At 69.0% G+C, this 225,239-nt stretch carries 207 protein-coding genes, 3 tRNA genes and 1 pseudogene (1 of these 211 running past the window's edge); 104 read left to right on the forward strand and 107 right to left on the reverse strand.

The features are described from left to right. The 6 genes from MFF01_RS00005 to MFF01_RS00030 all read right to left on the reverse strand — a co-directional run. Window positions 1-421 (reverse strand): endonuclease domain-containing protein (locus MFF01_RS00005; protein ID WP_238221071.1); only part of this gene is annotated, 421 nt, incomplete at its 3' end. Window positions 422-425: 4 nt separating this feature from the next. Then, the gene (murC, locus tag MFF01_RS00010; RefSeq protein WP_238221072.1) at window positions 426-1,841 is read right to left on the reverse strand and encodes a UDP-N-acetylmuramate--L-alanine ligase; all 1,416 of its coding nucleotides are present in this window, start codon (window positions 1,839-1,841) and stop codon (window positions 426-428) included. A gap of 57 nt (window positions 1,842-1,898) precedes the next feature. After that, window positions 1,899-3,008 carry a UDP-N-acetylglucosamine--N-acetylmuramyl-(pentapeptide) pyrophosphoryl-undecaprenol N-acetylglucosamine transferase gene (locus MFF01_RS00015; protein WP_238221073.1) on the reverse strand — a complete coding sequence of 370 codons (1,110 nt, stop codon included), beginning with the start codon at window positions 3,006-3,008 and terminating at the stop codon, window positions 1,899-1,901. After that, window positions 3,005-4,171 (reverse strand): FtsW/RodA/SpoVE family cell cycle protein, encoded by a 1,167-nt coding sequence (locus MFF01_RS00020; RefSeq protein WP_238221074.1) that lies wholly within the window; start codon window positions 4,169-4,171, stop codon window positions 3,005-3,007. Before MFF01_RS00020 ends, MFF01_RS00015 begins: the two co-directional genes overlap by 4 nt. Window positions 4,172-4,284: 113 nt before the next feature. Continuing rightward, window positions 4,285-4,875, reverse strand: coding sequence for an FUSC family protein (locus MFF01_RS00025; protein ID WP_238221075.1), 591 nt, complete (start codon window positions 4,873-4,875; stop codon window positions 4,285-4,287). Between the two features lie 5 nt (window positions 4,876-4,880). Continuing rightward, window positions 4,881-5,996 (reverse strand): apurinic/apyrimidinic endonuclease family protein, encoded by a 1,116-nt coding sequence (locus MFF01_RS00030; RefSeq protein ID WP_238221076.1) that lies wholly within the window; start codon window positions 5,994-5,996, stop codon window positions 4,881-4,883. Between the two features lie 192 nt (window positions 5,997-6,188). Between MFF01_RS00030 and MFF01_RS00035 the strand changes: the two genes are divergently transcribed. The 6 genes from MFF01_RS00035 (at window position 6,189) to MFF01_RS00060 (ending at window position 12,651) form a co-directional block, all read left to right on the forward strand. After that, window positions 6,189-6,509, forward strand: a complete 321-nt coding sequence (locus MFF01_RS00035; protein WP_238221077.1) for a hypothetical protein — start codon at window positions 6,189-6,191, stop codon at window positions 6,507-6,509. A 134-nt stretch (window positions 6,510-6,643) separates the two neighbouring features. Next, a complete protein-coding gene (locus tag MFF01_RS00040; protein WP_238221078.1) occupies window positions 6,644-8,029 on the forward strand; it encodes a PepSY-associated TM helix domain-containing protein in 1,386 nt (461 codons plus the stop codon). 31 nt (window positions 8,030-8,060) lie between these two features. Further along, window positions 8,061-8,420, forward strand: coding sequence for a DUF2946 family protein (locus tag MFF01_RS00045; RefSeq protein ID WP_238221079.1), 360 nt, complete (start codon window positions 8,061-8,063; stop codon window positions 8,418-8,420). 36 nt (window positions 8,421-8,456) lie between these two features. Continuing rightward, entirely contained in the window at window positions 8,457-10,811 is a 2,355-nt protein-coding gene (locus MFF01_RS00050) for a TonB-dependent receptor family protein (RefSeq protein ID WP_238221080.1), read from the forward strand. Between the two features lie 526 nt (window positions 10,812-11,337). After that, on the forward strand, window positions 11,338-11,928 hold the full coding sequence (locus tag MFF01_RS00055; RefSeq protein WP_238221081.1) for a TadE/TadG family type IV pilus assembly protein: 591 nt from the start codon (window positions 11,338-11,340) through the stop codon (window positions 11,926-11,928). A gap of 48 nt (window positions 11,929-11,976) precedes the next feature. After that, window positions 11,977-12,651: a TadE/TadG family type IV pilus assembly protein gene (locus tag MFF01_RS00060; RefSeq protein ID WP_238221082.1), complete on the forward strand. Its 675-nt coding sequence runs from the start codon at window positions 11,977-11,979 to the stop codon at window positions 12,649-12,651. Between the two features lie 189 nt (window positions 12,652-12,840). Here MFF01_RS00060 and MFF01_RS00065 read toward each other — a convergent pair whose 3' ends face one another. Then, a complete protein-coding gene (locus MFF01_RS00065) occupies window positions 12,841-14,586 on the reverse strand; it encodes a pilus assembly protein (RefSeq protein ID WP_283207145.1) in 1,746 nt (581 codons plus the stop codon). Window positions 14,587-14,859: 273 nt separating this feature from the next. On the opposite strand from MFF01_RS00065, the gene MFF01_RS00070 reads away from it, so the two are divergent. The 3 genes from MFF01_RS00070 to MFF01_RS00080 all read left to right on the forward strand — a co-directional run bounded on the left by MFF01_RS00070 (window position 14,860) and on the right by MFF01_RS00080 (window position 17,207). Next, complete coding sequence (locus tag MFF01_RS00070; protein ID WP_238221084.1) at window positions 14,860-15,264, forward strand: thioredoxin family protein; 405 nt, start codon at window positions 14,860-14,862, stop codon at window positions 15,262-15,264. A 6-nt stretch (window positions 15,265-15,270) separates the two neighbouring features. After that, window positions 15,271-15,990: a cytochrome c biogenesis CcdA family protein gene (locus MFF01_RS00075; protein WP_238221085.1), complete on the forward strand. Its 720-nt coding sequence runs from the start codon at window positions 15,271-15,273 to the stop codon at window positions 15,988-15,990. Between the two features lie 83 nt (window positions 15,991-16,073). Beyond that, complete coding sequence (locus MFF01_RS00080) at window positions 16,074-17,207, forward strand: alpha/beta hydrolase (protein WP_238221086.1); 1,134 nt, start codon at window positions 16,074-16,076, stop codon at window positions 17,205-17,207. A 39-nt stretch (window positions 17,208-17,246) separates the two neighbouring features. On the opposite strand, the gene MFF01_RS00085 is transcribed toward MFF01_RS00080, so the two are convergent. Both MFF01_RS00085 and MFF01_RS00090 read right to left on the reverse strand, forming a co-directional pair. Further along, complete coding sequence (locus MFF01_RS00085) at window positions 17,247-18,425, reverse strand: PQQ-dependent sugar dehydrogenase (RefSeq protein WP_238221087.1); 1,179 nt, start codon at window positions 18,423-18,425, stop codon at window positions 17,247-17,249. Window positions 18,426-18,580: 155 nt separating this feature from the next. Beyond that, window positions 18,581-19,924, reverse strand: coding sequence for a dicarboxylate/amino acid:cation symporter (locus MFF01_RS00090; protein ID WP_238221088.1), 1,344 nt, complete (start codon window positions 19,922-19,924; stop codon window positions 18,581-18,583). Window positions 19,925-20,235: 311 nt separating this feature from the next. Between MFF01_RS00090 and MFF01_RS00095 the strand changes: the two genes are divergently transcribed. Together MFF01_RS00095 and MFF01_RS00100 are read left to right on the forward strand one after the other, a co-directional pair. After that, window positions 20,236-22,143 carry a sensor histidine kinase gene (locus MFF01_RS00095; RefSeq protein ID WP_373319572.1) on the forward strand — a complete coding sequence of 636 codons (1,908 nt, stop codon included), beginning with the start codon at window positions 20,236-20,238 and terminating at the stop codon, window positions 22,141-22,143. Continuing rightward, window positions 22,140-23,498: a sigma-54-dependent transcriptional regulator gene (locus MFF01_RS00100; RefSeq protein ID WP_238221089.1), complete on the forward strand. Its 1,359-nt coding sequence runs from the start codon at window positions 22,140-22,142 to the stop codon at window positions 23,496-23,498. Before MFF01_RS00095 ends, MFF01_RS00100 begins: the two co-directional genes overlap by 4 nt. 109 nt (window positions 23,499-23,607) lie before the next feature. Here MFF01_RS00100 and MFF01_RS00105 read toward each other — a convergent pair whose 3' ends face one another. Then, window positions 23,608-24,207 (reverse strand): YciE/YciF ferroxidase family protein, encoded by a 600-nt coding sequence (locus MFF01_RS00105; protein ID WP_238221090.1) that lies wholly within the window; start codon window positions 24,205-24,207, stop codon window positions 23,608-23,610. Window positions 24,208-24,614: 407 nt separating this feature from the next. On the opposite strand from MFF01_RS00105, the gene MFF01_RS00110 reads away from it, so the two are divergent. Both MFF01_RS00110 and MFF01_RS00115 read left to right on the forward strand, forming a co-directional pair. After that, entirely contained in the window at window positions 24,615-27,992 is a 3,378-nt protein-coding gene (locus tag MFF01_RS00110) for a GAF domain-containing protein (RefSeq protein WP_238221091.1), read from the forward strand. 209 nt (window positions 27,993-28,201) lie between these two features. Beyond that, the gene (locus tag MFF01_RS00115) at window positions 28,202-30,883 is read left to right on the forward strand and encodes an MGH1-like glycoside hydrolase domain-containing protein (RefSeq protein ID WP_238221092.1); all 2,682 of its coding nucleotides are present in this window, start codon (window positions 28,202-28,204) and stop codon (window positions 30,881-30,883) included. A gap of 633 nt (window positions 30,884-31,516) precedes the next feature. Here MFF01_RS00115 and MFF01_RS00120 read toward each other — a convergent pair. The 3 genes from MFF01_RS00120 to MFF01_RS00130 are packed head-to-tail and all read right to left on the reverse strand — an operon-like array spanning window position 31,517 to window position 33,982. After that, window positions 31,517-32,209 (reverse strand): Rossmann-fold NAD(P)-binding domain-containing protein, encoded by a 693-nt coding sequence (locus MFF01_RS00120; protein WP_238221093.1) that lies wholly within the window; start codon window positions 32,207-32,209, stop codon window positions 31,517-31,519. A gap of 10 nt (window positions 32,210-32,219) precedes the next feature. Beyond that, a complete protein-coding gene (locus MFF01_RS00125) occupies window positions 32,220-33,221 on the reverse strand; it encodes an AraC family transcriptional regulator (protein ID WP_238221094.1) in 1,002 nt (333 codons plus the stop codon). A gap of 11 nt (window positions 33,222-33,232) precedes the next feature. After that, window positions 33,233-33,982 (reverse strand): SDR family NAD(P)-dependent oxidoreductase, encoded by a 750-nt coding sequence (locus MFF01_RS00130; protein ID WP_238221095.1) that lies wholly within the window; start codon window positions 33,980-33,982, stop codon window positions 33,233-33,235. 1,272 nt (window positions 33,983-35,254) lie between these two features. Between MFF01_RS00130 and MFF01_RS22130 the strand changes: the two genes are divergently transcribed. Then, window positions 35,255-35,461, forward strand: a complete 207-nt coding sequence (locus MFF01_RS22130) for a DUF6980 family protein (protein WP_373319573.1) — start codon at window positions 35,255-35,257, stop codon at window positions 35,459-35,461. Between the two features lie 273 nt (window positions 35,462-35,734). Here MFF01_RS22130 and MFF01_RS00135 read toward each other — a convergent pair whose 3' ends face one another. Then, window positions 35,735-38,161 carry a PAS domain S-box protein gene (locus tag MFF01_RS00135; protein WP_283207146.1) on the reverse strand — a complete coding sequence of 809 codons (2,427 nt, stop codon included), beginning with the start codon at window positions 38,159-38,161 and terminating at the stop codon, window positions 35,735-35,737. Between the two features lie 175 nt (window positions 38,162-38,336). Further along, window positions 38,337-40,484: a TonB-dependent siderophore receptor gene (locus MFF01_RS00145; RefSeq protein WP_238221096.1), complete on the reverse strand. Its 2,148-nt coding sequence runs from the start codon at window positions 40,482-40,484 to the stop codon at window positions 38,337-38,339. Between the two features lie 353 nt (window positions 40,485-40,837). Here MFF01_RS00145 and MFF01_RS00150 point away from each other — a divergent pair, with 353 nt between their 5' ends. Together MFF01_RS00150 and MFF01_RS00155 are read left to right on the forward strand one after the other, a co-directional pair. Further along, complete coding sequence (locus MFF01_RS00150) at window positions 40,838-41,071, forward strand: hypothetical protein (RefSeq protein ID WP_238221097.1); 234 nt, start codon at window positions 40,838-40,840, stop codon at window positions 41,069-41,071. Further along, on the forward strand, window positions 41,068-41,856 hold the full coding sequence (locus MFF01_RS00155; protein ID WP_238221098.1) for a hypothetical protein: 789 nt from the start codon (window positions 41,068-41,070) through the stop codon (window positions 41,854-41,856). The genes MFF01_RS00150 and MFF01_RS00155 overlap by 4 nt, the downstream gene beginning before the upstream one ends. Here MFF01_RS00155 and MFF01_RS00160 read toward each other — a convergent pair. Next, window positions 41,834-42,763, reverse strand: a complete 930-nt coding sequence (locus MFF01_RS00160) for an AEC family transporter (protein WP_238221099.1) — start codon at window positions 42,761-42,763, stop codon at window positions 41,834-41,836. The genes MFF01_RS00155 and MFF01_RS00160 overlap by 23 nt on opposite strands. Before the next feature lie 287 nt (window positions 42,764-43,050). Here MFF01_RS00160 and MFF01_RS00165 point away from each other — a divergent pair, with 287 nt between their 5' ends. Both MFF01_RS00165 and MFF01_RS00170 read left to right on the forward strand, forming a co-directional pair. Then, the gene (locus MFF01_RS00165; protein WP_238221100.1) at window positions 43,051-44,331 is read left to right on the forward strand and encodes an outer membrane beta-barrel protein; all 1,281 of its coding nucleotides are present in this window, start codon (window positions 43,051-43,053) and stop codon (window positions 44,329-44,331) included. A gap of 346 nt (window positions 44,332-44,677) precedes the next feature. Continuing rightward, a tRNA-Phe gene (locus MFF01_RS00170) sits at window positions 44,678-44,753 on the forward strand. 28 nt (window positions 44,754-44,781) lie between these two features. On the opposite strand, the gene MFF01_RS00175 is transcribed toward MFF01_RS00170, so the two are convergent. Together MFF01_RS00175 and MFF01_RS00180 are read right to left on the reverse strand one after the other, a co-directional pair. Beyond that, a complete protein-coding gene (locus MFF01_RS00175) occupies window positions 44,782-45,009 on the reverse strand; it encodes a 3'-5' exonuclease family protein (protein WP_238221101.1) in 228 nt (75 codons plus the stop codon). A 117-nt stretch (window positions 45,010-45,126) separates the two neighbouring features. After that, window positions 45,127-45,684 carry a metallophosphoesterase gene (locus tag MFF01_RS00180; RefSeq protein WP_238221102.1) on the reverse strand — a complete coding sequence of 186 codons (558 nt, stop codon included), beginning with the start codon at window positions 45,682-45,684 and terminating at the stop codon, window positions 45,127-45,129. Window positions 45,685-45,808: 124 nt separating this feature from the next. Here MFF01_RS00180 and MFF01_RS00185 point away from each other — a divergent pair, with 124 nt between their 5' ends. Further along, entirely contained in the window at window positions 45,809-46,363 is a 555-nt protein-coding gene (locus MFF01_RS00185) for a DUF2059 domain-containing protein (protein ID WP_238221103.1), read from the forward strand. A 208-nt stretch (window positions 46,364-46,571) separates the two neighbouring features. On the opposite strand, the gene MFF01_RS00190 is transcribed toward MFF01_RS00185, so the two are convergent. Together MFF01_RS00190 and MFF01_RS00195 are read right to left on the reverse strand one after the other, a co-directional pair. Then, window positions 46,572-46,997, reverse strand: coding sequence for a globin family protein (locus MFF01_RS00190; RefSeq protein ID WP_238221104.1), 426 nt, complete (start codon window positions 46,995-46,997; stop codon window positions 46,572-46,574). A gap of 366 nt (window positions 46,998-47,363) precedes the next feature. Beyond that, complete coding sequence (locus MFF01_RS00195; protein WP_238221105.1) at window positions 47,364-47,606, reverse strand: hypothetical protein; 243 nt, start codon at window positions 47,604-47,606, stop codon at window positions 47,364-47,366. A gap of 210 nt (window positions 47,607-47,816) precedes the next feature. On the opposite strand from MFF01_RS00195, the gene MFF01_RS00200 reads away from it, so the two are divergent. Both MFF01_RS00200 and dps read left to right on the forward strand, forming a co-directional pair. Continuing rightward, complete coding sequence (locus MFF01_RS00200; RefSeq protein ID WP_238221106.1) at window positions 47,817-48,077, forward strand: hypothetical protein; 261 nt, start codon at window positions 47,817-47,819, stop codon at window positions 48,075-48,077. Window positions 48,078-48,265: 188 nt separating this feature from the next. Beyond that, on the forward strand, window positions 48,266-48,817 hold the full coding sequence (gene dps, locus MFF01_RS00205; protein ID WP_238221107.1) for a DNA starvation/stationary phase protection protein Dps: 552 nt from the start codon (window positions 48,266-48,268) through the stop codon (window positions 48,815-48,817). Between the two features lie 84 nt (window positions 48,818-48,901). Here the strand turns inward: dps and MFF01_RS00210 are convergent, their stop codons facing one another. The 4 genes from MFF01_RS00210 to MFF01_RS00225 all read right to left on the reverse strand — a co-directional run bounded on the left by MFF01_RS00210 (window position 48,902) and on the right by MFF01_RS00225 (window position 57,690). Continuing rightward, entirely contained in the window at window positions 48,902-50,593 is a 1,692-nt protein-coding gene (locus MFF01_RS00210) for an efflux transporter outer membrane subunit (protein ID WP_238221108.1), read from the reverse strand. Further along, window positions 50,593-53,757 (reverse strand): efflux RND transporter permease subunit, encoded by a 3,165-nt coding sequence (locus MFF01_RS00215; protein WP_238221109.1) that lies wholly within the window; start codon window positions 53,755-53,757, stop codon window positions 50,593-50,595. Before MFF01_RS00215 ends, MFF01_RS00210 begins: the two co-directional genes overlap by 1 nt. Window positions 53,758-53,980: 223 nt before the next feature. Beyond that, window positions 53,981-55,279 (reverse strand): efflux RND transporter periplasmic adaptor subunit, encoded by a 1,299-nt coding sequence (locus MFF01_RS00220; protein WP_238221110.1) that lies wholly within the window; start codon window positions 55,277-55,279, stop codon window positions 53,981-53,983. A 284-nt stretch (window positions 55,280-55,563) separates the two neighbouring features. Continuing rightward, window positions 55,564-57,690, reverse strand: a complete 2,127-nt coding sequence (locus tag MFF01_RS00225; RefSeq protein ID WP_238221111.1) for a carbohydrate porin — start codon at window positions 57,688-57,690, stop codon at window positions 55,564-55,566. Between the two features lie 366 nt (window positions 57,691-58,056). Between MFF01_RS00225 and MFF01_RS00230 the strand changes: the two genes are divergently transcribed. After that, window positions 58,057-58,920, forward strand: a complete 864-nt coding sequence (locus tag MFF01_RS00230; protein ID WP_238221112.1) for a transporter — start codon at window positions 58,057-58,059, stop codon at window positions 58,918-58,920. 66 nt (window positions 58,921-58,986) lie between these two features. Here the strand turns inward: MFF01_RS00230 and MFF01_RS00235 are convergent, their stop codons facing one another. From MFF01_RS00235 to map, 8 genes are all read right to left on the reverse strand, one after another. Continuing rightward, window positions 58,987-59,361, reverse strand: a complete 375-nt coding sequence (locus tag MFF01_RS00235; RefSeq protein WP_238221113.1) for a DUF4440 domain-containing protein — start codon at window positions 59,359-59,361, stop codon at window positions 58,987-58,989. 185 nt (window positions 59,362-59,546) lie between these two features. Next, window positions 59,547-59,623: transfer RNA gene (locus tag MFF01_RS00240), tRNA-Arg, on the reverse strand. Between the two features lie 75 nt (window positions 59,624-59,698). Next, window positions 59,699-59,775 (reverse strand) — tRNA-Arg (locus MFF01_RS00245). A 128-nt stretch (window positions 59,776-59,903) separates the two neighbouring features. Beyond that, on the reverse strand, window positions 59,904-60,842 hold the full coding sequence (locus MFF01_RS00250) for an MBL fold metallo-hydrolase (RefSeq protein ID WP_238221114.1): 939 nt from the start codon (window positions 60,840-60,842) through the stop codon (window positions 59,904-59,906). A 183-nt stretch (window positions 60,843-61,025) separates the two neighbouring features. Continuing rightward, window positions 61,026-62,204 carry a L,D-transpeptidase family protein gene (locus MFF01_RS00255; RefSeq protein WP_373319596.1) on the reverse strand — a complete coding sequence of 393 codons (1,179 nt, stop codon included), beginning with the start codon at window positions 62,202-62,204 and terminating at the stop codon, window positions 61,026-61,028. Between the two features lie 190 nt (window positions 62,205-62,394). Continuing rightward, window positions 62,395-64,944 (reverse strand): ABC transporter ATP-binding protein, encoded by a 2,550-nt coding sequence (locus tag MFF01_RS00260; protein ID WP_238221116.1) that lies wholly within the window; start codon window positions 64,942-64,944, stop codon window positions 62,395-62,397. A gap of 92 nt (window positions 64,945-65,036) precedes the next feature. Continuing rightward, a complete protein-coding gene (locus tag MFF01_RS00265; RefSeq protein WP_238221117.1) occupies window positions 65,037-66,596 on the reverse strand; it encodes a cryptochrome/photolyase family protein in 1,560 nt (519 codons plus the stop codon). Between the two features lie 102 nt (window positions 66,597-66,698). Next, window positions 66,699-67,448 (reverse strand): type I methionyl aminopeptidase, encoded by a 750-nt coding sequence (gene map / locus MFF01_RS00270; protein ID WP_238221118.1) that lies wholly within the window; start codon window positions 67,446-67,448, stop codon window positions 66,699-66,701. Between the two features lie 213 nt (window positions 67,449-67,661). Here map and MFF01_RS00275 point away from each other — a divergent pair, with 213 nt between their 5' ends. Next, entirely contained in the window at window positions 67,662-68,483 is an 822-nt protein-coding gene (locus MFF01_RS00275; protein ID WP_238221119.1) for a class II glutamine amidotransferase, read from the forward strand. Window positions 68,484-68,813: 330 nt separating this feature from the next. After that, complete coding sequence (locus tag MFF01_RS00280; protein ID WP_238221120.1) at window positions 68,814-69,551, forward strand: NepR family anti-sigma factor; 738 nt, start codon at window positions 68,814-68,816, stop codon at window positions 69,549-69,551. A 949-nt stretch (window positions 69,552-70,500) separates the two neighbouring features. On the opposite strand, the gene MFF01_RS00285 is transcribed toward MFF01_RS00280, so the two are convergent. Continuing rightward, a complete protein-coding gene (locus MFF01_RS00285) occupies window positions 70,501-70,797 on the reverse strand; it encodes a hypothetical protein (protein ID WP_238221121.1) in 297 nt (98 codons plus the stop codon). A gap of 289 nt (window positions 70,798-71,086) precedes the next feature. Here MFF01_RS00285 and MFF01_RS00290 point away from each other — a divergent pair, with 289 nt between their 5' ends. Both MFF01_RS00290 and MFF01_RS00295 read left to right on the forward strand, forming a co-directional pair. Next, window positions 71,087-71,512 carry a DUF1236 domain-containing protein gene (locus tag MFF01_RS00290; RefSeq protein ID WP_238221122.1) on the forward strand — a complete coding sequence of 142 codons (426 nt, stop codon included), beginning with the start codon at window positions 71,087-71,089 and terminating at the stop codon, window positions 71,510-71,512. A 117-nt stretch (window positions 71,513-71,629) separates the two neighbouring features. Beyond that, window positions 71,630-71,881, forward strand: a complete 252-nt coding sequence (locus tag MFF01_RS00295) for a hypothetical protein (protein ID WP_238221123.1) — start codon at window positions 71,630-71,632, stop codon at window positions 71,879-71,881. A gap of 1 nt (window position 71,882) precedes the next feature. On the opposite strand, the gene mscL is transcribed toward MFF01_RS00295, so the two are convergent. The 3 genes from mscL to MFF01_RS00310 form a co-directional block, all read right to left on the reverse strand. Then, the gene (gene mscL / locus MFF01_RS00300; RefSeq protein ID WP_238221124.1) at window positions 71,883-72,305 is read right to left on the reverse strand and encodes a large conductance mechanosensitive channel protein MscL; all 423 of its coding nucleotides are present in this window, start codon (window positions 72,303-72,305) and stop codon (window positions 71,883-71,885) included. A gap of 69 nt (window positions 72,306-72,374) precedes the next feature. Further along, window positions 72,375-73,256: a CDP-diacylglycerol--serine O-phosphatidyltransferase gene (gene pssA, locus MFF01_RS00305; protein ID WP_238221125.1), complete on the reverse strand. Its 882-nt coding sequence runs from the start codon at window positions 73,254-73,256 to the stop codon at window positions 72,375-72,377. Window positions 73,257-73,267: 11 nt separating this feature from the next. Continuing rightward, entirely contained in the window at window positions 73,268-73,978 is a 711-nt protein-coding gene (locus MFF01_RS00310; protein WP_238221126.1) for a phosphatidylserine decarboxylase, read from the reverse strand. Window positions 73,979-74,120: 142 nt separating this feature from the next. On the opposite strand from MFF01_RS00310, the gene MFF01_RS00315 reads away from it, so the two are divergent. Then, entirely contained in the window at window positions 74,121-74,411 is a 291-nt protein-coding gene (locus MFF01_RS00315) for a type II toxin-antitoxin system RelE/ParE family toxin (RefSeq protein WP_238221127.1), read from the forward strand. 53 nt (window positions 74,412-74,464) lie between these two features. Further along, window positions 74,465-74,770 (forward strand): HigA family addiction module antitoxin, encoded by a 306-nt coding sequence (locus MFF01_RS00320; RefSeq protein ID WP_238221586.1) that lies wholly within the window; start codon window positions 74,465-74,467, stop codon window positions 74,768-74,770. Between the two features lie 65 nt (window positions 74,771-74,835). Here MFF01_RS00320 and MFF01_RS00325 read toward each other — a convergent pair whose 3' ends face one another. The 4 genes from MFF01_RS00325 to MFF01_RS00340 all read right to left on the reverse strand — a co-directional run bounded on the left by MFF01_RS00325 (window position 74,836) and on the right by MFF01_RS00340 (window position 80,857). Next, window positions 74,836-75,807 carry a DNA adenine methylase gene (locus tag MFF01_RS00325; RefSeq protein ID WP_238221128.1) on the reverse strand — a complete coding sequence of 324 codons (972 nt, stop codon included), beginning with the start codon at window positions 75,805-75,807 and terminating at the stop codon, window positions 74,836-74,838. After that, on the reverse strand, window positions 75,765-77,120 hold the full coding sequence (locus MFF01_RS00330) for a hypothetical protein (RefSeq protein ID WP_238221129.1): 1,356 nt from the start codon (window positions 77,118-77,120) through the stop codon (window positions 75,765-75,767). Before MFF01_RS00330 ends, MFF01_RS00325 begins: the two co-directional genes overlap by 43 nt. A 145-nt stretch (window positions 77,121-77,265) precedes the next feature. Beyond that, window positions 77,266-79,176 carry an ABCB family ABC transporter ATP-binding protein/permease gene (locus tag MFF01_RS00335; protein WP_238221130.1) on the reverse strand — a complete coding sequence of 637 codons (1,911 nt, stop codon included), beginning with the start codon at window positions 79,174-79,176 and terminating at the stop codon, window positions 77,266-77,268. Between the two features lie 166 nt (window positions 79,177-79,342). Further along, entirely contained in the window at window positions 79,343-80,857 is a 1,515-nt protein-coding gene (locus MFF01_RS00340) for a LysM peptidoglycan-binding domain-containing protein (protein ID WP_238221131.1), read from the reverse strand. 221 nt (window positions 80,858-81,078) lie between these two features. Here MFF01_RS00340 and MFF01_RS00345 point away from each other — a divergent pair, with 221 nt between their 5' ends. Next, window positions 81,079-81,681, forward strand: coding sequence for an LOG family protein (locus MFF01_RS00345; protein WP_238221132.1), 603 nt, complete (start codon window positions 81,079-81,081; stop codon window positions 81,679-81,681). A gap of 42 nt (window positions 81,682-81,723) precedes the next feature. On the opposite strand, the gene cysS is transcribed toward MFF01_RS00345, so the two are convergent. Next, window positions 81,724-83,103, reverse strand: a complete 1,380-nt coding sequence (gene cysS / locus MFF01_RS00350; RefSeq protein WP_238221133.1) for a cysteine--tRNA ligase — start codon at window positions 83,101-83,103, stop codon at window positions 81,724-81,726. 322 nt (window positions 83,104-83,425) lie between these two features. Here cysS and MFF01_RS00355 point away from each other — a divergent pair, with 322 nt between their 5' ends. Further along, window positions 83,426-83,767, forward strand: a complete 342-nt coding sequence (locus MFF01_RS00355) for a hypothetical protein (protein ID WP_238221134.1) — start codon at window positions 83,426-83,428, stop codon at window positions 83,765-83,767. 75 nt (window positions 83,768-83,842) lie between these two features. Here the strand turns inward: MFF01_RS00355 and MFF01_RS00360 are convergent, their stop codons facing one another. Beyond that, window positions 83,843-84,370 carry a CreA family protein gene (locus MFF01_RS00360; RefSeq protein ID WP_373319574.1) on the reverse strand — a complete coding sequence of 176 codons (528 nt, stop codon included), beginning with the start codon at window positions 84,368-84,370 and terminating at the stop codon, window positions 83,843-83,845. 139 nt (window positions 84,371-84,509) lie between these two features. On the opposite strand from MFF01_RS00360, the gene MFF01_RS00365 reads away from it, so the two are divergent. The 3 genes from MFF01_RS00365 to MFF01_RS00375 all read left to right on the forward strand — a co-directional run bounded on the left by MFF01_RS00365 (window position 84,510) and on the right by MFF01_RS00375 (window position 89,127). After that, window positions 84,510-85,529 (forward strand): DUF2865 domain-containing protein, encoded by a 1,020-nt coding sequence (locus MFF01_RS00365; RefSeq protein WP_238221135.1) that lies wholly within the window; start codon window positions 84,510-84,512, stop codon window positions 85,527-85,529. A gap of 1,039 nt (window positions 85,530-86,568) precedes the next feature. After that, window positions 86,569-87,729, forward strand: a complete 1,161-nt coding sequence (locus MFF01_RS22095) for an OmpA family protein (RefSeq protein ID WP_306421575.1) — start codon at window positions 86,569-86,571, stop codon at window positions 87,727-87,729. Between the two features lie 183 nt (window positions 87,730-87,912). Next, on the forward strand, window positions 87,913-89,127 hold the full coding sequence (locus MFF01_RS00375; RefSeq protein ID WP_238221137.1) for an MFS transporter: 1,215 nt from the start codon (window positions 87,913-87,915) through the stop codon (window positions 89,125-89,127). Between the two features lie 33 nt (window positions 89,128-89,160). On the opposite strand, the gene lpdA is transcribed toward MFF01_RS00375, so the two are convergent. From lpdA to gloB, 8 genes are all read right to left on the reverse strand, one after another. Further along, the gene (gene lpdA, locus MFF01_RS00380; RefSeq protein WP_238221138.1) at window positions 89,161-90,561 is read right to left on the reverse strand and encodes a dihydrolipoyl dehydrogenase; all 1,401 of its coding nucleotides are present in this window, start codon (window positions 90,559-90,561) and stop codon (window positions 89,161-89,163) included. Window positions 90,562-90,672: 111 nt separating this feature from the next. Next, window positions 90,673-91,974 (reverse strand): 2-oxoglutarate dehydrogenase complex dihydrolipoyllysine-residue succinyltransferase, encoded by a 1,302-nt coding sequence (gene odhB / locus MFF01_RS00385; protein ID WP_238221139.1) that lies wholly within the window; start codon window positions 91,972-91,974, stop codon window positions 90,673-90,675. A gap of 77 nt (window positions 91,975-92,051) precedes the next feature. Further along, window positions 92,052-95,024, reverse strand: coding sequence for a 2-oxoglutarate dehydrogenase E1 component (locus MFF01_RS00390; RefSeq protein ID WP_238221140.1), 2,973 nt, complete (start codon window positions 95,022-95,024; stop codon window positions 92,052-92,054). A 182-nt stretch (window positions 95,025-95,206) separates the two neighbouring features. Further along, on the reverse strand, window positions 95,207-96,091 hold the full coding sequence (gene sucD, locus MFF01_RS00395; protein ID WP_238221141.1) for a succinate--CoA ligase subunit alpha: 885 nt from the start codon (window positions 96,089-96,091) through the stop codon (window positions 95,207-95,209). Window positions 96,092-96,099: 8 nt separating this feature from the next. Continuing rightward, entirely contained in the window at window positions 96,100-97,296 is a 1,197-nt protein-coding gene (gene sucC / locus MFF01_RS00400) for an ADP-forming succinate--CoA ligase subunit beta (protein ID WP_238221142.1), read from the reverse strand. Window positions 97,297-97,393: 97 nt separating this feature from the next. Continuing rightward, window positions 97,394-98,356, reverse strand: coding sequence for a malate dehydrogenase (gene mdh / locus MFF01_RS00405; RefSeq protein ID WP_238221143.1), 963 nt, complete (start codon window positions 98,354-98,356; stop codon window positions 97,394-97,396). 318 nt (window positions 98,357-98,674) lie between these two features. Next, window positions 98,675-99,406, reverse strand: a complete 732-nt coding sequence (locus MFF01_RS00410) for a TetR family transcriptional regulator (protein ID WP_238221144.1) — start codon at window positions 99,404-99,406, stop codon at window positions 98,675-98,677. A gap of 133 nt (window positions 99,407-99,539) precedes the next feature. Beyond that, the gene (gene gloB, locus MFF01_RS00415) at window positions 99,540-100,319 is read right to left on the reverse strand and encodes a hydroxyacylglutathione hydrolase (protein ID WP_238221145.1); all 780 of its coding nucleotides are present in this window, start codon (window positions 100,317-100,319) and stop codon (window positions 99,540-99,542) included. A gap of 203 nt (window positions 100,320-100,522) precedes the next feature. Between gloB and MFF01_RS00420 the strand changes: the two genes are divergently transcribed. The 6 genes from MFF01_RS00420 (at window position 100,523) to MFF01_RS00445 (ending at window position 105,304) form a co-directional block, all read left to right on the forward strand. Beyond that, window positions 100,523-101,257: a class I SAM-dependent methyltransferase gene (locus tag MFF01_RS00420; RefSeq protein ID WP_238221590.1), complete on the forward strand. Its 735-nt coding sequence runs from the start codon at window positions 100,523-100,525 to the stop codon at window positions 101,255-101,257. Window positions 101,258-101,260: 3 nt separating this feature from the next. Beyond that, window positions 101,261-101,944 (forward strand): MarC family protein, encoded by a 684-nt coding sequence (locus tag MFF01_RS00425; RefSeq protein ID WP_238221146.1) that lies wholly within the window; start codon window positions 101,261-101,263, stop codon window positions 101,942-101,944. Window positions 101,945-102,031: 87 nt separating this feature from the next. Next, window positions 102,032-102,829 (forward strand): 4-hydroxy-tetrahydrodipicolinate reductase, encoded by a 798-nt coding sequence (dapB, locus tag MFF01_RS00430; RefSeq protein WP_238221147.1) that lies wholly within the window; start codon window positions 102,032-102,034, stop codon window positions 102,827-102,829. Between the two features lie 105 nt (window positions 102,830-102,934). Continuing rightward, window positions 102,935-103,573 (forward strand): 2,3-bisphosphoglycerate-dependent phosphoglycerate mutase, encoded by a 639-nt coding sequence (locus MFF01_RS00435; protein WP_238221148.1) that lies wholly within the window; start codon window positions 102,935-102,937, stop codon window positions 103,571-103,573. A 1-nt stretch (window position 103,574) separates the two neighbouring features. Then, window positions 103,575-104,243, forward strand: coding sequence for an alpha-ketoglutarate-dependent dioxygenase AlkB (locus tag MFF01_RS00440; RefSeq protein WP_238221149.1), 669 nt, complete (start codon window positions 103,575-103,577; stop codon window positions 104,241-104,243). A gap of 101 nt (window positions 104,244-104,344) precedes the next feature. Continuing rightward, a complete protein-coding gene (locus MFF01_RS00445) occupies window positions 104,345-105,304 on the forward strand; it encodes a hypothetical protein (protein ID WP_238221150.1) in 960 nt (319 codons plus the stop codon). A gap of 81 nt (window positions 105,305-105,385) precedes the next feature. Here MFF01_RS00445 and grpE read toward each other — a convergent pair whose 3' ends face one another. Next, window positions 105,386-105,970 (reverse strand): nucleotide exchange factor GrpE, encoded by a 585-nt coding sequence (grpE, locus tag MFF01_RS00450; protein ID WP_238221151.1) that lies wholly within the window; start codon window positions 105,968-105,970, stop codon window positions 105,386-105,388. A gap of 124 nt (window positions 105,971-106,094) precedes the next feature. Then, complete coding sequence (locus MFF01_RS00455; protein WP_238221152.1) at window positions 106,095-108,884, reverse strand: [protein-PII] uridylyltransferase; 2,790 nt, start codon at window positions 108,882-108,884, stop codon at window positions 106,095-106,097. 207 nt (window positions 108,885-109,091) lie between these two features. Between MFF01_RS00455 and MFF01_RS00460 the strand changes: the two genes are divergently transcribed. Together MFF01_RS00460 and MFF01_RS00465 are read left to right on the forward strand one after the other, a co-directional pair. Then, complete coding sequence (locus tag MFF01_RS00460; protein WP_238221153.1) at window positions 109,092-109,601, forward strand: OsmC family protein; 510 nt, start codon at window positions 109,092-109,094, stop codon at window positions 109,599-109,601. Between the two features lie 52 nt (window positions 109,602-109,653). Next, window positions 109,654-111,198, forward strand: coding sequence for a cation:proton antiporter (locus MFF01_RS00465; protein ID WP_238221154.1), 1,545 nt, complete (start codon window positions 109,654-109,656; stop codon window positions 111,196-111,198). A gap of 1 nt (window position 111,199) precedes the next feature. Here the strand turns inward: MFF01_RS00465 and gshB are convergent, their stop codons facing one another. Both gshB and MFF01_RS00475 read right to left on the reverse strand, forming a co-directional pair. Continuing rightward, on the reverse strand, window positions 111,200-112,156 hold the full coding sequence (gene gshB, locus MFF01_RS00470; protein WP_238221155.1) for a glutathione synthase: 957 nt from the start codon (window positions 112,154-112,156) through the stop codon (window positions 111,200-111,202). Window positions 112,157-112,207: 51 nt separating this feature from the next. Then, window positions 112,208-112,489, reverse strand: coding sequence for a hypothetical protein (locus MFF01_RS00475; protein WP_238221156.1), 282 nt, complete (start codon window positions 112,487-112,489; stop codon window positions 112,208-112,210). A gap of 497 nt (window positions 112,490-112,986) precedes the next feature. On the opposite strand from MFF01_RS00475, the gene MFF01_RS00480 reads away from it, so the two are divergent. Together MFF01_RS00480 and MFF01_RS00485 are read left to right on the forward strand one after the other, a co-directional pair. Further along, a complete protein-coding gene (locus tag MFF01_RS00480) occupies window positions 112,987-113,214 on the forward strand; it encodes a hypothetical protein (protein ID WP_238221157.1) in 228 nt (75 codons plus the stop codon). Window positions 113,215-113,253: 39 nt separating this feature from the next. Continuing rightward, window positions 113,254-114,075 carry a hypothetical protein gene (locus MFF01_RS00485; RefSeq protein ID WP_238221158.1) on the forward strand — a complete coding sequence of 274 codons (822 nt, stop codon included), beginning with the start codon at window positions 113,254-113,256 and terminating at the stop codon, window positions 114,073-114,075. Between the two features lie 76 nt (window positions 114,076-114,151). On the opposite strand, the gene MFF01_RS00490 is transcribed toward MFF01_RS00485, so the two are convergent. Genes MFF01_RS00490 through MFF01_RS00500 form a run of 3 tightly spaced genes read right to left on the reverse strand, consistent with a single transcriptional unit; the run spans window position 114,152 to window position 117,691 of the window. After that, window positions 114,152-114,748 carry a DUF1254 domain-containing protein gene (locus MFF01_RS00490; protein WP_238221159.1) on the reverse strand — a complete coding sequence of 199 codons (597 nt, stop codon included), beginning with the start codon at window positions 114,746-114,748 and terminating at the stop codon, window positions 114,152-114,154. After that, window positions 114,745-115,425 (reverse strand): DUF1214 domain-containing protein, encoded by a 681-nt coding sequence (locus MFF01_RS00495; RefSeq protein WP_238221160.1) that lies wholly within the window; start codon window positions 115,423-115,425, stop codon window positions 114,745-114,747. Before MFF01_RS00495 ends, MFF01_RS00490 begins: the two co-directional genes overlap by 4 nt. 55 nt (window positions 115,426-115,480) lie before the next feature. Further along, the gene (locus MFF01_RS00500; RefSeq protein WP_238221161.1) at window positions 115,481-117,691 is read right to left on the reverse strand and encodes a transglycosylase domain-containing protein; all 2,211 of its coding nucleotides are present in this window, start codon (window positions 117,689-117,691) and stop codon (window positions 115,481-115,483) included. Window positions 117,692-118,003: 312 nt separating this feature from the next. Between MFF01_RS00500 and MFF01_RS00505 the strand changes: the two genes are divergently transcribed. After that, window positions 118,004-118,519 carry a YcgN family cysteine cluster protein gene (locus MFF01_RS00505; RefSeq protein WP_238221162.1) on the forward strand — a complete coding sequence of 172 codons (516 nt, stop codon included), beginning with the start codon at window positions 118,004-118,006 and terminating at the stop codon, window positions 118,517-118,519. Window positions 118,520-118,533: 14 nt separating this feature from the next. Here the strand turns inward: MFF01_RS00505 and MFF01_RS00510 are convergent, their stop codons facing one another. The 3 genes from MFF01_RS00510 to MFF01_RS00520 all read right to left on the reverse strand — a co-directional run bounded on the left by MFF01_RS00510 (window position 118,534) and on the right by MFF01_RS00520 (window position 120,192). Next, complete coding sequence (locus MFF01_RS00510) at window positions 118,534-119,316, reverse strand: creatininase family protein (protein WP_238221163.1); 783 nt, start codon at window positions 119,314-119,316, stop codon at window positions 118,534-118,536. Window positions 119,317-119,477: 161 nt separating this feature from the next. Beyond that, a complete protein-coding gene (locus tag MFF01_RS00515) occupies window positions 119,478-119,882 on the reverse strand; it encodes a CsbD family protein (protein ID WP_238221164.1) in 405 nt (134 codons plus the stop codon). Between the two features lie 97 nt (window positions 119,883-119,979). Next, on the reverse strand, window positions 119,980-120,192 hold the full coding sequence (locus tag MFF01_RS00520; RefSeq protein WP_056266563.1) for a CsbD family protein: 213 nt from the start codon (window positions 120,190-120,192) through the stop codon (window positions 119,980-119,982). A gap of 332 nt (window positions 120,193-120,524) precedes the next feature. Between MFF01_RS00520 and oxlT the strand changes: the two genes are divergently transcribed. The 4 genes from oxlT to MFF01_RS00540 all read left to right on the forward strand — a co-directional run bounded on the left by oxlT (window position 120,525) and on the right by MFF01_RS00540 (window position 125,247). After that, window positions 120,525-121,832 carry an oxalate/formate MFS antiporter gene (oxlT, locus tag MFF01_RS00525; RefSeq protein ID WP_238221165.1) on the forward strand — a complete coding sequence of 436 codons (1,308 nt, stop codon included), beginning with the start codon at window positions 120,525-120,527 and terminating at the stop codon, window positions 121,830-121,832. A 4-nt stretch (window positions 121,833-121,836) separates the two neighbouring features. After that, window positions 121,837-122,601, forward strand: a complete 765-nt coding sequence (locus MFF01_RS00530) for a fumarylacetoacetate hydrolase family protein (RefSeq protein ID WP_238221166.1) — start codon at window positions 121,837-121,839, stop codon at window positions 122,599-122,601. A 73-nt stretch (window positions 122,602-122,674) separates the two neighbouring features. Next, a complete protein-coding gene (locus tag MFF01_RS00535; protein ID WP_238221167.1) occupies window positions 122,675-123,685 on the forward strand; it encodes a ketopantoate reductase family protein in 1,011 nt (336 codons plus the stop codon). 29 nt (window positions 123,686-123,714) lie between these two features. Further along, window positions 123,715-125,247, forward strand: a complete 1,533-nt coding sequence (locus MFF01_RS00540; protein WP_238221168.1) for an acyl--CoA ligase — start codon at window positions 123,715-123,717, stop codon at window positions 125,245-125,247. Between the two features lie 27 nt (window positions 125,248-125,274). On the opposite strand, the gene MFF01_RS00545 is transcribed toward MFF01_RS00540, so the two are convergent. The 5 genes from MFF01_RS00545 to rsgA form a co-directional block, all read right to left on the reverse strand. Next, window positions 125,275-126,234 carry a prephenate/arogenate dehydrogenase family protein gene (locus MFF01_RS00545; RefSeq protein WP_238221169.1) on the reverse strand — a complete coding sequence of 320 codons (960 nt, stop codon included), beginning with the start codon at window positions 126,232-126,234 and terminating at the stop codon, window positions 125,275-125,277. Next, window positions 126,227-127,339, reverse strand: a complete 1,113-nt coding sequence (locus tag MFF01_RS00550) for a pyridoxal phosphate-dependent aminotransferase (protein ID WP_238221170.1) — start codon at window positions 127,337-127,339, stop codon at window positions 126,227-126,229. The genes MFF01_RS00545 and MFF01_RS00550 overlap by 8 nt, the downstream gene beginning before the upstream one ends. Before the next feature lie 84 nt (window positions 127,340-127,423). After that, window positions 127,424-127,873, reverse strand: a complete 450-nt coding sequence (locus MFF01_RS00555; protein WP_238221171.1) for a GNAT family N-acetyltransferase — start codon at window positions 127,871-127,873, stop codon at window positions 127,424-127,426. Beyond that, complete coding sequence (locus MFF01_RS00560) at window positions 127,866-128,369, reverse strand: hypothetical protein (protein ID WP_238221172.1); 504 nt, start codon at window positions 128,367-128,369, stop codon at window positions 127,866-127,868. Before MFF01_RS00560 ends, MFF01_RS00555 begins: the two co-directional genes overlap by 8 nt. A gap of 7 nt (window positions 128,370-128,376) precedes the next feature. Continuing rightward, the gene (rsgA, locus tag MFF01_RS00565) at window positions 128,377-129,384 is read right to left on the reverse strand and encodes a ribosome small subunit-dependent GTPase A (protein WP_238221173.1); all 1,008 of its coding nucleotides are present in this window, start codon (window positions 129,382-129,384) and stop codon (window positions 128,377-128,379) included. A 363-nt stretch (window positions 129,385-129,747) separates the two neighbouring features. On the opposite strand from rsgA, the gene metX reads away from it, so the two are divergent. Together metX and metW are read left to right on the forward strand one after the other, a co-directional pair. Beyond that, on the forward strand, window positions 129,748-130,956 hold the full coding sequence (gene metX / locus MFF01_RS00570) for a homoserine O-acetyltransferase MetX (RefSeq protein WP_238221174.1): 1,209 nt from the start codon (window positions 129,748-129,750) through the stop codon (window positions 130,954-130,956). 5 nt (window positions 130,957-130,961) lie between these two features. After that, the gene (metW, locus tag MFF01_RS00575; RefSeq protein WP_238221592.1) at window positions 130,962-131,654 is read left to right on the forward strand and encodes a methionine biosynthesis protein MetW; all 693 of its coding nucleotides are present in this window, start codon (window positions 130,962-130,964) and stop codon (window positions 131,652-131,654) included. A gap of 4 nt (window positions 131,655-131,658) precedes the next feature. Here the strand turns inward: metW and MFF01_RS00580 are convergent, their stop codons facing one another. Next, window positions 131,659-132,423, reverse strand: a complete 765-nt coding sequence (locus MFF01_RS00580) for a methyltransferase (RefSeq protein ID WP_238221175.1) — start codon at window positions 132,421-132,423, stop codon at window positions 131,659-131,661. A gap of 101 nt (window positions 132,424-132,524) precedes the next feature. Beyond that, window positions 132,525-133,760: an amidase gene (locus tag MFF01_RS00585; RefSeq protein ID WP_238221176.1), complete on the reverse strand. Its 1,236-nt coding sequence runs from the start codon at window positions 133,758-133,760 to the stop codon at window positions 132,525-132,527. Window positions 133,761-133,871: 111 nt separating this feature from the next. Here MFF01_RS00585 and MFF01_RS00590 point away from each other — a divergent pair, with 111 nt between their 5' ends. From MFF01_RS00590 to MFF01_RS00610, 5 genes are all read left to right on the forward strand, one after another. Next, complete coding sequence (locus tag MFF01_RS00590) at window positions 133,872-134,879, forward strand: extensin-like domain-containing protein (RefSeq protein ID WP_238221177.1); 1,008 nt, start codon at window positions 133,872-133,874, stop codon at window positions 134,877-134,879. 135 nt (window positions 134,880-135,014) lie between these two features. Then, complete coding sequence (locus tag MFF01_RS00595) at window positions 135,015-135,482, forward strand: hypothetical protein (RefSeq protein WP_238221178.1); 468 nt, start codon at window positions 135,015-135,017, stop codon at window positions 135,480-135,482. Further along, window positions 135,461-136,147: a ribonuclease T2 family protein gene (locus MFF01_RS00600; RefSeq protein ID WP_373319598.1), complete on the forward strand. Its 687-nt coding sequence runs from the start codon at window positions 135,461-135,463 to the stop codon at window positions 136,145-136,147. Before MFF01_RS00595 ends, MFF01_RS00600 begins: the two co-directional genes overlap by 22 nt. Before the next feature lie 10 nt (window positions 136,148-136,157). Continuing rightward, window positions 136,158-137,003 (forward strand): 23S rRNA (adenine(2030)-N(6))-methyltransferase RlmJ, encoded by an 846-nt coding sequence (locus MFF01_RS00605; RefSeq protein WP_238221179.1) that lies wholly within the window; start codon window positions 136,158-136,160, stop codon window positions 137,001-137,003. A gap of 22 nt (window positions 137,004-137,025) precedes the next feature. Further along, the gene (locus MFF01_RS00610) at window positions 137,026-137,715 is read left to right on the forward strand and encodes a spermidine synthase (RefSeq protein ID WP_238221180.1); all 690 of its coding nucleotides are present in this window, start codon (window positions 137,026-137,028) and stop codon (window positions 137,713-137,715) included. Window positions 137,716-137,748: 33 nt separating this feature from the next. Here the strand turns inward: MFF01_RS00610 and MFF01_RS00615 are convergent, their stop codons facing one another. Beyond that, the gene (locus tag MFF01_RS00615; RefSeq protein ID WP_238221181.1) at window positions 137,749-138,018 is read right to left on the reverse strand and encodes a hypothetical protein; all 270 of its coding nucleotides are present in this window, start codon (window positions 138,016-138,018) and stop codon (window positions 137,749-137,751) included. Between the two features lie 71 nt (window positions 138,019-138,089). Further along, a complete protein-coding gene (locus tag MFF01_RS00620; RefSeq protein ID WP_238221182.1) occupies window positions 138,090-139,523 on the reverse strand; it encodes an FAD-linked oxidase C-terminal domain-containing protein in 1,434 nt (477 codons plus the stop codon). Between the two features lie 313 nt (window positions 139,524-139,836). On the opposite strand from MFF01_RS00620, the gene MFF01_RS00625 reads away from it, so the two are divergent. Further along, on the forward strand, window positions 139,837-140,199 hold the full coding sequence (locus tag MFF01_RS00625; RefSeq protein ID WP_238221183.1) for a c-type cytochrome: 363 nt from the start codon (window positions 139,837-139,839) through the stop codon (window positions 140,197-140,199). Between the two features lie 49 nt (window positions 140,200-140,248). Here MFF01_RS00625 and MFF01_RS00630 read toward each other — a convergent pair whose 3' ends face one another. Continuing rightward, window positions 140,249-140,794, reverse strand: a complete 546-nt coding sequence (locus MFF01_RS00630; protein ID WP_238221184.1) for a MarR family winged helix-turn-helix transcriptional regulator — start codon at window positions 140,792-140,794, stop codon at window positions 140,249-140,251. A gap of 248 nt (window positions 140,795-141,042) precedes the next feature. Here MFF01_RS00630 and MFF01_RS00635 point away from each other — a divergent pair, with 248 nt between their 5' ends. After that, the gene (locus tag MFF01_RS00635; RefSeq protein ID WP_238221185.1) at window positions 141,043-141,465 is read left to right on the forward strand and encodes an organic hydroperoxide resistance protein; all 423 of its coding nucleotides are present in this window, start codon (window positions 141,043-141,045) and stop codon (window positions 141,463-141,465) included. 83 nt (window positions 141,466-141,548) lie between these two features. Here MFF01_RS00635 and hisS read toward each other — a convergent pair whose 3' ends face one another. The 4 genes from hisS to secB form a co-directional block, all read right to left on the reverse strand. Further along, on the reverse strand, window positions 141,549-143,072 hold the full coding sequence (gene hisS, locus MFF01_RS00640) for a histidine--tRNA ligase (protein WP_238221186.1): 1,524 nt from the start codon (window positions 143,070-143,072) through the stop codon (window positions 141,549-141,551). Window positions 143,073-143,150: 78 nt separating this feature from the next. Further along, window positions 143,151-143,642: a DUF3429 domain-containing protein gene (locus MFF01_RS00645; RefSeq protein WP_238221187.1), complete on the reverse strand. Its 492-nt coding sequence runs from the start codon at window positions 143,640-143,642 to the stop codon at window positions 143,151-143,153. A 143-nt stretch (window positions 143,643-143,785) separates the two neighbouring features. Further along, on the reverse strand, window positions 143,786-144,265 hold the full coding sequence (locus tag MFF01_RS00650) for a hypothetical protein (protein ID WP_238221188.1): 480 nt from the start codon (window positions 144,263-144,265) through the stop codon (window positions 143,786-143,788). A 400-nt stretch (window positions 144,266-144,665) separates the two neighbouring features. Next, window positions 144,666-145,178: a protein-export chaperone SecB gene (gene secB, locus MFF01_RS00655; protein WP_238221189.1), complete on the reverse strand. Its 513-nt coding sequence runs from the start codon at window positions 145,176-145,178 to the stop codon at window positions 144,666-144,668. Window positions 145,179-145,543: 365 nt separating this feature from the next. Here secB and MFF01_RS00660 point away from each other — a divergent pair, with 365 nt between their 5' ends. The 9 genes from MFF01_RS00660 (at window position 145,544) to MFF01_RS00700 (ending at window position 155,645) form a co-directional block, all read left to right on the forward strand. Then, entirely contained in the window at window positions 145,544-146,269 is a 726-nt protein-coding gene (locus MFF01_RS00660; protein ID WP_238221190.1) for a Tim44/TimA family putative adaptor protein, read from the forward strand. 16 nt (window positions 146,270-146,285) lie between these two features. Further along, entirely contained in the window at window positions 146,286-147,479 is a 1,194-nt protein-coding gene (gene mltA, locus MFF01_RS00665) for a murein transglycosylase A (protein WP_238221191.1), read from the forward strand. Then, entirely contained in the window at window positions 147,476-148,117 is a 642-nt protein-coding gene (locus MFF01_RS00670) for a Smr/MutS family protein (RefSeq protein ID WP_238221192.1), read from the forward strand. The genes mltA and MFF01_RS00670 overlap by 4 nt, the downstream gene beginning before the upstream one ends. A gap of 211 nt (window positions 148,118-148,328) precedes the next feature. Then, window positions 148,329-149,672 carry a transcription termination factor Rho gene (gene rho / locus MFF01_RS00675; protein ID WP_238221193.1) on the forward strand — a complete coding sequence of 448 codons (1,344 nt, stop codon included), beginning with the start codon at window positions 148,329-148,331 and terminating at the stop codon, window positions 149,670-149,672. 283 nt (window positions 149,673-149,955) lie between these two features. Then, window positions 149,956-151,275, forward strand: a complete 1,320-nt coding sequence (gene mnmE / locus MFF01_RS00680; RefSeq protein WP_238221194.1) for a tRNA uridine-5-carboxymethylaminomethyl(34) synthesis GTPase MnmE — start codon at window positions 149,956-149,958, stop codon at window positions 151,273-151,275. A gap of 74 nt (window positions 151,276-151,349) precedes the next feature. Then, window positions 151,350-153,233, forward strand: a complete 1,884-nt coding sequence (gene mnmG / locus MFF01_RS00685; RefSeq protein ID WP_238221195.1) for a tRNA uridine-5-carboxymethylaminomethyl(34) synthesis enzyme MnmG — start codon at window positions 151,350-151,352, stop codon at window positions 153,231-153,233. After that, window positions 153,223-153,861 (forward strand): 16S rRNA (guanine(527)-N(7))-methyltransferase RsmG, encoded by a 639-nt coding sequence (gene rsmG / locus MFF01_RS00690; protein ID WP_238221596.1) that lies wholly within the window; start codon window positions 153,223-153,225, stop codon window positions 153,859-153,861. Before mnmG ends, rsmG begins: the two co-directional genes overlap by 11 nt. After that, a complete protein-coding gene (locus MFF01_RS00695) occupies window positions 153,858-154,706 on the forward strand; it encodes a ParA family protein (RefSeq protein WP_238221196.1) in 849 nt (282 codons plus the stop codon). Before rsmG ends, MFF01_RS00695 begins: the two co-directional genes overlap by 4 nt. Before the next feature lie 39 nt (window positions 154,707-154,745). After that, window positions 154,746-155,645 carry a ParB/RepB/Spo0J family partition protein gene (locus tag MFF01_RS00700; protein ID WP_238221598.1) on the forward strand — a complete coding sequence of 300 codons (900 nt, stop codon included), beginning with the start codon at window positions 154,746-154,748 and terminating at the stop codon, window positions 155,643-155,645. 81 nt (window positions 155,646-155,726) lie between these two features. Here MFF01_RS00700 and holA read toward each other — a convergent pair whose 3' ends face one another. From holA to leuS, 3 genes are all read right to left on the reverse strand, one after another. Continuing rightward, entirely contained in the window at window positions 155,727-156,755 is a 1,029-nt protein-coding gene (gene holA / locus MFF01_RS00705) for a DNA polymerase III subunit delta (RefSeq protein ID WP_238221197.1), read from the reverse strand. A 13-nt stretch (window positions 156,756-156,768) separates the two neighbouring features. Then, window positions 156,769-157,329, reverse strand: a complete 561-nt coding sequence (gene lptE / locus MFF01_RS00710) for an LPS assembly lipoprotein LptE (protein ID WP_373319576.1) — start codon at window positions 157,327-157,329, stop codon at window positions 156,769-156,771. Window positions 157,330-157,517: 188 nt separating this feature from the next. Next, window positions 157,518-160,136, reverse strand: a complete 2,619-nt coding sequence (gene leuS, locus MFF01_RS00715; RefSeq protein WP_238221198.1) for a leucine--tRNA ligase — start codon at window positions 160,134-160,136, stop codon at window positions 157,518-157,520. A 184-nt stretch (window positions 160,137-160,320) separates the two neighbouring features. Here leuS and MFF01_RS00720 point away from each other — a divergent pair, with 184 nt between their 5' ends. Beyond that, window positions 160,321-161,034, forward strand: coding sequence for a YggS family pyridoxal phosphate-dependent enzyme (locus tag MFF01_RS00720; RefSeq protein ID WP_238221199.1), 714 nt, complete (start codon window positions 160,321-160,323; stop codon window positions 161,032-161,034). Between the two features lie 8 nt (window positions 161,035-161,042). Here MFF01_RS00720 and MFF01_RS00725 read toward each other — a convergent pair whose 3' ends face one another. Next, entirely contained in the window at window positions 161,043-161,471 is a 429-nt protein-coding gene (locus tag MFF01_RS00725) for a MarR family winged helix-turn-helix transcriptional regulator (protein WP_238221200.1), read from the reverse strand. Window positions 161,472-161,647: 176 nt separating this feature from the next. Further along, window positions 161,648-162,181, reverse strand: a complete 534-nt coding sequence (locus MFF01_RS00730) for a L,D-transpeptidase family protein (protein WP_238221201.1) — start codon at window positions 162,179-162,181, stop codon at window positions 161,648-161,650. Window positions 162,182-162,469: 288 nt separating this feature from the next. Here MFF01_RS00730 and MFF01_RS00735 point away from each other — a divergent pair, with 288 nt between their 5' ends. The 5 genes from MFF01_RS00735 to MFF01_RS00755 all read left to right on the forward strand — a co-directional run bounded on the left by MFF01_RS00735 (window position 162,470) and on the right by MFF01_RS00755 (window position 166,555). Next, entirely contained in the window at window positions 162,470-163,156 is a 687-nt protein-coding gene (locus MFF01_RS00735) for a response regulator transcription factor (RefSeq protein WP_238221607.1), read from the forward strand. Between the two features lie 60 nt (window positions 163,157-163,216). After that, window positions 163,217-163,738, forward strand: a complete 522-nt coding sequence (locus MFF01_RS00740; RefSeq protein WP_238221202.1) for a Crp/Fnr family transcriptional regulator — start codon at window positions 163,217-163,219, stop codon at window positions 163,736-163,738. 34 nt (window positions 163,739-163,772) lie between these two features. Further along, on the forward strand, window positions 163,773-164,615 hold the full coding sequence (gene dapD / locus MFF01_RS00745; RefSeq protein ID WP_238221203.1) for a 2,3,4,5-tetrahydropyridine-2,6-dicarboxylate N-succinyltransferase: 843 nt from the start codon (window positions 163,773-163,775) through the stop codon (window positions 164,613-164,615). A gap of 72 nt (window positions 164,616-164,687) precedes the next feature. After that, complete coding sequence (locus MFF01_RS00750) at window positions 164,688-165,563, forward strand: alpha/beta fold hydrolase (protein WP_238221204.1); 876 nt, start codon at window positions 164,688-164,690, stop codon at window positions 165,561-165,563. 149 nt (window positions 165,564-165,712) lie between these two features. Further along, complete coding sequence (locus MFF01_RS00755; protein WP_238221205.1) at window positions 165,713-166,555, forward strand: acid phosphatase; 843 nt, start codon at window positions 165,713-165,715, stop codon at window positions 166,553-166,555. Window positions 166,556-166,639: 84 nt separating this feature from the next. Here MFF01_RS00755 and MFF01_RS00760 read toward each other — a convergent pair whose 3' ends face one another. Together MFF01_RS00760 and MFF01_RS00765 are read right to left on the reverse strand one after the other, a co-directional pair. Beyond that, a complete protein-coding gene (locus MFF01_RS00760) occupies window positions 166,640-167,386 on the reverse strand; it encodes a TerC family protein (RefSeq protein ID WP_238221206.1) in 747 nt (248 codons plus the stop codon). A 23-nt stretch (window positions 167,387-167,409) separates the two neighbouring features. After that, window positions 167,410-168,339, reverse strand: coding sequence for a lipid kinase (locus MFF01_RS00765; protein ID WP_238221207.1), 930 nt, complete (start codon window positions 168,337-168,339; stop codon window positions 167,410-167,412). A gap of 370 nt (window positions 168,340-168,709) precedes the next feature. Between MFF01_RS00765 and MFF01_RS00770 the strand changes: the two genes are divergently transcribed. From MFF01_RS00770 to MFF01_RS00780, 3 genes are all read left to right on the forward strand, one after another. Beyond that, window positions 168,710-169,531, forward strand: coding sequence for a hypothetical protein (locus tag MFF01_RS00770; RefSeq protein WP_238221208.1), 822 nt, complete (start codon window positions 168,710-168,712; stop codon window positions 169,529-169,531). A 22-nt stretch (window positions 169,532-169,553) separates the two neighbouring features. After that, on the forward strand, window positions 169,554-170,765 hold the full coding sequence (locus MFF01_RS00775) for a thermonuclease family protein (protein ID WP_238221209.1): 1,212 nt from the start codon (window positions 169,554-169,556) through the stop codon (window positions 170,763-170,765). Window positions 170,766-170,948: 183 nt separating this feature from the next. Next, window positions 170,949-171,161 (forward strand): DUF1127 domain-containing protein, encoded by a 213-nt coding sequence (locus MFF01_RS00780; protein WP_238221210.1) that lies wholly within the window; start codon window positions 170,949-170,951, stop codon window positions 171,159-171,161. Window positions 171,162-171,264: 103 nt separating this feature from the next. Here the strand turns inward: MFF01_RS00780 and MFF01_RS00785 are convergent, their stop codons facing one another. Next, complete coding sequence (locus MFF01_RS00785; protein ID WP_238221211.1) at window positions 171,265-174,165, reverse strand: phosphoenolpyruvate carboxylase; 2,901 nt, start codon at window positions 174,163-174,165, stop codon at window positions 171,265-171,267. A gap of 199 nt (window positions 174,166-174,364) precedes the next feature. On the opposite strand from MFF01_RS00785, the gene MFF01_RS00790 reads away from it, so the two are divergent. From MFF01_RS00790 to MFF01_RS00805, 4 genes are all read left to right on the forward strand, one after another. Further along, entirely contained in the window at window positions 174,365-174,622 is a 258-nt protein-coding gene (locus MFF01_RS00790) for a hypothetical protein (protein WP_238221212.1), read from the forward strand. Further along, window positions 174,619-175,341 carry a hypothetical protein gene (locus MFF01_RS00795; RefSeq protein ID WP_238221213.1) on the forward strand — a complete coding sequence of 241 codons (723 nt, stop codon included), beginning with the start codon at window positions 174,619-174,621 and terminating at the stop codon, window positions 175,339-175,341. Before MFF01_RS00790 ends, MFF01_RS00795 begins: the two co-directional genes overlap by 4 nt. 28 nt (window positions 175,342-175,369) lie before the next feature. Next, a complete protein-coding gene (locus tag MFF01_RS00800) occupies window positions 175,370-175,816 on the forward strand; it encodes a cupin domain-containing protein (protein ID WP_238221214.1) in 447 nt (148 codons plus the stop codon). Between the two features lie 95 nt (window positions 175,817-175,911). Continuing rightward, window positions 175,912-176,490 (forward strand): c-type cytochrome, methanol metabolism-related, encoded by a 579-nt coding sequence (locus MFF01_RS00805; RefSeq protein WP_238221215.1) that lies wholly within the window; start codon window positions 175,912-175,914, stop codon window positions 176,488-176,490. Between the two features lie 45 nt (window positions 176,491-176,535). Here MFF01_RS00805 and phbB read toward each other — a convergent pair whose 3' ends face one another. After that, window positions 176,536-177,264 (reverse strand): acetoacetyl-CoA reductase, encoded by a 729-nt coding sequence (gene phbB / locus MFF01_RS00810; protein WP_238221216.1) that lies wholly within the window; start codon window positions 177,262-177,264, stop codon window positions 176,536-176,538. Window positions 177,265-177,405: 141 nt separating this feature from the next. Beyond that, the gene (locus tag MFF01_RS00815; RefSeq protein ID WP_238221217.1) at window positions 177,406-178,587 is read right to left on the reverse strand and encodes an acetyl-CoA C-acetyltransferase; all 1,182 of its coding nucleotides are present in this window, start codon (window positions 178,585-178,587) and stop codon (window positions 177,406-177,408) included. Window positions 178,588-178,901: 314 nt separating this feature from the next. Here MFF01_RS00815 and phaR point away from each other — a divergent pair, with 314 nt between their 5' ends. Both phaR and MFF01_RS00825 read left to right on the forward strand, forming a co-directional pair. Then, entirely contained in the window at window positions 178,902-179,513 is a 612-nt protein-coding gene (gene phaR / locus MFF01_RS00820; protein WP_238221218.1) for a polyhydroxyalkanoate synthesis repressor PhaR, read from the forward strand. A gap of 96 nt (window positions 179,514-179,609) precedes the next feature. Next, window positions 179,610-179,846, forward strand: coding sequence for a hypothetical protein (locus MFF01_RS00825; RefSeq protein ID WP_238221219.1), 237 nt, complete (start codon window positions 179,610-179,612; stop codon window positions 179,844-179,846). 131 nt (window positions 179,847-179,977) lie between these two features. On the opposite strand, the gene rpmF is transcribed toward MFF01_RS00825, so the two are convergent. Next, complete coding sequence (gene rpmF, locus MFF01_RS00830) at window positions 179,978-180,166, reverse strand: 50S ribosomal protein L32 (protein WP_018046018.1); 189 nt, start codon at window positions 180,164-180,166, stop codon at window positions 179,978-179,980. Window positions 180,167-180,573: 407 nt separating this feature from the next. Here rpmF and MFF01_RS00835 point away from each other — a divergent pair, with 407 nt between their 5' ends. The 6 genes from MFF01_RS00835 (at window position 180,574) to rpoN (ending at window position 186,035) form a co-directional block, all read left to right on the forward strand. Further along, a complete protein-coding gene (locus tag MFF01_RS00835; protein ID WP_238221220.1) occupies window positions 180,574-180,966 on the forward strand; it encodes a ComEA family DNA-binding protein in 393 nt (130 codons plus the stop codon). A 111-nt stretch (window positions 180,967-181,077) separates the two neighbouring features. Further along, window positions 181,078-181,704, forward strand: a complete 627-nt coding sequence (locus tag MFF01_RS00840) for a ribonuclease D (protein ID WP_238221221.1) — start codon at window positions 181,078-181,080, stop codon at window positions 181,702-181,704. 150 nt (window positions 181,705-181,854) lie between these two features. After that, complete coding sequence (locus tag MFF01_RS00845; RefSeq protein ID WP_238221222.1) at window positions 181,855-182,595, forward strand: lipopolysaccharide-assembly, LptC-related protein; 741 nt, start codon at window positions 181,855-181,857, stop codon at window positions 182,593-182,595. Window positions 182,596-182,597: 2 nt separating this feature from the next. Next, window positions 182,598-183,338, forward strand: coding sequence for an LptA/OstA family protein (locus MFF01_RS00850; RefSeq protein ID WP_238221608.1), 741 nt, complete (start codon window positions 182,598-182,600; stop codon window positions 183,336-183,338). Continuing rightward, window positions 183,335-184,180, forward strand: a complete 846-nt coding sequence (gene lptB, locus MFF01_RS00855) for an LPS export ABC transporter ATP-binding protein (protein WP_373319580.1) — start codon at window positions 183,335-183,337, stop codon at window positions 184,178-184,180. Before MFF01_RS00850 ends, lptB begins: the two co-directional genes overlap by 4 nt. A 283-nt stretch (window positions 184,181-184,463) precedes the next feature. Then, complete coding sequence (rpoN, locus tag MFF01_RS00860; protein WP_238221223.1) at window positions 184,464-186,035, forward strand: RNA polymerase factor sigma-54; 1,572 nt, start codon at window positions 184,464-184,466, stop codon at window positions 186,033-186,035. A 62-nt stretch (window positions 186,036-186,097) separates the two neighbouring features. On the opposite strand, the gene ggt is transcribed toward rpoN, so the two are convergent. From ggt to rlmN, 3 genes are all read right to left on the reverse strand, one after another. Then, the gene (ggt, locus tag MFF01_RS00865) at window positions 186,098-187,834 is read right to left on the reverse strand and encodes a gamma-glutamyltransferase (RefSeq protein WP_238221224.1); all 1,737 of its coding nucleotides are present in this window, start codon (window positions 187,832-187,834) and stop codon (window positions 186,098-186,100) included. Beyond that, on the reverse strand, window positions 187,835-188,323 hold the full coding sequence (locus tag MFF01_RS00870) for a hypothetical protein (protein ID WP_238221225.1): 489 nt from the start codon (window positions 188,321-188,323) through the stop codon (window positions 187,835-187,837). A 254-nt stretch (window positions 188,324-188,577) separates the two neighbouring features. Further along, window positions 188,578-189,879 (reverse strand): dual-specificity RNA methyltransferase RlmN, encoded by a 1,302-nt coding sequence (rlmN, locus tag MFF01_RS00875; RefSeq protein ID WP_238221226.1) that lies wholly within the window; start codon window positions 189,877-189,879, stop codon window positions 188,578-188,580. A gap of 132 nt (window positions 189,880-190,011) precedes the next feature. Here rlmN and MFF01_RS00880 point away from each other — a divergent pair, with 132 nt between their 5' ends. Continuing rightward, window positions 190,012-190,695, forward strand: a complete 684-nt coding sequence (locus MFF01_RS00880; RefSeq protein ID WP_238221227.1) for a spermidine synthase family protein — start codon at window positions 190,012-190,014, stop codon at window positions 190,693-190,695. Window positions 190,696-190,703: 8 nt separating this feature from the next. Here the strand turns inward: MFF01_RS00880 and MFF01_RS00885 are convergent, their stop codons facing one another. The 3 genes from MFF01_RS00885 to MFF01_RS00895 all read right to left on the reverse strand — a co-directional run bounded on the left by MFF01_RS00885 (window position 190,704) and on the right by MFF01_RS00895 (window position 191,908). Continuing rightward, entirely contained in the window at window positions 190,704-190,904 is a 201-nt protein-coding gene (locus tag MFF01_RS00885) for a hypothetical protein (protein WP_238221228.1), read from the reverse strand. 87 nt (window positions 190,905-190,991) lie between these two features. Continuing rightward, entirely contained in the window at window positions 190,992-191,288 is a 297-nt protein-coding gene (locus tag MFF01_RS00890) for a hypothetical protein (protein ID WP_238221229.1), read from the reverse strand. 38 nt (window positions 191,289-191,326) lie between these two features. Continuing rightward, window positions 191,327-191,908 carry a GNAT family N-acetyltransferase gene (locus MFF01_RS00895; protein WP_238221230.1) on the reverse strand — a complete coding sequence of 194 codons (582 nt, stop codon included), beginning with the start codon at window positions 191,906-191,908 and terminating at the stop codon, window positions 191,327-191,329. Window positions 191,909-192,138: 230 nt separating this feature from the next. Between MFF01_RS00895 and zapE the strand changes: the two genes are divergently transcribed. The 4 genes from zapE (at window position 192,139) to MFF01_RS00915 (ending at window position 197,206) form a co-directional block, all read left to right on the forward strand. Next, window positions 192,139-193,368 carry a cell division protein ZapE gene (gene zapE, locus MFF01_RS00900; protein WP_238221231.1) on the forward strand — a complete coding sequence of 410 codons (1,230 nt, stop codon included), beginning with the start codon at window positions 192,139-192,141 and terminating at the stop codon, window positions 193,366-193,368. A gap of 348 nt (window positions 193,369-193,716) precedes the next feature. Continuing rightward, window positions 193,717-194,196 carry a (2Fe-2S)-binding protein gene (locus MFF01_RS00905; RefSeq protein WP_238221232.1) on the forward strand — a complete coding sequence of 160 codons (480 nt, stop codon included), beginning with the start codon at window positions 193,717-193,719 and terminating at the stop codon, window positions 194,194-194,196. Between the two features lie 17 nt (window positions 194,197-194,213). Further along, window positions 194,214-196,535 carry a xanthine dehydrogenase family protein molybdopterin-binding subunit gene (locus MFF01_RS00910; protein WP_373319600.1) on the forward strand — a complete coding sequence of 774 codons (2,322 nt, stop codon included), beginning with the start codon at window positions 194,214-194,216 and terminating at the stop codon, window positions 196,533-196,535. Window positions 196,536-196,804: 269 nt separating this feature from the next. Then, complete coding sequence (locus MFF01_RS00915; RefSeq protein ID WP_238221234.1) at window positions 196,805-197,206, forward strand: hypothetical protein; 402 nt, start codon at window positions 196,805-196,807, stop codon at window positions 197,204-197,206. Window positions 197,207-197,232: 26 nt separating this feature from the next. On the opposite strand, the gene MFF01_RS00920 is transcribed toward MFF01_RS00915, so the two are convergent. Further along, window positions 197,233-197,439, reverse strand: a complete 207-nt coding sequence (locus tag MFF01_RS00920; RefSeq protein ID WP_373319581.1) for a hypothetical protein — start codon at window positions 197,437-197,439, stop codon at window positions 197,233-197,235. An 812-nt stretch (window positions 197,440-198,251) separates the two neighbouring features. Here MFF01_RS00920 and MFF01_RS00925 point away from each other — a divergent pair. Next, the gene (locus MFF01_RS00925; protein WP_238221235.1) at window positions 198,252-198,653 is read left to right on the forward strand and encodes a DoxX family protein; all 402 of its coding nucleotides are present in this window, start codon (window positions 198,252-198,254) and stop codon (window positions 198,651-198,653) included. 106 nt (window positions 198,654-198,759) lie between these two features. Then, the gene (locus MFF01_RS00930; protein WP_238221236.1) at window positions 198,760-199,452 is read left to right on the forward strand and encodes a hypothetical protein; all 693 of its coding nucleotides are present in this window, start codon (window positions 198,760-198,762) and stop codon (window positions 199,450-199,452) included. Here MFF01_RS00930 and MFF01_RS00935 read toward each other — a convergent pair. Both MFF01_RS00935 and MFF01_RS00940 read right to left on the reverse strand, forming a co-directional pair. Then, window positions 199,442-200,119, reverse strand: a complete 678-nt coding sequence (locus MFF01_RS00935; protein ID WP_238221237.1) for a class I SAM-dependent methyltransferase — start codon at window positions 200,117-200,119, stop codon at window positions 199,442-199,444. The two genes, MFF01_RS00930 and MFF01_RS00935, sit on opposite strands and share 11 nt — an antisense overlap. Further along, a complete protein-coding gene (locus MFF01_RS00940) occupies window positions 200,116-201,270 on the reverse strand; it encodes a glycosyltransferase family 4 protein (RefSeq protein WP_238221238.1) in 1,155 nt (384 codons plus the stop codon). The genes MFF01_RS00935 and MFF01_RS00940 overlap by 4 nt, the downstream gene beginning before the upstream one ends. A 42-nt stretch (window positions 201,271-201,312) precedes the next feature. On the opposite strand from MFF01_RS00940, the gene MFF01_RS00945 reads away from it, so the two are divergent. The 4 genes from MFF01_RS00945 (at window position 201,313) to MFF01_RS00960 (ending at window position 205,767) form a co-directional block, all read left to right on the forward strand. Further along, complete coding sequence (locus tag MFF01_RS00945; protein WP_238221239.1) at window positions 201,313-201,738, forward strand: GNAT family acetyltransferase; 426 nt, start codon at window positions 201,313-201,315, stop codon at window positions 201,736-201,738. Between the two features lie 73 nt (window positions 201,739-201,811). Further along, window positions 201,812-203,062 carry a DNA topoisomerase IB gene (locus MFF01_RS00950; RefSeq protein ID WP_238221240.1) on the forward strand — a complete coding sequence of 417 codons (1,251 nt, stop codon included), beginning with the start codon at window positions 201,812-201,814 and terminating at the stop codon, window positions 203,060-203,062. A gap of 128 nt (window positions 203,063-203,190) precedes the next feature. Then, the gene (locus MFF01_RS00955; protein WP_238221241.1) at window positions 203,191-204,201 is read left to right on the forward strand and encodes an SDR family oxidoreductase; all 1,011 of its coding nucleotides are present in this window, start codon (window positions 203,191-203,193) and stop codon (window positions 204,199-204,201) included. A 156-nt stretch (window positions 204,202-204,357) separates the two neighbouring features. Then, window positions 204,358-205,767 carry a cytochrome ubiquinol oxidase subunit I gene (locus tag MFF01_RS00960; protein WP_238221242.1) on the forward strand — a complete coding sequence of 470 codons (1,410 nt, stop codon included), beginning with the start codon at window positions 204,358-204,360 and terminating at the stop codon, window positions 205,765-205,767. Window positions 205,768-205,770: 3 nt separating this feature from the next. Here MFF01_RS00960 and MFF01_RS00965 read toward each other — a convergent pair whose 3' ends face one another. From MFF01_RS00965 to MFF01_RS01000, 8 genes are all read right to left on the reverse strand, one after another. After that, entirely contained in the window at window positions 205,771-206,442 is a 672-nt protein-coding gene (locus MFF01_RS00965) for a response regulator transcription factor (RefSeq protein WP_238221243.1), read from the reverse strand. A 386-nt stretch (window positions 206,443-206,828) separates the two neighbouring features. After that, window positions 206,829-207,725, reverse strand: coding sequence for a GGDEF domain-containing response regulator (locus tag MFF01_RS00970; RefSeq protein ID WP_238221244.1), 897 nt, complete (start codon window positions 207,723-207,725; stop codon window positions 206,829-206,831). A 1,234-nt stretch (window positions 207,726-208,959) separates the two neighbouring features. Beyond that, entirely contained in the window at window positions 208,960-209,118 is a 159-nt protein-coding gene (locus tag MFF01_RS00975; RefSeq protein ID WP_238221245.1) for a hypothetical protein, read from the reverse strand. 118 nt (window positions 209,119-209,236) lie between these two features. Next, window positions 209,237-209,560, reverse strand: a complete 324-nt coding sequence (locus tag MFF01_RS00980) for a hypothetical protein (RefSeq protein ID WP_238221246.1) — start codon at window positions 209,558-209,560, stop codon at window positions 209,237-209,239. Next, window positions 209,557-209,721, reverse strand: coding sequence for a hypothetical protein (locus MFF01_RS00985; RefSeq protein WP_238221247.1), 165 nt, complete (start codon window positions 209,719-209,721; stop codon window positions 209,557-209,559). Before MFF01_RS00985 ends, MFF01_RS00980 begins: the two co-directional genes overlap by 4 nt. 299 nt (window positions 209,722-210,020) lie before the next feature. Then, entirely contained in the window at window positions 210,021-210,389 is a 369-nt protein-coding gene (gene crcB, locus MFF01_RS00990; protein WP_283207150.1) for a fluoride efflux transporter CrcB, read from the reverse strand. 25 nt (window positions 210,390-210,414) lie between these two features. Further along, window positions 210,415-211,557 (reverse strand): complex I NDUFA9 subunit family protein, encoded by a 1,143-nt coding sequence (locus MFF01_RS00995; protein ID WP_238221248.1) that lies wholly within the window; start codon window positions 211,555-211,557, stop codon window positions 210,415-210,417. Between the two features lie 191 nt (window positions 211,558-211,748). Next, on the reverse strand, window positions 211,749-212,465 hold the full coding sequence (locus MFF01_RS01000; protein WP_238221249.1) for a sulfate transporter family protein: 717 nt from the start codon (window positions 212,463-212,465) through the stop codon (window positions 211,749-211,751). A gap of 207 nt (window positions 212,466-212,672) precedes the next feature. Between MFF01_RS01000 and MFF01_RS01005 the strand changes: the two genes are divergently transcribed. Together MFF01_RS01005 and MFF01_RS01010 are read left to right on the forward strand one after the other, a co-directional pair. Beyond that, window positions 212,673-213,641: a Kelch repeat-containing protein gene (locus MFF01_RS01005; protein WP_238221250.1), complete on the forward strand. Its 969-nt coding sequence runs from the start codon at window positions 212,673-212,675 to the stop codon at window positions 213,639-213,641. Window positions 213,642-213,711: 70 nt separating this feature from the next. Beyond that, window positions 213,712-215,037, forward strand: a complete 1,326-nt coding sequence (locus MFF01_RS01010; RefSeq protein ID WP_238221251.1) for a flavin monoamine oxidase family protein — start codon at window positions 213,712-213,714, stop codon at window positions 215,035-215,037. 73 nt (window positions 215,038-215,110) lie between these two features. Here the strand turns inward: MFF01_RS01010 and MFF01_RS22135 are convergent. Together MFF01_RS22135 and MFF01_RS01015 are read right to left on the reverse strand one after the other, a co-directional pair. Further along, window positions 215,111-215,293, reverse strand: a pseudogene (locus tag MFF01_RS22135) (DUF6894 family protein); the annotation flags it as partial. A gap of 233 nt (window positions 215,294-215,526) precedes the next feature. Beyond that, window positions 215,527-217,968, reverse strand: coding sequence for a putative bifunctional diguanylate cyclase/phosphodiesterase (locus tag MFF01_RS01015; RefSeq protein WP_238221252.1), 2,442 nt, complete (start codon window positions 217,966-217,968; stop codon window positions 215,527-215,529). A gap of 428 nt (window positions 217,969-218,396) precedes the next feature. Between MFF01_RS01015 and MFF01_RS01020 the strand changes: the two genes are divergently transcribed. The 4 genes from MFF01_RS01020 (at window position 218,397) to MFF01_RS01035 (ending at window position 222,363) form a co-directional block, all read left to right on the forward strand. Next, window positions 218,397-219,428 (forward strand): sulfate ABC transporter substrate-binding protein, encoded by a 1,032-nt coding sequence (locus MFF01_RS01020; protein WP_238221253.1) that lies wholly within the window; start codon window positions 218,397-218,399, stop codon window positions 219,426-219,428. Between the two features lie 161 nt (window positions 219,429-219,589). Continuing rightward, the gene (gene cysT / locus MFF01_RS01025; RefSeq protein WP_238221254.1) at window positions 219,590-220,444 is read left to right on the forward strand and encodes a sulfate ABC transporter permease subunit CysT; all 855 of its coding nucleotides are present in this window, start codon (window positions 219,590-219,592) and stop codon (window positions 220,442-220,444) included. Continuing rightward, the gene (gene cysW / locus MFF01_RS01030) at window positions 220,437-221,312 is read left to right on the forward strand and encodes a sulfate ABC transporter permease subunit CysW (RefSeq protein ID WP_238221255.1); all 876 of its coding nucleotides are present in this window, start codon (window positions 220,437-220,439) and stop codon (window positions 221,310-221,312) included. The genes cysT and cysW overlap by 8 nt, the downstream gene beginning before the upstream one ends. Window positions 221,313-221,316: 4 nt before the next feature. Further along, complete coding sequence (locus MFF01_RS01035) at window positions 221,317-222,363, forward strand: sulfate/molybdate ABC transporter ATP-binding protein (protein WP_238221256.1); 1,047 nt, start codon at window positions 221,317-221,319, stop codon at window positions 222,361-222,363. A gap of 255 nt (window positions 222,364-222,618) precedes the next feature. Here MFF01_RS01035 and MFF01_RS01040 read toward each other — a convergent pair whose 3' ends face one another. From MFF01_RS01040 to MFF01_RS01050, 3 genes are all read right to left on the reverse strand, one after another. Continuing rightward, the gene (locus MFF01_RS01040) at window positions 222,619-223,551 is read right to left on the reverse strand and encodes a sulfonate ABC transporter substrate-binding protein (RefSeq protein ID WP_238221257.1); all 933 of its coding nucleotides are present in this window, start codon (window positions 223,549-223,551) and stop codon (window positions 222,619-222,621) included. Between the two features lie 285 nt (window positions 223,552-223,836). Beyond that, window positions 223,837-225,000 (reverse strand): FMNH2-dependent alkanesulfonate monooxygenase, encoded by a 1,164-nt coding sequence (ssuD, locus tag MFF01_RS01045; RefSeq protein WP_238221258.1) that lies wholly within the window; start codon window positions 224,998-225,000, stop codon window positions 223,837-223,839. A gap of 30 nt (window positions 225,001-225,030) precedes the next feature. Further along, window positions 225,031-225,239: the final stretch of an ATP-binding cassette domain-containing protein gene (locus MFF01_RS01050; protein WP_238221259.1), read on the reverse strand. Its footprint extends 649 nt past the window's final position; 209 of the gene's 858 nt are visible here — the last part of the coding sequence; its start codon lies off the right edge, out of view — the gene reads right to left on this strand; the stop codon is at window positions 225,031-225,033.

Below are 225,239 nucleotides of genomic sequence, written 5' to 3' on the forward strand. Positions count from 1 at the left end.
TCGCCCCCTCACCCTCGCCCTTCGGGCTCACGTCGAACCCGGCGAGGGGTTCGACGTCCTCTCCCCGCACGCGGGGAGAGGGTGGGAGGGCCGCGAGGATCGTCGCGACGACGGCATCGGTCTGGGTCATGACGTCCGTGTTCCAGAAGCGAAGGACGCGATAGCCGCGTTGGTGCAGCCATGCGTCCCGGCGCGCGTCGTGATCGTTCTCGGCATGCTGGCTGCCATCGGCCTCTATGACCAACCGCGCCTCACGACACACGAAATCCGCGATGTACGGACCGATCTGCTCCTGACGGACGAACTTGAAGCCGGCGAGGCGTCGGTCTCTCAAGCGCGACCAAAGCCGGTGCTCGGCGTCGGTTTCTCCACGGCGCAGGGACCGACGAAAGCGTGTGCGAGCCGGCGTCGGTCCGCGCATCGCCTCACCCCTTCACTCCCTCCAGAGCCGCCAGCTCGCCCGGCAGGGCATAGGCCCATTGGGTGATGTTGCCGGCGCCGAGGCACACCACGTAGTCGCCCGGCTTGGCGCGGCCGGCGACGATGCCGGCGAGTTCTTCCGAGCGGTCGAGGGCGATGGCGTCGCGGTGGCCGCGGGATTTCAGGCCCGCCACGAGGCCGTCGCGGTCCATGCCCTCGATGGGCGCCTCGCCCGCCGCGTAGACGGGGGCGACGATGACCGTGTCGGCGTCGTTGAAGCAGGTGCAGAAATCGTCGAACAGGGAGGCGAGGCGCGTGTAGCGGTGGGGCTGCACGATGGCCACGACGTTCCCCTCCGTCGAGGCGCGGGCGGCCTTCAGCACCGCCTTGATCTCCACGGGGTGGTGTCCGTAATCGTCGAAGATGAGGGCGCCGTTCCACTCGCCGGTCTTGGTGAAGCGGCGCTTGACCCCGCCGAAACCCGCGAGCGCCTTGCGGATCGCCTCCGGCTCGACGCCGAGCTCGTGCGCGACGGCGAGGGCCGCCGTGGCGTTCAGGGCGTTGTGCTTGCCCGGCATCGGCAGGATCAGGTCCTCCATCTCGAGGCGGAAGCCCGGACGCCGGTCGCGGATCATCACCCGGAAGCGGCTCTGGCCGCCGCGCAGGTCGATATCGATGAGGCGGACATCCGCCTGCGGGTTCTCGCCGTAGGTGATGATGCGCCGGTCCTCGATGTGCCCGACGAGGTCCTGCACCACGGGGTGGTCGATGCACATCACGGCAAAGCCGTAGAACGGGATGTTGTCGATGAAGCGCCGGAAGGCGTCCTTCACGGCGTCGAACGAGCCGAAATGGTCGAGGTGCTCCGGATCGATGTTCGTCACGATGGCGACGTCGGCCGGCAATTTCAGGAAGGTGCCGTCGGATTCGTCGGCCTCCACCACCATCCACTCGCCCTCGCCCATGCGGGCGTTGGTGCCGTAGGCGTTGATGATGCCGCCGTTGATGACGGTGGGGTCCATGTTGCCGGCATCGAGCAGGGTCGCGACCAGGGAAGTCGTGGTGGTCTTGCCGTGGGTGCCCGCGATGGCGACGCAGGACTTGAAGCGCATGAGCTCGGCCAGCATCTCGGCCCGGCGCACCACGGGCAGGCGCCGCTCGCGGGCGGCGACGAGTTCGGGGTTGTCGCGCTGGATGGCGGTGGAGACCACCACGAGGGCGGCGTCCTCGACGTTCTGGGCGGCGTGGCCCACGAAGGTGCGGATGCCCTTCTCGGCGAGGCGCCGCACGTTGGCGTTGTCGGAGGCGTCCGATCCCTGGACGGTGTAGCCGAGGTTCATCATCACCTCGGCGATGCCGGACATGCCGATGCCGCCGATGCCGATGAAGTGGATGGGACCGAGCTTGTCGGGCAGCTTCATGGGATTGACCAGTCCAAGGCGGGAGCCGTCCGAGGCGGCGCCCGTGAAACAGAGGAATCAGGTGCGGGCGGCCGTGGCGACGACGAGGTCGGCGAGGCGCTCGGCGGCGTCGTGGATGCCGGCGCTTTTGGCCGCTGCCGCCGCCGCGGTCAATTTTTCAGGCGCCGTGAAGCGGTCCACGAGTTCGGCGGCCAAGCGATCGGGCGTGAACGCGCTCTGGGGAATCGCCAGGGCGGCGCCGATGGCGGCCAGCGTCGCGGCGTTGGCGGCCTGGTCCTGATCGAGGGCACCGGGCAGCGGCACGAGGATCGACGGCCGGCCGATGGCGGCGAGCTCAGACACCGTGGAGGCGCCCGACCGGCCGATGACGAGGTGGGCGGCCGCCATCCGGGCCGGCAGGTCCTTGAAGAACGGCGCCGCCTCGAGACCGCCGAGCCCCAGGCCGAGATAGAGGTTCTGCACGGCGGTGAGGTCTTCCGCCCGCACCTGCTGCACGAGGTGGAGGCGCGCACGCAGATCCGCCGGCAGGCTCGCGATGGCTTTGGGCACCACCTCGCCCATCACCCGCGCGCCCTGACTGCCGCCGAAGACGAGGAGATGCAGGGGGGCGTCCGCCGCCACGGAGGGATAGGGGGTGGAGGCCGCCTGGATCACCGCCGGGCGTAAGGGATTGCCGGTGTGGGTGCGCGGCGCCAACGCCTTCACGGGCACCCCGCGCACCTCTTTGAAGCCGGTGGCGATGGCCCGCGCCCCGCGCGCCAGGAACGCGTTGGCCCGGCCCATGACGGCGTTCTGCTCGTGCAGGATCGTCGGCACCCGCAGGATCTGCCCGGCGAGCATCGGCGGCACGGTGGGATACCCGCCAAAACCCACGATGGCGGCGGGGTCGATGCGCTTGATCTGCCGGGCCGCGACCCCGAAGCCGCGCCCGAGGGTGAGAAGCGCCAGACCGCGCTGGATCGGGGAACGCCCCGAGGGCGTCGCCGACGCGATGGTGACGATCTCGGAGGCCGGAAACCCCGTGGCGATGGAATCGACCCGCGCGTCGGTGGCGAGCACCACCCGCACGCCGCGGGCGCGCAGGATGTGGGCGAGGCTCTCGGCCGGGAACAGATGCCCGCCGGTGCCGCCGGCACACAGGAGGACGGTAGCGGTGGCGACGGTCAACGCATCACTCCGGCGACGGTCGCCGGGGCGGTGCCCGGCGGCTTCTGGCTCAAGGTGGTGGTGCGCGGGCGCTTGCGGGTCAAGGCCACGAGGAAGCCCATGCCAAGCGCCAGCGACAGCATCGACGAGCCGCCGTAGGAGACGAACGGCAGGGTCATGCCCTTGGCCGGCATGAGCTGCACGTTCACCGCCATGTTGATGCTGGCCTGCATCCCGAACAGGGTGACGAGGCCGGTGATGGCGAGGCGGGAGAAGGTGTCGTCCGTGCGCCGCGCGAGCTTGAGGCCGCGCATGACGAGGTAGGCGAACAGGGTGACGAGGCCGAGGCAGACCAGAACGCCGAATTCCTCGCCGACGACGGAGAACAGGAAGTCCGTGTGCGCGTCGGGCAGGTGGCGCTTGGCGAGGCCCTCGCCGGGACCGACGCCGAACCAGCCACCGGCATTGAACGATTCGTGCGCCCAGAAGCCCTGGAAGTTGTCGCCCGAATCCGTGTTCATGAACCGGTCGATGCGCTCGCGCACGTGATAGAGGAACTTGTAGGCGACGCCGACGCCGAGCAGGCCCGCGACCCCGAGGCCCGCGACCCAGAACCAGTGCAGGCCGGCCACGAAGAACAGCGCGCACCACACGATGGTGATGAGCATGGTCTGGCCGAAATCCGGCTGGAGCACGAGGGGCACGATGGTGACGGGCAGCAGCAGGATCGCCAGGAAGCCGCCCGGCATGTCGCGGCGCTGGGCGCCTTCCGAGAACGCCCAGGCGGCCACCACCACGAAGGCCGGCTTCACGAATTCCGAGGGCTGCAGGCCGAAGGGGCCGAACTGGATCCAGCGGTGCGCGCCCTTGATCTCGGGGCCGAACTTGCCGGCGAGGATGCACAGAGCGACGCCGAGGAGCCACGTGCCCAGGGCCACGCGCCGGATGTGGCGCAGGGACAGGAACGACACGGCGACGATGATGAGCAGGGTCGGCGCGAGGTAGAGCGCCTGCCGGTTGAGGAAGTGGAAGGTCGGCAGACCGATCTTCTCCGCCACCGGCGGACCGCCGCCCATGAGAAAGACGAGGCCGGCCACCATCAGGGCACAGAGGCCCGCCAGCAGACCGCGATCGACGGTCCACCACCAGTCGGTGAGAGGCGTGCGTTCCGCGCGGGACATCATGGACCGGGCTCTCCGTAAGGCCGGGCGCTCGAGCGAGCCGCCGCGGGCCGCCGGCCGCATCGGGGCCGGCTCGGCGCGATCCTGTGCCGGAATGGTAAACCAATCCTTGCCGATCAGGGTCCGTCGTCGGCCGATTGCATCATCCGCGTCGCGACCCAGCCCACCGCGACGGCGACGCTGACGCCCCAGCCGACCTCGAGGAGGCGCGAGCCGAACATCTGCTGCGCCGTGCCGTGATGGGGCACGAGCAGGATGATCGTGGCGGTGATGCCGGCGAGCCGCCCGGCGCTCGCCACGTTGAGGAGCCAGCAGGCGGTCAGCGACAGGATGACGGCCACCGCGTAGGCGACGAGATCCTGGCCGACGCTCCCCAGCACGGCGAGGCCGATGAGCCCGCCGGTGGCGGCGCCCAGGAACTGGTCGCGGGCCATGGTGCGGGTGGCGCGGAACTCCGTCTGCACCACGGCAATGGCCGTGATGGCGCTCCAGAACCCTTCGCGCAGGTTGAGGGCTTGCGTCGGGATGTAGGCGATGAGGGCGGCGGCGGCCGACATCAGCCCATGCGCGGCGCCGCCGACGAGGCGACGCCGCAGGGGCAGGCGCTTGCGCAGGCGGGTGAGCTGCCGGCGCAGCCAGCCGATGCGCGCCTCGTCCCGCGTGGCCTCACCGGGCAGGATGGGCGTGTCCCGGATCTCGGGGGCCATCGGGATCAGGCGGCGCGCGCCGCCGCCGCGAGGCCGGCGGTCACACCCTCCGCCACCTGGGCGGCGATCTGCCCGGAGGCGAGGTTCTTGCTCTTGGCCTCGATCTCGAAATCCGCCCAGGCGAGGTGGCGGCCGACGAGAGCGTTCACGGCGCGGTTCCACATCATGTCGGAATGGGCGGCGAGGTCGCGCCGGGAATGCCCCGCCGCCGAGAGGGCAACGAAATCCGGCGCCGCGTCGGGGTCGCTTCCCTCGAGGAGGGCTTCGCGCGAGACGCTGATATGGGCGATGGGGCGCACGCCGCGCCACGAGTCCTTCACCCGCGCGATACGCGGGTCGTCGGGCTCGATGTAGGCGCCCCCGCTCTCGACCCAGTGATGGTGCAGATCGAGCACCACCGGCACGGCGTCGGCGAGCTGCAGCACCGTATCGAGGCCGAAGCAGTTCTCGTCGTTCTCGACCGTGATGAGGTCGCGCGCGGTCTGCGAGAGCAGGGGCAGGCTCGCCCGGAATCCCTCCACGCCGGGGTCGCGGGCGCCGACATGGATATTGATGTGGGCGCCGTGCGGATGCCAGTCCGCGCCGTAGCCCATGAGGGCCATCACCTCGGCATGGTACTCGAACTCGGCGATGCCGTTGGCCTGCGCCGCCGGATTGCGCGAGGCGATGACGCAGAACTGGCCCGGATGAAAGCTCAGTCGCACGCCGCCGGCCCGGGCGAGATCGCCGATGCGGGCGAGCTCGGGCTCGATGAGGGCGCGAAAGCCCGGCTCGGCGTAGAGGTCGCTGGCGACCGGGTGGGTGTAGCCGGGCAGGACGTTGCTCGCCATGCGCAGCAGCCGCTCGATGGGCGGGCGGCCCGCGACCCAGGCGATCTGCCGCTCCAGGGCGGCGAGGTTGTGCCGCGCCAGATCCTCGAGCCGCGCCCGTCGGGCGGCGGGTTCGAGGCGGGCGAGGTTGGCCATGGTGACGTGGGTGAGGTTCATCTCCAGGGCCGCCGCGCGGGCGGCCTTCAGGGTCTTGAAGCTCTCCGGCGGGGCTTCGAGGATGAACTTGCAACAGAAGCCGAGGCGCGGGGCACCGTCGGTCGCAGGGCTCGAAAGGCTGGGGTTCTGAGTCATCCTGGCCCCAACGCCGCAGGGGCGATTTGGTCCCGCGCTCTGCGCCGCCGCCCGGCCACACTCCATCGGAAAAATGTCGCGCCCGCGCCCCGCGACGCCGAGGCGCCATTGACGGGCCGGCGGGCGTCGCCTCTATCGGATGCCATGCACGGATGCCGGCCTTGGGGAGCGCGTCACCGCGCGATCATCGCCGTGATCGCGCTCTATGCCCTGTGCCTTCAGGCGATCCTCGGCACGGCCGCCATGCCGTCGCCCATCGGGCAGGACAGCGGCCTGTGCCTGCACGAGGCCGGTGAAACCGGCTCCGACGCGCCCGCCCCCGTCCACGTCCACCTCGCCTGCTGCACGGCGGCCCAGGCTCTGCCCGGCCTCGACCTGCCGCCGGCCGTGTCGACGGACCTCGCGCGCCCCAACCGGCGCACGGCCCGCGTGGCGTGGCGCCCGCACGCGATGGCGCAGCCCCGGGCGCCGCCCCGGACACCAGCGCACGCCCGGGCACCGCCCGTCGCCTGAGGGCGCCCGCCGTCCCGCCCCTCCGGCGGCGCGGACGCCCCGATCCCCGAACGCCCGTCCCGACAGGGGACGGCGATGGATCGGCCGTGCCCCCTGAGGCGCGGCTCAGAGCGCTCGCGCCCCGCAGGACCATCATGCCCCGTTCCCTCACCGGCGATGCCCCGCCCTTCGATGCCCCCGCCTCGGCCAGCCCCGTCCGCGTCTCGCGCGAGGCGGTCTACCGCGCCGTCTGGCGCTGGCACTTCTATGCCGGGCTGATCTGCCTGCCGTTCCTCATCCTGCTCTCGACCACGGGGGCGCTTTACCTTTTCAAGGACGAGATCAACGCCGCCCTGTTCCCTCGGCGCTTCGTCGTCCCGGCCTCGGACCGCCCCTCCCTCGGGCCGGACCGCCTCGTCTACGTGGCGAGCCAGGCGGTGCCGGACGCCGCGCCCCTCACCTATCTCGACCCGGCCGGACCGACCGACCCGGCGGTGGTCACCATGGCCAAGGACGGCGAGAAGACCCTGGTCAGCCTCGACCCGCGCAGCGGCGACGTCGTCGGCCGCGTCACGCCCGATGGCGACGTGATGATGGTGATCCGGCGCCTGCACAGCCTGTCGTATTTCGGTCCGGTGGCCAACGGGATCGTCGAGGTGGTGGCGGGCTTTCTCATCGTCCTCGTCCTCACCGGCACCTACCTGTGGTGGCCGCGCGGGCAGGTCGGCGGCGTCGTCACCGTGCGGGGCGATCCGCGTCGGCGGGTGTGGTGGCGCGATCTCCACGCGGTGACGGGCTTCGTCGCCGGGGGCGGTTTGCTGTTCCTGGCGCTCACGGGCCTGCCCTGGTCCATCGTCTGGGGCCAGCAAGTGCGCGCCCTCTCGAACGCCGCCGGCCTCGGCCAGCCGAGCGCCCTGTGGGCGAGGGTACCGGTCTCGACCGTGCCCATGGGCGAGGCCCTCACCCAGGCCGGCTGGGCCCTGGAGGACGCGCCCGTGCCCCTGTCACGGCCGGCCCCCGCCGCGCCCATCGGCCTCGACCGGGCGGCGGCGATCCTGCGCGCGCGCGGCATGCCGGCGGGCTACGAACTCGCCCTGCCGGTGGGGCCGACCGGGGTCTATGCCGCCGCCGTCTACCCCCGCGACGTCGCCCGCCAACGCATGATCTCGCTGGACCAGTATACCGGCCGCCCCCTCGTCGACGTGCGGTTCTCGCAGATCGGGATCGTCGGCCGGGCGATCCAAGTCGGCATCGGCCTGCACAAGGGCGAGGTCTTCGGGCGCCTCAACCAGTTCCTGATGCTGGCCTTCTGCCTCGCCGGCATCGCCCTCAGCGTCACCGCCGGGGTGATGTGGTGGAAGCGTCGGCCCTCGGGCAGCCTCGGCATCCCGCCCTGGCCGCGCGCACCCGGAATCGTCGCCGGGGTCACCCTCCTCGTCGTCGGGCTGGGCGCCCTGTTTCCCCTCACGGGGGCGGCGATCCTCGCCATGATCCTCGCCGATTGCGGCCTGCGCGCCCTGACGGGGCGGCGCCCGGCCTGAGGCCGCTCCGCTGCCACCGGGTGCGTGCCCCGTGACTCCCCCTCCCCTCCGGCGCTCCCTCGGCGCCCTCCTCCTCGTGCTGGCCGTGTGGCTGCAGGCCCTGGCGCCGGGCGTCGCCCTCGGCCTGTCCGCACGCGATCCCCTCGCCGGGGCGATCCTCTGCGGCCACGATGGACCGCGCGCCGTTGCATCGCAGGACGAGGCGCCGGGGCCGTGCCCCGCCTGTCCGTTCTGCGCCGGCATCGCCACCGCCCCCCTGGTGCCGACGGCCCCCGTTCTCGCCCGCGCCACCCACTGGCACGCTGTGGCCTGGGCGACGCCGCCCCCGAGCCCGTCCCTGCGCCGGCCCAAGCCCCCCGGCCAGCCCCGAGCACCGCCCGTCCCGTCCTGATCGCGCCGCCCCCCCCTTCGACCGATCGGACGTGTCATGCCGCTTCCCGTTTCCAAGACCTCGCGCCACGCCAAGCCCCCGCGCCGTGCCAAGACCCTGCGCCTCGGCGCGCTCCTCGCCCTTCCCGCCTTGGGCGCACATGCGCAGGACGCGGCCACCGTCACCCTCGACGAGGTCTCCGTCGTCGGCGATGGCACCCGCTCACCCACCGGGCGCGGCGCATTCGGCGTCGCATCCCCGCCCGGCTCTGCCCCGAGCGTCATCGAAAATCCCGTGGGCCAGATCGTCACCGCCGTGGGTCGCGAAAACACCATCGCCAACCGGCCGGCGACGAGCATCGGCTCCGTGCTCCTCGACTCGCCCGGCGTCACCGTGCGCCAGGGCAACGGCGCGCGGGACGTCGTCATCTCGATCCGTGGCAACAATGCCCGCTCCACGGGCGTCACCAAGAACACCGTCGTCCTCGAGGACGGCTTCATCCTGACCCAGCCCGACGGCGCCGCGCGCTTCGACCTCGTCGATCCGCGCGCCTATTCCCGCATCGACGTGTTCCGGGGGCCGCAATCGGCCCTGTTCGGCAACTACGCCACCGGCGGAGCGCTGGCCTTCCGGACCCGCACGGGCCGCGAGATCTCAGACGGGAAGATCTTGGGCTACGAGATCGGCACCGATGCGGGCAGCTTCGGCTATCTCAGCAACTATTTCACCGTCGGCGGCGTCAGCGGCCCGGTGGAGATCAGCCTGTTCGCGAGCGACGTGCGCGCCAACGGCTATCAGGACCACTCGTCGTACAACACCCAGACGGTGAACCTGCTGGCGAGCTACACACCGACCCCCGACAATCGCTTCACCCTGAAGGTGATCAACAACGAGCTGCAGGCGAACATCCCGGCGCGGTCGTCCCTCAACCAGTACCGCATCAACCCCTACCAGCGCGGCTGCGCCTCGGCGGCGACGGCGGCACTTGGCTGCACGGTCTACAACCTGCCCAACAACGGCGCCTTCGGGGCGACCAGCCCCGTGACGGCGGGCGAGGTCGGTCTGTTCCGCAACGACCGGCGCAGCATCGTGGCCCTGCGCTGGGAGCACGACATCGACGCCCAGACGACGTGGCGCACGCAAGTCGGCTTCGACGAGCGCAACTACAACCAGCCGTTCTACACCAGCGCCGGACACGGCAGCCTGCCGTCCTACAACGTGCTCAGCGACATCACCCACCGCTCCGAGCTGTTCGGACTGCCGGCCACGACCTACGCCGCCGTGAGCTTCAGCGCCCTCGACGCCCGCGCCACCACCTTCAACCTCCGGCCCCTGGCGGGCCCGGCGCTCGGCGCCCTCATCGGCGAGCAGACCGCCCTGCAGACCAATCTCGGCGGCCGGGCGCGCACGGAACTCGCTCTGTCGCCGGACTGGACGGGGGTGATCGGGATCAGCGCCGAGAACACCACGATCAACGGCCAGAACCGCGCCTACAGCTACTCGGCCGCCGGGCGCACCACCACGCAGGCGCTCGCCGACCGCAGCTTCCTCAACGTCGCGCCCGAACTCGCCCTGGTCTACCGGCCGAGCATCGAATGGGCGTTCCGGGGCCGGGCCGCCACGGGCTACACCACCCCGGCCTTCGGCAACCTGTTCGTGACCCCGGCCGGCGTGCCGGGCAACAACACCGATCTCAAGACGCAAGAGAACCTCGGCTTCGACCTCGGAGCCGACTGGACCCCGTGGGAGAATCTGCGCCTGTCCGTCACGGGCTTCGCAGAGTTCTTCCGCAACGAACTCGTGTCCCAGAGCCCCGGCGCCGGGCTCCTGGCCTACACCTTCAACGCCCCGGCTTCCGAGCATCGCGGCGTCGAGGTCGCGGCCGATTGGGGGTTCGGCCCGGGCTGGCGCGCCACCCTCGCCTACACCTTCGACGACCAGTTCTACACCCGCTACGTCGAGCAGCTGAGCGCCGGCAGCTTCACCGCGCGGTTCGACCGGGCCGGCAAGCTGATACCGGGCGTGCCCACCCACCAGCTCCTCGCCCGCCTCGGCTACGAGCAGGTCGGTGGCCCACTCTCCGGGGTCGGCGGCTTCGTCGAGGTGGTGGCGCAGGACGGCTTCTTCATCGACAATGCCAACAGCCTCAAGGCGCCGGGCTACGCCATCGTCAACGCCAACCTCCACTACGTCACCGACCTGCCCGGCGGCTACGCCAAGCGCCTGAACCTCTACGTCGAGGGACGCAACCTGTTCGACCGCACCTATGCGTCGTCGGTTCAGAACGTCGCCAACGGTCTCAGTACCACCACCGGCCTGCCGACGACGGCCGCGGCCCTCGCGAACGTCACGAGCTTGGTCTATGCAGGCGCCCCCCGCAGCATCGTGGCGGGGATGAAGCTGTCGTTCTAGGGCATCGGGTCAAGGGCGGCTTCCGGCTTTCCGGAAGTATCGATGCGAAAACAGAGACTTCGGAGCATCAGGCAAAAAGACCGAGCCTGGGATGATGCTCGGGAAGTCCGCACCCCCGCGCCGGCGTAGCGCGGGGCCTGGACCACGGCGGCGCCCTCTCGGTTAATGGAGTGTTTCACGGGAAACACCCCATCGCCACCAATTGGCCTTGCCCTTTCGATCGGTCGATCCCAGAGACTTCTTTCGTTGGTATCCGCTCCAGAGCGGTGACTTTGGCCATTCGATCTCGGCATCTCAGAGCAATTTTGAAGGATATCAAATCATCATCGCAACGCGAAGTAGTATCCTTCGAGCTAAACATTTGATGTGATGCGAACCGAAAGCTCCATCAGACACGATCCATTCGTCTGAAATCTTTGTCCTTCCCGACTCGACACAACCCATTCGAAAGCATTTGGGTCGACGTTGCAGCAGGCGGCGGAACGCACGCCCGCATCCAGTCACGCCCAGAGGCCCATCCCGCTCCATGGCATTCATGCCCCTGTACCGCCGCAACGGGCGCTCATCGGCGGCGCTCCTCACCCGCTTTCGCCGGGATCGCGGCGGCGCCACGGTGGTGGAATTCGCCCTGGTGATTGTCCCGTTCCTGGCGCTGATGATGGGCATCATCGACATGGCGACGCTGTTCTGGGCGAGCCAGACCCTCGACGACGCCCTGGCGGACGCGGCGCGGACGGTGCAGACCGGGCAATTCCAAAGCGCCAATACCGACGTTACCAACGCGGCGACGTTGTTGGAGAATCTGCGAAAGCAGCTTTGCACCGTGAACGGCGCCGAACGCTGGACCCTGTTCGCGTGTGCGGACGTGAAGCTGGACGTCCGGGTCTACACGACCATGGCGGCAGGCGCGATCGGAGCGCCCCTCGATGCGTCCAGCCGGGACTGGTCAGCGAATTTTGGCAAGAACTACACCAATCCCCAGGGCAGCAGCATCGTGGTGATTCAGGCGGCCGTGAAGTATCCGAGCTTCAACCTCATGTTTCCCATGACCCCGACCTTCGCAGACGGGTCGCGGCTGCTTCAGTCCGTACAGGTTTTCCGCACCGAGCCATTCTGAGTGTCCGTCTGCGAACCCACGCCGCGCGTCCGGGGGCCGCATGACCGCATGTTTTCGGAGGTTGTCCTGACCGTTCGTCCGTTCGCCCGTCCCCCGGTGCCGCGCTTCCTCGGCCGTTTCCAGCGTGACCGGAGCGGCGTCGCCGCCGTGGAGTTCGCCCTCATCGCCCCGATCCTCCTCCTGATCTACGTCGGGAGCTGCGAACTCGCGCGGGCCGCGATGGCGCAGCGGCGCACCACCCTGCTGACCCGGACCGTGGCCGACCTCACCGCCCTCGGTGACACCACCTCGCCCATGACGCGGGCGACCATGACGGACATCCTCGCGGCTTCGAAGCTCGTCTACGGGCCGTTCGAGGCGACGCAGGCCACCATTCGGGTCGCCGCCATCGGGATCTATATGCAGGGTGCGAACCGCACGGTCCGGATCTGCTCCAGCGACGGGTCGCCCAGCAGCGCGAAATGGTCCGTCGGCCCGGCGCCTGCGGGCCTGACGATTCCGGCTGCCTACAACCGCGACGGCATGCGCCTCGTCGTCGCCGAGGTCACGATGCCCTACGCGCCGGTCCTCGGCGCCTCCTACGCGACTCTGATGGGCTCGGCGGTGCTCCCCCTGTCCGACACGGTGATCTGGCCGACCCGTCAGGGAAAAAACGTTACCTCGGGCGCCGACGACGAAGTCATCCTGCCCTCCGGAACTGCCTGCCCGGCGACGTTGAACTGAGACAGACCCATCGGGATTAGGCGATCGCCATCGAATTGAGCCTGCCCGACGTCGTCTGCCGCTTCATCCCTCCGGCGCTACGCAGCCGGCTTCCGGGACAAGCAAGGGGGGGCGGAAGCCGACGCCGTCGGCGACACCGCCCTCCGCAGGAGCGGAACCGGGCGGCCCTTCCCCCGCGCCCCAAGTGACTCAGCGCACGATCCGCAATTTACCGATGCTCTTGGCGATGTCGTCGAAGGCCGCCATGAGGGCCGTGGACGAGTTGGCGACGTAGGCCTGCCCCGGCGCCGTCGCGCAATCGCGCAGGAGGTCGATGCCGGCTTGGTCGATGGGATCGCTCGGCACGCTGAAGCCGATGGTGAAGACCGCGATGTTGCGGGCCTTGGCGTTGGTGCAGGCCTCGCGCGTCAGGGCGTCGAGGGCGGCGCGCGCCTGGGCGAGGCTCGTCGGCGTGCCCGTCCCGGTGACGAGGCGGCTCGGCAGGCCCGGACTGCCCGACACCCGGGTCCCGTTGCCGTTGATCATGTAGCTCAAGGGGCTGAAGATCGAATCGTGGATGTTGGAGAGCCCGAACGCGGTGTTCGGGTACCAGGAATTCTCGCCGTCGGTCATAAGGACGATCACCTTCCGGACGGTGGTGTCGTTATAGGCGCTGGTCTGGCCGAAGAGGCCGGCCGGGGAGATCGTCCGCCACGCCCACATGAAGCCTTCGAAGATGTTCGTGCTGCCGATGGCGACGAGGCTGTCGATGAGGGATTTCAGCTTGGCCGTGTCGGTGGTTAGGGTCTGGAGCGGCTTGCTGGTGCAGGCGTTGTTGGGCCCGTTGGGGAGTTGGAGGGCGTTCTTCGACGTCGCGGCGTAGGACGTCGGCTTGTAGTACTTGCACGCGCGCATCTCCGCCTCGGGGGCGGTCATCGTCTTGGCTTCGCAGCCCGGCTCGTTGGTGTTGTCGTCGAGATAACTGTTGATGTACCTCTGGGTCGAGGGCGACAGGGCCGTATAGTCGTTGTGGGTGCCGGGAACCTTCAGACTGCCGGACAAAGTCACCGTATTTGGCGTGTCGCCACCGGGCTCGTCGGGGGCGAACATCGGCACGAAGTAGCTGTTGGGATTGTCCGGCGTCGGCGCCGTATCCTGCACGTTCAGGGGATAGGGCCGTGTCTCGAGGCAGCCGGCCCAGCCCCAGCCCGAATCGAGCTTTCTGAGCTGATCGAACAGGTCGAACCGGCTCTTGAGCGCCGTCTTGACGGTGGCGTTCGCGGCGGAAAAATCGACGTTGGTCCAATGGTAGGCGGATTTCGCAGCGCCATCGATCCAGGGAGTGGCGGCGCCGTAGGTCTTGGGGTCCACCGCCACGCCCCCGGCGAAGGGCACGATGGAGATCCGGGTCTGCGGGCTGAAGGCCGGCTTGGAGTAGACGTAATCCACGAACTTCTTGGCCGCATCCCGGGCGGCGGCCATCTTCGTGCCCGAGCCGCCCGCGGAATCCATCGATCCCGTGGTGTCGAGGGCGATGGCGATCTCGAAGGTCTGGGCCATGGGCGTCGCGCATTGCGAGGAGGCCCCGACCGGAATGGTGTTGACCCGTAGCAGGCTGGCGAAGGCGGTCCGGTAGGTGGCGCCGGCCTTCACCGTGATGATGCGCGGGTTGGCGCTGATGGCCAGGGGGGCCGTCAGGGCCGCGCCCTCGGGCATGTAGGCGGCGATGAGCTTGGCGGCTTGATCCTCCAGGGCGGCGGGGGTCGTCGCAAGGCTCGTCTGGCACAGGGCGAGGGCTGTGCCATCGACGGCGTTCTGCAATCGCGCACGCAAGGCCGAGGCCCGCCCGTAATCGACCGCCGCACCAGCGAGGAACATGACCGGAACGAAGCTCAACCCAAACAGGATCGCGATATTCCCGCGCCCGTCCCCCAGAAATCGATGCCCTGAATCCATTCACTTGACCTTGATCGACCGCTGAAGACCTCCATCAGAGTTCCGTTAACGTTTTGTGAGCGCGAGTAATGGCGATGGATACGCTCGTGCAAGCGACGCAGACAGAACGCCTTTCCACGGAGCGTCGGGGACCCGTTCGCGATTCCGGTGCCACGGGCCAAGTCCCCCGAGGGGATCATCACGGTCTCGTTGCCGGCGGCCGGGACCACAGACAGACGCCGCCTCATGGTCTAGATCTGGTGCGCCCCACAGGGGGCCGCCGCCCGAGGGTCCATGACGATGCTCCGCCGCCCGCTCCTCCTCGCCGCCCTCGCCTTGGCCCTCTCACCCCTTGCCGGAAGCGCGCCGGCCCGCGCCGGGGAAGTGGTGCCGTTCGAGGCCGAGGCGTTCGCGGCGGCGCAGAAGGCGGGCCGGCCGATCCTCGTCGAGGTCAGCGCGCCGTGGTGCCCGATCTGCAAGAGCCAGAAGCCGATCCTGGCCAAGCTCGCGGCGGACCCGCGCTTCAAGGACCTCGTGATCTTCGACGTCGATTTCGACAGCCGCAAGGACGTCCTGCGCCGGTTCGACGCCCGCATGCAGAGCACGCTCATCGCCTTCAAGGGCGCGGTGGAGACGGGCCGCTCGGTCGGCGAGACCCAGCCGGAATGGATCGAGGGGCTCGTGGAGAAGACGCTCTAACCCACCATGAGCGCCTCCCTCGGCCTCGCCTTCCTCGCCGGCCTCCTGTCGGTGCTCTCGCCCTGCGTGCTGCCGCTGCTGCCCCTCGTCCTCGGAGCGGCGGCCTCGGAGCATCGCCTCGGACCGGTGGCCCTGGCCGGGGGCCTCGCCCTCGCCTTCGTCGCCATCGGGCTGTTCGTCGCCACCATCGGCTTCGGGATCGGCCTCGACACGGACGTGTTCCGCCGCGTCGCCGCCCTCCTCCTCGTCGCCATCGGTGTCGTCCTCCTCGTGCCGGCCGCCCAGACGCGCCTCGCCGTCGCCGCCGGCCCTTTGAGCGACCGGGCGCAGGCCCGGTTCGGCGGCCGCTCCACCGCCGGGCTCGGCGGTCAGTTCGGCGTCGGCCTGCTCCTCGGCGCCGTGTGGAGCCCCTGCGTCGGGCCAACCCTCGGGGCGGCCTCGCTGCTGGCCGCGCAGGGGCGCGATCTCCCCACCGTGGCGCTCACCATGCTGATGTTCGGCCTCGGGGCCGGCCTGCCCCTGGCGCTCCTCGGCGCCCTGTCGCGGGCGACTCTCCTGCACTGGCGCGACCGGATGATGCGCCTCGGGCGTGGCCTCAAGGCGGCTCTCGGCCTCATCCTGGTGGTGACGGGCCTCGCCATCCTGACGAGCCTCGACAAGGCCCTGGAGACCGCCTTGGTCGACGCTTCGCCCGCGTGGCTCACCGCCCTGACGACGCGGTTCTGAAACCCGGTCGCCACGCCCATTGCCGGGGGGAGCGTGCTCCGTCACCCTGCGGCATCCGCCCCTTCGGCGGCCGGGAGAAACCGATGCGCAAGACATCGTGCGAAACGACAGTGCAGAAGGCGACAGCGACGAAACGCGGGTTCCTCGGTGGCCTCGCCCTCCTCGGGGCGACCGCCGCCACGTCCGCTGCACGCGCCGCGACACGCGAGGGCGATGCCCCAGGGAACAAGGCTCCGGCGGCGAAGCCCCTGGTGACGGAAGTCTTCCGCGTTCCGACGGCCGATCCGGACGTCTCGCTCTACGTCCGCAACAAGCGCCCGGCCGACATGACGGCGTTTCCGGCCGACCGGATCCTGCTCTACGTCCACGGCGCGACCTACCCGGCCTCGACGTCGTTCGATCTGCCCCTCGACGGCGTGTCGATGATGGATGCCCTCGCCGGCCGCGGCTTCGACGTCTACCTCGTGGATCTGCCCGGCTACGGTTTTTCCGACCGGCCGCGCCAGATGAGCGCGCCCGCCGGGGACAACCCGCCGTTCCTGCGCACCGTCGATTCCGCCCACGCCGTGGGCCTGGCCATCGAGGCCATCCTGGCACGCCGGGGGGTGGACAGGCTCAACCTCATGGGCTGGTCGTGGGGCACCTCGACCATGGGGCTCTACACCTCCCAGAACAACGCGAAGGTGAATCGCCTCGTCCTCTACGCTCCGCAATGGCTCGCCACGGCCCCGCTGAACCTCGGCACCGCCGGCCCCCTCGGCGCCTACCGGGCGGTGTCGCGGGAGACGGCGCGGGATCGCTGGCTCAAGGGCGTCCCCGAAGACAAGAAGGCTGGCCTCATCCCGCCGGGCTGGTTCGAGCAATGGGCCGACGCCACCTTCGCGACGGACACGGTGGGGGCCGCCCAGACCCCACCAGTCCTGCGCGCGCCCAACGGCATCCTCGCTGATTCGCAGGATTACTGGCAGGCCGGCAAGCCGCTCTACGACCCCGGCCTGATCCGGGTGCCGACCCTGGTGATCCACGCGGAATGGGATGCCGACCTGCCGAGCTATCAGGCACAGGGCTATTTCGCGAAACTCACCGCCACGCCCTACAAACGCTTCATCGAACTTGGCGAGGGCACCCATACGGTGATGATGGAGAAGAACCGGCCGCAGTTCTTCCGCGCCGTCGCCGCCTTCCTCGAAGAGACGGCCCCCTCCACCCTGGACTGAGCCCGGCTCCGTTAGGCCGGGCTCCCGGGGGATCCCGGCCTACTTCGCGTGGCTGATCCGATAGATGACGCCGTTCTGGTCGTCGCCGAGGTACAGGCTGCCGTCCCGCGCGACGGCGAGGCCGAAGGGACGGGCGAAGCGCTGCCAGCCGCTCGGGCCACCCTCGGTGAGGAAGCCGGAGACGAAGGGGGTGACGGATTTCGGCGCACCGTTCTCGAAGTGCACGCGCAGGACCTCGTAACCGCTCGGGGGATTGCGGTTCCACGAGCCGTGCATGGTCACGAACCCGTCGCCCTTGTAGTCGGCGGGAAACTGGCCGCCATCGTAGAACACGAACTGCATGGCGGAGGCGTGCGCCGTCCAGGTGAGGAGCGGCCGGGCACTGTCCTTGTCCCATTGCTCGAGGGAGCTTTTGGGAACCTCGCGGTAGAGGTTCTTGATCCCGGCGCCGAAGATGTAGGGCCAGCCGTACTTCTTGCCCGGCTCGATCCGGTTGAACTCTTCCGGCGTCGCGTCGTCGCCGAGCCAGTCGACGCCGTCGTCCCAGCCGTAGAGGGCCTTGGTGCCGGGCTGCCAATCGAACCCGATGGTGTTGCGCAGGCCCGAGGCGACGATCTCGCGGCCAGTGCCGTCGGGCTTCATCCGCACCACGGTGGCGTTCTCAGGGTTGCGCTCCTCGCACTCGTTGCAGGTGGAGCCGAGGCTGGCATAGAGCCAGCCGTCCGGCCCGAACCCGATGGTGCGGTTGGGGTGCTGCCCGGCATCGGGCAGGTCCGCGACCAGCCGCTCCTCCGGGCCGAGGGAGCCATCGGGCCGCAGGGGCGCCGAGAAGATCTCCTTGACGGTCACGAAAAACAGCCGGCCGTCGTGGATCGCGAGACCGTGCACGTCCGGCTTCTTCAGCACCACCTGGCGCTTGGCGCCGTCCGTGGGGTCGAGACGGGTGACCGTGCCGGCATCGCGGTCGCTCACATAGAGGGCGCCGTCGGGCGCCACGGCGATGACGCGGGGCGCGCCGAGGCCCGTGGCGAAGGCCGCGATGCGAAAGCCCGGCGGCAGCGTCAGGCCGGCGATGCGCTCCGGCGTGGCGTCGAGGGGGGCGGCCTTGACCACATGCGCCTCGATGGTCGCGGTGCCGGGGTTGCGCAGCGCCTGCGCCGAGGCCGGCAACGGGGCGACGAGGGCGAAGCTCAAGGCGAGGCGGCGTGCCAGATGCATGCGGGCGGGGTCCGGATTGTGCGTGAGGAACTCGGGGAACGCGCCCCCGGAATCGCTGGTTCCGCCACGCGACATCCCGCCCCTGCAGGCGACCGCCCATGAAAAACCCTCCGGCGCAGGGCACCGGAGGGTCGCAGGGCGTCCTGCGGACGGGACTACTCGGCGGCGTGAAGCACCGGCATCTCGGAGGCCAGCGGCATCGGGTTGCCGCCGAGTGCCGCGGCAAGCTTGTCCTCGTCGACCTCGCCTTCCCAGCGGGCGACGACGATGCAGGCCACGGCATTGCCGATGAAGTTCGTCAGCGCACGGCACTCGGACATGAAGCGATCGACACCGAGAATGAGGGCCATGCCGACCACCGGCACCGAGGGGACCACCGCGAGGGTCGCGGCGAGCGTGATGAAGCCGGAGCCCGTGACGCCGGCGGCACCCTTCGAGGACAGCATCGCCACGAGGAGCAGCAGGGCCTGCTCGCCGTAGGTGAGCGGCGTGTCCGTGGCCTGCGCGATGAAGAGGGCCGCCATGGTCATGTAGATGTTGGTGCCGTCGAGGTTGAACGAATACCCGGTGGGGACCACGAGGCCGACCACGGGCTTCGAGCAGCCGGCGCGCTCCATCTTCTCGAGCAGCGATGGCAGGGCCGACTCGGACGACGAAGTGCCGAGCACGAGGAGCAGCTCCTCCTTGATGTAGCGGATGAGCTTGAGGATCGAGAAGCCGTTGTAGCGGGCCACCAGCCCGAGGACGCCGAGCACGAAGATCGCGGAGGTGAGGTAGAACGCGCCGACCAGGTAGGCGAGGTTGGCGAGCGAGGCGATGCCGTACTTGCCGATGGTGAAGGCCATGGCGCCGAAGGCGCCGATGGGGGCCACCTTCATGATGATGTTGACGACGCCGAAGATGGCTTCCGACAGCACCTTGATGATGTCGAGCACGGGCTTGCCGCGGTCGCCGAGGAAGGCGAGGCCGAAGCCGAACAGCACCGAGAAGAACAGTACCTGCAGGATCTCGCCGCCCGCGAACGCGCCCACGGCCGTCGACGGGATGATGTTCATGAGGAAGTCGGTGATGGTCTGCGTCTTCGCCTTCTCGGCGTAGAGGGCGATGGCCTTGGGATCCAAGGACTTCGGATCGATGTGCATGCCCGCGCCCGGCTGGACGAGGTTCGCCACGATCAGGCCGACGATGAGCGCCAGCGTCGAGAAGGTGAGGAAGTAGAGCAGCGCCTTGCCGCCGACGCGGCCGACCTTCTCGAGATTCGTCATGCCGGCGATACCGGAGACCACCGTGAGGAAGATCACCGGCGCGATGATCATCTTCACGAGCTTGATGAAGGCGTCGCCGAGGGGCTTCATGTCCGCGCCGAGCTGCGGGTAGAAGTGGCCGAGCGCGATGCCGATGGCCACGGCGACGAGAACCTGGAAGTACAGGGTCCGGTAGACGGGCTTGGGCTTGGCGGGCGGATGCGGGGCGGTGAGGGGTGACGGTACGGCAGCCATGGGGCGTTCTCCCGGTTGAGCGATGAGGACCATCGGTTGGGAGCGGCGCGTGAGGCCGTCTCCGTCCGACTTTTGGTGTTGTCCGATGGGCTCGCACCCGCCGGCCGCTCGCCCCGCACGAAATGCAGGGCTGCGTTTCGACCAGGGAATGGCAACCGGCATGCCAGACGGGGAACCGATGCAAGGTTTCGTTAACGTGTTGATCCAAGGCTGATTTTTTCGATGCCGCCTGTGCCCGCCTCGCCGGCCGATCCGAGAATCCGCACGGGGGCGGGCGCAGCCGTGCGGGAATCCGCACTTCGGCCCGTCCCGTGAGGGCGGCCCTGCCCGATCCCGCCGGGCTCACCGCGCGGCGGCGGCGCGGCCTCGCCTGGGCTCTGAGCCTCGTCACCATGCTGGTCGCGGCCTGGATCGCCGGGCGCGCGGCCGAGCGCTGGGCGCTCGCCGACCTGCACCGCACGGCCCGCACCACCCTGGAGCTCCACGTCCTGGCCCTGCACGCCGAGATGCAGAAGCAGGCCTCCCTGCCGCTCGCCCTGGCGGCGGACCCGGAGATCGCGGCCGTCGCCGGGCAATCCTTGTCGCAGGACCTCGTGGCGCGGGTGAACCGGCGCCTCGCCGAGGTGGCCTCCGCCACGGGGGCGGCGGTGATCTACGTGATCCGTCCCGACGGCATCACCGTGGCGGCGAGCAACGCCGGGGCGGAGCGCAGCTTCGTCGGTCGCGACTACGCCTTCCGCCCCTACTTCCGGCAGGCCGTGGCCACGGGCGCGGGCTCGCAGTTCGCGCTCGGCACCGTCAGCGGCCGGGCGGGGCTCTACCTCGCGCGCCGGATCGGCGGCACCGGCGGCGTCGTGGTGGTCAAGATCGAGTTCGACGGGATCGAGGCCGCGTGGCGGGCGGGCGGCGACGGCGTGTTCGTCGCCGATGCCCGCGGCATCGTCCTCGTGGCGAGCGATCCCGCCTGGCATTTCACCACCCTGCGCCGGATCGACGAGGACGAGCGGCGACGCATCCGCGAGGCCCTGGAATTCGGGGCGGCCCCGCTCACGGAATTGCCGCTCCACGCCGTGCCGGGCGCAGCCGGCCTGGTGCGGATCGGACAGGGGGCGACGCCCGCCCGCACGGCCCTCGCCCTCGACGCACCGATTCCCGGCACGGAGTGGCGCCTCCACACCCTCACCCCCACGGGCGGCGCCCTCGACCGCGAGCGGGCGCAGGCCTGGATCATCGCCGCCCTGGTCACGGGCTCGGCCTGCCTCGGCGTCGCGACCCTGGCCGACCGGCGCCGGCAGGGGCACCGGCGCCTCGCCGAAGCCTCGGCTCGCCGGGAGGAACTCGAAGGCCGCGTGGCGGAGCGGACCCTCGCCCTCACGGACGCCAACCGGATGCTGCGCCTCGAGATCGAGGAGCGCCGACGGGTCGAGGCCGAACGCCAGCGGGCGGAGGCCGAGCGCGAACGCCTGGGGCGCGAACTCGCCCAGGCCGGGCGCCTCGCGGCCCTGGGCCAGTTCGCCGCCAGCATGGCCCACGAGATCAATCAGCCGCTCGCCGCCATCCGCTCCTACGCCGACAACGCCGCGATCCTGATGCAGCGCGGCCGCACCGAGGAAGCCGCCGAGAACACCGTGGCCATCGGCCGCCTCACGGATCGCATCGGCGCCCTCACCCGCCAGCTCAAGGGGTTCGCCCGGCGCGCCTCGCCCCGGCGCGAGCCCGTCGCCCTCGACGCGATCCTGCGCAACGGCCTCGAACTGGTGGAGGCGCGCGCGCGCACCGCCGGCATTCCCCTCGTGACGGAGGCGGGCCAGGCCGGGCTTCACGTGCTGGGCGACGGGCCGCGCCTCGAACAGGTCCTCGTCAACCTGCTGCAGAACGCCCTCGACGCCGTGGCCGGGCGGCCCGATCCACGGGTGACGCTCCGGGTGACCACGAGCGGGGACCGGGTGGCGATCACCGTGCACGACACCGGCCCCGGCCTGCCGGAGGACGTCCGGGGCCAGGTGTTCGATGCCTTCTTCACCACGAAGACCGACGGCCTCGGCCTCGGCCTCGCCATCGCGCGCGGCATCGTCGAGGATTGCGGAGGAAGCCTGACGGCGGCGGACGATCCGGCGGGCGGGGCCGTGTTCCGCCTCGATCTCGCGCGGGCCCCGTCGCATGGCACATCCAGGGATAAAGCCCCGGCGGCGGCCGGGCACGAGGAGGCGGCAACGTGAGCGGGACAGCGGACGGACAACCATCCTCGGAGCGGGTCGTGTTCATCGACGACGAGGCGGAGGTCTGCCGCGCCAACCGCCAGAGCCTCGAACTCGACGGGTTCACCGTCGAGACCTTCGGGGCCGCAGGACCGGCGCTGGCCGCCATCATGGCCGATCCGCCCGGCCTCGTGGTCACCGACGTGCGCCTGCCCGACCTCGACGGCGTCGCCTTGTTCGCGCGCCTGCGCAGCCTCGATCCGGACCTGCCCGTCATCCTCATCACCGGCCACGGCGACATCCGCATGGCGGTGAGCGCCATGCGCGACGGGGCCTACGATTTCCTCGCCAAGCCCTATCCGGCGGAAAGCCTCCTGGCCTCGGCGCGGCGCGCCCTGGAGCGCCGCCGCCTCGTCCTCGAGAACCGTGTCCTGCGGGCGACCCTGGATGCGGCGGTGGAGGAGGACCCCGCCTTCCTCGGCGTTTCGCCCGAGATGGTGCGCCTGCGCGGCCTCGTGCGCGAGGTGGCGCAGGCGGATGTCGACGTCCTCGTGTTCGGCGAGACGGGCTCGGGCAAGGAGGTGGTGGCGAGCGCCCTGCACCGCTGGAGCCGGCGGGCACGGCGCAACTTCGTCGCCATGAATTGCGGGGCGTTGCCCGACAGCGTCGTCGAGAGCGAGCTGTTCGGCCACGAGGCCGGGGCCTTCACCGGCGCCCTCAAGCGCCGGGTCGGGCGCATCGAGCACGCGCAGGGCGGCACCCTGTTCCTCGACGAGATCGAGAGCATGCCGCTCAACCTCCAGGTCAAATTCCTGCGCGTGCTGCAGGAGCGCTCGGTGGAGCCGCTCGGCACCAACGAGGTTCGCGCCATCGACATGCGGGTGGTGGCGGCGACCAAGGTCGATCTCGGCCAAGCGGCGGCACAGGGCACCTTCCGCGACGACCTCTATCACCGCCTCAACGTCGTCACGATCCCGATCCCGCCGCTCCGCGACCGGCGCGAGGACGTGATGCTGCTGTTCCAGGAATTCCTGACCCGGGCCGCCGCCCGGTTCGGCCGCGAGGCGCCCCCGGTCACGCCGGCCGTACGCGACCACCTGCGCCGGCACGACTGGCCCGGCAACGTGCGCGAACTCGGCCACTTCGCCGAGCGACACGCCCTCGGCCTCGGACGGACCGAGGCGGCGGCACCCGAGGCTGCCACCGCCGGTACGCTGGCCGAGCAGGTCGACCGGTTCGAGCGCGGCCTCATCCGCGAGGAGCTGTTCATGGCCGGCGGCGACGTGCGGCTCGCCGCCGAATCCCTCGGAACCCCGCGAAAAACCCTCTACGACAAGATCGCCCGCCACGGCCTGACCCCGACGGATTACCGGTAGCCCGGCGATGCCTTCAGGTGACGCCGGGCCCGCGATGACCCGGGGGCCGCCGGACGTGCCGCCCCTTCCCTCTCCCGAGCGGGGGCTGCGCGACCGGCCGGTCCGCGGTCTACGCGGCCTTGCGGGCTCCCTTGGCCTTGGCTCCGGACCGGCCCTTGGCGGGCGTCCCCTCCTCGGACTCGGTGTCCATCTCGCCGTCGGTCTCGTCCTCGCTCTCCTCATCGGCCTCGGCGTTGAGGGTCTCGGCGATCTTCGACAGCAGGGCGTCGGTCTTTTTCTCTTCCTGCAGGGTCTCGTCGAGGAGCGCGGCGGCGTCTTCGTGGCCGAGCTGACTGGCCCAGGTCTTCAGGGTGCCGTAGCGGGCGATCTCGTAATGCTCGACGGCCTGGGCGCAGGCGGCCAGGACCGCGTCGGCGGCCGGGCTGCCCTCGAACTCCTCCAGATCCTCCTCCATCTCGGAAACGATGCCCTGCATCGCCTCGCAGGTCTTGGCGCGGGCGGGCTTGCCGATGATCTCGAACACCTGGGTCAGGCGTTCCACCTGGCCCGCGCTCTCTTCGGCATGGGTCTCGAACGCCTGGCGCAGTTCGTCGTTCTCGGCGTTCTTGGCCGCCTTCTTGAGGGCCTTCACCGACTGTTTCTCGGCGTAATAGACGTCCTTCAGGGTCTCGTAGAAGGCGTCGTCGAGGGTCTTCGTCTTGGTCGCCATGGGGTCCTCGCGTCCTTTGGAAGCGGTCGCCGTCGCCCCGCACCGAAGGGCCGGAACGGGGTGGTCGTCGGCGGCGTCGGTCAGTGGGCAGGCAACGCGACCCCGGGGCATCGGCTCCCGGCGATATTTTCCGGCCGCGCCGGAACCGGGCCGCGAATCCGGCGCGGCACCGCCGCGTCGTGATGCCGGAACGCCCCCACGCCGGCCAAGCCTGTGCTATGAGGCCCCGATATCCACTTCGGCGGCGGCCCCGGCGGGACCGCGACCGGGGCGGCTGCGAGGCTGTGCGGCGTGGGGAGGGTGAGAATGGGCGCACGGAACTTCCTCCCACGACGGGACCGCGCGTCCGACCGGGATGTCCGCCCCCGGATGGCGCGATGCGGATGCGGACCGCGCGCGGACGCGGGATGACGGACACGCCTCCCCTCGCCACCGATCCGGATCGCCTCGCGGCCCTGGCGGCCCACGGCATCCTCGACACGCCGCCCGAGGCGGGCTTCGACGGCATCGTGCGCCTCGCGCGCCTCGTCTGCGCCGCCCCCGTGGCCCTCGTCAGCCTGGTCGCGGCCGACCGGCAATGGTTCAAGGCCCGCATCGGCTTCCCCCCGATGGAGACGGATCTCGGCTCGTCCGTCTGCGTCCACGCCCTCGGGCGCCGCGACCTCCTCGTCATTCCCGACCTCAGCCTCGACCCCCGCACCCGCGACAATCCCCTCGTCACCGGCGCGTCCGCGATCCGGTTCTATGCCGGCGCGCCCCTGAACACGCCCGACGGCGAGACCCTCGGCACCCTGTGCGTCATCGACGAAATCGCCCGCCCGGAGGGACTGACGCCGGACCAGGCCGAGGGCCTCACCGCCCTGGCCGAGCAGGTGATGAGTCAGCTCGCCCTGCGCCGGGCCCTTGCCGAGCGCGACGCGGCCTTGACGGGTGAGCGGCGCGAGCAGGCCCGGGCGGTTGCCGATGCGGCGCGCCTGGAGACGATGATCGCCACCCAGCAGGTGGTGGCCTCCACCACGGCCGATCTGGACCCGGTGTTCCGTGCCGTGGTCGAGGCCGCCCTGTCGGCCATCGAGCATGCCGACTTCGCGGCCATCGCCCTGCGCGACGGCGACGACCTCGTCTGCCGCACGGGCGCCGGGCGCGCGGCGGATCGGGTCGGCCGGCGCACCCCCATCGCCGGTACGGCGTGGGGCGAGGCCCTGTCGAACGAGCGGCCCCTGGTCGGCGGCGATCCGGACGGAAAGGCCCGCGGGGATCGCACCGCGCGAATCACGATTCCGGTGCAGCGCCACGGCGTCGCCGTGGGCATCCTCGAGGTTCGCTCGCGGACGCGCGAGGCCTTCGATCCGCGCGATATCCTGATGGCACAGATGCTGGCCGGCCTCGCCGGCGCGGGCTTCGGCGACGTGGCCGAAGCCGTGACCCGGCAGGCCCTGCGCGACGCCGAGAACCGCTACAAGGCGATCTTCGACAGCGCCGTGGATTTCGCCATCGTGGCGACCGATCCCGAAGGCCGGATCACCGACTGGAACACCGGCGCCGAGGCGATCCTGGGCTGGCCGGCCGATATTGTGCGGGGCCGGTCCCTCGACATCTTCTTTACGCCGGAGGACCGGCGCGACGGCGTGCCCGAGCGCGAGGCGCGTGTCGCCCTCGCGTCCGGCTCCTCCTCCGACGTACGCTGGCACCAGCGCCGCGACGGCCACCGGTTCTGGGCCGTCGGCCGCATGATGACCCTGCGCCACGAGGACGGCAGCGTCCGGGGCTTCCTCAAGATCCTGCAGGATCGCACGGCGGAGTGGCGGCGCGAACGGTGCCTCGACCTCCTCAGCCGGGCCTCGGCTGCCCTCATGACCGCCACGGACCCGACGGCGGACCTGCTGCCGATCCTCGATCGGGGCGCCGACGCCCTCGGGTTCTGCGAGTGCCACGTCTGGACCCTGGCGCCGAACCAGCGGGACTTTCACCTGACGCAAGCCCTCGGCGTGGCGCCGGAGGCGCGGGCCGCCCTGGGCCCGGCGCTCCTCGACGCCCCCTTCCTCGGTTCCGCCGCCGGGACGGGGGAGCCCCTTGTCCTCTCGGGCCTGCAGGCGGACCGGACGGCGCGCCACCAGAGCGCCCGCGAGGCCGGCCTCGACGCCTTCGCGGCCTTTCCCGTCACCGGGCGCGCGGGGCTGGCGGGCGTGATCTCGTTCGCGCGCCGCGACGCGCCCGCCTTCGACCGGGAGGCCCTGCAGGTCTTCGCCACCCTCGCCCGCTTCATCTCCGTCACCCGCGAGCGCCTCGACGACGAGGCAGCCCTGCGCGGGAGCGATGCCCGGTCGCGGCGCGCCCAGAAGGCCGGCGGCATCGGCACGTTCGAGGCCGATGTCGGATCGGCCTTCATCACGGTCTCCCCCGAGTTCTGCCGCGTGTTCGGCCTGCCCGACGCGGGCAGCTATCCCGTGACGGTGATCGAGGCCCTGATCTTCCCCGAGGACGCCCACCTGCGCTCGGACGCCGCCCGCCGCGCCAACGGCACCGCCGTGCCCGAGATCGAGTACCGCATCCGCCGCGCCGATGACGGGCGGGTCCGCTGGATCGAGCGCCGGGGCGAGTTCGCCCGCGACGCCGACGGCCGGATCACGAGCCTGTACGGCACCGTGTCGGACGTCACCGGCCAGCGCGCGGCCCGCGCGCATATCGAGGCGCTCCTCGACCTCGGCGACCGCCTTGCGGAGGTCGCGAGCGCCGCCGAAGCCCGCGCCATCGCGGCCGAGGTCCTCGGCCGCACCCTCGGGGCCGGGCGCGCCGCCTACGCCGCCGTCGACGCCGCCCGAGAGACGCTCACGATCATGGAGGACTGGACCGCGCCGGGCGTGGCCAGCGCCGTCGGCACCGTTCCGTTCGCGGCCCTGCCGGGCACGATGGAGCGTCTGCGCACCGGCCGAGCCCTCGTCTGCGCCGATGCCCTGGCGGAGGTGCGTCTCTCCGACGACGCCTCGACCTATCGCGGCCTCGGCGTGCGCGGGCAGATCAAGGTGCCGCTCCTTCGGGCCGGCGCCCTCATCGGCCTGTTCCTCGTGCAGGAGGAAGCGGCCCGGGTCTGGAGCGTGGAGGAGGTGACCTTCACCCGGGGCGTGGCCGACCGGATCGACGCGGCGCTCGCCCGCCTCAGGGCCGAGGAGCAGCAGGATCTCCTCAACCACGAACTCTCGCACCGCATGAAGAACCTGCTGGCGATGGTGCAGTCCATCGCCACGCAGACCCTGCGCAACGCCACCCGCGTCGACGAGGCGCGGGACGTCCTCGCCGGCCGCCTCGTCGCCCTCGGCCGCGCCCACGACCTCCTCATGGGGGCCGCCCTCACCAGCACCCGGATCGAACCCGTGGTCCGGGGCGCCCTGCAGGTCCACGAGGACGGGCACGCCCGCTTCCGGGTCGCGGGCCCCAGCATCGAGATCGGCGCGGACCGGGCCGTGTCCCTCGCCCTGATGCTGCACGAACTCGCCACCAACGCAGCCAAATACGGCGCCCTCTCGAACGAGACCGGGCGGGTGGACATCACGTGGGAGATCCGGGACGAACCGGGCGAGCCGCACCTGCGCTTCGCCTGGATCGAGGCCGGCGGTCCGCCGGTGGCGCCACCGACCCGCAAAGGCTTCGGCTCGCGTTTCATCGAGCGGGGACTCGCCTCGCAGGTCGGGGGCAGCCTGGCCCTCGACTACCGGCGCGAGGGCGTCGCCTGCGTCATCGTCGCGCCCCTCGCGGCGTTTCGCGGCGACGGCCACGCGCCGGGCTAAAGCCTCGTCCCGAAAGGTGGCCTCCGGCTTTCGCAGAGCCCGAGGGCCGCGCACTGCGCGGCTTGGCGCCGATACTGCATCCCATCCTCCACCGAAGCCTCAGGCCCGCCACCGCCCATGACCGATCCTCACCCGGCCCGCCCGGACGCCCGCCTCCGGCCTCCTCGAAGCGCAGCGTCCGCCCGGATGGCCGCGCCGGGGGCCAAGCGTTGAGCGAGCTCGACGACTGGGCCGAGCGCCGGCGCCTCGCCGAGCAGGCGCGCGGCGAGCGGCCGTGGTCCCTGTGGGGGCCGTACCTCGCCGAGCGGCAATGGGGCACCGTGCGCGAGGATTACAGCCGCGACGGCGATGCGTGGCGCTCCCTGCCCCACGACGAGGCGCGCTCGCGCGCCTACCGCTGGGGCGAGGACGGCTTGGCCGGCCTCTGCGACGAGCGTGGACATCTCTGCCTGTCGCTGGCCCTGTGGAACGGCCGCGACCACATCCTCAAGGAGCGATTGTTCGGCCTCACCAACGAAGAGGGCAACCACGGCGAGGACGTGAAGGAGGTCTATCACTACCTCGACGCGGTCCCGAGCCACGCCTACCTCAAGATGCTCTACCGCTATCCGCAGGACGCTTATCCCTACGCGGACCTCGTGGCGGAGGGGCGCCGCCGGGGCCGCGACGAACCCGAATACGAGATCGAGGACACGGGCATCTTCGACGGGATGCGGTTCTTCGACGTCACGGTCGAGTACGCCAAGGAGGATGCCGACGACATCCACGCGGTGATCACGGCGGTGAACCGGGGCCCCGAGGCCGCCGATCTCCACCTCGTGCCGCAGCTGTGGTTCCGCAACACCTGGTCGTGGAACGGGGCGGCCGCGCGTCCGCGCCTGGAGATCGGGGCGGACGGCGCCGTCGCCTGCGCCCATCCGCGTCTCGGCCCCTACCGCCTCAGCTTCGACGGCGCGCCGGAGGTGCTGTTCTGCGAGAACGACACGAACCTGCGCCTGCACGGCTGGCAACCCGACGCCGCCGGTCCGTTCAAGGACGGTCTCCACGCGGCCATCGTGGGCGGCGACGAATCCGCCGTTCGGCGCGACGGCGGCACCAAGCTCGGCCTGCACTACGCCTTCCGCCTCGCGCCGGGCGAGACCCGGCGCGTCTCCTTACGGCTCGCGGCCGGGCGGCGCGCCCGCCCCGTCGATCGCGAGGGCGCCATCCTGCATCGCCGCATCGCCGAGGCGAACGCGTTCTACGGCGGCCTACAGGACGGCATCGCGGATGCGGAGTCGCAGGCGATCTTCCGGCAGGCCGCCGCCGGCCTGATCTGGTCGAAGCAGCTCTACACCTACGACGTGCGCCTGTGGCTGAAGGGCGACCCGCTGCAGCCGACGCCCCCGCGCGAGCGCGACGGCGGCCGCAACACCCAGTGGCGCCACTTCGCGGCGGCCGACGTGCTCTCCATGCCCGACACCTGGGAATATCCCTGGTTCGCCGCCTGGGATCTCGCCTTCCAGTGCCTGCCGCTGGCCCTCCTCGACCCGGATTTCGCCAAGCGGCAGCTCCTGCTCCTCACCCGCGAATGGTACATGCACCCCAACGGCCAGCTCCCCGCCTACGAGTGGGAGTTCGGCGACGCCAATCCGCCGGTCCATGCCTGGGCGGCCTACCGGGTGTTCGAGATCGACCGCGACCGGCGCGGGGGCCGGGGCGACCTCGCCTTCCTCGAGGGCGTGTTCCACAAGCTCCTCATCAACTTCACCTGGTGGGTGAACCGCAAGGACGCCGACGGCCGCAACGTGTTCCAGGGCGGCTTCCTCGGCCTCGACAACGTCGGGGTGTTCGACCGCTCGCGCCCGCCCCCCGGCTTCGGCCGCATCCACCAGGCCGACGGCACCGCCTGGATGGCGATGTACGCCCTGAACATGATGCGCATCGCCCTCGAACTGGCCCTGCACAACGACGTCTACGAGAGCACCGCCTCGAAGTTCTTCGAGCACTTCCTCCTCATCGCCGAGGCCATGACCGACATGGGCGGCGAGGGCGGCGGCGAGGGCTTCGGCCTGTGGGACGAGGAGGACGGGTTCTACTACGACGAGGTCGACATCCCCGGCGGCGGCATGCTGCCCTTGCGGGTGCGCTCCGTGGTGGGCCTCGTGCCGCTCTTCGCCGTCGAGGTGATCGAGCCTTCCGTGCTTCAGCGCCTGCCGGATTTCTCGCGCCGCATGAACTGGGTGCTGGAGAACCGCCCGCATCTGGCCTGCCTCGTCTCCCGCTGGACCGAGGGCGGCGTCGGCGACCGCAAGCTGCTGTCGCTGCTCCGCGGCCACCGCATGAAGGCGCTCCTGCGGCGGATGCTCGACGAGGCCGAGTTCCTCTCCGACCACGGCATCCGCTCCCTGTCGCAGGCGCACCGCGAGACGCCCTACGCTCTCAACGAGTTCGGCGCCCGGTTCACGGTCCGCTACGACCCGGCGGATTCGACCTCGAACATGTTCGGCGGCAACTCCAACTGGCGCGGCCCCGTGTGGATGCCGATGAACTACCTCATCGTCGAGGCGCTGCGCCGCTTCCACACCTATTACGGCGACGATTTCCTCGTCGAATACCCCACGGGCTCGGGAGTCTCCCTGACGCTGGCGGCCATCGCCGACGCCCTGGAGGACCGGCTCATCGGTCTGTTCGCAAAAGGGCCGGACGGGCGCCGCCCGATCTTCGGGGACCGCGAACCGATCCCCGCGGCGCCGGGCGAGGACGACGCCCTGCTGTTCCACGAGTTCTTCGACGGCGACACCGGCCGGGGCCTCGGCGCCTCCCACCAGACCGGCTGGACCGCCCTCGTCCTCAACCTGCTGCATCACCGGGCGCGACGGCCGGGCGCGGGGGAGGAGACCCTGCCGTGAGGGGCGGGCTTGGGCCGGGCACGGGCATCCGAGCGGTGGCGCCTCCCCTTCAACCGGCCTTTGGAGTCGTAATCCCGATCCGAGGCTTGGTTTTTTGGGGGGAGGGCTGCAGAGGGTGGGGAGCGGAACCTGACACTTTGCCCTAGAGCGGACGTTCCGCACCCAACCCAACCGCGTCATAGCCGGCATTCAATCGCATTCTCCAAAGCGGACGCTCTTCGTACCGCCGATCAAACACGCGAAATGTAAGCGCGACCGTACGGAGGAACGCTTTACCCTCGTCCAGCCCATAATGCTTCATTGGAAAGGTATCCGATGGCTTAAATAGAAAGTTCTGACGGTCGTTACTCTTCGGTTGTACCGCCCTCGACCATTCCGGACCACCGCACTGAAGCATCCCGATCGAACTCTGGAGACGTCGCAGCAAAGCTCGTCGTAGGTTCGCGCGCCGAAAACATCATGGATGCTCCGATGGCGACGAGACCTGCCATCGCTCGGAGATCGTCCCGCTGGCGAGGATCATTCGAGACCGCTTCCGCTTCCCGCTGAAGCCGGAGATTGGACGGCGAACGTCGCCGCCACGATCCGTTTCCAAGACGGTATGGCAATCGCGCGGACGGAGTCTGTCATGGATCACCCGTGGTTCGATGGGACGGCGGCCGTGGCCGCCCTGTAGATGTCGGAAGCTTCCATGACCGCACGGCCCTGGCCGCGGCGCGCGACGGCGAGCATGGCGCGGCCGATCACCTCGGTTGTCAGGAGTTGCGAGGGGGCGATGCGGCGCAGCAGATGCAGCACCGGGCCGGCCAACCGGTAGAGAAGACGGTAGGACGTGGTCTTCGAACGTTCGCCGTGCATCGGCAGGATCACGGCCGGCCGGAACATGAAGGCCCCCGCGAACGGCAACGCCTGCAGCGCATTCTCGGTGCGTCCCTTGACACGCGCCCACATGCTGCGCCCGCGTCCGCCACCATCAGTGCCGGCCCCGGACACGTAGACGAAGGTCATGTCGGGATCGAGCAGGGCCATCCTCTCCGCCACGGCCAGCGTCAGGTCGTGGGTCAGCCGGACGTACTCGGCCTCGGTCAGGCCGGAGGACGTCACCCCGAGGCAGAAGAAGCAGGCGTCGTATCCCATCATCTCCCGCCATGCCGTCGGTCCGGGATCGAATAGGTCCTGGACGATGGTCTCGTGCAGCTTGGGATGCGCGCGTCCGGTCGGGGTGCGTCCGACCGCCCTGACCTCGGTCACGTCGGAGGCGAGCAGGCATTCGCGCAGGACGCCCGCACCGACCATGCCGGTGGCGCCGAACAGCAGGATTCTCATGGGGCCGATCCTAGTGCAGGGAGCGCCAGCGCGCCGGCGTCGTGCCCTCCAGGCTCCGGAAGGCGCGGTAGAACGAGTTCGTGTCGTCGTAGCCGAGCAGGTAGGCGACCTCGTTCATGTCGAGGGCGGGATCGGCGAGGTATTGGCGCACCAGCTCCCGGCGAACGTCGGCGAGGATTTGTCGGAAGCTGCCGCCCTCCTCGGTGATGCGCCTCTGAAGAGTTCGGGCGGTCAATCCCAGTTCCTGCGCCACCGCGCCGACGTCGGGCGCCTGACCGGCCAGGAGCCGCTTCAGCACCCACTTCACCTGCTCAGTGATCGAGACTTTGGACAGGTGCTCCTGCCTCTGACGCGCGAGATGAGGGTCGAGCACGTCAAGCATCTCGGGATTGTTCGAGACCATCGCCACATCGAGGTCCGACCGGTTCAGGACGAGCACGCTCCGGTCCGCGCCCTGCACCACAGGACAGCCGAGGTATTCCGCATGCCGAGCCACGTCCCGGCCGGTCCCCGACAGTTCGAGGCGACGGGGCCGGATATCCCGGCCCGTCCCACGTCGCCCGAGCTCGACGAACGCGGCGAAGGCCGCGTCGACGAGCACCGGGGGCGCCTCCTCGCTGGCGAGCGGCCAGGCGAGACTGATGCTGAACGTGTCGCCGTCCTCTTCCAGGATCATCTCCTCGGGCGAGCACAGTGCCTTGAAGCGGGCGACCCGCGTGAGTGCATCGCGGAGGTCGCGGGCGTAGTACGCGGCGAGGAAGGCCGGCGGTAGGGTGCCAGGCTCCATGCCGGTCACCAACCTCAACCCGACGCCGGAGTCCGACGACAGCGCCTGCAAGGATCGCCACAGCGAGAAGTATTGCGCTGTGGTGACCTGCGCGCGGGCATCGGCGGCGAGGGTCGCCGGAAGCCGTGCATGTCGTAGTACCGCGGTCGGGGTGAGCCCGACGGCGTCGAGCCCTTGCCAGAAGGCCGGGGCGACCTTGAATCGGTCGGGAGGACACGACGCCATCTCAGGTTTCCCTACTTGGCTTGGAAGCCGCCATCGATGTTCAAGACGTGCCCGGTGACGAAGGACGCCTCGTCGGAGAGCAGCCAGACGATACCGTTGGCGATCTCCTCGGGACGGCCCATCCGGCCCATCGGGTGCATGCCGGAGATCATCGTCTCGTCGTACTGCCCGAGCTCGATCTGCTTCTCGATCAAGTCGGTCTTGATGGCTCCGGGCGCGACGGCGTTGATGCGGATGTTCTTGGTTGCGTAGTCGAGGGCGCCGGACTTCGTCAGTCCGACCACCGCATGCTTGGTCGCGGCGTAGGTGCCGGCCCAGGGAATGCCGTTCAGGCCGGCGATGGACGCCAGGTTCACGATAGCGCCACCGCCCTGTCGCTCCATCTGATGGATCTCGTGCTTCATGCAGAAGTACAGGCCCAGGACGTTGGTCTGCAGCATGCCGTTGAAGGCCTCGGTGTCCGAAGCGCCGATGGTCTTGTTCTCGTTCGAAATACCCGCGTTGTTCACCGCGAGGTCGAGCCTGCCGTAGCGGGAGACGATGTCCGCGATGGTCCGGCCGACGGCCTCCTCGCTGTCCACGTCGCAGTTGACGAAGGAGGCCTCGCCACCGGCGGCCTCGATCTCCTGGACGGCCTGGCGTCCGCGGTCATCGCGACGGCCGGTGAGCACGACTTTGACGCCGCGACGCGCGAGGATCAGCGCCGTCGCCTTGCCGATGCCGGTCGCTCCACCGGTGATGAGCGCGATCTTGTCGGTCATGAATGGGTCCGTTCGTGTCTGAGCCAAGGATGCCGCCTCCGAAGTGCCCGGGGCGATCAACCAAGACATCGACGGTTTGCATCGTCTTCGAACTAGCGCGTCATGCCAATCGACTTGCAATAATTGCCATTCGGTATGCGCGATCCGTGGGAGGTCGACGTGGCGCAGGCTGGCTTTCGGGGAAGGCGAGCATCAAAGGCCATTCGGCCGTTCGAAATGGGTCAGATCCCCTTTTGAGCAAATCGCCTCTCGCCGAATGTCTGCTTATCCGTATCGTGATCCGAAAGCAGATCGTCGCAAAACCACCCGACCCGGTCGTAGAGCGGGCGGTGAGGACCCGACTCAACCCAGCCGTCTAAGACGCAGTCTGAGCATTCCGAAAGCGGCCGTTCGTCAGCCCTGCGGCAACTTCGGCTCGGGATGGGAAGCGGACATCCTAACATTGTATGCCTGTCCGCATTAACCCCCGTCTGTCAGAACTGTTTAAGTTCACGACGAGGGGGGGGGATGAGATGCATCGGGGTCTGAGCGGTCGAGCGATAGTTGAAGTTCTCGCCGTGGTTCTGCTGACGCCATTGGTTTGCGGAACCGTACATGGGCAAACTCTTCCCGGCGCTGCGATAGCTGGCGCAGGTTCAAATCATAGGTCACTACCGCCGGAAAGCCAGCGTGTGGACCCGTTGATTGATGGCTCCCGTTTCAGTTCTGCCCCAGCGTGGGATAATAACTTCTGCCTTATCTGGACCGATAGTTGTTCTACCTGTTCGCGCAATGAAGTGCAGGGGCAAATAATATGTCAGAAGCATAATTATGGCGAGTGCAGCCCTAAAAATGTCCAATGCAAAAAGATGGACATGACTGTTATGCACCTATCATGCGCTCGTTATTATGATGGCGTAAATTATTGCACTCCGAGGTTCGTGGATGGGAATTTGCGCGGAGGGCTATGCACGGTTATGGGTATCCCCGTAGGCTCGCCGTCTCGTACAAATTTCCAGTGCCTCGAAGACTGGAGCTTTCAGGAGAAGTGGTATTGCTCGCGTGACACTCCAAAAGCGGAACGACATGCATGCGACGCTGATCAGATCGCGAAGGCAGCAGCAGAGCGCGCGGCACGTCCAGAGATCAGCTTCCCCGGCTTGAGACGCTGAATGTCCGCTATGGGTCGGGACCTGTGAGTCCGCTCTACGACCAGGTCGGGTGGTTTGCAGACTTCCAACTATACGCCGCAGCAGGCATACCCTCGCCATGAACAGCCCTTGTTGTGAACGGATGTCCGCCGACCTTCAACACAGGTGCGACGTGCATCCGGATCGATCTGAATGCCCCGACGCTTTCATCGCAAAGGTGCAGGGCGGGTATGGCCTTATGGTGCACGACGGTGGGAGCAGCGTTGTAGAGATTGCCTTCTGTCCGTGGTGTGGATCGAAGCTCCCGCCAATTGCACGGTTGATCCTCGAAGATGAGGAAGACGACTAAGTCCGCTAGAGGTCGCAAGCGGTCCCCGTCGCTATGTCCGTCTTGGTGCATCCGTCGCCCGTAAGCGGACAGGCTGAAAACCACCCAATCCAGTCGTACGCCCTGGTCCACCGCGCTGCCTCAGAGTGGCCGTTCCGACCTTCCGTAACGGGTCGCAAGCAGAAACCATCGGACGTGGAGAATGCCCCACCCGTCGAACGGATCGTCCCTCCCCCGCCAGAGCCGACAATCGGATCACCCACCCGCGCCACCGGAGGGAGGCGCGGTGCCCCCTTACCCCCGCGCCCACCGCCCCGCCGCCCGGTTCACGGCGCGGCGCAGGGATCGGGAGAGGTCCTCGACCGAATAGGGCTTCCGCAGGAACGGGAACCCGTGGGTGCCCTGTTCGGCGAGCACGTGGCTGTAGCCGGAGGCCAGCACCACCGGCAGGCCGAAATGGCGGTGACGGATCTCCCGCGCCATGTCGATGCCGTTCATGCCCGGCATCACCACGTCGGAGAACACCACGTCGAACCCCGGCGGTTTCGCCAGGATCGCCAGGGCCTCCTCGGCGTTCAGGGCCCAGGCGGTGTCGTAGCCGAGTTCGCGCAGGGCCTGGGTGGCGAAGGCCCCGACCTCCTCGTTGTCCTCCACCACGAGGACACGGGTGCCGTGGCCGTCGGCGAGGGGTTCGGGCTCCTCCTCCGCATCCTCCGCGACCGTCCGCCCAACCTCGCGGGGCAGGTACAGGGTGAAGATGGTGCCCTGGCCGGGCTCGCTCTCGACCACCACCTCGCCGCCCGATTGCTTGGCGAAGCCGAACACCTGGGACAGGCCGAGGCCCGTGCCCTGCCCGACCCCCTTGGTGGTGAAGAACGGCTCGAAGATCCGGTCGAGATCCTCCTCGGCGATGCCCGTTCCGGTGTCGCGCACGGAGACGGCGACGAAGTCGCCGGGGATGCGCGGATGCGCCCGCACGGACGGGATGGCGGAGGCGCCACGCACCCCGATGTCGAGGCGGCCCTCGCCCCCCATGGCGTCGCGGGCATTGATCGCCATGTTCACCAGGGCGGTGTCGAACTGGCTCGGATCGGCGTTGATGAGGTAGGGGATGTCCCGCCCCTCGCGGTTCCGGCTCGGCGAGACCTCGGTCACGACCCGGATGCGCGCGCCCGTCAGCGTCCCGACCATGTCGGCCACGGAGGCGACGCTCTGGCCGACGTCGAACACCTCCGGGGTCAGGGCCTGGCGCCGGGCGAAGGCGAGGAGCTGGCCGGTGAGCTTGGCGGCGCGCGTCACCGTATCCGAGATGGCGCCGATGTAGCGCTGGCGGCGCTCCTCCGGCAGGTCGGGGCGCTTGAGGAGGTCGGTGGAGGAGCGGATCACGGTCAGCAGGTTGTTGAAGTCGTGCGCGACGCCGCCCGTGAGCTGGCCCACGGCCTCGAGCTTCTGGGACTGGCGCAGCTGCTCCTCGAGGGTCCGCCGCTCGGTGACGTCGCGGCCCGCCGCGTAGAAGTGGTCGTCCTGCGGAATCGCGTTCCACGAGATCCAGCGATAGCCGCCGCCCGCCATCTTCATCCGCACGTCGAGGTTGTCGAGGACCACGCCCGTCCGCAGCCCCTCGAAGGCCGCCGCCGCCGCCGGCCTGTCGTCGGGATGGACGTGCTGGCTGAAGTCCGTGCCGACCAGGCTCGATTCGGGCCAGCCGAGCATCTCGGTCCAGGCCGGGTTCACAGCGCGATAAACCCCGTCGAAGCCGCAGATCACGAGGAGGTCGCGGCTCGCCCGCCAGACGAGGTCGCGTTCCGTCGTGCGCTCCCGGGCCGTATCGCGCAGGATGCCCTCGGCCCGGCGCCGGTCGGTGACGTCGTTGAACAGCAGGGCGACCCGATGCTGGACGGGCTCGCCGATCCGCAGGGCCTGGACCTCGAACCAGCGCCCCAGGGCGACGGCGCCGTTCTCGAAACGAACGGCCTCGCCCGACATGGCGACGGCGCCGTAGGTGTCGAGCCAGACCTGCTCCAGGTCGGGCACGAGCTCGCTCACCCAGCGGCCGACCACGTCGTTGAGGCCGGTCTGGCGCGCGAAGGCCGGATTGGCCTCGATGAAGCGGTAGTCGATGGCGCGGCCGTCGGCGTCGAAGCGCAGCTCGATCACGCAGAAGCCGGCATCGAGGGCGTTGAACAGGGTGCGGTAGCGCGCCTCGCTCTCGGCGAGCATGCCCTCCTCGGTGCGGAACCGGGTCACGTCGAGCTGGCTCGCAAAGAAGTAGCGCAGGGTGCCCTCGGAGGTGAACACCGGGCTGACGTAGAGCTCGTTGCGGAACGTGGTCCCGTCGCGGCGATAGTTCAGGATTTCGACCACCACGTCGCGCCGCGCCGCGATGGCGTCGCGGATCCGGGCGACGTCGGCCGGGTCCGTGTCCGGCCCCTGGAGGAAGCGGCAGTTGCGCCCGATCAGCTCCTCGGCCGTGTAGCCGCACAGGTCCTGGAACGCCCGGTTGGCGAACACGATGGGGTTGTCGGGCAGGTTGGGGTCGGTGACGATCTGCGGCATCCGGGTCTTTTCCGCCGCCGTGAACAGGAGATCGGCATCGGCCGCGGAGGTGCGCTGCCCGCGCTCCGGCTGGCGGAGGTGCGAGGTGTTCTTCTCGCGCAACCAGGAGAGTTCGGCCTCGAGTGCGCGATTCTCCCGCCGAAGCCGCTCGATCTCGGTGTCCATACCGCTCGCTTCCATGGGACGCAGCGACCCGTCCGCCCCTGCCCAAACGATCCAGGGCGCGGTTGGGTCCCGCGCGCGCCGCGTTCATGCCACCGATGCGAATCCCGCGTCCATCTTCGGTGTCGGGCCGGCCGGGCTCGTCCGTGGTGTGGGGGACCCGCGATCGGACGCCATGTCACATCCGCGCGGTGATCGAAGCCAGCACCGTCAACGGCGCCCCCGGCTGGTTGTTGAACTGGTTGAACGGCTGCTCGATGTAACGCGCATCCGTGAGGTTCCGGGCGTTGATGGCGAAGCGGTAGCGCTCGTAATCGTAGAACACCGCCGCATCGAGGCGGGTATAGGCCCCGACCTTGTAGCTGTTGTTGAGATCGCCGAACCGGGCGCCGACATAGGTCGCGCCGAAACCGACACCGAAGCCGCGCCATTCGCCGGTCTGGACCTGATAGGTCGACCACACGCTGCCGCTGAACTCGGGCACGCCGATGAGGCGGTTGCCCACCGCGAAGGTGGTGTCCTTGGTGATCTTGGCATCGAGATAGCCGAGACCGCCGATGATCTTCCAGCCCGGCAGGATTTCGCCGGCGATGTCGACCTCGACGCCCTCGGAGCGCTGCGCCCCGGTGATCACCGAGAAGCCGGTGTTGACCGGATCGGTGGCCGAAACGTTCTGGCGGGTGATGCTGAAGGCCGCCGCGCTCACGGTCAGGCGGTCCGGCACGAGGTCGTAGCGGGCGCCGACCTCGTACTGCACGCCCGTCTCGGGCGGCGGATTCGTCGCCCCGAACACGTTGTCGGTCTGCGGTTTGAACGAGTTGGTGTAGCTCGCGTAGAGCGTCAGCGGCTCGATGGGGCGGTAGACGAGGCCGACACGCGGCGAGAAGCCGAACAGCTCCTGCTCGGGCGGGATCGTGCGCGAGGCGGCCGTCCTGCTGAAATAGAACTGGCTGCCGAAGTCCATGCGCGTGCCCAGCAGCAGCTGCAGCCCGGCGCCGAGATCGATCTGGTCCTGCAGGTAGACCCCGTAGAGGTCGTTCCTCTGCTGGAGATCGTTGAGGAACGTGAACGTGCCGAAGTTGATGCGTGGCACGGGGTTGAGGAAGCTCGTGGTCGTCGTGGCGGTGGTCTGCTGGGAGATCGGCCGGCGGTAGCCGTTGGTGTATTCGAAACCGGCGAGGAAGGTGTTGCGGAATCCGAAGGCGTCGAACTTCGCCACCACTTCGGACTGGGTGTCGATGGAGGCAAAGTCCGAGTTCACGATGGAGCCCCGGCGCGTGACCAGGGTTCCGGCGGCGTTCACCGCCGTGGCGCGGGCGGCGAACACGTCGAAGGAGCCCGACTGGACATTGACGATCTGGCGTAGGGTCACGTCCGGGGTGAGGTCGTGCTCGATGCGCAGGGTCGCGAAGTTCGAGGCCCCCGCGTAGCGCGAGTTCGAGGTGCCGTAGAAGCGGGAAATGTTGTCGAGGGGCACCCGGCCCCGGTAGGCGATCAGACCCTCGTCGTACTGGGAATCCTGCCGGGTGATCTCGGCGAGGAACTCGACGCGGGTGTCGGCGGTGGGCGTCCAGGTGAAGGCCGGGGCGACGAAGAAACGGGAATTGGCGCGGCCGTCACCGTAATTGCGGAAGGTGGGGTCGTCCTGCGCGGCGAAGCTCACCCGGCCGGCGAAGCCCTCGGTGCCCGGCAGCGCCCCCGAGACCGAGCCCTGGAGCCGGGCGAAGCCGTAGCTGCCGCCTTGGAGTGTGAGGTCGCCGGACGGCGTCAGGGTGGGGCGTCGGGTGACGATGTTGACGAGGCCGCCGGGGTCGCCGCGTCCGTAGAGCACGGAAGCCGGGCCTTTGAGCACCTCGATGCGCTCGACGTCGGCGAGATCGCGCTGGGTCGAGAGGAAGTTGTTGGCCTGATTCAGGAGAACGCCGTCGATGGCGTAGGTCTGGGTGCGAAAGCCTCGGATCAGGAAGGTGTCCGAGCGGCCCTGGAGGGTGCCGCCGGGCTGGACGTTGCTGACGTTCTGCAGGGCGTCGGAGAGCCGGACGTCCTGGCGATCCTCAATGACCTCGCGCGGCACGACCTGCACGGATTGGGGCGTGTCCCGCAAGGGCGTGTCGGTCCGCGTCGCCGTCGCTGAGCGCGTCGCCCGGTAGCCGACCACGGGGCTCGTCGCGCTCTCGGCCAAGCCGATGCCCGTGCCGGCGACGGACAGTTCCGACAGGGCGACCTCCTGGGGAACGCCGGCGGGCTGAGCGGCGGCGGCAAGGGGCGCCAATCCGCCGAGCACGGCCGCGAGCCGCAGCACGCCGTTCCCGTCCACCTTCGCCATCGCCACCGTTCCCGAATCCGAGCGGGCGCCCCGGCGCTCCGTCAACGCTGCCGTTGAGCGCGCATCACAGAGGCGTGACAAGCACCGGACCGACAGAAAATCGCGCTGTGCGGTCGAGACCAAACAAGCGTGGCACTAAATCAACATCAATGGAATGGAATAATTAAAAAGTACTATTCCTCCCCAGCACAGACCAAGACGTTTGACAAGCTTGCCCGGCCGGCGGTCGCGCCCGGCCTCGCAGGGTCGGCCGTCCGGCGGATCGTGCGCCCGTGGACGGAAGGTGAACGCATCGGTAACCGTTCGGGCTTAATCCGAGACGATCCCTCACACGAAGGCCCGAGATCCCATCGATGACGAGAGACCAGCTCGCCGCCGAACTGACACGTATCGCCAAGCTCCAGCTCAGCGACATCACCCGGGCGGTGAAGAACGGCGAGAAATCCATCGCCCTCAACGAGGTGACGGATCTGGCCCGCCGCCTCAACCTCCTGTCCGACGCCATCGCGGGCCGCCCGGCCCCCGTCGCCGCCCCTGCATCGCCTGCCCCCACCCCCATCGCCCCCACCCCCGTCGCCCATCCGTGAGCGGCGACGGCGAGATCCGCGACACCGTCCCGGCGGGCTCGTCCTGGCGCGACACCCGCAACGCCCGGTCGCGGGCGCGACTCGAGCGCGCCCTGCCGGCGATCTTTCCCGCCCCGGTCCTGCGGCACGCCCTGTCGCGGCCCCTGCTCCCGCCGACCCCGCGTTTGGCCGTGGAGAGCTACTGGCGCGCCCATATCCTGCGGGCTGACCGCCTCGCCCGTGCGCTCGCCGCCCGCTCGGGCGCGCCCGAGGGCTGGACGTGGCGCCTCGGCACGGAGCCGGGCCTCGCCGCGAGCTTCCGCCTGCCGCCCTCGCCCTACCGGGAGCCCGCCCATGCGCGCGGCCGGGGCCATTGCTGCATCTGCGGCCAGCCGGTGTTCCGCTTCGGCTGGCACCGGGACCTGTGGGGGGCCGGCGCGCCCAACAAGAACGCGGCCTGGCATTCGGCCTGCGTCACCGCCTGGAAGTTCTGGTGCGCGCCCGCCGAACAGGTGACCGTGCTCAAGCGCCATCAGGGCCATCGCTGCACGGAATCCGGCAAGCGCCTGTTCAAGACCGCCGAGGTCGATCACCGGGTGCCGCTCTACCGGGTCTGGCGCGAGCACCGGGACGCGCCCTGGCCCGTGCTCCTCGGCTACTGGGGAGCGCCCAACCTCCAGGTGGTCAACCGCGTGGTCCACGTGGCGAAGTGCGGCGCCGAGGCCGGCGAACGGGCCGCCCGCCGCCGGGCCGAGGCCGCCCTCCCCGACGATCCGTTCGCCCTCACGCGCGCCCCAGAAGCGTGAGCCACAGCACGGTGGTGATCGGCGCGAGCAGGGTCGAGACGAGGACGGAGGCCGCGACCAGCCCGGTCTCGGCCCGGTAGCGCACGGCGAGCAGATAGGCGTTGATCCCCACCGGCATGGCGGCGAACAGGGTGGCGACGCCGGCATAGGCCGGCGGCATGGTGAACAGCTTGGTGGCGAGCAGCCACACGACGAGGGGATGCACCACGAGCTTGAGCCCCGAAATGACGAGGGCGCCTGGCAGATCGAACAGCACCTTGTAGCGGGTGAGGCCGGCGCCCAGCGCCACGAGGGCGCAGGTGGAGGCCGTGGACCCGAACCCGTCGATGAGCGAGCGGGCGACGCCCGTCGGCACCACGCCCCCGAGGCGAAGGGCCATGCCGAGCCCCAAGGCCACGAAGATCGGGTTCTTCGCCAGCACGCGGCCGAGCCCGGCCAGACGCTGCCCGAGGCTCCGGCCGCCCTCGGCCTCGATGAGGAAGGTGGCGCAGCCCATCATCAGGGGGAGATGCACGGCGAGCAGCAGGAACAGGGGAAACGCGCCCGCGTCGCCGTAGGCCTGCAGGATCGTCGGGACGCCGACGAAGATGGTGTTCGACTGGCTCGCGGCGAACCCGTGCAGGACGGCGCCCGGGCGGCCGATGCCCGCGCGCCGGGTGGCGATGAGGGAGCCGGCGAGCCACGACACGCCGGCCCCGCCGAAATAGGCGATCCAGTACGACCACGTGACCTCGCCCGTGAGGCCCGGCCGCGTCAGGGTGCCGATGATGAGGGCCGGCACCGCGATGGCGAAGACGTATTCCGACAGGCCGTCGCTGACCCGTTCGGACAGGAGCCCGGTGAGGGCCGCCGCCCAGCCGATCACGATGATCCCGAAGACCGGGGCGATGATGCTGACGGCAGTCATGGAGGCTCGGGGGCTCGACGGGGGGCTGTGGGGAGCGGGCGAAGGGCGCGATTCGGGTTCGGCGGAGGCCGTCACACCGATGCGGGCGCAAGAGCTAACGCAATCTTAAGGACTTATCATCTGCGCCCGTCAGCTGTTTCTTTAATGCCACAGGCCGGTCGCAACTCCCCCTAAACCTCGTTGATTGCCTTAAAAATAGGCAGCTGCTCAAAGGATGACTTTGGCGTACGCCGCTTTCTTTGAGAGTCTTCAATCTACGGAACAAGCCAACACGAAGAGACTTGAATATGGCCCGCCGCAACACCCTCCTCGGACTGACGATCCTTCTCCTGTCATCGACGTATCTTCAGGCTGCGGATCTGCCGAGCAAGGTCGCGGCGCCGGTCGTTCCGGCTTCGTGCAAGGCCGAGATCACGTTCCCGTCCTACGGCGGCATCATCAAGCAGAACCCCAACCCGGCCTGCCTCACCCTCGGGGGCTTCGGCGACATCTACGTCGGCGGCGCGGTGTCGGGCTACTTCTACACCCAGTCCAATCAGTTCCCCACGTCCTTCGCGCCCCCCGGCATCAACGCCGACCGCGCCGCCCGCGCCGACTTCTCGAACCTGATGGGCTTCATCCAGAAGGCGGACGGTCCGTTCCAGTTCTATGCCGCGTTCGGCGCCTACACGATCCCGGGCCTCGGCGCGCCGATCTACAGCGCCATCGAGCAGAACGACCTGCTCTACTCCCCGGTGCCGATCGTGTTCGGCAAGTACGTCTTCAACGACACCTGGTCGATCCAGGGCGGCCGCATGCCGACCCTCATCGGGTCCGAGCTGCCCTTCACCTTCCAGAACCTGAACATCTCCCGCGGCCTCCTGTTCAACCAGGAGAACGTGATCAACCAGGGCGTGCAGGTGAACTACAACGAAGGACCGTGGTCGGCCTCGTTCGCCGCCACGGACGGCTTCTACTCGGGTGAGATCAACTGGGTCACGGGCGCCATCGTCTACAAGATCGACGCCGCCAACACGATCGGCATCAACGGCGGCACGCATTTCAGCAGCTACACCAACTTCGATTCGACCACCCGGCGCGGCCTGCGCTACCAGTTCGCCACGCCCGCGACCCTGCAGAACAGCTCCATCATTAGCGCCAACTACACCTATGCCGACGGCCCGGTGATCGTGACGCCGTACATCCAGTACACCAACGTCGAGCGCAACGACTTCCTCGGCCTCGCCGGCGCCGAGACCTTCGGCGGCGCGGTCCTGGCCAGCTACGCCTTCACCGACAACTTCGCCCTGGCCGGCCGCGTCGAGTACATCACCCAGAGCGGCAACCGCGCCAACTTCCCGGCACAGTCGTCGGTCCTGTACGGCCCCGGCAGCTCGGCGCTGTCCTTCACCGTCACGCCGACCTTCACCTTCGATCGCTACTTCCTGCGCGGCGAGTTCTCGACGGTGCAGCTCTACGACATCACCCGTGGCGAGGTCGCCTTCGGCACCCTCGGCACCGGCTTCGGTCGCACGGGCAACCGGACCTCGCAGGAGCGCTACATGATCGAGACCGGCATCACGTTCTGATCGCCGCCTCCGCGCCGCCCCAAGAAGCCCCCTCCCCCGGAGGGGGCTTCTTTCGTAGGGCGCGCCCCAGCCGGTCGCCCGGGATGCCGAGACGATCCGTCGCCGCCGCGCAAAGGACCGCCAGGGCCTTCGAAAACCGTCCTCCGGGGAAATCCGGATCTGGCGGGAAAGGGCGTTGGGGGAGCCTCCAGCCTCCTGCGCGGGGCTCCATCACGGCACCGCGCCCCCCGCCCCGATCCCCCACGCTCAGCCGACGAAAAACTCTCGCAAAACCGGCTGGACAGGCCGCCGAACGCCCTCTATACCCCCGCTCCACAGGCGGTGCCGCTCACGCGAACCGCCCGTTGCCCAGGTAGCTCAGTTGGTAGAGCATGCGACTGAAAATCGCAGTGTCGGCGGTTCGATCCCGTCTCTGGGCACCATTTTCTTCCTGATCGTCCTGCCGAACCATCAAGCCTTAGGGCCTTGATTTCGGGTCAGGTGTCCCGCTTCCCTCAACGCTTCCTCGACCGCATCGTAGACGCGCTGCATGCCGTCGTCGTTCTGTGCGGGCGGCGGATGCAGCGGCACCATCGGCTCGAAGGACATCGCCTCGGGGTCGAGCGCGGCGGGCTGGCGCTCCTCGGGCGCCTTGCCGGTCACGCCGCCGACGACGGCTCCCAACAGTTTCGCCAGCATCCGCGTCTCCTCCGCCCGGCCACCGTTGAACTAGTCGGGCCGAACCGGTTTCGTTCCACGCCGCGGGGTACTCAGGGCATTGCTCCTTCGGCGACGGCCGGATCGCCGGGCCGGACTTCAGCGCAGGCCGCGCATCGCCATCTCCTCCGGCGCCCGTTCGGCCGCCGCCTGGCGCGCCAGGAGCGTGGCGAGGTCGACGGGGCGGTAATCCCACGCGTCCGCCCCGACATCGCAGGCCCGGCTGGTGTCGGGCAGGCAGGCATGGGTGTGGCCGTAGAGGTGGCGGGTCTCGCGCCAGAACCCCGGCCAGGAGCGGTGCGGATAATGCGATAGGAACAGGCGCCAGGGTGCCCCGTCGGCGGCGTGCACCGTGATCCGGGCGTTCTCCACCGGCGGCTCGGCCCAGGGCAGGTCGAGGACACGGTTGGTGTCGTGGTTGCCGCGCACGAGGCGCTTGATGCCGTTGAGGCGGGCGAACACCGCGGCGCATTGCGCGCGGCTGGCCCCGGCGGCGAAGTCGCCGAGGTGCCACACGGCGTCGTCGGGGCCGACGACGGCGTTCCAGCGGGCGATCAGGGCCGCGTCGTGGGCTTCGACGGAGCCGAAGGCGGTGCGCCGACGCTGCACGAGGGGCGCGTCTCCGAAATGCGTATCGGACGTGAAGAAGGTTGCCATGTCCCGGGCGAGATGGCGCGGCCGGCCCCGCCCGCAAGCGGGCGCGATGTCGCCTCGAAGGCTCCCCTGGGCTTTTGGCGGGCCGCACTCTAGCTCTGGAGGCACAGCCTCGAAGGAACAGCCCTTGCCGACCACACGCAGCCGATTCATTCCCCTCGCCGCCGCCCTGGCCCTGTGCCTGCCCGCCGTCTCCGGCGCCCTCGGCCAGACAGCCGCTACCGCCGCCAAGCCGGCGGCTCCGGCCGCCGCGCAGGATCCGGCGACCCTGAAGATCGCGCGCGAGGTGGTGGGTCAGATGCAGGGCGATCGGGCCACCACCCTGAACGCCATGGCCAGCCCCATGGCCGGCATGATGCAGCAGATGGGTATCCGCGAGCCGGATCGGGCGCAGGTCATCGTCCGGGACGTGGTCCTGCCGCTGCTCACCGCCCATTACGATGATCTCCTCGACATCCAGGCCCGCAGCTTCGCGAGTGTCCTGACCAAGGAGGACCTTCAGGCCATCGGGACGTTCTACGCGTCCCCGGCCGGCCGCCGCCTCGCCGCCGCCCAGCCGCAGCTCGCCCAGGCGCAGCTGACGGGCACGACGCAGTGGATGCAGGCCCTGATGCCGGAGATGCAGGCGAAGATCGTGCAGCTCATCAAGGCGAACGGCTGGGCCCAGGACAAGGCCAAGTGAGCTGTTTCCGGACGTGAGCTGTTTCCGGCCGCTCTCCGGTCGGTGACACCGGGAAGCGCGGGCGCCCGCGCGTTCCGGGCCGGGCGATTGCCGAGAGCGTTCGGGACGGTCGGACGTCCCGCCAGGCTTCGTCGTCCCGGGGCCGCGCAGCGGAACCCGGGACCCCGCAGCACCGGGCCCACAAGGTCCAGCGCCGTCGGCGGCCTCCCTAGGCCGGGCCGCCCCCAACCTCGGCAGCCGCGCTCTTCATCACGCCGGCCACGAGCCCGTAGGTCTCGACCCAGGCCTCGCGCACCGCCGGGGTGAAATCCGGGCCGAGGCCCTGTTCCAGGGTCCAGAGCAGGGCCGCGCCGACGGGCTCGTAATGGGCGGCCTGGGTGCCGAAGGCGACGTGCTGACGGCCGAGGGTCTGCAGGGCCGGGACCACGGTGTCGGGCTTGTGGAGGTTCGTCACGGCGAGGCTCAGCATGGCCATGAGCTTCTTCTTCTGCTCGCGCATGTCCTCCGGGAACATCGGCCGGACCGCGGGGGCGATCTCGAACAGGCGCCCGTAGAAGAGATCGGCCGCGGTGTCGGCGATGGGCCGGACCTTCGCGAAACTGTCCTGGACCAGGGTCACTTGTTCGGGGGTCATCGCACTCTCGCCGTTGGAGCCCGCAGGGGGAGTCGTCGAAGCCTCAGGCGACGCGCCTTCGCTGCTCCTCACGAATCCGTTATCGACGATAGCGTAATCTCGTGCCCTGAAACCGGTCCATCTGCCGAAATCGCCGCGACGACGCCGATTTCCATGGCGGCGGCCAGCAACCCGGCCCGTCTCCTCGGCCGAATTGCATCGCGACCCGAAGCCTGTTCGAGGGGAATCCTTGTCGCCGCGCAACGCTCTGCTCGCGGAACAGGCACAGCACCTTTCGCGACATCGCATCGAGGGACTTCGCCGAACGTCCGATGCTGGACGGATCCTGCTTCGAGCCCCGGCGGCGCGGGACAGCTTCGGAGATCCCTAATCGGCGAGGCTGGACGGCGCCTGCCACACCACTCCGGCATGCTCGCGGATGTCACCGTTCCGGCTGCCCGTATCGGCGTCGCTGGTCCAGGCGCCGGGCTCGGCCACCGCCACGATGGTGTCGTCGGGATAGGCCGCCGACAGGAACAGCCGGGCCTCGCCCTCGGCGGCGGCGCGGACGGTGACGAGGGGCTTCGGCCCTTCGGCGGATCGGATGTCGGCGATGAAGAGCTTCGTCATGGTCGCGGTCCTCGGGGCGGTTGCAGCGGTGTCGACGGGGCAACGCGCGGCGACGGAACAGGTCTCATCCGCGATGCAAGCGCGAAGGACACCCGCGTGATTGCCCGGGAGTGTGACAGCGCGTACGCGAAACCGTTCGCGCGGCCGGGATTTGTTATCGCGATCACGGCCGAATACCGGCCGCCCCTTAAGTTGAACGAAGGTTTTTCCATGAAGACGCTTCTCCTCGTCGGCGCCGCCTTGTTCGCCGCCGCGCCGGCCGTCGCCCAGGTGGGGGCACCGTCCCAGCCCGGCTCGACCGGCACCGTCGTCCAGCAGGAGTCGAACACCACCGGCAACGACGCCAACGTCTCCGTCTCGCGCGGTCCCACGGGCGCCGACACTGCGACGACCGACTCGGCAGCTGGAGGCAACGCCTCGCGGCCGGAGCAGGCGGTCCCCAACGGTAGCGCCAACGGCGGCGGCCGCTGAGCCTCATCGGCCCGGCGACGCCGCGCCCGTGCGGCGTCCCGACCCGCGAGAGGCGGACATCGGCGGGAACCGGCGGGCTTTCGCCGGCTTGATGGGGAGTATGTGCGATGCACGCGGCCTCGGCTTCGGGCCCTGCATCGCTTGGCGGGGGAATGGCTTTTCCGTCCGCTCAACGTGAAGGATCGATTATGGCAACGACGAATTCCACCTCGGGTCAGCGTCTGCACGAGACCCAGAACGGCACCAAGTCCAACGCCAAGAAGGTGTCCACCGACGCCCTCAACGCCCGTCTGGCGGATGGCATCGATCTGGCGCTGGCGGTGAAGCAGGCGCACTGGAACCTGAAGGGGCCGCAGTTCATCGGCATCCACGAGATGCTCGACGGTTTCCGCACGGAACTCGACGACTACAACGACAAGGTCGCGGAGCGCATCACCCAGCTCGGCGGCACGGCGCGCGGCACCGCGGCGGCCGTGGCGGGCGCCTCGCAGCTCGCGCCCTATCCGCTCGACGCCTACGCCATCGCCGACCACGTCTCGGCCCTCATCGACCGGTACGCCGTCTACGCCAACGCCGTGCGCCAGAACATCGACGACACCGACGAGGCGGGAGACGCCGGCACGGCGGACCTGTTCACGGAGGTCTCGCGCGGCGTCGACAAGCAGCTGTGGTTCCTCGAGGCCCACGTGCAGGAGCCGACCGGCCAGATGCGCGACGGCGACCACGCCGGCAAGCGCTGAGGCGCCTTCGCCAGGGACCGAAATGACGAAGGGCGCCGGTCTCCGGCGCCCTTTCTTCGTTCTGGCTTCCTCTTCGTCACGCCCCTACAGGAACGGCGCCGGATCCCGTTCGCGCTTCGGGGGGCGCACGTCGTTGCGGTTCCACCAGCCGCCGCCGAGCGCCTGGAACAGGGCCGCCGTGTCGGCGTACTGGTTGGCCCGCGCCGCCGCCGAAGTGACGATGGCCGAGAGGTACGATTGCTGGGCGATGAGCACCTGCGTGCTGTTGATGGCGCCTGCGGTGTACTGCTTGCGGATGAGGTCGAGGCTCTGGCTCGTCGCCTTCTCGGCGGCGGCCGCCGCCGCCACGGCCTGGGCGTCCGATTGCAGGGCGCGCAGGGCGTCGGCGACGTTCTGGAAGGCGCCGATGACCACGGCGCGGTACTGGGCCTGGGCCTGGTCGAGGGTTTCCTCCGCCGCGCGCTGGCGGCGGAACAGGGTGCCGGCGTCGAAGATCGGCTGCGCCACGGTGCCGACGATGCCGTAGAACGTCGCCGCCGAACTCGCGAGCTGGGCGATCTTCACGGCGCTCGACCCGCCATTGGCGGTGATGTTGAACTGCGGCAGGCGGTTGGCGACGGCGACGCCGACGAGGGCGCTCGCCTGCATCACGTTGGCCTCGGCCGCCTTCACGTCGGGGCGCTGCTGCACGAGGTTGGAGGGTAGGCTCACGGGCAGCCGCGTCGGCAGGCGCAGGGATGCGAGGGTGAAGGTCTGCGAGATCTCCTCGCTCGGGAAGCGCCCGACGAGGGCGGTGAGCAGGTTGCGCTGAATCGCGAGCTGCTTCTCCAGGGGCGGCAGCAGCTGCATCGACACCGAGAGGGCCGCCTGCTGCACCACCACGTCGGCCCCGGCGATCTGCCCGAGGGAGAGCTGCTTGTTGTAGAGGGTCAGCACCTCGGTCTGGGCCTGGATCACCCGCTTCGTCGCGTCGATCTGGGCGCGCAGGGACGCTTCCTGGATCGCCGCCAGGACCACGTTGGCGGTGAGCGAGAGGTAGGCGGCCTCGAGCTGGAAGCGCTGATTCTCGGCCTGGGCCTCCAGGGACTCGATCTGGCGCTGGTTGCCGCCGAACACGTCGGGGGTGAACGAGACCGTCACCTGCGGGGTGTAGAGGCTGTAGAACAGCTGGCGCTGGTCGTTGAGGGGGCTCTGAAGGGCGCCGCCCGGCACCTTCTGGCGCGAGCCGAGGCCGTTGGCCGTCACCACCGGGAACAGGGTGCCGCGCTGGGCCTCGACGTTCTGTTGCGCGATGCGCAGGGCGGCCTGGGCCGCGTCGAGGTTCGGGTTGTTGGCGAGCGCCTCTTCCACGAGGCGGTTGAGGGGGGCCGAGTGGAACAGGGTCCACCACTGGCCCGGCACATCGGCCCCGGCGATGAAGTTCTGGTCGGCCGAGCCGCCCTGGCGCGTCGTCACCGTGTCCGTCGCCGTCGGATTGGCCAGCGGCTCGCGGGTGTAGCGGGTCACCGGCGGATCGGTGGGGGGCACGAAGTCGGGGCCGACCATGCAGCCGCCGAGAAGACCCGGGAGGGCCGCGAGCACGGCGGCGACGCCGGCCGTGCGCAGGGCCGCGACGCCGGCCGTGCGCAGGGCGGCCCCGGAGGCTTTCGTGGTGCGTCGCATGGTGAGGCCGATTCCGCCGGGGCTCCGTCGCTCGTAGAGGCGATGGTGCGCCGCGGGAGTCAACGCGACCGCGTGCGCGTCGGCCACGCTTTCACCCGCCTGTGTCGCCCGCATCACGCGAATTCCGCCCGGGCCGCCGCGTGCGCGGCCTCCGGCGGGTGCATGCCCGGCGCCGGCTTGCGGCGCGAGAACAGGCCGATGAGGATCGGCACCACCACGAGGATGAGGTTGGGGGCGAGCATGATGCCGCCCACCACCACGAGGGCCAGGGGCTTCTGCACCTGCGAGCCGATGCCCGTGGAGACCGCCGCCGGCAGGAGGCCGACGCAGGCGGCCACACAGGTCATCATCACCGGGCGCATGCGCACGTTGGCCGCCTGCCACACGGCGGCGGCCCGCTCCCAGCCCTCGTCGAGGAGCTGGTTGTAGTACGAGAGCAGAATCACGCCCTCCATGGTCGAGATGCCGAACAGGGCGATGAAGCCGATGGCCGCCGAGATCGAGAACGGCGTGAGCGTCAGCGCCAGGGCGAAGATGCCGCCGATCATCGCCATCGGGATCACGCTGAGCGTCAGCAGCATGTCGGTGAGCGAGGCGAAGTTGACGTAGAGCAGCAGGGCGATGAGCGCGATGGTGATCGGCACCACGACGCTCAGGCGCGCCACGGCGTCCTGCAGGTTGGTGAACTGGCCGACCCATTCGAGGTGGAAGCCGGACGGCAGGGTCACCTCCTGGGCGATCCGGCTCTGGGCTTCGAGGACCGCGCCGCCCAGATCGCGCCCGCGCACCGAGAACTTCACCGGGATGTAGCGCTCCTGGTTCTCGCGGTAGATGAAGGCCGCCCCCGAGGTCAGTTCCACGGTGGCGATCTCGGAGAGCGGAACGGGGATGATGCCGCCGGCGGGGTTGGTCGCCCCCACCGTGATGTTGCGGATGGTCTCCAGGCTGCTGCGGTATTCGGAGGCGAGGCGCACCCGCATGGGGAAGTGCCGGTCCGAGCCGTACTCGTAGAGGTCGCCCGCCGTCTGGCCGCCGATGGCCGCCTGGACGGTGGTGTTGACGTCGCCGGGGGCGAGGCCGAACCGCGCGGCCTTGCGCCGGTCGATGTCGATGCGGACCGTGGGCTGGCCCAGCGACGCGAAGACCGAGAGGTCGGCGATGCCGGGGATCCTGGCCAGCGACGCCTTCACGGCTTCCGCCGTCCGGGTGAGTTCGACGAGGTCGTTGCCGTAGATCTTGACGGAATTCTCGCCCTTCACGCCGGACGCCGCCTCCTGGACGTTGTCCTCGATGTACTGGGAGAAGTTGAACTCGATGCCGGGAAACGCCTCGTCGAGCTGCTTCGACAGGGTGCGCACGAGCCCCTCCTTGTCGAGGCCCGGCCGCCACTGGTCGATGGGTTTGAGGGGCGCCAGGATCTCGACGTTGAAGAAGCCCGTGGCGTCGGTGCCGTCGTCGGGGCGGCCCTGGTGGGACAGGACGGTCACCACCTCGGGCACGTCGGCGATGATCTTGCGCAGGCGCTCGACATAGGCGTTGCCGGCCTCGAGCGAGATCGAGGCCGGCATGGTGCCGCGGATGTAGAGGTTGCCCTCCTCGAGCTTCGGCAGGAATTCGAGGCCCAGCGTCCGGGCGGCGATGGCCGAGGCGCCGAGCATCGCCGCCACCACGAGGAGCGACAGCAGCTTGTGGCGCAGGCCGAAGCGCAGGATGATCACGTGGCCGAAGCGCAGCAGGCGCACCACCAGGGTGTCGCGCTCCTCGACATGGTTCGGCAGGATCAGGGCCGAGAGGGCGGGCGAGACCGTGAAGGTGGCGAGCAACCCGCCGACGAGGGCGTAGGCGTAGGTCTTGGCCATGGGGCCGAAGATGTGGCCCTCCACACCCGTGAGCGTGAACAGCGGCAGGAAGCCGACGATGATGATCGTCGCCGAGAAGAAGATCGCCCGGTTCACCTCCGCCCCCGCGATCGCGATGGTGCCGAGCCGCCCCATGAGGCCGCCGGGCGCCCTCTGGCCCTCGCTGTGCTCCGGCTCGGCCACGTGGCGAAAGACGTTCTCGACCATGATCACCGTGGCATCGACGATGAGGCCGAAATCGATGGCGCCGAGCGACAGGAGGTTGGCCGAATCCCCGCGTATCACGAGGATCAGGATCGCGAACCCGAGGGCGAACGGAATCGTCGCCGCCACGATGATGGCGCTGCGCAAGCTCCCTAGGAACATCCACTGCACCACGAAGACGAGCACCACGCCGAAGACGAGGTTGTGCATCACCGTATGGGTGGTGGTGTGGATGAGGCCGCTGCGGTCGTAGATCCGCTCCACCTTCACGTCGGGGGGCAGGATGCCGCTGGCGTTGATCTTGTCGATCTCGGCCTCCACGAGGCGCAGGGTCGGCAGGCTCTGGCCGCCCCGGCTCATGAGCACGATGCCCTCGACGATGTCGCTCTGGCCGTCATGGCCGACGATGCCGAGGCGCGGCGCGTTGGAGACGCGGACATCGGCGACGTCGCGCACGAGGACCGGCACGCCGCCGACCTGGGTCAGCATCGTGTCGCGGATGTCGTCCATGTCGCGGATGAGGCCGACGCCGCGCACCACCGCCGACTGCTCGCCGACGTTGAGGGTCTGGCCGCCGACGTTGATGCTCGAATTGTTGAGCGCGGTCACGAGCTGGACCAGGGTCAGGCCCTGGGCCTGGAGCCGGGCGAGATCGACGGCGATCTCGTATTCCTTGGTCTTGCCGCCGAAGGCCGTGACGTCGACGACGCCGGGAATCGCCTTGAAGCGGCGCTGCAGCACCCAGTCCTGCAGGGTCTTCAGCTCCGTCGAGGAGTAGCCGGCCGGGCCCGTCACCTTGTAGCGCATGATCTCGCCGACGGGGGAGGTCGGCGAGATCTGCGGCTGGGCGCCGCCCGGCAGGGGCGGCAGCTGCGACAGGCGGTTGAGCACCCGCTGCAGGGCCTCCTGGTAGGTGAAGTTGTAGTTGAACTGCACCTTCACGTCGGAGAGGCCGAACAGCGAGATGGTGCGCACCACCGTGGCGTTGGGGATGCCGGCGAGCTGCACCTCCAGGGGAATCGTGATGTAGCGCTCGATCTCGTCGGCCGATTGCCCGGGATTCTGCGTGATGACGTCGACGAGCGGCGGCACCGGGTCGGGATAGGCCTCGATGTTGAGCTGCGTGTAGCTGGCATAGCCCAGCGCCATCATGGCCACGAACATGAGGAACACCAGCACGCGCTGGCGCAGGGCGAAGACGATCAGGTTGTTCATCGCGCGCGGGTCATGGTCGGCCGATCAGGGCTGGGAACGAGAGTGGTCTTGCAGAGAGGGGCTTGGACGAAGGAGCGTCTTGGGCGACGCGGAGGCCGGCCCACGGCAGATGTCCAGATGTCGGCATGAAGCGCGACGGCGCTCCCTCTCCGGAAAGGAGAGGGAGCGCCGTCACACGACACGAGGGAGGCAGGTACGCTCCGAACCATCCGTCCGGCCCGGCTCAGGACGCCTTGTCGCCGCTGACCGCGCGATCCATGAACACGGCGCCGCGGGTGACGATCGCCTCGCCCGCGCTCAGGCCCTCGACGACCTGGACCATGTCCTTGTTGGCGAGCCCCAGGGTGACTGTGCGGGCCTCGATGGCGCCGTCGGGCCGCGCGATCCAGACCTGGGCGCGGCGGCCCTCGTAGACGACGGCCGCCGTCGGCACCGCCGGCGCGGCCTGACCCGCCCCGGTGAAGATCGTGAACGAGGCGAACATCTCGGGCTTGAGCACCCGGTCGGGATTCTCCACCTCGCTGCGCACGGAGAGCCGCCGGGTCGCGGGATCGAGGCTGGCGGCCATGTAGTCGACCTTCGCTTTGAAGATGCGGCTGCCGAAGCCCGCCACCCGCGCCTCGACCTCCTGGCCGAGGCGGATCTTCGGGATCTCGCTCTCGCGCACGTTGGCCACGAGCCAGACCGTGGAGAGGTCGCCGATGACGAAGACGGGGTCGGACGAGGCGCTGAGATACTGCCCGATGCCGACCTTGCGCTGGACGATGGTGCCGGCGATGGGCGCCCGGATCTGCGTCTCGGGGCTCATGGTGCCGCTCTTCTCGTAGGCGGCGATCTCCGCATCCGACTTGCCGAGGAGGCGCAGGCGGTTCTTCACCGCCTGGAGGCTCGCCTCGGCGGTCTTCAGGTCGCTCTGGGCGCCGATCACGTCGTTCTGGGCCGACTGGTAGTCCTTCAGGGCCACGGCTTTGGCCTGGAACAGCTCCTGCTGGCGGGCCGCGATGGTCATGTCGAGCTTGAGCAGGGCGGTGGTCTTGGCGATGGTGTTGAGCGCCGCCTGATAGTCGCTCTGGGCCTGGACCATGTCGGTGGCCTCCAGGGTGAGGAGCACGTCGCCGGCCTTCACCTCGTCGCCCGCCCGCACCAGCACCTTCGTCACGCGGCCCGAATAGGGCGTGATGACGGGCACGTTGTCGTCGTCGTTGAGCGCGATGCGCCCCTCGGCCATGCCCTCGGGCCGGAAAGTCCGGGTCTCGACGGCGGCGATCTGCAGGGCCGCGCGCTGGGCCGGGGTCGGGCGGAACGTCCGCGCGACGGGCCCGGCGCGTTCGGCCGCCTCCTCGGAGGCGGTCTCCTCGGAGCCCGACGTGATCCGGGCCAGGCGCTCGCGCACGGTGGCGAGCGCCCAGCCGGCGAAGGCCGAATCGCGCTCCGACCAGGCGATGGCACCGAGGCCGACGCAGACCGCCAGCCCGAGCCCGAGCATGAGTTTGGAGATGCCCTTCCGGGGACCTGTCGACATGGTGAGCTTTCCGGACGGCCGGGACGCGGTGGAGGGAACGGGGATTTTACGAAACTTGGAAGGTCCGAACCGTCACGCCCCCCGGTCGCGACGCCTCGGACTTGCGCCGCGAAGCAGGGATAGGAGGCGTGTTTCAGGCCGAAAGATGACGTCCGATTTCATCGTGCCGCCGCCGCCGGACCCCACTCAGAGGGCGGCTTCGATGACGGGAGAATGACGTCCGCCGGCCCGGCCGCGCACATGTGCGTGACGAACCGGACCAGGCCCTCCCGGGACCGCCTCCCTCAGAAATCCGCATGGAGGCGGGTGCCGAAGAAATGGGCCGGGCCGCGGTCGCGGTTGTAGGCGGGGTTCGCGACGAACTGGTAATCGGCCGTGAGCACCAGGGCCTTGCCGAGGCTGAGGGCGTAATAGGCTTCCACGGCGCGCTCGGGCGCGTAGCTCAGGCGCCCGTCGCCGATGAGGAGGCCCAGCCCGCCATTGGCGAAGAAGGCACGGTGGGAGGGCGAGAGCCCGTTCATCGAGGTGCCGAGACCGACGGTGTCGGCGGTCCGGCCCCAGGCCGTGCCCTTCAGGGAGACGCCACCGGAAAAGCTCCGGTCGATGTCCGTGAACGACATGCTTTCGTTGCGCCCGTCGGCGGCGCTGGCGCGGGCGAACACGCCGAGATCGGCCGTCACCGCCTGTTCGAGGTTGACGTAGACGCCGCTCTTGCGCCGGGGCCGCCGGCTCGCCGCCACGGCGTCGTTGATGTCGTCGAACACCCCCGCCTGGGTCAGACCCACCACGTCGCGGTAATTGGCGCTGTTGCCGACGTTGGAGAAGGCGCCCACGCGCAGCTTGCCCGGCTGGTCGAGGACGGGCAGGACGTGGCGCTCCTCGAACTCCACCGTGAAGCCGCCGCGCTCGAACACCCTGGGATCGAGGACGTCGCTGGAGGGCTCCTTCGGCACCTGGGTGTAGGCGGCGCGCACCGCGAATTCTGGCCGGTTGTACTCGACGACGATGCCTTGGGTGTAGCCCGGCAGGTTGGCGGGGAAGTCCCAGGCGGCCGACGCCCACAGGCCCCAGTTCGCGAAATCCACCCGCGGGTCGTGGGCGTACTTATTGCCGTCGAAGAAGTCGCCCATGGCGAACTTGCCGGCGATGACGGTGATGCGTTCGACATCGTAGGTCGTGGCGACCTGGTTCGGCCCATCGGGCAGGGTCTCGGTCTCGCCGCCGAGACCGAAGGTCTGCTTCACGAAGTAGCGGGCCGAGCGCAGCTTCGGGAACGGGGCGCCGGCCTTCTGCGCCTCACCGTTGACGAAGCCCGCGACCCCGAGGGTGCGGCTGAGGCCGAATCCTTGAGAGAATTCCGGGTTGTAGTAGAGTTCGGTGCTGTCGGTGAGCTTCAGCCCGAGGAACAGGGTCGCGGTCGTCGTCGCCTGCGCCTGATGCGGTACGAGGCTGTTCGCGCCGCTATAGGGCGCGCGGAAGCCCGCCACCGCCTGATTGAAGAACGTGGTCTGGCCGTGGAGCGAGAACCGCTCCGCGAGCGCCCCGTCGGGCGCAGCGTCGTCGGCGTCGGCGGGCAGCCGCAGGCCGCCGGGATGCCAGATCAGGCGCGCCATCACCTCGTTGGCGATGAAGCTCGCCCGCGTCGAGACGGGTCCGCCCGCCGCCCCCGGCACCGTGCCGAGATCGAACCGGCCGCTGTCACCCAGATCGTTGTAGCGGTAGTCGATCCCGAGGCTGATCTGTTCGTTGACGGCGAACTGCACGCCCGCCCCGAGGGTGAAGCCGAGATAGGTCCGGCTGCGGCGCGCCGTATCGACGGCGCCCGTGGCGGCATCGGGATAGGCGGCGAGGAACCGGGCCTCGGCCCCGGCGAGGCCGAAGGTGGCGTAGACGAGGGTGCGCTCGAAGGCGACGCCGAGGCGCCCCCGCACCGCCCCGAACGCGTCGGCCTTGACCCGGACGAGGCTGAAGGCCGGATCGACGGTCTCCGTGCCGAAGCCCGGCACCGTAGAGGCCACGGGCCGCTTCAGGTTGCTCCCGAAGACGTCGGCCTCCACGCCCGCGAGCCACGGCCCGGTCTGCCAGTTGTAGCCGGCGAAGGCGCCGCCGACTGCGGTGGTGGCCTCGCGGCCCCGGTCCGAGCGGCCCGTCGCGTCGCCCGTCCGAAACGCCGGCACCGAACGGCCGCCGACGGTGGTGGGGCCGAAGCCGAAGGTGCCGAACGAGGCGCCGGCGCTGCCCTCGAGGCCGAGATAACCGCCGCTCCAGTCGATGACGGTGGGGGCCGGGACGATCCGCGCGGCGGGATCGGCGGCGCGGGCCCCCGGGGCGTGAACGACGCCGAGCCCGAGCCCGGCGAACAGCGCGGCGGTCTCCGGGAGCCTGCGGTACGAACGGAGGAACAGGGACATCGAACGTGTCTCGGGCAGACTGGATCGCGTGGTGGAGCGCCTCATGGGAGCATCGACGTCTCCCGAAAGCCGGAGGCCCCCTTTCGGGAGGATGCTCTAGCCCCGGTCGATGACCCGCGCATGTCGGCCGAGCCCGGTCGGATACCACCGTGAGGCGATTCGCTCCCCTCTATCGGCGGGAACCCCGGAGCGACAAAGACTTTAATCCCGCCCCGCGCCCGACCGGATGCGGACGCCGCCGGGCTGTTGCCCGGGGGCCACGCCCATGGCGGGAAGTCCGCCCACGCCGGGGCGCCGTACCCTGCGCCTGTTCATCCGGGGCGTTGTCGCGCATGGGAGCGTGTCGGTGACGGATGGGGCACGCAAATGAGACGGATCACGGGCTTTGGTGCCACCGCGCTGAGCGCCCTGGCCCTGCTGGGGGTCGGCCTCACCACCCCGCAGGCCGGCTCCTCGGCGCAGCCGGGCCAGACCGTGGGCCTGCCGGCCGGCGTGCCGTTCGCGGTGGGCCTCTACTTCGTCGACACGTCGAGCTTCGGAGTCCGCAGCACCGAGCCGCGCGGCACGGAGCTCAACATCAACTTGCCGAGCTTCATCTGGGCGACGCCCTGGACCGTGGCCGGGGGCCGCCTGCAGTTCGTCGTGCTCCAGCCCATCGCGGCCTCGAGCACGCGGGGCGCCGCCTACCAGAGCGGCTTCGGCCAGACCCTGCTCGCCGGCCAGGTCGCCTGGACGCTGAGCGAGCACATCCACGCGAGCTACCTGCTCGGCGCCTACCTGCCGAGCGACACCCGGATCGTGATCCAGAACGCCGTGCTGCATCAGCGCTTCGCCGTGACCTACAACGGCGACGGCCTCAACCTCACGGCGCACGCCCTCTACGGCACCGTGCTGGAGACGGTCTCGCCCCTCGGCACCGCCTATTATCCCGACTTCCTCAACCTCGATCTCACGGCGACGAAGAAGTTCGGCAAATGGGAGATCGGCCCCGTGGCCTTCGGCTCCACCGACCTGCCGACGCGCAATCCCGCCTACCGCCGCCAGGGCCAGATCGCGGTCGGGGGCCTCGTCGGCTACGATTTCGGGCCGGTGAACCTTCAAGCCTACGTCACCCGTGACGTCGCCGAGCGCAACTACGACGGCCGCGACACCCGCGGCTGGCTGCGCGCCATCGTGCCGATCTACAAGGATGCCGAGGCGCCCGCCCTGCGGCCGGTCTTTGGCCGCTGACGCAGGCGCCCCGCTGCGCGTCGCACATCCCGTCGATCCCTTCGGATCGACGGATGCGGACGTCGCTCAGGCGCCCTTATCGACGGCCGGAACGGCGAGGGGCGGCGTCTGCTGGTGCTGCACCACGCGCCATTCCTCGTGCGAGAGCCGCCGGTAGGTCGAGGTGCAATGCGCCTCGTAGGTCTCGTCGTCACGGCGGGCCTTAACCCCGTACGCGATGACGATGAGGCCCTCCTGCGGCCGGGCGATCCGCCCGTCCGAGATCGTCACGTCGGTCCACCGGGGCGTGTTCGCCACGGCCGCGATGGCCTCGGCGCCACCCAGCACGAAGGGCGGATGCGGCAGCACCATGAGGCACTCGTCGTCCACCAGCTCACGGTAATGCTCGGCGTCGCCGACCCACAGGCTCTTCTCGAACCCCCAGACGCGCTCGTCGTCCACGGCCATGTCCTCCCGGCTGAATCTCAGACGGGAGAAGCCGGTGGGACAACGGTTCGTTCCGCCCGCGACGTTGCCGCAGGCGCTTCGAAAGACGGCATTGCTGGATATACGTGAGCGACCGGTCCGCCGCGTGGCGCGGCTTCGTCCCAGGTCGTATCAGCCTTGGTGAAACACCGGCAAAGTGTTGGCGCGCCCGAAAGGATTCGAACCTCTGACCCTCAGATTCGTAGTCTGATGCTCTATCCAGCTGAGCTACGGGCGCCGGTCCATCGCCGTGTGCGGCGTGGACTTAAAGAAGATTTCCACCGCAGCGAACAGCGACCGAGGTGGTTTGAAATGGCGCGCCCGAAAGGATTCGAACCTCTGACCCTCAGATTCGTAGTCTGATGCTCTATCCAGCTGAGCTACGGGCGCGTGCCGGGCCGGCATGTCCCGTGGGGGACGTGCCGGCCGCGAGCCGGTGTCTAAAAGGTCCGTTTCCGACTGGCAACCCCTCCGCCCCAAGTTTTGCGGGCAAAGTGGTGCGGGCCGGACGGCGGCCGTCAGGGGAAGGCCAGGGCCGGGGCGGGCTGGACACAGGCGCGGCCGGCGAGGACCGGGCGGGGCGCGAGGACGATCTCCTGGCGCTCGCGGGCGATGAAGCTCTTGGGCATCGCGGCCTGCATCTCGGCCTCGATCCGGCGCAGGGTGTCGTCGGTGTGGCAGGGATGCAGGTGGGTGATCGCCAGGGTGCCGACGCCGGCGGCCTGGGCGAGCTCCATGCCCTTCTGCCAGGTCGAGTGGCCCCAGCCCCGACAGACCGGATACTCACCCTCGGTGAACATGCCGTCGTAGACCATGAGATCGGCGCCGCGGACGAACTCGAGGAGTGCCGGATCGGGCCAGGGGTCGGAATGCTCGATGTCGCTGATCACGCACAGGCGCCGGCCGGCATGGTCGAAACGGTAGCCCACGGACCCCTGCGGGTGGTTGAGCAGGATGGTGTCGACCTTTACCCCGTCGGCGAACGTGAGGGTCTCGCCGGCCCGGAAGCCGTGGTGGACGAGGCTGCAGGGCAGCACGTCGAGGCTGACGGGAAACAGCGGCGGCGAGAACAGGCGGTCGAGGGCGGCCTCGGCGCTCTGGCCGTCGAGGTTGCCGCACCAGGTGTTGATGGTGCGCTTGGGGTCGAGCACCACGGGTTTGAAGAACGGCAGGCCCGACGTGTGGTCGAGGTGGAGGTGGCTGAACAGGAGGTCGATGTCCTGCGGCAGATGATCCTGGGACCGGCAATCCTGTGCCTGCCTGTCCCGGTGGTGCCGGCCGCAGGCGTTGAGGCCCGAGCCCGCATCGAGGAGGAACAATCGCGGGCCGCAGCGGATTTCCATGCACGGCGTGCTGCCGCCGAACTCGACGTAATCCGATCCGCAGACCGGAGTGGAGCCACGCACGCCCCAGAAGCGGAGGGTGAGGGCATCTGGCGACCGGATCGGCAGTGTCATCGTTCGCTCAACCAATCGCCCCGGCTCCCTCGGAGCCCGGCGCCTCTCGCCGCGCGCGTCCGTTATCGCGCACGCCGGCGATCAAGAGTGTGGCAGGATTTTTCTTGAACGAGTCTGAGGTAGTCAGCCCCTCCGGCCACTGATGTGCGGCCCCGCACATGGTCTGAGCGTGGGGGTCTCGGCTCAACGGCGGGCGAGGCGGCCGGATTCGGGTGCCGGAATAGGTCCCTCGAGGGGGAATTCGAAGGGCGCGGTGCCGTCGAGGCCGGCGCGCACGAGGCGCGGCAGGCTGTCGGCATACGTGGTGAGCAGGGGTGGAAAACGCGTCTCGGCGGGCCGCATCAGCCCGGCCGAACGGGCGAAGGCCAGGCGCAGTTCGGGGCCGAGCCAGCGCGACCACACCGCCTCGGCGACGACGACGGGCCGGGGCCGCGCCGGGATCACCACCACTTCCTGGCCGGCATAGGCCAGGGCCTCGGGCCGGCTGACCTCGCCGAGCGATCCGCCCTTGGCGGCGAAGGCCGCCCAGAACGCGTGCTGGCCGCCATCGGAATAGGTGGTGCGCACGGCGGCACTCCCCTGTTCGACGGCTTGCGCCACCTTGGCCTCCTCCTCGGCGAGATGCGCGGCGATGCGGGCCTCGCGGGCGGGATCCTTGTCGGGGGCGAAGGTGTAGCGGCCGGCGACGACGCTCACCACGGGCTCCTCGCCCAGCGCCTCGAACCGGTCGGACCCCGCCTTGAGCTGGCGCCAGAAGTCGATGTTGGGGTCGGCGCGGTGGCGGGCCATGTTTTGGGCCGTCATCCGGAACGGGTAGGACTGGAACTGGAACGCCGCCTGCCCCCCCGCGAAGGCCTCGCGGGCGATGGCGTAGATCTCCCCCACCACGGCGTCCGTCATGGCGAAGCACCCCATGGACGAGCACACGCCGTGGACCATCACGGCCGAACCGGTGGAGCCGTGGGCGCGGTCGTAGGCGTTGGGGTAGCCGACGTCGAAGGAGAGGTAGTAGCTCGAATTCGGGTTCATCTGCCGCTTCGGCACCGTGTAGAACCCCTCCGGGGTCTGGCGGTCGCCGGTCTTGCGCTTCGGCCCGAGCTGGCCCGACCAGCGGCAGATCGGAAACGTCTTCACATGGACGAAGCGGCCGGACGCGGCCCGCTTCCACACCTCGATCTCGCTCTCCTTCTTGTAGGCGCGAAACAGTACGGGCGCGGCGGCCGTGGTGCCCTTGGCCTGCATCAGCGCGAGGGTGGCGGAAGGAATGGGTGCGAGTGCCTTGCCGACCTCGGCGCGGCCGGGCACGCAAAGGCCGCCCGCGAGAAGCGTGGCCAGGAGGATGGGGCGAAGGGACGAGACCATGCACGGCCTGGGCTGGGCACCCCGCCCGGCGCGGATGCCGTGCGATGCGAATCCCATGGGTATCGCATCCCATTGGGGCCGCAATAGGGGCCGCGCTCAGCCCCGCGCTTTTCCCAGGGGTGCCGGTTGTCCCGGCCAGGTCGGCGGGCGGCAACCGACCGCGTCGCATCGCCCCGAAGCCCGGCACACCCTACCCCGCCACCACCGAATTCCGCTCCACCCGCAGAACCGCATCGAACGGCGCGGCGTCGTCGAAAGCCCCGGCATCCGGCAGGCACACGATCAGGCCGCGCCCGGCCCGCGCCGCGCGCAGGGCCGCCAGACGCGGGCGGATCTCCTCGGGTTTGCGGTCCTCCAGGGCGATGGCCACCACGGCGATGTCGGGCCCGCGCACGAGGCAGCGGGCCAGATCGATGGCGATGCGCTCGCGCGGGCCGATGGCGTTCTCGCCGAGGCTGGCGCCGCCGCCGCCGAGGCCGGGCTCGACGCGGCTGTCGAGGCCGAGGCGGGTGACGGCCGGCTCCAGGCCCTCGTCGGCGAGCACCCGGCGCACGAGGGCGCGCACCCGCGCCTCGGCGCCGGCCTCCTCGCCGTTGATGCGGCCGAACAGGAGGTTCTCCTCCAGGCTCGCGGCGGCCGTGAGGGTGGCCGGATCGTAGAACTCGACGCTGTCGCGCAGGGACGGCGGCAGCATGCGGGCGAAGGCATGGCGGGCGGCAACGAGGCGGTCCTCGAAGGCCGCGTCGACGAGGCCGAGGCGGTGGCGGGTCTCGCTGTAGCGCAAAGCCAGGCCGATGAGGCGCTTGCGGTCGCGCTGCCCCGCCGGCCCACGCCGCCAGGCCTTGGCCTCCGGCATACGCGCCACGAGGTCCTCGAAGTAGCCGCGCTCGGAGGCCGGGAACAGCGAGAAGGCGTCGAACAGGGGGTGGTCGTCGGGCAGATCCGAAAAGATCTCGCCGAGGCTACGGGCCACCTGCAGGCCGATTTCGGCGAGCGGCCGGGTCAGGCCCTCGGCCTCGAGGACGGCGCGCAGATACGGATGGGCGGCGATGTGCTCCGGGGCGAAGGCCGGCCCCACCGCCTCGCCGAACAGGATGTTCTCGCCCACCGTCGCCTGATGGTTGTAGCGGGCGGGATCGAACGGCTCGACGAGGCGCCCGGCCTTGTCTGTGGCGAGCGCCGCGCGCACGGCGTGGCGGGCGGCCACCACGGCGCGGGCGAGATCCGGCTCGGCGCGGGGGTCGACGGTGCCCTCGAGGCCGCGGGCGTACACGATGGCGTCGAGGCCGGTGACGGCGAGGATCGGCAGGAGGCTGTCGGGCTCGCCCGCCCCGTCCTGCGGGAGGGTCGCGCCGTAGAGGATGTTCTGGCGCAGCGACCCCTCGATCAGGATGGCCTCGGCACCCGCGAACGCGATGCGGCAGGCCCGCTCCTCGGGCTCGAACGCCCGCAGGTCGGTGCCGCCGTAGGTGACGGCCCCGGCGGTGGGTTCGAGCTGGCCGGCGAGCACCGCCGCGAGCGCCCGCGCGCCGCCGCGCTCGGCCAGGATCGCCACGTGGCCGGGCATCGCCAGGGTGAGGTCGACGGCGGCGAGGCGCTCGCCCGTCACCGGGTCGTAGGCGCCGACGCCGTGGGCGCTGAGCGCCCCGGCCTCCGGGAAGGCGGCGGCCCTCGAGGGGCGCGCCGGCCCGCGCCCCTCGAGGGCCGGCAGGGCCCGGGCGAGGCCGTGGAAGACCGGCAGCAGGTCGCGGTGGACGCTGCGCAGGTGCAGGGCGACGGCCAGCGCCACCACCGCCAGGGCGAAGCCGCCGCCGGCGGCCACGAGGGCGCCGGGGGCCACGGGCGCCCCGCCGTCGCCGCGCCAGAGGGCGACGGCGACGACGATGGCCGGCAGGAGGATGCCCAAAGCCACGGACGGCGCGCGGGCAGAGGCCAGGGCGGCCTCCGCCCGCGCCAGGGCGGTGCGGGTCGCCTCGCCCCGGGCGGCGAGGCGGGTGCGCTCGAAGGTGGCCGCCCCGTGCGCCCGCACGGCCGGCATCCGGCGCACGAGGTCGGCGAGCGCCCGCTCGAAGGTGGCGCCCGCGCGCTGGCGCAGGGCCGCGCGGGCCTGCATCCGCCGCTGGATCAGGGTGCGGGCGAGGCCGGCGGCGAGGATTCCCAGCCCCACGGTGGGCACGAGGCGCGGGGCGGCGAGCCAGGCGAGGCCCAGGGCCAGGAGCGTGGTGCCGAACGCCAGGGCGGGCACGAGGAGGCCGAGGCCGAACAGGGTGTCGATGCGGGCGAGGAGGTCGCCCACCGCCTGCGCCAGGGCGCGGGCATCGTCGCGGGCGGCGGGGGGCGCCCGCAGGATCGCCTCGGTGACGCGGGCGTTGAGGCGCCCCACCGTGCGGCTCTGAGCGAGGAAGCACAGGCGGGCGATGCCCCAGCCGAGGGCCGCCGCCGCGAGCGCCGCGCCGGAGAGGAGCGTGAAGGCGAGGCGCACCCGCTCGGCCGCGGGCAGGGGCCAGCCCTCGAGGAGCACGAACGGCTCCGCCCCGGCCGGGTGCCACGGCAGGGTCGCGGCGACTCGCAGGAAGGCGTCGGCGTGGTCGGGGGCGGCGGCCAGCACACCCACGAGGTCGCGCAGGCACAGGAGGGCGAGGAGGGCGAGGGGGCCGCCGAGCCCGAGGGTCAGGACGAGGGCGAGGCCGTGCTCGGTCGGCGCGGATCGCCAGGTGAAGACGATCGGCTCGCGGTCCATCGGCATCCTTCGGTCCCGCCCCGCGCGCCGGGGCTCCGGTCGGGCTTAGTGGATCGGGCCGGGCGGTGAAAGCGCGGGCGCGCACCCGGCGGTCACGGCGCGGGCGGCGCCATCGCGGCGGGGTAGCCCGTGGGCAGGCTGTCGAGGAACCGGTCGGCCCGCGCGACGATGGCCTCCTTGCGGTCCCGGTCCCAGGCCGCGAGGGTGCGGTAGGGCATGGCGAGGCGCGGGTTGCGCGCCAGGGTCGGCCCGTTGCGGATGAGGAAGGCCCAGTACAGGTCGTTGAACGGGCAGGCGCGCGGCCCCTGCTTCACCTTGGGGCTGTAGGCGCAACCCCGGCAGTAATCCGACATCCGGTCGATATAGGCGCCGCCGGCCGCGTAGGGCTTCGAGGCCATCAGCCCGCCATCGGCGAACAGGGCCATGCCGTGGACGTTGGGCAGCTCCACCCACTCGTAGGCGTCGGCATAGACCACGAGGTACCATTCCTCGATCTCCGCCGGGCGGATGCCGGCGAGCAGCGCGAAGTTGCCGGTGATCATGAGCCGGTTGATGTGGTGGGCGTAGGCGTGGCGCTTCGTGTCCGCGATGGCCTGGCGCAGGCAGTTCATCGCGGTCTCGCCGGTCCAGTAGAAGGCCGGCAGCGCCCGCGTCGCGTTCAGCGCGTTGGTGTCGGCGTAACCGGGCATCCGCCGCCAGTAGACCCCGCGGACGAACTCGCGCCAGCCGAGGATCTGGCGCACGAAGCCCTCGATGGCGTTGAGGGGCACGGTGCCGGCCTCGTAGGCGGCCATCGCCCGGTCGACCACTTCGCGGGCGGTGAGGAGTCCGGCGTTGAGGTAGGGCGACAGGGTGGCGTGGTAGAGGAACGGCGCCCCCGCCCGCATGGCGTCCTGGTAGTCGCCGAAGGACGGGAGGCAGTGGACCGCGAAATCCTCCAGGGCCGCGCGGGCGTCGGCGCGGGTAACACCCCAGCCGAAATCGTCGAGGTCGCCGAAATGCGCGGGGAAACGCGCGGCGACGAGGTCGATCACCGCCCGGGTGACGGCGTCGGGGGAGAACCGCAGGCGCTGCGGCGGCGCCCGGTCCGCCGGCCAGGGCTTGCGGTTCTCTGCGTCGAAGTTCCAGCGGCCGCCGGCGGGTTCGCCCCCTTCCATCAGCAGGCCGGTGCGGGCGCGCAGGGTGCGGTAGAACGCCTCCATGCGGTAGTGCGTCCTGGTCCCGGCCCAGGCGGCGAAGTCTTTTCGCGAGCAGTAGAAGCGGGTGTCGGGCCGGATCTCGATGGGAACGTTGAGGGTCGTTCGCCAGCCTTCCATGGCGCCGAGCACCCGCCACTCGCCGGGCTCCGTCACCACGACGGCGTCGGGCAGGTGCCGCCGGGCGGCCCGCTCCAGCTCGCCCGTGAACGAGCCGGTGTTCTCGGGATCGTCGAGGCGCACGTAGTCGACGCGGATCCCCTCCGCCCGCAGGTCTTGCGCGAAGTGGCGCATGGCGGCGAGCACCAGCACGATCTTCTGCTTGTGGTGGGGAACGTAGGTCGCCTCCTCCATCACCTCGACGAGGAGAACCGTATCCTCGGCGGGATCGAGGCCGTCGAGGGTCGGGATCGTGCGGGTCAGCTGGTCCCCGAGGATGAAGCGAAGGGTGGACATGGCGGGTCTCGCGCGGGCGGCCTCCCCTCATAGCGTTCCCGTTCCGTTCGGCACCGCACCGCAAGGTCGCACCCCGGCGCGGCTCCTCACCCATCCAGGGCCTTACCCCGGCATGGTGAGGACGAGGGGGCCGGCGCGGGTGGCCACGACGGTGTGCTCGTACTGGACCGTGGGGGCGCGGGGCCGGCTGTAGAGGGTCCAGGGGTCGTCGCCGTCCTCCGCGAAATCGGCGCCGAGCGACAGGAACGGCTCGACGGTGAACACCAGCCCCTCGGCCATGATCCGGCGCTCGGAGGCGTCGGGCCAGGTGGCGATCTCCTTCGGCTCCTCGTGCAGGGACAGGCCGACGCCGTGGCTCGCGAGGTTGCGCACGAGGGTGTAGCCGTTCTTCTTCGCGAAGGCCCCCACCGCCCGGCCGATGCCGGCGAGCGGCCTGTCGGTGCCGACCTCGCGCAGGCCCGCCCAAAGGGCCCGGCGCCCGTCGCGGCACAGGCGCGCCACGGCCCGCGTCACCGGCGGCACGGCAAACGACGCGCCCGTATCGGCGAAGTAGCCATCCTTCTCGGCCGAGACGTCGATGTTGACGAGATCTCCGGGGCGGATCCGGCGGTCGCCCGGAATCCCGTGGGCGACCTCCTCGTTGACGCTGATGCAGGTGGCGCCGGGGAAATTGTAGGCCAGTTCCGGCGCCGGGCGGGCGCCGGCGGCATCGAGGACGGCACGGCCGACGGCATCGAGGTCACGGGTGGTCATGCCGGGCTCGATGGCCCGGCCCATCGTCTCCAGGGCATCGGCGACGATGCGCCCGATCCGCTTCAAGGCTGCCAGCTCGTCGTCGTTCGACACGGTCATCCGTCCTGCCCCCTGGCGTGGTTCCGTTCGCGAAGCCGGAGACCTCGGATCGGAGCGTTCTGCCATCGGCGAGGCCCCGGGCAAAGCGGGGCGGGCCGCGCCCCGGAAACGGTCGCGGGCCGCGCACCCGTCGAAATGGGCTGGACCGGGCAACCGGTTCGGGCCACGACGGGTTCTTCGCCCACCCCGTCCTGACGAAATCCCAAAAGATCCATGTGCGAATTGCTCGGCATGAGCGCGAACGTGCCCACCGACATCCGGTTTTCCTTCGCGGCCCTGGCGCGGCGCGGCGGCGAGACCGGCCCGCACGCCGATGGCTGGGGCATCGCGTTCTACGAGGGCCGGGGGGCGCGGGCCTTCCACGAGCCGGAGCCCAGCGCCCAGTCGGAGCTGGCGCGCCTCCTGCGCCGCACGCCGATCAAGAGCCGCATCGTCATCGCCCACGTGCGCAAGGCCAATCGCGGCCGGGTCAACCTCGAGAACACCCACCCGTTCAGCCGGGAATTGTGGGGCCGGCGCTGGACCTTCGCGCACAACGGCCAGCTCAAGGGCGTGAAGAAGTGGCCGCTCACCTGGTTCAAGCCCGTGGGCTCCACGGACAGCGAGCACGCCTTCTGCTGGATGCTCGACCAGCTGCAGGGGCGCTGGCCCGACCTGCCGAGCCCGGCCCGCCTCGACCGGGCGGTGGCGGACCTCTGCGCCGAACTCAACACCCTCGGGGTGTTCAACATGCTGCTCTCGGACAGCCGCACCCTCTACGCCCATTGCGGCAAGCGCCTGTGCTACCTCACCCGCCGCGCGCCCTTCGGCACCGCCACCCTCGTGGACGAGGATTGGCGGGTGGACTTCGCCCAGGAGACGGGGGCGGACGACGTGGTGACGGTGATCGCCACCAAGGCGCTCACCCGCGACGAGTGCTGGACCGACGTGGAGCGCGGCCACGCCCTGGCCCTGCGCGACGGCCGGGTGCACGTCCTCAAGCCCGACAGTCGCAAGCCGGCCGGCCCGAAGCCGGCCGCCCCCTGCGGCGGCTGACCCCTCGGCTCCTGTGCCCGGACACCGGGATTCCGAAGGGATCATCCCTTCGGCGGGTGTCGGGCAGCGCCCGACATCGTCCCAGGGCCGGTCTCTGCGAACGCTTGCCTGAACCCGCGAAGGGCCGGTTTCTTCGAGACCCGAACGTGTTCGCGAGCCGAATTTCTTGGGATCATCCACCGGATCCACGTCGACAGCTGGACGAGGGCCGGGGCCGGGATGCGTGGCCGGTCGGGATAGGATACAACGCACGGACATGATGGGCGTTGCGCGCGCTTCCCGCCGCGCGCCGGACGCCCCTCCCCCGCGATCGACCAGCCCCCGAGAGCCATGACCCGCGACGCGACCGAGACTGCCCCCGACCTCGACGCCCCGGCGGATGCGAGGCCCAACCTGTCGTCCAACATCCGGACGCATCTGGGCGAACACCTGCGCACGGTCTACGACCGCCTGCCGGCGGACGACCAGCCGAGCCGGTTCGCCGAACTCATCGAGAAGCTTGAGGCGGCCTTGAAGGCGCGCGGCGAGGCCATCGAGCCCGAGTTCCGCAACGGGCTGCTCGCCGCCGTGCCGTCGTTGCGCGCCTTCGCCCTGTCGCTGACGAGCAACCCGGCCCGCTCCGACGACCTCGTGCAGGACACGCTGCTCAAGGGCTGGCAGCACCGCGCCCGGTTCCAGCCCGGCACCAACCTCAACGCGTGGCTGTTCACGATCCTGCGCAACATCTTCTACTCGGACCACCGCAAGCGCGTGCGCGAGGTCGAGGACCAGGACGGCTCGTACGCCGCGCGGCTGGCCACCGCCCCGCACCAGGGCGACCGCCTCGACGTCGAGGACCTGCAGACGGCCTTGGCGAAGCTGCCGCCGGACCAGCGCGAGGCCCTGGTGCTGGTGGGCGCCGAGGGCGTCTCCTACGAGGAGGCCGCCGCCATCATGGGCTGCAAGGTCGGCACCGTGAAGAGCCGCGTCAGCCGCGCCCGCGGGCGCCTCGCCGAACTCCTGGGGTATGACGAGGAGGATCTGTCCTCCGACCGGCTGATCCAGTCGGCGATGCCGAAGGACGTATAGTTTCGCCCGGCTCCAAGTGGTGTGGGGGGCCTTGCCCTCCACATGATGCCCGGGAGGCTGGCGCACGCCTCACCCGCATGCGTCGTTCGGGGCCACCGGCGCCCTCCGGACGACGCCGTCCATCAATGGACTTCTGCTATCACGTCAGGGCGATCACATCATATCTTATGGGCCGCCGGACGATCCTTGGCGCTCCGACATCCCGGCGCCGCGAAGCGGAACTCGGGATCCAGAAACACAGGTCCTGAAAGACTTTGCACTCTCGGCGGGCCTCGGTTCGGGCTCGCCTGCGGCGACCATCGAGGAGACCGTGTCGCGACGGCGTCTAGAATACCCGGTGGGGTGGGTCACGGACCTCTGTGCCGTGGAGAAACTAGAGATTTAATTTTACGTACTCGCAGGTATCGCAGCTCATGTTTCCAACGAGAGGCGCCTGGTAGGTATAGGTAACAATTCCGCTCTCGCAGACTGGACACGGAGCGCTCGCCGTAAACGGCTGCCGGTTGCGCTCACTCTCGAACGCCTTCAGAAGCCCGTATACGGGCTCCATGGCAGCATCCCATCGAACCAAGAATTCCGGGCCCGGCGGATTGGACCGGTTTTCGGCCTCAGCCTTCAGGCCATCCCAAATTTCTTTCCGTCTGCTTGTCATCCAAACACGCCCTGGCTCTCCGTACTCTATGCTCCAATAGAGTACGGAGACAAAGATTTGGTGCCAGGAAAAGGTTTGGACGCGGTGCGAGGAGAAGGCTTGCTCTCGCCGGTGGCACCGAAGGCGTGACCGGCGATCAGGTCTGGTGGTTCTTGATCCCAACTCACGAGGCTCCGGGCCTCTCTCCGTGGTCGGCACGCAATCTGTCGCAGGATCGCATACCGAGGCGTGCGTGCCTCCCCCCCCTCGCCCAGCGCGTCCGACGACCCGCGGGGCGAGGGCAGTGGCGATCGCCCGTCAGTTCCGCGCGCCCTGCGAGGCGCCGATGCCGCCGAGCCCCACCCCGGTGTTGGCGCTGCGGCCGGTGCCGCCGCCCATGTTGCCCATGCCGCCGTGGAGACTGCTGATGCCCTGGCTGCGGAAGGCGCCGTTGGGGTCGCGCCGCGCCGGCCCGCGGGGGATCTCGATGATCTGCTCCGGCGCCCGGAAGCTCGGGGCGGGACTGAGCGCGTTCCAGGCGCGGCTCTGCGCGACGGCGGTGCCCCCGAGGGCGAGGAGCTGGGCGGCGGCGGCGAGAATGACGACGGTCTTCATGATGCTCTTCCGTGCGAGTGGTCCATATCTTCATCAACGGACCACTCAATTTGCCTAATCCTTAGGCCGCATCGCACAAAACAGCGCCAACGTGCCTCCTCGCACATCACTGAATCCAGTTTGGGATGACGGCGCGGCGATGGAGAAACCCGTGCCGGGCAGGCCGTCGGCCACACGAAACCGCCGGGCGACGATTTTTCCGCATCCCTTTCGCGGGTGGCACGTTGTGGCCCGGAGACCCGGCCGCGTGTCACCTCGACGCGGGCCGACAGTTCAGGAGACCCGATTCATGTCGCTCAAGTCCACGACTCTCACGTCGCTTCTGGCCGCGTCCGTCCTCGCGCTGAGCCTGCCCATGGCGGCCCAGGCCCAGGGCCTCGTGCGCGGCGCCGAGCGCGGCGCGCAGGACGGCGCCGATGCGGCCGGCCCCCTCGGTGCCATCGTGGGCGGCGCCGTCGGTGCGGCCACCGGCACGGTCGGCGGTATTCTCGGCATCGACGACCGCCCGCGCTTCCGCCAGTACGTCACCCGCGAGCGTCGCCCGTCCTACGCCTATGACGGCGATGTCCGCGTCGGCTCCGTGCTGCCGGGCACGGGCGTGACCTATTACGACGTGCCGGATGAGTACAATGCCCGCGGCGCCCGCTACACTATCGTCAACGAGCGCCCGGTCCTCGTCGATCGCAGCCACCGGATCGTCGAAGTCATCGACTGATCCCGCCCCACGGCGAGACTGGAAAAGCCCCCGGCGACGGGGGCTTTTTCTTGCGCGGCGCAACGGTTGCGCGGTCCGGATCGTTGATCAAACCTGCGCGATCAGGAGAGACGAGCCGTGAGCGACCATCCCCATCCCGATGCGGCCCTGCCCGAGCCGGTGCGCGACCATCTCGGCCAGCAGCTCCGCTCGGTCTTCACCACGCAGGAGGCCGTGCCGGAATATCTCGGCGACCCCGTGGTGCCGGAGGAATTCGGGCCGCAGCTCAAGCGCCTGGAGACCCGCCTCAAGACCCATGAGGAGGGCACCGGCGCCGTCGAGCAGGCCCTGGACGGGCTCCTCGACGACCTGACCCGCAAGACGCCGTAGATCAGCGGGCGGGCTTCGTCGCCAGCAGATCGCGGATCTCGGTGAGGATCTTGACGTCGGCCGGCACCTCGGGGGCGGGCTTGGCCTCCTCGCGGCTGACGAGGCGGTTCATGGCCCGGATCACGAGGAACAGCACGAAGGCGACGATCATGAAGTTCAGCGCGACGGTGATGAACTGGCCGTAGCCGATCACCGCGCCCTGCTTCTTCGCGTCGGCATAGGCCGCGCCCTTCTGCACGCTCGACGACAGGCTGATGTAGTAGTTCGAGAAATCGAGGCCGCCCGTGATGGCGCCGATGATCGGCATGAACACGTCCTGCACCGCCGAAGTGACGATAGCGCCGAACGCCGCGCCGATGATCACGCCCACCGCGAGATCGACGACGTTGCCGCGCAGGGCGAATTTCTTGAATTCTTCGAGCATCGAGACCCTCCACGCCGCATTCCGGCGCGAAGGGTACGGGAGACGCCCCGTCGGCGACAGGCCGGGCGGTCAGCTGTCCACGGCGCGATCGCGCTCGGAGCCGCCGGGGTCGCGGTCGTCGAGGGCCGGCGGGCGCGCGGCCGCCAGGGCTTCGCCCTTCGCCTCGCTCTTGGCCCGGCGGCGATACTGCGCCGCGCCGATGGGCAGGGTGACGAGGTAGCCCAGGGCCAGGGCCACCATCGCCTCGAACGGGTAGGCGATGAGCAGGCCGAAGGCGACGACGCCCAGCAGGAAGATCGGCAGCACGGCCTCGCGCGGCACCCGCTTGCCCACCGTCTTGCCCGAGAAGGTCGGCACCGTGGAGACGACGAGGAGCGCGATGCAGAGCATGTAGCCGAGCACCACGGGGGCGGCCCAGCGTTCCAGCGGCAGGCCGAGGAAGTGCAGGTAGAGCGGCAGCAGCACGGTGAGCGCCCCGGCCGGCGCCGGCATGCCGACGAAAAAGTCCTTCTTCCAGGCCGGGCGGTTGGGGTCGTCCAGCATGGCGTTGAAGCGGGCGAGCCGGAGCGCCATGGCGATGGCGAAGACGAGGGCGACGATCCAGCCCACCGATTTCAGCTCCTTCAGGGCGAACCCGTAGAGGATCAGCGCCGGGGCGCAGCCGAAATTGACGAAGTCGGCCAGCGAATCGAGTTCGGCGCCGAAGCGCGAGGTGCCCTTGAGCATCCGCGCCACGCGCCCGTCGATGCCGTCGAGGAAGGCGGCGGCCACGATGGCGATGACGGCGGGCTCGAACTTGCCCTCGAAGGCGAGGCGGATGGCGGTGAGCCCGAGGCAGAGCGCCATCAGGGTGATCATGTTCGGCGCGATCATCCGGAACGGCACCGGCTTGAACCGGCGCGGCCGGGGCTCGTTGGCATCGGGCGCGAAGGGCGGGAAGAGGTCGTCCATGGCGGGTCCCCTCAGATGCGGCGGAACGTGCGCTCGGGTCCGCCGGCGAGATCCGCCAGCACGGTCTCGCCCGCCACCGCCTTCTGGCCGAGGCCGACGAGGACGCGGGTGCCCACGGGCAGGTAGACGTCGACACGCGAGCCGAAGCGGATGAGGCCGAAGCGCTCGCCGACGTTCAGGGTGTCGTTGGCGTGGACCCAGCCGACGATGCGGCGCGCCACGAGGCCGGCGATCTGCACCACGCCGATACGCAGGGGCCGGCCCCCGTGGGTGGTCTCCATCACGAGGCCGTTGCGCTCGTTGTCGTCGCTGGCCTTGTCGAGTTCGGCGTTGAGGAACAGGCCCGGCGTGTAGTGGATCTGCCCGATGCGGCCCGTCACCGGCACGCGGTTCACGTGGCAATCGAACACGTTCATGAACACCGAGATGCGCAGCATCGGCTCCTGGGGCAGGTCGAGCTCAGGGGGCGGCAGCACGGTGGAGATGAGGTTCACCCGGCCATCGGCCGGCGACACGATGAGCCCGTCGCCCACGGGCGTGACGCGCTCCGGATCGCGAAAAAAGTAGCACACCCACAGGGTGAGGATGAGGAAGATCCAGCCGAAGAACTGGGCGAAGTACCCGCCGATCACCGTCAGCACGATGCCGATGAGGATGAACGGATAGCCCTCCTTGTGGATCGGCACGAGGGTTCGGCGAATCGTCTCGAGGAGGTCGGACATGCGGTCTTTCGGAGCGAGGCCCGAAACGGGCGCGGGCGGGAATCCGGACTCCGCGCGATGGCAGGCGGGCGCGCGCGCGTCAACCTCAGGCGTGATAAGTGTGGCTTTACACTTATCACGCCATTCGGCATAGTGCGGCCTCATGAAGATCAGGAACGTCCGGCATAAGGGGCTGCGTCGGTTTCTGGAGGCGGACGACAGTTCCGGCCTTCCCGCTGCCGTCGTTCCCAAAATCCGCATCATCCTGGCCTTCCTGTTGGCCATGATGGACGAGGAGGAATTGCGGACACTCCCGGTCTGGAAGCCGCATCAACTGACCGGCAACCGCGCAGGCACCTGGACCCTGCACGTGACGAAGAACTGGCGCATCACGTTCGCCGTCGACCATGACGAGATCGAGATCATCGATCTGGACTACGAGGACTATCACTGAGGGCTGCGCGCGACCCCAAGGAGGGAGACACAGTGACCGATCACGGTATCAGAATGAAAAACCCGGCCCATCCGGGTGGGTTCGTTCGCGAAATTACGGAAGAACTCGGGCTATCGGTTACAGACGCGGCCGTCGCTCTTGGTGTGACCCGCCCGGCCCTGTCCAATCTGGTCAACGAGCGGGCCGCTCTGTCGCCCGAGATGGCCCTACGCATCGAGAAAGCCTTCGGCGTGTCGATGGAGACGTTGATGCGGATGCAGACTAATTTCGATATCGCCCAGGCCCGCAGTCGGGGAAATGAAATTCTAGTCGAACGGTATGCCCCGAAAGACTCTATAAATCCAGACATGACTCAATAAGCTAAAGTACCGTGAATTTTTTGATCTTAACTTTGAATAGAACAATGAGCCATTTTCCACGCTGCCTAAGCGGTCAAGATTTCTTGAATGCCGAACCCTTCTATAGCTTTTACTGCTCCCACTAATGGACTTATATTCATATCTTCACTAAAAAACATAATTTCCGATCCAGCCCCATGCGAACGGGCGCTGTATCCAATAGCATAAATACCAAACCGATGATTCCTATATAAATTCTTTATTTCTGGGACATTGTCATAAGAAACAATCCAATTTCTCTTCTTTAAGTGCTCGTCTACGAATTTCGCAACCACAGAGTGGCTTTCGTGCTTGTAGAAATCATAATACAAATCCCTACCTTTTTTATAATAGGGCGGATCGAGATAAATCAGTGACTTGTCAGACAAGCTCGGATTTATCTCCGTCATAAAATCAATAGCATCTAAGTTAAATAGATTTATCCTATGCCTTATCTTCGCTATCGACATAATACGAAATATGAGTTCGTCTTTGTTGAGTCTTGCATCAATTCCCCAAGAACCGGCTTGGGCACGTCCTCCGATAATACCGGCATTTAGAATACCTGATCGGTTCGTGCGGTTGAGAAAGAACGTAGCAAATCCCAAATCAAATTTGCTGTGCTCATTCGGTCTGGCGAATATAGCTTTCTGCTTATCCCAAACAGAAACATTAATAGGAGTTTCTGCAATCGTTTTACAGAAATTTTCTGGATGATTTAAGACGCTATCCCAAAAAGCATGAATATGCTGACTAATATCATTTATGAATACCTCTGAAACGTACTCATGAAAAAGCAACTCAAGAGCAATTGCAGCCCCCCCTGCGTAGGGCTCTGCATACTGACCGTCTAATAGATTATTGTCTTTCAACAACCTCTTTACATAGGCAGCAAGCTTTCCCTTACCGCCAGGATACCTTAGCGGTGTAAAATTGATCAAATTACGCACGCGCGGCGCATTCAAAACAGGCTCTTTCACTTCCAAATCGCCTTGAAGAAAGCCTGTGCATTGTTCCACGCGACTTCGAGCTCTCTCTTAGTAGGCGTGTGAAAAGAGCTATGCACGTAGTCGTGAAGCGTATTGATGTAAAGTGGGCTACGATTGTTGTCGATACCTTTTTTTACAGGCTCAACGGTATTTTTTGGTGTGCCGGACGATATGAGATGCTTTACAACCTCTTCTACCTTGGTCCTCAGATTTTTATCCCGCTGATGACCGCCTTTATCAATCTCAACAAGAGGCACTGAAATTTGAGTCAAATAATGATCGACTGAAAGCTCAATAAAAACTCTAAATAGCACCGAAATCGAATGAGGATATTCCTCAAGGTTGAGCTTACGTAACTCTTTTGCAATTTCCGCTATTTTTGGGTTTGAGACAGTTAGATAGCAGTCGCGCGGAATAAGGGCCGTTCGTTTAATTTCACGCGTTTTCTTGGAAGGCTGTGCCTTAGGTTGGGCAGGCGGCTCAACTGGCAGCTCTTTTTCTTCAAGATTTTCGACTGACGTGATGCTGGAAGTCCGTTTCGTTAAATCCGGAAGATCATTTCCCAGTTTATTAATATAATTGACCTGCTGCTCTTTGCTTTTTAGATTTGTTACATTGATTTTCGATTTTGCCAAATCTAGAATAATCCTGCGAAGTGGCTTGACGACTTCAGACAAAGGGAGATCTGTTTTCAGTTTTAAGTCCGAAACCTCTACGCCTATAGCTTTGCGCACATCAGGCGTCGACAGTAATCGATCAAGTGTTGTAATTGGAAATCGATCTGCCAGCTCTTCCTTTTCTTCGTCAGTTAAGTCTCCATGCTCTCTAACAAACTCGAATGCCTGAAGAGCTGGATCACTCCCCCTAAATCTGGATGTTTGAACGCCTTCCCAACGTACAATCCCGCGCCCCTTATTTTCTCCAGTATGCCGCTGGTTAATCCAGCTCGCCCCCTCTGAACGCTCCTGAACCTCAAAACAATCAATCGGTTCTATGTTTTTTAGATCGAAATCTTGTGACAACCTTTGAAAGTGCTTTTTTACGGGAAGACGGATCTCTAAATCATTTAAAACTGCAGGATTATTTAGGATCTGAAGCGCGGAAAATCGCCGATTCCCTTCTAAGATCGTGTATTTTTTAGGCTTGTCAGATGCTTTGAGCACAAGCCAACGGTCCATTGGATTAAGGCCGTCCTCAATAATACTCTCTGCTAATACTACCAGCTTCAAGTCCTGATCATCAATGATCTTTTGAAGAGCCTCTCGGAGACTATCAGAACGACTGATCCGAGGATTCTGCAAATCAAGCTGCAGGTCTTTAAGTCTTAACCGTATTCCGGCCATGGCATTTCCTCCCAGCCGGATTAAACGCGACTAGGCGGCGTTTTGAAATACAAAATCTCGCTCACGTTGCATTCCGGCTTGGATCGCTAAAATTCACCGATATCGTTGCAATACGGCAACATCTCCCGAGTGGGATAGCTAGAACTTATCCTACCGGCTCCACAGCCCGCACCATCCCCACACGCCCCTCATCCACCCCCTGCAAAACCGCCAAAGCCGCATCGGCCTCCCGCTGACGGCTCCACAACGCCGAATAGACCCCGCCGGCATCGAGCAGGTTCTGGTGCGTCCCGCGCTCGACGATCACACCCTTGTCCAACACCAAAATCTCGTCGGCGTTGACCACCGTCGAGAGGCGGTGGGCGATGACGAGGGTGGTGCGGCCCCGAGACACCTTGTCGAGGGCGTCCTGGATCTCGCGTTCGGTGAAGCTGTCGAGGGCCGAGGTGGCCTCGTCGAGGACGAGGATCGGCGGGCCTTTGAGGATCGTGCGCGCGATGGCGACGCGCTGCTTCTCACCGCCCGAGAGTTTCAGGCCGCGCTCGCCCACGGGGGTGTCGTAGCCCTCCGGCAGGGCGGAGACGAAGCGGTCGATCTGGGCCAGGGATGCGGCCTCGCGCACGGCTGCGTCGGTGGCGTCCCAGCAGCCGTAGCGGATGTTGTACCCGATGGTGTCGTTGAACAGCACCGTGTCCTGCGGCACCATGCCGATGGCGGCGCGGAGCGACGTCTGCGTCACGGCGGCGATGTCCTGGCCGTCGATGAGGATCTGCCCGCCCTGCGGCTCGTAGAACCGGAACAGCAGGCGCGACAGGGTCGATTTGCCGGCGCCCGACGGCCCGACGATGGCCACCGTCTGGCCCGCTGGCACCGTGAACGAGACGCCGCGCAGGATCGGCCGGGCGGGATCGTAGGCGAAGCGCACGTCCCGGAATTCCACCCGGCCGCCCTGGGCCTTCAGCGCCGTCGCGCCCGGCCGGTCGGCGATCTCGGGGTTGCGGTGGAGGATGAGGAACATGTCGTCGATGTCGATGAGCGCCTGTTTGATCTCGCGGTAGATCATGCCCATGAAGTTGAGCGGCATCGCGAGCTGGATCAGCAGGGTGTTGACGAGGACGAAGCCGCCGAGCGTCGTGCGCCCGGCGAGGATGTCGCGGGCCGCCAACCACATCACCACCGTCATGCCGAGGGTGAAGATCACCGCCTGGCCGGCGTTGAGGATGGCGAGCGACACGTAGGTCTGGGTCGAGGCCTTTTCGTACTTGGCCATGGAGGCGTCGTAGCGCGCGGCCTCGCGGCCTTCGGCGCCGAAGTACTTCACCGTCTCGAAGTTGAGCAGGGAATCCACCGCCTTGGTGTTGGCGTCGGTGTCGGAGGCGTTCATGCGGCGGCGGATCGTGATGCGCCACTGCGTCGCCTTCCAGGTGAAGGCGAGGTAGGCCGCCACGGTGACGAACACCACGGCCGAGTAGACCCAATCGAACTGGTAGGCGAGCACGCCGAGGACGAGGACGAACTCGACGATGGTGGGCACCAGGGTCAGCACCATGAGGCGCGACAGTTCCTCGATGCCGCCCCGGCCGCGCTCGAGCACCCGGGTCAGCCCGCCGGTCTTGCGCTCGAGGTGGAACCGCAGGGACAGGCGGTGCATGTGCTCGAAGGTCTGCAGCGCCAGGCGCCGCACAGCGTGCATCGCCACCTTGGCGAACAGCCCATCGCGCACCTGCGTCAGCCCGGCCATGACGATCCGCGACAGACCGTAGAGCCCGATCAGCAGCATCGGGGCGGCGAGGAGACCCGTCGGCACCGGGGCGCCGGGTTTCGGGTCGGTCATCGCCACCAGGGCGTCGGTGGCCCACTTGAAGGTGAACGGCGTCACCATGGTGACGAACTTCGCGACGATCAGCAGGCCGAACGCGAGAAAAACCCGCCGCTGCAGGTCGGGCCGGCCATACGGCCAGAGGTAGGGCCACAGGCGGCGATAGGTCGCGACGAGGCCGGGGCGGGCGGGCGGCGTCGAGCCGCCGTCCGTCGCTTGCGCGGGGTCGGGTGTCATGGGGGTTCGCGTCTCGGGTGAGGCCGGATTTGGAACCGATATAAGCCGTGGCCCGCCCGATGACAGCCGCGCGCCGGCGCGGGGCGGCCCTGCAGCGGCACGCGGGGCCGGCGCGCCGTCTCGAATCGGCGATGTTCCGTCCCGCGCCGCCGCGCGCGGGACGGGCTCAGCCGCGCTTCTCGGCCCCCGTCACCGCCGCCGTGCCGTCGTTCGGCAGCACGAAGATCTGGCCGGGGAAAATCCGGTCGGGGTTGCGGATCTGCGGCTGGTTGGCGTCGTAGATCACCGTGTAGCGGGTGCCCCGCCCGTAGGTCCGCCGGCTGATCTGCCACAGGCTGTCGCCCCGCACGATCCGCGCCGTGCCGATCTCGGGCACGAACACCGCCGGGGAGCCCTCGGATTTGGCCTCGGCCGGGACGCCGGCCGAAGCGGCCTTGGGCTCGGGTGCGGCCTTGGGTTCGGGCTTCGATTCCGGCTTGGGCTCGCTCACGGCAATCGCCTGGGCGGGCGTGGCGGGCGCCGCCGCCGGGGGTACGGGCGGGGTGGCAAGTACCTGCGCGGGCTGAGAAATCTTCGCCGGAGGCGCCGGCTCGGCGGCGGGTTCGACGGGGCGCGGCGCGGCGGCCGCGACCTTCGGGGCAGGCTTCGCCGCCACTGGTTTCACCGGGACCGGCCTCGGCGCCGGCATGGTGAAGGGCACCTCCGCGCGGGTCTTCACCTTGCCCGAGACGGGATCGACCTGATCGACCCGGATCGTGTAGGCGCCGGGCCGGACGCCCCGCCCGATGGTGAAGGCGAAGCGCCCGTCGGCACCGACGCTGCCCGGCGCCACGGCGGTGTCGTTGAGGTAGAGCCGCACCGTCGCCCCGGGCTGGGCCGCGCCGGTGACGTAGAGCCGCCCACCCTCCTCCGCCTCGACGCTGACGATCTTGACCGGGACCGTGCCGGCGCTCGCCGGGGCCGGGGCCGCCTCGGCCGGCTTTGCGGGTGTAGCCTGCGCCTCCCGGGGGGCGGCGTCGGATCTCGGGTTTTCCTCAATTTTCGCAACGGGTTGCGGGGGCGGATCCTGGGAGGCCGGCTGCGACAGCACCACCGTGGGCTTGTCGGGCGAAGTCAGGGCCACGAGGGGCTTGGCATCGCGCCCGGGCGCCACCACCACCGCCACGCTCTCCCGCGACGGGAGGGTCCGCCCGTCGGCTCCCGTGGCGCGCAGGGTGATCTCGCTGCTGCCGGACGGCAGGGCCGGCGGCACGACGGCGTACTGGCCCGAGGGATCGACGAGGGCACGGGCCACGGCCTCGCCGTCGCGCAGCAGCTCGACGGTGGTGTTGGGCGCGGCCCGCCCGGCGATCACGGCCTCGCCCGACGGCTCGACGCGGATGATGTCGAAGGTCGGCGCGGAGGCCTGGACGCTGCTCTTGGGGGGGGCTGCGGCGGGTCCGTTCTCCAGTCCCGAAGGGACCGCAGGGTTCGATGACGGCCGCTCCGAGAGCGGCGGTCCGGACGCTTCGCCCCCGGAGGCGGCCTCCGGCACGGCGGCGAGGCGGGCGGTCCGGTCCTCGGCCGCGCCGAATCCGTGCTTGAACAACGCGCTCGCGCCGTAGAGGGTGACGACGAGGGCAAAGCCGCCCAGAAGCCCCACGCAGGCGAGGAAGATGCTCCGTCGCAACTCCGCCGTCATGACGCGCCACTCCCTCATCCGCCGCCCAAGCGGCGGAGCCGCACCCAAATCTCGACCGGCCCCGATGATGAATCGGCACGCGATAGCGACATATTAACGAACATGTCTGGAACACCAAATCCCGGCGGCCGTCCTGCGGCCGGATCTTCCGTAAAATCAGCACTTTGGCCCGTGGATGTCGCGCGCGCGCCCCGCGGTCCGATCCGGATGGGAGGCGGCCCATGGCAGCGGTGAGAACGGTCTGCGTCTATTGCGGCTCCGGGTTCGGGAGCGACCCCGCCTTCACGGCGGCGGCCGAGAAACTCGGCAAGGCCCTGGCGGACGCCGGCCTCGGCCTTGTCTACGGCGGCGGCAATGTCGGGCTCATGGGCACCGTCGCCCGCGCTGTCCTCGATCATGGCGGCCACGTCACCGGCATCATCCCGACCTTCCTGAAGTCGCGCGAGCGCATGCTCGACGAGATCCAGGAAACCATCGTGGTGGAGGACATGCATACCCGCAAGCGGCTGATGTTCGAACGCTCCGACGCGTTCGTGGCCCTTCCGGGCGGCATCGGCACCCTGGAGGAACTGGTGGAGCAGCTCACCTGGGCGCAGCTCGGCCAGCACAGGAAGCCGATCCTGCTGCTCTCCGTGGCCGACTTCTGGACGCCGCTCCTGACGCTCCTCGACCACATGCGCCATCAAGGCTTCATCCGAGAGGGGCTCGACCTTAACTACCTCGTGACGAGCGAGGTGCAGGATGTGGTCGGCATCCTGCGGGACGCGGCGGCGGCCAGCCCGACGGCCCCGCAAGCCGAGGCTTTCGTGGTCGAGCGCCTCTGAGGTTCGGCCGGCCTCCCCCGACAGCGGGGGAGGCGACGCGTTTCACGGGGCCACGCTCCACGTCGTGCCGTCCTTGCCGTCTTTCACGGTGACGCCCATGGCCGCGAGTTCGTCGCGGACCCGGTCGGACGCGGCCCAGTCCTTGGCGGCGCGCGCCACCCGGCGCGCCTCGATCAGAACCTCGACCCGAGAGACGTCCACGCCCGAGGCGCGAATGCTCCCCTGATCGCGCTCCGATCGGGTCTGCAAGAGAAGGCCCAGGAGGTTGGCGCCGGCCTTGAGGCCCGCCGCATCGTCGAGGCGGTGGAGTTCGGCCAGGGCGGAGGGGGTGTTGAGATCGTCGGTCAGCGGCTCGAGCAGCCCGGCCGGAAGCACGGTCGCGGCGGCGGTCTCGCCGACGATCCCGTACCAGCGGTCGAGGGTTCGGCTCGCTTCCTCCAGCCCCCGGACCGTCCAGTCGATGGGCTGGCGGTAGTGGGTCTTGAGCATGGCGAGGCGGGCCACCTCGCCGGGCCAGTCCTTGAGCACCTCGCGGATGGTGATGAAGTTGCCGAGCGACTTCGACATCTTCTCCCCCTCGACCTGAAGGAAGCCGTTGTGGAGCCAGACATTGGCCATCACGTCGGTGCCGAAGCAGCAGCGCGACTGGGCGACCTCGTTCTCGTGATGGGGAAAGATGAGGTCGATGCCGCCGGCATGAATGTCGAATGTCTTGCCGAGGTGCTTCCACGACATGGCGGAGCACTCGATGTGCCAGCCGGGGCGGCCAGGCTCGGGGAGGCCGCAGGGCGACGGCCAGGACGGCTCGCCGGGCTTCGAGGGCTTCCACAGGACGAAGTCCAGAGGCGAGCGCTTGTAGGGGGCGACCTCCACGCGGGCGCCCGCTTCCATCTCGTCCAGGGGACGCTTCGACAGGCTGCCGTATTCGGGCATGGCCGGGACGTCGAACAGCACGTGCCCCGCCGCCACGTAGGCATGCCCGGCGGCCACCAGCCCCTCGATGATGGCGATCATCTCGGCGATATGATCGGTGGCGCGCGGCTCGACGAAGCGCGGCCGTTCACCGGCCACGTTCACGTCCTCGGGCATCAGCACGCCGAGGGCGCGAATGTCGTCGTGGAAGGCGGCGAGCGTCCCGTCAGTGAGGTCGCGGATGGTGATGCCCCGCTCCGCGGCGCGGGCGTTGATCTTGTCGTCCACGTCGGTGACGTTGCGGGCGTAGGTGACATGCTCTGGGCCGTAGAGATGGCGCAGGAGCCGGAACAGCAGGTCGAAGACGATGATCGGACGGGCGTTGCCGATATGGGCGGCGTCGTAGACCGTCGGACCGCAGGCATACATACGCACGTGCGACGGATCGATCGGCACGAACGCAGCCTTGCGCCGGGTCAGCGTGTTGTAGAGCCGCAACATCGGGGCCATGAAACCGTCCCTCGTCCCTCGGGCTGATGGCGAACGTCGCGCACCGCGGCACGCCCCTTAGCGTGTTGGTTTTCCGCCGCTTCCCGGCGTCGGTACCCCGCGCGGGCCAACGCATGCAATGGCCGGGTTCCACGCTGCGGCGCAGGCGTGTTGCGCGAAGGCGACGGCTCGGCCGGCCGTCCTGCGCTACCTCGAAACGATGAGCAATTCGAGACCGTCACCACTCCTTCGCCCGTCGAAAGCGATCCGGATCGGAAAGGTTTTGTTTACCCGGAGACTCGAAGTTCCATCGCAATCGAATCCCGCCATCGAGGTTCTGCCCATGCGCCGCCCGGCCGCCGAAATCGGCGCTCTCCTCGCCCTCGCCCTGATCTCCTCCACGGCTCTGGCGGGAGGCGATGGCGAAACGCCCGCTCGCTCCACGCCGCAGGTTGAGAAAACCTTCCTGATTCCGGCCGGCGAAGGCTACGGCGTCGGCGATTGCCTGAGCGACGCCGATAGCGGCTGCGGCCAAGTGGTGGCCAACGCCTGGTGCGAAGCGCAGGGGTTCGCCTCCGCCGGCTCCTTCGGCATCGCCGCCCAGGATGAGTACACCGGCGCGGTTCCGGCGGCCCCCGTGATCAAGCAGGCCGAACGCCCGATCCGCATCACCTGCCAGGATTGAGCGTCAGGACCGAGTCCGCACCGGAAAGCGGTCACCGGACCATCGGTCCGGGACCGGGATGCGTATCCGACGCGCCTACTTCTTCAAGGCGTCGGTGCATTTCGGCGGCAGCTCCGTTCCCCATGGCATCAGGGGGACGGTCGAGGTCGAGTTCTTGGGCGAGCCCTGCACGACCTTGTCCGAATAGACCATATAAATCAAAGTGTTGCGCCTCGCGTCGCAACCGCGCACGATCTGCATCGATTTGAAGATCAGCGAGCGGCGCTCACTGAACACCACCTCACCCTGGCTAAACTTGTCCTTGAACTGGACGGGACCGATCTGGCGGCAGGCCAGGGAAATGTCCGACACATCCTCGGCCAGTCCGAGAGTACCCTTGATGCCGCCCTTCTCGGGCTGGGTATACCAGCATGCCACCCCGGACACGGCGGGATCGTCGATCCCGTAGACGACGAGCTTGTCGTTGGGCGTCAGGGGACGCCAAACCGTCGACTTGTCGAAGATCCGGTCGGCGTCCTCCGCCTTGGCCGGCACGCCCCCCGCGAACGATCCCGCGAGGAGTGCTGCCAACGTCACGCCTGTGAGACCCCGAAGCCACATCATCCTGCATTCCCCCTGGAACTCGACCGGGGTGCATGTGGGAAGGCTGTCGCCCCCGCGCGAGGGCAGGTACAAAACTTCGCTACGCCGCGAGACCGAATCCCGGCCGGGGCCGAAATCCTTCTCCCGTTCCTGTCAGGTCATGCCGCTGATCCTTCCCCAGATCCGCACGCTCGTCCGGGCGTTCCTCGTTCCCCTCGTCGCCCTTGGGACGATAGGCATCGCGCAGGCGCAAGTCACCGACGCCTGCCTGCGCTACCGCTCGGAGCTGGCCAGCCTGAGCGACGGCGCGAGCACGGCGCGCGCCCTCCAGAACGAGATCGGCCGGCTCAATGCGTATTACCGTACCCTGAACTGCGAGGGCGGCCGGTTCCTGTTCTTCGATTCCCGCCCGCCGCAATGCGGAGCCGTCGAGCAGCGGATTCGCGCCCTCAACGCGGGTTACGGCGCGGAGAACGGCGAGGTCACGGCTGCACGCCGCCGGCAGCTCACCGCCGCCGTGGCGTCCGCCTGCACCGATGTGGCGAGCAAGGTGGCGCTGCGCGCGCTCGACGGGGTACCGTCGGAGCAGCGGGCCCGAGGGGGCGCTCAAGTGATCTGCGTCCGCACCTGCGACGGCGCCTATTTTCCCATGTCAAACCTGCCCGACGGGCGCGAGGGCGCCGACGAACTGTGCCAGGCCCTGTGTCCCGGCACGGAAGCCGCCGCCTACTCGATGCCGCATGGCGACGACGCCCTCAAGCATGCCGCGACGCTGAAAGGGTCGAAGGCCTACGTCTCCCTTGCCAACGCGTTCAAGTTCCGCACGACCTTCACCCCGAACTGCTCGTGCAAGCGCGAAGGCCAGAGCTGGGCGCAGTCCCTGGTTAAGGCGGAGAGCATGCTCGTGCGCCACAAGGGCGATATCTTCGTCACCCCGATGCAGGCCGAGGCCATGTCGCGTCCGAAGGTGCGGCTGACCCTGGTCGGCCGGGCGGACAAGACAGCGGCGGAACTCGCCGCCGATACCGCGACCCGGACGGGACTCGTAACCAACGAGACCGGCGGCGCGGCCGAGACTTCAGTCCCGCCCGCCCCCACGGGCGAGGAGCGTCAACCGGTTCGGGTCATCGCGCCGAATCTGTTCTCGGTGCAGGTCCAGCCGCGCACGACGCCCCCTTGAGCACCGCGCTTCGCCTTTCACAGACGCCGGATTGGTCCAAGACGGGAACCATCCGCCCGTAATCCTGTTCCGAAGGCCTCATCAACAATCGTGAGTGCCTTCCATGCGGCCCCTCCGCCTGCTCCTCCTCACCGGCACGATGCTGCCGGGACTGATGCTGTCCGATCCCTCATGGGCGGGCCGGGATGCGGCGGCGGGCAAGGTCATTCTGTTGGCGCAAGGCGGTCCGGGCGGCGAGGGACCGCGCGGCGGCCCCGGTGGTGAAGGGCCTCGCGGCGAGGGCCCTCGCGGTGGACCACCACCCGCCCGTGAGCGGCCCGAGGCGAGGCCCGACCGACCCGAGCCGAGACAGGAGCGGCCGGCCGCCCCGCGCCAGGAAAGGCCGGAACCAAGGGAGGAACGACCGGGGCCGAGGCAAGATCGCGAGCGGCCGTCTTCTCGCGAGCAGCGCCCCGAGACCCGGGAGGATCGTGACCCGGCGGAGCGTCCCGCTTCGCGTCAGGAACGTCCAGACCGTCAAGAGCGTCCGGATCGGCAGGAGCGCCCAGACCGGCAGGAGCGCCCAGACCGGCAGGAGCGTCCGGATCGGCGTCAGGACCCGCAGCGGGAGCCGGCCGAGCGGCCGGCCCAGCCCGCGGCGCGGGACCGCGCGGCCGAGCCCCCTCAGGGGCGGCCGGGCGAGCCGGGTCGTCGTACGCCCGACTCTGATCGCCAGGCCCCGCCGGAATCGGGCCGACGCGGTTCGGATGCGGCCCCGGCCGAACGGCAGTCCCCCCCTAGTCCAGCTCGAACGGCCCCGCCCGCACCGGCTGCAGCGCAACCACCCACGGCGGCTCCGCCCCCGGCGGCCCCGCCTGCGGCGGGAGAACCGCGTGCGCCCAACCCGAGCCGGCCCGCTGCGCCCGCCCAGTCGGTCGACCCTCAAGCCCCCGCGTCGACCGGGCCTGCAACGCCGCCGCCTCAAGGCGCGCCTCCGCCCGCCCCCAACGCCCGCCCCGGCGTACCCGGTCGACCGTTCGTTCCGCCGGGCGCTCCCGGCGTGAACAATCGCGACGAACCGCAGGACGGACGTGGCGACCGGCGCGGGCCACAGAACGCGGTCGACCCACGCGGGGATCGCGACACAGGCCCGCGCGACGGCAGACGACGCGACGGCGATGTCCAGGTCGACGACCGGCGCGAGGATCGCGAACGACGTGACACGTTCGAGCGCGGTGGTCCACGCGAGGGCTTCAACGCACCGGGGCGGCCGGGCTACATTCCTGGCGGCTTCCGTGACGACGACGAGCCACGCGACTTCGACCGTGTCCGCCGCGACCGACGCGAATTCCAGGAGGATGGCCGGACCTATATCCGTGAGCCCGGCCGCATCATCGTGCGCGACCGCGATACCTACTTCATCCGCCACGATGAGAACGAGCGGTTCCGCGACCTCGGACGCGGCGGCTATCGCAGCGAGCGCCGGGGCGGCGACACGATTACCTACCTGGATCGGCCGGGCGGCGAACAGATCGTCACCATCGTCGACGATGACGGTCGCCTGGTGCGGCGCTCGCGGCGTTTCCGCGATGGCCGCGAGGTCGTGATCATCGACAACAGCTTCGGCGGCCCGCGCCGACCGATCTACGACGACGTGGTCGACCTGCCGCCGCCCGACATCCGCATCCCGCGGGATCGCTACGTCGTGGATTACGAGGGCGCCGACGAGCGGGCCGTCTACGAAGCCCTCTCGGCGCCACCGGTGGTGGCGGTCGATCGGCGCTACACCCTCGATCAGGTTCGCTACAGCCCGCAGCTGCGCGCGCGGATGCGCAGCGTCGACATCAACACTATCACGTTCGAGACGGGCTCATTCACAGTGACGCCGGATCAGGCGGCGCGCCTCGCCACCATCGCCGCCGCCATGAACCAGGCGATCCGGGCCAACCCACAGGAGGTCTTCCTCGTGGAAGGCTACACCGACGCGGTCGGCTCGGATGTCGACAACCTCTCCCTCTCGGATCGCCGGGCCCAGTCCGTGGCCACGGTCCTCACCCAGTCCTTTCAGGTTCCCCCCGAGAACCTGACGACGCAGGGCTACGGCGAGCAGTACCTGAAGGTGAACACGCAAGGCCCCTCGCGCGAGAACCGGCGGGTCACGGTGCGCCGCATCACCCCCCTGATCCAGCAGCAGGGACAGCCCGCCCAGCCGCCGCGATAACATCGGTCGGGCGGCTCGCACCGGGCCGCCCGCGTTTCATTCCATTGAGGATTGGCCGGTACGCTGGCCCTCCTGCGCCTCACCGCTTCGCTTTCTCCTCCACCTGCGCGATCCCCGAGGCATGATCGCCTGAGACCATGCCTCCGCGCAGAGCGGGCGGCGTCACCCCTGAAGGAACCCGGCATGGACACGGCATCGCCCCGGTTGATCGAAGCCGGGACGCCGGCCTTCCGTCGTACCACCCTGGCCCTCGCCGCGGCAGGCTTCTCGACCTTCGCGGTGCTCTACGGCGTACAGCCCCTGCTTCCGGTGTTCGCCGACGAGTTCCACGTCTCTCCGGCGGAGAGCAGCCTCGCCCTTTCCCTTCCCTGTGCGATGCTGGCCATCGCCCTTCTGGTGGTGAGCCCGCTCTCCGAAGTCTGGGGGCGCAAACCGGTTATGGTCGCCTCGCTGTTCGCCTCGGCGGCGCTCACCATCGTGGCGGTCCTCGTGCCGAGTTGGCACGGCTTTCTGGTGCTTCGCGCCCTCACGGGGTTCGCCGCGAGCGGCCTGCCGGCCGTGGCCATGGCCTATCTCAGCGAGGAGATGCACGGGCGCGCCATCGGCCTGTCCATGGGCCTTCTCATCGGCGGCAACGCGCTCGGCGGCATGATTGGACGACTGGTCGCCGGCATCATCGCCGATCATGCCTCCTGGCGTTGGGGCCTCGGCACGATCGGGGTCCTGGCCCTGCTCGCGGCGGTCGCGTTCCTCCTGAGCTTGCCGGACTCGCAACGCTTCACCGCCAACCGCATGCGCTGGCGCGAGGTGCCCGGCACCTTCGGTCAGCACTTTCGCGATCCCGGCCTACCCTGGCTGTTCGCCGAGGCGTTCCTGCTCATGGGCGGGTTCGTCAGCGTCTACAACTACATCGGCTTTCGCCTGCTCGACCCGCCGTTCGACTTGAGCCAGACCGCCATCGGGGCGATCTTCGTGGTCTACCTGTTCGGGACCTTCTCCTCAGCCCTCACGGGCGAGATCGCCAGCCGCCTCGGGCGCCGGCGGGTGCTCTGGCTCGCGATCCTGCTCGGGCTCGCCGGCATCGCCATGACGCTGTCCGACCGCCTCTGGCTCATCATCCTCGGCATCGTCGTGGTGACGGTGAGCTTCTTCGGCGCCCACTCCGTGGCCAGCAGCTGGATCGGTCGACGGGCCCTGCGCGACCGCGCCCAGGCCTCGTCGGTGTATCTGTGCCTCTACTATCTCGGCTCTTCGATACTCGGCACGGCCGGGGGATGGTTCTTCGCCCATTCGGGCTGGGCCGGCGTGGTCGTGTTCTTCGCCAGCCTGTACGGTTTGGCACTCCTGATCGCGATTCGCCTGTCGCGCCTGCCGCCCCTGGTGCCAACGACCCCTTGATGGCCGGGCTCGCATACGACGAGCCCGGATCCGTCAGATGTGAATAGCGCGCTTGGCGACGGCCAAGGCGGCTTCCTTGACCGCCTCCGTCAGGGTCGGGTGGGCATGGCAGGTGCGGGCTACGTCCTCGGCGGAGGCCCCGAACTCCATCGCCACGGCCACCTCGGCGATGAGGTTGCCCGCATCCGCACCGACGATATGCACGCCGAGCACCCGGTCGGTGGTCGCATCCGCCAGGATCTTCACGAAGCCGTCCGTCGTATGGTTGACCTTGGCGCGCCCATTGGCAGTGAAGGGGAACTTGCCGCTGTTGTAGGCGACGCCGTCCTTCTTCAGCTCCTCCTCGGTCTTTCCAACAGAGGCGACCTCCGGGTAGGTGTAGACCACGTTCGGGATCACGCCGTAATTCACGTGGCCCGACTGCCCGGCCAGGAGTTCGGCCACGGCGACGCCTTCGTCCTCGGCCTTGTGGGCCAGCATCGGCCCGGCGATGACGTCGCCGATGGCGTAGATGCCGGTGACGTTGGTGGCGTAGTGATTGTCCGTCTGGATGCGGCCCTTGTTGTCGAGGCCGACCCCCACCGTCTCAAGGCCGAGGCCCTCGGTGTAGGGCACGCGGCCGATGGCGACCAGGACCACGTCGGCCTGCAGCTTTTCGGCCTCGCCTCCTGCGGAGGGCTCCACCGTGACGGTGGCGGCGCCATCCGCCACCTCGACGCCGGTGACCTTGGACGACAGTTTGAACTGCACTCCTTGCTTGCCGAGGATACGCTGAAACTGCTTGCCGACCTCGCCGTCCATGCCGGGCAGGATCCGATCGAGATATTCGACGACGGTGACCTGCGCGCCGAGGCGGCGCCAGACCGAGCCGAGTTCGAGGCCGATGACCCCGGCCCCGATGATGAGGAGCGTCTTCGGCACGGCCTGCAATTCGAGGGCGCCCGTGGAGGAGACCACGACCTTTTCGTCGATCGTGACGCCGGGGAGCTTGGTGACGTCCGACCCCGTGGCGATGACGACGTTCTTCGTTTCAAGGAGCTGGTTGCCGCCATCCTCCGACAGTACCTCGACCCGCCCGGCACCCGCGAGGCGCGCAGTACCCCGGTAGGCGTCGATGCCGTTCTTCTTGAGCAGGAACTCAACGCCCTTGGTGTTGCCGTCGACGCCGTCCTGCTTGAACGTCATCATCTTCTTCAGGTCGAGTTCGGGCGCGTTCACGATCACGCCCATGTCGGCGAAATGCTTGCCGGCCTCCTCGAACGCCTCGGACGCATGAAGCAGCGCCTTCGAGGGGATGCAGCCGACATTGAGGCAGGTGCCGCCATGGGTCGCCCGCTTCTCCACCACGGCGGTCTTGAGGCCGAGCTGGGCGGCCCGGATGGCGCAGACATAGCCGCCGGGGCCGGTGCCGATGACGACGAGATCGTAGGACATATCTGTGGGACTCGCTGAATTAGGCGGCGGGTCATGCCCCACCATCGGAGACGAAGCGCGCGGAAGCGTCCGGCCGCAGTCGATGCGGCCGGCGGACGGCAGCTGCCGGGCCTAGAGGTCGAGCACGAGGCGTGCCGGGTCCTCCAGGGCTTCCTTGACCCGCACGAGGAAGGTCACGGCTTCCTTCCCGTCGACGATGCGGTGATCGTAGGACAGGGCTAGGTACATCATCGGCCGCGCCTCGATCTTGCCGTTGCGGACCACCGGGCGCTCCTCGATGCGGTGCATGCCGAGGATGCCGGATTGCGGTGCGTTGAGGATCGGGGTCGACATCAGCGAACCGTAGATGCCGCCATTGGTGATGGTGAAGGTGCCGCCCTGCATCTCCTCGATGGAGAGCTTGCCATCCCGAGCCTTCTTGCCGAAGCCGGCGATCTTCTTCTCGATGCCGGCGATCGAGAGGTCGTCGGCGTCGCGCACCACAGGCACCACGAGCCCCTTATCGGTCCCGACCGCGATGCCGATGTGGTAGTAGTTCTTGTAGACGAGATCCTGGCCGTCGATCTCGGCATTGACCGCCGGCACGTCCTTGAGGGCGCCGATCACCGCCTTGGTGAAGAAGCCCATGAAGCCGAGCTTGGTGCCGTGCTTCTTCTCGAAGATGTCCTTGTACTGGCTGCGCATCGCCATGACGGCGGACATGTCGACGTCGTTGAACGTCGTCAGCATCGCGGCGGTGTCCTGCGCGTCCTTGAGACGGCGGGCGATGGTCTGGCGCAGCTTCGTCATGCGCACGCGCTCCTCGCGCGCCGCGTCGTCGGGCTTCGATGGCGCGCGCGGCGCGGTGGGCTTGGCCTCCCGCGCGGGAGCCGGAGCCGGGGCAGCCGGTCCCTTGGCCTTGGCCTCAAGCATGTCCCCCTTGGTGACACGGCCGTCCTTGCCCGAGCCATTCAGGCCAGCCGGATCGATCCCCGTTTCGCGGGCCATCTTGGCGACGGCCGGTCCGTTGTCGCCGGCATCGCGGGGGGCGACGGCAGCGCCTTCGCCATGATTGCCGTAGGCCGCCGACGACGCCTCCTCGGCCCCCGTGCTCTTGCTTTCGGCCGGGGCCTGCGAGGTGGTCTCGGCCGGCTTCGGGGCGGTCGTCTTCGGGGCCGCCGCCTTGGCGCCCCCGCTCGCCTCGACGATGGAGCCCAGCAGCGCGCCCGGCTCCACGGTCTCTCCGTCCTTGACCAGGATCTCGCCGAGCTCGCCCGCGGCCGGCGCGTTCACCTCGAGAGTGACCTTGTCGGTCTCGAGTTCCACCAAGGGCTCGTCGGCCTCCACCGTGTCGCCCGGCTTCTTGAACCACCGGCCGATGGTGGCCTCGCTCACGGATTCGCCGAGCGTCGGGACGAGGATGTCGGTTGCCATGGTGAGATGTCCGTCCGGGTGGTTTCGCGGCGCCGGTTCGGGCGCCCTCAGAGCGGGAAGGTCAGAAGGCGCGGGTGTCAGACCGCCAGCGCCTCGTTGAGGAAGGCCTGAAGCTGGGCCTGGTGCTTGGAGAGCAGGCCGACCGCCGTGGAGGCCGAGGCCGGCCGGCCGACGTAGCGGGCCCGCTTGACCGAGGACTGGGCCTGGCCGAGCACCCATTCGAGATAGGGCTCGACGAAGGCCCAGGGACCCATGTTCTTGGGCTCCTCCTGGCACCACACCACCTCGGCGTTGCGGAAGCGCGTCATCTCGCCGGCCAGAGCCTTGAGGGGGAACGGATAGAGCTGCTCGACGCGCAGGAGGTACACGTCGTTGATCCCGCGCTTCTCGCGCTCGTCGTAGAGATCATAATAGACCTTGCCGGAGCACAGCACGACGCGACGGACCTTGTCGTCCTTGACGAGCTTCGTGGCGTCGTCCTCGCGCTCGGCATCGTCCCACAGCACGCGGTGGAAGCTCGATCCCTCGGCGATCATGTCGAGGGACGACACCGCCCGCTTGTGACGCAGGAGCGATTTCGGCGTCATCAGGATCAGCGGCTTGCGGAACTCGCGGTGGAGCTGGCGGCGCAGGATGTGGAAGTAGTTCGACGGCGTGGTGCAGTTGGCCACCTGCATGTTGTCCTCGGCACACATCTGCAGGAAGCGTTCCAGGCGCGCCGAGGAATGCTCCGGCCCCTGTCCCTCGTAGCCGTGGGGCAAGAGCAGGGTGAGGCCGGACATGCGCAGCCACTTGCGCTCGCCCGAGGAGATGAACTGGTCGATGACCACCTGGGCGCCGTTGGCGAAGTCGCCGAACTGGGCCTCCCACAGCACCAGGGCGTTCGGCTCGGCCGCCGAGTAGCCGTACTCGAAGCCGAGCACCGCCTCCTCGGAGAGCATCGAGTTGATGACCTCCAGGCTCGCCTGTCCCTCGCGGATGGAGTTCAGCGAGGTGTAGCGCTGCTCGTTCTCCTGATCGATCACCACGGCGTGGCGCTGCGAGAAGGTGCCGCGCTCGACGTCCTGACCCGAGAGGCGGACCCGGTGGCCCTCCAGCAGCAGGGAGCCGAAGGCCAGGGCCTCGGCCGTCGCCCAGTCGATGCCCTGGCCACTTTCGACCGCCTTGGCACGGTTGTCGAAGAAGCGCTGGATCGTACGATGCAGGTGGAAGCCGGGCGGCGGTGTGGTGATACGCTGGGCGATCTCGCGTAGGGTGTCGGCGGCGACGCCGGTCTTGCCGCGACGCGGATCGTCGACGTCCTCGCGCACGGCCTTGAAACCGGCCCAGCGCCCATCGAGCCAGTCGGCCTTGTTGGCCTTGTAGTTGTTGGCAACCTCGAGTTCGGCATCGAGGATCGCGCGGAACTCGGCCTTGCGCGTGTCGAGTTGCTCCTGGGACAGGACGCCCTCCGCCACGAGCTTCTTGCCGTAGGTTTCCAGCGCCGTCGGATGCTTGCGGATGCGCTGGTACATCTTCGGCTGGGTGAAGGCCGGCTCGTCGCCCTCGTTGTGCCCGAAGCGGCGGTAGCACAGCATGTCGATGACGACGGGCTTGCCGAACTTCTGCCGGTACTCGATGGCGATCTTGGCCGCGAAGGTCACGGCCTCGGGGTCGTCGCCGTTGCAGTGGAAGATCGGCGCCTCCACCATCTTGGCGACGTCCGACGGATAGGGCGAGGATCGCGAGAAACGCGGATCGGTGGTGAAGCCGATCTGGTTGTTGATGATGAAGTGGATCGAGCCGCCCGTGCGGTGGCCCTTCAGGCCCGACAGGCCAAGGCATTCGGCGACCACGCCCTGGCCCGCGAAGGCGGCGTCGCCGTGGATGAGGAGCGGCACAACGCTGTTGCGGTGAACGTGCGGGTTGGCGCGTTGGTCCTGCTTAGCGCGCACTTTGCCCAGCACCACCGGATCGACGATCTCGAGGTGCGACGGGTTCGCGGTGAGCGACAAGTGGACGTTGTTGCCATCGAAGGCGCGGTCGGACGACGCGCCGAGATGGTACTTCACATCGCCCGAGCCCTCGACTTCGGCCGGGTTGGCCGAGCCGCCCTTGAACTCGTTGAAGATCGCCCGGAAGGGCTTGGCCATGACGTTGGAGAGCACGTTGAGGCGGCCGCGATGGGCCATGCCCAGCACGATCTCCTGGGCGCCGAGCGCCCCGCCGCGCTTGATGATCTGCTCCAGCGCCGGGATCATCGACTCGGAGCCGTCGAGGCCGAAGCGCTTGGTGCCGGTGTATTTGAGGTCGAGGAACTTCTCGAAGCCTTCCGCCTCGATGAGCTTATTGAGGATCGCGCGCTTGCCCTCGGGGGTGAACTGGATCTCCTTGCCCTTGCCCTCGATGCGCTCCTGGATCCACGCCTTCTCCTCGGGATTGGAGATGTGCATGAATTCGACGCCGAGCGTCTGGCAGTAGGTGCGCTCCAGGATCTCGACAATCTCGCGGATGGTCGAGAATTCGAGGCCCAGCACGTTGTCGAGGAAGATCGGGCGGTCCCAGTCCTTCTCCTCAAAGCCGTAATGCTGCGGGTGCAGTTCCTCGTGGTCGCCACGCGGGGCGAGGCCGAGGGGATCGAGCTTGGCATGCAAGTGGCCGCGCATGCGGTAGGCGCGGATCAGCATGATCGCGCGCACGGAATCCTTGGTCGCCTGCTCGACCGAGATGCCGGGAGCGGAGGCGACGACGACGCCCTTGGCCGGGGCCGCGGCGGTGTCCGACTTGGCGCGGATCTTGTCGCCCATGGCCTTTTCGACGGTGGCCCAGTTGCCGTCCAGCGCCGAAACGATCTCGCCGTTGGCGTGGATCGGCCAGTTCGGGCGCTGCCAGGACGCGCCGGCAGCGTTCTTCTCGGCCGCGCCCTTGTCCTCGTTCAGGGAGCGGAAGAAGTCCTGCCACTCGGGATCGACCGAATTCGGGTCCCGGGCATGGGCCGCCTGCAGTTCTTCGATGTAGGCGGCGTTGCCGCCGTAGAGGAACGAGGTTTCGAGCGCGTCCTGGCGTGCCATCGTCCGGATCATCCTACCGCTTGGCTCAAGGCTGCCCCGTGCGGGGCGGTCGTCATCCGATCCGGCGCCGGGCGCCGGAAAACGGATTCGGAGTGTCGAACGCGGGGAGCCCGCGTCCGAGGGGGTTCATAGGGGCGCCCGGGGCCGTCTGCGGCGCAACGCAGCCCCGGGCATCCAGCCCGTCAGCCCTTCAGGACTTCGACGAGGGTGCTGCCGAGGCGCGCCGGCGAGGGCGAGACCCGGATGCCGGCCGCTTCCATGGCGGCGATCTTGTCCTCGGCGCCGCCCTTGCCGCCCGAGATGATGGCGCCGGCATGGCCCATGCGGCGGCCCGGAGGCGCCGTGCGACCGGCGATGAAGCCGACCATGGGCTTCTTGCGGCCGCGCTTGGCCTCGTCGGCGATGAACTGCGCTGCCTCTTCCTCGGCGGAGCCGCCGATCTCGCCGATCATCACGATGGATTCGGTCTTGTCGTCGGCGAGGAACAGCTCGAGCATGGAGATGAACTCTGTGCCCTTCACCGGATCGCCGCCGATGCCCACCGCCGTGGTCTGGCCCAGGCCCGCATTAGTTGTCTGGAACACGGCCTCGTAGGTGAGCGTGCCGGAGCGCGAGACGATGCCGACGGAACCCGGCTTGAAGATGTTGGCCGGCATGATGCCGATCTTGCATTCGCCGGCCGTGACGACGCCGGGGCAGTTCGGCCCGATGAGGCGGGACTTCGAGCCTTCGAGGGAGCGCTTGACCCGCACCATGTCGAGCACGGGAATGCCTTCCGTGATGCAGACGATGAGGGGGATCTCAGCCGCGATCGCCTCGCAGATGGCGTCGGCCGCGCCCGGCGGCGGCACGTAGACCACGGAGGCGTCGGCGCCCGTGGCATGCCGAGCCTCCGCCACCGTGTCGAAGACCGGCAGGCCGAGGTGCTTCGAGCCACCTTTGCCCGGCGAGGTGCCGCCGACCATCTTGGTTCCGTAGGCGATAGCCTGCTCGGAGTGGAAGGTCCCGTTCTTGCCGGTGAAGCCCTGGCAGATAACCTTGGTGTTCGCGTCGATCAGGATGGACATCGGTTCTCTCAGCCCTTCTTCACGGCGGCGACGATTTTTTGCGCGGCGTCGTCGAGATCGTCCGCCGGGATCACGTTCAGGCCGGAATTCCGGATGATCTCCTTGCCCTTCTCGACGTTGGTCCCTTCAAGGCGCACCACGAGGGGGACTTCCAGGCCCACCGCCTTCACCGCCGCGATCACGCCGTTGGCGATCACGTCGCACTTCATGATCCCGCCGAAGATGTTGACGAGGATGCCCTTCACCTGCGGATCGGCGGTGATGATCTTGAACGCCGCCGTGACCTTCTCCTCCGAGGCGCCACCGCCGACATCGAGAAAGTTTGCCGGCTCCTCGCCGTAGAGCTTGATGATGTCGAGGGTCGCCATGGCGAGGCCGGCGCCGTTGACCATGCAGCCGATGGTGCCGTCCAGGGCGATGTAGGCGAGGTCGTACTTGGAGGCCTCGATCTCCTTGGCGTCCTCTTCCGTCTCGTCGCGCAGGGCTACGATGTCGGGATGCCGGTAGAGGGCGTTCGAATCGAACGAGATCTTGGCGTCGAGGCACTTCAGGTGGCCGTCGCCGGTGAGCACCAGGGGGTTGATCTCCAGCATGCTCATGTCCTTGGCGGTGAACGCCGCGTAGAGCTTGGTGGTGAGGTCGCCGGCTTCCTTGGCCTGCGCGCCGGTGAGGCCCAGCGCCTTGGCGACGGCGCGGCCGTGATGGGGCATGATGCCGGTGGCCGGATCGACTGAGAAGGTGACGATCTTCTCCGGGGTGTCGTGGGCCACCGTCTCGATGTCCATGCCGCCTTCCGTCGAGACGACGAAGGCGACCTGTCCGGTCTCGCGGTCCACCAGCATGGAGAGGTAGAACTCGGCCTCGATCTGGGCGCCTTCCTCGATGTAGAGGCGGTTCACCTGCTTGCCGGCTTCACCCGTCTGGATCGTCACGAGGGTCTGGCCGAGCATCTCGCCGGCGAATTGCTTCACCTCGTCGAGGGACTTGGTGACGCGCACGCCGCCCTTGGCGCCCGCCGGCGCCCCCTTGAAGGTGCCCTTGCCGCGTCCGCCGGCATGAATCTGCGACTTCACCACCCAGACCGGGCCGCCGAGTTCGCGCGCCGCGGCCTCGGCCTCCTCGGCCTTGAAGATGGCCACGCCGCGCGAGACGGGCAGACCGAACTCCTTGAGAACCGCCTTGGCCTGATATTCGTGGATGTTCATGCCAAACTCCTCCCTCGTCCCGGCCGGGCCGGGCCTCCCGTTTCCTGGCGCTCCGCTTCAACCGGCCGCCTGGGCGGCCGGCGGCAGAGTTCTGCTTTTAGGCGAGTGCCGGATTGATGGCCTTGCAGGCCTCGATGAGGCCCTTCACCGCCCCCACCGACTTCTCGAACATTGCCTTCTCGTCGTCGCTGAACGTAACCTCGAGGATGCGCTCGACGCCGTTCGCTCCGATGACGATGGGCACGCCGACATACATGCCGTCGACACCGTACTGGCCGTCGAGGTAGGCGGCGCAGGGCAGAACGCGGCGCTTGTCGCGCAGGTAGCTCTCGGCCATGGCGATGGCGGAGGCGGCGGGCGCGTAGAAGGCCGAGCCGGTCTTGAGCAGGTTGACGATCTCGCCGCCGCCCTTGCGGGTGCGCTCGACCATGGCGTCGAGCTTCTCCTGGGTGGTCCAGCCGAGCTTGACCAGATCGGTCAGCGGAACGCCGGCCACGGTGGAGTAGCGCACCAGGGGAACCATGTCGTCGCCGTGTCCGCCGAGGACGAAGGCGGTGACGTCCTCGACCGAGACCTTGAATTCGTCGGCCAGGAAGTGGCGGAAGCGGGCGGAATCAAGCACACCGGCCATGCCGACGACCTTGTTGGTGGGCAGACCGGAAAACTTCTGCAGCGCCCAGACCATGGCGTCGAGGGGGTTGGTGATGCAGATCACGAAGGCGTCGGGTGCATGCTGCTTGATACCGTTGCCGACGGCCTCCATCACCTTGAGATTGATGCCGATGAGGTCGTCGCGGCTCATGCCGGGCTTGCGCGGAACACCGGCCGTGACGATCACCACGTCGGCCCCGGCGATGCCGGCGTAATCGCTGGCGCCCGAATAGGCGGCATCGAAACCGTCCACGGGGGCAGATTCCGCAATGTCGAGGGCCTTACCCTGGGGCACGCCGTCGACGATGTCGAACAGGACGACGTCGCCGAGCTCCTTCAACCCGGCCAGATGCGCCAGGGTGCCACCGATCTGTCCGGCGCCGATGAGGGCGATCTTGCTGCGTGCCATGGGTAAAACGAGCCTCCGGTGATCGGGGTGGATGCGCGGCGTTGCACCCGATTGGCTGGCCTTGAGTTCCGCATCGGCCGGGCCGCACCGCCACGCCTTCGTTCGGGTTGTGTGCGTCGCGGCGGTGTGTGGCGGAAAAGGCCCAGAGCTTCAACCGATGATGACCCGGCCTTGCAGGGTCCGGGCCAGACCACCCGGCACTTGATTCTCTCGAAGAGTCCGTAAAAATGTATTTCTAGCAGCAACTTAGATCAAATTTTCGTCGCTGCAGGAGCTGAAATCACGGCGGTGACAGAGAAATCCTTCTGTCACCGAGGCTCAGAGCGTGCCGGTCCGCAGAACCCGCTGGATGGCGAGAATCACTGCGCCGAGGCGGGCCTCAATGAGATCCGCCGGCAGGTCTGAATCGTGCTGGATCGCCAGCGGATGGGTGAAGCGGTAGCTGGCGTCGAAGATATAGGCGATGGCGCGCTCCCGGTCGCGGGCCACGAAGGCCCCCGTGGCCATGCCCTCCTCGACCACCCGCTCGACGAGGCCGCGCAAACGCACCCGGTGGCGACGGGCGATGGGTCGGGCGCCCACGGCCGCATCGAGATGGACGGAGAACAGGTTCGGCTCGGTGGCGAGCGTGACGCGCTGCGCGGAGGCCAGGGCTGTCAGCAGCCGCTCGATCTTGTCGTCGGCCGGGTCGGGCGCGTCGGCGATCCGGGCGAGTTCCGCCTCGACATCCCGCAGCCAGCGGCCGGCCACGGCATCGAGGAGCGCGTCCTTCGAGGGGAAGTAGCGATAGACGTTGGCATGGGTCATGCCGGCCTCGGCCGCCACGGCCACCACCGTCACCCGTTTCGGGCCGAGACGGCGCAGGTGCTCCGTGGCCACGGCCAGGAGGCGGGCGTCGACGGCAAGGGGCGCGGCGCGCGAGGCAGCGCGGCTGGCCGACGCACGATCGGAGGATGGCTTGCGCGGGACGTCGTCGAGGATTTCGGACTCGGACGCGTGAACAGCGGCAAGGCCATTCCCGAAGACGAAGGGCGGGCCGGGTGGCTGCATCGTTCGGGGATACCCGCCGTGGTTCGAGGGGACTTAAGGTCCTCACAAAGTCGCCAGCGTCGATCACCACGACGTGTACGTCAGGGAGGTGCCATGTCTCGCAAATGCGAGACGCCGCCAGCCCTTTAACGGGTCAGAACTTATTCTTCCAGGCCCTCAGTGCAGTAAATACGCGACCGGCGTCTGTTCCAGGGGGAAGATCGACGGATCGCGCGAGGGCCGGCTCGCCCGCCCGCAGGAAAGGATTCGTCGCCCGCTCGTCACCCAGGGTTGTGGGGACGAGGAAACGGCCCTCGGTTTTGGCCCGCTCGGCCTCGGCCATGCGCGCTGCCAACCGCGCATTGTCGGGCTCGGCCGCCAGGGCGAAACGCGCGTTCGACAGGACGTAATCGTGTCCGCTGTAGACCAGGGTGTCGTCTGGCAGCTGGCCGAAACGGGTGAGCGAACGCCACAGGACCTCAGGCTCGGCCTCCATCACCCGGCCGCAGCCGAGGGTGAACAGGGTATCGCCGGCAAAGACCAGGCGCGGAGCCGCGAACCAGTAGGTCACGTGATCGGCGCAATGCCCCGGCGTCTCCCAGACCTCGGCCGACAGCCCCCCCACCCGAACCACGTCGCCCTCGGAGACGGCAACATCCACCTCCGGGATCGTCGCGCCGGCCTTCGCCGGGGCCGTGACCCTGGCGCCCGTGCGCCGCTTGACCTCGGCGATGCCGTCGATGTGGTCCGCGTGCCGATGGGTGACGAGGATATCGGTCAGGGTCCATCCCGCCTCGTCGAGGGCTGCCAGCACGGGGCCGGCCTCGGGCACGTCGATGGCCGCGCAGGCCCCCGTGGCCGGATCGCGCAGGAGCACGCCGATGTTGTCGCTGCGGCACAGGAAGGTCCGGATCTCCGGTCGCGCGACGGTCATAAGCAGATCCTTCGGGTTTTCGTGACGTGAGGGCGCCTGGCATTCGTGCCCGCTTGCCGGGCGAAGAACCAAATCCCGCCCGGTCAGGTTCCGGCCGGGGATCGGGTGGATCGGGGTTGCCGCGGGCGTTCCGCCTCCCCATTGATGGCGGAGCAACCCTCGTCGTCCCCCCGAACCAGCAGACCGGCCCGCCGGACCCCGCCATGCGCCTCGACGTGACCGACCTGCGCGCTTTCTACGCCAGCCCCCTGGGTGGGGTGACGCACCGCATTGTCGGCCGGGCGATCCATGGCTTTCTCGGCTCGGTCTCGGGCCTGCGGGTTCTCGGACTCGGCTACGCCACTCCCTATCTCGGCCCCGTCCACGTGATCGCGGAGCGGACGCTCGCCTTCATGCCGGCGACGCAGGGCGTCGTGAACTGGCCCGGAAGCGGACGCTCGTGCTCGGCCCTGGCCGATCCGACGATGATGCCCCTGCCGGAAGCCGCCGTGGACAGGGTGATCCTCGTCCACGCCCTCGAATCCGTCGAGAGCCCCACGGAGCTGCTGCAGGATGTCTGGCGAGTGCTGACGCCGGGGGGACGGATGATCCTCGTGGTGCCCAATCGCCGAGGCGTCTGGGCCCGGCGCGACGCCACGCCCTTCGGCCACGGCCAACCCTACAGCCGGTCCCAGCTCACCCGTCTCATGCGCACCACGCAGTTCTCGCCCGAAGGCTGGGCCGAAGCCCTGTACATGCCCCCGGTCCGGAGCCGCGTCTGGCTGCAGACGGCCGGGGCCTGGGAGCGTCTCGGCACCGGCCTGTCCCTTCCCTTCGCCGGCCTGCACGTGGTGGATGCGACCAAGCAGCTCTATCGGCCCGTCGCCGTCCAGCGGGTCCGGCGGGCGACCCGCCTCGCACCGGCCCGCGTTCTGGTGCCGGCGCCCTCCCCCGGCTGAACCATGCTGTCCGCCCTGTCCCCGGAGACCGCCCTGCAGAGCTTCGTCCTCGCCCTGTCGAGCCTGTTCTCCATCGTGAATCCCGTCGGGTCGGCGCTGATCTTCGCCCAGGTCACCGCGCACAACTCTCACGCGGAGCGCGTGGAACTGTCCAAGCGTATCGGTTTCTACGCGGCGCTGATCATGCTCTCGGCCCTGTGGGCGGGGGCGCCGATCCTGAACTTCTTCGGCGTGTCCCTGGCGGCCCTGCGCATCGCCGGCGGCCTCGTCGTGGCTGCCTCGGCCTGGACGCTGCTGACGGCGCCCGAGGCGCGCGAGGCGCGCAAGCACGCCGAAGCCCAGGGCAGCCGGCCCGACAACCTCGCCGAGATCGCGTTCTTTCCCCTCACCCTGCCCTTCACCACAGGCCCCGGCACCATCGCGGTGGCCATCGCGCTCGGCTCGAACCGTCCGGAGGCGAGCCCCGACCGCGTCGGCTTCTACGTCGGCATGTCGCTCGCGGCGCTCGCCATCGCCATCCTGGTGCGCTTCGCCTACGGCTCGGACGACCGGGTGGTGACGCTCATCGGCCCCGTGGGCGCGCGGGTGCTCGGGCGCCTCTTCGCCTTCCTGCTCCTCTGCGTCGGCACGCAGATCACCGTGAACGGCGTCACCGACGTGCTGACGCCGCTGCTGCCTGCGCGCTGACGCCCGGCCCATCCGGCTCGGCTTCGCCTTGGCAGGCCAACCACGAGGCTGTACCGCAGGGGGCAACTCGTTCGGGAAGGGCACGGGATGCGGCTCGTGGTGGTCGGCGCCGGTGGGCGCATGGGGCGGATGCTGATCCGCGCGGTGGCGGAGACCGAGGGCTGCATCCTGTCGGGGGCCATCGAGCGCGCGGGCGCTCCGGTACTCGGACAGGATGCCGGCGTGCTCGCCGGGCTCGCGCCCTTGGGGGTCGCCGTGACCGACGATCCCCTGCCGGTCTTCGCCGCCGCCGAAGGCGTCCTCGACTTCACGACGCCCGCCGCCACGACCTTCTTCGCGGAACTCGCCGCCCAGGCCCGCATCGTCCACGTGGTCGGCACGACGGGCATGGAAGAGGCGGACCTCGCCAAGCTCGCGGCGGCGGCCCACCACGCCCGCATCGTGCGCTCGGGCAACATGTCGCTGGGCGTCAACCTCCTCGCCGGTCTGGTCCGGAAGGTGTCCGCGGCGCTCGGGGAGGATTTCGATATCGAAATCGTCGAGATGCATCACCGCATGAAGGTCGATGCGCCGTCCGGCACCGCCCTCCTTCTCGGCGAGGCGGCGGCAGAAGGGCGCGGCGTCGCGCTTGCCGACACCCGGGTCTCGACCCGCGACGGCCATACGGGCGCCCGCCGGCCCGGCGACATCGGCTTTGCCACCCTGCGCGGCGGCACGGTGGTGGGCGACCACAGCGTCGTCTTCGCAGGGGCGGGCGAACGCCTGACGCTCAGCCATCATGCCGAGGATCGGGCGATCTTCGCCCGGGGCGCCCTGCGTGCGGCGCAATGGGCCTTCGACCGACCGCCGGGGCTCTACGGCATGGCCGACGTCCTCGGGCTCTGATAAGGGCCTGCGGTCATTGCGCGTTCAGCTGCGGACGCGCACATCCTTTGATGGCCCAGCCCATTGCTGCGCTGCATCAAAACAAGAGTCAGGAATCGATTCGCGATGGAGCGCCTGCTTGTCCTCGCTCGCCACGGCCAAAGCGAGTGGAACCTCAAGAAGCTGTTCACGGGCTGGCGCGATCCGGAACTCACGGACCTCGGAGTCGCCGAAGCCCGAACGGCCGGGCGCTGGCTCGGCGAGCAGGGCTACCGGTTCGATGTGGCCTTCACCTCGAACCTGCGCCGCGCCCAGCGCACCTGCGCCCTGATGCTCGAGGAGATGGGCCAGCCCGAGGTCGAGACGATCCGCGCCGAGGCCCTCAACGAGCGCGATTACGGCGACCTGTCGGGACTCAACAAGGACGATGCCCGCGAACGCTGGGGGGATGCCCAGGTCCATCAGTGGCGCCGCTCCTACGACATCCCGCCTCCCGGCGGCGAGAGTCTGAAGGACACCGCCGCCCGGGTGCTGCCCTACTACATCCAGACCATCCTCCCCCGCGTCATGGCCGGTGAGCGCGTCCTGGTCGCCGCCCACGGCAACTCCCTGCGCGCCCTCGTGATGGTTCTCGACGGCCTGACGACCAAGACCATCGCCAGCCTCGAGATCGCCACGGGCATCCCGCTCGTCTACCAGCTCAAGGCCGACACCACGGTCGAGAGCAAGTCGGTGCTGGAACGCGACATCGACCACGACGTCTAGCATGGCGGCTGCCGTCGAACTCGCGCCGGGGCTGATCCTCCAGCGCGGCTACCTCGACGGACCCGCGCGGTGGCGACTGGCGGCGGACCTCGCCGCGTGTCTCGCGGCGGCGCCGCCCTACCGCCCGCCGATGCCGCGGACGGGGCGGCCGTTCTCCGTGGCCATGACGAATTGCGGCGCCCTCGGCTGGGTCTCTGACATCACCGGGTACCGCTACCAGGCGCACCATCCCGAGACCGGCGCGCCCTGGCCGGCGATCCCACCCCTCGCCCTGGAGGCCTGGGACGCCCTCTCCGGCTATCCGGCGCCACCCGAGGCCTGCCTCGTCAATCTCTACGCCGCCGACGCGCGCATGGGCTTGCATCAGGACCGCGACGAGGCCGCCCTCGACGCGCCCGTCCTCTCCCTGTCGCTCGGCGCCTCGGCGGTGTTCCGTTACGGCGGCCTGACCCGAGGCGACCCGACGCGCTCGATCCAACTACACGCGGGCGACGCCCTGATCATGGGTGGGCCGGCGCGCCTCATCCATCACGGCATCGATCGCATCCTGACCCGCCCGCCCGACCTTCTGGGCGGGAGCGAGCCCGTGCCAGGCTTCCCAACGCCGGACGGGCGGTGCAATCTCACCTTGCGCCGCGTGACGCAGCCACGGGTCGCTCCCACGGCTTGACACGGGCTGGACTGCAGTCGACCCATCGCGGGAGCTGTCCGGTCTACGGACGATTGGCTCAATCCGGCGCGAGACCGGGTCTTCACGGAGAGAACAGCCCGATGCGTCTGCGTAGCCTCGCCCGTCCCGCCACAACCCTGGCGTTGCTCCTCGGCCTGACGCAGGGAAGCTTCGCGGCCGATCCGATCTACCCGGCCAGTTCCCGCTTCGGCTTCCAGCCGCCCGCCGACATGGTGTCCTCGAAGCGCTTTTCCGGCTTCGAGCGGATCGAGGGCGGCGCCACGGTCTCGGTGGTCGAACTCCCACCCAACGCCTTCGCCGAGCTCGAGCAGAACTTCACCGACGCGAACCTGAAGCAGCAGGGGTTCGTGGTCTCCAACCGGCAGGCCATCAAGGTGGCGGGCGACGTCGATGCGGTGCTGTTCACGGGCGAACAGCCCGCCGCCGACCCGAGCGCCGGGCCGTCCATCAAGAAGTGGATGCTGCTGGTCGGCGATCCCACGGTGACGGGCATCATCATCGCCCAGACCACCCCCGAGGCCGAGACCGACGAAACCATGGTGAACATGCTCACCAGCGTCCATATCCGCCCCGAACTCACCCTGGAGCAGCAGGTCGCCGCCCTGCCCTTCCGGATCGGCGATCCGGCGGGCTTCCGGCCCGTGCGGGTGCTCGCCGGCAACTCGGTGCTGTTGACGGAAGGCCCCAAGGACCAGATGACGGGTCTCGAGCAGCCGATCCTCGTCCTGGCCCAGGCGGTTCAGCCCCCGCCCCAGGCCGAGCAGCGTGAGGCCTTCGCCCGCACGGCCCTGGCTTCGAACCAGACCATGAAGGATTTCATCGTCGAGCGGTCGCAGAGCTACCGCCAGAACGGGGTCGACTGGCACGAAATCGTGGCGCGCGCCACGGATACGCCCTCCGGCACCCCCGTGGTGGTCGCTCAGACCATCCGCTTCGCGCCCGACGGCTATCTGCGCGCCGTCGGCGTGGTGCGCGCCGATCAGCGCGAGGGTGTCCTCGCGCGCTTCCGCGAGGTGGTGGACAGCGTGCAGCCGAAATAGCCGCCGGACATGCGCGGGGGCGGCGGCTCCCATCGGAACCGCCGCCCCCGCGCAAAGCACTGCAAGGCGAGACCGACGTGGTCAGGCCGCGTCGGCCGGGTTGGCGACGGGCTTCGGTCCGCCCTTGGCGACACCGACCAGAGCCGGACGCAGGGTCCGGTCGCCGATCACGTAGCCGGACTGCATCACCTGAACGACGGTGCCGGTCGGCACCTCGGCATCGGGCACCTCGAACATCGCTTGGTGGCGGTTCGGGTCGAAGCGCTGGCCCTTCGGGTCGATGATCTTGACGCCGTGACGCTCCAGGGTCTTGCCGAGGTCGCGCTCGGTCAGCTCGATTCCGTCGATGAGCGCCTTGAACGCACCGGCGGCGCCGGCTCGCTCGGCCTCCGGCACGCTCTCCAGGGCACGCCGGATGTTGTCGGCGGCATTGAGCATGTCGCGGGCGAAGTTGGTCACGGCGTAGGTGCGGGCATCGGCCACCTCGCGCTCCGTGCGCCGGCGCAGGTTCTCCATCTCGGCAAGGGTCCGCAGGATACGGTCCTTGAGTTCGTCACGCTCGGCCGCGACGGTGACCAGCGCCCCCGCATCCCCAGCCCCCTCGGGCTTTGCTTCGGTCTGGGTGGTATCGACCTTGGGGTCGTTCTCCATCTCGTTCGCCATCATCACTTTTCGTCGGATCGGGGTTGCCGGGGATCGGCGCTGATATCAGGCGCAGGCGTGACGAAATCAAGCGCGAGGGGAAATCCAGGCCGGGCCGCCCGCGTCCGACCGCTTGGATCGGGGCGCCTCAGGCCTCGCGCGGAGGGGGCGATTCGAGGAGCGCATCGAGCCCCTCGGCCCGCATGGCGGCGACATCGCTGGCGAACACCTCCATCACGGCGGCGCGGATCGCCACCTGCCGGTCGGGCTGGGTCACCCGCGTCCCCGTGAGGTCGGTGACGTAGAACACGTCCACGGCCCGCTCGCCGAAGGTCGCCACGTGGGCGGAGGTGATGTTCAGACTGAGGCGCCCGAGGGCCGAGGTCAGTTCGTAGAGCAGGCCCGGCCGGTCGAGGCCGGTGATCTCGATGACCGTCTCGCGACTCGACAGGGCGTTGTCGATGGACATGTCCGGGGGCACGAGGAAGGTCGGGGTGCGCTTGTCCGGCGGGTGCCGGTCGGCCACGAGGTCGGCGATGCGGATCTCGCCGCGCAGGGCCCGCTCGATCGCCGTGGTGATCCGCTTGGCCCGGCGCAGTTCGTCGTCGTCCCGCTCGAACGCCCGCGACAGCAGGATCGAATCGAGGGCGAAGCCGTCCGTGGTGGTGAAGATCTGCGCGTCGACGATGTTGCCGCCCAAAGCCGCGCAGGCGCCCGTGACGATGGCGAGCAGGCGCGGATGGTCGGGTGAATAGATCGTCAGTTCGGTGATGCCGCGCACGGGGTCGGTCTCGTCGGCCGTGGCGACGGTGCGCCCCTCCTCCGTGAGCGTCTTCAGGAACCCCGCATGCTTGAACTGGCGCGTCGCGTCGACCTTGAGCCAATAGGCCTGATTGTGGCGGGCCGCGTAGGCGTCGAAGGCGTCGGAATCCCAATCGGTGAGCTGTTCGCGCAGGCCCATCTGAATCATGCGGACGCGGTCCGTGCGGGCGATCTCGGAGTGGCCACCGGAGAGCACCACCTCGGTCTCGTCGTAGAGGGTGCGCAGCAAGGTGCCCTTCCACGCCGTCCAGACACCCGGCCCCACGGCGCGGATATCGGCCACGGTCAGGATCATCAGGAGCTTCAACCGCTCGAGGGTCTGCACGACCCCGGCGAACTTCTCGATGGTCTTGGGGTCGGACAGATCGCGGCTCTGGGCCGTCATCGACATGAGCAGATGGTGTTCCACCAGCCACGCCACCGTCTCGGTCTCGGCCGGCTTAAGGCCGAAGCGCGGCCCGAGCTTCTCGGCGATGGCGGCGCCGGCGATGGAGTGGTCCTCCGGCCGGCCCTTGGCGATGTCGTGCAGGAGAACGGCCACGAACAGGGCGCGCCGGTTGGAGATCGAGTCGATGAGGCGGGTGGCGAGGGGATGGTCCTCCTCCGTCCGACCGGATTCGATGGCCGTCAGCACGCCGATCGAGCGCAACAGGTGCTCGTCCACGGTGAAGTGGTGGTACATGTTGAACTGCATCATCGCGACGATGCGGCCGAAATCCGGGATGAACCGCCCCAACACCCCGGCCTCGTTCATGAGGCGCAGGATCGTCTCGGGCGAGTTCTTGGACGTCAGGATGTCGAGGAAGAGCCGGTTGGCCTCCTCGTCCGACCGCAGGGAATGGCCGATGAGACGCAAGGAGCGGTTGGCCAGGCGCGTCGCGTCGGGATGGATCGGCAGGTTGTGGCGGTCGGCGAGCCAGAACAGGCGGATCAGGTTCACGGGATCGTTCACGAACGCATCGCCGTTGCGCAAGTTGATGCGGCCGTTGTCGTCCACGAAATCCTCCGCCTCGATGGCGGTGGCGCGGAAACGATCGCGGAACCGGCCGATCCAGCGGTCGAGGACCGGGGTGCGCTTGGCGTGACGAGCCTCGAGGGCGGCACAGACGATGGCGGTGAGGTCGCCGACATCCTTGGCGATGAGGAAGTAGGCCTTCATGAAGCGCTCGACGCCCGACAGGCCGCCGCGCGGCTCGTAGCCGAAACGTTCGGCTACCTTCGGCTGCAGCCCGAACGACAGGCGCTCCTCCGAGCGGCCGGTGATGAAGTGCATGTGGCAGCGCACCCGCCACAGCAGTTCCTCGCAACGCTCGAACACCCGGTATTCCTCGGGGGTGAACAGGCCGGCGGGCACGAGCTCGCTCTGGTCGCGGACCCGGTAGGTGTATTTCGCGATCCAGAACAGGGTGTTGAGGTCGCGCAAGCCCCCCTTGCCGTCCTTGACGTTGGGCTCGACGAGGTAGCGCGAGGCCCCGGCCTTGGTGACGCGGGCGTCGCGCTCGCGCAGTTTCGCCTCGACGAATTCGGGGGCCGTCCACATCACGAGTTCGGTATCGAACCGGGTGACCAACTCCTCGTAGAGGGCCCGGGTGCCGAAGAGGTAGCGGGCCTCCAGAAGGGAGGTGCGGATGGTCATGTCGGAGCGGCCCTCGCGCAGGCACTCCTCCACGGAGCGCGTGGCGTGGCCGACCTTCAGCTTCAGATCCCACAGCACGTAGAGCATCGCCTCGACGACGCTCTCGGACCAGGCCGTCTGCTTGTAGGGGAGCAGGAACAGGAGATCGATGTCGGAGCCCGGCGCCATGGTGCCCCGGCCGTAACCGCCCGTCGCCACCACCGCGAGCTGCTCGCCCGTCGACGGGTTGTCGTTGGGATAGAGCCGCCAGACCACGGCGTCGTGGATGGCCCGGATCACGGCGTCCGTGAGGTCGCTCAGGCGCCGAGCGCAGGCGAGACCGTCGCGCTCCTCGAGGAGCCGGGCCTCGGCATCGGCGCGGCCGAGGTCCAGCACCCGCCGCAGTTCGGGGACGAGGACGGCCCGCAGGCGCGTCGCCTCCCGGGCGTCGCGGTCGAGCTTGTCCAGGACATCGGCGAGGGCGGCGGAAGCGTCGAACATGGTCAAACCCGTTAGCATGTTGGCGGATTGACGCCAGGGGCCTCGCGTGTCGCCGCGCCGTGCCGGAACGCGGGCGCCCCCCCGAACCGGTGCCGGAACCCCGCTCCGGGCGCGCCGCGCGACGGAACCGCCTCACCCATCTGGCCGCCATCGCGCGATGGCACTAGGTTCGCCACTCAAGCACCACAAAACACGAGGGAAACGCCCATGGACTCATCGGCCCTGCGCTCGCTCCAGGCTCCCCTGAAGGATCAGTACCGCTCCACGCCCGATTCCGCGTTGGTGACTCTCCGCGCCAGAGGCAGCCTTGACGACACCGCCATCGCCTGCAAGGTCGAGACCGGACGGGCCCTGGCGGTGGCCGGGCTGCATCCGGCCACCGGCGGCTCGGGTGCCGAACTCTGCTCGGGCGACATGCTTCTGGAGGCCCTCGTCGCCTGCGCCGGCGTCACCCTGAAGGCGGTGGCCACGGCCCTGGAGATCGAGCTGCGCGCCGGCACCGTGAGCGCGGAGGGCGACCTCGACTTCCGGGGGACGCTGGGCGTGGACAAGGAGGCGCCCGTGGGCTTCCGGGCGATCCGCCTCAGCTTCGCCCTCGACACCGACGCCCCCCAGGACAAGCTCGACCAGCTCCTGAAGCTGACGGAGCGTTACTGCGTGGTGTTCCAGACCCTGAATCACAAGCCGGACCTCTCGGTTTCGACCACGCGGGGCTGACAGGCGGGGACGGGCCTGCGTTTCGGAGACGCCGGCCCTATCTCCCCTGGACATGATGATTTTCGAGTGGATCGTCGGCGTCCTGTTCGGCGCCGTCCTGTTGGCTGCCCTCGCCCGGCGGCTGGGCGCGCCCTATCCGGTGTTCCTGGCGCTCGGCGGCATCGCCCTGGCCTTCGTCCCGGCCGTGCCCAACCTCGTCCTCGACCCGGAACTGGCACTCGCCCTGTTCCTCGCCCCCGTGCTGCTGGACGCCGGCTACGCCACCTCGCTCCGGGACCTGCGGACCCATTGGCGCCCAATCGCCGGCCTGGCGCTCGGGGCCGTGGTCGCCTCCACCCTCGCGGTGGCCGTGGTGGCCAAACTCCTCGTGCCCGACATGCCGATCGCGGCGGCCGTCGTGCTCGGCGCCATCGTCGCCCCGCCCGATGCCGTGGCGGCGCTCTCGGTGCTGCGTCACGTCGATCTGCCCCATCGCCTCACCACGATCCTGCGCGGTGAGAGTCTTCTCAACGATGCGGGCTCCCTGCTGATCTACCGCCTCGGCGTCATGGCGGCCATGACGGGCACGTTCTCCCCCGCCGAGATCGGCCCGGCCTTCCTCATCGGCATCCTCGGGAGCCTCGTCGTCGGACCCGTGCTGGCCTTCGCGTACACGCGGGCCATGCGGCCGGTCGCGGATGCGCCGAGCGTCATCGTCCTACAATTCGTGGCGGCCTTCGGGATCTGGATCGGGGCCGAGCACGTGCACCTGTCGGGGGTGCTCACCGTGGTCACCTTCGCCATCACGGCGGCCCGGCTGACGGCCGGACGCACGCCCCCGCGCACCCGGATCGTGTCCTACGCCGTGTGGGACACGGCCGTGTTCGTGCTCAACGTGCTGGCCTTCGTGCTCATCGGCCTGCAGATCGGCCCGATCCTCGAACGCCTGACCCGCGACCAGCAGGTCGCCTACGCCCTGGTGGGAGCGGCGGTGTTCGCCACCGTGGTGGTGGTGCGCATCGTCTGGGTGCTGTCGGCCAACCACTTTTCGCGGTTGGGCGCGCGCGGGGAAACCCGCGACGACAGCGGACCCGGCGCCGCCACGGCCGTGGCCTGGGCCGGCATGCGCGGCATCGTCACCATCGCCACGGCGCTGGCCCTGCCGGAGGGCGATCCGGGATTTCCCTACCGCGATCTCATCGTGCTGACGGCCTTCTGCGTCATCATCGGCACGCTCACGGTCCAGGGCCTGACCCTGCGCCCCCTGCTCGGACACCTCGGGCTGAAGGACGACGATCCCGTGGGCCGCGAGATCGGATACGGCCGAACGCAGGCCTACGGCGCCGCCCTTCACAGCCTTGATGGCGGATCCGGCGCGCCCGTGGAGGCCCTGCGCGAGGAATTCCGCATGGCCCTCGAGAGCGCCGAGGCGCAGGAGGACGGCTTCGCTTCCGAGACCCTGCCGTCCGACGCCGCCCGGCGCGGCGCCATCGAGGCCGCGCGCGACCGAGTGCTGGCCTTGCGGCGATCGGGGGAGATCGGCGACGATGCCTACTACGTGCTGGAAGAGGAATTCGACTGGGCCGAGCTCAACGCGACACCGCGGGCCGAGAGCTGACTTAAGCGTCGGGCCGCGCGCCAGCCCGCGCCTCGATGGCGTCCCACACGGAGACCGCGAGGTCCGGGCCGCCGAGACGCTTGATCGCGCGGATGCCGGTGGGTGACGTCACGTTGATCTCTGTGAGATGGCCGTCGATCACGTCGATGCCCACGAGGATAAGCCCACGCCGCCGCAGCTCCGGGCCGATGGTGGCGCAGATCTCGCGTTCGCGGGGGGTCAGGTCGGACGCCGCCGCCGCGCCGCCCCGCACCATGTTCGAGCGGATGTCGTTGAGGGCCGGCACCCGGTTGATGGCACCGAGGGGCTCGCCGTCCACGAGGATGATGCGCTTGTCGCCCTCGGTGATCCGGGGAAGAAAGCGCTGCACCACCCACTGCTCGCGGAACGTCACCGAGAACAGGTCGAACATCGAGCCGAAATTCGCGTCCTCCGGCAGGACCCGAAATACCGCGGCCCCCCCGTGCCCGTGCAGGGGCTTCATCACGATGGCGCCGTGCTCGGCCCGGAACGCTTCGATCTCCGCCTTGTCGCGGGTGATCAGGGTCGGCGGCATCAGAGTGGGAAAGTCGAGGACGAACAGCTTCTCGGGCGCGTTGCGCACCTCCGCCGGGTTGTTCACCACCAGGGTCGAGGAGGGCAACCGCTCCAGCATGTGGGTGGCGGTGATGTAGGCCATATCGAACGGCGGATCCTGGCGCATGAGCACCACGTCCGCCTCCGACAGCTCCATCCGCTCGGGCTCGCCCAAGGTCGCATGCGCGCCCTCGACGTCCTGCACGGTCAGGGCTTCCACCCGCGCCGTCACGCGGCCGTTCTGCAGCGACAGCCGATCGGGGGTGTAGTGCAGGAGCCGGTGCCCCCGCGCCTGCGCTTCGAGCAGCAGGGCGAAGGTGGTGTCCCCGGCGATCCGGATTGCCCGGATCGAGTCCATCTGGACCGCGACGGTCAGGGCCATGGCTCTCAAGCCTCCAAGTTCGAAAAAACGGGTCGAGAGCCGCCCGGGATTTTACTTCTGCGACTTGCCGCCGGTGCGCCGGTCGTAGTCACCGATGGCGGCCTTGCATTCGGGCGAGAGGCGGGCGCGGTTGCGCTCCATGCAGCGGTCGGCGTCCTGGCTGTTGGGATCGACACCGGCGCAGAGGCGGAAATAGTCGTTGGCGCAGCCGAGCTGCAGGCCCTGGTCCTCGCGCTGAGCCTGAGCGGGCGCGGCCGCCAGCATCACCAGGGCGAGCGGCGCGATCTTCAAGGCCGTCGAGAGGCTCAAGGGTCGTGACGTCATCACGCGCATCCTGCGGTGTCCTTCGTTCGGTGGAGGATTGAAAGGGGCATATCGGGCGGCCCCGGCGCTTAGCAAGCGCGCGAAAGCCCACGCTTGTTCCCGCACGTCACGAATGGGACGGGTCGTTCACGACCCGGCGGACGAGGCGATTCGCTCGACCGGACGCAGGACGCGGAGGGCGCGAGAGGGATTGTCTGCCCCCGGCGGCCCCCTCTGGACGATCGGATCCAACGGACGTTTGGAAGCAGGTGTTGCAGGACCGCTACACCGATGGCGACGGGTTGCCTTCGCCGTCCGTTCGGTTCCCGTCCTACCCCGCCGGTCACACTAAACCACCACCGGGAGGGGCATTCCATCCGGCACCCGCAACAATCCATTAACCATCTCATGATGATCTTGGCCCACGCCACGGCCAACGGACACCTCCGCAAGGACCTCCCTCCGGTCGAGGGGGGATGCTGGGCGAGGCCCCGGCATGCGACAGCTAGAGGACGGGAACGCAGCCGATGAACTTCGACAGGTCACCCGACACGGGAGGTCCCGAGCGTCCGACGGCCACCGTCGTGACCTTCCCGGAAGCCGGCCCGCGCCGCTTCCGCCGGACCGACAACGCGGCCGAGGCCCCGCGCGGGACGATCCTCCTCTTCACCGGCATCCGCTACGAGCGCATGCCGGAGACGACGGCGCCGGTCGGCCCCCAGACCCCGGCCCCCCGCCTGCGCCGGCGCTCCTGAGGCATGGCCCCTCGCCTTCCCCGGACGACGGACCTCACGATGCCGACCACTTCTCTTTTCCGCCGTTCCCGGCGCGTCTCCGCCCTGACGGCGACGCTCGCCACCCTCGTCGCCGGTTGCGCCCAACAGGGCGATTTCGGGCGGCCGAAGCCCGGGGCCTGGAACAGCTTCATCGACACTGCCGGCACCTTCGCCGCCCGCGAGCGCGGGGAACCAGCGGCGGCGCTTCCCTTCACGGATGACGAGGGCACCCTGCGCGACCGGGCGTGGCGCTTCCTGATGCCGGCGGCCGGGAACGAGGCCTTCACGGACATCCTCGCCAACCTGACCCGCAGCCGCATCCTGCCGGCATCCTGGCGGCCTGACAGCCCGGAGGCCTACTATGCGGGCCTCATGGACGGTGCGTTCCGCTCGCCCGTGTCGCGCTATCATCGCCTGTCGGAGGATATCGGCGCGGATGCGCGTCTGCTGCCGGTCTTCGTCGCCACGGCCGCGCGGGTGATCCAGGCCGACGCCCTGCGTCTGCGCAGCATGTCCTTCGCCCGCTCCCTCGACGACTGGGACGCGCGGCAGGCCAACATGCGGGTGGCCGAGAACCGCTGCCTCATCGCTTGGGTGCGCCTCGAGACGGACTTGCGCATCGCCCGCTACCGTTTCGCCCTCGAACATCTCCTCGTCGCCGTGCCCTCGCCGGAGGCCGCCCTCGTCCAGCGCACCCTGCGGGCCTTCGAGGCACGCCGTCCCATGCTCGATCCCCTGGTGCCCCCGGATGCCGAGGATCGCTGCGATCTCGCCGGGGCGCAGGTCGAGGCCGTGGTTGTCGTCCCGGCCCCGGCCCGGCCCATCGTCGCCAAATACTGACGTCATCAAGGACTGACGCCATCAGGTCCTGACGTCGCCGAGTCCGGCCGCGGCGGACCTCTGCCCGGGTACCCCGTCAGCCCCCCGCCTTGTCCTCGACGGGCAGGTCCACCGTGCAGGAGACGGCCTGGACCGCGGCGTTGGCGGCGGGGCGCTGGCTCGGAAGGGCGGCGATCACTCGGACCACGACATAGCCCTTGGCGTCGGGCGCCACGATCCGCACGTCGCGCGTGACGTCGTTCTCATCGGCGTTCGCCAGCGCCTCGTCGTACTGCGCGCGGGTAAGCACCACGAGGTCGAGCCCGCCCCGCACGGCCGCCTGATCGGTGACCGCGTAGAACGCGCCCCGTCGACCGTGCACCGCGAGCGACAGCATCAGGGGCCCGGTGCGGGCCGAGACCCGCATGGGCCCGTCGGCGAGATCGTAGGCGCAGATCCCCACCGCCACCGCCGGATCGGGAATCGGCAGCCAGGCTTCCGGCGGGGACGCGGTGTCGCCCGTGGCGAGGGTGTAGACCGGCATCGCGTGGTCCAGGGTCTCGCCGACCCGCGCCCGCGACAGGGAATCGGCCTCCGCCAGGCGGGGGATGAGGAGAACCACGCCGATATGGACGAGCCCCGCGAGGACGAGGCTCGTGGTGGTGGCGAGCAGGAAACGGCCCCGGGGCGTCATGCGGCGCATCCCGTGCGGGTGATCGCCGGCAGGGCCGCGCGGTCGAGCGTCCCCGCGCTCGCCGCCACGGGCGTGTCGTAGAGGCGCAGGGCAAGGCGCACCGGCCCGCTCGCGCGGGGCATCGGCAGCCAGTTGCCCGGCTGGACCTCGGGCGACAGGGTAATGACGAACCGCCCGTCGGGCTCGCGCAGGATCTCCGTCGAGGTGAAGCCTTCGCGCAGGCTGGGATGGGCCGGATCGCGCGGGCCGCGTCCGGCGATCGTGACCGTCCAGGCCCGGGCCGGGGGGGTGATGCCGGCGATCGCGTAGGTGCAGGCGGCGTCGAGGCCCTGGCCCGCATCGTCCTGGGCGGCGGTCAGCAGCATGCCCTCGCCGACGGCGAGGGGGATCTCGCTCCGGCGGGCATTCACTGCCCGCGCATAGGGGTCGGCCCCCACGGAACCGGTGCGGGGCCACGCCGTCCAGGCGCCGACGGTGACGCCGCCGAACGGATACCCGCCCCGCGTGGCGTAATCGGCGGTGGCGAGGCCGATCCCCGCCCCGAGGGCGAGGGTGTAGAGGATCAGGCTGACCGTGGAGGCCCGGCGGATCGCGCGGCGCACGGCGCCGACGACGCGCCCGGGGGTGCCATCCGCGCGCGCGCGCCGGTCCGGCGCGGCTCTGTCTGCGGCGTTCATGCGGCCAGGACCTTCGGCTTGGTGATGGCCTTGCTGTTGGTGGAGGCGTCCACGCTCACGGGGTGGCGACGCGACCGTTGGCAGGGCGGGCTCCCTCGGCGACGACGCCCGCCGGGCGGGAGGGTGTGCCGCTCGCCTCGACGGTGCGGAACAGGCCGTTGACGCCGCCGATCACCTCGAAGGAGCGCCGCGACAGCTTGCCGGCCGCACTGGCCGCCGGGTTGACGGGCGCGGCGGCCGGGGCCTGGGCCACGGCGCGCCCGACCTCCTTGAGACCCGGCATGGCTTTGAGTTCGATGCCCTGGTGCGCCGTTTCCATCACGTCGTGCCACGTCATGGCGGGAAGCGAGCCGCCAGTCATCTTGTTGGTGGAGGTGTGGTCGTCGTTGCCGAACCAGACCGCACCGACATAATTGCCCGTGTAGGCGACGAACCAGGCGTCGCGGTAGGCGTTCGTGGTGCCGGACTTGCCGGCGACCTTGATGCCCTCGAGCTGCGCGCGCTTGCCGGTGCCCTCCTCCACCACCTTGGTGAGCATGTAGTTCATGTCGGCGACCACCTGCGTCGAGAGCACCTGCTCGACCTTCTCGTCGGCATGGCGGTAGATCACCTCGCCCGACGAGTTCTTGACCTCCATGGCGGCATAGGGCTTGGCCTTGCGCCCGCCATTGGCGAACACCGCATAGGCGGCGGCCTGGTCGATGACGTTGACCTCGGCCGAGCCGATGGGCAGCGACGGCGTGTCGACGAGCGGCGTCGTGATACCCATGCGGTGCGCCATCTCGACGATCTTCGCGCGCCCGGCCTTGGCGGCGTTGGCCTCGTGGGAGATGCCCATGGCCTTGCCGAGCGCGATGGAGATCTGGATCGGGATCGTGTTGATGGATTTGGCCACCGCCACCGTGAGGGTCGTCGCGCCCGAGAACGAGCGGCCGTAATTCTGCGGGCACCAGTTGCCGATGCAGACGGGGCGGTCGACCACGCGGGTGTCGGGCCGATACAGGCCGGCCGCGAGGCCGGCGGCGTAGACGTAGGGCTTGAACGACGAGCCGGGCTGGCGCTGGGCATCGGTGGCGCGGTTGAACTGGCTCTCGCCGTAATCGGCACCGCCGACCATGGCGCGCAACGCCCCGTCGGGATCGAGGATCACCATGGCGGCCTCGTCGACGTCGTACTGGTCGCCGTAGCGGCGCAGGGTGTTCTGCACCACCTCGTCGGCGCGCCTCTGGATGGTGAGGTCGAGGGGCGTCTTGACCGTGAGCACCCGGTCGCTGCGGAAGCGGCCCGCGTCGGCCATGCCCTTGATCTCGCCGAATGCCCAATCGAGGTAGTAATCCGCCGTGATGTCGCGGGTGCGGGTCACCGGGGTGGCGGGGTTGCGCAGGGCCGTCTGGATCTGGCCTTCCGTGACGAAGCCGGCCTCGACCATGTTGTGCAGCACGTCGACGGCGCGGGCGCGGGCGGCGGGCAGGTTGACGTGGGGCGCGTATTTCGTCGGGGCCTTGAACAGGCCGGCGAGCATGGCGGCCTCGGCCAGCGAGATGTCCTTGAGGGGCTTTCCGAAATAATAGTCCGCCGCCGCCACGGCCCCGAACGTGCCGCCGCCCATGTAGGCCCGGTCGAGGTAGAGCTTCAGGATCTCGTTCTTGGTGAGGTGGCTCTCCAGCCACAGGGCCAGGAACGCCTCGTTGACCTTGCGTTCGAGGGAGCGCTCGTTCGTGAGGAACAGATTCTTGGCGAGCTGCTGCGTGATAGACGAGCCGCCCTGGGTGTTGCCGCCGCCGCGCGAGTTCGACACCAGGGCGCGGGCCGTGCCGATGGGGTCGATGCCCCAATGCTCATAGAAGCGCCGGTCCTCCGTCGAGACCAGGGCCTTGATCATGATGTCGGGAAAGTCATCGAGCTTGAGCGAATCGTCGTGCTTGATCCCGCGCCGCCCCACCTCGGTGCCGTAGCGGTCGAGGAATGTGACAGCGAGATCCTGGGTCTTGAGCCAGTTGTCGCTGGTCAGGTGGAAGGCCGATTGGGCCAGCGCCAGCATCAGAACGGCGCCGCCGGTGCCCAGTGTCACCGCCTCGCTCGTGGCATCGAGGGCGACCCGCTTCCAGCCGCGCACGGCGAAGACGTTCATGCGCTCCTGGAACCGCTCGTAGGTCTCGGCGGCGGACCGGCCACTGTCGTAGAGACCCGCGTTCATCCAGGCGTCGAACGCCAGGGCCGCGCGCTTGATCCGGGTCGTCAGGGAGGTGGCATTGGGCAGGCGCACGATCTGTTCTTCGTCCCTGGAGGGCGACCCGGCCCGCGCCGCGCCTTTCAGTCTATCAAGACCCGCGTCGGTCCGCGAGGCTCGCGATACCACGGGCAACGCACCGACGGCACGGCACGTCGCCGCGCGCGGCGGATCAAGATTCGATTAACCTTGACGCCGGAAATGGGGCACGCCGGTGGCGCTTGCCCGTCCGGGTCGCTTGCGTCTAAAGCATCGGTTCGAAAATCGGCCCTCGGCGCGAGCCGGGTCCGAAGCGGGCCCTGCGGCTCCGCCCTTCGATGTCCCTCATCGTCACCCCGGGGTTCCCGAATGCGGGATCGCACGGCCGCACGCCCCTTGGGGCCGCCGGCCTCCACCGAACCGTTCTGGCGCACCAAGACCCTGGAGGCGATGTCGCCCGCCGAGTGGGAGAGCCTGTGCGACGGCTGCGGCCGCTGCTGCCTCCTCAAGCTCGAGGACGAGGATACGGGCGAGGTCTACCACACGGATGTCGGCTGCACGCTTCTGGACGGGCACGGCTGCCATTGCCGCGACTATCCCCGCCGGCAGAAGCGGGTGCCCGACTGCGTGCGCCTGACGCCGGACGCCGTACGCACGATTCCGTGGCTACCCCCCACCTGCGGCTACCGCCTCGTGCGCGACGGCGAGGACCTGCCCGACTGGCATCCCCTGGTGAGCGGCCGGGCCGCCAGCGTCCATGAAGCCGGGATCTCCGTGCGCGGCCGGGTCTCGGGCAACGAGGAGGAGTTCACCGCCGACGAACTCCTCGAGCGCATCGTGACCTGGCCCGCCCGCACGCCCGAGACCGAAGACCCCGAAGAGTAAGAGCGGAGGCTGCCTCAGGGCGCGAGGCTGAAGCGGTCGACGTCGCGCAGGAGTTCGAGCACGGCGCGCGCGCCGTGATCGAGGGCCGCGTGCCCGGCTTCCGCCGTCCCGAGGCGCGCGTCGCCGATGGCGCCGGCCGGGTTGAGGTCGCCCGCCTTCCAGGCAAACGCCGCCGGGCGCCCGGCCCGCAAGTGCGTGAAGGTTCCCTCCATGGCTACGGTCCGGGGCGTGAAGTCGGTGATGCGGTCGCGCCGCACACGGTCGGGACACAGGGCCAGCATCAGAGCGGTCTCGATGCCGCCGCCATGGATGCCGTGACGGATCTCCGCCTCGGGGAACAGGCCCTCGGGATAACCGAAGCGATTCCAGGCGGTGGTGACCGCGACCATGCCGAGGCGCCCACGCAGGTCCGCCGCCACGAGGTCGATGAGGCCGCTGTTGCCGCCATGCGAGGTGACGAGAACGAGCTTGGTGCAACCGGCCCGGTGGATACCCGTGCCGATCTCGCCCCAGGCGGCGAGGGCCGTCCCGGTGGTGAGGCTCAGGGTGCCGGGGAAGCCGTCGTGTTCATCGGACTTGCCGATGCCCTGCACCGGCAAGACGAGAACATCGAGATCCTCGGCCGGCAGGGCCATGAGCCGGGCGAGGTAGCCCTCGGCGATGTCCACGTCGGTGGAGAGGGGCAGATGCGGCCCATGCTGTTCGATGGCCGCCACGGGCATCACGGCGATGGCGCGGCTCATGTCCCGGGACCGAATCTCGTCGGTGGTGAGATCGAACCATGGACGGATGGGCATAGGACGAGTCTCCCGGGGCCTATTTCCGAATCATGCCACCCGGCACGGGCCGGAGCGTCCGGGGATCACCGCCGACTCCGGGGCCTCTCGCCCGTCACCCCTTTTTTGGCAAGCCTCCCTCCACGGGGGAGGCCGGCCGACGCGGGTCGTGATCGGAAGGTCTAGCGTGTCCGGCGCATGAGCCAGCCGGTGGCGAACGCGGCGGCGGCCACCATCAGGAGCGTCGTGCCCCGGTTGTCGTCGGCCCGCGCGGCGATGGTCCGCCCGCGCCGGACGGCCTCGTCGCGGTAATCCCGTCCCCGCCGGCGCAGGTCCTCGGCCTGTTCGCGGACATCGCCGGCGATGGCGCGTCCCCGGCTGCGGGTCTCGTCGATGAACTGGGATCCGTCGCGATGCAGGCCATCCGCCGTCTCGCGGGCACGGCCGTACCCGTGCTGGAGGGCGCCTGCGACCTGATCCACGGCGCCGTCGATCTGCTGGCGCGGACGACCCGTCACGGCGCCGATGGCGGTGCGACCCCGGCCGCGCAGATGGCGCAGGCCGCCTTCGATCTGATCCCTGTTCATATTCAAACCTCGTTCGTTGCGTCTCCGGCGGCGGGCCCGATGCCCACCGCGCCGAACCCGATGGAGCCGCGAGCGGCCCCCCTCGACGATTACCTGTTCAGATCTTCTTGACGGCATCGGCCGCCGACTGAGCCGCGTTCTTGATGCCGTCCTTGGCGTCGCCGACGGTCTTCTGGGCTTCGCCCTTCAGCTCCTGGGCCTTGCCCTCGGCCTGAAGCTTCTCGTTTCCGGTGACGGAGCCGACGCCCTGCTTGATGTTGCCGACGGCCTCGTTGGCCAGACCCTTGATCTTGTCCGTCGTGCTGCTCATCGAACCCTCCTCGAATGGGGCCTCGATCGCGGGACGCGAACGTCCGCGACAGGCCAAGCGCAACGGTGGTGGAACGGCGAATGTTCCGCTCAGCGCCCGTCTGCGCAGTCCTGCCATGCGGGACATTGCTGCGCCGCACGCAACGCCCGCTGCAGCGCAAGACAATCGATAATCTCCGATTCCGAAGCCTCTCGTCTTAAAAAATTTTCTCGCATAGTCCCAAAATTTTTACAGATGAGCTCAGGCAAGAGCCGCAGCAAAGCTGCTTGAATTCAAAATAATTGCGGCTAGAACCAGCGAGCATTACCAAAAGTTGACTCGAGGACAACGCCATGACCGCGCGCACCGCTGCGCCTGTCCCCGGTGGGACCACCTACGCTGCATCGGCCACCGTCGGTGCGCCCCCGTTCGGCCGCTGGGGCCAGCTCGTCATCGGCGTCATCTGCATGGTGATGATCGCCAACCTTCAGTACGGCTGGACGTTCTTCGTCCCCGACATCCAGAAGAAGTTCGGCTTCGACCGGGCTGCCATCCAGTGGGCCTTCACCCTGTTCGTCCTGTTCGAGACCTGGCTCGTCCCCGTCGAGGGCTGGTTTGTCGACAAGTACGGCCCGCGCGTCGTGGTGCTGTTCGGCGGCGTGCTCTGCGCCATCGGTTGGGTCATCAACTCCTATGCCGACACCCTGAACATGTTCTATCTCGGGCAGGTCGTCGCCGGCATCGGCGCGGGCGCGGTCTACGGCACCTGCGTCGGCTCGGCCCTCAAGTGGTTCCCGGACAAGCGCGGTCTTGCCGCCGGCATCACCGCCGCCGGCTTCGGCGCCGGCTCGGCGCTCACCGTCGCGCCGATCCAGTGGATGATCGCCGATCACGGCTTTCAGGCCGCGTTCTTCAACTTCGGCATCGGCCAGGGCGTGATCGTCGTGGTGCTGTCGCTGTTCCTCGTGTCGCCGAAGAAGGACCAGCTCGTTCAAGCCACGAGCAACGCCAGCGTCGCACAGACCCGGCGCAACTACTCTCCCGGCGAAGTCGCCCGCCAGCCGATCTTCTGGCTGATGTACTTCATGTTCGTCATCGTGGGCGCTGGCGGCCTCATGATCACCGCCAACCTCAAGCCCATCGCCGCCGATATCGGCGTCGACAAGGTCCCCGTCACGATCATGGGCCTCACCATGGTGGCCATCACCTTCGCGGCCACCATCGACCGGGTGCTCAACGGTCTCACCCGTCCGTTCTTCGGCTGGGTCTCGGACAAGATCGGCCGCGAGAACACCATGTTCATCGCCTTCGCCATGGAAGGCTTCGGCATCTACATGCTCTACCTCTGGGGTCACGATCCCCTGTGGTTCGTCCTGCTCTCCGGGTTCGTGTTCTTCGCCTGGGGCGAGATCTACTCCCTGTTCCCCTCGACCTGCACCGACACCTTCGGTTCGAAGTTCGCCGCCACCAATGCCGGCCTGCTCTACACCGCCAAGGGAACGGCGGCCCTCCTGGTCCCCGCCGCCAACTACCTGCAGCAGAGTTCCTCGAGCTGGGACGGCGTGTTCCTCGTCGCGGCCGGCGCCAACATCCTCGCCTCGATCCTCGCCATCGCGGTGCTGAAGCCCTGGCGGGCCCGGGTCATCGCGCGGAATGCCTGAGACCATGGCTCGCTGGCTGCGCTACATCCATGACGGCCGGGGCGGCTTCGGCCGCCTCGACGGGGACCGGATCGCCGTCCACGCCGGCGATCTGTTTTCCGATCCAGCCCCCACGGGCGAGACCCTGGCCCTCGCCGAGGTGGTGCTCGACCTGCCCTGCCGGCCCTCCAAGCTCATCGCCCTGTGGAACAACTTCCACGCGGCAGCCGAGAAGCAGGGCCTGGATCGACCGGAGAACCCGCTGTTCTTCGTGAAGCCGCCCAACACCTACCGGGCGAGCGGCGACACCGTGGCGATCCCCGAAGGCGTCGGCCGCATCCTGTTCGAGGGCGAACTCGGCATCGTCATCGGGCGGCGGGGGCGCGACCTCACGCCGGAGGCGGCGGCCGGGCACATCTTCGGCTACACCTGCGTGAACGACGTCACGGCCCTCGAAGTGCTCAAGGCCGATCCGAGCTTCGTGCAATGGACACGTTCGAAGGGCTTCGACGGGTTCGGCCCCTTCGGCCCGGTCATCGCCACCGGTCTGGCCCCCGACGATCTCTCAGTCGCCGTCCGGGTCAACGGACGCGAGCGGCAGCGCTATCCCGTTGCCGACATGTTCTTCAAGCCGCACGAAATCGTCGCCCTGGTCTCGCGCGGCACCACCCTGGAACCCGGCGACCTCATCGCCTGTGGAACCTCCAACGGCGCTGGCCCGATTCCGAAGGGCGCCACCGTCGAGGTCGAGATCGACGGCATCGGAATCCTCTCGAACACCTTCACCTGACAGCCCGCATGGCGGACCGCGTGATGGCCCGCCCGACATACGATTGCCGAACACGGACCTCGAGGACACCCACATGAGCATCGCCATCGTCGGCGCCGGCGCCATCGGCGGATTCCTGGGCGTACGCCTCGCCAATGCGGGCGAGGACGTCACCTTCATCGCCCGCGGCGCCAACCTCGAGGCCATACAGGCCGGCGGCATGCGCCTGATCGAGGAGAACGGCTCCGAGATTCACGTCGAGAATCTGCGGGCCACGAAGTCCATGGCGGAGGCCGGCGTGCACGACATCGTGCTGCTGACCGTCAAGGCGCACCAAGTCGGGCCGATCGCGGCCGACCTGCATCACCTCATCGGGCCCGACACGGTGGTGGTGACCATGCAGAACGGCATCCCGTGGTGGTACTTCTCCGGCGGTCACGGCGGCGAGCTCGCCGGCACCCACATGGAGACCGCCGATCCGGGCGGCCTCATCGCGAAGCACCTCGACCCGAAGCACGTCATCGGCTCCGTGGTCTATCCGGCCGCCGTGCTGACGGAGCCCGGCGTGGTGCAGGTCATCGAGGGACACCGCTTCGGCCTCGGCGAACTCGACGGGTCCATGAGCCCGCGCGTCCAGTCCCTCGCCCAGCGCCTCATCAAGGCCGGGTTCCGGGCGCCCGTGACCTCCGACATCCGGGCCGAGATCTGGCTCAAGCTCTGGGGCAACCTGAGTTTCAATCCCATTTCGGCGCTGAGCCACGCCACCCTCGTGGACATCTGCCAGTTCCCCGAGACCCGGGCGCTCGCCGCCGACATGATGCGCGAAGCCGAGACGATCGCGGGCAAGCTCGGGGTCACGTTCAAGCTCGGCATCGAGAAGCGCATCGCCGGGGCCGAGAAAGTCGGCGCCCACAAGACCTCGATGCTGCAGGATGTCGAGGCCGGCCGCCCCATCGAGCTCGAGGCCCTCGTCGGCTCGATCATCGAACTCGGGCGCCTCACCGACACCCCGACCCCGCATATCGGCACCGTCTACGCCCTGATGCGTCTCCTCGCGCAGAGCCTGGAGCGGGCGCAGGGGCGCCTCGTCATCACGGCCGCCTGATTGTTTTCGAGATATTGAGGAAGTTTCCCATGGCCGAGAACGCCACCACCCTGCATGCGCTGATTCGAGCTGGTGCCGACGACGCCACCGCCCTGTCGAGCCCCGGCGGCGTGCCCCTGACCTTCGGCGCGCTGCGTGCCCTCACGGACCGCACCATCGCGGCCTTGAACGCGCAGGGCATCGGCCGGGGCGACCGCGTTGGCATCGTCCTCGACAACGGCCCCGAGATGGCCGCCGCCTTCATCGCCGTGGCGGCGGGCGCCACCTCGGCGCCGCTCAACCCGAGCTACAAGGCCGACGAGTTCAACTTCTACCTCTCCGATCTCAACGCCAAGCTGCTGGTGGTCGCGGAAGGCTCCGAGACGCCGGCCGTGGCGGTGGCGGAGAAGCTCGGCGTGCCGGTGGTCCGCCTGCGGCCGACACCCGAAGCAGGCGCGGGCTCCTTCACCCTGGCGTTCACCGGCGCGGCGGCCGCCCCCGCCGCCAAGGGTGGCCCGGCCGAGGCCGAGGACATCGCCCTGGTGCTCCACACCTCCGGCACCACCTCGCGCCCGAAGATCGTGCCCCTCAAGCAGTCGAACGTCTGCGCCTCGGCCGGCAACATCCGCCGGACGTTGGCGTTCACGGCCGATGATCGCGGCCTCAACATCATGCCGCTGTTCCACATCCACGGCCTCATCGCCGGCATCCTGGCGCCGCTCTCGGCCGGCGGTCAGGTGTCCTGCACGCCGGGCTTCAACGCCCTGAAGTTCTTCGGCTGGATGAGTGAGGTGCGCCCGACCTGGTACACGGCGGTGCCGACCATGCATCAGGCGATCCTCGCCCGCGCCGGCCGCAACAAGGAGACCATCGAGGCCAACCCCCTCCGGTTCATCCGCTCGTCCTCCTCCTCCATGCCGCCGCAGGTGATGAAGGAGATCGAGGACGTGTTCGGCGCGCCCCTCATCGAGGCCTACGGCATGACGGAGGCCGCCCACCAGATGGCCTCGAACCCCCTGCCGCCCCGGCCCCATTACGCCGGCTCGGTGGGCCTCGCCGCCGGCCCCGAGATCGCCATCGTCGACGACGAGGGCGAGCCCCTGCCCGCCGGCGAGATCGGCGAGATCGTCATCCGGGGCAACAACGTGATGGCGGGCTACGAGAACAACGACAAGGCCAACGCCGAGGCCTTCACGAAGCAGGGCTGGTTCCGCACGGGCGACCAGGGCTCCCTCACGCCGGAGGGCTACCTCTCGCTCACGGGCCGTCTCAAGGAGATCATCAACCGGGGCGGCGAGAAGATCTCGCCCCGCGAGGTGGACGAGGTGCTCATGGACCATCCGGCCGTGTCGCAATGCGTCACCTTCGCCATGCCGCACGACAAGCTCGGCGAGGATGTCGCGGCGGCCATCGTCCTGCGCGAGGGCCAGACCCTGGTCGAGAAGGAGCTGCGGGGCTTCGCCCTGGAGCGCCTGGCGGCCTTCAAGGTGCCGGCCAAGATCCTGATCCTCGACGAGATCCCCAAGGGCGCCACCGGCAAGCTCCAGCGCATCGGCCTCGCGCAGAAGCTCGGTCTCGTCTGAGTCAACTCCCGGGAGCGCCCCCGCCGCTCAGGCGGCGGGCGGCGCCTTCTCGGGTGCGGCCACCGGCCGGGCGCGGCCGAAATCGGCCTCCGCCGTCTCCTGGCCCATGGCGACGATGCCCTTGCGGATGGCGCGGGTGCGGGTGAACAGCTCGTGCAGGGCGTCGCCGTCGCCCCAGCGGATGGCGCGGGCAAGCGCCGCGAGATCCTCGTTGAAGCGTCCGAGCATCTCCAGCACCGCGTCCTTGTTGGTAAGGAACACATCGCGCCACATGGTCGGATCGGAGGCGGCGATGCGGGTGAAATCGCGAAAACCGCCGGCCGAGAACTTGATCACCTCCGACTGCGTCACCGCCTCGAGATCGGCGGCCGTGCCGACGATATTGTAGGCAATGAGGTGCGGCACGTGGCTCGTGATGGCGAGCACGAGGTCGTGATGCTCCGGCGTCATGGACTCGACGATGGCGCCGAGCCCTTCCCAGAACGCCTGGACCCGCGCGGTCGCCTCCGAATCCGCTCCCTCGGGTGGGGTGAGGATGCACCAGCGCCCGGAGAACAGGGTCGAGAACCCGGCATCGGGCCCGGAATACTCGGTGCCGGCCACGGGATGGGCCGGCACGAAGGCGACGCCTTCGGGAAGGTGCGGCGCCACGGCCGCCACCACGGACGCCTTCACCGAACCGACGTCGGAGACGATGGCGCCGGGCTTGAGGGCCGGCCCCATGGCCTCGGCCACGGCCCCGGCGGCGCCCACGGGCACGCACAAGATTACGAGGTCGGCCTCCGCCACGCCCGTCGCGATCTCGGCCGTCGCCGTCTCGGCGAGGCCGAGCGCCCGGACTCGCTCCAGCACGCCCGGATCACGGTCGATGGCCACGATTCTCCGGGCCAAACCGTACTGGCGCGCGCCCCGGGCGATGGACGAGCCGATGAGCCCGAGGCCGACGATAGCGAGGGTATCGATGAGTGGGGCGTCGGCGTCAGGCACGCGGCGTGCCCCCGAGGAAGTCCGTGAGCGCGGACAGGAAGGCGCGATTGGCCTCCTCGCTGCCCACGGTGACACGCAGGGCCTGGGGCAGGCCGTAGGACGAGACCCGCCGGGTGATGATGCCGCGCGCCGTGAGGAACGCGTCCGCCTCCGCCGCACCGCGCCCGGCCTCGTCCGGGAAATGCACGAGGAGGAAGTTGGCGACGCTCGGCGTCACGGTCAGCCCGAGAGCCTTCACCTCCTGCATCAGCCAGGCGAGCCATGTGTCGTTGTGCGCCACCGCCGCCGCCACGTGCGCCTCGTCGGCAATGGCAGCGGCCCCGGCGGCGATCCCCGGCCCCGAAAGATTGAACGGCCCCCGGATGCGATTGACCGCGTCCGCCACCTCGGCGGGCGCCACCATCCAGCCGATGCGCAGGGACGCCAGGCCGTGGATCTTCGAGAAGGTCCGGGTCATCACGACGTTCTGAGATTCGAGCACGAGGTCGAGGCCCGCGCTGTAATCGTTGGCGCGGACATACTCGGCATAGGCCCCGTCGAGGACGAGAAGCACGTGCGGCGGCAGGCCCGCGTGCAGGCGGCGAACCTCGTCGAAGGGTAGGTAGGTGCCCGTCGGATTGTTGGGATTGGCGAGGTAGACGATTTTCGTGCGCGGCGTGACGGCCGCCAGCATTGCATCGACGTCCGCCGTCAGGTCGCGCTCGGGCACCACCACGGGGGTACCACCGGCGGCGAGGATGGCGATCCGGTAGACGAGGAAGCCGTGGGCGCAGAAGATGCCCTCGTCCCCCGGACCCATATACGCGTAGGCGAGGAAGGACAGGAGTTCGTCCGAGCCAGCGCCGCAGACGATGCGGGCCGGGTCGAGGCCGTAGCGCCGGCCGATGGCCTCGCGCAGGTGCGTCGAGGTGCCGTCCGGATAGAGTTCGAGCTTGGCGGACGCCTCCCGCAGGGCGTCGAGGGCGCGCGGGCTCGCGCCGAGGGGCGTCTCGTTGGAGGAGAGCTTGTGGACCTTGTGCACGCCCGGCGTGCCGCTCTTGCCGGGCACGTAGGCCTCGATGGCCAGGACGCCCGGGCGGGGCACCGGACGGGCGGAGACGGGCATATCAGAGGACATCGAATGGGCCGGGGTGATCGCGAGGGCACCGTCTAACAAAGCTTTTCGGGCTTGACGAGCACGCGAACGCGCTCATCGCCCCTTGCGCAGGGGCCGCACGAAGCCGGGGCCGCCCGGGGTGAAGCCGGTCGCGCGGCAGAAGGCGTCGAGGTCGGCGAGGTCCTGGGCGGCCACGAGCTGGAGCGTATCGCACTCGGCCATGCGCGCGGCCTGGGAGGCGGCCTTCAGGAGAAGCCGCCCGACGCCGCGCCGGCGCTGCTCGCCTCCGACGAACAGGGTGGTGATCTGTGCGACCGGCCGGGCTTCGGTGAGGGTGCGGTACCAGTGGAGCACCACGAGGCCGCTCGGCGGTCCCCATTCCTGGGCGATGAGCGCAACGCCGGGGGCGGCCCGCATCGCCTCCAGGCGCTCCGCGAGGGCTTCGACCGGGATCGCGGGTCCGGCCTCGGCGAGAAGCACGGCAAGGCCGGGCGCATCGGTGGCGCCCGCGGCACGGATTTCGAGGCCGTAGCGGCTACCCAACACGCTCTCCGGAGGCTGCCCCGCCGGCCTGGGCCTCCGCCCAGGCGCGGGCCTCCGTCCAGGCCCGGTCGCGCTCGCCCTGAGCGGCACGGACAGCGGCGCTCTGGCGTTCCTGCTCGGCGTGAAGCGCCCGCAGGCGCCGAGCCTCGCGCTCGGCCATCTTGCGCCGGCGGGCGTCCGCCGCGCGCTTCTGGGCCTGCAATTCCTCCACGGTGATCGGCTCGGGGGGCGCCTTCGATTCGGGACGAGCCTGCGGTCCGGGACGAGCGTTGCGCGCCCGCCAGGCCTCGTCCGACGCGGGCCGTGGCCGCGCGGCCGTCTCTGTCCGGCGGGCGCCTTCCGAAGCCTCGGCCTGGACCAGGGTCAGCCCGGCAGCGGCGGCGATGCGGGTGGCGGCGGCCCGCCCGGCGGCGCGCTCGCCCGGCGTCGCGCCGCGCTCCATCAGGGCCCGGCACTTGGCGAACCGATCCCGGTCGAGGGGGGGCCACGGCGTCACGGAGGGCTCAGCGCTTCTTGTTGCCGCGCGGGCCGGTCGCGACCGGCGTGTTCACGCGGTTCTCGTCGAGGAGCTTGCGCCAGCGCGACAGGCGCTCGGAATCGAGACGGCCCTCGGCCACCGCCGCCTGAACGGCGCAGCCCGGCTCGTGCGCGTGGGTGCAATCGCGAAACCGGCAGAGGGGTGCCAGTTCGGTGATCTCGGCGAACAGGGTGTCGATACCCTCCGACGCGTCGCTGACATGGAGGGTCCGCATGCCCGGCGTGTCGATCACCCAGCCACCGCCCGCGATGGCGTGGAGCGAGCGCGCCGTGGTGGTGTGGCGGCCCTTGGCATCGTGCTCGCGGATGCCGCCGGTAAGCTGCGGTTCGCCAGCCCCCTCCCCCACGAGGGTATTGACGAGGGTCGACTTGCCGACACCGGAGGAGCCGACGAGGGCCACCGTCCGGCCTGGTCCGCACCAGGGCGCGAGGGCCGCGACGGACGCCGTTTCGCGGGGATTGAGGACCACCACCGGCAGGTCGCGCTGCAGGGCCTCGGCCTGAACACGATAGGTCTCGGCATCGGCGGCGGTATCGGCCTTCGTCAGCAGGATCACCGGCTCCGTTCCCGCCTGGTTCGCCAGGGCGAGGTAGCGCTCCAGACGACCGACGTTGAAGTCGGCGTTGCAAGACGTGACGATGAACAGGGTGTCGACGTTGGCGGCGGCGAGTTGCGGCGCCTTGGAGCCCTCGACCCGCCGGGCCAGCAGGGTCTGCCGCTCGAGGCGGCTCAGTAGAGTCCGGGCAGCAGAATCGACGAGCACCCAGTCGCCGACGGCGTAGTCGCCGGTGTTGGTGTGATGGGCCAGAACGAGCTTGAACGGACCGTGGGCGCCGATGGCGCTCATGCGCGAGCGATGGACCATGGCGATGCGGACGGGCTCGCCCGGCCTGTTCGCGATCTGCTCGGCGAAATACGCGGTCCAGCCGAGGGCGACGAGTGCCTCGGGCGTGGCTCCCTCGGGATCAACCAACGCGCACCCCCATCCGGTCGATCGGCACGCGACGGCACCAGATCCTACCCTTAGGAAAATTTCTGTTTCGCCGGCAAATCAAAAGCTGTTTCCTAGGTCAGCGGTCGCGTTCGAGGAAAAAGTCCCGCCCGGCGCCGCCTCATGAATCTTGTCTACACGGTTTTCAGGCGGGATACCGGCTGGATCGGCCGAGTGACCGGCCCACCCACGGTTTCGTTGACGCCAGAACGGGTGCACACTACCTCGTTGCTATCCCGACGCGACGGATCCGCTCGTCTCAGGCCGGATCAACGCCCGACTTCACCTCAGGGGCGCTGCGCCCATGGGATGTCTCGAGACCGTTTTTCGCCAGCCCCCTTTCCCATGACCCTGTCGCTCGATCCAGCCGCTCAGATCCTCGCGGAGGCCGCCCAGACGGATACGCCGCCCGTTGTCGAACCGGAGGCGCCCAACGGGCAGGGGCAGGTCGCGCAATTCGGCCCGGACGAGCCCCTGACCATGGATGCCGGGGTGGTCCTGGCACCGTTCCAGATCGCCTACCAGACGGCCGGAACCCTCAATGCCGACCGCTCCAACGCGGTTCTCATCTGCCACGCGCTCACAGGCGACCAGCACTTCGCCCACACCCATCCGGTGACGGGCAAGCGCGGCTGGTGGGAGACCCTGGTCGGGCCGGGCAAGCCCATCGACACGGATCGCTACTTCGTCGTCTGCTCCAACGTGGTCGGCTCCTGCATGGGCTCCACGGGGCCGGCCTCCGTCGATCCGGAGACTGGGCGCGCCTACGGCCTCGATTTTCCCCTGGTGACCATCCGCGATATGGTCCGGGCTCAGGCCATGCTGCTGGATCGCTTGGGGATTCGGGACCTGTTCCTGTGTATCGGCGGCTCCATGGGCGGCATGCAGGTGCTGCAATGGGCGGCGCTCTATCCGGAGCGTGTGTTCGCCGCCATGCCCATCGCCACGGGGGCGCGGCACTCGGCCCAGAACATCGCCTTCCACGAAGTCGGCCGCCAGGCGATCATGGCCGATCCGGCCTGGGCCGAAGGGCGCTACCTCGATATGGGCACACGCCCCGCCAAGGGCCTCGGCGTCGCCCGCATGGGCGCGCACATCACCTACCTGTCGGAGCCGGCCCTGCACCGCAAGTTCGGACGGCGGTTCCAGGGCGGTTCGGCCCCGACCTTTTCGTTCAATGCCGACTTCCAGATCGAGAGCTACCTGCGCCACCAGGGCCTCAGCTTCGTCGAGCGGTTCGACGCCAACGCGTACCTCTATCTCACGCGCGCCATGGATTATTTCGACCTCGCGGCCGACCATGGCGGCGTCCTCGCCAAGGCCTTCAAGGGCACGAAGACCCGTTTCTGCGTGATGTCCTTCACCTCCGACTGGCTGTTTCCCACGGCGGATTCCCGCGCCATCGTGCACGCCCTCAACGCGGCTTCGGCGGCGGTGGCCTTCGTCGAGGTCGAGAGTGACAAGGGGCACGATGCCTTCCTTCTCGACGAGCCGGTGATGTTCGCGGCGGCGCGCGGCTTCATCGATGCCGCCGCTCGGGCGCGCGGCCTGTGAAGCAGTTGCGCGACGTCGCCCCCTGGGATGCCGCCGCCTCGCTGCCACAGGGCGAGCGGGACGGGACGCGCATCGACCATCTCGTGGTGCTCGGCCTCGTGGCGCCGGGCGCGCGGGTCCTCGATATCGGCTGCGGCGACGGCACGCTCCTGGCGCTGCTGCGCGACCGGCGCGGCGTCGACGGACGCGGCATCGAACTCTCGCGCGAGGGCGTCAACGCGTGCCTCGCCCGCGGCCTGCCGGTGATCCAGGGCGATGCCGACACGGATCTGGCGAACTATCCCGACGACGCCTTCGACGTGGTGGTCCTTTCCCAGACCATCCAGGCGACGCGCAACCCACGCATCGTTCTCGAACACCTCCTGCGCATCGGCCGGCAGGTGGTGATCTCATTCCCGAATTTCGGGCATTGGCGCGTGCGCGCGGAACTCGGCTTTCGTGGCCGGATGCCGGTGACTGCCCTGATGCCGGAAGAATGGTACGAGACCCAGAACATCCACCACTGCACCATTCGCGACTTCGTCGGCCTGTGCCGGATGGTGGGGGCACGCATCGAGAAGGCCACGGCCCTCGATGCCCGGGGCCGGCCCATGCGCTTCTCGATGCCGTGGTGGGTCTGGAATCTCATCGGCGCGCAGGGCGTGTTCCTGTTGAGCCAGGAGGCCAGTGAAATCTCAAGCGGGCCGACAAGACCCTGACGGATCAGTCCCGTCGCACCAGGAGGGTCGCGACCTCGTAGGTCACGCGCGCACCATCCGCCTCGAAGCGGCGCAGGACACGCCGCAGCTCCCCCGGCGACAGGGACGCGCGGCCGTCCGGCGTGCCGGCGCCGATGGCCCGCAGGGCGTTGAGAAAGGCACGCCCATCCGCATGGGTCTCGACCAGGGATTCGCACGCGACCGCGAGGGTGCAGCCCGGCACGCGCAGGGCCGCGAGGTCCGCCGCCGCCGGATAGGCCGGCGTCGCCGCCGTGACGCCGAGATCGGCATGGGCCCCGCGCCATTCGGCGAAGGTCCCGGAGGCCAGGGTCGCCACGGCGAGATGGCCCCGGGGCGCGAGGAGGCCGGCGAGCCGCGCAAGTGAGCCGGGCAGATCCTCGAACCACTGCGCGGCCAAGCTCGAACAGACGAGGTCGAAGCCCGGGGCGAGGCTCGGCCGCTCGCCGTCCATCACCACGAAGCGCGGATGGGGGCGGGGGTGCAGGGCCATGCGGGCGCGGCAGCGCAGGGTCATGGCGGGGGCGAGGTCGGTGGCGAGGTACGCCCCGGGGACGATCCGCTCGTGCAGGGCCGCCGTCAGCAGTCCGGTGCCGCAGCCGATTTCGAGGACGGACGGCGCGGGCGCCAGGGGCAGGGACGCGACGCGGGCCGCCAAGCCCCTGGCCACCCGGGCCTGGATGATGGCGGCGGCGTCATAGCCCTCGGCCCCGTCGAAGGCCCGGGCCACAGCCTGCTTCCAGGAACGCATGGGAGAGGACGCTTCTCGTGGCGCGAAGGGTGGCGATAGCCGTCGGGCGGCGGGGGCTCAAGCCGCACGAAAGCATCGGGCCTGAGTCACGGGCCCGGCCCTCACCGCGCCAGGGCCGCCTCGATCGCCCGTGCCACGGCCAGCGCGCGCCCGTCGTCGCCGAAGCGGGCGACGATCTGCACGCCAAGCGGCAGGCCATCCCCCGGCACCGGAAGGTTGACGCAGGGCACACCCATGAGGGTCCAGAGGCGGTTGAAGCGGGCGTCACCGGTACTGGTCAGCCCGGCCGGAGCCCGGCCGGGGGCCGAGAAGGTGAGAAGCGCATCGACCTCGCCGAACAGATCCTTGAGGACGCGGCGAGCACGGTGGGCCGTGCGCCGTGCCGCGTCGTAGGACGCGGCATCGAGGGCCTGCGCCCCGTCGAGTTCGGCCCGCAGGTCCGGCCCGAGGGCCTCGCGGTGGTGGGCGTATTCCCAGGCCAGGGCCTGCCGGGCCTCGAAGTCCTGCACAGTCATATGGATGGCCCAGGCCTCGGCGAGCTGCGGAGGCAGGGCAAGGTCGGTCACCGTCGCTCCGGCGGCCTCGGCCGCGCGCGCCGCGCGCTGCAGGGCGGCGACGGCCTCGGGATCGGCGGAGTCGGCGAAATCCTGGAGCACGAGGCCGATCCGGGGGGCGGCGATCCCGCCGGCCGGAAGATCGAGGGCCGGGCGATCGGCCAGGAGGGCGAGGGCCTGGGCGACGTCGCGGATGCCCGCACCGAACAGGCCGATCGTGTCGAGGGCCCACGAGAAGGTCTTCACGCCGACGGTCGGCAGCAGCCGGAACGAGGGCTTGATCGCCGCGATGCCGCAGAAGGCGGCGGGGCGGATCACCGAGCCGGCCGTCTGGGTGCCGAGCGCCAGGGGCAGGAGGCCGGCAGCGACGGCCGCCGCCGAGCCCGCCGAGGAGCCCCCGGGCGTGTGGGCGGAATCGTGCGGGTTGACCGTCGCGGACGGGTCACGGCTCGCGAACGGACAGGTGGCGGTCTTGGCCAGCGGCACGGCACCCAGCGCCCGCAGGCGGGAGACGATGGCCGCGTCGGCCTTGGGCCGCCAGCCCGCATAGAGGGCCGAGCCCATCTGCGTCGGCATGTCGGCCGTATCGATGATGTCCTTGATGCCGACGGCGATGCCGGCGAGGGGCCCATCGCGCGGGATCACCGGATCGGATGCGACGTGGACAAGGGCCCCGAGGCTCGCCTCTCGCGCGGCGATGGCGTCGCGCGACAGGGCGACGGCGCCGACCGGATCGAGGGTCCCGGCGGAGATGCGGGTGCGAAGATCGACGAGGGACAGCATGGCAGGGAAGTCCGGCCTGAGAGGCCATCTGTCAACACGTATCCACAGGTCGGCCGCCGCGCCCCGCATCGTTGACGAAGCCTTTACGCAAAGCCCCGCATCGTCTTCGTCATGTGGCGTAGCGTTCTCGCGTTCTCCGCCCTTGCGCTGTTCGGCGCGGGGCTCACCGGCTGTGCGCTCAACAAGTTTGAGCAGCGCGAGCCCTGGCGCGACCAGGCCGAACAGGCCTGCAACGCCAAGCGCCTCGTCGAGACGAGCGAGTTCATCACCCCGGCCAAGGCCATCGAGGGGCCGGGCGTATGCGGCATGCTGCAGCCCTACCGGGTCACCCGCCTCGGCGGCGGCAGCGTCGCCCTGAAGCAGCGCGTGACCCTGGCCTGCCCGGCGCTCGCCGAGGCCGAGGCCTGGCTCGCCGACACGATCCAGCCGGCCGCCAACCTGTATTTCGGCCAGCCCGTGGCCGAGATCAACGCGGGCACCTACGCGTGCCGGGGCCGCAACAACCAGGCCGGCGCCAAGCTCTCGGAGCATTCCTTCGGCAATGCCGTCGACATCATGTCGTTCAAGCTCGCCGACGGCTACGTCATTACCGTCAAGGGCGGCTGGCGCGGCACGGAAGCCGAGCAGGGGTTCCTGCGCGAAGTGTTCCTCGGCGCGTGCGCACGCTTCTCAACGGTGCTGGCGCCGGGCTCCAACGTGTTCCACTACGATCACATCCACGTCGACCTCGCCCGCCACGATCCGCGCGGCCTGCGCCGGATCTGCCAGCCGCTGATCAAGTTCACGCCCCAGCTCGGCGCCGACGGCGTCGCGCGTCCGGTGTCGCGTCCGCGTCCCGTCGAGCGTCTGCCGGCGCCCCCCCAGGCCCCCGTGGACGTGGAGGAGGACGATCCCTACGGCGTGAGCCCGATGTCGCAGAAGGCGGCACCCCGGGCCGCCCCCTCGCAGCTCGCGCGGGTGCCGGTGCCCGCGGCTCGCGCCGCGCCTTCGGCCTACGTGGCGGCCCCGGTGTCCCGGCCCCGCCTCGCCACGGCCCATGGCTTCGACGAGCCGGCCCCGGGCTTCGAGCGCGAGCCCCTGTCCCTGTCGGCGCCCAGCCTATCGGACCCGATCTACTGACCGTCGCGATCACTGTGCCCCCCGCACCCCAGGGGCGGTGAAACCGACGACCGGCCCGGCGCGCAAGCTTGACTCCGACGCTGCAGCGGCCATCGTTCCGCGCAACTGTACGGACTCCAGCAAAAGATTGCCGGCATGCGCCCGAACCGCCTTTCCGCCGCCTTCGCCCTCGGCCTCGTCCTGGTCGGCGCCCTGCAGCCGGCCTTCGCCCGCTCGGGTCGCGAGGAGATCACCCCCGCCGAGGAGCGCGAGTTCAACTACGACGCCCACATCCCCGGCTGTCAGGCGTCCGAGGTGCTGGAGCGGCTCTCGACCCACTTCGCCGAGAAGGAGCGCAAGTTCTGGAACTCGACCCTCACCATCGTGAGCTATGAGCGCATCGAGCGCACAGCCTGGCGCCCCTGGGGCCTCGACTTCGTGCCCCGGCGCTATTGCAGCGCGGTCGCGACCACCTCCGACGGCGTCCGTCGCAAGGTCGACTACTCCGTGCGCGACGGCCTCGGGATCATCGGCGCCGATTGGGGCATCGAGTTCTGCGTCCACGGCCTCGACCGCAACCTCGCCTACGCCTACGCCACGGCCTGCCGCGAAGCCCGTCCGTGAGCCTGCATCGAGGGCTCGCCCTCGCCGCCGCTTTCCTCGTCGGGGCGTCCGGCGCCGCCTGCGCCCAGGGCTACGACCAGCGCGGCACGCCGGGCGAGTTCGACTTCTACGTCCTCGCCCTGTCGTGGTCGCCGACCTATTGCAACGGAGACGGGGCGCAGCGCGAAGCCAACGGCCAGTGCCGGCCCGGCCGGGGCCTCGGCTTCGTCGTTCACGGCCTGTGGCCGCAATACACGCGGGGCTACCCGTCGAACTGCTCCAGCGTCGAGCGCTCGCCGACCCGGCAGGCTATGGAGACGGCCGGCGAGGTCTATCCGAGCGAGGGGCTGGCCCGCCACGAATGGCGCCGGCACGGCACCTGCTCGGGCCTCGATCCGGCCGCCTATTTCCGCGCCGCCCGCACGGCCCGCGAGGCGGTGACGATTCCCGACGCGTTCCAGAAGCCCAGCGCCGACACCCGCGCGGCGCCCATCGAGATCGCCCGCCAGTTCGTCATGGCCAACAAGGGCCTGCGCCCGGACATGATGTCGGTCGCCTGCGTGCGTGGCCGGCTGCAGGAGGTGCGGATCTGCCTGTCCAAGGACCTGCGCGGCTTCACCCCCTGCCCGGAGGTGGCACGCCAGAATTGCCGCGCCGGCGAGGTCGCCATCGACGCCGCGCGCTGAAAGCCGCCCCGTGAACTATCGCCACGCCTTCCATGCCGGAAACTTCGCCGACGTTCTCAAGCACCTCGTCCTGACGCGGGTGCTGACGCATCTGCACGCCAAGGCGACGCCGTTCCGGGCCATCGACACCCATGCGGGCCTCGGCTTCTATGACCTCACCGGAGACGAGGCCGGGCGCACGGGCGAGGCGGCGGAGGGCTGGGGCCGCCTCGACACGCCGTTCCCGGAGGCGGTGGAGCACCTTCTCGCGCCCTACCGGGCGGCGGTGGCGGCCACCCAGGCGCGCCATGGCGCCACGACCTATCCGGGCTCGCCCGCCATCATCCGCGAGTTCCTGCGCTCCACCGACAAAGGTGTCTTCGTCGAGCTGCACCCCGCCGACGCCGAGACGCTGCGGGAGCGCTACAATCAGGATTCACGAACCAAGGTGATGCACCTCGACGGCTGGACGGCGCTCGGCGCCCTGATCCCGCCGCCCGAACGGCGCGGCCTCGTGCTCATCGACCCGCCCTACGAGGAACTCGGCGAAATCGATCGCCTCGGCGCGGCCCTCGCCAAGGCCGTGGCGAAGTGGCCGACGGGCATCTACCTCGGCTGGTACCCGATCAAGGACGTGTCCCACGTCGACCGCATGGTGACCGAACTCCATGGCGCCCTGAACCGCCCCGCCCTGCGCCTCGACCTCCTCGTCAGCGAACCCGATGCAACGCGGCTGAACGGCAACGGCCTCATCGTGATCAACCCGCCCTGGCGCCTGGCCGAGGAAGCGATGCTGTTCCTGCCGGCGCTGGCCGAGCGCTTGGCGCGCACCGACTACGGGGCCTTTCGCTGCGAGGCGTTCGGTGCACAAGCGTAGGGGCTTTGGCGGAGACACGTGCGTGACGCACTGGATCGACCTCGACAGCACGCCGATCCCCGGCGGGCGGGACACCCTGCACCTGCGCCGCTGGGGCGAGGCGTTCTCGATCCAGGTCGGTACGTCCGAACTCATGACCGATCAGGACCGCGGGTCCGAGCAGGCCCTGGCGACGATCCCCTGCGAACGGCTCGCGGGTCGAACCGCGCCCCGCATCCTCATCGGCGGCCTCGGCATGGGCTTTACCCTGCGCGCCGCCCTCGAGGTTCTCGGACCGCAAGCCGAGGTGGTGGTCGCCGAGCTCGTGCCGGGCGTCGTCGCCTGGGCACGCGGCCCCCTCGCGCACCTGCACGGTACGAGCCTGGACGACCCGCGCGTCAGCGTCGTCGAGGCGGACGTGAACCGCCTCATCCAATCGGGCCCGGCCCGCTACGACGCGATCCTCCTCGACGTCGACAACGGCCCGAAGGGTATGACGCGCCGGTCCAACGACCGGCTCTACGATGTCTGGGGCCTCAAGCGTGCCCATTACGCCCTGCGGCCGGGCGGCATCTTGGCGGTGTGGTCGGGCTCGCCCGACCGCCGGTTCAAGGCCCGGCTGAAGCGCTGCGGTTTCGCCATGGAGGAGATCCGCTTTCCCGCTCATCCGGGTGGGCGGCGCCACGTGCTATGGATCGGCGTACGGGTGGAGGCGGCGGCCGCGACGGCTTGAGCCCCCTCCCCCCGTGACCGATCGGGCCGGACGTCAGTAATTGTAGCCGCGCTGGCCGTAGGCCGGGCCACGCTGCTGCACGCGGGAGCCGTAGTCGATCTCCCGTTCGCGCCGGGCCTTGCGATTGGCGAGGTAGCGCCCGCCGAGGCACCCCGCCACGGCGCCGACGACGCCGCGCTCCGCGAGGTAGTGCCCGGCGAGGCCACCGATGATCGCCCCCTTGATGCAGCCCTTGGCCTCGGCGGCGCCGGCGGTGACGAGGGTCGCGAGGGCGACGGCCGACAGGGTTGAAACGATCCGCATGATGATCCTCCACGATTGCGGAGGATGAAACACCGGGATGCGCCGCGCCGTTCCGGTAAAGCCCCTTCCCCTCACGCCGCGACGCGACCCTCCAGGGGAAACACCTTGGCGGGGTTCATGAGCCAGCCGGGATCGAACACGTTCTTCACCCGCATCTGCTGCTCGAGGTCGACCTGCTCGTACTGGAAGCGCATGAGGTCGCGCTTCTCGATGCCGACGCCGTGTTCCCCCGTGAGGCAGCCGCCGACCTCGACGCAGAGCTTCAGGATCGCGTCCCCAGCGGCCTCGGCCTTCTGGAGTTCGCCCGGCTTGTTGATGTCGAACAGGATCAGCGGGTGCAGGTTGCCGTCGCCCGCATGGAACACGTTGGCGACCCGAAGGCCGTGGCCGGCGCAGATGGCACCGATACGCTCGAGCACCAGGGGAAGCTGGCCCGTGGGAATCGTGCCGTCCATGCAGATGTAGTCGGAGATGCGCCCCGTGGCGCCGAACGCCGATTTCCGGCCCTTCCAGATGGCGGCGCTCTCGGCCTCCGATTTCGACACCCGTAGGCTCGTCGGGCGGAAATCCTCCGCGATGGCGACGATTCGGGCGAGCATGGCCTCGCACTCGGCGTCCGAGCCCTCGACCTCGATGATGAGCATCGCCTCGGCGTCGCGCGGGTAGCCGGCTTGTGCGAAATCCTCGGTGATGAGGATCGCCTCGCGGTCCATGTACTCCATCGCCACCGGGATGATGCCGGCGGCGATGATGGCGGCGGTGCAGGCGCCCGCATCCTCAACGGAGGCGAAGCCCAGCAGTGCCGGACGCGCGCCCTCGGCGCCCCGCAGGATCCGCACGGTGGCCTCCGTGACGATGCCGAGTTGCCCCTCCGACCCGCAGACGAGGCCGAGAAGGTCGTAGCCGCCGGAATCGAGGTGGTCGCCGCCGATCTCGACCACGGTGCCGTCGTTCAGCACAAGGGTGACGCCGAGCAGGTTGTTCGTGGTCACCCCGTATTTGAGGCAATGCGCACCGCCGGAATTCATCGCGATGTTGCCCGCGATGGTGCAGGCGAGCTGGCTCGACGGATCGGGGGCGTAGAAAAAGCCCTCGTGACTGACCGCCCCCGAGATGGCGAGATTCGTGATGCCCGCCTCCACCCGCGCCGTGCGGTTCTCGTAGCTGATGTCGAGGATGCGATTCATCTTCGCCACGCCGATGATGATGGCGTCCTCCTGGGCGATGGCGCCGCCGGCGAGCGACGTGCCGGCCCCGCGCGGCACCACCCGCACCCCTTGGGCGTGGCAATAAGCCATCACGGCCGAGACCTCCGCCGTGGTGGAGGGCAGGACCACGGCGAGCGGCATCTTGCGGTAGGCCGTGAGTCCGTCGGTCTCGAAGGCACGGCGTTCGTCTTCCGTCGTCACCAGGGCTTCGGGCGCGACCAGGGACGCGAGACCGGCGACGATGGCGTCGCGGCGGGCGACGATGCCGGCATCCGGCACGGGAAAGGCGATCGACATGGGCGTTCCTCGGGGCGTTCCTCGGGACATTCCGCACCAGCGCGACCGTTTTCAGCCTGCGCTCAGCTTGGACGGCGTAGGACCGGTAACGTGGTCGAAACAGCCGAGGATGCAGGGTACAGCCAAATCCACGACCTTCCCAGCGGCTTCGGCCAGGGCACGGGATAGGACCGCGATCACGGCTCACCGAAGCTTCCTTTCGCCGCAGACGCCATCGAGCCGACCGGAACGTTTTCACCCTTGATCTGTTCTAAAGGCCCAAGCTCTGCCATAAGCCCGGGTGGTTCAAAGCCCCCTCCAGGAGGAAACCAGAATGCGTCACCTCATCCTCGGCGCCGCCCTCGCGCTGCTGCTGCCCCTCTCCGCCCATGCCGAGGGCGATGCCGCCGCCGGCGAGAAGGCGTTCGCCCCCTGCAAGGCCTGCCATAACTTCGAGAAGAACGGCGTCGGCCCGACCCTGAAGGGTGTCGTCGGCTCGAAGGCCGGTGAGGGTGCCGATGGCTACGCCTTCTCGGCGGCCCTGAAGGCCTCCGGCATCACCTGGGACGAGGCCAACCTGCACGAGTGGCTGACCGACCCGAAGAAGAAGGTCCCCGGCACCAAGATGGTGTTCCCCGGCATCAAGGACCCGAAGAAGGTCGACGACATCATCGCCTACCTCAAGACCAAGTCCTGAGATCGAGGCTCCGGCCCATCGCCGACGGGCCGGATTGCGTGAAAGCCCGTTAGGAAGCCGTCCCCGCGGGGGCGGCTTCTTTCGTTGTGCGGCGGTCAGTCGTCTCGCCCTCGCCCGCCCCCGTATGCAGGGCGCCGCGCAGCTTCACCAGGGTATCGAGGAGCGCCAGACGCCCATCGAGATCGAGACCGGTGAGGCCCCCGAGCTCCCGGGGCACACATTCCATCCGGCCCTGCAGGTCCCGGCCCTTCTCCGTCAGGAAAATGCTCACCTGGCGCTCGTCCGAGCGGTCGCGGGCGCGGCGAACGTGGCCTGAGGCTTCCAACCGCTTCAGAAGCGGCGTCAGGGTTCCGGAATCGAGGAACAGGCGCAAACCGATCTCCTTGACCGTCTGCCCTTCCTGCTCCCACAGGACGAGGAGCACGAGGTATTGTGGGTAGGTCAGGTCATGGGCCGCCAGCAGGGCCCGATAGGCCCGACCAAAGGCGTGCGCCGCCGCGTAGACGGCAAAGCACAACTGCCCATCCAGGCTCTGCGCCGTCGGCGGAAGGACGGGGCGATCCGAAAGGGTCGGGGTGTCGTCACGGCCCGACATGCGGTGATTGTTCCTCTCTCGAGCGTGGCGCGTGATCCGGCGACCCGCTCAGGGGTGTCGCATTGGATGAGACGGCTTATCTTAGACACAACTCACATTGCGCACAATCGACCTTCGCAGTGCGAAAAACCGGGTTGCGCGCAATCGATCCCTCTGCGATAAGCAAACAAGATTGCGCACAATCGATATACGGGCCGTGAGGTCCGATGCGTCCCGCCAATCCCAGTTCCCATTACAGGAGACCCGTCATGCAGGCACTCTACACCGCACACGCCCACGCCACCGGTGGCCGCGAGGGCTCCGCCGCGAGCGACAACAAGGCCGTCGACGTCAAGCTCACGACGCCGAAGGAACTCGGCGGCAACGGCGCTCCCGGCGCCAACCCCGAGCAGCTCTTCGCCGCCGGCTACGCCGCCTGCTTCCTCGGTGCCATCAAGTTCGTGGCGGCTCAAGACAAGGTGAAGATCGCCGAGGATTCGAAGGTCGAGTCCACTGTCGGCATCGGCAAGCGCGACGACGGCACGGGTTTCGGTCTGGTCGTCACCCTGAAGGCGACCCTGCCGGGCGTCGACCACGCCGTGGCCGAGGATCTCGTGAAGCGGGCCGACGTGGTGTGCCCGTACTCCCACGCCACCCGCGGCAACATTCAGGTCGATATCTCAGTCGGCTGACCCCTCTCCCAATGTGAAAGAAGCCCCGCGCGAGACGGTCTCGCGCGGGGCTTCTTTTTGGGGTCGATCGAAGTAACGGTCGCTCAGTAATGCCGTGCCAGCACCTCGCGCACCCGCGCGACCATCTCGGCTTCCGGCACCGAGAACTGGGCCGGCCGGGCGGCCTTCCACTCGGCGTTGCTGGCGATGCCCTCCGACGCCTTGGCGCCCTCGATGAGATCCTTGATCTGGACCTCGCCGGCCTCGCGCTCGTTCGAACCCTGGATGATGGCACAGGGCGATCCGCGCCGATCGGCGTACTTCATCTGCGCCTTCATGCCCGAGCCGCCGAGATAGAGCTCCGCCCGGATGTTTTCCGCACGCAGGGTCGCGACGAGGCGCTGGTAATCCGCGATGTTTTCGCGGTCGAGGACGAGGATCACCACCGGGCCGGGCTTGCTTGTGCCCTCCAAGAGCGGGCTCTTGATGAGTTGCAGCGCCGAGAACAGGCGCGAGACGCCGATGGAGAAGCCCGTCGCCGGCACCGGCTCGGACCGGAACCGTCCGACGAGGCCATCGTAGCGCCCGCCGCCCGCCACCGAGCCGAAGCGCACGGTCTGCCCCTCGTCGTTGACGACCGGGAAGGTCAGTTCCGCCTCGTAGACCGGGCCGGTGTAGTATTCGAGGCCGCGCACCACGGAGGGGTCGGCGCGGATGCGATCGAAGCCGTAGCCCGCCGCAGCGCAGAGCCGCATCATCGCGTGGAGTTCGGCGATGCCCTCGCGGCCGGTGACGGAATCGCCCACCACATCGCTCCAGGCGCCGAAGAACTGCTCCCAGAACGCCATCCGGTCGGCGCCCTCAATGGGTGCGGACTGGAACGAGACGTAGGCGAGGATGCGCTCCACCGCCGCCTCGTCGAGGCCGGCGCCCTTGGTGAAGTCGCCGCTCTCGTCCTTGCGGCCCGCGCCGAGGAGCTGGCGCACGCCGTCGGGCCCGAGGCGGTCGAGCTTGTCGATGGCGCGCAGGACGGTGAGGCGCTGGCCGGCCTTGTCGGCCCCGGCGAGGCCGATGGCCTCCATCACGCCGTCGAGAACCTTGCGGTTGTTGACCTTGACCACGAACTGCCCGGCGAGGCCGAGCTTCTCGAGGGTGTCGGCCATGAGCATGCAGATCTCGGCATCCGCCGCGACGGTGCCGGCCCCGACGATGTCGGCATCGAACTGCATGAACTGGCGGAAGCGCCCCGGACCCGGCTTCTCGTTGCGGAAGACGTAGCCGGCCCGGAAGCTGCGGTAGGGCTTGGGGATCGCATCGAAATGCTCGGCCACGTGGCGGGCAAGCGGCGCCGTCAGGTCGTAGCGGAGCGACAGCCAGGATTCGTCGTCGTCCTGGAACGAGAAGACGCCCTCGTTCGGCCGGTCGAGGTCGGGCAGGAACTTGCCGAGGGCCTCGGTGTACTCGACGAACGGGGTCTCCAGGGCCTCGAACCCGTAGAGCTCGAAGCTCTGCCGGATCGTCTCGAGCATCCGGTGCTGGGCCGCGATCTCGTCCTCGCGCCGATCGACGAAGCCGCGCGGCAGGCGGGCTTTCAGGGTGTCGGCCTTGTGGGAATCGGCCTTGGCCATGGTGGTTTCGCTTTGCGGACGGCTTGGGAAGGGTGCGGGGGCTCTATCGCGCGCGGACGGGAGCGGCAAGCGCGGGCGTCAGAGCTTCAGGGCCAGCAGCCCGACGAGCCCCAGGATGGCGAGCGGGATCTGCGCCGGGCGCAGGCGCGCGAAGAACAGCGGCGCCTCCCCACGCCGGGCCGCGATCGGATCGAGGATCGTGAGGGCCCCGAAGCCGAGGATGAGCAGGGCCAGGGCGGCCACGGTCTCGTCCAGGACGGTGAGCACCAGGGCGGCGAATCCGAGGCTGAACAGCCCGATCATCGTGGCGATCTGGGCCAGCGTCGCGCCCCCCTCGGTGCGGAAGCTGAGGCCGCGGCGGACCCCGGATAGAAACAGCAGGATGGCGCAGCCCCAGAGGGTCGTCACGGTCTCGGCGGCATCGCCGAGGAATTTGCCCTGCCAGGCCCAAGCGGCCACTGCGCCCATGAGGAAGGGCAGCATCGGCCCGTAGCCGAACACGACACTCAGCCAGGGCACGGCGCGCGGCTCGGTCACGCGTAAGGTCCGGCTATCGGGGCGGTCGTCCATCGTATCGGGTGTCCTGCGGTCGGTCCCCACCAACCGCGGCACGCTCGGCCCGTTCCGCGTTCTTGTGCCTCTCCCAAAACGCCCGCGGCATCGTCGGCGTCGCGGAGAGCAACGGAGGACGCGCGGGCGTTTCGTCAGGCCCTTTACGGCGCCGCCGCGAGCCAGTCGCCGAAGCCTTGCGCGTAGTCGTCGGCGGCGCGGTCGAAGAGATCGTCGGTTTCGCCGGCCGTGATCGCGGCATCGATCAGAATACCCGTGAGCCCTTGACCGACGGTCTTGACGCCGATCCCGCCTTTGTAGGTGGTGATCACTGCGTTGGTGCGCGCGTCCACGATGTCGATATCGGCGCTGACCGTCGGGTTGCCGCCGATGGTGATGCGGCGGATGGCGGAGGGAATATCGGCGCGGGTGACGGTGGCCACGAGGCGAACCGGCCGCGTGCCCGCAGGCCGCTTGGCGAGGACCCGCTCCAGCTTGGTCTTCAGGCGACGCGCCACCAGATCGCGGACGAAGGCGCGCCCTGCCGGCGTCGCCGCCACGGCGGGATCGTTCGGTGACAGGCCGTTGGCCCGGGCGTAATCCGCCTCGGCTGTGCCCCAGACGATGGGCGCCGTCTCGGGCACCCGAACATCCAGGCTGGTGAAGCGAAGTTCCGCAGTCTCGACGGAGGAAAGGCGATTCGGCGCCGGCGTAACGCAGCCGGATACGCCGAAGCCGAGACCTAGTCCGAGCAGGAGTGCCGCAGCGACACGCGGCCGCCTGGGCCGGTGTTCAGCCAAGGGCGGCGTCGGCGTCCTGCGGGAATGGAAGGAACGCATCTCGGGGCATCTCGCGGGTTGGGTTGCAATGACCAACCCGTTCTCCCGGTCCAGGCCGACCCGCGCCGGGAGGTTCCGCCGCGCCGTCCCAACTAGCACAACCGGCACAAGGGAGATGCAACCCGTGCGCAACAGGGCTCGAGACCCGACGCTGAAACCTTGCTCCTCCGCCGACCTCCTACTGGTCAGCGGAGGAGCGGCGTCCTCAGGAGGAGAGCGGGCCGCTCTCGACGCCCTGTCCCTGCGCTTCCATCGCCTTCTGGCGGTAGAGGCCGACGAAATCGATGGGATCGATGTAGAGCGGCGGGAAGCCGCCATTGCGCACGGCTTCAGCGACGATCTGGCGAGCGAAGGGGAACAGCAGGCGCGGACACTCGATCATCACGGCCGGATGGAGCTGATCCTGCGGGATGTTGCGCATGCGGAAGATGCCCGCATAGGTGAGCTCGAACGCGAACAGCACGTCGCCGCCGGTCTTGGCATCGCCTTCGAGGGTCAACTCGACCTCGAAATCCTCTTCCGCGATCTGCCGAGCGTTGACGTTGACCTGGATGTTGATCTGCGGCGCCGATTCCTGAGGCTGGAGCGAGCGCGGGGCGTTCGGATTCTCGAAGGAGAGATCCTTGGCGTATTGCCCGAGGGCGTTGATGGCGGGGAGCTGGTCCTCGGTCTGCGCCGTGGCGCCACCGTTCCCGTTCGGTGCCGATGTGTCGGCCATGGCGTTCTTGTCCTTCTCAAGTGCCCCAGGAGCATGCTTCGTCGGGAGCACGATCCTCGGGGGGCACGATCCTCGGGAGCATGCGCGGGCCGGCTGTCGTTCGTTCGGCGACGGTTGCGACCACCCGTCCGGTGCGAGAGCGCGCTATCATGCCGATGGAGTGCGAACAAGGCACGCCCGCCGCGCCTGGAACCGGGGCTGGGCGCGCACCATATCCCGTGTCTCAGGAGGGCCGCCGTAGCGGAGACGCTTTCGGGCGAGTCGGCTCGCTCCCGGCGCGGGGCTCGGCTAAAGCACGTCCGACAGGGTTTTCCGGAGCCCCTCGAATTGCAGTCGTCGTGCGACGGCCACGATCAGGATCGGTGATGCAGGATTCCTTCGATTTGACGACCTTGATCTTCCTCGCCCTGGCGGTGTTCGTGATCTGGCGCCTGCGTTCGGTGCTTGGCCAGAAGACCGGCGCGGAACGCTCCCCCTTCAAGCCGGTGGACCGCAGCCGCACGGAGCCGCCGGCCAACCGGCCGGAGGGCGACAACGTGGTGCGCCTGCCCGGTGCCGATCGGGCCTCCGCCGACCGAGCGCAGACGGCACCGCGCCCGGAAGCCCGCGACTGGCGCGGCATCGCCGAGCCCGGTTCGGCCATCGCCAACGGCCTCGAAGCCGTGGTGCAGGTGGAGCCCGGCTTCGATCCGCGCAGCTTCGTCGAGGGCGCGAAATCGGCCTACGAAGCCATCGTGATCGCGTTCGCGAAGGGCGATCGCAAGACGCTGCGCAGCCTGCTCTCGCGGGAGGTCTGCGAGGGTTTCGAGCGTGAAATCGACGCGCGCGAGGGCCGCAAGGAGGTGGTGGAGACCACCTTCGTGTCCCTCGACAAGGCCGAGATCGTCGCCGTCGACGTCAAGAACCGCGTGGCCCAGGTCACGGTGCGCTTCCTCTCCCACCTCATCACCGCGACCCGTAACGCCCAGGGTCAGGTGATCGACGGCAGCGCCGAGACCGTGGTCGAGGTGCCCGACGTCTGGACCTTCGCCCGGACACTGGGCACCCGCGATCCGAACTGGCAGCTCGTCGCCACCGAAGCCGGTGCCTAGGCGGCCCTCACCGGTCATGCCCGGTTCGGCGCTCCGGCGCTTCCTGCCTCCCGCGACGGCCCTGGCGGCCTGTCTCGGCTCCGTGTTTCCCGGCTCGGCTGCGCAGGCGGCCGAGCCGTTGCGTGTGGGCGGCGCGGTGTTGGAAGCCGTCGACGTCGCACAGCTCGCCGGCTTCCCCGGTCCCGATCCCGAACGGGCCCTCGACGCCTTCCGCCGGACCTGTGCGGCGGCGCCGGTGCCCCTGGCTCCAACCATCACCGGCGACGCGGCCGCGCTGTCCGCCGCCTGCGCGCGGGCCGCCGCCGTTGCCCCCGAAGGGGCCGCCAGCTTCTTCGCCACGGCGTTCGCCGCCTACCGGGTCGTCCGGCCCGCCGCCGAGGGGACGCCCGTGCGCCGCACGGGCTTCCTGACGGGCTATTTCGAACCGGAACTCTCCGGCTCGCCCGAGGCGGCGCCCGGCTACACCGCGCCGGTTCTCGCCCGCCCCGCCGACCTCGTGAGCCTGGAGCCGGGCGAGGCGCATCCCGGCCTCGACCCCACCCTGCGCGCCGCGCGCCGCACGGAGGCCGGCCTCGTTCCCTATCCCGACCGGGCCGCCATCGAGGACGACGGGCCGGGGCCGTCACGGATTCCGCTGCTCTGGCTCCACCCCGTCGATCTCTTCGTCCTCCAGGTCCAGGGGTCGGGGCGGGTGCGCCTCACGGATGGGCGGGTCGTGCGGGTGCTCTACGACGGGCGCAACGGCCGCCCCTACACCGCCATCGGGAAGCTGTTGGTGGCCGAAGGCCATCTGCCCCTCGAGGGCTTGACCCTGGCGCGCTGGACCGGCTGGCTACGCGACAATCCCGAGATCGCCCGCCGCCTGATGCGCCGCAACCAATCGTACATCTTCTTCAAGCTCGCGCCCGTCGAGGATGCCGCCCTCGGACCGCCCGGCGCCGCCGGGGTTCCTTTGAGCCCCGGCCACAGCCTCGCCGTGGATTCGACCCTCTGGCGCTACGGCCTGCCGTTCTGGATCGAGGCCTCGGACGATCCCGCGACCGGTCGCATCGTCATCGCGGCCGATACCGGCTCGGCCATCGTCGGTCCGGCGCGGGGCGACCTCTATCTTGGCACCGGCGAAGCGGCCGGCGTCGCCGCCGGCAACCTGCGGGCCCCGGCGGGCTTCGTCGTGCTGCTGCCGCGCGCCGCCGCGCCGGCCGGGCCATGAGGCCCCCCCGGCGGCCCCGCGGCCTCTCGGGCGAGGATGCCTACCTGTGGGGCGAGATCGCCCGCCTGATCACGCCCCTGCGCGGTCGCGCCCGGCCGGCGAAACCGAAGCCGAGCCCGGTGATCGCTGCACCGATCCTGCCGGCAAAGCCCATCATGAAGCCGGCTCATAAGTCGCCACCCTCACCGATGGCGAAGCAGCCCGCGCCGGCCGCGAAACCACCGGGTAAGCGACTCATCCTGAAGCCGAATCCCCCAGCGACGCTTCCGCCCCCCGTGGTCGCCCCCCCTCCCCTGGCGCAGGGTCTGGAGCGACGCGTGCGTCTCGCCTTCCGACGCGGCGCCCTGCAGGTCGATGCCCGGATCGATCTCCACGGAATGTATCAGGCGCAGGCGCACGGCGCCCTGATGGGCTTCCTCATGCGAGCGCGGGCGGCGGGTCACACTCATGTTCTCGTCGTCACCGGCAAGGGCGGGATGGATTACGACGACGCGTTTTCCGAGCGCGGCGTCCTGCGCCGCAGCGTGCCGCACTGGCTGCGGGCGCCCGAATTGCGCAGCATCGTCCTCGGCTTCGAGGAAGCGGCCCGTCACCACGGCGGAGCCGGCGCCCTCTACGTCCGCCTGCGCCGTCGTTGATTCCGGCTTGAGCAAGCGAAAGAATCACGATAACGTCGAAGTCCCTCCCAATACGCCGTGATGCATCCCGCGAGTCTTCCAGACTCCCCCAAGACGATGCGCGGAACCGTCCTTTTCAACGGTCCGACGACAGGTGCTGAGACAGTGCCCGGCGAATCCATCCCAGACGACCTCTGCCCCTCATCCGTTTTTGCCGCGGTTTAGAATTCCCATGACAGCCTCATACGACGCCCTTGAACCCGTGGATGCACCGGCCGAGGGTGGCCTCGCCGCCGCCGATCTCGACGGCAAGCGCGAGGTCAAGCTCCAGGATCTGAAGTCCAAGACGCCGACCGATCTCATCGCTTTCGCCGAAGAGGTCGAGGTCGAGAACGCCTCCACCATGCGCAAGCAGGAGTTGATGTTCGCGATCCTGAAGCAGCTCGCTGCCAAGGACGTCGAGATCATCGGGGCCGGCACAGTGGAAGTGCTGCAGGACGGTTTCGGCTTCCTGCGGTCGTCCGACTCGAACTACCTGCCCGGCCCCGACGACATCTACATCTCGCCGACCCAGATCCGCCGTTTCGGCCTGCGCACGGGCGACACGGTGGAGGGGCCGATCCGGGGTCCGAAGGATGGCGAGCGCTACTTCGCCCTGCTGAAGGTGAACACGATCAACTTCGAGAGCCCGGAGAAGATCAAGCACAAGGTTCACTTCGACAACCTAACGCCGCTGTTCCCGACCCAGCGCTTCAAGCTCGAACTCGACAATCCGCCGAAGAAGGACTTTTCGCCCCGGATCATCGATATCGTCGCCCCCATCGGCAAGGGCCAGCGCGCCCTCATCGTGGCGCCGCCGCGCACGGGCAAGACCGTGCTGATGCAGAACATCGCCCAGTCGATCACCATCAATCACCCGGAATGCTACCTCATCGTGCTGCTCATCGACGAGCGCCCCGAGGAAGTGACCGACATGATCCGCTCGGTGAAGGGCGAAGTCATCGCCTCCACCTTCGACGAGCCGGCGACCCGCCACGTCCAGGTTGCCGAAATGGTGATCGAGAAGGCCAAGCGCCTCGTCGAGCACGGCCGCGACGTTGTCATCCTGCTCGATTCGATCACGCGTCTGGGCCGCGCCTACAACACCGTGGTGCCGTCATCCGGCAAGGTGCTCACGGGCGGCGTCGATGCCAACGCCCTGCAGCGCCCCAAACGCTTCTTCGGCGCGGCGCGCAATATCGAGGAGGGCGGCTCGCTCTCGATCATCGCGACGGCGCTCATCGACACAGGCTCGCGCATGGACGAGGTGATCTTCGAGGAGTTCAAGGGCACGGGCAACTCGGAAATCATTCTCGACCGCAAGGTCTCCGACAAGCGCATCTTCCCGGCCATCGACATCACCCGTTCGGGCACCCGCAAGGAAGAACTGCTGGTCCCACCGGACTCCCTCAAGAAGACCTACGTGCTGCGCCGCATCCTCAACCCGATGGGCGTCACCGACGCCATCGAGTTCCTTATGGACAAGCTGCGCCAGACCAAGAGCAACAACGACTTCTTCGACTCCATGAACACCTGAAGCCCGGGTGCCGGGAGCCGTTTGGGCTCCCGGGCACAGGATTTTTCGTCACGCTCACGATGCGCCTCGTTCCCCTGATGGAACAGATCAGGGTGAACGGGGAAACTGCCTGAACGATCGCATCGCTCTGACCTGCGAAGCCCTTCCTGCGGACCGAAAACCAAGTTGCGCGAACCAGCATCGAAGGGTCGGGACGCGATATTTTCCGGAAAAAACTAAAAATCTTGCCGGCTCATGATTTGTGCCTTCGCTGGCAATTCGCTCATTTCGCACACGCCTGCCGATGGATCATCCAAGCACCATCTTCGCGCCCGCCAGCAGTTACGGCCGATCGGCCATTGCAGTCATCCGGATCAGCGGCTCCGCGTCGGGTGAGAGCCTGATCCGCCTCACGACAGGCCCCCTCCCGCCTCCCCGCCGACTCGTGCTGCGAAGCCTACGTGACCCATCGCAGGACGTGCTCGATCAAGCCCTCGTCGTGTGGATGCCCGGCCCCGGTACCTTCACGGGCGAGGATATGGTTGAACTCCACCTGCATGGTGGCCTCGCCGTCCGTGCCGCCGTTCTACGGGCGCTTGCTGCCTGTCCTGGATGCGAGCCGGCCAAGGTCGGCGAGTTCACGCGCCGCGCTTTTCTCAACGGTCGTCTCGACCTGACGGAAGCCGAAGGCATCGCCGATCTCATCGACGCGGAGACCGAGGCACAGCGGCGCCAGGCCCTACGCCAGCTCGACGGCGCCCTTGGGCGTCAGGTCTCTGAATGGCGCGACCGGATCATCGATCTTCTAGCCGGCGTCGAGGCCGCCCTCGATTTCTCCGACGAAGGCGATGTCGATGACGATGCCCTAGACAACGCTCTGTACGATAAGGCGCGGGCGCTGCGTGATGCCATCGCAAAGGTTCTGGACGATGGGCGCTGCGGTGAACGCCTGCGTGAGGGTTTCACCGTTGTGCTGGCCGGGCCTCCCAATGCGGGCAAATCGACCCTCTTGAATGCTTTGAGCCGGCGCGACGCCGCTATTGTGTCGCCGATCGCCGGCACCACCCGTGACATCATTGAAGTGCGATGCGATCTTGGTGGCCTGCCCGTTCTTCTTATCGATACGGCGGGCTTACGCGACACACAGGATCCCATTGAGATGGAAGGGATCCGGCGCACGCGGGCGCGTATCGCCCAGGCTGACCTCGTGCTGCTCCTCGATCAGGGCGATACGTCCGCCGTTGAGGAGACCCACCCGGCCCCCTCCCCCGCCACCCTGCATATTCGGACCAAGGCGGACTTGTCCCCGCCCTCCCCCTCGAGCGCAATCCTCGCGGTTTCGGCGATTACGGGCGCGGGTCTCGATACGCTGCTCGATGCCATTGCCCGTCGAGCGGCCGATGCAGTGGGGGGCGACAATGCCCTCATCACACGGGAGCGGCATCGGGAAGGACTGACGCGGTGCCGGGACCACCTCGATCGCCTGCTCGAAGGGACGGCACTGCCGGAATTGGCAGCGGAGGATCTTCGGCTGGCCGTTCGAGCCCTCGGCGAAGTCGCGGGGCATGTCGGCGTCGAGGATATCCTCGATCGGTTGTTCTCCGGCTTCTGTATCGGAAAATAAACAGGCTACCGGTTTCACGTGAAAATCCGCGAGAATTGTTGACGCTTCGGCGCCGGTCCGCGTACTCCCCATCCATGCAATCACACGCACAGTCCTATGATGTGATCGTCGTCGGCGGCGGTCACGCGGGCACTGAAGCGGCCGCTGCGGCGGCACGTTTCGGCGCCCGAACGGCCCTGGTGACGCATCAGGCGGCGACCATCGGCGCCATGTCCTGCAACCCTGCCATCGGAGGCCTTGGTAAGGGCCATCTCGTGCGCGAGATCGATGCCCTTGACGGCATCATGGGCCGTGCCGCCGATGCGGGCGGCATTCAGTTCCGCCTCCTTAATCGCCGCAAGGGACCGGCCGTACGCGGACCACGCACGCAAGCTGACCGCAAGCTCTACGCGCGAGCCGTGCAAGCGGCGGTGGCGGAAACCCAGAATCTGGATGTCCTCGAGGGCGAGGTCGCCGATCTCCTCACCGACCAAACCCGTGTCACCGGCGTCGTGCTCGCCGATGGGCGCACCCTACCCTGCGCCGCCGTCGTGCTCACCACGGGCACCTTCCTGCGCGGCCTGATCCATATCGGAGAAATCCAAACTCCGGCCGGCCGCGTCGGTGAGGCGCCTTCCGTCGGTCTCGCTGAGACCCTCGACCGCTATGGCTTTGGGCTCGGCCGCCTGAAAACCGGGACTCCAGCGCGCCTCGACGGCCGCACCATCGATTGGTCCGGCCTCGAAATGCAGTCGGCCGACGCGGACCCGGTGCCGTTCTCGACCCTGACGGATCGGATCACCACGCCCCAGATTCAATGTGGCATCACGCGGACCACGCAGGCTGTACACGATGTGATCCGTGCCAACCTCCATCGCTCGCCGATGTATTCCGGCGGCATCGCCAGTCGCGGGCCGCGCTATTGCCCCTCCATCGAGGACAAGGTGGTCCGGTTCGGTGACCGCGAGGGTCACCAGATCTTTCTCGAACCCGAGGGATTGGACGACCCCACAGTGTATCCCAACGGGATTTCCACGGCCCTGCCGGAGGCAGTCCAACGCGCGGTGATCGCCCTGATCCCGGGCCTGGAGCATGCCGCCATCGTGCGGCCGGGCTACGCGATTGAGTATGATTACGTCGACCCGCGCGAGCTCGACGCGACACTCCAGACCCGGCGCCTGCGAGGCCTGTTCCTGGCAGGCCAGATCAACGGCACCACCGGCTACGAAGAGGCGGCCGGCCAGGGCCTCGTCGCCGGTCTCAACGCAGCCCGGCTCGCCGGCAATACCGCCCTGGCGGTGTTCGACCGTGCCGAATCCTACCTCGGCGTGATGATCGACGATCTGGTCACCCACGGGGTGAGCGAGCCTTACCGCATGTTCACGTCGCGCTCCGAGTATCGGCTGTCCCTCCGGGTGGACAATGCCGACGAGCGTCTGACGCCGCGTGGCATCGCCCTGGGCTGCATCGGATCACAACGGACGGATCATTTCGCCGAGTCGCAAGCAAGCCTGAAGACCGCGCGGGCGCGCCTCGATTCTCTGAGCCTGACACCCGATGGGGCTGCCGCCCACGGCATCCCGCTGAACCGCGACGGCATTCGACGCTCGGCTTTTCAACTCCTGTCCTACCCGAACATCGACTGGTCCCACCTTGTCGCCGTCTGGCCGGACCTCGCCGAGATCCCGGACCGGGTTAGGGACCGTCTCGAAACGGATGCGACATACGCGGTTTACCTCGACCGGCAGCAGGCCGATATCGCGGCCTTCCGACGCGACGAGGCGGTCGCTCTCCCTGTCCGCCTCGATTACGGCGCGATCCCCGGCCTCTCGAATGAGATGCGGACGAAGCTGGAAATCGTGCGACCGTTGACACTCGGCCAAGCCGCCCGGATCGAAGGCGTGACGCCCGCCGCCTTGACCCTCCTGGCCGCCCATGCGCGGCGCGGTGATCGATCGGGGCTCGGCCATGCCAGCTGACGCTGGGCGCGCGAGCGTCCTCACCGCCAACTCTGTTTCACGTGAAACAGCTGAGCGGCTCGATATCTTCGTGGCGCAGCTGCGCCGCTGGCAAACAGTGAAGAACCTCGTGGGGCCGGCGACCTTGAACGAAGTCTGGACCCGGCACGTTGCCGACGCACTCCAGTTAATGGCGATGGCTCCCGAAGCCATCCGGTGGCTCGACCTTGGTTCGGGCGCTGGAATTCCCGGTCTCCTCCTCGCCATCGCCGGGCGTGAGCGTCCGGGATTTCAGGTCAATCTCGTCGAGAGTAACGCCCGCAAATGCGCGTTCCTCATCGAAACAGCCCGTTTAACGGAGGCGCCGGCTACCGTTCACAACGCTCGGATCGAGGATATTATCGCGACCCGAACCGGCACCGAGATCGTCTGCGCTCGGGCCCTCGCCCCCCTCACCCAGCTCCTCGCCTGGGTCGAGCCGCTGTTGAAAACCGGAACCGTCGCGCTTTTTCCCAAGGGGCGTGACGTGCAATCCGAATTGACCGAGGCGGCGCAACGGTGGAAATTCGTTTACGACCTTCTGCCGAGCCGTACCGATTCTGACGCGCGGATCGTCCGCGTCACGGCCCTTTCCCGCGTGGATTCATGACGAGCGCTCCTTCTGACGACTCTTCGGCCGGCGGCACGTCGGACCGCCCCCTGCGCATTCTCGCCCTCGCCAATCAGAAGGGTGGGGTCGGCAAGACCACCACGGCCATCAACCTCGGGACAGCCCTCGCGGCCATCGGCGAGTCGGTCCTGGTGATCGATCTCGATCCACAAGGCAATGCCTCGACGGGCCTCGGCATCGATCGCCGGCATCGCCGGGTGTCGACCTATCACGTGCTCGCGGGTGAGGCCGAACTCGGTGCCGCCTGTGTCGCCACCGCCGTACCCCGCCTCATGGTTGCACCGTCCACCATGGATCTGTTGGGCCTGGAGATGGAGATGGCGACCGCCCAGGATCGGGCGCACCGCCTGCGCAACGTCCTGAAGAGCGTCGGCCACGACGACGCCACGCGTGGCGTGACCTACGTTCTCATCGACTGTCCGCCCTCCCTCAACCTGCTGACGATCAACGCCCTCGCGGCAGCCGATGCGGTGCTGGTCCCCCTGCAATGCGAGTTCTTCGCCCTGGAAGGCCTGAGCCAGCTCCTGCGGACCGTCGAGCAAGTTCGGGGCGCCCTCAACACCCGCCTGACGATCCAGGGCATCGTGCTCACAATGTTCGATCCGCGCAACAACCTCTCGGCCCAGGTCGAGGCCGATGTGCGCAGCTTCATGGGCGACAAGGTCTACGAGACCATGATTCCGCGCAACGTGCGCGTGTCGGAGGCTCCCTCGCACGGCAAGCCGGTCCTGCTCTACGACTTGAAATGCGCCGGGAGCCAAGCGTATCTGCGCCTCGCCTCCGAGATCATCCAGCGCGAGGGGCGTTTGCCCGTCGCGGCCTAAGAAACGAATCAGACGCGTAGCGGAGTCGAGCGGGTGGCAATGGCGGATGATGTGGTGCGGCCCCGGCTGGGACGCGGTCTCGCGGCCCTGATCGGTGATTTCGGCGACGACGGCGGCGATGCGAACAAGGCTCAGGCGCCTCAGCGGAAGGTCGCGGTGGAATTCCTGAGGCCGAACCCGCGCAATCCGCGCCGGCGCTTCAGCGAGACCGATCTCGAGGAACTGGCCGCGTCCATCAAGGTGCGGGGCATCATCCAACCCATCGTGGTGCGGGCCCTGACGGGCGTTCCGGACACCTACGAGATCGTCGCCGGCGAGCGTCGCTGGCGGGCGGCCCAGCGCGCCGGATTGACGGAAGTCCCGGTGGTGACCGTCGAGATCGACGATCGCACCTCCCTCGAATTCGCGATCCTCGAGAACGTCCAACGGACGGACCTCAACGCCATTGAGGAGGCCGCCGGCTACGAGCGGCTGATGAGCGAGTTCCAGTACAACCAGAGCGAGTTGGCCGAGATCATCGGTAAGAGCCGCAGCCATCTCGCCAACACCCTGCGCCTGCTCCAGCTTTCCCCGTCGATCCAGGATCGGGTGGTCGCCGGTGAGATCACGGCGGGCCATGCCCGCGCGTTGTTGGCCGTGAAGGACCCCGAGGGTGTGGCGCGCCGCATCGTCGAGGAGGGGCTGTCCGTGCGCGAGGTCGAGGCCCTCGCCTCCGCCGAGGTGCCGGACGGTGACGCGCCGCGCCCCGGCCGTCCCCGGCGTGGAGCCGAGAAGGACGCGACCCTGCGGTCCCTCGAACAGGCAATGGGCCGCGCCCTCGGTGTTCCCGTCTCGCTGAAGACGAAGTCCGCCGGGACCGGCGAGATTCGGATCCGGTACGAGACGGCCGAGGAACTGGATGGACTCTGCCGCTTGCTGCAGGTCGCCCCGCAGACCTGATCGAGCCGGCCGCCCGGCAGAGGCGGCTGCTCCTCATCCCGTCTATACGGCGCCCGAAATGGGGGCGCCGTATAGAAGAGATCACCGGCGCCGGGCCGCCTCCGAAGCAATGCGCAGCAGCGTGCTCGACGCATTGGCGTGGCTGAGCTCGTGCGACGAGCGGCGGCAAGCCAGGATGGCCTCCTGAAGCAGCTGGATCGCGTGTCGAAGGGCAGGGGGCGACCAACGGGCGAGCTGTGTCTCAACCGTGGCCTTTCGGCGGAAATGCAGGCCTCGCCAATTGCCGACCATCATGCTGGCGCTCTGCCCCTCCCCGGCCAGGCGGGTGCTCAGGAGCGTCAGGGCATGGCGCAAGGCTGAGCCGAGCATCACCGAAGGATCCATGCCCTCGTGGCGGAAGCGTCGGTAATCGCGTTCGACGTCGGCACTGCGACCCGAGAAAGCCGCGTCGATGAGGGTGTTAAGCACGCTGGCGGCGACATCGCTCGTCACGGCCTCGACATCGTCGAGACTGACCGTGTCCTGTCCGCGCGCGTAAAGGGCGAGCTTCTCGATCTCCGACAGGCTGGCGCCGCGATCTCCCCCAAGGCTCGCGGCCAACACGTCGCGGGCTTCGCGGGCGATGCCGAGGCCGTTCTCCTTGAGCGTGCGCTCGATGAGGTCGGCGAGGGTGCGTTCATCGTCCGGATAGCACGGGATCGCCAGGGCCTTGGGCGACTTCTCGCACAGGGTGCGCAGGGGCGCGGATTTGGCCAGATCCCCGGCCTCCACGACGATGCGGGCCTGGGTGATCTCCGCCTTCAGGGCGGCGTCCACGGCGGGCGCGTAGTTGCGGCTGCCCGCCCGGACCCAGATCGTGCGGTTGCCCCCGAACAGCCCGACGGTGCCGGCCTCGTCGGCGAGGCGGCCGGCATCCTGGGCCAGGGTGTCCCCATCGATCTTCACCATGGCGAAGGGGTCGCTCGGATCGGACACGAAGGCTTCGGCGAGGCGCTTTGCGCGCTCGAATACGAGGCCGGTGTCCGGGCCGTAGAGAAGCAACACGGCGATGCGGGGATCGGGCCCACGCCGGATCAGCGCCTCGACGTCGCCTGGCTTGACGGCGGTCATGGGCGATGGCCCATCAGGGCTTCGTCACCAGAACGGAGGCGATGCGGGTCTTGATCTGCTCGGCCAGCACCTTGGCGAGGCGGATCTCAGCATCACGCGCGGCCCGCAGGGAGGCGAAACGCTGAACCGAACGATCGTAGGTCGCCGTCGAGGTGGCGACGCCCTCGCTGATGATCTTGGTGCCGTCGAGGTTCTCCAGGGAGTACTTCACGTTGGCGATGATGGTGCCCGCCTCGGCGCGTCCGGTCTGGGACGACACGATGGGGGTCTGCACCGTCTCACTGCCCTGCATCTTGAGGCGATAGCGTTTGGTCGAGGGCTGCCCCGAGCCGTCGAGATCGAAGATCAGTTCGCTGCGCAGGTAATGCCCGATGCGCTCCTGACCTTGAGCCATCCTGATATCGTCGACCTCCACCGAGGCCAGGAGAGCGGCCATGGGCTCGCCTGAGGCGGTGGGGCCGTAGAGGGGTCGGAAGCACGCCGACAGATCGAGGGCAAGGGCGCAGACGAGTGCCACGCGTACCGCCCGGCGTGCGAGGCCGTTGCGCTCCGTCCCGATTGCCAAACGCATCATTCCGCGGTTCCGAATGCTCGGTGCCCTTCTCCGAGACGCCCGTGATGCCATCGTTCCCGTGAGAAGAACGAGGCACCGAACGGGAGCGTCATTGGGCACGTTCAGGCCCGCTTTGTACGGCGAACCCGGGCCCGCCGTCACCTTAAATGCACCAGAGTTTACGTTTCGTCTCCGGCACGTTCTCCATTCTAGACGACGAGGTTCACGATCCGGCCCGGGACCACGATCACCTTCTTGGGCGCACGCCCTTCGAGGGCCTTCTGCACGGCCTCGTCCGCCAGGGTCAGGCGCTCGACCTCGACCTTGTCGGCCTCGCGCGGCACGGTCACGTCCGCCCGTTTCTTTCCGTTGAGCTGGACGGGGAGGGTGATGGAATCCTCGACGAGAAGGCTGCGGTCCGCCACCGGCCACGCGGCCTGCGCGGCGAGCCCTTCACGGCCCAGTGCCTGCCAGCATTCCTCGGCGAGATGCGGCATCATCGGCGCCACGAGCAGGGTGAGAATACCGGCGGCCTCCCGCGCCACGCCCGCCTCGACACCGCCGCGCAGGGCCTCGTCGAGGGCGTTGGCGAGGGTATAGATGTGCGCCACGCAGCGATTAAAGCGCAGGCGCTCCACATCCTCCTCGACGGAGGCCAGGGCCTTGTGCGCGGCCTTGCGCAGGCCGGCATCGTTGGCGCTCGCACCACCCGTGGTGGCGGCCGCGAGGGAGACGAGGCGCCAGACACGCTGCACGAAGCGGGCGGCACCCTGGACGCCGTCCTCGGTCCAGATCACGTCGCGCTCGGGCGGCGAGTCCGAGAGCATGAACCAGCGGGCCGTATCTGCGCCGTAGCTCGCGATGATGTCGTCTGGATCGACGACGTTCTTCTTTGATTTCGACATCTTCTCGATGGCACCGATGGTGATCGGCGCATCGGTTTTCACGTGGAACGCCTGTCGCTCTCCAGCCTCGGCCGTGATCCGGATGTCCGCCGGCTGAACCCAGGCGCCGGCCGCATCCTTATAGGTCTCGTGGACCACCATCCCCTGCGTGAACAGGCCGTCGAAAGGCTCGGAAACACCCGACCACCCAGTGACCTGCATCGCCCGCATGAAGAAGCGTGCGTAGAGCAGGTGCAGGATCGCGTGCTCGATGCCGCCGATATACTGGTCGACCGCGAGCCACTGATCCACGGCCTTCCGATCCGTGGGCGCATCCTGCAGCCACGGCGCGGTGAAGCGCGCGTAGTACCAGGACGAATCCACGAACGTGTCCATGGTGTCGGTCTCGCGCCGGGCGGGCGCACCGCAGGTGGGGCAGGGGACGTTGCGCCAGGCGTGGTCGCACTCCAGCGGATTGCCGGGCACGTCGAACGAAACCTCGTCCGGCAGCTTCACCGGCAGGTCGGCGACGGGCACGGCTACGGGGCCGCAGGCGTCGCAGTGAATGATCGGGATCGGGCAGCCCCAGTAGCGCTGGCGCGAGACGCCCCAGTCGCGCAGCCGGAACTGCACCTTTCGCGATGCCACCGGAGTCCCGGCGAGCACCTCGGCCTCGAGGCGATTCGCCACCGCGTCGAACGCCTCGGCCGGCGTCATGTCGTCGAGGAAGCGCGAATTGATCATCCGCCCGTCGCCGTCATAGGCCGTGTCGGTGATGACGAAAGTCGCCGCATCCTCTGTTTCGGGGCAGACCACGGGCGTATTTCCGAGACCGTACTTGTTGGCGAAATCGAGATCGCGCTGGTCGTGGGCAGGGCAGCCGAACACCGCACCCGTGCCGTAATCCATGAGCACGAAGTTCGCGACGTAGACGGGCAGCAGCCAGGACGGATCGAGGGGGTGACGAACCTTGAGGCCCGTGTCGAACCCGAGTTTTTCGGCCGTATCGATGGCGGCCTGCGCGGTGCCCGTGCGGCGGCACTCCTCGATGAAGCTCTGCAAACCGGGACGCGATGACGCGAGGCTCGCGGCAATCGGGTGATCGGCCGCGATGGCGAGGAACTTCGCCCCGAACAGGGTGTCGGGCCGGGTGGTGTAGACCTTCACATCGGGCGCGATGCCGGGGGGAGGGGCCTCCACGACGAAGCGGACCTCCAGCCCCTCGGAGCGGCCGATCCAGTTCTTCTGCATGACCCGCACCTTCTCGGGCCACCGCTCCAAGCCATCGAGGGCGTCGTAGAGGTCCTGGGCGAAGTCGGTGATCTTGAAGAACCATTGAGTCAGCTCGCGCTGCTCCACCAGGGCGCCGGAGCGCCAGCCGCGCCCATCGATCACCTGCTCGTTGGCCAGCACCGTGTGGTCCACGGGGTCCCAGTTCACCTTGGCGGTGCGGCGGGTGACGAGGCCCTTCTCGAGGAAATCGAGGAACATGCGCTGCTGGTGCTTGTAGTAGTCTGGATCGCAGGTCGCGATCTCGCGGCTCCAGTCCAGCGACAGCCCCATGGATTGGAGCTGGCCGCGCATGGTGGCGATGTTGGCATAGGTCCAGTCGCGCGGGTTGACCTTGCGTTCCATGGCGGCGTTCTCGGCCGGCAGACCGAAGGCGTCCCAGCCCATGGGATGCAGCACGTTGAAACCGCGTGCGCGCTTGTAGCGAGCCACGACATCGCCCATGGCATAGTTGCGCACGTGCCCCATGTGGATGCGTCCCGACGGGTAGGGGAACATCTCCAGCACGTAGTATTTCGGTCGGGTGTCGTCGTTCTTGGTGGCGTAGATCCCGGCCGCCTCCCAGGCCTGCTGCCAGCGTGGCTCGGTCTCCTTGGCGTTGTAGCGCTCGGGGGCGACGGGGCGGGCCGGGGCGGAGGTGTCAGGGGAGGTCATACCGGGGCGCTGTCCAAGTGAGGAGCGGGCGGCGGAGGGCACGCCCGGAAGGGGTTGGCCGCCGGACTACCACGCGGCGTTCCCCGGTCAACACGAACGCCCGCGTGGAAGCCGTGCCTTGCGGCGCGCGTTCGGAGTGGTAGTCGGGACGGACAGCCCTTTCCCCTTTGCGAGACCGACCCCCATGGCAGACGCTCATCTCGAGTATGCCCACCCGAACCCCGCCGACGTCGTCGCCGGCCTCACGGCCGTGCGGGACAGGATCCGCCAGGCGGCCGAGGATTCGGAGCGCGATCCGGCCGAGATCGCCCTCGTGGCCGTCTCGAAACGCATCGCCGCCGACGGCATCCTGCCGGCCCTGGAAGCAGGGCATCGGGTGTTCGGCGAGAACTACGTTCAGGAATCGAAGGCGAAGTGGCCGGCCCTGCGGGAACGCTTCCCGGACGTGGAATTGCACCTCGTTGGTCCGCTTCAATCGAACAAAGCCCGCGAGGCCGTGGAGCTGTTCGACGTGATCCACGGCCTGGACCGGCTATCTCTGGCCGCGGCCCTCGCCAAGGAGATCGACCGGACCGGGCGGACCCCGAAGCTCCTGATCCAGGTCAACACCGGCGACGAACCGCAGAAGGGAGGCGTCGTGCCGGCTCAGGTCGACACACTGCTCTCCGAGTGTCGCGACACCCATGGGCTCGCGATCAACGGCCTCATGTGCATTCCGCCAGCGGAGGATCCGCCCTCGGCGCATTTCGCGCTGCTCGCCGATATCGCGGCGCGCCACAACCTGCCGATCCTGTCCATGGGGATGAGCGCGGATTATCCGGCTGCGATCCAGATGGGTGCCACCCATGTCCGCGTCGGTACCGCCATCTTCGGCGCCAGACCGTCCCGGGCTCCGTAGGAGAACCGTCAGATTGTTTCTACGACCCGGGCCATGGCGGCGCGCAGGGCCAAGGCTTCGGCGGTTCCATAGCCGCGCTCGAACGCCGCCTGCGCCCCCTGCCACAGGGGCAACGCGACGGCGAAGCGTTCGGCGCCGGCCGGCGTGAGCGAGAGTTGCCGGGTGCGGGCATCCCGGCCGGCGGCCATCGCTACGAGCCCGTCCCGTTCGAGGGGCCGAAGCGCGCGCCCGAGGGTCGTGCGATCCACCACGAGACAAGCCGCGAGGGCGTTGATCGACATCGGTCCATCGCGATGGAGGCGGGCCAGGATTGGGTACTGGGTCGCCCGCAGACCCACCGGCGCAAGATGCCTGTCATAGAATTGCGTCAGTTGCCGCGCGCCTTGCCGAACGGCGAGGCAGGTACAAACGGTGGCGGGCATGGGCTTCGTGATCACGGCCCTCTCCGGATCATCGCGTGAGCGCAGCACATGACCCTTGAATAAAGCGCGCATACACCCCTATTCAAGAGCGACACGACGGACATCTCCTCCCGAAACTCGAGTGATCCATGGCCTCGCCGGCCTCTTCCCCCTCTTTGACGCCATATGCAATTAAAAGCTGTGCAACGACGCTACCCGATCCGCATCAGGGTCTGCGGCCCGAGCCGACGCAGGAGCCTGGCGAGATCCGCGCGCTTGAGCGCCACGCACCCCTCCGTCGGGGTGTAACCCGGGCGGGCGCAGTGGAAGAAGATCGCCGACCCGAGGCGAGGGCGGATCGGTCCACGGTTGTAGTCGAGGTCGATCACCAGATCGTAGAGGCCGTCATCGCGCCACATCCGCTCCGTGCTGACCGCACAGGGCAGTGTGACGGGCCGGTTGTAGCGCCGGTCACCCGACGCGTCGCACCAGCCGTCACTCGGCCGCGTCGGGCGCATGGGCAGGGCGGTGGGAGGCCGGACCGCGAAGACATCCGGACGATAGGCGCCTCCCCGCAGCCGGAAACTGCCCCGGGGCGACCCACCGTCGCCCTCGCACTTACGCTGAACCATCCCGGCGCGACCGAGAGCGCAGGGCATGACAGTGGAACCGGCCAGAACCTGTCCCCGGGTGCGGTCGGTCACGAGGGTCCGGACCCGCAGCCGCGAAAGCGTCGTTCGTTTCATGGGGCGCCTTATCGCCCGAGATGGAGCCGGATACCACTGGTCGGGTTCCCAGGGCGCCTCGTGTTCCACCGCACAGCAGAATTGAAATTTTAAGCAGGCGTCAGCCGTTTTCCAACATACTATGGATGGCATGCCCTCCTTTCTCAAAGAATTCGCTTTTCGAGGATCGACTTAACCCGATCCTCTCTGCCTGAGGTGTTCGTTATTTTGAATACCTCGATCCTCTTCTCCAACCGCGGAACACGCGAGAGGCGTGATCTCGGTTCCTGCGCGAAAGTCCTCTGGTCGATGCCCAATACCCATCGCCTGCTCATCTGCGACGATGATGCTTCGTTGCGAGAAACCTTGGCGGAGCAGCTCGATCTCTACGAAGAGTTCCGAGTGGTCGGCATCGGTGACGGCGGCGGCGCCATCGCTTGCGTGAACGAAGACCGGATCGACCTGGCGGTCATGGATGTCGGGCTGCCGGACATGGACGGTCGCGAAGCCGTGCGCACCATGCGTCGCAACGGGTATCGCGGACCGGTCATTATGCTGACGGGCCAGGACTCGGAGGACGACACCGTCGAGGGGCTGGAAGCCGGCGCCAACGACTACGTGACCAAGCCGTTCAAGTTCGCCGTCCTCCTCGCGCGCATCCGGGCGCACCTGCGCAGCCACGAGGCCAGCGAGGACGCGGTCTTCCAGATCGGGCCCTACACGTTCCGCCCCGGCGCGAAACTTCTCGTGGACGAACGCGGATCAAAACTGAAGCTCACGGAGAAGGAGACGGCGATCCTGCGCTTCCTCTACCGCGCCGGATGCGCCGTGGTGGGCCGGGACACGCTGCTCGCCGAAGTTTGGGGATACAACGCCCAGGTGACCACCCATACCCTCGAGACGCACATCTATCGCCTGCGCCAGAAGATCGAACCGAACCCCGCTCTCGCGACGATTCTCGTGACAGAGGGCGGCGGCTACAAGTTGCTGCCGTAGCGTATCGCGACAGCCGAGCTTGCGCTACGCTCGCACCGGGGACGCGAGAGGGCGGGACGGGTGAGGCTCGACGACGACATCGCGATCCTGCTTCGTACGCCTCTCTTCGGATTCCTCGGCCAGGATGTCCTGCGCCTCCTCTCCTTCGCGGCCGAGCGGCGCAGTCTGGCTCCGGGCGAGCAGTTGTTCGCGCGGGGGGACGCCTCGAATGGCGGCTTCGTCGTGCTGTCGGGCACCCTCGCCCTCGCGCCACGCGTGGCCGGTGGCGAGACGGTGACGGTCGGCCCCTCGACCGTCATCGGTCGCCTCGCCCTGATCCTGCCCGGCGAACGGCCGACGGACGCCCATGCGGTGACGGCGGCGGAGGTGCTGCGCATCCCGCCCCTCGTCCTGCGGCGGGTGCTGGCGGAATTTCCCAAGGCGGCCCAGGCGATCCACGACGAACTCGCGAACGACCTGACGGGCCTCGCGCGCGACCTCGACGGCGTGCGCACGCGCCTGGAGGCCGCGGCCCCCAGAACCCGGTCCGTGCCGGAAACGGAGTCGGTCGTTCAAGGTGACAGCGCAGGCGGGCTTTTGTAAGCACGGGTCCGTCGTCCCAGCCCGGAAAGCCGCCATGTCCCACGCCGACCTCGCCACCACCATCGAGACCGCCTGGGAGGAGCGCGCCGGCATCGACACCGGCACCAAGGGTGCCGTGCGCGACGCCGTCGAGCATGCCCTCGATCTCCTCGATTCCGGCAAGGCCCGTGTCGCCGAGAAAGTGGGGGACGATTGGCAGGTCAACCAGTGGCTCAAGAAGGCCGTTCTGCTGTCCTTCCGCCTCAACGACATGGAAATCATCCATGGCGGCCCCGAGGGGGCGACGTGGTGGGACAAGGTCCCGTCCAAGTTCGAGGGCTGGAAGAAGAAGCATTTTCGCGAGGCTGGCTTCCGGGCAGTGCCCGGCTGCGTCGTGCGGCGCGGCTCCTACATCGCGCCGGGCGCGGTGCTGATGCCCTCCTTCATCAACCTCGGCGCCCATGTGGGCGAGGGCACCATGGTGGACACCTGGGTCACCATCGGCTCCTGTGCGCAGGTGGGGAAGAACTGCCACATCTCCGGCGGAGCCGGCATCGCCGGCGTGCTGGAGCCCTTGCAGGCCAACCCGGTGATCATCGAAGACAACTGTTTCATCGGCGCCCGCGCCGAGGTCGCCGAGGGCGTCATCGTCGGCGAGGGCAGCGTGCTCTCCATGGGCGTCTATATCGGAGCCTCCACCAAGATCATCGACCGCTCGACGGGCGAGGTCATGTACGGTCGCGTGCCGCCCTATTCCGTCGTCGTCTCGGGCACCACGCCCGGCAAGGATCTGCCGGACGGCACGCCGGGGCCGGGCCTCTACTGCGCCGTCATCGTCAAGCGCGTCGATGCCGGCACCCGCTCGAAGACCGCCATCAACGAGCTGCTCCGCACCTGACGCCGCCCGTGTCACCGGTCGGGGCGGCGGAAAGATTCCCTGCCCCGACGATGGTCCCGTCGAGAATACGCGATGATCGAGCCGGCCTGTTCCGCCCGTAGCCTGCCCCTCATCGTCGCCGGGCGGCCGATGCCGACCCCCTGCGACGTGATCGGCAACGGCCCCGACGCCCTCCTGCTTCCGGCCCTGTCGTCGATCTCGGCCCGGGTCGAGATGCGGCCCCTGGCCCGGGATCTCGGCCACGATTTCCGCTGTCATGTGCCGGACTGGCCGGGCTTCGGAGACCGGAGCCGGCCTCGGATCCCCCTCAACCCCGACACGATGCACGCCTTCCTCGACGCCCTGCTGGCGGTGGAACGCGGCCCCTATGCCCTGGGCGTCGCCGCTGGGCACGCGGCGGCCTACCTCGTGGCCGCCGCCCGGCGCCATCCCAGCCTGTTCGGTCGCCTCGTCCTCGTGGCGCCGACCTGGCGCGGTCCCCTGCCGACGATGATGGGCCCGGAGCGGCGCGGTCTCATCGCGGGGATCCGCCGTGCCGTCGAAGCGCCGGTCCTGGGGGAAGCCCTGTACCGGCTCAACATCAGTCCGCCGGTGATCGGCCGCATGATGCGCGCCCATGTCTATGCCGATCCGGCCCACGTCACGCCGGGGGTCATCGCCGACAAGCATGCCATCACCCGTCATCCCGGAGGCCGGTTCGGCACCGCCGCCTTCGTCACCGGTGGCCTCGACCCCTGCGAGACCCGGAAGGACTTTCTCGAGCTCTTCACGGACGATGCCTTGCCGTCGATCCTCGTCCTGCGCCCGGAGCGCGCGCCCCGTCGTTCGGGCGCCGAGATGGACGCCCTCATCGCCACCGGCTACGTGGGCCGCGCCTCGATTCCCGGCGCCCTCAGTCCGCACGAGGAATATCCCGGTGAGGTGGCGGCGGCGATCCGGGCCGGCTGACGACCATCGAGAACCGGCAGTCGGACGCCGTTCAGGTGGGGATGTGGATAAAATTGCACCCGCCGCCATGGGACCGTTGCACGGGAACTCTATAGCGTCGGGCTTGCTTCTTCTTCGCCTCCCGTTGCGCACCGGATTGAGAGATGCCGATGGCCCGCTTGCCCCTCGCCTTCGCACTGCTCGCCGGGCTCACCCCGGCCTGGGCCGAGGAAGCCTTCCCGAAACCCGCGACGTCGGCCCCCTCCGTCGCGACCACCCCGGTGACCCCGGCGAAGGTGGCGCGTCAGCCCTACCTGTCGGAGGCAGTGGCGCCCGACACCGTGGCGATCCTGCCGCCGCCCCCGCGCGGACAATCGGCGGCGGAAACGGCCGACAAGGCGGCCTTCGCTGCGACCCGCTCCCTCAAGGGCAGCCCGCGCTGGGATCTGGCGACAACGGACGTCGCCGACGGCGCTTCGGCGATCCTCGACGATTTCGCCTGCGTCATCGGTCAGCGCATCGACCAGACCCGTGCGCCCGCCCTGATGACCCTGCTCGAGCGTTCCCGCCTCGATATCGCCCGCGCGACACGGGGCCCGAAGGAGCATTACCGGCGCATCCGCCCCTTCGTCGGCAACGACGCGGAGATCTGCGTCGTCCGTTCGGCCGAGATCGGCAACGCCTTCAGCTTCCCGTCGAGCCACGCCACGCAGGCCTGGACCTACGCCGCGATCATGGCCGCGATCATCCCGGAGAAGGCGACGGACTTCTTCGTGCGGGCGCGCTCGTACGGCGAGAGCCGCGTCGTGTGCGGCCTGCACTGGATGAGCGATATCCAGGCCGGCAGCATGACGGGCAGCATCGTCTTCGCCGCCCTTCAGGGAGACGGCGGCTTCCGCGCCGATCTGGAACGGGCACGGGTGGAGGTGACGAAGCTCGTCGCCGGCGGCGGCACGGCCCCGGATCAGGCGATCTGTGCCCGCGAGGCCGTGGGGCGCGCACCGATCCTGTAGGGCACCACCCCGATCGTCACGAAAAGGCCCGCCGGATCGCTCCGGCGGGCCTTTTTCGTGTTCATATGACGGACGGGATCCGCCTCACCTCCGGACGGGCGCCGTCCGCTTCGTCCGGCGACGCCGGGCCAGCATGTTCAGGCCCTCGACGCCGGCCGAGAACGCCATGGCGGTGTAGATGTAGCCCTTCGAGACATGCGCCCCGAACCCTTCCGCGATCAGCGTCATGCCGATCATGATGAGGAAGCCGAGGGCCAGCATCACCACCGTCGGGTTGGCGGCGATGAAACGCGAGAGCGGATCGGCGGCGAGCAGCATCACCGTGACGGCGACGACGACGGCCACGACCATGATCGGCACATGCTCGGTCATGCCGACGGCGGTGATGATGCTGTCGATGGAGAACACGAGATCGAGCACCAGGATCTGGCCGATGGCGGCGGCGAACCCGAGGGTGACGGCACCCGTCCCGCTCTCCTGCTCGTTCGGCTCCATGGTGTGGTGGATCTCCTTGGTGGCCTTCCACAGCAGGAACAAGCCGCCGCCGATGAGGATGAGATCGCGCCAGGAGAAGGCCTTGCCGAACACCTCGAACACCGGCTGCGTCAGGGCGACGATGTAGGCGACGGTGCCGAGGAGGCCCAGACGCAGGATCAGGGCGAGGCCGATGCCGATGCGCCGGGCCTTGGTCTGCTGCTCGGGTGGCAGCTTGTTGGTCAGGATCGAGATGAAGATCAGGTTGTCGATGCCGAGCACCACCTCCATGACGATGAGGGTGGCGAGCGCCGCCCAGGCGGTGGGATCGCTTAGGAGAGGAAGAATGCTGTCCACGGGGAGTCCGGTCTCGAAGCGTCTCAGAAGGGGAGGGTGAAGGTGGGGCGTGCAACACCGGGGCGTTGCGACGCTTCCGGGGCGAAGATGCGCACGGCCTTGGGACAGACCTTGAAGTGGGCCGGCGTGTAGGTGGAGAGCTCGCCGTCCGTGTTCACCGGTCGGGGCTTCTTCGTCTTCACCACGATCTCGGTGGTGTGGAAGGCACGCACGTCGGCGGCCTTGCCTTGCGTGCCCCGCCGCAGGGCCGGCAGCAGGGCCAGCAGCCGCCACCAGTGCTTCACCTCCAGGCTGTAGAAATCGAGCTTGCCGTCGTCGACGGTGGCGGTCTCCTCCACGGTCATGCCGCCGCCGTAGTGGCGGCCGTTGCCGACGGAGACCTGGATGGTGGTGATCGTCTCGGTCTGACCGTCGTGTTCGAGGTAGACCGTGAACGGCCGCACCCGGCGAAGGACCCGCATGGCGGCGATGCCGTAGCCGACGGTGCCCCATTTCTTCTTCGATTCGGCCGTGAGATCCCCGGCGAGTTCCGCCGAGAAGCCGATGCTGGCGACGTTGAAGTAGTAATGCCCGTTGACGCAGCCGAGATCGACGGGTCGCGCCTCTTCCGTGGCGATGAGACTGGCGGCGGCCACGGGGTCGGACGGCAGGCCGAGGGAGCGGGCGAGGTCGTTGGCGGTGCCGAGGGGCAGGATCCCCAGGGGCAGGCCGGTCTCCACGAGGGCGGGGGCCGCCGCGTTCAGGGTGCCGTCGCCCCCTCCAAGGATCACGAGGTCGCTTCCCTCGGCATGCCGTTTGATGACGGCCGTGCAATCGGGATCCCCCTTCGGCTCGAACGGTTCGATGCCGCCCTGGCGCAGGGTATCGCGCACGGCATCGAGGGAGAAGCCGCCGTTGCGGGCATTGGGATTGACGAGGAGAAGCGCCCGCCGGGCTTGGCGACCGGCGCTCATGCGGTGCGTTCCAGGACGGGGCGGACGTGCAATCGGATCGGCATGAGGTCTTGGACCCTCCGATGCGTTCGCGCCGCGTGAGCGCAAAGGCAGAGAAGGGGTCCGACATCACGGTCAACGCCTCGACCGCCAGAGGGGCCCGGACCCAGTCCGGTCAAGGTGGGTTGCCTGGCGGGGATGGCAAGGCCGGAAGCCTGATGAAACCGGGGACGCACCCGCAGTTGTGACCGTCAAGCCACGCGGCCCGACAACAGGACGCGGCACGGTCCCCCCTGTGGGAATGATGCGAAACCGAGCGTGCCCACGAAACGTTCATGCTTCGTCGACCGATCACTCCCAGAACCTTTCCGTATTGGTCGCGACCCCGGTGATGAATGCCATGCGCCACGGCTCCTGCTCCGTCTGCTCCGCCGCGCTGATCGGCGCCCTTTGGATGGCCGCACCGGCCATGGCGCAATCCGGCCCCGGCTGGGTCGATCCCCCGGCCAAATCGGAGCCCAAAGGCGCCGCGAAGGCCGAAACAGCCCCCGAATCCAAGGGTCAGCCCGAAAGCGCCATCGAGAGCCCGGCGGCTCGCACCGACACACCGCGCCGGTCGGCACGGCGGGCAGAGCGCCGCGCCTCGGCCGCCGCGCGGCGCGAGGCTCGTTCGATGGTCCGGCAGCGCCCCTCCGTCGAGGCCGAGCCCCGCAGCCTCGCGCGCGTTCCCGCCACGCCGGTGACGCCCATGGCCTCGGCCGACCGCTTTCCCGAATGGGCCGCCGCAGCAACGCGTCTCACCGACAACTACCTCGACAGCGTTTCCGCACCGGGGCTCGGCATCGTGACGGGAGCCCCGCGCTTCTACGGCGAGACGGTGCGGTTCCACGGCCGAACCCTGTCGTTGGCGGCGGTGATGGCGGAAAAGCGCCGCTTCGCCGATCGCTGGCCGGTGCGGCACTATGAGCCGCAGGGCGGCGCCACCCATACCGCCTGCAACGCCGCCACAGCGACCTGCGTCGTCCGCACCACCTTCGATTACCGCGCCGAGAACCCGGCGCGGGGCACACGGGCTCAGGGCGTGTCGGAACTCGTCCTCACCGTGGACCTGTCCGGTAGCCGGCCGGTCATCGTGTCGGAGACCAGCCGCGTGCTGCGCCGCTATGGTCCTGGGCCGCTCGGCGCTATAGCGGGACGCACGCGCGGGGCCTGAACGCCGCGTCGAGAGCCCTGGAGTGGTCAACGTCTTGGACGCGAGCGCCGTGAAACCCCACGATCCGGATGCTGGGAGCGCGGACACGCTGCTGGCGGCCCGTGCCGCCCTGCAGGCCCGGATCGCCGAGGAGATCGAGCGCCAGGGCGGGCACCCCGTGGCCCGACGGACCCTCGGGCTGCTCGTGGAAGCTGCCGCCGAGCTGCAGGACGCGCCGCCGGGCTACCTTCTCCGCGACCGGGCGGGCCAGCCGCGCCGCATCGCCGATTCCGCCGACGGCAAGACCGCCGGAGAGATGGCATCGGACAGGCCCATGACCCTGGCGGATTTCGTGGCGGAGTTGCGTACCCTGCATCCGGCCCTGTTCATGTCGACCGTGGCCGAGCCCGCCCCTGTCACGGCGGAGGCCGCCGCGCCGCCGCCCGCCGAAGTGGTCGTGGCGCCGGGCGCCTCCAGCCGCTTCGTCGCGGCGCAATCCGTCCGCGCTCGCACCGCCTTCACCCACGCGACCACCCGTGGCCGCGCCTTCACCGCCCGCACCATCGAGGGGTGGCAGGATCTGCGCCGACGCTTCGACGCCCGGCGTCCCGAGGCCCGGGGGATCGCTCCCGTGCCGGTACCGACGAGCCGAGGCAGCGCGTTCGTCCGGGAGGCGGCGGGCAACATGCGCGGCCGGGTCGCCGACGCGGGTTCACGCCTGCGCGAGGCAGGGCGTGAGGGAGGCGCCCTGCGCAATCGCCGCGTCCTGGCCGCCGGTGCGGGCCTTCTCGCCCTCCTCGCCGTGGCTTTCCTGATCCCGCGCTCCTCCGAAGAGACCAAGCCGACCCCGGCGACGACACCCCAGAGCGAGGCGGTCGCGACCGCCCCACCGACGCGGGTGGAGACGCCCCCGTCCGCCGAGGAGGCGGCCAAAGCGAGCACCGCCCTCAGCGGACCCGTCGAAGTCATCGACACCGCGACGCTGCGGGTCGCGGGCAAGCTCGTGCGCCTCTTCGGCGTCGAATGGGTGCGCGGCGGCCAGGCCGACGAGCTGACGCGCTATCTCGCCGGGCGGACGGTCACCTGCCAGCCCGTGGCGGGCAGCGAGGCGCGCCTGTGCGACGTCGATGGCCGCGACCTGTCGGAAGTGGTGCTGTTCAACGGCGGTGGCCGCGCCTCGGCCGAGGCGACCCCCGACCTCGTCGCCGCCGAGGATCGCGCCCGCACGGAGCGCCTGGGCGTCTGGGCGCGCTAGGCTTCGAGCCCGGTCGGAGTTCCGCGAGTCGCACAAGGCTTAAGCAAGTCCTGCCTAGACCATGCTCATAGGGCATGGGTGATCTACCGGCTTTCCCCTCGTGACCCAGCCATGGAAGTCCTATTTGTCTTTTGTGCGCTGCAAAATTTTGCGGCACGACGACAAAGCCGGAAAGCAAAGCCCGTGACCCTCTCTCTCCTCGCCAATCTCAAGTCCCACTGGAAGGACAACGAAACCGCCCGCCAGATCGCGCAGCTGACGGACCGCGAACTCGCGGATATCGGCGCCGAGCAGATCGGTGGCCGCATTCTGTCGAAGGCCCAGAACTACCGCGTCGCCGATGGCCTGCGCAGGACGCCGTCGCCCCTGCGCTACGTGTCGTTCCCCTCCGCCTGAGCGGTACCGCCCGGCCTCGCGTCGGGATCCGTCATCGTCCGCCTGAACACGCCGGCCCCCGTGGCCGGCGTTTCCATGTGTGGGACCGCACGTGGCCGTCCCCCTAGCCGAACGCGCCGACCTCGTGCTGGATCATGCCCGAGAGTTCGCGCACCCGGGCGAAGGAGCGGCGGATGGGTTCGAACAGGGTGTTGTGCTCGGCCTCGTAGGTGCCGACGTCGCGTGGCCCCGCCGGCTCGCCGAAATTGAGGCCGAGGGTCGGATCGGGCGTTACCGGGAAGATATCTTCGAGCAGGGTCAGGCAGCCGTCGATGTCGAGGCGCAGGAAGCGCTCGATCAGCGCCTCGCGGCTGATCCCCGATTGCGGCCGGAAGCCGGGGATATGGACGGCCAGGAACCAGATCCGATGGATCAGGGCGAGGCGGATGGCGTGCAGCAGCGTCAGGCGCGGCGACATCTTGCCGAGGTCGGGCGCCGCCGCCCGAAGGCTGAGCCAGTCGCAGGTGAGCTGGCCGAACAACCGGCGCAGGTCTGGCGCGAGGCGCAGGCGGTCGAGGGCGGTGGCGATGACCACGAGTTCCTCGCGCCGCGCATCACGCTGCGTGCGACGGGCGCGCTCCAGCCACACCGCCGGATCGAGGGTGTCGATATAGGCCCGCAGAACGTCGAGATCCCCGACGCTGGCCGCATGCTGCACGAGGCGGAAGGCCCGCGAGAACCGCGCGGAATCGCGACGCATGTCGCGGAACAGGTCCGGCGCGCGGCCGGCCGCCCGGCCGACGCCGTGCAGGGAATTGGCGAGGAAGCCGAGCTGCTGCAGGATGGCGTTGTTGGGGATCGCCCGCATCTGGCGCGGATGGGTGATCATGGCCGGGCCGCCGCCATCGGATTGCCGCGCCACGGGGCGTGACCCCGTCCGGTCGAGGAGGCTCGGACCGAAGGTGCCCAGCAGTGCGGCATAGCCTGGATCGTCTACCAGGGCCTCCATGTCCTGGCGCACCACCGTGAAGAACTCGGCAGAGAAATCGGCTTCGGCATAGATCGGGTCGTCGGCCTCGTCGGCACCGCTCGCCGCATCGGACAGAACGTAGTCGGCGAACGAATCGTCGTCGGCGACATCGAGGGCGAAGACGTGCTCGGCGATACGCTCAACCGCGGCGTCCGCGAGCGGCAGGGTGCCGAACATGAGGTAGCCGTCGGATCCCTGGAAGCTCGATTCGAGGCGCACGCGGATGCCCGCCGCCCGGTTGCGCCGGCGCGCATCCTCCGGCGCGAGATAAGCGAGGCGGTCGCGCAGGCTCGTCGGGTGCGCGCCCCGGCCGATGGACTCGCCATGCGTGTCGAAGATGGCGAGTTCGACGCCGGTCAGGTCGTTCTGGACCATGAGTTCGGTGATGCGCAGGCGTAGGCGCTCGATCCAGAAACTCGCCGCCAGCTGCCCCACGTAGCGGCCGGAATCCGAGTAGCCGAACTGCACCGTAAGACGGCCGATGCGCTTGAGGTACTGGCGCCAGTGGGGATTGCGCAGAGCGTCGTCGAGGACGCGGATACCCTGTTCCAGGGCGGAGGCCGTCTCGAACAGGGGCGTGATCTCGACCTTGTCGGCGATCCCGTAATGCCGGGCGAGCCAGAGGGCAGCGAGCAGGGTGTAGCCCGTCTCCGTCTCCGCGATGAGGAAGCGCACGGGGTGCGTGCCGTCCACGTGCTTCAGGATCTGCGTGATGGTCATCATCAGGCGGGCGGCCGAGGCCCGCTCGGCGGCGAGCGCCCCGAAATCGACGTCCACGGCCTGAACGTCGTTGAGGAGGGCGTGGATGGTGGCGAGGTGCGAGCGGCGCTGGGCGGCGTCCGTCGGCTCGCCCTCGAGGTCGGTGACCCGGCGCACGGCGTTGTGGATTTGGCTGGCGTTGAGCCGGAAGTGGGGCAGGGCGTTGGAGAGTCCGTGGGTGGCGATCCCTGAGCGCAGGATCGCGATGGCGCGCCGCTCCTCGTCCGTCGCGACCCCGCCCATGGCCCCGGCGAGGCCGGCGAGGAGGGCGGTGGCATCGGTCTGAGCCCGCTCACGCTCGATGATCAGGGCCAGTGCGAAGCGGTGCACCGATTCCAGGGACGGCTTGGTGCCCAGCCGCGGGGCCACGGCGAGTTGCCGATTGACGGCGGCCAACGCCCCGGCCGTGAGGTCGCGCACCACCTGGGTCGCCGGCACCTGCGGCAGGTGGCGCATCACCCGGTCGAGCTGCATCCGCTTCGATTCGAGGCGGTAGCGCAGGGTGTCCCACCAGCCGATATCCGTGCGCCCGTCGGTGTCGCAGCCGACCCAGCTCGCGATGGCGAAGGGCTTGGGCACGAGTTCCGTCCAGCGGTCGGGCCAGCGCTCGCGCGCCGCCTCCAGAAGGGCAGCGTTGAAGCCGTCCACGGCTGCGCGGCCGTGGTTGGCCGCCACACAGGCCTGATCGAACTCGTCGTCGAGGGAGATGGCCGGATCGGGGCGTGTCGAGAGAGCGGCAGCCTTCTCGGTCAGGGGCAGGCGGGCGGCCGCGTCCGGCGCAGTGGCGGCCTCGGCGATCAGGGCGGCCACGGCCCGGGGCATGCCGAAGGTCGGGTGGGCGGTGAACACCACGGCAAAGCCCGTGCGGCCCACGAGATCGCGAAACACCTCGAAATCGCCCTGGCGCCGGGGGATCGCCGCGACGAGGCGGGCCGGCATCCGGTTCTCGCGGGTGGACGCCGTGGTCCCGTCCAGGCCCACATAGGCCCGCAGGCGCTCGGCCCGGGCCGCGAGGGACTGCGCCCGAAGCCGCACGAACAGGCCGTCGAGATCCTGCTCGCCGATCTCGGCGCGATCGAACCGGCGGGTGATGGCGAGGGTCACCGCCAGGACGGGGTTGCGGAACGGGTCCTCCGCCGCCTGCTCGCGGGATTCTTCGATCAGGCCGAGAAGGTCCGCCTCGAGGGCCTCGGGGTTCGCAACCGCGTGATCCGGGCTGCGGTCATGCATACGCATCGATCGACCTTGGTGACGAGGTGGACGGCTACCGCCATAGGACAGCCGGGCGAAGGCGGAGCAAGGCCCGGCAGGGCATACCCCGGTGGACAGCACCATCCCGATGGTGCCCCCGCGACGACGCAAGGACCATTCCGGCCGGGGTCCGATTCCGCCGACGGATGCATCGCGGATCATCCTGGGGTAACGCTGGGGCGGCATGGAAACCACTCTGATCCTGGCGGCTCTCGCGGCCTTCACCCTCTCGTGCGTCGTGGTGATGGCGATGATGGCGCGCGCGCGGCGCCCCGAACTGCGCATGGAACGGGAGGAGGACCTGATGGAGGACGGGGAGGAAACTCTGATGCGCAGCGTGCAACCGCCTCGGGCGAGCCCCATCGACCGGTCCGCCACGATCCTGCCCATCGAGCCGGACCCGAACGCTCGGCCCCTTCCCCCCAGCGATGGATCCCGATGACCCTGCGCCCCCTCATGCGTTCGCCGGCCCTTGTCCTCGGCCTGCTTCTCGCCCTCGGCGGAGCGGCGGCCATGGCCCAGGACGCACCCGCGCCTGATTCCCCCGCCGATCCTGCTCCGGCGCCCCGCAAGGCTCTATCCCGCAAGCCGCCGCCGAAGCCGAAGACGCCTGACACCGCGGCGGCCAAACCGCCTGCCGTCCCGACGCCAGCGGCCCTGCCGCCCGTGCCCGCGGCATCGCGCCCCGACCTCACGGTGATCTGCGCGGACAAGGCCGCCCTCTACGAAGGGCCGAAGAACTTCTCCGTCTGGGTCACCCGAACGGGTCTCGTCGTCATTGAGAATCCCCTTCGGCCGCTCACGCCCGAAACCTCGCGGGTGCTTCAGGTCGTGATCGCCGGCAAGGTCGCCACCGCCTACGGTCCCGATCTGTTCGCCCTGCGGCGGGGCGGCGCACCGGCCGCCCTCGAGGGGGCGACGGGGGGCGTCATCCGCTGGGACGCGACGCCGACGCCGCTGCCCGATACCCTCAACATCGTCTCGGAGGCGGGCCAGCCCCTGGCGCAGCTCGCCTTCCAATCCTGCGGCGAGGCGCCGGCGATCAAGGCGCCCCCCGTCGCCAAGGCCAAGACCGCCCCGCGGCCGAAGGGCGCCAAGGTGGCCCCCGCCCCGGGCGGCGCACCGGGACTGCCGCTGCCGGCCTCGGCCCTGGACAACTGATATGGCCACATCGGAGGAGGGAACGCCCATGGGCGCAGGACCGAGCGCCGCCGAGATCATCGCCCGCCTGGGGCTAGTCCCGCATCCCGAGGGCGGCCATTACCGAGAGACGTTCCGCGATCCGCGCACCATCGACGGCCGCTCCGTGGGCAGCGCGATCTACTACCTGCTCGATACGGGCGAGGTCTCCGAATGGCACCGGGTCGATGCCGCCGAGATCTGGCACTGGCATGCCGGGGCGCCCCTGGTGATCACCACGAGCCCCAACGGCCACGATGCGATGGCGGCCCATCTCGGCCCCGATCTCGGGCGGGGGCAACAGCCGCAGATCGTGGTCCCGGCCGGCCATTGGCAGACGGCGACGAGCCTGGGCGCCTGGACCCTCGTTGGCTGCACGGTCTCGCCGGCCTTCACCTTCGACGGGTTCGAGATGGCGCCGCCGGATTGGCGGCCCACGCCGTGGGGCCGGATTTAATCCCAGCAACCATCAATAAATATGGCGACGCCTCTTGCCGCAGGGCGAAGCGCCATATTTTCGGGGCTCTCCTCAACGTTTCGGGAGTCTCGAACGTGCGTCGCTCCGTATCCGCCGTTGCCACCTTGATCGCGTCGGCCTTGTTGTTCTCCAGCGTCCCGCAGGCTTTCTTCGGCGTCCCGCAGGCGTGGGCCGATCCGACACCGGCTCCGGCTCCGTCGCTCAAGAGTGAGGGACCGACGCAGCCGGCCACGTTCGAGGACGGCAACTACAAGGACAAGGACGGGACGCCGACCTACCACGTCACTCAGACCGGCAAGATGGTGGATTGGCCCACCATGGCCGGCTACCTGCGCTACAATTCCAATTGTATCGTCTGCCACGGGCCGGACGGGGCCGGATCGATCTATGCGCCGTCCCTGGTCGAGGCGCTCAAGCACGACGATTACGCCACCTTCGTGGGCATCGTGGCGGGCGGCAAGAAGGACATCAGCTCATCGCAGGAACTGGTGATGCCGGCCTTCGGCGAGAACCGGAACGTGATGTGCTACATCGACGACATCTACGTCTATCTGCGGGCCCGGTCCGATGGTGTCGTCGGTCGTGGCCGCCCCGCCGAGCATGAACCGAAATCCGACGCCTACAAGAAGCGTGAGGACGCCTGCATGGGCTGACGAGCCCAGGGCGACGGCGGCCGCGCGGCCGCCGTCGCGGGACGATCAGGCGATGTACTGGCCGCCGTTGATGGTCAGGGTCGAGCCGGTGACGAAGCCCGAATCCTCGGCCGCGAGGTACTCGACGGCACGGGCGATCTCTTCGGCCTCGCCGAGGCGGCCGACGGGGATCGTCGCGATGATCTTGTTGCGGATGTCCTCGGGCACCGCCATCACCATCTCGGTGGCGACGTAGCCGGGGGCGATGACGTTGACGGTGATGCCCTTGCCGGCGCTCTCCTGGGCGAGCGCCTTGGCGAAGCCGATGACGCCGGCCTTGGCCGCCGAATAGTTGGTCTGGCCGGCCTGACCCTTCTGGCCGTTGATGGACGAAATCAGAATGATGCGGCCGAAGTTGCGGCTGCGCATGCCCTCGATGAGCGGCCGGGTGCAGGTGAACATCGAATCAAGGTTGGTCTTGATGACCGCCTGCCACTTCTCGAACGTCATCTTGTGGAACGCACCGTCACGGGTGATGCCGGCGTTGTTCACCAGGATGTCGATGGGGCCGACCTCCGATTCGATCTGCTTGATGCCGGCCTCGCAGGCGGCGTAATCGCCGACGTCGAACTTGAAGACCGGGATGCCGGTCTCCGCCTTGAAGGCGTTGGCGGCCTCGTCGTTGCCGCCGTAATTGGCGGCGACCTTGTAGCCCTTGGCCTTGAGGCCCTTCGAGATCGCAGCACCGATGCCGCGCGTTCCGCCGGTGACGAGGGCGACGCGTTCCTGAGCCATGATTTCCTCCGGTTTGTCGTTTCTTGGCAGGTTCGTGGATGGGTCGTACGCGGCTCTAGCTGGCGAGGCGGCCGTCGCGCGACCCATTTAAATTTGCCGCGCCGTCAAGATTTTTCCTGACGGCGCAGCGGATTGGCAGGCTCAGACGCGCTCGACGCACATGGCGACGCCCATGCCGCCGCCGATGCACAGGGTGGCGAGGCCCTTCTTGGCGTCGCGGCGCTTCAGCTCATGCAGCAGGGTGACGAGGACGCGAGCGCCGGAGGCGCCGATGGGGTGACCGATGGCGATGGCGCCGCCATTGACGTTCACCTTGTCCGTGTCCCAGCCCATGTCCTTGTTCACGGCCAGCGCCTGGGCGGCGAAGGCCTCGTTGGCCTCGACGAGATCGAGGTCGGACGGCTTCCAGCCGGCCTTCTCGAGGGCTTTTCGCGAAGCCGGGATCGGGCCGGTGCCCATGACCTTCGGGTCGACGCCGGCCGTGGCCCAGGAGACGATCTTGGCCAGGGGCTTGATCCCGCGACGCTCGGCCTCGCTCGCCGACATGAGCACGATGGCGGCCGCACCGTCGTTGAGGCCCGACGCGTTGGCCGCCGTCACGGTGCCGTCCTTCGAGAAGGCGGGCTTGAGCTTGGCCATGGCCTCGACGGTGGCGCCGTCACGGATGTACTCGTCGGTGTCGACGATCGTGTCGCCCTTGCGGCCCGCGACGGTGACGGGGACGATCTCGTCCTTGAAGCGGCCTTCCTTGCGGGCGGCCTCGGCCTTGTTCTGCGACTTCGTCGCGAAGGCGTCCTGCTCCTCGCGAGTGAGCTGGAAGGCCTGGGCCACGTTCTCGGCGGTGGTGCCCATGTGGTAGCCGTTGAAGGCGTCCCACAGGCCGTCCTTGATCATGGTGTCGACGAGCTTCACGTCGCCCATCTTCTGGCCGCCGCGCAGGTACTGCGCGTGGGGGCTGAGCGACATGGATTCCTGGCCGCCGGCCACGATGACGGTGGCGTCGCCGTTGGCGATCTGCTGCATGCCGAGGGCGACGGTGCGCAGGCCCGAGCCGCAGACTTGGTTGACGCCCCAGGCCGTGGCCTTCTCCGGGATGCCGGCCTTGATGGCGGCTTGGCGGGCGGGGTTCTGGCCGGCCCCGGCGGTGAGCACTTGGCCGAAGATCACCTCGTCCACGTCGTCGGGCGAAACGCCGGCGCGCTCCAGGGCGGCCTTGATCGCCACGGCGCCGAGTTCGTGGGCCGGAACGGTGTTGAAGGCGCCGCCGAACGAGCCGACCGGGGTCCGGGCCGCTCCGACGATGACGATGTCTTCTGCTGCCATGGTGATTGTCTCCTCATGCCGGCCGGCGCTGCGTTATCGCCTTCCATCGGCGTGCGCGCCTTAGGCCTTCGCCCCCGGATGAAAGCCGACGACCCTGCGAAGTCAAGGCGCTTTGCGGAGGACGCACGGCACTGTCATCCTCCGGCGGGCGGGATCGGCATTATTCCGCGTGGACGGCGGCGAGATAGGTGTTTTCGTCGGCGGGCGAACGCCTTAAGGTGTGAACCGGCGGGTCGGGACACAGTCTCGTCTCCGCATGCGTCGTCGGAAGTATCGAGCGGCTTGCATGATCGCGTCGGGAGAGGCCCCCAGAAATGGCGGACAACGGTAAGTCCAACCACACCGTCATCAAGAAATACGCCAATCGCCGCCTCTATCACACCGGGACCTCGACCTACGTCACCCTCGAGGACCTTGCGACGATGGTCCAGAACGGCGAGGATTTCCTCGTCTACGATGCGCGCTCGGGCGACGACATCACCCGCTCGGTGCTGACGCAGATCATCTTCGAGCAAGAGAACAAGGCCGGGGACGACAATCTCCTCCCCGTCGCGTTCCTGCGCCAGCTGATCCGCTTCTACGGCGACAGCATGCGCACCATGGTGCCGAGCTTCCTCGAATTCTCGATGGCGAACTTCGCCCGCGATCAGGACGGTCTTCGCGAGAAGATGGCTCAGAGCTTCGCGCCCACGGTGTTCCAGAACGCCATGGAGGAACAGGTTCGGGCCAACATGAGCTTCTTCGGCGATGCCATGAAGATGTTCACCACCTTCGGCACCGGGCCGCTCTCCGGCATGGTCGCGCACCCCTCCGCCGCGGCCCCGTCGCAGCCCCCCGCCGCGGCCCCCAGCGGAACGGATCTCGACGATCTGAAGCGCCAGATGGCCGAGATGCAGTCGCGCCTCGAGAATCTCTCGAAGAAGTAGGCGCCCGCGCGCCGCCCGCCGGCGAAAGATTGACGAACCGTTAACACCGACCCATTTCTTGCACATCTCAACCCGAGTCACGCGGGACCGGATGCGATGAAGCAAGCTGGGACAATCGACCGTTCACAAACGGGACAGGCGCCGGTCTACGATCTCGTGGTGATCCCGGGCGGGGAATCCTACGGCTTTCGCCGCCCCGTGCCGGCGCGTCCGAATTCGGGCTTCGTGACTCAGCTGCTGCTCGGCGCCGATCCGGTCCTGCGCCCGGCGCGACTGGAACGGACCCGCAGCGCGGTGGCCGCCTACGCCGCCACGGCCCAGCGCATCGCCTGAGCGAAGCCCGCACGAAAAAGGCCGCGCCCGCCTCGCGCGGATCACGGCCTCGTCATGATCGGTCCGGATCGCGATCGATCCGGAATGGCCGCCGGAGCGGCCCGTCCCGCCGGGCGGCGGAGCGCGAGGGCTCAGGCCTCGGCCGACTTCACCTTCAGCACCTGACGACCACGGTACATGCCGGTCTTCAGATCGATGTGGTGGGGACGGCGCAGCTCGCCCGAATCCTTGTCGGCGACGTAGGTCGGGGCCTTGAGGGCGTCGGCGGACCGGCGCATGCCGCGCCGCGAGGGGGAGGTCTTGCGCTTCGGAACGGCCATGGGATGATCCTGTCGATGGCAAAAGGGTGCCTCCCGACGATCTCCTCCGGGAGAATCGCCTCGGCACCGTGTTCAAACGGAGATTCGAGGCGGGCTTATAACCGCCCGGGGGCGCCATGGCTAGGGGTGTCGCGCGCCTTCCCGGAACGGGGCGGCGGACCCGTCCCCTCCGGCACCCGATAGACCTCTCAACACGGTGTCATACGGCTTTCGTTTGATCCGTTCGGTGATGTTGGCGACTCGCGGGTCCCCTCTCCTGGAAAGAGAGAGAGACCGTCGCGCCCGCTCGATCCGAAGTGATCAAACAGAGTTCGTATGACACCGTTAAGCGGCGGTTCAACCGCCTTTCCTTAGGACGACTTGTGTTGGCGCGGCATTGCGATCGCGTCATCGATCGGGAGATTCCCATGTCGTCAACTCTTCTGCGCAGCCTCGCCGTTCTGGCCTGCCTCGCCACGGCGCCCGCCCTGGCGCAATCGCCGAGCCCCGCCACCCCGACGACCAAGCCCGCCCCGGCCGTGCCGGCGCCCGCGAATCCCACGCCCCCCACCGTCGCGGCCCCCAAGGCTCCGGCCGCCGGCAAGTCCGAGGGCAAGCCCGAGACGAAGGCGGCCCTCATCGACCTCAACAGCGCTACCCCCGCCGAACTCGATGCCCTGCCGGGCATCGGCACCGCCCGCGCGGCGGCCATCGTCAAGGGTCGGCCCTATCACGGCAAGGACGAGCTCGTGTCGAAGAAGATCATTCCGCAGGGCGTCTACGACGGCATCAAGGACAAGGTCATCGCCAAGCAGAAATGACGGCAGGCGGGCCGGGACGCGGGCCGGGAGGCCGACGCCCCCCGGCTCGCCCTTGTCGAGCCGGGGGGCGGATGCTAGGCGCCGAGGTTCCGAACGGCAGCGAAGTCTTCCATGGCACCTCAGCCCCTCGTGCGCCTCCATCGCGGCGACCTTCCGGCCGACTACGTCGCCGGCCCCGCCCTCGCCATCGACACCGAGACCCTCGGGCTGAACCCGCACCGGGACCGCCTGTGCGTGGTGCAGATCTCGCGCGGCGACGGCAGCGCCGACGTGGTGCAGATCGTGCCCGGCGGCCCGGTGCCGGCGATGCTCAAGCGGGTGATGGGCGATCCCGAGACCCTGAAGATCTTCCATTTCGCCCGGTTCGACCTCGCCGTGCTGTTCCGCGCCCTCGGGGTGATGCCGGGCCCGGTCTACTGCACCAAGATCGCGTCCAAGCTCGCCCGGACCTACACCGACCGCCACGGCCTGAAGGACGTCGTGCGCGAACTCGTCGGCGTCGATCTGTCGAAGCAGCAGCAATCCTCCGATTGGGGCGCCGACACCCTGAGCCAAGCGCAGATCGACTACGCGGCCTCCGACGTTCTCTATCTCCACGCCGCCCGCGCGCGCCTCGACGCGATGCTCGCCCGCGAGGGCCGCACCGACATGGCCCAGGCCTGTTTCGACTTCCTGCCGACCCGGGCGCGCCTCGATCTCGCGGGCTGGCCCGAAACCGATCTGTTCGCCCACACCTAAGGGCGGAGCCGCGCGAAGCACTCGTGCGCCGACGCGTAAGACCGGTGCGCGGGCGCACATGGGTGCTCCGACGTCCTTGATGATTTGGCAAGGCGGTGGTCATAACTTCGCCATGGCCCGCGCGCATCCGGCGGCATGTTTGGGACGATCATGCAGGTGGACGAGTCCATCGAGACCGGGGCCGTGCCGCGAGGGCGCGTCGATGCGCGCCGGACCCGTGCCCATGCGCAGGCGCGCAGCCACAGCACGCGCGTGCGGACCCTGCGGCGGCTCATCCCCGCCGTGGCCGGAGGCGCGGTGCTGGCGCTTGCCGCCGTCCTGTTCAATCCCTTCGGCACCACCCTGCCGAGCGTCGGCATCGGCCCGGTGAGCCTGTCCGGCACCAAGGTGAAGATGGAGAGCCCGCGCTTGTCCGGATTCCGCCAGGGCGAGCGCGGCTACGAGGTCACCGCCACCGCCGCCTTCCAGGACGTGCGCAAGCCGACCCTCATCGAACTCCAGGCCATGAAGGGGCATCTGGTCACCGACGACAAGGGCGGTCTCGCCCATCTCGAAGCCGCCTCGGGGCTGTTCGACACGGCCCGCGAATCCTTGAGCCTGAACCAGGACATCCGTCTCTGGACCGACAAGGGCGAGGAGGTTCGCCTCTCGTCGGCGGCCGTCGATTTCAAGGCCGGCACGGTAAAGTCGAACGAGGCCGTCACGGTGACGATCCCGAGCGGGACCGTGGTGGCCGACACCCTCGACGTCGCCGACAGCGGTCACGTGATCTCTTTCGTCGGCAACGTCCACACGGTGCTGCACGAGACGGACAAGGCTGAACAGTCGGCCAAGCCGCCGCGCGTCCTCACGTCGTCCGCCGAACCGACCGACGGCGAGCCCCGCCCGTGACCATCACCCGTTCCCTGATCGCGGCGGCCTCGATCGCGGTGGGCCTCGCCGCCGGCTCGGCGTTGGCCGCGCCCGCCGATGCGCCGACGACGGCGCCCGCGAAGAAGGAGAAGCCGGCCGGACTCGGCAATCTCGGCGGCGGCGGCAAGGAACCGATCAAGATCGACGCCGACCGCCTCGACGTGTTCGACCGCGAGAACAAGGCGGTGTTCGCCGGCAACGTCGTGGCGGTACAGGGCGACAGCACCATCCGCTGCTCCAGCATGACCGTGCGGTACAAGCGGGGCAAAAAGGACGACAAGAAGGGTGACGCGGCCAAAGAGCCCGCCGCCGACACGGCCGCAGCGGCGGACAAGCCCGCCGGGGCCATGGGCGAGAACGGCATCCAGCGCGTCGAGTGCGCCGGCCCCGTCACCGTGGTGCAGAAGGATCAGGTCGCCACCGGCGACAGCGCCGTGTTCGATCAGGAGGCCAAGCGCATCGTGCTCACCGGCAACGTCGTGCTGAGCCAGTGCCAGAACGTGACGCGCGGCTCGCGCCTCGTCTACGACATGAACACCGGCCGGGCGAACATGGACCCCGTGGCTGGCGGCCGGGTCTCGGCCCTGTTCGTGCCGCAGAAGGACGACGGGGCGAAGGGGCCCAAGGGCTGCGCCCAGCCGCCCGCCGCCGCCAAGGCCGCGCCCAAACCTGCGGACACCAAGCCCGCCGAGGCCACCAAGCCCCGGGCGCAGACCAATTGAGCGCCGCGTCGCGGGTGTCCGCCGTGTCGGCCCAACCCTCCCTGTTCGGCCGGTTGTTCGGCCGGGGCCGCCGGGACGCGGCGGCCCGTGAGGCCGCTATCCTCGCCGAGGGCGGCGGTCCGGGCATCCTCAACGTGCGCGGGCTGCGCAAGAGCTACGGCGCCCGCACGGTGGTGCACGAGGCCGGCCTCACGGTCCGCAACGGCGAGGCGGTGGGGCTGCTCGGCCCCAACGGCGCGGGCAAGACCACGATCTTCTACATGATCACCGGCCTCGTCTCGGCCGATCGCGGATCGATCAGCCTCGACGGCCTGCCGATCACCCACCTACCCATGTATCAGCGCGCGCGCCTCGGCATCGGGTACCTGCCGCAGGAAGCCTCGATCTTTCGCGGCCTGACCGTGGAGGACAACATCCGCGCCGTGCTCGAAGTCGCCGAGCCCGACCGCAAGGAACGCGCGAAAAAACTCGAATCCCTGCTGGAGGAATTCGACATCGCGCGCTTGCGCAAATCCCCCTCCATTGCCCTGTCGGGCGGCGAGCGCCGCCGCTGCGAGATCGCCCGGGCGCTGGCCTCGTCCCCGAGCTTCATGCTGCTCGACGAGCCCTTCGCCGGCATCGATCCCATCGCGGTGGGCGACATCCAAGACCTCGTGAAGCACCTGAAGCAGCGTGGCATCGGCGTGCTCATCACCGACCACAACGTGCGCGAGACCCTCGGCCTCATCGACCGGGCCTACATCGCGCATTCGGGCCGGATCCTCACGGAGGGGACCCCCGACGAGATCGTGGCCAACGCCGATGCGCGCCGCCTCTATCTCGGCGAGGATTTCCGCCTGTAGGGCGGTGCCCCCGGACGGGGCTGATCCTGCGTTTCCACGATCCCCGATTCGCCCCGAAGGACGCCGCTGCCGGCCTCCCACCTGTGGTGCTGTGACCACGCCGTCCCCGCAACTGCCGGTGGTCGACGCATTTCGCGCAAACCCGCTCCACACGCTTTGACGCGGGGTTCGGTTGGCGCTAGACCTTGGAGTGTCGAGAAAGAAGCAAGATCGATGCCGAAACTCGGCGCGCGGTCACGCGCGCCATCGAGTTCAGGGGCGACTCGGGGATCGGAACCTTACCATGAGTCTGATGCAACGGCTCGAGATGCGCCAGGGCCAGGCCCTGGTGATGACGCCTCAGCTCCTGCAGGCGATCAAGCTTCTCCAACTCTCGCATCTCGACCTCGCGGCCTACGTGGACGCCGAACTCGAGCGCAATCCGCTCCTCGAACGCGTCGAGTCCGAGGGCGACGTCGAGCGCACGCCCGGCGAAACCCCGTCCGAATCCTCCGTCGACCGCCAGGGCGACGAGGGCGGGGACTTCGAGGGAAGCGATTTCGACGGCGGCGACGAGCCGTGGATCGCCACGACCCTGACGGCCAGCGGCGCCGACATGGAGAGCGCCCTCGACACCCGCCTCGACAACGTCTTCTCGGACGAGAACCCGAGCCATGCCCGCGAGGCGGCCTCGGGGGACATGCTGTCCCTCACGCCGGCGCCCTACGGCAACACCGGCGGCAGCTTCGACGGCGACGCCCCGGATTTCGAGGCGACGCTCACGGCCGAGACATCCCTGCGCGAGCATCTCGCCGCCCAGCTCGATCTCGCGACCCGCGATCCCGTCGACCGCCTCATCGGCGGCTTCCTCATCGATGCCGTGGACGATGCCGGCTATCTGCGTGAATCCATCGAGGCCGTCGCCGAGCGGTTGGGCACCTCCCTCGACACCGTCGCCCGCGTCCTGAAACTCGTGCAGGGCTTCGAGCCGGCCGGCATCGCCGCCCGCGATCTCGCCGAATGCCTCGCCCTGCAGTTGCGCGACCGCGACCGGTTCGATCCGGCCATGCAGGCCCTGGTCTCGCGCCTCGACCTCGTGGCCAAGCGCGACTTCCCGGCCCTGCGCCGCCTCTGCGGCGTCGACGACGAGGACCTCGTCGAGATGCTGTCCGAACTGCGTCGCCTCGACCCGAAGCCCGGCCGCGCCTTCGGGGCCCGGGCCGTCGAAGTGCTGATCCCCGACGTGTTCGTGCGTGCCGCCCCCGACGGGTCGTGGCTCGTCGAACTCAACGCCGAATCCCTGCCGCGCGTGCTGGTGAACCAGAGCTACTACACCCGCGTCGTGCGCGGGGCGGTGGCCGAGGGCGACAAAGCGTTCCTGTCCGAATGCCTGCAGACGGCGAACTGGCTCACCCGCAGCCTGGAGCAGCGCGCCCGCACGATCCTGAAGGTCGCGTCCGAGATCGTACGCCAGCAGGACGGGTTCTTCCTCCACGGCGTGGCGCACCTGCGCCCCCTCAACCTCAAGACCGTGGCCGAGGCCATCGGCATGCACGAATCCACCGTCTCGCGGGTGACCTCCAACAAGTCCATCGGCACGAGCCGGGGCACCCTGGAGATGAAGTACTTCTTCACCGCCGCGATTCCGGGCGCGGCAGGCACCGCCTCCCACTCGTCGGAAGCCGTACGCCACCGGATCAAGCAGCTCGTCGACGGCGAGACCGCGAAGGACGTGCTGTCCGACGACGCCCTGGTGCAGAAGCTGAAGGACGAAGGCGTCGACATCGCCCGCCGCACCGTGGCGAAGTACCGTGAATCCCTGCGGATTCCCTCCTCGATCGAGCGCCGCCGCGCGCATCTCACCTCGGCGCGCTGACAATCGGGGTACGAAGGGCTGAGCCCTTCGCGGGTCCAGGGCGGAGCCCTGGGGGGGAGGGGTCAGTACCCTTCCGCCAGGGTGCCGCGCTGGCGCGGGTCGGCGGCGCCGGCCTTCAGGTCGTCGAGGGCCATCACGGAATTGGCCGAGCCCGAGGCCGGCGCCACCGTCACCCGGTGGCCCCGGGCCTTGAGCAGGGCGATGGTGTCGGGCGAGACGCCCTCCTCGAGGGTGAGCACGTCGGGCCGCCACTGGTGGTGGATGCGCGGGGCGGCCACGGCCTGCAGCAGGTTCATGCGGAAATCGACGACGTTGACGATGGTCTGGAGCACCGTCGAGATGATGCGGCTGCCGCCGGGGCTGCCCGTCACGAGGAGCAGCTTGCCGTCCCGGAACACGAAGGCGGGGGTCATGGAGGAGAGGGGCCGGGCGCCGGGCGCCACGGCGTTGGCCTTGCCGCCGACGAGGCCGTAGGCGTTGAGCGCCCCGGTCTTGGCGGAGAAATCGTCCATCTCATTGTTCAGCAGCACCCCGGTGCCGGGGGCGACGAGGCCCATCCCGTAGGAGAAGTTGAGGGTGGTGGTGTTGGAGACCGCATTCCCCTCGCCGTCGATCACCGAGAAATGCGTGGTCTGGTCGGATTCGTAAGGCAAGGGATCGCCGGCCTTGACCTCGGAGGCCGGGCGGGCGCGCGCCGGGTCGATGGCCGACCGCAGGGTGTCGGCGTAGGATTTCGCCGTCAGCCCGTCGACGGGGATCTGCGAACGGGTCGGGTCGCCGAGCCAGGTGGCGCGGTCGGCATAGGCCGGCTTCATCGCCTCGGCCAGGATATGGATGGCGTCGGCGCTGCCCGCCCCCATGGCCGCGAGATCGAATCCTTCCAGGATGTTGAGAATCTCGATGAGGTGAATGCCGCCGGAACTCGGCGGCGGCATCGACACGATGGACAGGCCGCGATAGCTGCCGCGCACGGGCTGGCGAACCACCGGTCGGTAGGCGGCCAGATCCTCCGCCGTCATGATCCCGCCGGCCTGCCTGACGGCCCCGGCGATGCGTTCGGCGATGGTGCCGGTATGGAACGCGTCCGGACCTCCCTTGGCGATGGCCGCGAGGGTCCCGGCAAGGTCGGTCTGGACCAGACGCTCGCCGCGCCCGAGCGGTCTGTCGCCGGCAAAGAAGATGGCGCGGCTCGACGGCCAGCGTTCGAGGAGGCTGCGCGCCCGCGGCAGCGAATCGGCAAGGCCCGCTTCCACGGGGATGCCCTCGCGAGCGAGGCGCTCGGCCGGAGCGATGAGATCGGCCAGGGTGAAGCGGCCGGAGCCGTAGCGGCGATGCGCCTCGGCCAGGCCCCGCACGGTCCCGGGCACGCCCACCGCCTTGCCGGTGCGGGTGGAGGCGTCGTGGTCGGGCTCACCGCGTTCATCGAGGAACATGTCGGCGCGGGCGGCGGCCGGGGCGGTCTCGCGGTAGTCGATGGCCACCGTCTCGCCGGTCCGCGCCAGATGCACGAGCATGAAGCCGCCGCCGCCGAGGTTGCCCGCGCGGGGAAGCGTCACCGCGAGGGCGAACCCGACGGCGACCGCCGCATCGACGGCGTTGCCGCCTGCCTTCAGGATCGCGACCCCGACCCGTGTCGCCTGTGCTTCCTGGGAGGAGACCATGCCGTGGGCGGCCAGCACCGGCAGCATCCGCGCGCTGTCCGCCTGGATCGGCGAGGAATCCGCCTGCGCCCAAGCCGGCGGGACGGTGGCGAGGAGGAGGCAGAGGGCGAGGCCGGGGGAGCGGACAGAGCGGCGCATTCAGACGGCTCCGTCCCGTCGACCGAACCGGCCCGCCACCAGCCAGTAGACGAGGCCGGACGCTGCGCCCGTGAGGAACAGGATCGCGGTGATGCGGCCCTCCTGCGCGAAGGCCTGGGTGCCGCCCGCCCGCGCCGCGTTCCGGGCAAGCCAGGGCACCAGGGCCGTGAGGATCCCGGTGCCGGCGCCGTACCACGCGGCGGCGCGCCAGTTCAGGGTCTCGCCGACGACGGCCACCAGCACGGGCGGCACCACGAGGAGGAGGAACAGGGCGCGGGCGAAGGCGGCAAGCGCGAACAGGATCGTCTCCGGCCCGACACCGGAGGCGAGGTCGTCCAGCCCCTCGAATAGGCCCACGAGGCCGAGGCTCCCGAGCACCGCGCGCGAGACCGGATCGAGCATCGCCCCGAGGCCGAGGACGAGGGCGCCGCAGGGAATCGCGAGGACGAGGGCGACACTTCCGACGAAAACGCGGCCGAGGAACCGCATGATGACGCCCCTATGGGTTTGTTGAACGAGCGGTCATCCGCCGCTTTTGTCCCGTCGCAGGCATAGCAAACCTGCGCCGTCGGGAAAGGCGCGGGTCTCCTCTCGTTCCAGGCTACCGGATTCACACAACCGTGACGCCGGCGATTTCGACCGCTCGCCGGAGGACCCTGTGAGTCGTCGTGAAACGCGATCTGCCCCCTCTCCTTCCAGGAGAGGGGGCCCGCGCTGTCCGCGACATCAGTGTGCGCAAAAATTCAATCGTCGTCGCCGTCGTCGGCACCCGCATACACGCCCTCGGCGCCGATGCCGTCCTCGAGCATCATCCGGGCGCGGGCGCGCAGCTTCTCCGTCTCGCTCTTGAGCTGGCCGCAGGCGGCGAGGATGTCGCGGCCGCGCGGGGTGCGCACGGGGGAGGCGTAGCCGGCGTCGTAGACGATCTCGGAGAAGCGCTCGATGCGCTCCCAGTCCGAGCACTCGTAGGCGCTGCCGGGCCAGGGATTGAACGGGATGAGGTTGATCTTGGCTGGAATGCCCTTGAGCAAGCGCACGAGTTCGCGGGCATCCGCGTCGGTGTCGTTGACGCCCTTGAGCATCACGTACTCGAAGGTGATGCGCCGGGCGTTGTTGAGGCCCGGATAGTTGCGGCAGGCGGCGATGAGTTCGGCGAGCGGATATTTGCGGTTCAACGGCACCAGGGTGTCGCGCAGGTCGTCGCGCACGGCGTGGAGCGAGATCGCCAGCATGGCGTGCGCCTCCGTGCCGAGGCGCTGCATCTGCGGCACCACGCCGGAGGTCGAGACGGTGATGCGCCGGCGCGACAGGCCCAGGCCCTCCTGGTCGGCCATGACGCCGACGGAATCGATGACGTTGTCGATGTTGTAGAGGGGCTCGCCCATGCCCATGAACACGATGTTGGTGACCGCGCGGCGCACCTCATCGGCGCCGGGCGGCGTCGGGTTCTGGCCGGCCCAGTCGTTGAGGTGGTCGCGGGCCACCACCACCTGCGCGACGATCTCCGCCGCCGTCAGGTTGCGCACGAGGCGCTGCGTGCCCGTGTGGCAGAACGAGCAGGTGAGGGTGCAGCCGACCTGGCTGGAGACGCAGAGCGTGCCCCGGCCGCGCCCGGGAATGTAGACGCACTCGATCTCGGCGCCGCGGTTGTGGTCGTGCTGGCCCGTGGGGGCCATGCGCATGAGCCACTTGCGGGTGCCGTCGCGCGAGACCTGCTCGGTGATCACCTCCGGCCGGTCGAGGGTGTAGGCGCGGGCGAGATCCGCCTTCAGGCCCTTGCCGACATTGGTCATGTCGTCGAAGTGCCTGGCGCCGCGCACGTTGACCCAGTGCCAGATCTGGCCGGAGCGCATGCGCTGCTCGCGCTCGGACACCCCGATGGCGCCGAGGCGCGCCTTGAGGTCGTCCCGCGTCAGGCCGACGAGGGAGGAGCGGCCCAGGGGGCCTCCGAGGGGCGCCGCCGCCGGCTCGAACTCGGGCAGCTTTTCGATTGCGGGGGCGGCGCTCGCGTCGCGCCGGGCGGTGTCGAACGACGCCGTCGCCATGGTATCAAGACCTTAAGATTTGGAATCGGTCCGATATAGGCGATTTGACCGCCGAACGCGAATGGGGGCGCGCATGGTTGGGCTGCGCCGGGTGTGATACCGGGCAGGCCCGTTTCCCCGCGAGGTTCCGCCGTGACGCCCTGGGTCGTCCTCGACACCGCCCCCATCCCCGGCACGGCGGGGCACCTGCGCCTGCTGCAGCGGGGCCACGAATTCTCGATCCAGATCGGCCACAACGAACTCATGAACAGCCGCCTCAGCGGTTCCGAGGAGGCGCTCGCGACCCTGAGCGCCGCGCGGATCGGCGGACGGGCCGGCGCCCGGATCCTCGTCGGCGGCTACGGCATGGGCTTCACCCTCCGGGCGGCCCTCGATGCCCTTCAGGCCGATGCGACGCTGGTCGTGGCCGAACTCGTGCCGGCGGTCCTCGCCTGGGGGCGCGGCCCCCTCGCCCACATCGCGAAAGACGCCCTGTCCGACCCGAGGGTCGAGGCGCGGGAGGCCGATGTCGTCGCCCTGATTCGGTCGGCGAGCCGCGCCTACGACGCGATCCTCCTCGACGTCGACAACGGCCCGGAAGGTCTGACCCGAGCGGACAACGACCGGCTCTACGATGCCGGCGGCCTCGCGGCGGCACGCGGGGCCTTACGTCCCGGCGGCGTCCTCGCCGTGTGGTCGGCTCATTCCGATCCGGCCTTCACCCAGCGCCTCGCCCGCGCCGGGTTCGAGGTGGAGGCCGTGCCCGTGCGGGCCGGGCGGGGCCGGGGCGCCCGCCACACGGTGTGGCTCGCCGCGCGGCCGGAGGGGGGACGCTGATCGACGGATCAGCCCGCGGCGCGTAGCCCCTCGCGCCGCCGAGTGAGGCGGGTGGCGCCGTAGATCGCCGCGAGTTCCTGCCGGGCCGCCTTGACCGGCGGCGCCTCGCGCTCGGCACAGGCGGCGGCGATCACCCGCAGGGTGTCGGCCACGGACCGCTGCAGACGCAGGTCGCCGGAGTGCCGCGTGGTCGGGTCGGTCCTGTCCATGACGGGGTCCCTCTTGCGCCCCCCTCGACGGGGACGGGACCACCATCGGCATCGGCTTGGCCGCAACAAGGCAGCTTGGCCGTAGCCTCAGTCGCGGCTAGCCCCTTCGGTGAAGCGGTCGTGGCAGGTGTAGCCGACGAAGCAGCGCGGAACGTCGCGGGTCGTCTCGAAGGCGGGCCGCGTGGTTTCGGGAAGGGGACAGAAGCCGCCATCGTGCACGAAGCGGGCATAGGTGAAGGGGCCCGTCGTCATCACGATGGCGCCGACCCGTGCGACGAGCCCGGCCGCCTCGGCACACGATAGGTCCGGGGTGGCCAGGCGCGGCTGGGCCGAGGCCGTGCCGTGGAGCGCACAGAGGATGAAGGCGAACAGGGTTGGACGCATGACGGGGGCATCTCGAAGGCCTGCCCCTCTCATACGGCTCACGCGGCGGCGAGCGCCAGGGTGAAATCGAACGCCTCGGTCACACTCTCCCGCCACAGGGAGGCCGGCGTCGGGCGCGGCAGGTGGAGCGCGCCCTCGGCTTCGCCGCCCGTCATGCGCAGGTCGGCCCCGACGCGGGCGGCGAGCCCCTGCATCGGCCGGTTGCGGCTGAGACAGCGCACGCGCAGGTCCCGCACGCCGCGATGGCGCGCCGCCCCGGCGATGCGGTGGAACAGCGCCTGCCCGAGGCCGTTGCGCCGGTAATCGCGCTCCACCGCGAAGGCGGCCTCCGCCTCGGCCCCGAGGGCATAGGGCGAGGGCGGCGCGTGGGTCGGACGCAGCTCGCCCAGGGCCCGCAGGGTGCCGTCGACGAAGCCGCCGAAAACCACGCCGTCGACCTTGAGGGCCTGGCGGGCATAGGCGAGGGCCGCCGCATCGCTGAGGGTGCCCATGAAGCGGCTGGCGCGGGTCTCGGGGTCGAGGCGCAGGAAGTACGCTTCCACGGCCGCGGCATCGCTGGGCCACAGGCGGCGGATCACGGGATGGAAGGATCGGAATTCGGACATTCGAGGTTCGGGCATGGCGATGCCTCTCCGGTTCTGAGGCGCGTGAGCGCGTCGGGGCCGGGCGTTACCTCCCTCAAGGTCGGGTGGATTTGGCATCACGGGGTGATTTGTGCAATGCAGCAAAACGCAAGGCCACCTCTGTCTCCCGCGCGGTCCGCGCAGGGCTTGAAGCCGCCCCGGGCGCGCGGCAGATCGACGGGGCGAGGGTTCTCCGTCCGCCGCCCACGCGCCGAGGCCGTTTCGTCGTGAGTTCATCCCATTCCCCGGCGCCCTCCGAGCATGCCCGCTCGGGTGCGGTCCCCCACGGTCCAGTGCTGGAGCGCTACGAGGCCCTGGTGGCCTCGGGCACCATCGAGCGCGATCCGGCCCAGATTCGCCTCGTGCGGGCCCTCGACGGGTTGGCGCAGGAACTCGGCCGGCGTCGGCGCGCCCGCAAGGGCAGCGCCCTCGGCTGGCTGTTCTCCCGCAAGGAGGACCCGGCGGCCGTGCCGAAGGGCCTCTACATCTGGGGCTCCGTCGGGCGCGGCAAGACCATGCTGATGGACCTGTTCCACGAGGCGGCGCCGGCCCCGAAACGCCGGGTGCATTTCCACGGCTTCCTCGCCGACGCGCACGAGCGCATCCACGCCCACCGCCAGGCCCTCAAGGCTGGCACGGCGAAGGGCGACGACCCGATTCCCGTGGTGGCCGATGCCCTGGCCGACGAAGCGACGCTCCTGTGCTTCGACGAATTCACCGTGACCGACATCGCCGACGCGATGATCCTGGGGCGCCTGTTCGACGCCCTGTTCAAGCGCGGCGTCACCGTGGTGGCGACCTCGAACGTCGAGCCCGACCGGCTCTACGAGGGCGGCCTCAACCGCGCCCTGTTCCTGCCCTTCGTCGCCGAACTGACGAGTCGCGTCGCGGTGCTGCGCCTCGATTCGCGCACGGATTTTCGCCTGGAGAAGCTCGGTGGCGCGTCCGTCTACCACGTGCCCGCCGGACCGGAGGCCGACGCGGCGCTTGCCCGCGCCTTCAGGGGCCTCACCGGCAAGGCCAGGGGCAAGCCCGCCGCCGTGCGGGTGAAGGGTCGCGACGTCTCCGTGCCGGAAGAGGCGGCGGGGGTCGCGCGCTTCACCTTCGCGGACCTCTGCGCCCAGCCCCTCGGCGCCTCCGATTACATGGCGATCGCCCGCGCCTTCCACACGGTGATCCTCGCCGACATCCCGGTGATGAGCGCGGAGACCCGCAACGAGGCCAAGCGCTTCATCACCCTGGTGGACACCCTCTACGACGCCCACGTGAAGCTCGTGGCCTCCGCGGCGGCCGAGCCGCAGAACCTCTACACGGCCACCGAAGGCCGCGAGGCCTTCGAGTTCGACCGCACGGTGTCGCGCCTCATCGAGATGCAATCCTCGGATTATCTCGGCCTGCCCCACGGCGCGGGCGATTCGGAGGCCTCGGGCGCGAGCACCGGCCTCGTCGAGACGTGATCGCGGCGGCAGGCGGTCGCGGGACCCACCCCGTTCGCCGTGTGCCACCGCACATACACCCTGCCAAAAGCTCCCGAGCGCGGAGCCTGTTGAGACCAGCGGCGTTGCATAGCAGCACGCGCTTCATTTAATTGGTCTCATTCCGAGGAACGACGGCGCCCCACACGCGCCATTCTCATCGCCTTCCGGCGGTGACGGCCGTTCGCACGGAACACCGGGGCTCTCCGCGCGAGTGATCGATGCGGGACCGCGACACGGATCGCGTGCCCGGACGCCGAAAACGCGACTCGAAGACGGGCATCCCACGCTAGCGCGCGGGTCTTCCCCGATCCATGACAGGATAGACCGATGATCAAACTCACCGTGAACGGGGCTGAACGCAGCTTCGACGGCGATCCCGACATGCCGCTGCTGTGGTACCTGCGCGACGAGGTCGGCCTCACCGGAACCAAGTTCGGCTGCGGTGCGGCCCTGTGCGGCGCCTGCACCATCCATGTCGGCGGCACCGCCGTGCGCGGCTGCGTGACGCCGGTCTCGGCGGCCGAGGGACAGGCGGTCGTGACCATCGAGGGCCTCTCCCCCGACGGCAACCACCCCGTCCAGGCCGCGTGGCGCGACCTCAACGTGGCGCAGTGCGGTTACTGCCAGTGCGGGCAGATGATGCAGGCCGCCTCCCTCCTCAAGGACACGCCCAAGCCGACGGACGCGCAGATCGACGAGGCCATGAGCGGAAACCTGTGCCGCTGCGGCACCTATCCGCGCATCCGCGCCGCCATCCATCAGGCCGCCGGTCAGGCTGCCCCCGCCACCAAGGGAGAGCGCCTGTGATTCACGAATCCAAGACGATGTCCGCCGACCTGTCGGCCTCCGTCGAGACCACCCCCACGGCCCTCGCCAACGTGAGCCGCCGCGCCATGCTCGGCGGCATGGGCGCCCTGGTGCTCGCCCTGTCGTGGCGTGATTCGGCGAAAGCCGAGGACAAGAAAGAGGAGCCGAAGAAGTTCGGCGCCGATGCCATGCCGCATGGCTGGCAGGACGACCCGAAGGTGTTCGTCGCCATCGCCTCCGACGGCACCGTCACGGTGACCTGTCACCGCGCCGAGATGGGCCAGGGGGTTCGTACCTCCATCGCCTTCGTGATCGCCGACGAGCTGGAAGCCACCTGGGACAAGGTGAAGGTCACCCAGGCCTGGGGCGACGAAGCCCGCTTCGGCAACCAGGACACGGACGGCTCGCGGTCGCTGCGCCACTTCTTTCAGCACCTGCGCCACGCCGGAGCCGCTGCCCGCCTCATGCTGGTCCAGGCCGCCGCCAAGCAGTGGAACGTGCCCGTCTCCGAGGTGAAGGCCGAGAACCACGTCGTCACCCACGCGAAATCCAAGCGCACCCTGGGTTACGGCGAGATCGCCGCCGCCGCCGCCGAACTGCCGGTGCCGGCCCGCGAGAGCGTGACGCTGAAGGACGCGAAGGACTTCAAGTACATCGGCAAGGGCAAGATCGGCCTCGTTGACAACCGCGACATCACCACCGGCAAGGCGATGTATGGCCTCGACACCCACCTCGACGGGATGCTCTACGCCCTCGTCGCCCGCCCGCCGGTCTTCGGCGGCAAGGTGGTGAGCTTCGACGACACCGAGGCGAAGAAAATCCCCGGGGTCGTCAAGATCTTCAAGATCGACGCGCCCGAGGCGCCCGTCGAGTTCCAGCCGCTGGGCGGCGTCGCGGTGATCGCGAAAAACACCTGGGCGGCGATGAAGGCCCGCGACGCCCTGAAGGTGGCCTGGGACGACGGCCCGAACGCGTCCTACGACTCCGTCGCCTTCCGGGGCGAGCTGGAGAAGGCGGCGCGCGCGCCCGGCAAGGTCGTGCGCAACCAGGGCGACGTCGACGGCGCCATGGCGAAGGCCAAGACCCGCATCGAGGCCGAATACTTCGTGCCCCACCTCGTCCAGGCCCCGATGGAGCCCCCGGCCGCCGTGGTGCGGATCAAGGACGGGTTCTGCGAGGCCTGGGCCTGTACCCAGGCGCCGCAGGCCACCCATGACCGCCTCGCCAAGAAGCTGAACCTCGCGGCCGACAAGGTGCGGGTCAACCAGACGCTTCTGGGCGGCGGGTTCGGGCGCAAGTCGAAGCCCGATTACGTGCTGGAAGCGGCCCTGTGCTCGCAGGCCGTGGACGGCGCCCCGGTGAAGCTCGTCTGGACTCGTGAGGACGACCTGCACCACGGCTACTACCACACCATCTCGGTGGAGCGCCTGGAGGCCGGCCTCGACGACAAGGGCATGCCGGTCGCCTGGCTCCATCGCTCGGCGGCCCCCACCATCGGGTCGATCTTCGCGGCGGGTGCCAAGAACGAACTGCCGTTCGAGCTCGGCATGGGGCTTACCAACACGCCCTTCAACGTGCCCAATATCCGCCTGGAGAACCCGTCCGCCGACGCGCATGTGCGCATCGGCTGGTTCCGCTCGGTCTCGAACATCCCGCACGCCTTCGCGATCCAGTCGTTCGTGAACGAGTTGGCACACGCGGCGGGACGTGACCCGAAGGACTACCTGCTCGCCCTCATCGGGCCCGATCGCAAGATCGATCCGACGAGCATCGGCGACGTGTGGAACTACGGCGAGGATCCGTCGCGCTACCCCATCGACACCGGGCGCCTGCGCGGCGTCATCGAGGCGGCGGCCAAGGGCATCGGCTGGGGCCGCAAGATGGCGAAGAACACGGGGCTGGGCATCGCCGGCCACTACAGCTTCGTCACCCACACGGCGGTCGCCGCCGAGGTGGAGATCGGCGACAAGGGCGAAGTCCGGGTCAAGCGCGTCGATATCGCCATCGATTGCGGGCCGCAGGTCAACCCGGAGCGCATCCGCTCGCAGATGGAAGGCGCCGTGGTCATGGGCATGGGCCTCGCGCTCTCGTCCGAGATCACCTTCAAGGACGGGCGCGCCCAGCAGAACAACTTCGACGGCTACGAGATCACCCGCATCGACGCCGCTCCGAAGGAGATCCACGTCCACCTGCTGGCGAACCCGAACTATTCGGGGCCCCTCGGCGGCGTCGGCGAACCCGGTGTGCCACCGGTGGCCCCGGCCATCGCCAACGCGATCTTCGCGGCAACGGGCCGGCGCATCCGGCAATTGCCGATCCGCGACCAGCTGAGCGCCTGAGACGCAGCCCACTCGATCAAAGAGATCGGGCGGGTCGCGCCAGACGGCCTCACGGACATCGAGACGAAAAAGGGGTGCCGCGTCGTGCGGCACCCCTTTTTTGATGGCTTTGCGACCTTGGCGTTGGGGTCTCGCGGGGTACCTCCGTCTTCGTCCGACCACGAAAACGACGGGTTTCCGCGCCGGGGCCGGAGCCCCCGGCGTCCCGGCGGGTTGAGAGAGGGAAGGGGCCGCCGTGTCGGCGGCTCCGCGCTTCAGGACGGATCGACATGCGATCAAACACATGGCCCCGGGCATGGCTCGCCGCCGGCCTTCTCGGCGCGGCTCTGGCGGGTGCCGCCGGCCCGGCCCAGGCTTCGTCCTGCGGGGACGAGATCAAGACCCTCGACGCCAAGGTCAAGGATCAGGCCCGGGAATCGATCTCGGCCTCCACGAGCGGAAAGGCCGATGCGGGCGCCCGCGAGGGCGACGGCGGAGCAACCGGCGGCAAGCTCGACACGCCCGCGACGGCCCCCCCGGGCAAATCGGCCGAGGCGGGCAAGGGCAGCGAGACGGCGATCCAGGCCAAGGTCGCCCTCGATGAGGCTCGCACCGCCGATGGCAAGGGCGATGCGAAGGGATGTATGGCCGCCCTCGAGCGCGCTAAGCAGCAGCTCAACGCAGCGCCCTAACGGCAGACCGGACGCCGTCGCCCTTGTCAGGCGGCGGCGCTGAGAGCGCGCTTGTTGCCGCTCAGGCCGGCGCAGAGATCGTCCACGGCGACCAAGTCCAGAGCCTCGCCAGATTGGCCGGCGATGGCGTCGATCAAATGATCATGCTGCGGATTGAACGGGTTGCCCTGCAAACGGTAGAATTGGTAATACCGCAGTGCAGCAATCAGCGTATCCCGTTCTCGCTCGGTCACTGATATACTCTGTTTTCCGCTCAACGTGACCTCATATGACTGTGTTGAACCCCGAATACGGTAAGGCTCACGCCTTGGCGAAGGATGTAAACCAGCATTGAGGTGGACGTCTACCACTTGACAGGGCCTCTCAAACGGTCGGTGGCGGGGCCGGGCCCGAGGGACCGGGCGCAAGTCCCTGCCGCCGCGCCGTTTCCCCCGGATCGATCGGTTTCGGTTTTATTTCGGGCCGCGGGTCGACGGTGATTCGGGCCTCCGCGAGGGGGCTCAAAAACGCATCCTTAACTCTACTCTGCGAACCTCTGGTGGTTCGCTGCCACCGAATCTGGTGCCGTTGCGGCAGCGTGGCGAGAGGGGGCCCTTCGGATGCCCGAAACGCATGGCGAACCATTCCGGGACGGCCACGGCAGCCGGGCCTCGAATGCGCAAACGGGGGTCGCGAGGCCAGCCTGGCACGGACCACCGCTGAGTCCGAACACCCGCCGCCACCTCGGCATCGTTCTGAGGGCCGTCTACGACGCCGCTCCGGCCAAGCCTCCCGGCGAGCGGATCGAGGCCCTGTTGGATCGCCTCGGCAAGATTTACCCAGACGCCGCCACGACTGAGACGACCGGCGGCTGATCGAGGACGGGCGCTAGCCCTGAGCGGCATGCGGTCGGGGCCCATCGACCTCCGCGCGTGCGGGCCGGCACGAGCCGGGGCACGTCCCTCGTCTTCTCTTGAATGGGCCAATCGACGCGGCACGAAATCCGTGCTCGGTGCAGGCTTCCACCGTCCCGGCCTCGCGGCCGCTTCCCGGAGCCCGACACGGCATGAACCTCTCCAGCTTTTCGTCCACCTGGGCGCCCCGCCTGCTCAGCGTCCTGCGTATCATGACCGGCCTGCTGTTCCTCGCGCACGGGTCGCAGAAGCTCCTCGGGTTTCCCCCGCGAGCAGGTGGCGCGCCGGAACTGATCTCGCTGATCGGATTTGCCGGCGTGCTCGAACTCGTCGGCGGCGCGCTGATCGTGCTCGGCCTGTTCACCCGGCCGGTGGCGTTCCTCCTCTCGGGTCAGATGGCTGTCGCCTACTTCATGGCCCATGCGCCGAAGAGCCCGTTCCCCGCCCTCAACGGCGGCGACGCGGCGATCCTGTTCTGCTTCGTCTTCCTCTATCTCGCCGCCGCCGGGGCCGGCCCGTGGAGCCTCGACGCCGGGCGTCGCGGGCGGTTCTGACCACCTAGGGGCAAGCTGTGCCGTTCGTCACCGAATTCGGGGCGGCGGCACGGCATCATCCCCATCCGAAGGCCACGCGCGGCCCGACGGACGGAACCAGCAGACGATGAGCGCTACCCTTTCACTGGTGCCCTGGGACGGGACGCCCCATCCGTCCGAGCCCGCGACCGGCAGGCCGCGCCTGCCCCTGGCCTTGAAGCTCGCCTACACGGCCTTCATGGCCGTGCTGGTGCCGACCTACGGGTGGTACTACGGGCCGACGAACTTCCTCTACTTCTGCGACATCGCCCTGATCCTGACCCTCGTCGGGCTCTGGACCGAGAGCGCGCTTCTCGTCTCCATGTGTGCCGTCGGCATCCTGGCGCCGCAGGTGATCTGGGTGGCGGATTTCGTCGCCGGCCTGTTCGGCAGGCCGCTCACCGGCATGACCGACTACATGTTCAAGTCCGAGAATTCGGCGTTCCTGCGCGGCCTGTCGCTGTTCCACGGCTGGCTGCCGTTCCTCCTCGTCTATCTCGTCTGGCACCTCGGCTACGACCGCCGGGCCTGGGCCGCCTGGTCGGGGCTGGCCGTGATGGTGCTCGCGGTCTGCTTCTTCGCCATGCCGGCGCCTCGGCCCGATCCGGGCCTCACGCCGGTCAACATCAACTATGTCTGGGGCATGAGCGACACCGCCGCCCAGACCTGGATGCCGGCCCCCGCGTGGTTCGGGCTCCTCGTCGTCGGCATCCCCCTGCTGCTCTGCGGCCCGACACACCTCCTCCTGCGCGCCGTGATGCCGGCCGCCCTCAAGCCGTGAAGCGCCAGACGCTGCTGCGCTTGATCTCGGCATCCTCGAGGGATCGGCTCACGGGCACCTCGTAGGTGGCGAGTTGTTCCAGCCGGTCGCGCGGCAGGTACGAGCGGCCGGGATCGCCCACCAGCACGGTGGCACCGCCCGCGTGCAGGCCCGACAGCCATGCGGTGACCCGCCCGGCGAGATCGCTCTCGTAGAAAATGTCGGCGGCCAGCACCACGGCGCTGCCGGGATCGGAGCCGATGAGGTCGTCCCGCACCGCCGTGATGCGCCCGGCGACGCCGTTGGCCGCCGCGTTGAGGCCGATGGCGGACATCGCGAAGTCGTCGAGGTCGCTCGCCGTCACATGGACCGCCCCGGCCTTGGCCGCCGCGATGGCGACGAGGCCGGAGCCCGACGCGAAATCGAGGACCCGGCGCCCGGCCACGAGCTCGGGATGGTCGAGGACGTAGCGGGCGAGCGCCTGCCCGCCCGCCCAGGCGAAGGCCCAGAACGGCGGCGGCAGGCCGATGACCTCGAGTTCGTCCTCGGTCTTCTGCCACAGGGCCGTGGCCTCGTCGGCCACGTGCAGGACGATCTCGGGCGCATGGGGCACCGGCAGCAGCCGGGTATTTTCGCGGATGAAGACCAGAGGATTCAACGGGACACTTCGATCGGGCGAGGCGATCATTGGGTCAGCTCCCGATAGACAGCGCACACCGCGCGCGTCACGGCCTCTTCGGTGAAGCCGCCGGCTTCGATGCGCACCCGCGCCGCCGCGCCCATCCGCGCCACGAGGCCGGGATCGGCGGCGAGGCGTTCCAGCGCATTGGCGAGGGCGGCGGGATCGTCGGGCGGCACGACGAGGCCTTCGATCCCGTCCCGCACCAGGGCGCGGCAGCCCGGCACGTCGGTGGTGAGAAGCGCGCGGCCGCAGGCGGCGGCCTCCAGCAGGGTGCGGGGCAGGCCCTCGCCGCCGCGCGACGGCAGGCAGGCGACATGGTGCCGGGCGTAGGCGCCCGCGACGTCGGTGGTGGCGCCGTGCCACGTGACCCCGTCGCGCGACCAGTCCCGCAGGGTCGCCTCGGGAATCGCCCGGCGATTCGAGGGATCGGGCGCCCCGTAGAGGGAGAGTTCGACGGCCGCCCCGTCGGCGCGGGCGCGGCGCACCGCCTCCACCGCAGTATCGACCCCCTTCGACCACAGCATCCGGGCCACCAGTGCGACCCGCAGGGGCGGGGATGGCGGCAGGGGGAGAGGGGAAAAGGCACCCGGATCGACGCCGGCGCCGCCGACGATGGTCACCCCGGTCTCGGCCGGATCGAGGCCGAGCGCCCGGGCATCGTCGGGATTCTCGAACAGGAACCGGGTCCTGTTCGACGCGAGCGGCCCCCGGATGAGGCCCCGCAGGGCCACGCGCGCGAGGCGGCCCGTGGCGTCGGCCCGCGCGCCGAGCAACCCGAGACCGGTGAGCGCGTAGACCCGGGCGGGGATTCCCGCCATGGCGGCGGCGGTGCCGCCGATCAGGATGGCGCGCAGGGCGATGCAGTGGACGATGTCGGCGTTCAGCGCCTTCAGGATGCCGGCGAGTTGGCCCGCTGCGTAGCCCGCCGCCATGGGATTGAGGCTGGAGCGCTCGGCCTCCAAGGGAACCACCCGCGCCCCCGTGGCCTCGATGACGGCGCGGTGATCGCGCACCCGCGTCACCACCGCCACGGACAGACCCATGGCGACGGCGGCCCGCGCCATGGGCAGGAAGTGCGAGGCGAAGAACCAATCCTCCGTGACGACGAAGACCAGGGTTTTTCGCGGGGCGGCGGGGTTGGGCGCAGACGTGTCCATCAGCAAGCCTGTAGCATGCCGCGCCGCGCAGGGAGGCAAGCGATGGAGACGACCGATCTGACCATCCGGGCGTTCCGGCCCGACGACCGCGCGGCGGTCACGGCCCTGTGGCGGGCGAGCGGCCTCGTGCTGCCGCACAACGATCCCGATGCCGATCTCGCGCGGGCCGCCGATCAGGCGAATTCCGACATCCTCCTCGGCCTCCTGTCGGACGGGACCGTCGCCGCGAGCGTGATGGTCGGCCACGACGGCCATCGCGGCTGGCTCTACTACGTCGCCGTCGCCGCGAACGCGCGGGGCCGGGGACACGGCCGGGCCATCGTGGCGGCAGCCGAAGACTGGCTGCGGACGCGCGGCATCCCCAAGGCGCAGCTCATGATCCGCGACACCAACACGGGCGTGCGCGATTTCTACGCCGGCCTCGGCTGGAACGAGGCTCCGCGCATCGTCATGGAACGCTGGCTGTAGCCGGATGTCGCGCCGGGAACGCCGCCGCCCGACCACCGGTTGTCTGCCACAGCAACATCCGGAGGGGCGAACCATGGCGGCGGCGGACCGGGATCGGGACGAAGAGGGCACGGTCGCCGATCCGCGCGACGCGGCGGAGGAGGCGGGCCTCGCCTATGTCGACGATTCGACGCCCGGCCTCACCCGACGCAAGAGCGGGGCGGGCTTCTCCTACCGCGATCCGAAGGGCGCCCTCGTCCGGGACGCGAAGACCCTGGCCCGCATCCGGGCGTTGGCGATCCCGCCCGCCTACACCGACGTGTGGATCTGTACCCGCGCCAACGGCCACATCCAGGCGACGGGGCGCGACGCCAAGGGGCGAAAGCAGTACCGCTACCACGCCGATTTCCGCGCCGCCCGCGACCAGACCAAGTTCGCGCACATCATGACCTTCGCGGATGTGCTGCCGGCCCTGCGCGCCCGGGTCGACGCCGACATGGGCAAGACGGGCCTGCCGCGCGAAAAGGTGCTGGCGACGGTGGTACACCTCCTGGAGACGACCCTCATCCGGGTGGGCAACGACGATTACGCCCGCACCAACAAGAGCTTCGGCCTCACCACCCTGCGCGACCGGCACGCCACCATCGCGGGCAAGAGCCTCACCTTCCGGTTCAAAGGCAAGAGCGGCAAGACCTGGGACCTCGGCGTGGAGGACCGGCGGGTCGCCCGGATCGTCAAGGCCTGCCAGGACCTGCCGGGCCAGGAACTGTTCCAGTACCGCGACGGGGACGGCGCCGTCCGTGACGTCACCTCGGCCGACGTGAACGCGTATCTGCGCGAGGTCACCGGCCAGCCCATCACCGCCAAGGACTTCCGGACCTGGGCCGGCACGGTGCTGGCCGCCCTGGCGCTTCAGGAATTCGAGGCGTTCGACACCGAGGCCGCCGCCAAGAAGAACCTTCGCACCGCCATCGAGAGCGTGGCGAGCCGGCTCGGCAACACGCCGACCATCTGCCGCAAATGCTACATCCATCCCGAGGTGCTCGACGGTTACCTCGAGGGCGACCTGCTGCTGCAGGTGAAGGACGCCGTCGAGGACGAGCTGCGCCACGACCTCGGCCGCCTCAAGCCCGAGGAGGCGGCGGTGCTCGGCCTTCTGCAGGGGCGCCTCGCCAAGGCCACCGGGAGCCAGGCGGCCACCGGAACGAAGACGGCGCGCAAACCCGCCCGCAGGGCCGCCACGGCGAAAGCCCAGGGGAAGACCAAGGCGAAGGCGGCTGGGGGGGGCGCATCGCCGCGCGGGAGGACCCCACCCGCCGGGACGGCCGACCGGCCCGCGGCCTGAACACCCTCCCGCGGCGACAGCGCGGGCGTGTCGTTTGGGCACGTTCGCTCTATCGCAACCCGGGCCGGGAACGCCCGTTGGCGAGCGAGCGTCCGGCAGGTTCGCCGGACGGACATGGAACGGACAGCATGGCACGCATCGCAGTCGTCACGGGTGGAACCGCCGGCATCGGGCTGGCGACGGCGGAGCTGTTCGCCAAGCGCGGCTGGGCGGTGGCCGTCATCGCCCGCGATTCGGAACGTCTGGCGCAAACGCGGGACCGGTTGGTCGCCCATGGCCGGCCGGTGCTTGCCATTGCCGCCGACGTGGCGGACGCCGAGGCCGTCGCGGCGGCGGCCGAGCGGGTGGAGCGCGAACTCGGCCCCATCGACGCCTGGGTCAACAACGCCATGGCGACCATCGTCAACCCGGCCGATCAAGTGACGCCCGAGGAGTATCGGCGTGTCACCGAGACCACGTATCTCAGCCAGGTCTACGGCACGCTCGCGGCCCTGCGCTTCATGAAGCCGCGCAACCGAGGCGCCATCATTCAGGTCTCGTCGGGGCTCGCTATCCGGGCCGCCCCCCTCCAGGCGCCGTATTGTGCGGCGAAGTTCGCCGTCACCGGCTTCACCGACGCCTTGCGCTGCGAACTCATCCACGATCGGGTCGCGGTCTCGCTCAGCATCGTCTACCTGCCCGCCGTTAACACGCCCCAGTTCAACTGGGCCCGCAACCGCACGGGCCACGGCCAGTACGCGCCCGATCCGGTCTACGATCCGCGCCTGTGCGCCGAGGCCATCGTGTCGACGGCGGTGGCGCCCCAGCGGGACGTCTGGGTCGGCCGCAGCGTGTTGATGATGCATGCGGCACAGGTGTTCGCGCCGGGCTTGGCCGACCGGAAGGCCGCCGCGATGTGGGACGCCCAGCTCACCGACGCGCCGGCCCCGGACAAGGCCGGTAACCTGTTCGAGCCCGTGCCGGGACCGGCCCGCATCGACGGCCGCTTCACCGACCGCACGGAGACGACGCGGAGCGAATACTGGACCAGCCGCGAGCGCGACTGGGCGCTCGCCGGCCTCGGCGGCATCGCGGCGATCGGCTTTGTCGGCGCCCTCGCCCTGGCGCGGGGGCCACGCCGCCTGCCACCGCGACGCTGACGCTGAGGCCCGGGCGCGACGTTCGAGGCGGCGCCACGTGTCCGGGTTTGATGTAGGGTGAACCGATTCGGCCAAGTTCCCGGGGACGTTCTCCCGGGCAGGTCCACCCCGGGGCAAGTCCAGTCGGGGGGCCGCGGACCGGACGGGGGATGGTCCATGGACGTCGATGCACTGCTGCTGTCGCGCATCCAGTTCGGCTTCACCATGGCCTTCCACATCATCTTTCCGGCCTTCACCATCGGGCTCGCGAGTTTCCTCGCCCGCCTCGAAGGCCAGTGGTTGTGGACCGGCAACCCCCTCTACCGGAACCTCTACCGGTTCTGGGTGAAGGTGTTCGCGGTGTCGTTCGGCCTCGGCGTCGTGTCGGGCATCGTGATGAGCTATCAGCTCGGCACCAACTGGTCGCGCTACTCCGATTTCACCGGCAACGTCCTGGGGCCGCTGATCCAGTACGAGGTCATCACCGCCTTCTTCCTCGAGGCGGGCTTCCTCGGGATCATGCTGTTCGGTTGGGAGCGGGTGGGGGACCGCCTGCATTTCCTCTCCACCTGCATGGTGGCCTTGGGCACCCTGATCTCGGCCTTCTGGATCCTGTCGGCCAATTCCTGGATGCAGACGCCGGCGGGCTTCGTCGTCGAGAACGGCCGGGCCGTGGCCACGGATTGGTGGCAGGTGATCTTCAATCCGTCCTTCCCCATCCGCTACGCCCACATGGTGCTGGGCTGCTTCCTCACCACGGCGTTCGCGGTGGCGGGCATGTCGGCCTGGATGATCCTGCGCGGGCGGAAAGAGCCGCCAGCCAAGGTGGCGGGCGCGCGCACCTCCCTGTCCATGGCCCTATGGTTCGCGGTGATCTGCACGCCGCTGCAGATCATGATCGGCGATTCGCACGGGCTGGCGGTGCTCAAGCACCAGCCGACCAAGCTCGCGGCCATAGAGGCGAACTGGGACCGGCAGGCGAACATGCCCCTGCTGCTGTTCGCGATCCCGAACATGAAGGAGGAGCGCAACGACTTCGAGATCGGCATCCCGAAGCTCGGCTCCTTCATCCTCACCCACGACTTCTCCGGCGTGGTGCCCGGCCTCAAGGACGTGCCGCCCGACCAGCGTCCGCCGGTCTGGCCGGTGTTCTATGCGTTCCGCATCATGGTCGCCCTCGGTATGGCGATGCTGGGTCTGAGCGTCTGGAGCCTGTACCTGCGCTGGCGCGGCACACTCTATTCCAACCGGTGGTTCCTCACCGCCGCCATGCTGATGACGCCCTCAGGTTTCGGGGCCGTGCTGTTCGGCTGGTTCACCGCCGAGATCGGGCGCCAGCCCTACATCGTCTACGGACAGTTGCGCACGGCGGACGCGCATTCGCCCCTGACCGTCACCGCCGTCACGACGTCCCTCGTCGCGTTCCTGATCGCCTATGCGATCATCTTCGGATTCGGGTCCTACTACCTCGCCAAGCTCTTGCGTAAAGGTCCCGAGCCGCTGGAGGAGGCGATCCGGGGCGGCGACCTCGAGCGCAAGCCCAAGCGCCCGCTCTCGGCCGTGGCCGAAACGCTCGGCTCGGCCTGAACGTCAGGCGGACAGGGTCGCCGGGCCCGCGGACGTCACCGGATAGGGCCCGGCCGAGCGCCGAGCCGACGCGGCGCCCACCTCCGTCACCGGCGCGAGGCCGAGCTGGCGAGCGAGGGCGACGAGATCCTTGAGGCGGCCGGTCTGGGTCTTGCGCCGCAGGTTGAGCCGGTGGGTCTCGACGGTGCGGACGCTGAGGCCGAGGCGGCGTGCCACCTCCTTGTTGCTGAAGCCGGCGCTGAGAAACCGCAGGATCTCCGTCTCCCGGGGCGTCAGCCCGTCGCCGGGCTCGGAGGGTTTCGAGACCGCGGCCGCGTCGGCCACGGCGAGGATCGCGGCGCACACCACCCGGGCGGATGCCGTGCGGGCCACGAAGACATCCGCTCCCGCGGCCATCAGCCGACCCGCTGCCGCGATATCAAGAACCTCGAACGCGGCGGCGATCTTCAGGGTGGGATACCGGGCCCGCAGGCCCCCGATCCGGGCCACGCCCTCGGGCTCCTCGGCGCCGACCGTCACCAGGGCGACGACGGCCTCCGGCAGGGTCGTCTCATCGCGCGACAGATCGGCCTCGCTCAACGTGTGCAGCGTCGGTTCGTGTTCGAGAACCGCCCGCAGGGTCGGATCGAGCCCATACGGCTCGTCGACGATCAACACTCCTACGGCCCGCTGCATGCCGCACTCCCCTCTCATGTGCCATCGCGGGACGCCGCGATAGTACCGAGGAGAAGGATTACAAGTCTTATTCCAGACGTCCACAACCGACGTCTCGCACGGACTTCGGATCGTCCTGCGTGACCCGTACGCTCCCTATGAAAGGGGCGGACTTTCTTTGCTCTTGCGTCGTACAAGCTTGGTTAATCGAACGGCACATCCGGCGCGCGGACCCTGCCTCACGATGCGGCTCCGGTTGGAACCGTCTCACCACGGGACGGACGGCGGTCCCGCTGAGAGCAGCGTCTCATGCCGATCGATCCCTTCGGCATGGCGGATTCGGTCCTCGCTCCAGCGCCGCGCGGGCTTCGTGATCCGGCGACCGCTTTGAGCCAGCTGACGCGGGATCACCCGGCGCGGTTGAGCATGAGGTCGGACGTCGCGGTGACGATCCGATTGCGTCCCGTCGCCTTCGCCTCGTACAGGGCGATGTCGGCCCGCTTAATCAATCCCTCCACCGTATCGCCTTCGATCCAGTCGCTGACACCGAAGCTGCAGGTGACGCGGATGGGGGCCCGTCCCCCCCGGAGTCGCAGGGCCTCGATCCCTCGGCGCAGGCGGCCGGCGAGGATTTCCGCATCAGCACCCGGACGATGCGGCAGGACCACGCCGAATTCCTCGCCGCCGAGGCGCCCGACGATGCCTTCCGTGCCGAGCTCGCGCGCGACGGCCTGGATCGCGCTATCGCCGACATCGTGGCCGTACTCGTCGTTAATGTGCTTGAAATGATCGATGTCGATGAGGATCGCCGACATCTTGCCGTGATTCCCGACCCGATCGGCCGCTTCGTGAGAACGGCTGAGGAAGGCGCGGCGGTTGAGAAGGCCGGTCAGGGGATCGGTCTGGGCCAGACGGATCAACTCGCTCTGCATGTTGGTGAGCCGGTCGGCGGCGCGCAGGCGCGCGTGCAGTTCCTCTGGGCTCGGCGGCTTCTCGATGAAATCGTCGGCCCCGCTGTCGAGGGCTTCGGCGAGGTTGCGCTCACTGCGAGCGGACGACATCGTGATGACGTAGAGGGGGCGGTTCGACTCCGCCAGCAGACGCGCCGACCAGCACAATTCCAGGCCGCTCAAGGGCCGGACCTCGAGGCTGGTGATGAGCACGCGCACGGTCGGGGTTTGTTCGATGTAGTCGAGCGCTTCGGTGGAATTCGTGAAGGCCGACACCGTGTGCCCGTTGGGTTCGAGCAACGCGGCGATCATCTTGAGGACCACCCGGCTGGTATCGACGAGAACAATATGCATGGCGCGGCCGCCCCCCGTATTTCCACGGACGGTGACGCCAAGAGATTAAATTGTTGCCAAAGCCTCCTCCGTTGGTGTGACGCATTCCGCAGGGCCATTCCCCGCATCCGCCCATCCACCAAGCGACGCACTTCGTGTTGTCGTGGAGACGTGAACCTCGCACCGATCCGATCGCCGGTCCGGCGGACGATAACTAGCGCGCGGATGCCGGACGGGGCGGAACGCTCACGGATATGATCCGGGGACCGCCAGGCACGACGGCCTGCGCTTCAGTGAAAGTCCCTGCACGAGACCGCGAGACAACGCGCGAACGCGCCGCTTTCGCGTCCGCAGGGGCGGCGGCAGCATCGATCACGTAGATCGTCGGGGTGCCCACGGGAGCCGGAGGAATGCCGGAGACGGTGGGCACACCGTAGGTTCCGTAGCCCCACGCACTCGGAACGATCTGATCGGGGCGCGGGAAGCGGGTCAACGGCGCACCGACATAATCGCCGCGGATCGCCGATCCGGCGTAGCCATAGGCCGGCACAGCCCGGTTGTTATAGATGACCTGAGCCTGCGCCCCCCCGAGACCTGCACACAGGAGGAAGGTCCCCAGGAGGGCGGTCTTGAGTCCTCGGATCATCGATTGCGAACTCCCCGACGGGACATCATTCCGTGACGGTATCATGGAGGACAAACGAAACGCCCGCTCGGGCGTTCCCGCCGCCGGGGGCGGGGAAGAATACGCAGAGGATGCGGGGCGCATTAAAAAAACCCGCCTGAGGGCGGGTTGGGATCTCTCGGACTTACACGGATGGGCGGCCGAACGGTCTAGCGGCAGGTCGTAACCCGGCGAACGATCCAGCCTTCACCATCGACCCAAAGACGACGACGCGTACGACTGCAGTTGGTCAGATCGTCGTCCCCCTCGGTCATAGCCGCGACGGCACTGATGGCGGGGACAGGGAGCTTCGAGACCTCCGACGATCCCTGGCTCGCCGCTGGGGCTGCCTGCGCTCCGGAGCAGACGAGGAACAGGATGCCTGCCGCGAGGGACATACGCGTAGGGAAAGCCGACATTCCGAAATCCTGACCGGTGCCGCCTCGGCACATCCAACCACCGCCTGGAACGGCCCTGAGGCATCGTTCCGTTGACAAGGGGTTAAGTCGCGGCAAGCCGGAAGGGTTGCAGAGATTTTGGTCCAGGGATGGCGGAAATGTGATGGCTGACCGACGCGGGGCGGCGGCCGGATCAGCGATCCGCCGTCACGATGATCATCGGCAGGGTGACGGCGAACGGCACCTCGCTCGCAGGTGGTTTCGGCAAAGCCGGGAACAGGATAGCGCCGAGACCGAGGAGGAAACCGAGACCCAGCAGGGATGTCTCGATACCGCGATAGAACCCGTCCATGCCAAGTCTCCACACCTTCGGTGGAGACCATGATCCGCCTCATGTCTTGACGAAATCGTTAAGCGTTCCCCGTCACGCCGCCCGTGCGGTCCGGCATGGCGGGGCCGCCACCCAACGGTCAGGCGGAGCCGGCGGCCGGCATGCGGAAGAGGTCAGGCGCCGGCGGGTGGAGCAGGGCGGCGGCGAGGTTCGCTTCGAGGACGATGAGATCGCAATCGGGGTCCGGCTCCCAGCCGCAGCCGCAACCGCCGGGCCCCTCATGCGCCTGCGCCACCTGTCGGTAGAGGGCACCGAGGGTCCGGGCGGCCACTTCGAGGGCCTGCATCGCCGGCAGGGGCGCGCGGTTGAGGCTGTGCCAGAAGGCCCGGCGCAGGGCCTCGTTCAGGGCGTCCTCGGCCGAGGCCACCTCGGTGCAGGCATGGAGCGCGGGGCGGGCGTTCATACGGCCGCCCTCCGGCGGTGCCGAGACGGAACGGGCTCCGGAGCGGTGGCGACGAAGTCGAGAAAGTCCGTGAGGCGATGCAGCCGCAGGTCGACGCAGGAGCCATCCCACCACGTGAGCTGCGCGTAACCCCGGACCCAGTCCAGTGCGCGTTCCATCATCGTCGCCTCCTTGCGCGTCGCCGAATCGACGAAGACAGCAATGCGATGCAACAAAATGAATTTCAACCGTATTGGAAAAGATTGGAATGCGTATAAATTGATCCTTTATCCATCGAATCGACAGGCTGGATTTGGATCAGTTCCAAGTTCTTCGTGAAATCCGAACGCGCTCCTCAACTTGCGCGGACGTGAACCGCCCGCGCGTCGGCAGGATCGCGCCGCGGGGTGGATCGAAGAAAAAATCGGCGGCCGCAGAGCATCGTCCCGAAAGCCGAAGGCCACCTTTCGGGGCGATGCTTTCAGAGGAGGGTGCGCATCGCCATGAGACCGAGGAGGAGGCCGCCGAGACCGAGGCCGACGGAGCCGAGGATGTAGGCCAGGGCCGCTCCGGTCTCGCCGCGCTCCAGCAGGACGATCCCGTCGAGGGCGTAGGTCGAGAAGGTGGTGAAGCCGCCGAGCACGCCGGTGGCGAGGAACAGGCGCAGGGGCTGGCTGCCGCTGCGCATGGCGTACCAGCCCACCAGCACCCCCATGAGGGTCGAGCCCACGATGTTGATGGCCATCGTGCCGAACGGGAAGCCCGATCCGAGCCGAACGGCGGCGAGGCCGACGCCGTGACGGGCCATGCCCCCGAGCCCCGAGCCGACGAAGACGAGCAGAAAACCCAGGGCGACGGTCACGCGACAGGCCCCTTCACCCGCGCGTGCCCCAGCGGGTACCCATCCGGCTCGGCTGGCTGGCATCGGGGCCCAGAGCCGGGCCGCTCGGCTTCACCGGCGCATGGGGCACCGGGCTCAGGGTTTCGGGCACCTCGGACTCCGCCGCGACGCGGGGCTTGGCGAACTGGCCGGCCGTGCGGAAGCGCCAGAGATAACCTGGCACCACGGCTTCCATGGTGGTGGGCTGCAGGCCGATCCCCTCCAGGGTGCATCCCTCCGCCTTGGCGGCCTCGGAGACGACGTTGTCGGACTGGAGCAGCGTGACCTGGTCGCGGGTGAGCTTGAGGGCGTCCGGCAGGAGGCCGAGGGACAGGGTGTCGACGATCTCCAGGGCCCGGGCCTGGAGGCGTGCGAGGGGCAGGGGAAGATCGAGAACCTTGCGGCGGCGCATGATGACCGTGAGCATGTAGCGCACGATGGCCTCGAGGGTGGCGACCTCCGGTCCGCCGAGTTCGTAGATCCGGCCAGCCGGGACGCGGCCCTCGACCGCGCGGGTCACCGCCTCGGCGACGTCGCCGACATAGACCGGCTGGAACCGGCTCTGGGCGCCGGCGAGCGGCAGCACCGGCAGGGCGCGGGCCAGGGCGGCGAAGCGGTTGAAGAAGCTGTCGCCGGGGCCGAACACGAGGGAGGGACGCAGGATCACGTGATCCCCGCCGGCCTCGCGGACCCGGGCCTCGCCGAGGGCCTTGGTGCGGGCATAGACCGAGGGCGACCCCGCATCCGCCCCGATGGCCGAGACGTGGACGAGGGGCGCGCCGATGGCGGCGGCCGCGCGGGCGATCTCGCCGGCGCCCTCGGCCTGGATCCGGGAGAAGCTCTGGCGTCCGGTCTCCTGCAGGATGCCGACGAGGTTCACCACCACGTCGGAGCCCTGGACCGCCGCCGCGATGGACTCGGGGTAACGCAGGTTCGCCTGGACGGCGACGATCTGGCCGACCTTGCCGAGCGGCTGGAGGAACAGGGCGAGGTCGGGCCGGCGCACGGCGACCCGGACGCGGTAGCCGCGCTTGGCCAGCGCCCGGACCACGTGGCGGCCGAGGAAGCCGGAGCCGCCGAACACCGTGACGAGCTGGGCGTCGGGGCGGGTGAGGGGAAGGGTCTCGAAGCCGGTCATCGCTCTCAAACGTCTCGCGAACAGCATCCCCGGTGCGCCCGGCCGTCCCCCGAGGGGAGGTTGGGTTCGCGCCGGTGCTTGACGGGTGCCGAAACCGGCGGGCTTCGACGTAGGCGTATCTAGAACAGTTCCGGCCCGTGGGGGAGACGTGGGCGCATGAAAAGCGCTCCGCTGTCAGGCGACCGGTCCGATCAGCGCAGGCGCGCCGGGGCCTCGGGCGGGGCTACGAGCGTGCGCCGGCTCAGGCCCTTGTGGACGTGGACCATGAGGGCGATGCCGAAGAGCGGCGTGAGCAGGTTGAGCACCGGCACCACCATGAGGCCGGCCAACAGGGCGCCGGCCGATAGCGTGGTCAGGCCGAAATGGCGGCGCATGGCGCCCGCCTCGTCGAGGGGCCGGAAGCGCCCGGCGGCCAGTTCGAAATACTCGCGCGACAGCAGGTAGGCGTTGGCGCCGAAGAAGGCGACGAGGTTCACGCCCGGCACGAAGAACAGGATCAGGGCGACGAGGTTCACGAGGAGGGCGAGGCCGGCGAAGCGCACGGCGTAAAGCATCGCCCGGCCGAGCGGCAGGGCGGTGCCCGGGGGATCGTTCGGAAAATCCGTACGCTCGACGATGGCGGCGGCATCGTCGAGGAAGAAGCCCGCCACCAGGATCGAAATGGCCGGCATCACGTAGGCGAGGCCGACGAACAGGCCCGCGCCCGCGAAGAACACCGCCAGGGTGTCGAGGAAGGGATAGTCCACCGAGAGGTGATGCTGGGACAGGAACCAGTTGATCGCCCGGGTGAGCACGGCCCAGACCACCACGAGGAGGCCCACCGTGAGCCCGAGGGACTTCCACAGGATCGCCCGGAGGGGGGCTGAGAAGACCTGTCGGATAGCAGCGAAGGCGGCCTTGAACAGCATGACCGTTGCGAATCCCGTGGTCGGATCGGATGATCGCGCGCGCCCCCGCCGCCCGTTCGTCCGAGGTTTTGGCGGCAGGCGCGGGCGGACGCAAGGCCCTCCTGCACCCAAGGGTATTCCCGTGGCGGTCCGTTTCGCCGCGCGGCTCGGCGCAGCCTTTGGCCGCCCGGACCGTTGGCGACGGAACGTCCCACCGGAGCGAATGCCATGCGGTTTCGGATCCTCCTCCCGGCGATGGCTGCCCTGGCGGCGATCCCGTGCGGCGTCATCGTGTCTTCGGGGGCCGCCCACGACATCGGCGGCGCGGGACGCTGGACCAAGGCCGCGCCGGCCCCCGCACCGCGCTCGGAGGTAGCCGTCGCCGAGATGGCGGGCCGGGCCTACGTGATTGGCGATTACAACGGTGCCACCGGGCTCCTGATCCATGATCCGGCCACGGGCGCGTGGCGGACGGGGGCCGCCTTCCCCACGCCGATCCACCACGCCATGGCGGCGGGGTTCGGGAACACCCTCTACGTCTTCGGCGGCTACGGCCCCGGTTGGCAGGCGAGCGACCGGGTGTGGGCCTACGATCCGAAGGCCGATGCCTGGCAGCCACGGGCGCCGATGCCGACGGTGCGGGCGGCGGGCGGGGCGGCGGTGATCAGGGAGCGCATCCACGTGGTCGGCGGCAGCGTCTCGGGGGGCGCCAATACGTCCGGCCACGCCGTCTACGATCCGGCGCGGGACCGGTGGAGCACGGCCGCCCCCCTGCCGACCCGGCGCGACCATCTCGCGGTCCAAGCCGTGGACGGACAGCTCCTCGCCATCGGCGGCCGGGTCGACGGCGATCCGGGGCGCAACCTCGCGGTCACCGAACGCTACGATCCCGTCACCGACGCCTGGCGGACGGGTGCCCCGATGCCGACGGCCCGGAGCGGATCCGCCTCGGCGGTCCTCGGCGGCCGGGTGTTCGTCATGGGCGGCGAATCCGGCACCCGCACCTTCGGCGCCGTCGAGGCGTACGATCCCGCCCGGGATGCCTGGACCACACACGCGCCGCTGCCGACGCCACGCCACGGCTTCGGCGCCATCGTGTGGGACGGGCGCATCCACACCCTCGTGGGCAGCCCGACGCCGGGGGGCGACCGCTCCGGCCTCGTCGAGGTGTTCGATCCGGACAGGGCGGTCCGCTGAGAAACTTTCCCCCTTGCGGCCGCTCCGGTCTTTGTTAGGCCGACCCACCGCCCGAGCCCCGGATTCCAGCATGCGCACGACGCGACCCGAGCACGACCGCCTGCCGCCCAGCATCGCGCCGCGCCTCGGACCCCTGCCGGCCGAGCCGGAGGTGATCGTCATCGGGGCGGGGGCGGCCGGGATTGCGGCGGCGCGCGAACTGCATCAGGCCGGGATCGCCGTCGCCGTGCTGGAGGCACGGGGCCGCGTCGGAGGCCGGGTGGCGACGGCGACCTTGCGCGGCCACCCCGTCGATCTCGGCGCCCATTGGCTTCATGCCGGCCCGATCAATCCCCTGGTCCGCCTCGGCGAGGCCCGCGGCGAGCCCCTGCGGATCGCCGCGCAGGAAGGCCATGTCCGGGTCGGGCGTCGCCCCGGCCGGCCGGCCGAGGCCGCCGCCCTCGCCCGGGCCTTCACGGCGGCGGATCGGGCCATGAGCGATGGCGCCGCGCGGGGCGGCCCGGACCGGCCCGCCGCCAGCGCCGTTCCGCCGGGGCTCGGCCCCTTCGGCCGCCGGGTGGAACGGGTCCACGGCCTCGTCTCGGGCCGGCCCCTGGACGAGGTCTCCCTGCAGGACTTCCCGAGCATGGAGTACGGCGACAACCGCTTCATCGCCGGGGGCTACGGCGGCTACCTCGCCCGCCTCGCGCAGGGCCTGCCCATCGCCCTCAACGATCCGGTGACGGGGATCGACTGGACCGGCCAAAGCGTCCGTGTCGCCCGCGCTGCCGGCCCGGCCCTCACGGCGAAGGCCGTGATCGTGACGATCCCCACCATGGTCCTGCGGCGTGCCGCCCTGTTCACCCCGGTGCTTCCACCCGCCATCGCCGCCGCCATCGCGGGATTCACCACCGGTGTCTACGAACACGCGGTGCTCCACTGGCCCTCCTGCCCGTTCCGGGGAGCCGACCGCCTCGCCACCCTTGTCGGCGGGCAACACCCCGTCCCGGGGCTCCTCACCCGCATCGACGGCACGCCATTCCACTACTTTGAGCTCGACGCCCCGATGGCGATGGCCCTCGACGCGCGGCGGGCCGGCCCCGACGGGGTCCGGCGCCTCGTCCGGCGGGCACTGGTGCAGCATTTCGGGGGACGTGCCCTCCACGACCTTTCCATCCCGATCGTCAGCGAATGGCGTCACGATCCGTGGTCGCGCGGCTCGTGGGCCGTGGTCCCACCCGGCCATACCGGCGCCCGCCAGGCCCTGCAGGCCCCCGTGGGCGAGCGGATCTGGTTCGCCGGCGAGGCCCTGTCGCGCCTGCAATGGGGGACGGCCGGAGGCGCCTACGCCGAAGGTCTGCGCGCGGCCGGAGCGGTCGCCGCCCATCTGCGAGGTCGGGGGACCGGCGGGAGCTGAGTCGAGGGGTCCGGATGGATTGTGGGACGGTTCGCAAACGCCGTCGCCCCGCCCTTCACTCCCGGTCCTGCCCTCACTCCAGGTTCAGCACATCGCGTAAGGGGAACGTCGCGCACACAACGTCGTTCTCGTCCGTGATCTCGAAAATTTGACCATTCACCTTGCCGCCCGCCCGAAGTTTCGACGCGAGAATATCGCGTGCGGCGAGGGTGGCTTCGTGAAGGGCGGCCTCGATGTCCGGCAGGACGCTTCCCTCCTCGTCTTCGAGAAGGCATCACCATCACGAATGTTCATGAAGTAGCGCGGCATGCGCATCAACGCAGTCGAGCTGTTCCCGTTGCCGTACGGGAGCGTGCATGCCGAGCGAATAGTTTTGAGATTACAGGCGAAAAGCGTTCTTCTCACGCCCGAGCGATGACCTTCGCCGGCTCAATCGTAGGCAGGTCATCCGCCGGATCCCGCCATGGGCGGCCGCGACGGGAACGGCCCTCAGGCCGCCACGTCCGTCTCCTGATCGTCGCGGAAGACCTCCGCGAACCGGCTTGGTAGCGTCGCGACGAGACCCTTGACGGCGTGGTCCGGCCGACCGGGGCTGAATAGGAAGCCCTGAATGTCGTCACACCCGCGGGCCCGGAGCATGATCGCCTGCTCGACGGTCTCGACACCCTCGGCCGTGACGGTGATGGACAGCTTGGCCGCGAGCGTCAGGATCGCCTCGATGATCGCAAGGCATTCGTGCCGCGTGCCCATGTCCTTGATGAACGAACGGTCGATCTTGATCTTATCGACGGGGAACCGGATCAGGTAGCTCAGGGACGAATACCCCGTGCCGAAATCGTCGAGGGCGATGCGGACGCCGAGGGCGCGCAATTCCCTGAAATTCGAGATGGTCGTGGCGTTCATCTCGAGGAACACCGACTCTGTGATCTCGAGTTCAAGGCGGTCGGGCGCGAGGCCGCTGGCCTCCAGGGCCTGGAACACATCGAGGACGAGGTCGGCGTTTCGGAACTGGATCGGCGAGATGTTGACGGCGATGCGGATGGATTCCGGCCACAGCGCGGCCTCCCTGCAGGCCTGATGCAACACCCATCGTCCGATCGATCCGATCAGTCCCGATGCCTCGGCGACGGGAATGAAGTCGGCCGGCGAGACCGGACCGCCGGGATCGCGGCTCCAGCGCAGCAAGGCTTCGAAGCAACGCACCTCGCCCCGTTCGAGACCAACGAGGGGCTGGTAATGAAGGCTCAGCTCTCCCTGGGCGATGGCGCGCTTGAGATCGACCTCGAGGTCGCGGCGCTTGAGCACCGAAGTCTCGAGGTCAGGAGTGAATTCCGACACTTCGCCCCGGCCCGCGGCCTTTGCGCGATACAGGGCGAGGTCCGCCCGGCCCAGCAAGGCCTCGGGCGTGTTGGCATCGTTCGGCGCGAGGGCGATGCCGACGCTGACGCCGATCTCAACCTGCACGCCATCGATCACGTAGGGCACGCTCAGCCGCTCGATCGCCGCGCGGGCCAGGGCGAGGGCATCGTCGCCATCGATGCACGGCAGCAGAATAGCGAACTCGTCACCGCCGAGGCGCGCGACGAGGCCGTTCGGTTGCACCAGCCCACTCAGCCGGTCCGCCACACGGGTCAGCAGGGCGTCGCCCAAGGCGTGCCCGAAGGTGTCGTTGACGATCTTGAAGCCGTCGAGATCGAGGTAGAGCAGGGCGCAAGGCACGCCCGTCCGCTCCGCCCGCTCGCATTCCATGGAGGCCAAGTCCTGGAAGAGGGCCCGGTTCGCGAGGCCCGTCAGGAAATCGTAGTTTGCCAGATGGGCGATCTGCGCCTCAGATTCGCGCGCGGCGGTGATATCGACACCGACCCCGCGAAAGCCGAGGAAGCGACCCGAGCCGTCGTGGAGCGGCTTGCCGCTCAGGCGCCACCACTGCACCGCCCCCGCGACGCAGACTTCCACGACGCGTTCGCGGAAGGCCTTGCGCTCGGCCACGAGGGCGACGACTTCGACCGCCCCTTCGCTCAGGACGGCGTTCGCCTTGCCGCCCTCGGCTCCGAAGGCCCGCTCGTCCCGGAACAGACTTTCGAGGGAGGCCCCGAGAAGTCGCGCCGCCGGAATCCCGGAGATCTGGACGAGCCGTTGCGACACGTTCTGAAGCCTGCCGTCCCGATCGGTCTCCCACAGCCATTCGCTGGCATTCTCGGTGAAATCGTTGAGGAGGAGGCTGATGGTTTCGCTCTGCTCCGCGAGCTGAACCCGATCGGCGATGCGCAGCGTCGAAAACCGCCCGATGCGTCGGGTGTTGGACAGGATCGACCAGACGAAAAGAGCGAGCAGGAGAGCCAGGACCTCAGAAGGATCGTCGCCACGCGACGCCAAAGCCACGAAGCAACCCGCCGCCACGGGAACGATGAACCGGCTCGCCACATGGCGGATCGGACCCAGCGCATAGGGAGTCGTCAGCAGCCCGACGCAGAGGGCAATGATGTAGTTTCTCTCATCGGCATCGGCGTGGCCATACAGCACGACCGGAAACGTTCCCCAGGCGAGACCGAGTGTCAGGACCAGTCCGCTGATCACTCTCTGCTTCGTCATCACCTGCGCCAGGGATGCCCGCGCGCGGCGCTGGAATCGCATGCCCGCGATGGAGACGAGGGCCAGCGACAGGACGACGGTGAACAGGGACAACAGATAAGCGGTCGGAGCCCTGCCCCAGAACAGGATCAGGACCATGACGGCCACGATCACCTGGACTAGGACGATGTGCATCCCGAGGTGCAGCGTCTCGTCGAGTTGGCCCACAGCGATGGCGATGCGGTTGCGGTCGGAGGCCGCCGTTCCATGCGTGGCGTCGGCGGGTCCCTCGTCGGCTTGGTCGTCCCCGGTCGTTCCACGAACGAGATTGGCCGGGAAACCTTTTGGGGGACTCAGCATTCTGGGAGTGCCGCTCGCTTGATACGTCCAGGCTGCATCAGAACGCAGCACGCACGTTAGAACCTTATCATTTGAGGGTTCGTTAATGTGCGGTCCCGATCCAGTCCGTCCTGCCTAGATGCCGGCTTTCCCGCATCGGATATTCAAGATCGACGGTCCGCCTCGGTTTAAAAATGTTCTTCTTGAAGAACGAACCGATAGAGAAGAGATCCACTCTCGATCGAGCAAATGGGAAAACAGGTTTCTCTGTCCTGACCCCCTCTTCTCGAAAGGGCGGGAAATCGGATATCTCACGACCCTGGTCTTTCCCCATGCTGGCCACCTGTCGGTTGACAACGTTCGTTATATCGAACGAAAACCGCATCGCAGGCGCGCAGAGCCGTGATCGCGCCGACGATCCTGCGCCGCCCGTTCTCGAGAGGTGACCGATGCCGAGCCCGACCTATCCGACCCGACGGAGCCTGGCCCTGTCCGCTTGCCTGGCCGCCGTCCTCGTGCTGTCCGGACCGGCCCGGGCCGACAGCGAATTGCTCAACGTGTCCTATGATCCGACGCGCGAGCTCTACAAGGACATCAACGCCGCCTTCAGTGCGGATTGGAAGGCCAAGACCGGCGAGACCGTGACCGTGCGCGCCTCCCACGGCGGCTCGGGCTCGCAGGCCCGCACGGTGATCGACGGCATTCCGGCCGATGTCGTGACCCTCGGCATCCCGTCCGACATCGACGCCATCGCCAAGCTCTCCAAGAAGATCCCGGCCGACTGGCGCACCAAGCTCCCCAACGAGGGACTGCCCTACACCTCGACGGTGGTGTTCCTCGTGCGCAAAGGCAACCCGAAGGGCGTCAAGGACTGGGGCGACCTCGTCAAGCCGGACGTCAAGGTCATCACCCCGAACCCGAAGACCTCGGCGGGCGGCCGCTGGAACTTCCTCGCCGCCTGGGGCTACGCCTACGAGAAGGACGGCAAGGACGCCGACAAGGCCAACGCCTTCGTGGGCAGCCTCTACAAGAACGTGCCCGTCCTCGACACGGGCGCGCGCGGCTCCACGGTGACCTTCGCCCAGCGGGGCCTCGGCGACGTGCTGCCGACCTGGGAGAACGAAGCCTACCTCGTGTTCGACGAGTTCGGTCGCGACAAGTTCGACGTGGTGGTGCCGCCGACCTCCATCTATGCCGAGCCGCCCGTGGCCCTGGTGGAGGGGAATGTCGATAAGAAGGGAACCCGCAAACAGGCCGAGGCTTATCTGCAGTTCCTCTATTCGGACGCCGCCCAGGCGATCTTCGCCAAGCACCATTACCGGCCGCTCAACCGCGCGGCCGCCAAGCCCGAGGACCTCGCTCAGCTGCCCGAGGTGAAGCTGTTCAAGATCGAGGATCTCCAGGGCAGCTGGGACGATATCCAGAAGAAGAATTTCGACAATGGCGGCCTGTTCGACCAGCTGAGCAAAGCCGGACGCTAAAGCATCGTCCCGAAAGGCGGCCTCCGGCTTTCGGGAAAAAGACGATGCGAAAACAGGCACTTCAGAGCATCGTCCCGAATACGGTATTCGGGACGATGCTCTAGCGGCTCGGCCCTCCCCCACGACGGGGAGGGTTCGAGGATCCATCCAGGACGGACCCCATGGAACCACCCCTGCGCCCGAGACGGCGGTTTCGCCAGCCGAGCGTCCTTCCCGGCTTCGGCCTGACGCTCGGCTACACCCTGACCTGCCTCGGGCTCATCGTGCTCCTGCCGCTCGCCGCCCTCGTGGTGCGCGCGTCGGGGCTCGGGCTCTCAGGCATCTGGGAGGTCGCCACCGATCCGCGGGTGGCCTCGGCCCTGCGCGTGAGCTTCGGCGTCTCGGCGCTCGCGGCCCTCACCGCCTCGATCTTCGGCTTCCTCATCGCCTGGGTGCTCACCCGGTACGAGTTTCCCGGCCGCAGAATCGTCGACGCGGTGGTGGATCTGCCCTTCGCTCTGCCCACCGCCGTCGCCGGCATCGCGCTGGCCTCCCTCTACGCCCCCAACGGCCTCGTCGGGGCGCAGCTCGCCAAGCTCGGCATCGAGGCCGCCTACACGCCCGTCGGCATCTACATCGCCATGGTGTTCATCGGCCTGCCCTTCGCCGTGCGGACCGTGCAGCCCCTCATCGTGGAGATCGACCGGGAGATCGAGGAGGCCTCCGCCACCCTCGGGGCGGGGCGCCTGCACACCCTGACCCGGGTGGTGCTGCCGCCCCTGATTCCAGCCGTGCTCACGGGCTTCGCCCTCGCCTTCGCCCGCGGCGTCGGCGAGTACGGCTCCATCATCTTCATCGCCGGCAACCTGCCCTACGTCTCCGAGATCGCGCCGCTCCTCATCGTGATCAAGCTCTCCGAGTTCGACTACGGCGGCGCCTGCGCCATCGCGACGATCATGCTCGGCATCTCGTTCGTCACCCTGCTCGCCATCAATCTGATCCAGGCCTGGAGCCGTCGGAGATTCGGCTATGTCTGAGATCGCAACCGAACTGCCCCGGCAGCAGCCGGCCAGCGTCGTCACGGAGGGCGGCCTCGTGCGCGGCCTCCTCATCGCCGTGGCCATCGTCTTCCTCGCCTTGTTCCTCGTGCTGCCCCTGGCGACGGTGTTCGCTCAGGCCCTCGCCAAGGGTTGGGACGCGTACATCGCCGCCTTCCACGAGCCCGACGCCCAATCGGCCATCCGCCTCACCCTGATCACGGCGGCCATCGCCGTGCCGTTCAACCTCGTCTTCGGCATCATGGCGTCCTGGGCCATCGCCAAGTTCGAGTTCACGGGCAAGAACCTCCTCGTCACCCTCATCGACCTGCCGTTCTCGGTCTCGCCCGTGGTCTCGGGCCTGATCTACGTGCTCGTGTTCGGCTCCCAGGGGCTGCTGGGCCCGTGGCTGCTGGATCACGACATCCAGATCATCTTCGCGCTTCCCGGCATCGTGCTGGCGACGATCTTCGTCACCTTCCCGTTCGTCGCCCGGCAGCTCATTCCGCTGATGCAGGAGCAGGGCACCGCCGAGGAGGAAGCCGCGTTGACCCTCGGAGCGTCGGGCTGGCACGCCTTCCGGACGGTGACGCTGCCCAACATCCGCTGGGGGCTCCTCTACAGCGTGCTCCTCTGCAACGCCCGCGCGATGGGTGAATTCGGCGCGGTCTCGGTGGTCTCGGGCCACATCCGCGGCCTGACCAACACGCTGCCGCTCCACGTGGAGATCCTCTACAATGAGTACAACTTCGTTGCCTCTTTCGCCGTCGCCTCCCTCCTTGCCGGCCTCGCTCTCGTCACCCTCGGCCTCAAGTCGCTCCTCGAATGGCGCTACGCCGGCGACATCGCGGCGTCCGGGCGGCATTGAGCCCGTGACCGGCTCCACCGCCATCCGGGTCGAGAACCTGTCGAAGACCTTCGACACGGCCGCCGTCCTGCACGACCTGTCCCTCGACGTGCGGGCGGGCGAATTGTTGGCGCTGCTCGGCCCCTCGGGTTCGGGTAAGACCACGCTGCTGCGCATCATCGCCGGCCTCGATTTTCCGGATCGCGGCCGCATCGTGTTCGGCGCCGAGGACGCGACGCGGCTTCCCGTACAGCAGCGCGCCGTCGGCTTCGTGTTCCAGCACTACGCCCTGTTCAAGCACATGAGCGTCGCCGACAACATCGCGTACGGGCTGAATGCCCGGAAGCGGTCGGAGCGCCCCGCCAAGGCCGAGATCAAGCGCCGTGTCGGCGACCTCCTCGACCTCATCAAGCTCTCGGGCTTCGCCGACCGCTATCCGAGCCAGCTTTCCGGCGGCCAGCGCCAGCGCATCGCCCTCGCCCGGGCGCTCGCCGTGGAACCCCGCGTGCTCCTGTTGGACGAGCCGTTCGGCGCCCTCGACGCGCAAGTCCGAAAAGACCTGCGCCGCTGGCTGCGCGAGATCCACGACCGCACGGGCCAAACCACGATCTTCGTCACCCACGACCAGGACGAGGCCCTCGAACTCTCCGACCGCGTCGCCGTCCTGGCCAAGGGCCGCCTCGAGCAGATCGGCTCGCCCGACGAGGTGCAGGAGGCGCCAGTCTCGGCCACCGTCCTGAAGTTCTTGGGCGACACCATCGAGGTCGAGGCCATCGCGCAGGGCGGCGAGGTCCGGGTCGACGGGCGCCTCACCCCCGTGACGGCACCCGCCGGCCTCGTCGGGCCGGTGAAGCTCTATGCCCGGCCGTGGCAGCTGCAGTTCGCGGAAAGCCACGAGGCGCACCTGCACGGCACCGTGCGCTCGTCCTACCGCAGCCAGGGCCGCCAGCGCATCGAGGTCGACCGCCCCGAGGGCAAGACCGTGGTGGTGGAGGCCTCCGACACCGCCCGCCTGCCCGCCGGCCGGCCCGTCGGCCTGCGGATTCTCGCCGGTCACGTCTTCGCCGGGTAAGGCCCCCGCTACCGGATTTTCGTCCAGCGCCCCCTACCGCCACGACCGGCGGGAGGGGGCGTTTCGCGTTTGGGGCCCAGGTCAAGAAGGGCGAGTCCCTTCTCGGGTCGGGGGCAGAGCCCCTGAGGGTCCTCGTCGGGCTCTGCCCGACACCCGCCGAAGGGATGATCCCTTCGGAAACCCACTCTGCGCGGCGCAAGCGAAAGGGCGAGGGAATGTCCCTCGCCCTTGCCGTCGTCTAATTCCTTGAGGGATTCAGGTGCCCGGCTTCCACACCGCGTCCGAGACCACCAGGGGTTTCGGCAGCAGGCCGAGGCGGTGGAAGGTGTCGGCCACCGCCTGCTGGTCGGCCACGGTGGCGGGATCGAGGGGCGTGACGCCGTAGGTGAGGCGCTTGAGGGCGACGGTGAGGATCGGCGCCGGAATGCCCACGGACGGCGCGAGTTCGGCGGCAACCGTGTCGGTGTTGTCCTTGGCCCAGGCGTCGATGGCGCCGATGGCCGCGAGCGTGGTGTCGAGGACGGCGCGGTTGGCCGGCGCCTCGGCGAAGGGCCGGCGCGAGAGGTAGAATTGGCGGTTCGGCACCAGGCCCTCGCCGGTCACGAGGGTGCGTGCACCCGTCGCCCGCTCGCCCGAGGCGAGGTAGGGGTCCCAGATCGCCCAGGCATCGACGGAGCCTCGTGAGAAGGCGGCCGCCGCGTCCGCCGGGCCGAGGAAGGCGAGCTTCACCGCATCGTAGGGCACGCCCGCCGCTTCGAGGGCCCGCACGAGGAAGTAGTGGACGTTGGAGCCCTTGTTGAGGGCGATGGTCTTGCCGCGCAGGTCGGCCACGGTGCGGATCGGGCTGTCGGCGGCCACCAGAATGGCCTCGCCCAGCGGAGCGGCCGGCTCGTGGGCGACGTAGACGAGATCGCGGCTCGCGGCCTGGGCGAAGATCGGCGGGGCTTCACCGGCCGAGCCGAAATCGATGGCCCCGGCGTTCAGCGCCTCCATGAGGGGCGGCCCCGACGGGAATTCCGACCAGGCGACACGGTAGCCAAGGGGCTTCAGCCGCTCCTCCAGCAGCCCCTTACCCTTGAGGAGCACGAGGGTGCCGTACTTCTGGTAGCCGATGCGGATCACCTTCTCGTCGGCACGGGCCTGGACGGCGGTGAGGACGAGGAGCGCGAGGGCGGCGGCGAAAAACATCCAGCCGTTAAGCGGGGAAGTTCTTCCAGAGGTAAGGGTACGGGCGGTGGTGCGTGGCATGGACAATTGTCCCCGGTTCGAGATCGATTGGGCTCGATCACCCCGGTCCCGGCAGTCGCGACGCGCTCCCTCTCCTGGAAGGAGAGGGTTGGGGTGAGGTGTGCGAACTCTCCGAAAAGGTCACACACCTCACCCTGTCCCTCTCCTTCCAGGAGAGGGGACCCGTGTCAGGCCTACGTCGGGGTCCGTAACAACCGAGCGTTCAATGATGAAAGACGATCAGCCTCAGTGCGCCGACACCTGCCGGGTCGGCACGATATCGTTGGCCATGACCTCGCCGAAGGGGCCGTCGTTGCGGGCGTTGCTCGGCGCGACGCCGGTGGTGGCGCGCAAGGGGAGCTTCGGGAACACGAGTTCGGCGAAGCGGTAGGCTTCCTCGAGGTGCGGGTAGCCGGAGAGGATGAACCGGTCGATGCCGAGGTCGATGTACTCCTTCATCCGGTCGGCGACCTGATCGGCCGAGCCGACTAGGGCGGTCCCGGCCCCGCCGCGCACGAGGCCGACGCCGGCCCAGAGATTGGGCGAGACCTCGAGCTTCGTCCGGTCGCCGCCATGCAGGGCCATCATCCGGCTCTGACCGACGGAATCCTGGCGCTTCAGGGTCGCCTGCGCCCGCGCGATGGTGGCGTCGTCGACGCGCGAGATGAGGTCGTTCGCCGCCGCCCAGGCCTCGCCCTCGGTCTCGCGGACGATGACGTGCAGGCGGATGCCGTACGAGAAGGTCTTGCCCTTGCGGTCGGCGGCCTCCCTGGCCCTGGCGATCTTCTCAGCCACGCCGGCCGGGGGCTCGCCCCACGTCAGATAAACCTCGCAATGCTCGGCCGCGACCTCGATGCCGGCGGGCGACGAGCCGCCGAAATAGAGCGGCGGATAGGGCTTCTGCACGGGCGGGAAGATCACCCGGCCTTCCTCGACCTTGAGGTGCTTGCCCTCAAAACTCACGGTCTCGCCGGCCATCAGCCCGCGCCAGATGTGCAGGAACTCGTCGGTGACGACGTAGCGTTCGTCGTGGTCGAGGAACACGCCGTCGCCGCGCAGCTCCACCGGGTCGCCGCCCGTCACCACGTTGATGAGGAGGCGCCCGTCGGAGATCCGGTCGAGGGTCGCGGCCATGCGGGCGGCGACAGCCGGCTCCTGCAGGCCGGGGCGCACGGCCACGAGGAAGCGCAGGCGCTGGGTCAGGGGGGCGAGCGCCGAGGCCACCACCCAGGAATCCTCACAGGAGCGACCCGTGGGCAGGAGCACCCCGTAATAGCCGAGCTCGTCCGCCGCTTGAGCGATCTGGCGGAGATACGGCAGGGTCACGGCCCGCGCACCCTCCGAGGCGCCGAGGTAGCGGCCGTCGCCGTGGGTGGGCAGGAACCAGAGAACGTCGGTCTGACCGGTCATGGAGAACTTTCCGAAATGAAGGGGCGCGGCTCAGGCCGGCGCGTGGGTCTTGAGGAGATGATCGAGGATGCGGCCTTCGAGGGCCGCCAGGATGGGGTCGCCGCGCCGGCGGGGGCGGGGCACCTCCACCTTCACGTCGAGGGCGACGCGCCCGTCCTCGACGACGAGGATGCGGTCGGCCATGGCGACGGCCTCGGAGACGTCGTGGGTGACCAGGAGGGCGGTGAACCCCTGCGACC

This window comes from Methylobacterium adhaesivum (assembly GCF_022179065.1).
GTDB lineage: Bacteria > Pseudomonadota > Alphaproteobacteria > Rhizobiales > Beijerinckiaceae > Methylobacterium > Methylobacterium adhaesivum.

What these genes read in the sequence shown, in the direction of transcription:
- murC (WP_238221072.1), bottom strand. Translation starts at nt 1,841, where the DNA reads ATGAAGCTGCCCGACAAGCTCGGTCCCATCCACTTCATCGGCATCGGC.
- MFF01_RS00020 (WP_238221074.1), bottom strand. Translation starts at nt 4,171, where the DNA reads ATGATGTCCCGCGCGGAACGCACGCCTCTCACCGACTGGTGGTGGACC.
- MFF01_RS00025 (WP_238221075.1), bottom strand. Translation starts at nt 4,875, where the DNA reads ATGGCCCCCGAGATCCGGGACACGCCCATCCTGCCCGGTGAGGCCACG.
- MFF01_RS00030 (WP_238221076.1), bottom strand. Translation starts at nt 5,996, where the DNA reads ATGACTCAGAACCCCAGCCTTTCGAGCCCTGCGACCGACGGTGCCCCG.
- MFF01_RS00040 (WP_238221078.1), top strand. Translation starts at nt 6,644, where the DNA reads ATGCCCCGTTCCCTCACCGGCGATGCCCCGCCCTTCGATGCCCCCGCC.
- MFF01_RS00050 (WP_238221080.1), top strand. Translation starts at nt 8,457, where the DNA reads ATGCCGCTTCCCGTTTCCAAGACCTCGCGCCACGCCAAGCCCCCGCGC.
- MFF01_RS00055 (WP_238221081.1), top strand. Translation starts at nt 11,338, where the DNA reads ATGGCATTCATGCCCCTGTACCGCCGCAACGGGCGCTCATCGGCGGCG.
- MFF01_RS00060 (WP_238221082.1), top strand. Translation starts at nt 11,977, where the DNA reads ATGTTTTCGGAGGTTGTCCTGACCGTTCGTCCGTTCGCCCGTCCCCCG.
- MFF01_RS00065 (WP_283207145.1), bottom strand. Translation starts at nt 14,586, where the DNA reads ATGGATTCAGGGCATCGATTTCTGGGGGACGGGCGCGGGAATATCGCG.
- MFF01_RS00070 (WP_238221084.1), top strand. Translation starts at nt 14,860, where the DNA reads ATGACGATGCTCCGCCGCCCGCTCCTCCTCGCCGCCCTCGCCTTGGCC.
- MFF01_RS00075 (WP_238221085.1), top strand. Translation starts at nt 15,271, where the DNA reads ATGAGCGCCTCCCTCGGCCTCGCCTTCCTCGCCGGCCTCCTGTCGGTG.
- MFF01_RS00080 (WP_238221086.1), top strand. Translation starts at nt 16,074, where the DNA reads ATGCGCAAGACATCGTGCGAAACGACAGTGCAGAAGGCGACAGCGACG.
- MFF01_RS00085 (WP_238221087.1), bottom strand. Translation starts at nt 18,425, where the DNA reads ATGCATCTGGCACGCCGCCTCGCCTTGAGCTTCGCCCTCGTCGCCCCG.
- MFF01_RS00090 (WP_238221088.1), bottom strand. Translation starts at nt 19,924, where the DNA reads ATGGCTGCCGTACCGTCACCCCTCACCGCCCCGCATCCGCCCGCCAAG.
- MFF01_RS00105 (WP_238221090.1), bottom strand. Translation starts at nt 24,207, where the DNA reads ATGGCGACCAAGACGAAGACCCTCGACGACGCCTTCTACGAGACCCTG.
- MFF01_RS00110 (WP_238221091.1), top strand. Translation starts at nt 24,615, where the DNA reads ATGACGGACACGCCTCCCCTCGCCACCGATCCGGATCGCCTCGCGGCC.
- MFF01_RS00120 (WP_238221093.1), bottom strand. Translation starts at nt 32,209, where the DNA reads ATGAGAATCCTGCTGTTCGGCGCCACCGGCATGGTCGGTGCGGGCGTC.
- MFF01_RS00125 (WP_238221094.1), bottom strand. Translation starts at nt 33,221, where the DNA reads ATGGCGTCGTGTCCTCCCGACCGATTCAAGGTCGCCCCGGCCTTCTGG.
- MFF01_RS00130 (WP_238221095.1), bottom strand. Translation starts at nt 33,982, where the DNA reads ATGACCGACAAGATCGCGCTCATCACCGGTGGAGCGACCGGCATCGGC.
- MFF01_RS22130 (WP_373319573.1), top strand. Translation starts at nt 35,255, where the DNA reads ATGTCCGCCGACCTTCAACACAGGTGCGACGTGCATCCGGATCGATCT.
- MFF01_RS00135 (WP_283207146.1), bottom strand. Translation starts at nt 38,161, where the DNA reads ATGGACACCGAGATCGAGCGGCTTCGGCGGGAGAATCGCGCACTCGAG.
- MFF01_RS00145 (WP_238221096.1), bottom strand. Translation starts at nt 40,484, where the DNA reads ATGGCGAAGGTGGACGGGAACGGCGTGCTGCGGCTCGCGGCCGTGCTC.
- MFF01_RS00150 (WP_238221097.1), top strand. Translation starts at nt 40,838, where the DNA reads ATGACGAGAGACCAGCTCGCCGCCGAACTGACACGTATCGCCAAGCTC.
- MFF01_RS00160 (WP_238221099.1), bottom strand. Translation starts at nt 42,763, where the DNA reads ATGACTGCCGTCAGCATCATCGCCCCGGTCTTCGGGATCATCGTGATC.
- MFF01_RS00165 (WP_238221100.1), top strand. Translation starts at nt 43,051, where the DNA reads ATGGCCCGCCGCAACACCCTCCTCGGACTGACGATCCTTCTCCTGTCA.
- MFF01_RS00175 (WP_238221101.1), bottom strand. Translation starts at nt 45,009, where the DNA reads ATGCTGGCGAAACTGTTGGGAGCCGTCGTCGGCGGCGTGACCGGCAAG.
- MFF01_RS00180 (WP_238221102.1), bottom strand. Translation starts at nt 45,684, where the DNA reads ATGGCAACCTTCTTCACGTCCGATACGCATTTCGGAGACGCGCCCCTC.
- MFF01_RS00190 (WP_238221104.1), bottom strand. Translation starts at nt 46,997, where the DNA reads ATGACCCCCGAACAAGTGACCCTGGTCCAGGACAGTTTCGCGAAGGTC.
- MFF01_RS00195 (WP_238221105.1), bottom strand. Translation starts at nt 47,606, where the DNA reads ATGACGAAGCTCTTCATCGCCGACATCCGATCCGCCGAAGGGCCGAAG.
- MFF01_RS00200 (WP_238221106.1), top strand. Translation starts at nt 47,817, where the DNA reads ATGAAGACGCTTCTCCTCGTCGGCGCCGCCTTGTTCGCCGCCGCGCCG.
- dps (WP_238221107.1), top strand. Translation starts at nt 48,266, where the DNA reads ATGGCAACGACGAATTCCACCTCGGGTCAGCGTCTGCACGAGACCCAG.
- MFF01_RS00210 (WP_238221108.1), bottom strand. Translation starts at nt 50,593, where the DNA reads ATGCGGGCGACACAGGCGGGTGAAAGCGTGGCCGACGCGCACGCGGTC.
- MFF01_RS00215 (WP_238221109.1), bottom strand. Translation starts at nt 53,757, where the DNA reads ATGAACAACCTGATCGTCTTCGCCCTGCGCCAGCGCGTGCTGGTGTTC.
- MFF01_RS00220 (WP_238221110.1), bottom strand. Translation starts at nt 55,279, where the DNA reads ATGTCGACAGGTCCCCGGAAGGGCATCTCCAAACTCATGCTCGGGCTC.
- MFF01_RS00225 (WP_238221111.1), bottom strand. Translation starts at nt 57,690, where the DNA reads ATGTCCCTGTTCCTCCGTTCGTACCGCAGGCTCCCGGAGACCGCCGCG.
- MFF01_RS00230 (WP_238221112.1), top strand. Translation starts at nt 58,057, where the DNA reads ATGAGACGGATCACGGGCTTTGGTGCCACCGCGCTGAGCGCCCTGGCC.
- MFF01_RS00250 (WP_238221114.1), bottom strand. Translation starts at nt 60,842, where the DNA reads ATGACACTGCCGATCCGGTCGCCAGATGCCCTCACCCTCCGCTTCTGG.
- MFF01_RS00255 (WP_373319596.1), bottom strand. Translation starts at nt 62,204, where the DNA reads ATGGTCTCGTCCCTTCGCCCCATCCTCCTGGCCACGCTTCTCGCGGGC.
- MFF01_RS00260 (WP_238221116.1), bottom strand. Translation starts at nt 64,944, where the DNA reads ATGGACCGCGAGCCGATCGTCTTCACCTGGCGATCCGCGCCGACCGAG.
- MFF01_RS00265 (WP_238221117.1), bottom strand. Translation starts at nt 66,596, where the DNA reads ATGTCCACCCTTCGCTTCATCCTCGGGGACCAGCTGACCCGCACGATC.
- map (WP_238221118.1), bottom strand. Translation starts at nt 67,448, where the DNA reads ATGACCGTGTCGAACGACGACGAGCTGGCAGCCTTGAAGCGGATCGGG.
- MFF01_RS00275 (WP_238221119.1), top strand. Translation starts at nt 67,662, where the DNA reads ATGTGCGAATTGCTCGGCATGAGCGCGAACGTGCCCACCGACATCCGG.
- MFF01_RS00280 (WP_238221120.1), top strand. Translation starts at nt 68,814, where the DNA reads ATGACCCGCGACGCGACCGAGACTGCCCCCGACCTCGACGCCCCGGCG.
- MFF01_RS00285 (WP_238221121.1), bottom strand. Translation starts at nt 70,797, where the DNA reads ATGAAGACCGTCGTCATTCTCGCCGCCGCCGCCCAGCTCCTCGCCCTC.
- MFF01_RS00290 (WP_238221122.1), top strand. Translation starts at nt 71,087, where the DNA reads ATGTCGCTCAAGTCCACGACTCTCACGTCGCTTCTGGCCGCGTCCGTC.
- mscL (WP_238221124.1), bottom strand. Translation starts at nt 72,305, where the DNA reads ATGCTCGAAGAATTCAAGAAATTCGCCCTGCGCGGCAACGTCGTCGAT.
- pssA (WP_238221125.1), bottom strand. Translation starts at nt 73,256, where the DNA reads ATGGACGACCTCTTCCCGCCCTTCGCGCCCGATGCCAACGAGCCCCGG.
- MFF01_RS00310 (WP_238221126.1), bottom strand. Translation starts at nt 73,978, where the DNA reads ATGTCCGACCTCCTCGAGACGATTCGCCGAACCCTCGTGCCGATCCAC.
- MFF01_RS00315 (WP_238221127.1), top strand. Translation starts at nt 74,121, where the DNA reads ATGAAGATCAGGAACGTCCGGCATAAGGGGCTGCGTCGGTTTCTGGAG.
- MFF01_RS00320 (WP_238221586.1), top strand. Translation starts at nt 74,465, where the DNA reads ATGAAAAACCCGGCCCATCCGGGTGGGTTCGTTCGCGAAATTACGGAA.
- MFF01_RS00330 (WP_238221129.1), bottom strand. Translation starts at nt 77,120, where the DNA reads ATGGCCGGAATACGGTTAAGACTTAAAGACCTGCAGCTTGATTTGCAG.
- MFF01_RS00335 (WP_238221130.1), bottom strand. Translation starts at nt 79,176, where the DNA reads ATGACACCCGACCCCGCGCAAGCGACGGACGGCGGCTCGACGCCGCCC.
- MFF01_RS00340 (WP_238221131.1), bottom strand. Translation starts at nt 80,857, where the DNA reads ATGACGGCGGAGTTGCGACGGAGCATCTTCCTCGCCTGCGTGGGGCTT.
- MFF01_RS00345 (WP_238221132.1), top strand. Translation starts at nt 81,079, where the DNA reads ATGGCAGCGGTGAGAACGGTCTGCGTCTATTGCGGCTCCGGGTTCGGG.
- cysS (WP_238221133.1), bottom strand. Translation starts at nt 83,103, where the DNA reads ATGGCCCCGATGTTGCGGCTCTACAACACGCTGACCCGGCGCAAGGCT.
- MFF01_RS00355 (WP_238221134.1), top strand. Translation starts at nt 83,426, where the DNA reads ATGCGCCGCCCGGCCGCCGAAATCGGCGCTCTCCTCGCCCTCGCCCTG.
- MFF01_RS00360 (WP_373319574.1), bottom strand. Translation starts at nt 84,370, where the DNA reads ATGATGTGGCTTCGGGGTCTCACAGGCGTGACGTTGGCAGCACTCCTC.
- MFF01_RS00365 (WP_238221135.1), top strand. Translation starts at nt 84,510, where the DNA reads ATGCCGCTGATCCTTCCCCAGATCCGCACGCTCGTCCGGGCGTTCCTC.
- MFF01_RS00375 (WP_238221137.1), top strand. Translation starts at nt 87,913, where the DNA reads ATGGACACGGCATCGCCCCGGTTGATCGAAGCCGGGACGCCGGCCTTC.
- lpdA (WP_238221138.1), bottom strand. Translation starts at nt 90,561, where the DNA reads ATGTCCTACGATCTCGTCGTCATCGGCACCGGCCCCGGCGGCTATGTC.
- odhB (WP_238221139.1), bottom strand. Translation starts at nt 91,974, where the DNA reads ATGGCAACCGACATCCTCGTCCCGACGCTCGGCGAATCCGTGAGCGAG.
- MFF01_RS00390 (WP_238221140.1), bottom strand. Translation starts at nt 95,024, where the DNA reads ATGGCACGCCAGGACGCGCTCGAAACCTCGTTCCTCTACGGCGGCAAC.
- sucD (WP_238221141.1), bottom strand. Translation starts at nt 96,091, where the DNA reads ATGTCCATCCTGATCGACGCGAACACCAAGGTTATCTGCCAGGGCTTC.
- sucC (WP_238221142.1), bottom strand. Translation starts at nt 97,296, where the DNA reads ATGAACATCCACGAATATCAGGCCAAGGCGGTTCTCAAGGAGTTCGGT.
- mdh (WP_238221143.1), bottom strand. Translation starts at nt 98,356, where the DNA reads ATGGCACGCAGCAAGATCGCCCTCATCGGCGCCGGACAGATCGGTGGC.
- MFF01_RS00410 (WP_238221144.1), bottom strand. Translation starts at nt 99,406, where the DNA reads ATGCAGCCACCCGGCCCGCCCTTCGTCTTCGGGAATGGCCTTGCCGCT.
- gloB (WP_238221145.1), bottom strand. Translation starts at nt 100,319, where the DNA reads ATGACCGTCGCGCGACCGGAGATCCGGACCTTCCTGTGCCGCAGCGAC.
- MFF01_RS00420 (WP_238221590.1), top strand. Translation starts at nt 100,523, where the DNA reads ATGCGCCTCGACGTGACCGACCTGCGCGCTTTCTACGCCAGCCCCCTG.
- MFF01_RS00425 (WP_238221146.1), top strand. Translation starts at nt 101,261, where the DNA reads ATGCTGTCCGCCCTGTCCCCGGAGACCGCCCTGCAGAGCTTCGTCCTC.
- dapB (WP_238221147.1), top strand. Translation starts at nt 102,032, where the DNA reads ATGCGGCTCGTGGTGGTCGGCGCCGGTGGGCGCATGGGGCGGATGCTG.
- MFF01_RS00435 (WP_238221148.1), top strand. Translation starts at nt 102,935, where the DNA reads ATGGAGCGCCTGCTTGTCCTCGCTCGCCACGGCCAAAGCGAGTGGAAC.
- MFF01_RS00440 (WP_238221149.1), top strand. Translation starts at nt 103,575, where the DNA reads ATGGCGGCTGCCGTCGAACTCGCGCCGGGGCTGATCCTCCAGCGCGGC.
- MFF01_RS00445 (WP_238221150.1), top strand. Translation starts at nt 104,345, where the DNA reads ATGCGTCTGCGTAGCCTCGCCCGTCCCGCCACAACCCTGGCGTTGCTC.
- grpE (WP_238221151.1), bottom strand. Translation starts at nt 105,970, where the DNA reads ATGATGGCGAACGAGATGGAGAACGACCCCAAGGTCGATACCACCCAG.
- MFF01_RS00455 (WP_238221152.1), bottom strand. Translation starts at nt 108,884, where the DNA reads ATGTTCGACGCTTCCGCCGCCCTCGCCGATGTCCTGGACAAGCTCGAC.
- MFF01_RS00460 (WP_238221153.1), top strand. Translation starts at nt 109,092, where the DNA reads ATGGACTCATCGGCCCTGCGCTCGCTCCAGGCTCCCCTGAAGGATCAG.
- MFF01_RS00465 (WP_238221154.1), top strand. Translation starts at nt 109,654, where the DNA reads ATGATGATTTTCGAGTGGATCGTCGGCGTCCTGTTCGGCGCCGTCCTG.
- gshB (WP_238221155.1), bottom strand. Translation starts at nt 112,156, where the DNA reads ATGGCCCTGACCGTCGCGGTCCAGATGGACTCGATCCGGGCAATCCGG.
- MFF01_RS00475 (WP_238221156.1), bottom strand. Translation starts at nt 112,489, where the DNA reads ATGCGCGTGATGACGTCACGACCCTTGAGCCTCTCGACGGCCTTGAAG.
- MFF01_RS00480 (WP_238221157.1), top strand. Translation starts at nt 112,987, where the DNA reads ATGAACTTCGACAGGTCACCCGACACGGGAGGTCCCGAGCGTCCGACG.
- MFF01_RS00485 (WP_238221158.1), top strand. Translation starts at nt 113,254, where the DNA reads ATGCCGACCACTTCTCTTTTCCGCCGTTCCCGGCGCGTCTCCGCCCTG.
- MFF01_RS00490 (WP_238221159.1), bottom strand. Translation starts at nt 114,748, where the DNA reads ATGACGCCCCGGGGCCGTTTCCTGCTCGCCACCACCACGAGCCTCGTC.
- MFF01_RS00495 (WP_238221160.1), bottom strand. Translation starts at nt 115,425, where the DNA reads ATGAACGCCGCAGACAGAGCCGCGCCGGACCGGCGCGCGCGCGCGGAT.
- MFF01_RS00505 (WP_238221162.1), top strand. Translation starts at nt 118,004, where the DNA reads ATGCGGGATCGCACGGCCGCACGCCCCTTGGGGCCGCCGGCCTCCACC.
- MFF01_RS00510 (WP_238221163.1), bottom strand. Translation starts at nt 119,316, where the DNA reads ATGCCCATCCGTCCATGGTTCGATCTCACCACCGACGAGATTCGGTCC.
- MFF01_RS00515 (WP_238221164.1), bottom strand. Translation starts at nt 119,882, where the DNA reads ATGAACAGGGATCAGATCGAAGGCGGCCTGCGCCATCTGCGCGGCCGG.
- MFF01_RS00520 (WP_056266563.1), bottom strand. Translation starts at nt 120,192, where the DNA reads ATGAGCAGCACGACGGACAAGATCAAGGGTCTGGCCAACGAGGCCGTC.
- oxlT (WP_238221165.1), top strand. Translation starts at nt 120,525, where the DNA reads ATGACCGCGCGCACCGCTGCGCCTGTCCCCGGTGGGACCACCTACGCT.
- MFF01_RS00530 (WP_238221166.1), top strand. Translation starts at nt 121,837, where the DNA reads ATGGCTCGCTGGCTGCGCTACATCCATGACGGCCGGGGCGGCTTCGGC.
- MFF01_RS00535 (WP_238221167.1), top strand. Translation starts at nt 122,675, where the DNA reads ATGAGCATCGCCATCGTCGGCGCCGGCGCCATCGGCGGATTCCTGGGC.
- MFF01_RS00540 (WP_238221168.1), top strand. Translation starts at nt 123,715, where the DNA reads ATGGCCGAGAACGCCACCACCCTGCATGCGCTGATTCGAGCTGGTGCC.
- MFF01_RS00550 (WP_238221170.1), bottom strand. Translation starts at nt 127,339, where the DNA reads ATGCCCGTCTCCGCCCGTCCGGTGCCCCGCCCGGGCGTCCTGGCCATC.
- metX (WP_238221174.1), top strand. Translation starts at nt 129,748, where the DNA reads ATGACCCTGTCGCTCGATCCAGCCGCTCAGATCCTCGCGGAGGCCGCC.
- MFF01_RS00580 (WP_238221175.1), bottom strand. Translation starts at nt 132,423, where the DNA reads ATGCGTTCCTGGAAGCAGGCTGTGGCCCGGGCCTTCGACGGGGCCGAG.
- MFF01_RS00585 (WP_238221176.1), bottom strand. Translation starts at nt 133,760, where the DNA reads ATGCTGTCCCTCGTCGATCTTCGCACCCGCATCTCCGCCGGGACCCTC.
- MFF01_RS00590 (WP_238221177.1), top strand. Translation starts at nt 133,872, where the DNA reads ATGTGGCGTAGCGTTCTCGCGTTCTCCGCCCTTGCGCTGTTCGGCGCG.
- MFF01_RS00595 (WP_238221178.1), top strand. Translation starts at nt 135,015, where the DNA reads ATGCGCCCGAACCGCCTTTCCGCCGCCTTCGCCCTCGGCCTCGTCCTG.
- MFF01_RS00615 (WP_238221181.1), bottom strand. Translation starts at nt 138,018, where the DNA reads ATGCGGATCGTTTCAACCCTGTCGGCCGTCGCCCTCGCGACCCTCGTC.
- MFF01_RS00620 (WP_238221182.1), bottom strand. Translation starts at nt 139,523, where the DNA reads ATGTCGATCGCCTTTCCCGTGCCGGATGCCGGCATCGTCGCCCGCCGC.
- MFF01_RS00625 (WP_238221183.1), top strand. Translation starts at nt 139,837, where the DNA reads ATGCGTCACCTCATCCTCGGCGCCGCCCTCGCGCTGCTGCTGCCCCTC.
- MFF01_RS00630 (WP_238221184.1), bottom strand. Translation starts at nt 140,794, where the DNA reads ATGTCGGGCCGTGACGACACCCCGACCCTTTCGGATCGCCCCGTCCTT.
- MFF01_RS00635 (WP_238221185.1), top strand. Translation starts at nt 141,043, where the DNA reads ATGCAGGCACTCTACACCGCACACGCCCACGCCACCGGTGGCCGCGAG.
- hisS (WP_238221186.1), bottom strand. Translation starts at nt 143,072, where the DNA reads ATGGCCAAGGCCGATTCCCACAAGGCCGACACCCTGAAAGCCCGCCTG.
- MFF01_RS00645 (WP_238221187.1), bottom strand. Translation starts at nt 143,642, where the DNA reads ATGGACGACCGCCCCGATAGCCGGACCTTACGCGTGACCGAGCCGCGC.
- secB (WP_238221189.1), bottom strand. Translation starts at nt 145,178, where the DNA reads ATGGCCGACACATCGGCACCGAACGGGAACGGTGGCGCCACGGCGCAG.
- MFF01_RS00660 (WP_238221190.1), top strand. Translation starts at nt 145,544, where the DNA reads ATGCAGGATTCCTTCGATTTGACGACCTTGATCTTCCTCGCCCTGGCG.
- mltA (WP_238221191.1), top strand. Translation starts at nt 146,286, where the DNA reads ATGCCCGGTTCGGCGCTCCGGCGCTTCCTGCCTCCCGCGACGGCCCTG.
- MFF01_RS00670 (WP_238221192.1), top strand. Translation starts at nt 147,476, where the DNA reads ATGAGGCCCCCCCGGCGGCCCCGCGGCCTCTCGGGCGAGGATGCCTAC.
- rho (WP_238221193.1), top strand. Translation starts at nt 148,329, where the DNA reads ATGACAGCCTCATACGACGCCCTTGAACCCGTGGATGCACCGGCCGAG.
- mnmE (WP_238221194.1), top strand. Translation starts at nt 149,956, where the DNA reads ATGGATCATCCAAGCACCATCTTCGCGCCCGCCAGCAGTTACGGCCGA.
- mnmG (WP_238221195.1), top strand. Translation starts at nt 151,350, where the DNA reads ATGCAATCACACGCACAGTCCTATGATGTGATCGTCGTCGGCGGCGGT.
- rsmG (WP_238221596.1), top strand. Translation starts at nt 153,223, where the DNA reads ATGCCAGCTGACGCTGGGCGCGCGAGCGTCCTCACCGCCAACTCTGTT.
- MFF01_RS00695 (WP_238221196.1), top strand. Translation starts at nt 153,858, where the DNA reads ATGACGAGCGCTCCTTCTGACGACTCTTCGGCCGGCGGCACGTCGGAC.
- MFF01_RS00700 (WP_238221598.1), top strand. Translation starts at nt 154,746, where the DNA reads ATGGCGGATGATGTGGTGCGGCCCCGGCTGGGACGCGGTCTCGCGGCC.
- holA (WP_238221197.1), bottom strand. Translation starts at nt 156,755, where the DNA reads ATGACCGCCGTCAAGCCAGGCGACGTCGAGGCGCTGATCCGGCGTGGG.
- lptE (WP_373319576.1), bottom strand. Translation starts at nt 157,329, where the DNA reads ATGATGCGTTTGGCAATCGGGACGGAGCGCAACGGCCTCGCACGCCGG.
- leuS (WP_238221198.1), bottom strand. Translation starts at nt 160,136, where the DNA reads ATGACCTCCCCTGACACCTCCGCCCCGGCCCGCCCCGTCGCCCCCGAG.
- MFF01_RS00720 (WP_238221199.1), top strand. Translation starts at nt 160,321, where the DNA reads ATGGCAGACGCTCATCTCGAGTATGCCCACCCGAACCCCGCCGACGTC.
- MFF01_RS00730 (WP_238221201.1), bottom strand. Translation starts at nt 162,181, where the DNA reads ATGAAACGAACGACGCTTTCGCGGCTGCGGGTCCGGACCCTCGTGACC.
- MFF01_RS00735 (WP_238221607.1), top strand. Translation starts at nt 162,470, where the DNA reads ATGCCCAATACCCATCGCCTGCTCATCTGCGACGATGATGCTTCGTTG.
- dapD (WP_238221203.1), top strand. Translation starts at nt 163,773, where the DNA reads ATGTCCCACGCCGACCTCGCCACCACCATCGAGACCGCCTGGGAGGAG.
- MFF01_RS00750 (WP_238221204.1), top strand. Translation starts at nt 164,688, where the DNA reads ATGATCGAGCCGGCCTGTTCCGCCCGTAGCCTGCCCCTCATCGTCGCC.
- MFF01_RS00755 (WP_238221205.1), top strand. Translation starts at nt 165,713, where the DNA reads ATGGCCCGCTTGCCCCTCGCCTTCGCACTGCTCGCCGGGCTCACCCCG.
- MFF01_RS00765 (WP_238221207.1), bottom strand. Translation starts at nt 168,339, where the DNA reads ATGAGCGCCGGTCGCCAAGCCCGGCGGGCGCTTCTCCTCGTCAATCCC.
- MFF01_RS00770 (WP_238221208.1), top strand. Translation starts at nt 168,710, where the DNA reads ATGAATGCCATGCGCCACGGCTCCTGCTCCGTCTGCTCCGCCGCGCTG.
- MFF01_RS00785 (WP_238221211.1), bottom strand. Translation starts at nt 174,165, where the DNA reads ATGCGTATGCATGACCGCAGCCCGGATCACGCGGTTGCGAACCCCGAG.
- MFF01_RS00790 (WP_238221212.1), top strand. Translation starts at nt 174,365, where the DNA reads ATGGAAACCACTCTGATCCTGGCGGCTCTCGCGGCCTTCACCCTCTCG.
- MFF01_RS00795 (WP_238221213.1), top strand. Translation starts at nt 174,619, where the DNA reads ATGACCCTGCGCCCCCTCATGCGTTCGCCGGCCCTTGTCCTCGGCCTG.
- MFF01_RS00800 (WP_238221214.1), top strand. Translation starts at nt 175,370, where the DNA reads ATGGGCGCAGGACCGAGCGCCGCCGAGATCATCGCCCGCCTGGGGCTA.
- phbB (WP_238221216.1), bottom strand. Translation starts at nt 177,264, where the DNA reads ATGGCTCAGGAACGCGTCGCCCTCGTCACCGGCGGAACGCGCGGCATC.
- MFF01_RS00815 (WP_238221217.1), bottom strand. Translation starts at nt 178,587, where the DNA reads ATGGCAGCAGAAGACATCGTCATCGTCGGAGCGGCCCGGACCCCGGTC.
- phaR (WP_238221218.1), top strand. Translation starts at nt 178,902, where the DNA reads ATGGCGGACAACGGTAAGTCCAACCACACCGTCATCAAGAAATACGCC.
- MFF01_RS00825 (WP_238221219.1), top strand. Translation starts at nt 179,610, where the DNA reads ATGAAGCAAGCTGGGACAATCGACCGTTCACAAACGGGACAGGCGCCG.
- rpmF (WP_018046018.1), bottom strand. Translation starts at nt 180,166, where the DNA reads ATGGCCGTTCCGAAGCGCAAGACCTCCCCCTCGCGGCGCGGCATGCGC.
- MFF01_RS00835 (WP_238221220.1), top strand. Translation starts at nt 180,574, where the DNA reads ATGTCGTCAACTCTTCTGCGCAGCCTCGCCGTTCTGGCCTGCCTCGCC.
- MFF01_RS00840 (WP_238221221.1), top strand. Translation starts at nt 181,078, where the DNA reads ATGGCACCTCAGCCCCTCGTGCGCCTCCATCGCGGCGACCTTCCGGCC.
- MFF01_RS00845 (WP_238221222.1), top strand. Translation starts at nt 181,855, where the DNA reads ATGCAGGTGGACGAGTCCATCGAGACCGGGGCCGTGCCGCGAGGGCGC.
- rpoN (WP_238221223.1), top strand. Translation starts at nt 184,464, where the DNA reads ATGAGTCTGATGCAACGGCTCGAGATGCGCCAGGGCCAGGCCCTGGTG.
- ggt (WP_238221224.1), bottom strand. Translation starts at nt 187,834, where the DNA reads ATGCGCCGCTCTGTCCGCTCCCCCGGCCTCGCCCTCTGCCTCCTCCTC.
- MFF01_RS00870 (WP_238221225.1), bottom strand. Translation starts at nt 188,323, where the DNA reads ATGCGGTTCCTCGGCCGCGTTTTCGTCGGAAGTGTCGCCCTCGTCCTC.
- rlmN (WP_238221226.1), bottom strand. Translation starts at nt 189,879, where the DNA reads ATGGCGACGGCGTCGTTCGACACCGCCCGGCGCGACGCGAGCGCCGCC.
- MFF01_RS00885 (WP_238221228.1), bottom strand. Translation starts at nt 190,904, where the DNA reads ATGGACAGGACCGACCCGACCACGCGGCACTCCGGCGACCTGCGTCTG.
- MFF01_RS00890 (WP_238221229.1), bottom strand. Translation starts at nt 191,288, where the DNA reads ATGCGTCCAACCCTGTTCGCCTTCATCCTCTGTGCGCTCCACGGCACG.
- MFF01_RS00895 (WP_238221230.1), bottom strand. Translation starts at nt 191,908, where the DNA reads ATGCCCGAACCTCGAATGTCCGAATTCCGATCCTTCCATCCCGTGATC.
- MFF01_RS00905 (WP_238221232.1), top strand. Translation starts at nt 193,717, where the DNA reads ATGATCAAACTCACCGTGAACGGGGCTGAACGCAGCTTCGACGGCGAT.
- MFF01_RS00910 (WP_373319600.1), top strand. Translation starts at nt 194,214, where the DNA reads ATGTCCGCCGACCTGTCGGCCTCCGTCGAGACCACCCCCACGGCCCTC.
- MFF01_RS00915 (WP_238221234.1), top strand. Translation starts at nt 196,805, where the DNA reads ATGCGATCAAACACATGGCCCCGGGCATGGCTCGCCGCCGGCCTTCTC.
- MFF01_RS00925 (WP_238221235.1), top strand. Translation starts at nt 198,252, where the DNA reads ATGAACCTCTCCAGCTTTTCGTCCACCTGGGCGCCCCGCCTGCTCAGC.
- MFF01_RS00930 (WP_238221236.1), top strand. Translation starts at nt 198,760, where the DNA reads ATGAGCGCTACCCTTTCACTGGTGCCCTGGGACGGGACGCCCCATCCG.
- MFF01_RS00935 (WP_238221237.1), bottom strand. Translation starts at nt 200,119, where the DNA reads ATGATCGCCTCGCCCGATCGAAGTGTCCCGTTGAATCCTCTGGTCTTC.
- MFF01_RS00940 (WP_238221238.1), bottom strand. Translation starts at nt 201,270, where the DNA reads ATGGACACGTCTGCGCCCAACCCCGCCGCCCCGCGAAAAACCCTGGTC.
- MFF01_RS00945 (WP_238221239.1), top strand. Translation starts at nt 201,313, where the DNA reads ATGGAGACGACCGATCTGACCATCCGGGCGTTCCGGCCCGACGACCGC.
- MFF01_RS00950 (WP_238221240.1), top strand. Translation starts at nt 201,812, where the DNA reads ATGGCGGCGGCGGACCGGGATCGGGACGAAGAGGGCACGGTCGCCGAT.
- MFF01_RS00955 (WP_238221241.1), top strand. Translation starts at nt 203,191, where the DNA reads ATGGCACGCATCGCAGTCGTCACGGGTGGAACCGCCGGCATCGGGCTG.
- MFF01_RS00960 (WP_238221242.1), top strand. Translation starts at nt 204,358, where the DNA reads ATGGACGTCGATGCACTGCTGCTGTCGCGCATCCAGTTCGGCTTCACC.
- MFF01_RS00965 (WP_238221243.1), bottom strand. Translation starts at nt 206,442, where the DNA reads ATGCAGCGGGCCGTAGGAGTGTTGATCGTCGACGAGCCGTATGGGCTC.
- MFF01_RS00970 (WP_238221244.1), bottom strand. Translation starts at nt 207,725, where the DNA reads ATGCATATTGTTCTCGTCGATACCAGCCGGGTGGTCCTCAAGATGATC.
- MFF01_RS00975 (WP_238221245.1), bottom strand. Translation starts at nt 209,118, where the DNA reads ATGGACGGGTTCTATCGCGGTATCGAGACATCCCTGCTGGGTCTCGGT.
- MFF01_RS00980 (WP_238221246.1), bottom strand. Translation starts at nt 209,560, where the DNA reads ATGAACGCCCGCCCCGCGCTCCATGCCTGCACCGAGGTGGCCTCGGCC.
- MFF01_RS00985 (WP_238221247.1), bottom strand. Translation starts at nt 209,721, where the DNA reads ATGATGGAACGCGCACTGGACTGGGTCCGGGGTTACGCGCAGCTCACG.
- MFF01_RS00995 (WP_238221248.1), bottom strand. Translation starts at nt 211,557, where the DNA reads ATGACCGGCTTCGAGACCCTTCCCCTCACCCGCCCCGACGCCCAGCTC.
- MFF01_RS01000 (WP_238221249.1), bottom strand. Translation starts at nt 212,465, where the DNA reads ATGCTGTTCAAGGCCGCCTTCGCTGCTATCCGACAGGTCTTCTCAGCC.
- MFF01_RS01005 (WP_238221250.1), top strand. Translation starts at nt 212,673, where the DNA reads ATGCGGTTTCGGATCCTCCTCCCGGCGATGGCTGCCCTGGCGGCGATC.
- MFF01_RS01010 (WP_238221251.1), top strand. Translation starts at nt 213,712, where the DNA reads ATGCGCACGACGCGACCCGAGCACGACCGCCTGCCGCCCAGCATCGCG.
- MFF01_RS01015 (WP_238221252.1), bottom strand. Translation starts at nt 217,968, where the DNA reads ATGCTGAGTCCCCCAAAAGGTTTCCCGGCCAATCTCGTTCGTGGAACG.
- MFF01_RS01020 (WP_238221253.1), top strand. Translation starts at nt 218,397, where the DNA reads ATGCCGAGCCCGACCTATCCGACCCGACGGAGCCTGGCCCTGTCCGCT.
- cysT (WP_238221254.1), top strand. Translation starts at nt 219,590, where the DNA reads ATGGAACCACCCCTGCGCCCGAGACGGCGGTTTCGCCAGCCGAGCGTC.
- cysW (WP_238221255.1), top strand. Translation starts at nt 220,437, where the DNA reads ATGTCTGAGATCGCAACCGAACTGCCCCGGCAGCAGCCGGCCAGCGTC.
- MFF01_RS01040 (WP_238221257.1), bottom strand. Translation starts at nt 223,551, where the DNA reads ATGTTTTTCGCCGCCGCCCTCGCGCTCCTCGTCCTCACCGCCGTCCAG.
- ssuD (WP_238221258.1), bottom strand. Translation starts at nt 225,000, where the DNA reads ATGACCGGTCAGACCGACGTTCTCTGGTTCCTGCCCACCCACGGCGAC.